The following is a 225,649-nucleotide window of genomic DNA, read 5'->3' on the forward strand; positions in this document are numbered from 1 at the left end:
CGGTCGTATCGCAGCGCCGTGCGCCGGCTTGGCGCGCTGCTGGGCCGCAGCCAGCGGGTCGTGCTGGTGCCATACGACCGCGCTCTGCATGGCGGCGGCGCGTTGTCGCTGGCGGCGCTGCGACCGTCGACCCGCGAGGCATATCTGTCGCTGGCCGCCTTCGCCGCCGAACGGGTCGACCTGTGACCGGCCGGCCGCGTACGCTCACCGGCTGGTCGTCGAGCACCACGCCGAACGTCGAGCGCTACATGCTCGAGTCGGACGTGCTGCGGCGGCGGCAGCTGCACACGGCGTTGCTGTTTGGCTCAAGCCGTACGTGGCGCGACCGGCGGCGGATCTGGCCGGGGGTGCTGGTCGGCGTGATCCTGGTGGCGGTGATCGTGGCCGGCCTCGCGGTCGCCGGCGCCTTCCGCAAGCAACAGATCAACGACCAGCTGCAGAAGCAGAAGAACAATCCCTCCGCCACGGCCCCCGCGTCACCCGGCCGCTGAGCTTTGTCCGCATGGCCACCATGCTTGCATTCAACGCAAGCATGGTGGCCATGCGACCAACGGCCTAGTGAGCGCCGATGACCTGGTCCCTGGAGGCGATGCCGGCCGGAGCGGACGCCAGCGCCGCGTGGATGGCGTCGGCCAGGGCCAGCGCCGCCTCCTCGGTCAGCTCCAGAGCGACCCGGGCCGACGCGCCGGCCGCCGGGTTGAGGAAGTCGACGTTGACGGTGTGTGCGTACGGTGCGTGCACCGGATGGTCCACGTAGACCGTCGCGTCGGTGACGGGAAACCAGCCGGCCGGTCCCTTGCCGCTGCCGTCGACCTCGATTTTCTGTGTGACGTACGTGCACATTGGCGGAAACCTTTCAGGAAGCGAGCAGCCGGCCGTAGAAGTCCCAGATCCTCTCCCAGCCGGCGTTGGCGGCGTCGACGTTGTACGACGGCCGGTTGGTGGAGAAGAAGGCGTGCGTGGCGTTCTCGTAGACGTGGAACTCGTGCGGCTTGTTCAGCCGGGTCAGCTCGGACTCGATCTGTGCGACCTCGTCAGTGCTCGGAAACTTGTCCAGCGCGCCGAACAGGCCGAGCACCGGACAGCGCAGGTCGCCGGCCCGGTCGAGCACCGGCTCCACGCTGAACGGGAAAGGAAAATCCGGGCCTGGCTTGGCGGCCACGAAGGCGCCGTAGCAGTCGACCGCCGCCTGCAGGTCGACCGCGGTCGCGGCCAGGAACGACTGACGGCCGCCGGAGCAGTAGCCGATCACCCCGACCTTGCCGTTGGACGAGGTCAGCCCGCGCAGGTGCCGGGCGGCGCCGGCCACGTCGCCGATCAGCCGGTCGTCCGGCACGCCGCCGTTGTTACGGGACGCGGCCGCCGCATCGTCCGGGCTCGCGCCGGGTGCGTCACGGTAATGCAGGTTGGGACACAGCGCGTTGTAGCCGTTGACCGCGAACGTACGCACGATTTCCTTGGTGCCCGCGTCAAAACCCGGCATGTGGTGGATGACGACCACCGAGCCGTACGGTCCGGGGCCGAGCGGACGTGCCAGATATGCCTCGATGTCGTCGCCGTCGTGGCCGGTGATGGTGATCGTCTCGGCCTGCATCGCGTCGTACATGTGGAAAGTCCCTCCGTTTGGACGTCCCTCTCTTTCTAGTCCTCTCCGCGCGCTATTGCTCGCGGCGGGGTTGGAAGGCAAAGATCTCCTGCATGCGACTTTTCCGGTTGATCGCGGTCGTTTCCGGTCTCGTCCTGGCCGCGGGTACGGTCGCCGCGGCGAGCGCTCAGCCGGTGATCCGCGCCGACGACGGAGCGCACGTCATCGCCGAGCAGTGGATCGACGGCCGCACGGTCGACCTGACCATCGAGTCGCCGGCGCTGGGCACCGAGGTCAACACGCGGCTGCTGGTGCCGGCGGGCTGGTCCGGCCGGACCGACTGGCCGGTTTTCTATCTGCTGCACGGATGTTGCGACTCGTACGTGAGCTGGACGCGCAGCACCGACGTTGCCGCGCTCACGGCGAAGTCACCGGTGATCGTGGTGATGCCGGAGGCCGGCGAGGTCGGTTTCTACTCCGACTGGTGGAACCACGGCCAGCGCGGCGCGCCGGCCTGGGAGAGGTTTCACCTGACCGAGCTTCGGCAGATCCTGGAGCGCGGCTATCACGCCGGCACCCGCCGCGCGGTCGCCGGACTGTCGATGGGTGGCTTCGGCACGTTGTCGTACGCGGCAAGGCATCCCGGCATGTTCCGGTTCGCCGCCTCCTACAGCGGAGTCGTCGACACGCGTTATCACGACGACACGTTCGACGGCGCGCAGTCGGCTCTGGAGCTGGTCGGCAGCTATGCCTCCGACCCGTACGCGCTGTGGGGTGACCCGAAGAAGCAGGCGGCGATCTGGGCCGCGCACAATCCGACGGATGTGGCGCCACTGCTGCGATTCACGCCGGTCTTCGTGTCCTGCGGCAACGGCCAGCCGGGTCCGTACGAGCCGCCGGGCAAGCCGGCCGACCCGACCGAAACCGTCCTGTACAAGGAAAACGTGTCGTTCGTCGACCGAGCCAGAAAGGCCGGCGTGCACCTGACGACCGACCTCTACGGCCCTGGTACGCATAGTTGGCCATACTGGCAGCGCGAGCTGCACCGCTCGTACCCACTGATCGCGAGATCTCTCGGTTTCTAGGCGTTATTCGACCGGCGGCGTCCAGAAGGTCTGCACCTGCTCCGGCGCCGTACCGCGGCGCGCCAGCAGGGCCCGGCCGACCGGCAGCTGCCGGGAGACCGCGCCGTTGACCAGCCGGCCTTCCAGCCGGTCGCCGGAAAACAGCAGGCCCGGCGTCGACAGGTCGTTGAGCTGCTGCACGACGCCTTCGAAGATCGACCGCGAGGCGCCACCGGTGCGCCGCGCCAGCACCAGGTGCATGCCGAGGTCGTGGCCCTGTGCCAGATACGGGATCAGCGGCGACAGCGGCGAGCCGCTGGAGCCGGAGACCAGGTCGTAGTCGTCGACCACGATGACCACTTCCATGCCGTCCCACCACGACCGCTCGCGCAGCTGCTGCGGCGTCACGTCCGGTCCCGGCAGCCGCTCCTTGAGCGACTTGGCGATCTCCTGCGCGACCGCGGCGGTGTGGTCGGCGGCGGTGCTGTACGCGAGCAGGTAGTCCTTCGGGACCAGGTCGAGGTTGGCGCGGCGGTAGTCGACCATCACGATCCCGACGGTGGCCGTGCCGTCGGCGACGCTGCCGCTGCACGAGCCGGCGATCACCTGGCGCACCAGTGACCGCAGCAGCGTCGACTTGCCGGTCTGGCTGTCGCCGTAGACCAGCAGGTGCGGGTCGCCGCCGAACATGTTCAGGTAGGCCGGCGACAGGTCGCGCTCGGACAGGCCCAGCGCGATCCGCCGCTCCTTGCGTGCGGCGACCCCGTCCAACAGGGACGACAGGTCGGCCAGGTCGGGCAGCACCTGGACGACCGGCACCTGTCCGGCCGGCCACTTCCGCTCGACCTGCCTGATCAGGTGTTTCACGCCGTCGCCGAGGTCCTGGGTCTCGGCGATGCCGTCGACCCGCGGCAGCGCGATCTGGGCGAAGTGCTTTGGCCGTACGAGCACGCGGCCCGGCACGTCCGACGGCATCTCCTGGGCGGCCAGCCGGTCGACCTGCGAGTCGAAGTGGTCGGTGAGCCGCAGCTCGATCCGGCCGGTCATCGAGGAGGCCATCCGCGACCGCACCTGGTTGGGCGAGGACACCGTGACGACCGTGTGGACGCCGAGCGCCGGACCGCGCTGCGCGATCTCGACCAGCACGTCCTCGATGTCGTTGTCCGCCTCGCGCAGCGGCCCCCAGCCATCGATGACCAGGAACACGTCACCGAAGACGCTCGCCGGCACAGTGCCGGCGGCACGTGCGCGACGCAGCGCGTCGGGTGAGTCCAGACCGTGCTGCCGCAGCACCGCCTCACGTGCGTCGAGCATCGACTGCACGTCGCCGATGGTCCGTCGTACGCGGTCGCCGTCGACCCTGGTCGCCACCGCGGCGACGTGCGGCAGCGCCTCCAGCGGCACCAGCTGGCCACCGCCGTAGTCGACACAGAAGAAGGCCACCTGTCCCGGCGCGTATCGCAGCGCCAGCGAGCTGATAAGCGTACGAATGAGTGTCGACTTGCCCGACAGCGGCGCACCGACCACCACCAGGTTGCCGTCGGTGCCGGTGGCGTCCCAGGACAACGGGTCCTGCCGCTGCTCGCCGGGGATGTCGCGCAGGCCGAGCAGCGCGATGATGTGCCGCGGGTCGGCGGCCTCACCGGCCGCCTCGCGTGCGTGGATGCCGTCCAGCGTCAGCACCGGCGGCAGCGGCGGCAGCCACACCGGCCGGACCGCCTGCGCCTCGGCCATGGACAGCTTCTCGACGATGACTCGCAGGACGGTCGTGCCTTCCTCATCCGACTCGTCCTTCACCGAGCTCAGCTGCTCGGCGGCCGCCGCGAGCGCGCCCGCGCCGTTGCTCGCGTTGTACGGGAGCACCGGCGCGACCGTCACGTCGTCCTCGGCCGGCGGCCGGTAGGTCGAGGACACCAGCGCGGCCTTGAACCGCTCGAAGACCGTGGTGTCCACCTTCAGGAAGCCCGAGCCCGGCTCCGGCGGCAGGTGGTAGGCGTCCGGTACGCCGATGACCTCACGGCTCTCCGCCTCCGAAAACGTCCGCAGGCCGATCCGGTAGGACAGGTGCGACTCCAGGCCCTTGATCTTGCCGGCCTCCAGCCGCTGGGTGGCCAGCAGCAGATGGACGCCGATCGACCGGCCGATCCGGCCGACCGCCACGAACAGCTCGGCGAAGTCGGGTTTTGCCGTCAGCAGCTCGGAAAACTCGTCGATGATGACCAGCAGGTGCGGCAGCGCCGGCAGCCCGCCGCGGGTCTGGCGCACCTGCTCGTACGCGTCGACGTTGGGCAGCTTGCCGGTGTCGGACAGGATCTGCTGCCGGCGGGTCATCTCGCCGTACAAGGCCTCCTTGAACCGGTCCACCAGGGTGAGGTCGTCGGCCAGGTTGGTGATGCTGCCGGCCACGTGCGGCAGCGGGTCCATGTCAGCGAAGGTCGCGCCACCCTTGAAGTCGACCAGCAGCAGCGCCAGCCGGTCCGGCGAGTGGTTGATGACCAGCGAGGCCACCATGGTCCGCAGCATCTCCGACTTGCCGGAGCCGGTCGCGCCGACCACCAGGCCGTGCGGGCCCATGCCACCCTGCGCCGACTCCTTCACGTCCAGCAGCACCGGCCGGCCGTCCGGGCCGACGCCGACCGGTACGCGCAGGAACTCGCGCTGCGGCCGTGGTTTCCACGTCGTGGACACGTCGATGTTGGCCGGGTCGGCGACGCCGAGCACCTCAGGCAGGCTGATGGTCGAGGTGAGCACGTCGCCGGACTCGGCGGCCGACAGGCGTACCGGCGCCAGCTGCCGCGCGATGCCGGCGACCTCCGCGACGCTGACGCTGTCGACGGTGAACGGGTCCTCGATGCCGGGCGCGCTGGCCGTGCCGTCCGGGTTGACCGTCACGCGCGCGTCGACCACCGACGGCTCGGCGGCCCTGGAGTCGACCAGCACGACCAGGTGGATGCCGAGCTCGGCCAGCGACTCGCCCTCGTCGGAGTCCAGGCCGGAGATCGACGGCTGGAACTCGCTGTCCACCACGATCACCAGCCGCCGGCCGGCGAACTCCAGGCCGCGCCGGCGCTGCCGGTTGACCTTGCGTTCCTCCAGCTCCTCGGCGAGCAGCTCGGCCAGCTCGACGGTGGAGCCGGCGACCAGCCGGCTCGGCAGCGGACCGTCGGCGCGGTTCTCGTCCAGGCTGTGCGGCAGCCACTTGACCCAGTCCCACAGGTTGGCCAGCTGTTGGCTGCGCACCACCGCGACCCGCACGTCGTCGGGGGAGTGGAAGGTGACCAGCTGCGCCAGCATCGCGCGCGCCAGCCGGCGGCCCACCGTACGGTCACCAACCACCGACAGCGTGCCGATCGCGCGCAGCGGCGCGGTGATCGGCTGGTTGCTGAGCGAGCCATAGCGGTCGACCAGCTGCTGCGCCACGCCGAGGCCGACCTCGTCATAGCTCACCAGCGGGTTGTTGGTGTCGGCCTGCATCGACAGCGGCCTGGCCAGCGGCCGCCGGCCGGTGCCGATCCGCAGCTCCAGCGCGTCGCCGTGGTTCGCGCGGCGTTCCCACCGGCGCGCGTCCATCCGGCAGATGTCCAGCAGCGCACCGGGCTCGGGATGCCGGATGGCCGCGGCCTCGTTCTGGTCGGCGACCACCTTGCGCAGCAGGCGGCGCAGGTTTTCCAGGTAGTCGAAATAGCGCTCGCGGTTTTCCCGCACCTGCCGACGTGCACCGTTGCGCGTACCGACAAACAGGATCGCGCCGGCGCCGACGGATCCGACCAGGACCAGGAGACCGATGATCGCCTGCAGTGGCCGGCCCTGTGCGGTCAGCGCGGTGATCAGGGAGCCCGCGCCGCCGAGCACGGGCGTGAGGAGCAGGGGCAGGCTCGCGCTGGCCTGGGCGCCGCTGGTGTTCTGCGGCGGAGCGGCGACGACGATCGGCTCCGACCCGGGATCGGGGACCGCGATCCGGGCTGGCCGCTGCACCAGGGTGGTGGTCATAAAGGCGACGATATGCTCTCCCGGCGAGGGTGGTACGCGGAGAGGTCATACCCAGGTCACCGCGTGGCCGCCGACAGGTAAACGATTGACGGGATCACCCGGCAGCGCCGCCGGCAGGTGGCGCGCGGGCCTTCCCGTCCGAGGGGGCACAGGTGCCGACGGGGTACAGCCGGGTCACGGTGGTCAGCGACTCGCGCCGCGTCGACGTGGCGCTGCCGGCCGCACTGCCGATCACCGATCTGCTGCCTCAGCTGCTGCGGCTCTGCAGTCCGGCGCAGCCCGGCGCGCATCAGCCGGTCTCGTGGTCACTCGTACGGTTCAACGGCACGCTGCTGCAGCCGGAGGCCTCGCTGGCCGAGTCCGGTGTGGTCGACGGCGAGGTGCTGGAGCTGCGCGGCGGCCAGGGTGGTGGCCGGCCGGCGTACGTGGAGGACGTACGCGACGCCGTCGAGGACGTGGTGGACGGCTCCGGCCGGCTCTGGCGCAGCGCCATCAGCCTCCGGTTCGCGCTCATCGCGGCCTCGCTCGGCCTGGCCGCACTGCTGGTCGACCCGGCCGTACGCGCCGCCGACGACCCGGCCGCGCTCGGCCTGGCCGCCGTCGTCGCCATCGCGTTGTGCGGCGCCGGCTGGTGGGCCGGCACCCGCGGCGAGGCCGGCGCCGGCCGGCTGGCCATCCTGGTCGGCTGCCTCTGGGCCGGTCTGGCCGGCTGGCTCGGCGTACTCGCCGCCCACGGCTCGATGGGGCTGGCCGGCGGTGTCGCGCTGCTGTCCGCGCTCGTACTCGCCGCGTTGGTCCGGATCGGCACGCCGCTGGCCTCCGGTCACGTCACCGGTTTCGCCGTCGCCGGCGCGGTTGGCCTCGCGGCCGGGGTGGTCGCGGTGTTCGGCTGGCCGCTCGACCAGGTCGTACGGATCGCGCCCGTGCTGCTGGTGATCTTCGTCGGTGCGCTGCCCCGGCTGTCGCTGTCGGTCGGCGGTCTGGCCTCGGCGGACTACCTGGTGCGCTCCGGCGGGCAGCTGCCGGCCGACGCGCTCACCGAGCGGATCGCTCGCAGTGGCGCGTCGCTGATCGGCGCGATGATGAGCATCGGCCTGTTGGCCGCGATCGCCTGTGTCCGGCTCGCGATGGTGCCGAGCCTGTGGGACCGCGGCCTGGGCATCCTGCTGGGCGTCGCGCTGCTGCTGCGCTCACGGGCGTTCTCACAGGTCTGGCACGTGTTGCCACTACGGGTCGCCGGTGTGGTGGCGCTGGTCGCGCAGGGCTATGGCCTGGTCTCGTACGCGCCGCAGCTGCGGGTGTGGGTGCCGCTGGCCGGCGCGCTGGTCGCGGTGGTGTTCGTCCTCATCAGCGCGGTGCGGCCGAGCGACATCGCACGGGCCCGGATCAAACGCGTACTGGACTGGGTCGAGCGGTTGGTGGTCGCCGCGCTGATCCCGATCTGCGCCGGTGCCGTTGGCGCGTACGCGCTCGCCCAGGCAATGTTGGTCAAATGAGGGCAGCGCGGTGACCGAACCGGGCTCGCAGGACGGCCCCGACGAGCGTCCAGACGCCGCCGCCGACGCGCGGCCGAAGGGACGCGCGTCCGTGCCTCCTCCTCCGGAGTCGGGCGACCGTGCGCAGGGTCGCGCGCGTCCGCCGCAGAGCCAGCCGCCGTCCGGCTCTGCGAGCGGCCGGCACGCTGCCGTCTACGGCCGCCCGGCCGAATCCGAGCCGGCGGCGCCGAAGTGGCCGTCGTACCTGCCGGAGCCGCCACCGGGTGCCGGCCCGTCCCGGCCGCAGGCCCCGCAGGCCGGTCGCCCGGCCTCCGGCCCGCCGCAGCAACCGCCAGGCCGTCCGGCTTCTGGACCACCTCAGCCGCCGCCTGCCGACCGTCCGCGTCCGGCGCGCCGGCCGCGTCCGCCGCAGCCTCAGCAGGGGCCACCGCCGCTGGTCGGTCCTCCCGTCTTCGTCGGTCCGCCGGGGTCGCCGCCACCGCGTCCACCCGCCGGCGGTCCACCGGCACCGCCGCCACCGCCACCGCCACGGTCGGCGCCACCCTCGCCGAGTCCGTCGTCGGCTCCGCCGGCGGCGCGTACGACCCCACCACCGCCGGCGACGCCGTCGTCGGCACCGCCCTCCAGATCTGAGGCGGAGTCCGCGGCCGAGAAGGTGTGGAAGGGCATTCCGCCGCCTCCGCTGCCACCGGGGGCACCGGCGGCTCCTGGCAGCCGGCCACCGATCGCCAAACCCACCGCCGCACCGGCCGCCAAGCCAGCTGCTCGGCCGCGTCCGCCGGCACCGCCGAGTCAGGCCGAGCCGACCCGTACGGTGCCGCCGCCTCCAGCGAAGCCGGCGCCGACCGCACCTCCACCGGCCGCGTCGCCGACGCAGGCCGTGCCCCCACCACCTGCCGCCGCGGCCACGCAGGCCGTGCCGGCGCGACCGCAGAGCACCCCGCCGGCGACGCCGCCCGCGCATACGCGCCCTGCCACACCACCGCCGCCCGTGCAGCCGCCGCCGCAGCTGGCGCCGCCGCAGCCGCCGCTCGGCCAGCCGAATCCGTACGCCCCGGCACCGGTCCTCGCCGGTCCGATCGGCGGTGGCGCCCCGGCGCCGGCTCCGCCGCGACCGGCTCCGCCACCGGAGCCGGCTCGAGTCGGCGGCACGACCGCGAGTGGCTGGCGAGGCGTCCTGCTGTCGGTCGCTCTCGGCGTGGTCAACCCCGGCTCGGCCGCGGTCGCCGACCGCGAACGCCGGGTCCTCGCCACGGTCCGCGGCCGGCAACCCGGTCCGCAGGTGGTGGCGCTGATCGGCTCGCGCAACCACGTCGGCACGTCCACGACGGCCGCCGGTCTCGCGCTCACTCTCGGTGCGCTGCGCAGAGAAAACGTGCTGCTCATGGCCGTTGTGGCCGGTGGCGCGTCGATCGGTGAGCGGCTGACCGGCCGGCGCGCGCCGTCCACCGCGGACGTACGCCAGGTCGGTGGTGGCATGACCGATCCGCTGGCCGGTCCGTCCGGCGTACACGTCATCGACGCGGCTCCGTACACCACGCCGCTGGACCGTACGGCCACCGCCGAGATGCTGGACAACTCCCGGGACAAGTATCCGTTCACCATCGTCGACGCGGCCGCCAACCTCGAGGACGCCGGCGCGACCGCCATCGCCAGGGCCGACCGGATCGTGCTGGTCACGCTCGGCACACAGGAGGGTTTCGGCACCGCGCAGGCCGCGCTCGGCCGGCTCCGTCCGCGCGTGGCCGGCGCCGACCGGCCCGGCCTCGTCCTCACCGTCCTGATGCCACCCGACGCGAGCCGCGGCTCGATCGAATCGTCCGCCGAGCAGCTGGCGCACGCGGTCGGCGGCACGGTCGTGCTGATCCCGTACGACGAGTCGCTGGCCTCCGGCCGGCGGCTCAGTCCGGCGTTGATGTCGGCCGAAAGCCGCCGCGGCTACCTCGACCTCGCCGCGGCCGTCACCGCGCGTACCTGACACAAAGCTCCGACATAAAAGGCGCCGGCCAAAGCTGGCCGGCGCCTTTTCGCTGCGGCAGTGCTATTTCAGGCTGCCGTTGCGGATCCGGGTCTTGTATTCCTCCGGGCTGTTGTAGTAGTTGTGCGCGATCTGGTTGTTGTCCTTGTCCGCGGTCTGCTTGTCGAAGCCGCTGGTGTCGACGCCGGTCCCCTTGACCGCGTTGTGCAGGTCGTCGAGCGCACCGTCCAGAGCGCCGGGGTTGGGCAGCAGCTCGCTCGAGGACTTCAGGTGTCCGTTGACGAACAGGTCGGGCGAGTTCTGCGGCGTGATCTTGCCTTCGCTGGCCAGCTGCTGGACCTCGCCGTAGTAGGTGTTGAACTGCAGCCGGTCCAGGCCATAGCCGCTCGGCGAGTTGATGTTGGCCGGGATCGCCTTCGGGTCCGACGGCGTCGTCGCCTCGGTGTACGCGGAGGTGAACAGGCTCTTGCCACCGGCGATCACCAGCTTGCCGATGCCCTCGCCGCCGGGGACCGGCGCCAGGATCACGTCCTTGATCAGGGCCGCGACCGCCTTCTCCGACGCGGCGTGGATGGCGGCCGCCTTCTGCTGCGCCTCCTGCTGGCCGAGGCCGGTCTCGATCAGGCCATTGTTGACGCCCACCTCCAGGTAGGAGTCGATCCGGGCCACCGCGTTGCCGAGCTCGTGCGCCTTGCTGTCGCCGCTGGTGATCTCCTGCTGGCCGAGCTTCTGCTCGTACAGCTGCACCGAGGTGGACAGCGCCTCGGCTGCCTTCGGGTCGGTGGCGATCAGGCTGAAGATGCGGATCCGGTCGCCCTCGCTGATCTGCACCTGGCCACCGCGCAGGTCGGTCGGCTGGCCGTCCGGTGCGGTCGCGAACCGGTCGAGATAGGACACCGCGAGGTTGCCGAGCGCCGAGGTCACCCCGGGGTTGCGTGCGCCGAGCGTGTGGTTGTCGCCGCCCGAGCCGGGGATGTTGGCCAGCAGGTTGTAACCGCCGTTGTTGTTGCCGTTGGCCGAGCCGAGCAGCGCGAACACCCGGTTGGCCGCCTTGTCGGCGAGCGCGTGCTGCGCCGGGTCGTCGGAGTTGCGTGCCGGTCCGATCCAGTCGACCAGGTGCGCCGCCGTCTTGCCGTCGTCGGCGTAGTCGTACGACAACAGCGCCACGACCGGGTTGGTGTACTTCTCGTGCCCCTTGCCGAGCCCGCTGCTGGTGTCGTGGCCGCCGCTGGGGATGTGGCTCGGGTCGTAGCCGACGCCGTTGAGCACGTCGGTGATGCCGGCGTGGTTACGGGTCGCGACATCCAGCAGGCCGGTGATCAGGTGGTCGGCCGCGCCGTGGTCGAACAGGATGTTGCCGCGCAGGTGCTGGCGGTCCAGCTCGCTGTCGGTGAAGCCCTGTCCGTACAACCGGTCGTGGAAGGCCTGCGACACGTCGGCGATCTCGCCGAGCCGGTAGGTCAGCTGCGCGGAGAACTTCTCGCCGCCGGCGACGTCCTTCGGCGTGTCGCCGAGCAGCTGGAGCAGGCCGTTCCAGTCCTCCGGCCGGTTGATGTTGCGGAAGTCGACACCCTGCCGCGGCCCCGGCTCCGGGTAGACGTTGTCGGTCAGCAGGCTCTGCACCTCTGGCGGCAGCTTGTCGAAACCACCGCTGTAGGTCGGGTCGTTGGTCTTGGTGTTCTCGTTGGACAGCAGCAACAGGCCGGTGCCGAGGTCCTTCTTGTAGCGCTGCTTGTCGGCCTCGCTGAAACCGAACTTGTTCAGCGCGTCCGGCAGCTTGAACAGGTTCTTGCCGATGCCCTGGTAGAGGTTGGCCAGGTAGGCGAGCGCGCCGGCGCTGATCGGCACGCCGGCCGCGACCGCCGCTGCGACGCCGCTGTTGATGTGGTTGAGCAGGTCGAGGGCCTTGCGCAGCTCGTTGGGGTCGACGTTCTCCCCGTTGGCCGCGCGGTTGAGCAGGTCCCTGGCGGCGTACGCGTCGTTGCCGGTCACCGGAGGGATGACCGTCGGGTCGTTCTGCTTGCCGAAGGCCACGTACGCGGCCCAGGACAGCGTGCCGGCCCGGGACAGCTGCACGATGTCGGCCTCGGTCGCGTCCCGCTGCACCTGCGCGGCGCGCGCGTTGGCGTCGGTGCGCAACGCCTCCAGGAGCGCGTGCGCACGGCTGGTGATGTCGCCGGCCTTGGCGTTCTGCGCGTTGGCCAGGCTGGTGTTGTACGAGTTGATGATCTCTTTCGCCTGCGCGTCGGTCGCGCCACCGGGCACGTAGGGGTCGTGGACGCCGAAGTGGCTGCCCAGCGCGTTCTCCCATTCGGTGACCAGCTTGTTGCGTTCGTCCTTGAAGTGCTGGACGTTCTGCGACCAGAGCTTGGTGACGCCGGAGCCGTACGTGACGGCCTGCAGCGCACCTTCCCACACCGACTGGTTTTTCAGTGCCAGGTCGCGGATCGGGCCGGCGACCAGGTCGGAGAACTGGAACGCGGCGGTATTCACCGCGGCATAGATGTCCGAGCCGTGCCCGGTGATGACGGCCGCGGTCGCGTCGAGCTTCGCGGCCGCGTCGGCGATGGTGCCGGGGTCGGCCGGGGTGTCCGGGATGTCAGGAGTGGCAGCCATTGCCGAAAGTCCTTATCGGTGAGACGCGGTCGTCAGTTGGCGTGGACCGGGCCGCGGTTGATCGGCGGGATCGACGCCTGCGCCTGGCCAAAGCCCGAGCCGGCGTCGTGGTCGGTCTGCACCAGCGCGGCGGCGCCGGTCTGGATGTTGATGCCGGAGTTCTGCGCCAGCGTGAGCACGGCGTTGATCCGGTCGATGAAGTGGGACTGGTAACCGCCGTACGCGGCCGGCAGACTGGCCTCCTTCGCGGCGTCGGCACAGGCCTGCGCGGCGCCGGTGAACTGTCCGCGTACGCCGCTCGCGGCGTCCGCCGCGGACTGCGTGTTCTGTCCGGCGGTGTTGGCCTCGTTCGGGTTTCCGGCGATCTCCATCGGGTCTTCCCTCCCCGTCACGCTCTCGGCGCACCGGTGTGACGCCGTCTGAACACGACATTAGCCGGGCCGAGGCGGCTTCCAGCTCCCCGATTCGTGCCAGCCTCGGCGCCGGCTGCGGCGGCGTACCGGCCGGCTGCGGCAGAGTTCGATGCGCCGGCGGCACACCCCGGGGCAGACGACCAAGACCACCGGTCCAGGGGCATAGATGGGACGGAGCGGCTGCTATGGAAGCGGCCGCTCCGTCCGTGCGCGTACGTGGATGGGACCATGGGTGCCGTGACCGTCCCGTTTGGCCAGCCGCCGCAGTATCCGGGGAACAAGCAGCCGAGCCAGCCGTCGGCGCAGCCGGCACCTGCGCAGCAGCAGCCGGCCGGTCAGTCGCATCCGCAGGCCACCGTGCCGCCGGCATTCGTGTCGTCGCCGAACGCCGAGCGTCACCTGCTGGAGGCCGACGCGTTGCGCCGCCGGCAGCTCGGATCGGCCTTCCTGCACGGCTCCGGCCGCACCTGGCGGGACCGCCGTACGGTCTGGCCGTTCGCCGCGCTCGGCATCGCCGTGGTGGCCGTGGTGATCGCCGCCTTCGCGGTCACCGGCGCGTTCAAGGCGCAGCAGTGCGAGACGAACAAGCAGGCGCTCAAGCAGGCCAGTCCGTCGGCGACCGCGATCCCGACGCCGTGTCCCGGCAGTTCCGGGGCCAGGCCGAGCGGGTCGGCGAGTCCGAAGCCGTCCACCTCGCAGGCGACCGGCAGCCCGACACCGACGCCGGGCCCGCCCACCGCCAGCTCCACCGGCTCGCAGCCGGGCCAGCCGGGAAGCCGCTGAGCGCGTCGAACGTGTCGAACGACACAGAATTGCATACTTTTCGTGACACGCCGTATCGGTGACCGTTCGTCGCAGGGAAACGGCCGCTTATCGCATCACCCGATGTGTCCGCTTCCGTGCCGTTGCGTCAGGTCCTTACTGTCCGACAGGTGATGCCGCTACTTGGCGTCGCAGTGACGTTACGTTGCGCCTCTCGGGGGTAGAGGCGGGATAGGCGCACTGAGGGTTGGGGGGCGGTCGCATCCGGGAGGGGTCGCGGACGCGGCTGTCAGTGTGATCCACCGACGCCGGCGGGGAGGCAGAGGCCCCCGCCGGCGTCGGTTGTCTTCGACGGTTTCGGCCAGGAGGGACGGGGCCTTCCCGGCGTCCCTCCTGGCCACCTCACCATCTTCGACGGCTGTGGCGGGACCGGTCCCTAATAGCCGGGTGGCCGGTAGCCCGCGTACGGGTAGTAGGTCGACACCGGTTGGCTGCGGCGGCGTAGCACCACGATCAACACGGCGGCCGCGGCGATGACGATCAGGCCCATCAACGCGCCACTGACCGCGACGACGACGATGAGCAGGCTGTTGTCGCTCTGCGCCCCGCCGGCCTGTGGCTGCCCGGCTTGTGGCTGACCTGGTTGTGGCTGCGCCGGCTGCATCGGGATCGGCTGGACGCTCGGGTTGGCCGGGCCGGTCGGCGTGGTCTCGTTCGGCGTGCCGTCGCTCTCGGACTGCAGCGGGTTGGCGGTCACCTTCTGGACGTTGCCGGTGAGCGCCGCGTACGCCTGCACCTCGCCGAAGCCGTACGCGTCGTCGCGACCGGTCGGTCCCTTGTCCTGGACGGTGCTGATCAGTCGCTCGATGACGTTGGCGGCGTCCAGGTCGGGGTGCTGAGCGCGGATCAGCGCGATGACGCCGGAGGTGATCGCGGTGGCCTGGCTGGTGCCGTCGCTGAGCCGATAGCCGAGGCCTTCGCCGGAGCGGGTCGGCACGATGATGTTCATCGCGGCCGACGACACGACCGTCTCCGGGCCTTTCGCCGAGCCGTCCCACGCGTCGCCGTTCTGGCCGATGCCGGAGACCGCCACCACGCCGGGCACGGCGGCGATGCCGGACACGTCGCGGTCGCCGTTGGCGACGTTGCCGGCGGCCGCGACGACCACCACGTCCTTGGACTGCGCGTACCGGATCGCCGACAGCAGCTCGGAGCTGATCCGGCCCTGTCCGCCGAGCGACAGGTTGGCGACCTTGGCGCCGTGGTCGGCCGCATAGCGCAGCGCCTCCGCGATGGCCGAGTCGGGCCCGCCGCCTTTGGCGCCGAGCACCTGGACCGGCAGGATCGTCGCCTCCGGCGCGACACCGAGCACGCGCTCGTCGTCTCCACCGGAGCCGGCGATCAGCGCCGCCATCGCGGTGCCGTGTCCTTCCACGTCGTGCGTACCGTCAGATCCCTGGCCCGGTCCGAATCCGGATCCCGCGACGACCCGGCCGGACAGCTCCGGGATCCTCGCGTCGACACCGGTGTCGATCACCGCGACGGTCACGCCGCGGCCGCGGGTCAGCTGCTGCGCCTGGGTGATCTGCAACGGATCCAGATACCACTGCGCCTGCCGCACCTGATAGGCGGCGGCCGGGTCGCCGGTGAGCGCGATGACCACGACCGCGAACAGCGCCGCCACCGCCGCCAACGTGGTCCGGCGAAGTGAGCTGCCGTCGATTTTCCGCATGCCAGCAGTCCACCCCGCCACGCACCGCGCCGGTACGCGCTGGCCGGAAGGTGGCACGACCTCGGGATGCCTCCTGCCGGCCTGTGGACAAGAAATCGCAGTGTGGACAACGCGAAACTCGCATTTTCCGCATGCAAGAATTGGCCCCCACCCAAGGGGTGGGGGGTGGGTACGTGGGTCTTCTGACGTCAGCGATTTTCCGACGTCAGCGCGAAAACGCGTACGTCAGGCCGCGCACCCGCCGCGCACGCATGGACCCCTCGCGTGCGTTGAACTTGAGTTTTAACCTCTGGGTTGGTGACTGGTTCGGCGCCACTGGACGCCCGACGGCTGGCCTACCCTGCTCCCAGAGCTGCGCATCCGGGTCATGGCATCCCGGTAGGTGGCGAAAAGGTCCACTAAATGGGACCCACCGCCCTAGCCGCCGCTGGATGTTCACAAAGACTCCCCGACGCGCGCCTGGATGATCCGCCGCGACAGCTCACACGATCACAACCCGACCCAGAACCTGCGGTGCGGCTGTGGCACTCCGGCACCGACCCCACAACGCCACGCCCGCCACCTGATCACCAACCGTGCTACCGCAGGCAGAAACAACCACATCACCATCCAGACCAACCCAAGCAACTCACCCGCGCCAGGGCCTGACGCAGACCCACTCAACAACCGCAAAAACAGGTTAAAACTCAAGGTGAACGCAGGCATGGCCACCATGCGTGCATCCGCCACGGCCGACAGCGGTCACCTACATCGGATACTGCGGCCACTGGTACGCCTCGCGACGCGCGCGTACGCGCTCGCTGCGGCGAAACAGCGCGATCGCGATCGACGAGATGACCGTGATCCCGAGTCCGATCGCCACGCCGATCGCGGCGGCCATCAGCAGCATGCTGCCGGAGTCGTCCGGCGCGGCACCGGCCTGCGGCTGCCGGACGGGTTCGTCGGAGGGGCCGGGCTGCATCGGCGCCGGCTGGATCGGCACCGGTTGCAGGTGGCCGGGGGAGGCCTCCGGGTCGGTACGGGTGGTCGGCGTGTCGCTCAGCAGCGGGTTGGCCGAGACCACCGGCACGTCGGCGGTCAGTGCCTTGTACGGCTGGATCTCCCCGAAACCAAACGAGTCGTCGCGGCCGGCCGGGCCGAGGTCGCGGGCCGTGGCGATCAGCCGCTCGATGATGTTGGCAGCGTTCATCGACGGATATCGCGCGCGTAGCAAGGCGATCGCTCCAGAGGTCAGCGCGGTGGCCTGGCTCGTACCGCTGCCGAGCGCGTAGTGCGGGTCGTTGCGCGACGGCGTGGCGACCAGGATGTTGGTGGCCGGCGCCGACACGACGGTCTGCGGTCCCTTGGCCGAGCCGCTCCAGGCGGTGCCGTCCCTGGTCAGTCCGGAGACCGCGATCACGCCGGGAAGGCTTGCGAGATTGGCCACGCGTACGTCCCCGCTGGCCACGTTTCCCGCCGCGGCGACGACGACAACGTCGCGGGACAGCGCATAGTCCACGGCCTCCCGCATGTCGGCACCGGCCGCACCGGGCGCGCCGAGCGAGAGATTGACCACTTTGGCGCCGTGATCGACGGCATAGCGCAGCGCCTCGGCGATCGCGCTCGACGGCGCGCCCTGGTCGGCCAGTACGGAGATCGGCAGGATCGTCGCGTCCGGCGCCACGCCGAGCACCTCGTTGGACGAGCCGCCGCCGGCGATCAGCGACGCCATCGCGGTGCCGTGGCCGGTGCTGCCGAGGTCACGGCGTCCGTCGGTGCCGGCGCCGGGACCGAAACCGGAGCCGGGGAGGACCTTGCCGGCCAGCTCCGGGATGGTGTCGTCGACACCGCTGTCGATCACCGCCACCAGTACGCCGCGGCCGCGGGATTGTTGCTGCGCCTGCGGAATCTCCAGCGGACCGAGATACCACTGGTGAGCGCGGATGGGGAAGGCGGCGGCCGGCGCGCCGGTCCCGACCGAGCCGAGCACCAACAGGACGAGCAGCACCGCGACACCGGTCCGCAGCCTCGTACGGTCGAAGATCGCCGACTCCTCATCCGGAGGTCCCGGACCCGTGACACACCCTGAACGGGCCGGAAGATCAGGCCAAGCCTAACCCGGCGGCCGCTGCCCGTACGGGCGGACGAAACCGACCGGCCAATGCTCGCGCGAGGTCCCCCCGGTACCCTGCCGATGTCAATGCGGAATCGAGACGGAGTTGAGTGCTGACGTGGGGTACGGAGCGGGTCACCGAGTGTTGGTCACCGGCGGCGGCGGGTTCGTCGGCAGCCACCTGGTCGACGGGTTCCTGGCCCGCGGCTGCGAAGTCGTGGCGGTCGACAACAACGTGACCGGCACGGCCGACAACATCGCGCATCTGGCCGACGAGCCGCGGTTCAGCTTCGTCTCCGCGGACGTGTCGGTCGGCGACCTGGCCGAGGCGCTGCCGGTGGACGGCAAGTTCGACGTGGTCGCGCACTTCGCCTCGCCGGCCTCGCCGGCCGACTTCGGCCGCATCCCGGTGGAGATCCTGCGGGTCAACTCGCAGGGCACGCAGAACTGTCTCGACCTGGCCCGCGAGCACGGCGCGAGGTTCCTGCTCGCGTCCACCTCCGAGGTGTACGGCGACCCGCAGGTCCACCCGCAGCCGGAGAGCTACTACGGCAACGTCAGCTCCACCGGTCCGCGCGCGGTCTACGACGAGGCCAAGCGCTACGCCGAGGCGATCACGATGGCCTATCACCGCAACTTCGGCGTCGACGTGCGGATCGTCCGCATCTTCAACACGTACGGTCCGCGGATGCGCATCGACGACGGCCGCGCCATCCCCAACTTCATCGCGCAGGCGCTGGCCGACGAGCCGATCACGCTCTACGGCGAGGGCCGCACGACCCGGTCCATCTGCTACGTGTCCGACCTGGTCAACGGCATCCTGCTGCTGCTCGACTCGGACCAGACCGGGCCGATGAACTGCGGCACCGAGCACGAGATGACCATGCACGAGCTGGCTGAGCTGATCCGCGACATCATCGGCTCCAAGTCCGAGTTCAGCTACCTGCCGCTGCCGGAGAACGACCCGCTGGTCCGCCGGCCCGACCTGACCCGGATCAGCACCGAGCTGGGTTACCAGCCGCAGGTCGCGCCCAAAGAGGGACTGCGCCGTACGATCGAGGATCTGGCCGCCAAGATCGGCATACCTCTGAAGGCTTAGGTAGCCTCAGCCGCTCGTCGCGATTTGTCCGGGTGACGCCGTGCGGGCCCGGATCCTGAGCGCCACCGGGGTACCCTCGCAGCTGTGGCTAACCCGACGAGAACGCGACCGCCAGGTCCGCCAGGCAATGGAGCCGGCGGCACGGTTTACCGTGGCCGCACGGTCACGCCGCGACGCAACTGGAAGCTGATCTCGCTGATCGCCGGCGCGGCGGTGCTCGTGCTGCTGCTCGGTGTCGGCGGTTACGCGGCCGCTCGCGTGGCCGGCCTGAACGGCAACCTCAAGCGCACCGACCCGTTCGCCGGACTGTCCAGCGACCGGCCGCACAAGACGGTCGACGGCGCGATCAACATGCTGCTGGTCGGCGACGACAACGCCGACGGCAGCCGCGGTTACCAGGGCGTGTCCGGCCAGCGCACGGACGCGATCGTGCTGCTGCACGTGCCGGCCAGCCACGACAAGGCCTACCTGATCTCCATCCCGCGCGACACGTACGTCTTCGTGCCGAAGGCCAAGAACGGCGAAGGCGGTTACAAGACCAAGATCAACGCCGCCTACTCCTACGGCGGCGCGCCGCTGCTGATCCAGACCGTCGAAGGCTTCACCGACGTGAAGATCGACCACCTGATGGTCGTGGGTTTCCAGGGCTTCAAGACGATGACCGACGCGCTCGGCGGCGTCGACGTGACGGTCGCGAAGACGACCACCGACCCGCGCAGCAAGCGCACCTTCACCAAGGGTGTCAACCACCTCGACGGCACCGCCGCGCTCGACTACGTACGGCAGCGCTATGGCCTGCCCGGCTCGGACTTCGACCGGCAGAAGCGGCTGCAGGTGTTTCTCAAGGCGCTGCTGGCCAAGGCCACCTCCAGCGGCACGCTGACCGACCCCGGCAAGCTCAACGCGTTCCTCGACGCGGCCACCAAGTCGGTCACCGTCGACAACGACTTCTCACTGGTCGACATGGCGTTCCAGTTCAAGGGGCTGCGCGGCAAGGACGTCACCTTCGTGACCATGCCCAACGTCGGCAGCGTGACGATGAACGGCGTCAGCTATGTCAAGTCCGACAAGGAAAAGGCGGCGTCGTTGTTCAAGGCCGTGAACAACGACACCATGGCGCAGTGGGTGCAGAGCAACAAGACCAACAACGCCGACAGCGGCAACTAGTCCCTCCCACCAGAAGCCCTTCTCCGGTCCGTACGAGACCGGAGAAGGGCTTCTGGCCGTTCCCGACAGGTAATTCATCGAGTGATGAGTTATGCTGAGTCCCGACCTTGGGGGAGGACCGATGTCGCCGATGTCCCGTTCTGTCGCCCGTTTCAACAAGCGCGGCCTCAACCGCGTCACCGGACCGCTCGGGCCGTGGCTGCCGGGGTTCGCGGTGGTGGTGCACCGTGGTCGCAAGTCGGGTGCCACCTATCGCACGCCGGTCAACTACTTCCGGACCTCCCACGGATACGTCTTCGCGTTGACCTACGGCTCTGAAGCCGACTGGGTCCGTAACGTCCTCGCCGCCGGCGGCTGCCAGCTGCACGTACGCAGCAGATTCATCCCGCTCACCGCGCCGCGGCTCTACGAGGATCCCGCCCGCAGCGACATGCCGTTGGTCGTACGCCTCATCCTCGGCCGCGCGAAGGTCACCGAGTTTCTCGAGCTGCAACCGCGCTGAACAGGTCAGCCGCGCCGGCTTCCGGCATAATCGCCGATCACCGGGACGGTGGCGGAAACAGGCCACGACCCCAACCAAACCGGCCGGTCGTGCGTTCTTGAGGTAACGACCGCCTCAGGAGGACTGGTGAGCGAGCAGAGCGGCGCGGACGAACAGCCGGCCACGAGGCGGCGGCCCCGGCGGTGGTTGCGCTGGACGCTGATCGCCGGCCTGGTCGTCGTGGTGCTGGCCGGCGGCGGGCTGGGGGTCGCGTACGCGCTGGTCGGCCGCTATGACAGCCAGATCGCACGGCAGGACCTGCTGCCGCAGACCGCCAAGTCGGCGTCGCCGACGATCGCGCCGACCGGCAAGGTCGAGGGGCCGATGAACATCCTGGTCGTCGGCGTGGACAACTCCGGCAACAGCCGGTCCTACCAAGGCGTCTACGGCACCCGGTCGGACACGGTCATGCTGGTGCACCTGAACAAGACGCTGACCACCGCCGACGCGATCTCGCTGCCGCGTGACTCGTACGTGCACATCCCCGGCCACGGCAGCACCAAGATCAACGCCGCTTTCTCCTACGGTGGCGCGCCGCTGCTCATCCAGACCGTGCAGGAGATGCTGGAGATCACCGTCGATCACGTGGTCGTCGTCAGCTTCGACGCGTTGCACAAGATCACCGACGCGGTCGGCGGCGTCGACGTGGTGGTCGACAAGACCGTCCAGGACGGCCGCACGCACTATGTCTTCAAGAAAGGCGTGAACCACCTCGACGGCAAGCTGGCCGAGATTTACGTACGCCAGCGCTACAACCTGCCTGGCTCGGACTACGACCGGATCAAACGGCAGCAGCAGTTCCTGCGCGCGCTGGCCGCCAAGGCCACCAGCACCGGCGTGCTGGCCAACCCCTTCCGGCTGGACGACCTGCTCACCGCGGTGACCTCGTCGCTGACCGTCGACAAGTCCTTTCCGGTGCGCGACCTGGCCTTCGCGCTGCGCGGCATGTCGCTGGCCAACGTGACCTTCTCGACGCTGCCGATGTCCGGGTCGGAGCAGATGGGCGGCGTCGACTACGAGATCCCGTCACAGAGCGGCATCCGTGACCTGTCGCACGCGCTGCGCGCCGACGCCATGCCGACATATCTGAAGAAGCATCCACCGAACAACGTCCAGCACGGCGCTTGACGCTTTCTTTACCAACTGCGTTGTTATGGTGAGGCTTGGCCAGCGTCGACCAAAGGGAACTCCGCCTTGCCTGCCACCAAGAAGCGCCGTGCGCCGATGTGGGCCCGGCTCTGCGTCGTCCTCGGTGCCATACTGACCATCCTGCCGGCCTCCGCGCTGGTCGGTGCGTACGCGATCGCCGACCGCTATGACCGCAACATCTCCCGCTCCAGCGACCTGCTGCCGTCCGGCCAGCCGAGCCACCGGCCGGTCACCGGTCCGCTGAACATCCTGGTGATCGGCGTCGACAACTCCGGCAATGACCGGTCCTACCAGGGCGTCTACGGCAGTCGCGCGGACACGATCATGCTGTTCCACCTGCCCAGATCGATGGACCGCGGCTATGCCGTCTCGTTTCCGCGCGACTCGTATGTGACCATCCCACCGCAGAAAGGCAAGTGGGACGGCGGCAAGAACAAGATCAACGCCGCGGTGGCCTACGGCGGTCCGCAGCTGCTGGTCAAGACCATCCAGAAGCTCAGCGGGCTCACCATCGATCACGTCGTGATCGTCGACTTCAAGGCGCTGCACACGGTCACCGACGCTGTCGGCGGCGTCGATGTCTACGTCGAGAAGGCCGTCGTCGACGGCCGTACGCACTACAAGTTTCCAGCCGGCTGGAACCACCTCGACGGCAAGCTGGCCGAGGTCTACGTACGGCAGCGCTATGGCCTCACCGAAGGCGACTTCGACCGGGTGAAGCGGCAGCAGCAGTTTCTGCACGCGTTGCTCAAGAAGGCGACCGACACCGGCGTACTGACCAACCCGGCGAAGCTCGACGCGCTGCTGACCGCCGGCACCGCGTCGATCCAGGTCGACTCCGGCCTGCCGGTCAAGGATCTCGCGTTCCAGCTGCGCGACGTCCGGCCGAGCGGGGTCAAGTTCGTGACGCTGCCGTTCGCCGGTTACGTGCACAGCGAGTTCGGCATCGCCAACCGGGTCGACACCGACAAGGCGCAGCAGCTCTTCAGTGCCATCAAGACCGAGACGATCGACGCGTACCTGAAGAAATATCCGCCGAACGACGTCACGAAGGGGCGCTGACCCTCTCGCTCCGGTCGCCGAAACTGTCGGCCTCACCTGGAACTCTGGCTCGGGGGCGGCAAAATCCGGCGCCCCGCTTGGGGGACCCCCGGTTTCAACGTTTCCAGGTGCCACCGACAGTTTCGGGCCGCGTACGCCGTCCGTTAGCAACGCCAACGGCTAGCGCAGGTCGACCGCGTCCGCCGCCAGCGACGGGATCAGCTCGCGAGGCTCCAGCGGGCGGCCGGCCAGCTGTCGTACGTCTGCCATGGCACCATTTTGTCGAGGGGTTGTTGCCGCTGCTCATCGGCTATGAGTCATGCTGACGGGGGCGGAGAACCCGGTGAGATTCACGATGGAGGTGTGCCGGTGCAGCCGAACGCGGCCAACTCGGTTCCCAGTATCACCGTCGGCGAGGTGCCAGCCGACGCCTATCTGCTCGACGTCCGCGAGCACAACGAGTGGGATGCGGGTCACGCGCCCAACGCGGTCCACATCCCGATGGCCGACGTGCCGGCGCGGCTCGACGAGCTGCCCGACGACAAGCCGATCGTGGTCGCCTGCCGCGGCGGCGGCCGGTCGTCCCGGGTGGTCGCCTGGCTGCAGGCGCAGGGCATCAACGACGCGGTCAACCTGGACGGCGGCATGAACGCCTGGTCGGCCGCCGGCCGGCCGATGGAGGCCGACTCCGGCGAGCCGTACGTCCTCTAGAGACGCCGGTGGCCCGGCGCGCTGCCGGGCCACCGTCGACGCAATCGGATTCCGAATGTAACGGCCGGCTCAGGCCGGCCGGCGAAAGCCACGCACCGCGAAGGCGATGCCGACCACGGCCAACGCCGCACTGGCGGCCAGGGCCGAGATCACGCCGCCGTGCACCGGCAGCGCCAGCGACAGGTTGCGTGAGGCGTCCACCGCGTACGTGAGCGGGTTGATCGTCGCCACCACCTTCAGCCACGTCGGCAGGCTGGCCAGCGGTACGAAGGCGCTGGAGGCGAACATCAGCGGAAACATCGCCAGGAAGCCGACCGTCTGCATCGACTCCTCGTTGCGCAGCCAGGCAGCGATCGCCAGGAAGACCCAGGTAAGCGCCCAGCTGACGGCCAGCGCCAGCAGCAGCGAGGCGGTCACCCCGGCGAAGCCACCGGTCGGGCTGAAGCCGAACAGAACGGCCGCGAAGACCAGCAGGATGCCCAGCTGGACGGCCGTACGCACCAGGTCGCTCAGGCTGCGGGCCACCAGCACCGTGCTGAGCTGGATCGGCAGCGACCGGAAGCGCGCGAGCACGCCGTTCTTCGAGTCGCTGATCAGGCCGACGCCGGACTGCAGCGAGGCGCCGATGCCGGTGGTCACCAGGATCGCCGGCATCAGGTAGTTGATGTAGCTGCCGCCGGCGGTCGCGCCGGACCCCACGATCGCCTTGCCGAAGACCTGGCTGAACAGCAGCAGCATGATCAGCGGCTGCAGCAGGCTGAAGACGATCAGCCGCGGGTTGGTCACGAACTTGCGCAGAGACCGCGCCGTGAGTACGGCGATCTGCGTGCCGACGCCGGCGCCGCGCCAGTCACGCTGGCGTTCTGGCGTTTCTTCGAGGGTTTTGGTCAATGTCGTCGTCATGTCCGAGTCCTTCAGGCCGCGGTGGAGTGAGCAAGAGCGAGGTAGACGTCGTCCAGCGTCGGCTCGCCGAGCGCCAGCTCGCTGACCTCGATGGCGGCCTCGTCGAGCGCGCGTACGACGGTGGCGAGCTGCGCCGAGGCGGTCACCGGGCTGGAGATCGTCCTGCGGGCCTGGTCGTACGCCGGGTCCAGGCCGGCCCGCCGGAGCACCTGGACGGCACGCTCGGACTGGCTGTCGTCGGCCAGTGTCGCGGTCACCGAGCGCTGTCCGACCTGCGACTTGAGCTGCGCGGCGGTGCCGCTGGCCACCACGCGGCCGCCGGCCAGCACGGTGATCGCGTCGGCCAGCCGGTCGGCCTCGTCCAGATACTGGGTCGTGAGCAGCACGGTCGTGCCGTCGCCGACCAGCGACTCGACGATCTTCCACATCCCCAGCCGGCTGGCCGGGTCGAGGCCGGTGGTCGGCTCGTCCAGGAAGATCACGTCCGGATGGCCGACCAGGCTGGCGGACAGGTCGAGCCGGCGGCGCATGCCACCCGAGTACGTCCGCGCCGGCCGCTTGGCCGCCTCGGTCAGCTCGAACAGCTCCAGCAGCTCGTCGGCGCGCTGCCTGGCCTCGGCGTTGGTGGCGCCGAGCAGCCTGGCGATCAGCACCAGGTTGTCGCGGCCGCTGAGCTCCTCGTCCACTGCGGCGAACTGGCCGGTCAGGCCGATCCGTGAGCGGATCTGGTGGCCCTGGCCGACCACGTCGAAGCCGGCGACCCTGGCCGTGCCGCCGGTCGGCGGCAGCAGCGTGGTGAGCACGTTGACCAGGGTCGTCTTGCCGGCCCCGTTATGGCCGAGCAGACCCATGACGGTGCCTTGCTCGACGGTCAGGTCCACGCTGTCCAGCGCGGTGACCTTGCCGAACGTCACGGTGACCCCGGCCGCCTCGATGATGGGGTTAGTCACGGTTTTCCTCCAGGTCCGACCGGATCGCGCCGTGCAGCAGGATCCGGGTGATCTCGTCGAAATAGGCCGCGTTCTCCGCGTCGGTCGTCGTGGTGGCGCCATAGCGGGTGCGGATGCCGAAGATGAGGCTCAGGAACAGCTGCGCCGCGTGGCTGGCCGGGATCGTCAGCCGGTCCTGGTCGTAGGCGATCAGGTCGCCGACCGCCTCCGTCACGTTGACGAAGAACTTGTGCGGACCGTCCTGATCGTCTTTCGAGTCGTACTGCTTGCGCATGTCATAGCCGGACGCGGCGAGTGCCTGCATCAGCACGCCGATGCGGGACATCTGCTCGTAGAGGATCGTCGCCGCCGTACGCAGCCGGTCGTCCAGCGGCACATCGGCGCCCGTCTGCCGGATCCGGTCGACCGCCTCGTCCATCCGGAACGCCTCGACCACACAGACGCGGATCAGCTCGTCCTTGTCGGCGAAGGCGCGGAAGACGGTGCCCTCGGCGATCCCGGCGACCTGCGCCACCTGCTTGGTCGTGACGTTGGCGCCGTGTTCCATGACCAGCGGAAGCGCCGCCTTGACGATCGCCGCTCGGCGGTCCTCGACGCTCATCGCCGGCGCCCGGCGCCGGCCCTGCTCCTTCTCCATGACGACGAGCTTATGAGTGAGTCCTCACTCAGTCAAGGAATGAGTGAGCACTCACTCATGACTGTGGTGAGGGTCGCATGGCCACCATGCGTGCACCCAACGCACGCATGGTGGCCATGCGTGCTCACGCCTGGAGGCGGCCGAGGAGGGCGGAGCCGAGCGCGGCCCCGGAGGACCAGGCCGTCTCCACGCGCGGCGAGCCCCACGAGTCGCCGCAGAGGCCGACCATCGCGTCGCCGAGGTGAAAGGTCGGGTCATCACCGCGACCGCGTACGGGCCGTGCGCGCGGCCAGACGTGCGTGTGGACCCAGTAAGGTGTGGCCGGGACGAGCTCGCGGAGTGCCTCGAGCATCGGTCCGGCGGGGTCGTCGGCAGGACCGAGGGAGCGCGCGTAGGCGGTGGTCGAGTGCGCGACCAGCACCGGCGCGCCATCGCCCCGGCGCGCGCCATCGTCGGCGACGAAGCTCAGCACCGGATGGTCGTTGACGAACGCGCCGTCCACGAACGGCCACGACCGGTCCGGATAGCCGGTCGCGACCGCGACGACCGGATCCCAGTCCCATTCGACAGCGGCGCGTTCCTCGGCAAGCGATTCGTCGAGGATGTGCAGCGCGGACGCGTCCGGCATCGCCAACACGACCGCGGCGTACGGCTGGCCGTCCGCGGTCGGACCGGGACCGACGCGGCGCACCGGAGCGTCGTAGCGTATCGGCAGGTCAGCGGCCAGGTCGCGGACCAGCGAGGTCAGGCCGGCCGGAGCGGCGTAGCGGAGCGGGCCGGCGCTGACGGTCGTTTCACCACCCGGCGCATACGCGTGAAAACTCTCTGTCCATCCCCTGGCGAGACCGCGCTTGACCCAATGCGCCACTATGTCGGAAAAGTCAGGGTATCGGACGGTGAAGTATGAGGCTCCCAGGTCGACCGGACGGCCGTGCAGTCGCGGCGCGAACATCCGACCACCGGACGTTTCGGTGCCTTCCCGGACCTCAACGGACAGATTGCCGGAAATCAATCGTCGCGCGCACGAAACGCCAGCGATGCCGGCGCCGATAACTAAGACAGTGGTGGTCTCGTCGCTGCGTGCGACGTTGCCGTTAACCCTGGACATGTTGTGCACCATCTACGAAGATTTGTTACAGATTATCGGGACGGAGGCTGACATCGGTGACGCTGGCTATCCGTGATGTGCCGCACGACCCGCGCAGCGCGGCCGCGGTACGCCGGGAGCTGAGCCGCGAGCTGGGGGCCAGGCGCGTCTCCGCGGAGCTGACCGACGACGTGGAGATCCTGGTCTCCGAGCTGGTCGGCAACGCGGTCCGGCACGCCAATCCGCTGCCGGGCGGCGTGTTGCGGATCGCCTGGGAGCTGGTGGGCAGCGCCGACAGCCACGAGGTCACCGTACGGGTCACCGACGGCGGCGCGATCAACTCCGCCGAGTTTCCGCACGAGGTGGACACGCCACTGGACGCCGAGACCGGCCGTGGCCTGCGCATCGTCGCCACGCTGGCGGCCGACTGGGGTGTCGAGAGCGAACATCCCGGCCAGTCGGTCTGGGCCGTGCTCCGGCAGAAGCGGGTGCCACTGGAGGCGGCCTCCTGACAGCGTCGTAGTCGGTCGACCACACTGAGTGTCCCACCCCGTGTCGGTTGGCAGGAGTTCGTCCGTTTACGCTCGGCGGGTCCGCAACGGTGACCAAGGGAGCTGCCGTCGTGAGCAAAACCGCCGCGCGTGAACGTCGGGCCGTACGGGTCCGGGACAAGCGAGCCAGTCGTGCCGCCGACACCTTCGTGAGCCGTCCGTTCGAGGGATTGGGCTCGGAGAGCGAATGGGTGGCGATGCGCGAGGTCGTGCCGTCGGCCACCGCGACCGTCCGGCTCACCGCCGCCGCCGGCGAGCGGCTCGCCGGCACCGAGGTCACGCTCGCCACCGTGCTGCCGTTGACCTGGCCGGGCCTGTGTACGCCGGACGGCCGCTGGATGATCGGCGTCCACGCCCCGGCGCGGTCCGGTGACCTCAGCCGCGACCTCGCGCAGGCGCTGGAGCTGGCGCTGACCGCGCCGCCCAACCACCGCGTCGTCGTCTCCGGGCTGCCAGGCCCCGGTCGCCGGCTGCAGGACCTGGTCGAGCCGGAGCCCCTGGACCTGCGGATCCACCCCAGCTTCGACTACTGGCTGAACATCGTCGAGCCGGTCGACGCCGAGGTCACCGCGGCGATGAAGCGCGCCAACTCGGTCATGGAGGCGACCGTCCGGCTGGCCGCCGCGCCGTCCGCGTACTGGTGCCGGTCCGGCGGCAAGCCGCAGCTGCGCTGGGTGCTGCCGTGGTCGGAGGACGCCGCGCTCGGCGCGCTGTCCCGCGTGTACGCGACCGACCAGCTCAGCCTGGGCGAGGGCTCGCGGTTCGTCGGCACCTACCGCGCACACGGCCTGCTCATCCCGGTGTGGGACCTGCCGGAGGAGCAGACCGCGCAGCGCTGGGAGGCCGCCGTGGCGGCGACGTACGAGGCACTGACCGCGGCCGAGGCGTCCACCGAGCCGATGACCGCCGCCGAGCGCCGCGTACGCGACGGACTGCGACTGCGCCAGATGACCCTGCGCTGACGACTATGCGAGGCCCGGATAGGCCGTGAACCCGCGGCCTCGGATGGTCGTGTCGCGGCGCTGACACGACTACCGTACGAACAGTGACCGAGAGCGCGGCGGAACCACCGGCCGGCGGCGACGAACCAGTCGCCGTGGCGGCCGAGGCGGAGCTCGGGCCGGAGGCCGCCGAGGAGGACGGCCTCGACCTCGCCGACGGCGATGCCGAGGCGGTCGAGGCGTTGCGCGCCGCACTCGACTGCCTGCACGGCGACCAGTTCGACGACATCATCGAGGCGTTGCGCGCGGCGGCCCGTGCCGAGGACCTGGCGCTGTCCACCCCGGACGGCGTGGCGGCCGCGTTCGCGCAGGTCATCGCGGAGCTGCAGGCTCGCGGCGTACGCGTCGACGGCCGGCCGATCAGCGGGCCGCTGGACGTGCTCGGCTGGATGGCCCGCGGCATCGAGGCGGTCGAGGCCGGCGAGCCATACTTCGACCTCGACCCGGGCCGACCGGACGCCGCACGGATGTTCTGGGCCGGCGATGTCATCGACCCGCAGACCGGTGAGTATGTCGCCGCCGATCCGAGTGCACCGGCCGGCGAGGACAACCGGCTGTCCAACAAGCACTTCGCCACCGTCGTGTCGAGCAAGCTGTGGCAGGAAGGCGTGGCCGCGACGCCGGTGGAGGAGACGCCGGACGGCCGGCTGATCAACAAGCTCGGCCTCGGCCGGCGCGCGGTCGGCGACTATCTGTCCGGCCTCATCGACTCCATGGAGGCCACCGGCACGGCCGCCGCCGACATGTCGCTGATGTGGCGCATCGGTGGGGGCGGCGGAGGCAGCGGCCGCAGCTCGAAGGCGGCGGTGAAGTCCTTCGGCAACGTCGTCGACCAGTTCCTGCACACGCAGTACGGCCTTCAGGCGTCGACCGCGATCTACGGTGCTCGCGCCGCTGGCGCGGCCGTGCCGGCGGTCGGTGTCGTGACCCAGGGTGCGTACGCCGCCTCGACGTACGCACAGCACGTGGCTCCCGCGCTCCGCGGAGCAGAGCCCGTCGTTGTCTACATGGCACAGGGCCGTGCGGCCGACGGCACGCGGTTGGCGCCGGCCGCGGCACGTCCGCGTCCGGTGACCGCCGCGGAGTTGGCCGCCGCGGCTCCGGTCGCGGCCGCCGGTGGTGCGGCGGCCGGCGTCGCTGGAGCCGCCGGCGCGGCGGCTGCCGAGACCGCTGCCGCTGGTACGGCGACCGTTGCTACGGCGACCGGCGGTGCGGCGGCGGCCACTGGAACGACCGCCGGAGTGGCAGGTGCCGAAGCCGGCGTCGCCGCCGGTGCGGCCGCGGGAGCAGCCGCGGCGGAGGAAGAGGAAAAGCAGTCCATTCTCGGCAAGTTGTGGGATCGCGCCAAGCCTGGCGACAAGCAGACCCCGAGCGATGTCACGAGCGGCAGGGAGGCCGCCAAGCTGGCCAGGGCCGAAGGCGGCGGCGAGCCGCCGGAGCCACTGGTCAGCTCGCAGTTCCGCGGCAACCAGGCCGCCAAGGTCGACGGACCGGCCGAACCACCGCGTACGCCTGCCGAGCCGTCAACTGGGCCGTCAGCTGGGCCGCCTGTCGAGCCGCCTCCGGCGGTCCACGTCGTCCAGGCCGACCAGTCGCCGATCGACCTCCGGTCAACGCCGCCGAGCACACCTGCGCCGCCGGCCACTCCACCGGTCACGCCGCCAGCCACACCGGTCGTGCCACCTGCCGTCAGCGCGCCACAGGCGCGCCCGGCACCACCGCGTACGCAGCCCCCTGCCGCCGCCGCGCCAGCCGTGCGCCAGGCACCGCCGGGTGTCCAGCCAGCCGACCAACCCCAGCAACCACTTCCGCCGCTGCCGTCGCGCGCCGAGCCACCACCACAAGGTGACCTGGCCGCGCCGCTGCCGGCCGCCGAGGCGCAACGCGCTCGCGACCTCCTCGACCGCGCCCGCCGCGCGCGCGAGCAGGCCCGGGGCCGTGGTGGCTCCGGCCAACCCCGCGAACGCCGCGCGTCACTGCCGCAGGAGCAGCCGCGTCCTCGCCAGTCACCACACCGGCCGAGCAAATAGCCAAGCTCAGCCGAGGTGGTCGAGCCGGTTGTAGTCGAGGAGTTCCCAACGGTCACCGCGCCGCCGCCAGCGCGTCACCGACGAGTTGCGCACCGGGTCGTCGCGTACGACCGAGCGCAGGTCGTCCTCGCTGAGGCCTTCGAGCACATAGCGAAGCATCAGTACGACCGCGTCGTGCGCGACGATGAGCGTGCGGTGGTCGTCCAGCTCGGCCAGTACGCCGCGGACCCGGATGCCGACATCGGCCAGCGACTCGCCGCCAGGCGGCCGGTAGAAGAGGTCGCCGACCCGGTCGCGGCGAGCCGACTCCTGCGGAAACCGGCGCCGGATGGCACCGGCGGTGAGCAGCTCGAAGGCCCCCATGTCACGGTCGCGCAGCCGCTCGTCCAGTGACAGCGGCGGCGCCGGCGTGAACGCTTCGCTGATCAGCTCGGCGGTGGCTCGTGCGCGTACGAACACCGATGACCGGATGACCTGTGGCCGTTCGCCGGACGGCAGGCCGGCCAGCCAGCGGCCGAGCGCCAGCGACTGGCGGCGGCCGGTCTCGGTCAGCACCACGTCCGCGTCGCGCGGTGGCAGGCCGGTCGGCTCCACGCCGGTCCGGTCGGCGATCGCGAAGGCCGCGTTGGCCGCGCTTTCCCCGTGGCGTACGGCGATGACCTGACGTTCCATCGCCGCGCGTCCCTCCCCGGTCTACCGCTGCAGGGGCTCGCGGCTGACCGGACAGGACATGCAGCGTGGCCCGCCGCGTCCGCTGCCGAGCTCGGAGCCGGCGATCCGGACGACTTCGATGCCGGCCTCCTCCAGCCGCGCGTTGGTCTCGATGTTGCGCTCGTACGCGACCGCCAGCCGCGGCTCGATGCACAGCGTGTTGTTGCCGTCGTCCCACTGCTCGCGCTCGGCGGTGACCGGGTCGAGGCCGGTGTCGATGACCCGCAGCATGTCGATCCGCATCGCCTTCGCCGCCGCGGTCAGGAACGGCTCCGGCCCGGTCAGCCGGGGCTGCTCGCCGGCCGTCATCGTGTAGGCGACCAGGCTGTCGGCGATGTTCGGATACATCACCACCGCGTCCACGTCGACCATCGTGCAGATCGTGTCCAGGTGCATCGTGGCGCGTTCCTGCGCGATCGGCAGCGCCAGCACGGTGTGCGCCAGGCCGCGCTCGAAGACCCGCTGTGCCAGCCGCTCGGCACCGGCCGGGGTCGTACGCTCGCCGACGCCGACCGCGATCACGCCGGGGGCGAGCAGCAGCACGTCACCGCCTTCGACGTGCTCGAAGCCCGGCTCGTACACCAGCTCGGTGCCGGCGAACCGCGGATGGTGCGTGTAGATCGCCTCGGTGAGCGTGGTCTCGCGCGACCGGGCCGGCATCGCGAAACTGGTCACCGCCACTTGGTCGCCGATCCACACACTGGAGTCGCGGGTGAACAGCAGGTTCGGCAGCGGGTCGATGACGAAGTCGTGCTCGTCCATCAGCGTGTACGTGAGCGTGTCGCGGCCGGTGCGCAGCTCGTGGTGCGCGAGACCCGCCATCAGGACCTCGGCGAGCGCGGTCGGCTCGAGCGTGTCCAGCAGCTGTCCGACCGCCTTGCGCAGGCCGACACCGAGCCGCGGGTCGGCGAGCACGGCCTCGGTCACCATCGCGCGCGCGTCTGGCACCGCGAGCGTCTCGCGTACGAGATCCGCCAGATAGAGCACTTCGACGCCGTGGCCGCGCAGCGCCTCGGCGAAGGCGTCGTGCTCTTCCTGTGCGCGGCCGACCCATGGGATGCCGTCGAAGAGCAGGTCGTCGTTGTTGCGTGGGGTGAGCCGTTTCAGCTCGGGTCCCGGCCGGTGCAGCATGACGGTGCGCAGCCGTCCTACCTCGCTGTCGGCGTACGGTTTCGCAGGCGGTGCGGTCACAGCAGCACCATATGCGCCGGCACCGGCAGGGATAACCCGAGGAGCCTTACGTGGCGCGCATAATTCGCTATGCGTGCCGTACGGTCGTGACTGATGGTCAGCATTGGTGATGAATTGTACGCCATGTCACGTTTCGTGCTATTTGTCGGAAAAGCTGTCTGACCAGCTCCGACATGTAACGAAAAGCCATCTCTGGAACGAAAAACAGGGTGGCGTCCGGTGGTGAGAATGTGACTTACCGTCGCCTGTCAACAGAAATACTGAGATTTACGGGGCCTTGGTTGTTGTCGTGTGCGCCAGACCGGTAATCTCGCGCGCCAAGGCAGTGCTAGCCGGAAACGGTGCCAAAGGAGTCACGTGCTGGATCTGCGCGGCGCGACACGGTGCGGTGTCGGCACCGCGGTGTGCCGTGTGCGCGCCAGCCGGGCCCTGCGCGTGATGCTGACGGTGGCCGCGGTGGCCGTCGGTTTCTGGTTGGCCGCCACTGTCTGGCAGCAGAGCGCATATGCCGACACCGTGCCGGCCGATCCCAACCAGAGTGTGGTCGGTTCCGTCGTCGGTGGCGTCACGGACCTGACCGGCGCCGCCAACACCGAAGGCAAGGCTGACGGCGCGACCGACCAGCCGGTTTCCGCGCCGGTGCGGTCTGGCCACGACAACGATCGCGACGGCCGGTCGTCCGGCGGTCTGCTTACTCATACGGTCGGCAGCCTGCTGAAGACCACCGACGACACTGTCGGATCGGTCGCAGGTGTCGTGCACGACCTGCCGGTCGTCGGCGGCAAGCCGGACAAGCCGGAGCCGATCCTGGACGACTTCCCCGGCCGGCTGCCGTGCTGCCTCGACCTACCGCTGCCGCTGCCGCTCCCGCAGCTGCCGGCGCCACCGAGCGCTCGCCCGGTCCCGGCGCCCGTGCCGGCGTCCGGGTCGACCGGCAGCGCTCTTCCCGACTTGCTGCCAAGCGTGCCGGCCGCCAAGCCGGCACCGGTGCGGCTGCACGCGACGGCCCCACTGGCCGGCGCGGCGCAACTGATCAGCGCGTCCGGTTCGCCGGCCGCGCCGGGTTCGTTCCCGGCGCAGCCGTTGTTCTCGGTGGCGTCCGGATCCGGTCACACCGGCACGGACGCGAGCGCCTGGCTCTACTCGCTCGGCTCGTCAGGGCTCGGGTCCACGATGTCCGGTCCGGTTGGTACTGATGATCTATTCATCCTGCATACCACCGCCAAGCCGGCTGTCTCTCCGGACTGAGTCGCTTCCCGGTGAGCTCGGACCCGCCAGCCAGGCGGCGTACGGCTCACAGCGCTTGACCACACGCCAAGTGACTAGAAGGGCCCTGAAACAGTGAACAAGTGGGTACGCCGATCGCTGGAGACAGCGATCCTGACCGCCGGGTTCGTGGCAGTGGGGGCTGGTGCGGCACACGCTGCCGAGACCGCCAACACGCCGGACGCCAGCGGCGCTTTGACTGACGCGGCACGGGCCGCGCCGGTCGCACTTCCCGACACGTCCAACGTCACCTCGATCGTGCAGTCCACGACCTCGCACGTGACGCAGACCGCCAGCAACACGGTGCACGTACTGGCCCCGCAGGCCAAGGCGGCACCGCAGCAGGCGCTTCAGATAGCCAACAGCCAGTCCGCGGTCGCGGCGGCCAAGGCCGCTGCCGCACAGAAGGCGGCGATCGCCAAGAAGGCGGCGGCCGCCGCCTACCAGGCCCGGCACAGCACGCAGACGCTGGCCGGCAAGCAGTCCCAGGCCGGCCTCGAGCTGCACGTCGCGCCCAACGGTGGCTCGGCACACGGCCACGTCGGCGACGCGCATGGCGGCGGCGATGTCGCGCTGCCGGACCTGCCGGACCTCGGTGGCCTGCCGGACCTCGGCACGCCGTCGGTCCCCACCCTGCCGACCACCCCGGCGCTGCCGAAGCTCGGCAAGCCCGACCTCGGGTCGCTGCCGGGTTCGGACCAGCTGCCGAGCCTGCCCGACCTCGGCTCGTTGCCGAGCCTGCCGGACGTTGGCTCGTTGCCGAGCGCGCCGGACCTGGGTTCGCTGCCGGTGCACCTGCCGGACGCGCACTCGTTGCCGGCCACTGGTCTGCCGAGCCTGCCGGACGTTGGCTCGTTGCCGAGCCTGCCCGACCTCGGCTCGTTGCCCAGCGCGCCGGATCTCGGCTCGCTGCCGCTGAGCGTGCCGGACGTACACACGCTGCCGGCGACCGGACTGCCCAGCGGCCTGCCGAGCGTCGGCTCGCTGCCGGGCCTGCCGTCGGTGCCGAGCACTCCGAGCTTGCCGGACCTGCCGGTGCTCGGTGACCTGCCAGGCGGCGGCCTGCCGGACGTCGGCAGCCTGCCGTCGCTGCCGGACCTGCCGGAGCTGCCGGGCCTCGGCTCGCTGCCGACCGGTGGCGTCGTACCGAGCGTGCCGTCGACCCTGCCGGCGCCGCAATACAAGACGCTGCCGGCCAACGGCCTGCCCGGCCTGCCCGACCTCGGCCTGCCGTCGCTGCCTGACCTGCCGGAGCTCGGCTCGTTGCCGGACCTGCCGACGGCCGGTCTGCCGTCGCTGCCGGACCCGGGTCAGCTGCAGACGTTGCCGAGCCTGCCGGACACGCCGGATCTCGGCGGCCTGCCGAGCCTGCCTGGCGTGCCGGACCTCGGCCTGCCGGGCCTGGGTGAGCTGCCTGGTCTGGGCAGCCTGCCGAGCCTGCCGGGCACCGGCGTCGTACCCAACAACCCCAGCCTGCCGGATCTCGACGGCGGCCTGAGCTCGGTGCCGGTCGTCGGCTCGCTGCTCGGTGGGGTGGACGCACCGACCACGCCGGCACTGCCGGGCCTGCCGGGTCTGAGCGACCTGCCGAGCCTGCCCAGCCTCGGCGACCTGCCGGGTTCGGATCAGCTGCCCGGCCTGGGTGACCTGCCGTCGCTGCCGGACCTGCCGGACGCCGGCAGTCTGCCCAGCGCTCCGAGCCTGCCGAGCGTCGGCGGTCTCGGCGGCCTGCTCGGCTCGCTGCCGGTCGTCGGAAGCGTTGTCGGCGCGGTCGAGGACCTGCCGGTCCTCGGCTCGGTGGTCGGAGGCGTGGAGTCGACGGTCGACACGGTCACCGACACCACGACCCACCTGGTCGCCCCGGCCAAGCCACATCCGGTCACGCACGCGCAGTCTGACCTGCTCGGCACGGTCGGCAACACCGTGAGTGGCCTCGGTGGCACGCTCACCGAGACCGCGAGCTCGGTGGTCGGCGGCCTGTCCGGCGGCGAGAGCGCCATCAGCCTGCCGGGTCTCGGCGGTGTCGGCGGTGTTGTCGATGGCGGCACCGAGGTGCTCGGCAACATGATGCACGGCCACGGCGGCACGCAGGGTGGCGGCGCGCTCGCCGGCCTGCCGGGCCTGCCGGGCAGCAGCCAGGCCGGCAGCCAGGCCGGCAGCCAGCCGGGCAGCCAGCCGGGTCAGACCGGCGGTGCTTCGCAGGCCGGTGGCGGCGCCAGCGGCGTCTTCACCCCGTCGGCTCCGGCCAGCACTCCGCAGAGTGGCACCGGCACGCAGGTCGGCGACGTGCCGACCGGCGCTCCGGAGACCGGTGGCGGCTCCACCGCCACCTCCGGCAGTGCGAGCGACGGCTGGAACGAAGGCGCGCTGCTCGCGGGTGGCCTGCTGATCGGTGCGGCCGCGGCCGCCTCGGTTGCTCGGCGGCGTAGCCGGCGGGCATGAGCGGTTTAGAAAGCAGAAGGCGTTTCGTCACGGTGGTGGCGACCCTCGTGGTCGTCGCCGTCGTGGCGGGCGTCGGTTATGGCCTGGTGTCCCTGTTCTTCGGGGCGCCAGGCTCCCGACCGCCGGCGACGGCACAGGCACCGTCCGGCGCTCCGACGCCGTCGGCCAGCACGCCGGCGCTGAGCCATTCCATCCCGACCCACCTGTCGATCCCGGCGATCGGCGTGGACGGCGCACTGCAGCAGGTTGGCGTCGATCCGGCGCGAAACACGCTGCAGCAACCCGCCAAGCCGGCACAGGCGGCCTGGTTCAAGAACTCGCGTACGCCTGGGCAGACCGGCGCCGCGATCCTGGTCGGCTACATCTCCACCGGCACCAAGACCCACGGCGTCTTCGCCAAGCTCGGCGCGCTCAAGCCGGGCGGCGAGATCCGGATCGCGCGGGCCGACGGCACGACGGTCGTCTTCGCGGTGGACAGCATCACCGAATACGCGGCCAACGAGCTGCCGACCGACAAGGTCTTCGCCAACACCGCCGAGCCGACTCTGCGGATCATCACCTGCGGCGGCTCCCTGCACGGCGGCGGCAAAACCTCGACCAACGTCGTCGTTTACGCACACATGACAGCCACGGCCTAGGCTGGCACCGTGCCTGGTGTCCCTCCACAGCGATTCACCTATCTCGGTCCGGAAGGTACGTTCGCCGAGCAGGCGCTGCTGACGATCGCGGCGGCCCGCGACGGCGTACGCGAGCCGGCCGCCAACGTGCCCGAGGCGCTCGACGCCGTACGGGCCGGCGAGGCCGGCGCGGCGTTGGTGCCACTGGAAAACTCCGTCGAAGGCGCGGTCGGCGTCACGCTCGACGAGCTGGCCTTCGGCGAGCCGTTGCAGATCACCAGAGAGGTGTTGCTGCCGGTGCGGTTCGGCCTGTTCGGCCGTCCCGGCACCGAGCTGTCCGCCGTACGCACCGTCGCCAGCCATCCGCACGGCCTGGCGCAGGTGCGCTCCTGGATGCGCAAGAACCTGCCGGACGCCGAGCAGCGCTCCACCTCCTCGACCTCGGAGGCGGCGACCGCGGTGGCGCGCGGCGACTTCGACGCGGCGGCCTGCGCGGCGGTGGCCGGCGAGCGCAATCATCTGCGGCTGTTGGTCGACGACATCGGTGAGGAGTCCGACGCGGTCACCCGGTTCGTGCTGGTGACGCGGCCAGGCCGGCCGCCGGAGCGCACCGGCGACGACTTCACCTCTTTCGTCGCGTTCATCGCGCACGACCGCGCCGGCGCGCTCCTGGAGGTGCTGACCGAGCTGGCCGTACGCGGCATCAACCTGACCAGGATCGAGTCGCGGCCGACCAAGGAGCGGCTCGGCCGCTATTGCTTCTTCCTCGACTGCACCGGCCACATCAACGACGACCGGGTCGGCGAGGCGCTGATGGGTCTGCGGCGGATCTGTGCGGACGTACGCTTCCTCGGCTCCTATCCGGCCGCCGAGCCGTCGCCGCCCTACACCAGCCGGCCGGGCACGTCCGACGCCGACTTCACCGACGCGGCCGCGTGGCTGCGCGCCCTGCGGGACGGATCCGAGCGCGGGTGAAGCGGCTGCTGGTGTTCCGGCACGGGCAGAGCGAGGCCAACCTGGTCGGCAGCCTGGACTGCGAGGTGCCCGGTCCGCCGCTCACCGAGCGGGGCCGGCAGGAGGCGAAGGCGCTGGTCGACACGCTCGCCGGCGAGGACGTGGCGGCCATCTGGGCCTCCACGATGATCCGGTCGCAGCAGACCGCGCAGCCACTGGCCGACGCCCGCGGCCTGTCCGTACGCGTCCGCGCCGACCTGCGCGAGTGCCACGTCGGTGACCTGCACGCCCGGCACGACGAGGAGGCGCACGAGCTCTTCGACGAGATGGCGGTCGCCTGGTGGCTCGACGCCAACCTGGACGTACGCCGGCCGGGCGGTGAGTCCGGGCGTGAGGTCGTCGACCGGATCGGCGCGGTGCTGACCGAGGCCGTCGGCTCGCTCGCCGAAGGTGAGACCGCGGTCGTGGTCTCGCATGCGGCGGCGATCCGGCTGACGATCCCGCAGCTGTGTCCCGGCATCTCGCCGCTGCACGCACTGCGCCACCACCTGCCCAACACCGGCCTGGTGGAGGTGGAGGTCAACGGCGGCGACTGGCTGTGCCGCAGCTGGAACGGCGCGCCGCCGGGTTAGAGCCCGCCGGAAGCGGAGAGCAGCGCGCCGGTCTTCGGGTCGAGCGTGACCAGCTGGCCGCCGGCTCGTACGAAGACATAGTCGGCCGTGCTCGTGACGCTGTCGATGGCCGGGATGATCCCTGGCTCAGGTTTGTCGGTCTTGGCCAGGCTCAGGCCGGTGCGCGGGTTGAGCCCCTCGTACGTGCAGGGGCTCGCCGAGGTGCCGCTCTCGTCCAGGCAGGACGCGACGACGACCGCGTACGCGCTGACCGCGACCCGTTGCTTGTCACTGCTGCTCTTCACTCTGCTGCTTTGGTTCCACAGCCGCTTGCCGGTGGCCACGTCGATGGCCCAGATCTCCGGCTTCTCGCTGTCGAAGGACGGTGCCGCCTCGACGATCGCCACGCCGGCGACGATGCCGCGCGGCATGAACCTGTAGTTCTTGGCGGTGAAGACCGTACGCACGACACCGTTGGCGGGGTTGATCGTCCGCAGCTGGCCGGCGCCGTCCTTGTCGTCGGCCCACTGCAGGCCGCCGATGTCGGTGCGGTCGTCGTCGCGCCAGATCGACGGGATCGGGTCGTCGTCTTGTGGCTGGTAGCTGTGCTGGAAAAGCTTGGAAAGACTCGGCAGTGAATAACCGACCGCGCAGCTGTATCCGGACGACATCAGCGCCACGACCTGCTTGCGGTCGGCGCTGAAAAGCCAGTCGTCGGCGTCGGCGTGTACGTCGGTGATGCTCACCTGGCAGGCCGGCGCCGCGGAGTGCAGCGTGCCGCCGGTCGCCGGGTCGATGACCTTCAGCGCGTGACCGTAGGGTGCCTTCACCTCGTCGTCGACGACGACCTTGTCACCGACGACCCACAGGTCCCGCGGCTGCGACTCCAACGTGGTGTTGCCGGCGGGCCGGCCGCTGGCCAGGTCGAAGGCCTGGACGCGGCCGTCCTTGCTCAGCGCCACCACATGTCGGCCGGCGACGACGGCACAGGACGAGTCGCACGGACCGGCCAGGTCGTTGGACAGGGTCTGGATCCATTTGCGCTGACCGGTCGCCAGGTCGAAGCCAAACGCGGCGCTCTTGGTGATCGCGACGCCGGTCGTACCAGCCGCCACCAGCTGCTCGAAGGAGTCGTCCTCGCCGATCTCCGGCCCGGTCCACACCACCTTTCCGGACGCCGGTGTCAGCCGGCGTACGACCGCCTTCGGCTTGTCGGAGCCCGGCTTCCACCCCATCACCAGCACGTCCTTGGTGCCCGCCACCGGCACCGGTGCCGTCTCGACCTGGAATCGATCGTCGGCGCCGCCATACGCACTGGTCAGGCCGCTGAACCAGGTGAAAGCGTACGAGCCGGCGCCGATGTCGGCGGCCAGGACGACCGCGGCGGTGGCCAGGCCGACCGTCACGCCGATCCAACCCCGTTTGCGCCGCTTCGGCGGAGGTGGCGGCGGGTCCGCCGGACGAGGTGGTGTCGGGTACGGAAGCGTCGCCTTCGCCGGCGCTTCGCCGCTCGCCAACGCGGCGCGGCACCGGTCCGAGGTCCACCGCTGCGCCGGATCCTTGATCAACATGCCGTGCAACACCGGCGCGATCCAGCCGGCCAGCCGCATCGGGTCCGGCGCCTCGGTGACCGCGGCGGCCAGCGTGGTGAGCTGGCTGTCCCGCACGTACGGCGGCCGTCCTTCGACCGCTGTGTAGAGCGTCGCGCCGAGCGAGTAGATGTCGCTCGGCGGACCGGCGGTCTCGCCGCGTACCCGCTCCGGCGCGACGTACGCGGGCGAGCCGACCAGATAGCCGGTCTTGGTGGTCGACACCTGGCCGAGCTCGAAGGCGATGCCGAAGTCGGTCAGCGTCGGGTTGCCGTTGGCGTCCACGATCACGTTGGCCGGCTTCACGTCCCGGTGCAGCACGCCGGCTTCGTGCGCGGCGTCGAGCGCGCCGAGCAACGCGACACCGATCTTGGCGACCTGGTCGGGCGGCAGCGGCCCGTCCCGTTCGACGAGGTCGTCGAGCGAACGGCCCGGCAGCAGCTCCATGACGATCCACGGCTGGTCGTCGACGATCAGCACGTCGTGCACCTGGCAGATCGCCGGATGCCGCAGCCGGGCGCCGAGCCGGGCCTCGCGGAGCAGCCGTTGGAAGCTGCTGCGCCGCTCCCGCTCGGGGATGCCGTCCGGCAGCCGCACCTGCTTGAGGGCCACCTCGCGGTGCAGCATCTCGTCGCGAGCCCGCCAGACCGTACCCATCCCACCGGCGCCGATCCGTGCGAGCATCCGGTATCGCTCGGCAACCAGCCGCTCGCCGCTCACATGCGGCAGGCTATGGTCCCGGCGCCGCGGCCGCTGCCTTTCCGGCAAACCTTCACCCGTTTGGCCATGGTGAGGGTCAGCGGCCGCCGGTGCCGGTGCTGGACTGGCCGGAGTAGCCCTCGGACGGCTGGATGATGACGTAACCCTGGCCGTTGAAAACGATCTGGAACATCTCGCCGGAGCCACCCTTGAGGATCGACTTGAGACCCTGCGAGCGGTGGATCGAGGTCTGCAGGTTGGCCGACCAGCCGATGATCGCGTCGGTGTCGACGAATACCGGATAGTTGGGCTGTACGGGGATGACGATCGGCTGGCCGTCGCAGGTGATGGCGACCTTCCCCTGGCCGGTGAACACGCTGTTGAACAGGCCGCCGCCGAACATGCCGGCACCCTGCACCATCTTGATGTCGTACTGCAGGCTCGGGTCGAAGACCAGCACGTTGCGGCCGTTGATGGACAGCGCGTCGCCCTGCTCCAGGTCGAGGATGAAGCAGTCGTGCGCGAGGTCGGCGAACCACACCTCACCCTGGCCGCGGCAGACCATCAGCGACAGGCCCTCGCCGGTGAACTGGCGCTTGAGGAAGTTGCCGACACCCTGTGACTTGGTCTCGATCTGGATGTTGCCGCGGTAGGCGATCATGGCACCCTGCTTGGCCAGGACCTCGCCGTTCACCGCGTACTTGACACACTTCTTGTGCTGGAGACTCATTCCCGGCGCCTGCGCCGCCTGCGCCATGTTCTCCGAGCCAAAGATGTCACCGCGCATCGTGCTGTCCTCCGTAAAGAAACTGTTGCCGCTCACCGTAGACGGTCGCGCTGAGCGACCGGTCGCTGAGCAGGTCGTGTCGGTCGAATACTGCGCGAACGGATCTTGACACCGGGCCCGTCAGCCCCAGCCGAGCGCGTGCAGCCGCTCGTCGTCGATGCCGAAATGGTGCGCTATTTCGTGTACGACGGTGATCGTGACCTCCTCGACCACGTCGTCCTCGGTGTCGCAGATGGCCAGCGTCGGATTGCGGAAGATCAGGATCCGGTCCGGCAGCACGGCGCCGTAGTCCCAGCCGCGCCGGGTCAGGTCGATGCCCTCGTAGAGGCCCAGCAGCGGCGGGTCCTCGGGCGAGTCGTCCTCGACGAGTACGACCACGTTGTCCAGCATCCGCATGAGCTCTTCGGGCACCTGGTCGAGCGCGTCGGCGACCAGCTCCTCGAACCGCTCGCGGCTCATCTCGATCGCCATCAGCGACCAACGTTCTTCAGTGCCTCGCGGCGGGACAGCCCGGACAGCCGGTCACCCATGCCGTCCACATAGGACACCACCCAGTCCGGGTCGTGCCAGGCCAGGTCGCGCAGAGCCCAGCCGATCGCCTTGCGGATGAAGAACTCGCGACTGTCCACATTGGGCTCGATGACCTCGGCCAGCAGGTCGTAGTCGGTCCCCGCCTTCGCACCCACCTGACAGATGATGGCCGTACGCCGCAACCACATGTCGTCGTGCGTCGACCAGTTGCGGACGACTGGCGTGACGATTTCGGCGTACGCGCGGCGAATCGGACCGATCCGGCGGATCGCCACCTCGTCGACGTGGTCCCACCAGGCGCCGCTGGTGACCATTTCCTCATACATCGGCAACGCGTCCGGGTCCTGCCAGCTCGCGTACGGCTTCCAGCCGGTGAGCTCGCGCGCGGCATACATTTCCTCGCGAAAACCGGCTTTCCGCCACAATGTCAGCGCCGTGTCCGTCCACATGCGACGGTCGGCCAGCGGATATCTCGCGAAGACTTCCTCGCAGATCTGCCGAAGTGGCGCCGACTGTACGCCGCGATAGGGCATCGCCGACTTCATGTAGGCCCGCATGCCCGGCGCCTTCTCCGGATTCGCCGCGGCGGCGAGGCCCTCGCGGATGGCCGTCACCAGCCCCCGGTTGGTGGCCATCACCAGTTCGTCGGGATCGGGCGGCCCTCTTCGTAGCCGGCCGACGACTGCACGCCGATCACCGCTCGCTCGGCGAACTCGGCCAAACTGCTGGCGCCGGCGTACGTGCACGACGACCTGACACCGGCGACGATCGCGTCGATGATGTCCTCGACACCGGGATGCGTCTCGTCCAGGTACATCTTGGAGGAGCTGATTCCCTCGCTGAACAACTCTTTCCTGGCCCGCTCGAAGGCGTTTTCGGTGCGGGTCCTGGCCTGCACGGCCCGCGCCGACGCCATTCCGTACGACACCTTGTAAAGCCGGCCGTCGGCGGCGGTCTGCAGGTCGCCGGCCGACTCGTACGTGCCGGCCAGCCAGGAGCCGACCATGACGTTGGACGCGCCGGCGGCCAGCGCCAGCGCCACGTCACGCGGATGCCGTACGCCGCCGTCGGCCCACACGTGGCTGCCGAGTTCTCGTGCCTGCGCGGCACATTCGGCGACCGCGGAGAACTGCGGCCGGCCGACGCCGGTCATCATCCGGGTCGTACACATGGCGCCGGGTCCGACGCCGACCTTCACGATGTCGGCGCCGGCCTCGACCAGGTCGCGTACGCCTTCCGCCGACACCACGTTGCCGGCCACGACCGGCACCGTCGGACGCACGGATTTCACCGCGCGCAAAGCGGAAACCATCTTTTCCTGGTGGCCGTGCGCGGTGTCCACGACGATCAGGTCGGCGCCGGCGGACAGCAACGCGGCGGTTTTCGCCGCGACGTCACCGTTGATGCCGATCGCCGCGGCGATCCGCAAGCGACCGCGGGCATCCAGCGCCGGCTGGTAAATCGTGGAGCGCAACGCGCCGCGCTGGGTGAGCACGCCGACCAGGTGGCCCTGCTCGTCCACCACCGGCGCGACCTTGCGGCGACCCTCGTGGAGCACCTGGTAGGCCTTGTCCAGCGGCGCGCCGGCCGCGATGGTCAGCACCTCCGCACTCATCACCTCGCGCAGCTGGGTGAACTGGTCGACGGCCGCCAGGTCGCTGCTGGTGACGATGCCGACCGGCTTGTCGCCGTCCACGACGATGATCGCCCCATGCGCACGCTTGGTGATCAGGCCGGCGGCCGACGCGACGGTGTCGGTGGGCGCCAGCGTCAGCGCCGTGTCGTACACCTGGTGCCGCTGCTTCACCCAGGCGATGACCTCGCTGACGATGTCGAGCGGGATGTCCTGCGGCAACACGGCCAGGCCGCCGCGGCGCGCCACCGTCTCGGCCATCCGGCGCCCGGCGATGGCCGTCATGTTGGCCACCACCAGCGGGATCGTCGTGCCGGAGCCGTCCGAGGTGGTCAGGTCGACGTCCAGCCGCGAGGTCACCGCGGACCGCGACGGGACCATGAAGACGTCGTTGTAGGTCAGCTCGTACGGCGGCGCCGCACCATTCAGAAACCGCACGTCGCGAGCCTACTGGGGATTTCCCGCCGGTGGCTTGTGCGCACGTTGGATAAGGTGCCTGGGTGCTGATCAGCAAGGGCCAGAATGTCCCGGTCAACACGGCGGCGGTGCGGGTCGTGGTCGGCTGGAAGGACACCGAGTTCGCTCCCAGCGTGCAGGTCTGCGCGCTGTTGCTGTGTCCCAACCGGGTGCGTACGGACGACGACTTCGTCACGCCGGACAACAAGGTGCACCGCTCCGGGACCGTACGGTTCACCGGCGACACCACCATCGACGGTGTCAGGTCCGGCAACCTGCTGGTCGCGCTGGCCGGGATGGACCCGCCGGTGCAGCGCATCGCGGTGGTCGGCTCGGCGGTCGGCGGCTATTTCGGCCAGCTGTCCGACCTGCACATCCAGATCATGAGCGCGACCGGCGGCGAGGAGATCGCCCGCTTCGACACCAGGGAGACCGGCCGCGAGCGGGTCTTCGTGATGGGCGAGCTCTATCGGCGCGACGGTGGCTGGAAGTTTCGCGCGGTCGGCCAGGGATATCGCAGCGGCCTGGCCGGACTGGCCAACGATTTCGGTCTCACACCGCCCATCGACGACACGGCGCCACCCGAGCCGTCGCTGCCGTCGAAACCGGCCAAGCCGGCCGAACGCAAGAAACGGCCGGCTCCGCAGCCACCACCACAACAACACGGCTATCCGCAGCCTGACGGCCGGCCGCCGTATCCGCCAGGCCAGCCACCTCACCAACCACCCCTCCAGCCGTGGCCGCCGCAGCGACCGTACGCGCAACCCGGTCGTCCGGCTGGCCCGTACCAGGGACCGCCACCGGGCATGCCGCCGGGCATGCCGCCTGGACCGGCGCGTCGTCAACCGCCTCCACCGCCGGGCTATCGCCACCCTCCGCGACCGCCGGGTGGCCGATAGTTCGAGTCTCATTTCGGGCGGCTGCCGTCAAACCCGCACAGGGTGCCTCTCGCTCCGACCGGCCGGACCGCGTAGGGTAAGCGCCAGCACGCGCCTGGTAACCCCCTGCCAGTGGATTCGTGACGTTCGAGACTCAAGGAGGCTCCATGTCGCACATCCGCGAAGGCGGCCGGTGATGCCCACCCTTCATCCGCCGGCACTGGTCGCGCAGTATCGAGCGACCGGCGCCTGGACCGACGACACCGTCGACAGCCTGTTCCGCGCCAGGGTCGCAGAGACGCCCGACCGGATCGCGGTGGTCGACCCGCCGAACAAGCCGGCCCTGACCGGCGGCGAGCCGCAGCGCTGGACCTGGCGCGAGCTGGACGCCGCGGTCGACCGGCTGGCCGCGGCGCTGGTCACCCGCGGCGTCGGCCACCAGGACGTGGTGGCCGTACAGCTGCCCAACTCCGTCGACCTGGTGCAGGCGGTGCTCGCGGTGAGTCGGATCGGCGCGGTGCTCACGCCGTTTCCGGTGCAGTTCCGTGAGCGCGAGCTGGCGCACATGTGCCAGGTGACCGAGGCGACCGTCTTCATCACCTGCCAGCAGGTCAACAACCGTCCGCTCGCCGAGGTCGCGTCGCAGATCAGCGCGCAGGTGCCGTCGCTGCGGCGCGTCCTGGTGCTGCGCGGTGACGGGCCGGCCGGTCCGTCCGCGCCGTCCCGCCAGCAGCTCCAGCAGTATCTGGCCGGCCTGCGTACGGACCCCAACGACTGCTTCTCGATCTGCTGGACCTCGGGCACCGAGGCGCCGCCGAAAGGCGTGCCGCGCAGCCACTACGACTGGATGGCGATCGCGCGCGTGTGCCGCGAGTCGGCTCGGCTCACCGCCGACGACATCGTGCTCAGTCCGTTTCCGATGGTGAACATGGCCGGTTTCGGCGGCCTGATGCTGCCGTGGCTGATGTCCGGCTGCACGCTGGTCCAGCACCATCCGTTTGAGCTTGAGATCTTTCTCGACCAGCTGCAGAGCGAGCGCGCGACGTACACGATCATCGCGCCGGCGCTGATGGCCAGGCTGATGGACTCCGAGGAGACGCTGCGCAACACCGACCTGTCGTCGCTGCGGCTGATCGGCTCCGGCTCGGCGCCGCTGACGGCGGAAACCGTCGCCGCCTGGGAGAAGGAGACCGGCGCCGGCGTGGTCAACTTCTTCGGCTCCAACGAGGGGACCTGCCTGGTGTCCACGCCGGAGCAGATCCCCGACCCGTACGAGCGGTCGGTGCGCTTTCCCCGGTCCGGGGTCGCCGGCACCAGCCTGGACGGCTCGATGGAGCTGCGGCTGCGGGACCGGGACACCGGCGAGATCCTGTCCGCGCCAGGCGCCGAAGGCGAGCTCGAGCTGCGTGGTCCGACGCTGTTCGCCCACTATCTGGCCGGCACCTCCGAGTCCTACATCGACGCGGACGGCTGGTTCCGCACCGGTGACCTGTTCCGGATCGAAGGCGAGCACGGCCAGTATCTGGCCTACGTCGACCGGGTCAAGGACATCATCATCCGCGGCGGCATCAACATCGCGCCGGCTGAACTGGAGGCCATGCTGGCCGCGCACCCGAGCGTCGCCGACGTGGCCGTCATCGGCGTACACGACGACGAGATGGGTGAGCGTACGTGCGCCGTCGTCGTGCCGACCCCCGGCACCACGCCGACGCTGAAGGACCTGGTGGACTTCCTGCGGCGCAAGAAGATCTCGTCGTACAAGCTGCCCGAGCGGCTGCGGATCGTGGACAGCCTGCCGCGGCTGCCCAGCGGCAAGCTGCTCAAGCGGCAACTGCAGGTCCAGCCGGAGTCGGCGCGCGCCTAGGAGTCGTTGATTGAAGATCGCGGTTTCGCTCGGCCTGTGGCAGGACCGGCCGCCGACCGAGGTGCTGCGCACGGCCGCGATCGCCGAGGCCGAGGGCTTCGCCGAGCTGTGGATCGGCGAGATGGCAACGTATGACGTGTTCGCGCTGGCCACCGCGGTCGCCGGTGTCACCGAGCGGATCCCGCTGGTGCTCGGGCCGTTGGCGGTGACCGTACGCGACCCGATGATGATCGCGATGGGGGTCGCCAGCGTCGCGTCGCTGACCGGTCGCTCCGTCGGGGTCGCGCTCGGCACGTCGAGCACCGTCGTCGTCGAGCAGTGGCACGGCCGCTCGCGCGCGCAGTCGACGCGTGCGCTGGCCGAGTCGGCGACGGCCGTACGCTCGCTGCTCGCGGGTGAGAAGGCGCAGGTCGACGGCGAGGTGGTGCGCACAATCGGATTCCGATTGCGCACGCCGGCGCACGCCGGTCCGCTGACCATCGCCGCCTTCGGACCGGCGTCCGTACGCGTCGCGGCCGCGCACGCCGACCGGATGGTGCTCAACCTGATCAGCCCGGACCGGGCCGCCGAGCTGATCGCGGCGGTCAACACCGCCGCCGCGGCGATCGGCCGGCCGGCGCCGCGGATCGCCCTGTGGGTCCCGGCGGCCGTCGATCCGACCGAGGCGGCCTGGACGCAACTGCGGACCACGCTGGTCGGCTATCTCGCGGCGCCCGGTTACGGCGAGATGTTCACCCGCGACGGCTTCGGCGAGCTGGTGCGGCTGGCGCGCTCCGGCGCGCATCCCCGTGACGTGCTGGCCGCGATCGGCGCCGACCTGCCGGCCGCCATCGGCTTGGCCGGCGATCGCGAGACCGTCGCCGCCAGAATGGCCGCGTACCAGGCCGCCGGTGTCGACGAGCTGGTGGTCGTGCCGGCGTCCACTGTGGACGACGAGGCCGGCGCCGGCACGCTCAAGGCGGTCAGTGACCTTCGTTCCGCTCTTCCAACGAGGTGAGCCGATGCGGAAAATCCTTGTCGCGGCGCTGTCTTTCGTGCTGCTGGTCGGTGTTTTCGGTGGCGCGCGGGCATTGGCCGACAGCCTGAGCTGTCAGCGTAAGAACGTGGCCGTGTCACTTTCCGCCGGTGGGGCGGAAAACCAGCGGATCGCCGCCTGGATCTGCGCGGTCGGACCGGTCGCCGGCAAGCCGGTGCAGCTGCTGGTGCCGGGTTACACGTACGACCACCACTACTGGGATCCGGCCTTCCAGCCGGACCGCTATTCGTGGGTACGCGCGGCGACCGGGGCCGGCTATGCCACCGTGGCGATCGACCGGCTCGGCACTGGTGAGTCCAGCAAGCCGGCGGTGACCGCGGTGACCGTACCGACCCACGTGTGGACCGTGCACCAGCTCATCGGTGACCTGCGGTCGGGACTTTTGACCGGCAGCAAGCCGAAAAAGGTCGTGCTGGTCGGCCACTCGATGGGCGCCGCGATCGCGCAGACCGAGTCGGGGAGATACAACGACGCCGACGCGGTCGTGCTCACCGACTGGCTGCACACGCCGCTGTGGCTGGGGACGCCGGGCGTGGTCGTCACGTCGGTGCCGGCGGTTCTGGAGCCACGGCTGGTTGGCGCGCCGCCGGGTTACCTGACCTCGATCAAAGGCGGCCACCGGTCGGTCTTCTTTTCCAGTGCTGACGCCGATCCGGCGATGATCGCCTACGACGAGGCGGTCAAGACGTACGGGACGCCGACCGAGGAGGTGACGATCGTGGCGACCATCCTGCCGACCGTCACGCTGCCGATCCGCATCCCGGTTTTCCTTGCCACCGGCGAAAACGACTCGATCTTCTGCGGACCGGCGACGCCGTGTCCGGACGCCGCGACGGTGAAGGCGCGCGAGCGGCTGTTTTTCGGCGTGCCGATCACGACGTACGTGCTGCCCGGCGCCGGCCACTCCGCCAACCTGCACCGCAACGCGCCGGCGCTGTTCGCAGCGGTCAACCGCTGGCTGGCTTCGTGACGAAGCGGTCCAGGCCGCCGATCAGCAGGTCGAGCGCGAACTCGAAGCGCTCCATCGCGTCGTCGGCGCGCATCGCCGGCCGCAGTGCGCGCAGGTGGACGAGCTGGTCCGGTGGCAGCATCGCCAGGTATTCGTCCATCTGCGCGATCCGCCGCTCGGCCTCTGCCATGCCGCCTTCCAGGTCCTGCCAGAGGCTCGCCTCGTACGCGATCGCCGTGGTGTAGAGCGCGATCGCGTCGGCGGCGTAGTCGGCGAGCTTGTCCGGCAGGCCGCCGGCGCGCATCAGGCCGAGGATGCGGTCCATGCCGAGCAGCATCCGCGGGCTGGTCGGGATCAGCGTGTGCATCGCGATCCTGGCCGCGCCGGGGTTGGCGATCAACACCATCGTCAGGTTTCTGGCGATCTCCTTGAGCTGCTCCTGCCAGCGCGCCGGGTCGATCTCCGGCACCTCGATGCCGCTCATGATCTGCTCGTACATCAGTTCGTGCAGCTCGTCCTTGTTGCGCACGTGCGCGTACAGCGACGCCGGACCGGTGCCGAGCTCCTGAGCCACTCGCCGCATGCTCACGGCGTCCAGCCCCTCCTTCGCCATCACCGCGAGTGCCGTCGACACGATCAGCTCGGTGGACAGCTGCCGGCGCGCCGGCTTGCCGCGGCGCCATGGCGGCTCGGGGAGATCACTCACCCGAACAGTGTACTTGACACGAACACTGTTCGTCTGTAGAACAGAGTTCGTTATGACGAACACCGTTCGAAACGAGGGTGACGATGAGTGATACGCACGTACCGGTGCTGATAGTCGGAGCCGGCCTGGCCGGCGGCTCGACCGCGATGTTCCTCGGCCTGCACGGGGTCCGGTCGCTGGTCGTGGAGCGGCACCCGAGCACCTCCAACCACCCGAAGGCGCGCGGCCAGTCGTGGCACACGATGGAGGCGCTGGCCTACGCCGGGGTGGCCGACCGGATGAGTGCGGCCGGCTATGACATCAGCCTCGGCATGCCGATCGTGATCGCGCAGACCGTGACCGGGCCGCCGATCCACGAGATCCTCGGCGAGGCGTGGCCGGACCTGTCGCACATCACGCCGGCCGTCATGGCGATGGCCAGCCAGGAGCGTGCCGAGCCGATCCTGATGGAGCGAGCGATCGAGCTGGGTGCCGAATACCGGTTTGGCACGCGGCTGGAGTCGTTCCGCCAGGACGACGACGGTGTCACGGCGCAGCTGCGCGACCTTGCCACCGGCGAGGTGTCCACGGTCACCGCCGACTATCTGGTCGCCGCCGACGGCTGGCGCGGCGAGATCCGCGAGTGGCTCGGCATCGGGACGCACGGCCGCGGTGACATCGGCAACGCGGTCGCGGTGATTTTCGACGCCGACCTGGAAAGTGTCGTCAAGGGTCGCGAGTTTGCCTTGTTCTACCTGCAGAACCAGGAGCTGAGCGACACCTTCGGCACCGGCGCCTTCGTCAGCACCGACACACCTGGGCGCTGGGCCGTCATGTTCGCGTACGACCCGGCGGTGAAGGATTTCGCGGACTACACCGACCTGGACGTGATCGACAAGGTGCGGATCGCCATCGGCATTCCGGACCTGGACGTACGGCTGGTCGATCGTTCGGCCACCGGGATGGCGCACCGGATCGCCGACCGGTTCCGCGCCGGCCGCGTCTTCCTGACCGGCGACGCCGCGCACACGATGCCGCCGCACGGTGGTCAGGGCGGCAACACCGCGGTGATGGACGGCTTCTATCTGGCCTGGAAGCTCGCGTACGTGCTGCGCGGGTTCGCCGGTCCGCGGCTGCTGGACAGCCATGACGCCGAGCGGCGGCCGTACGGTGAGCTGATCGCCGGCCAGCAGTACAGCAACATGATCTTCCGCTCGGCGCCGCAGCTGGCCGACGGCACGGAGGACGAGATGGTCGACCCGTTCGCGGCGTTGCTCGGCTATCGCTATCCGGACGGCGCGGTCGTGCCGGAGCCGGACGAGGACGGCGCGCGGCTGGAGGACCCGGCGAAGCCGACCGGCCGGCCCGGCTCGCACGCGCCGCACGTGTGGCTCGGCGAGGGCCGCTCGACGATCCACTTGTTCGGCCACGAGTTCGTCCTGCTGACCTCGTCTGACGAGTGGGCCTCCGTGGCCGACGAGGTGGCGCGGCGGCTCGGCGTACCATTGCGTGCCGTTGTGCTCGATTCTGTTGAATGGCGGGAAAAATACGGCGTCGGGCCGGACGGTGCGAGCCTCGTGCGTCCGGACCGCTTCATCGCCTGGCGCTCCGTCGGCGCCGGCACCGCGGAAGACCTGGAAAACGCGCTGAAAACGGTGCTCGACCGATGAAGCTCGTCGTCATCGCGATTGTGGCTTCGATCCTCGGTTTTCTCGAAGCCCGATTTACCAATCTGCCGGTGTTGGCGGCAATTGGCATCGGTGTCGCCGGTGGTGTGGTGTGGACAGCTTTGGCTTTTGGTGTCAGCCGGTGGATCCGGCGTCACCGGACGCTCGACGCCGCCAACGGTTCGGCACTCGCGGTCGCGCTGGTCGCGACGATGCTGTTGACGCCGGGCCTGCTGCTGGAAACCATGATGTTTCCGACCGCCGACGCCTACCTGACCATGATCCAGTCCGGCGCCGGCAGCGGGACCGTCGCGTTCTATGCCACCTTCAATCCGCTCACCGAGTGGATCCTGGTGCCCCTCGCGCTCTACTTCAACTGGCCACACACGGGTCGCCGCCGAGTCGCCATCGCGGCGGCGACCGTCTACTACCTGGAGCGCGCCAGCACGTACCTGTATTTCGCCGTGCAGATCCTGCACTGGCAGCACACACCGAAGACCCCGGATCTGCTCGCCGCGGTGGACCTGTGGCTCAGCGTCGACTGGACCCGGATGGCCGTCGACGGCCTGATGATCCTCGCCTTCGTCGCACTGACATTCCTCCGGCCACGCCACCCAACACCGACGAGCGAGTCGTACGCATAGCTCACCATCACCACGTACGGCCCGAAACTGTCGTACTTACCTGCTGAAATGGCCCCCACCCAGTAACGGGCGGGGGGTGGGTTCGCGTGGAACTTACATAAGTAGAAAAGTTGATCTTGGTTCCGCCTCGGCAAGCTCATTGGTCACAGCTGTCACATGGACCATGCACGCAAGGCCTCCCTACGTGCGTCAGACGCACGCAAGGGGGCCTTGCGTGCGTCGACACAGCACGCAAAAGCCGCATTTAGCGCTCCAAGTGTGTGCGACCAAGATCAACTTCGATGTATGTAACGAAGCCTCTCAACCCACCCCCCACCCGACCACTGGGTGGGGGCAATCTTTCGTGAGGGGTACGACAGTTTCGTTGAGGTCGTGGTGGTGGTTGGGTTGCCCAAGGGATAAGCGTTCGGAGGCGTCACGGCAGGTCGGTACGCTGGAGGCCGTGATCGATCTGCGCCTCATCCGCGATGACCCGGACACCGTACGAGCGAGCCAGCGGGCCCGTGGCGAGTCTGCCGAGCTGGTGGACACGCTGCGTGAGGCCGACTCGTCCCGGCGGTCCGCGGTGCTGCGGTTCGAGCAGCTGCGGGCCGAGCAGAAGGCGCTGGGCAAGCAGGTCGCCAAAGCGGCCGGCGACGAGAAGGCCAGCCTGCTGACGCGTACGAAGGCGCTCGCCGCCGAGGTCAAGACGGCGGAGAGCGCCGTCGCGGAGGCGGAGTCCACTCTGCAGCAGGCGCAGCTGGCCATCCCCAACATCGTCGAGCCAGGCGTGCCGGAAGGCGGCGAGGACGACTACACGGTGCTCCGCGAGGTCGGCGACAAGCCGGAGCTGGAAAAGACGCGCGACCACCTGGAGCTGGCCGAGGGCCTGCGCGCGGTCGACATGGAGCGCGGCGCCAAGGTGTCCGGCGCTCGGTTCTACTTCCTCACCGGCATCGGCGCCCAGCTGCAGCTGGCGTTGCTGACCATGGCCGCCGACCAGGCCGTCGACAACGGTTTCACGCTGATGGTGACCCCGTCGCTGGTACGGCCGGAGATCATGGGTGGCACCGGGTTCCTCGGCTCGCACGCGCCGGAGGTCTACCGGCTGGAGGCCGACGACCTCTACCTGGTCGGCACGTCCGAGGTCGCGCTCGCCGGCTATCACAGCGACGAGATCCTCGACCTGTCCGACGGGCCGCGGCGCTATGCCGGCTGGTCGTCGTGCTATCGCCGCGAGGCCGGCTCGTACGGCAAGGACACCCGCGGCATCATCCGCGTGCACCAGTTCGACAAGCTGGAGATGTTTTCCTACACCACGCCGGACGACGCGGCCGCCGAGCACGAGCGGCTGCTGGCCTGGGAGCAGGAGATGCTCGGCAAGGTCGAGCTGCCCTACCGGATCATCGACACCGCGGCCGGCGACCTCGGCTCGTCGGCGGCCCGCAAGTACGACTGCGAGGCATGGTTGCCGTCCCAGCAGCGCTGGCTGGAGCTCACCTCGACGTCCAACTGCACCACCTTCCAGGCTCGTCGGCTCAACGTCCGCTATCGCGACGAGCACGGCAAACCGCAGACCGCGGCGACGCTGAATGGCACGCTCGCGACCACGCGGTGGATCGTCGCGATCCTGGAAAACCACCAACAGCTGGACGGCTCGGTGCGCGTACCGAAGGCGCTCCAGTCCTATCTCGGTGGCCGCGAGGTCCTCAAGCCGGTCGGCGTATGACCCATCCCGACCCCGGCTGGCAGCCGAAGCTGGTCGTGCTCGACCTGGACGGCACGGTCGTGCCGTACTACCAGGAGCGCGCCCTGCCGAGCCAGCGGGTACGCGACGCGGTCGCGGCCACGCTGGCGGCCGGCGTACCGGTGACGATCGCGACCGGTCGCGCGGTGTGGAGCGCGCTGCCGACCGCCGCCGACCTCGGACTGCACGGCATCCAGCTGGTGTGCAGCAACGGCGCGGTGGTGTACGACGCGGACGCCGCCGAGGTGCGGCACGAGGTCACCTTCGACCCGGGGCCGGCCGCGCGCGCGTTGCTGGCCGCCGACGCCAACCTCGCCTTCGCGGTCGAGCGAGGCCTGTCCGGCTTCCTGCACACGCCGGACTTCCACGTCGACTTTCCGTCCAAGTTCTTCGGTACGGCCGAGCTGGACGATCTGCTCGCCGAGCCGACCACCCGGCTGGTCGGCCGTCCGGCCGACCGCGAGGAGCGCGGCGCGGAGTGGCACGGTCAGGCCGCGCGGTGGGCGGAGGAGCTGGCCGCCTCTGTGCTCGACCCGGCGAAGAACAGCTGGGAGACCGGCTACACCGGCTGGATCGACGTGTCCGGTCCGCACGTCAACAAGGCCAGTGGCGCCGCGATGCTGGCCGACGATCTCGGCGTCGACGTATCGGACGTGTTGGCGATCGGCGACGGCTCCAACGACATGCCGATGCTGCGGTGGGCCGGCCGTGCGGTAGCCATGGGACAGGCGCCGGACAAGGTCAAGGAGCTGGCCGACGCGGTCACCGCGACCGTCGACGACGACGGCGTGGCGGTCGAGCTGGAGCGGTGGTTTTCCTAGCGAAATCGGTCGGCCTCGAGATCGTTGCACCGTAGGATGGTTCACATAGTGAACCAATCTTTCGGAGGACGACATGACGACCAGGCCGTTCCGGTTTGCCGCTGTCACCCGGCCGCAGGGTGACGGGGCCAGTTGGCAGGCGACCGCGCGCCAGATCGAGGATCTGGGATATTCCACCCTGCTGATGCCCGAAGGCGTGCACTGGCTGTCGACGGTGCCGAGCCTCGCGGTCGCGGCGACCGCGGCTCCGACCTTGCGGGTCGGCTCGTTCGTACTCGCGGCGCCGCTGCGTACGCCGAGGTCGGCGGCCTGGGACGCGCACACGATGAGCGTGCTCACCGACGGCCGCTTCGACTTCGGCATCGGCATCGGCCGGCCGTCGATGAAGGACGAGTCGGCGGTCCTCGGCATGCCGTACGGTTCGGCCGCCGAGCGGCTGGAGCAGGTCGCGCAGGCCATCCGCGACCTCCGTGAGCTGGACGGCGACCGCCGTACGCCGGTGATGATGGCGATCAGCGGCGCGCCGAAGTCGCGCGCGCTCGCGGCCGCCGAGGCCGACGCGATCCACTTGGCGGTCAGTCCGCTGATGCCGGAGAAGGAGCTGGCCGAAGTGGTCGCCGGCATCCGGGACGCGGCCGGCGACCGTGCCGACCAGATCGACGTCGCCACCAACGTCTATTCGGTGAATTCCGAGCTGATGCCGGAGATGTCGGCGTTCCTGGGAGTCGACGCGGCGATGCTGGCCGAGCACAACTCCGTCTCGTACCTGGCCGGCGAGCCGGCGGAGATGGCTGATGAGCTGGAGCGGCGGCGAGAGGCGACCGGCATCTCGTACTTCACCGTGCACGTCGGCGCGTACGTCAACTTCGCTCCGGTGATCGAGCTGCTGCGCCGCCGCTGAGGCGCGCTGGCCGATGAAACGATTCCAACCTAGAATCGTTTCATCGGTCAATCAATGGAGGACATGATGACGGCTTTCCGCTTCGGTGTGGTGGCGGTGCCGCAGGGTGCCAAGCAGTGGCTGGACACGGCGCGGCGGGTGGAGGAGCTCGGCTACAGCACGCTGCTGAGTCCGGACAACCTGCGGCTGGTCACGCCGACCGCGTCGCTGGCGGCCGCGGCCGCCGTCACCACGAAGTTGCGCGTCGGCTCGTTCGTGCTGGCCAGCCCGTTGCGTACGCCACGGGCGGCGGCCTGGGAGGCGCACAGCGTGGCGACCGTGAGCGGCGGCCGTTTCGAGCTCGGGCTCGGCACCGGCCTGCCGGCGATGAAGGAGGCCGCCGCTGAGCTCGGCCTGCCGTACGAGAACGCCGCCGGCCGGATCCGGCAGGTCACCGAGACCATCGACCACGTGCGCAAACTCGACGGCGACATCCGCGTACTGGTCGCCGCCGGTGGTCCGAAGATGCGCGCGGCCGCTGGAGCGAAGGCCGACATCGTCGCGCTGGCCGGCGGCCCGTTCGTGACCCGCGACGAGATGGCCGCCGCGGCCGCCGAGGTCCGCGACGCGGCCGGCTCGCGCGAGGTCGAGCTGTCGCTCAACCTGTTCGTCGTCGGCGACGAGGCGCCGCCGTTCGTCAGCCAGCTCACCGGCGCGGCGCCGGAGGAGCTGATCAAGCGCGACTCACTGCTGGTGCTGCGCGGCTCGGAACAGGAGATGGTCGACGAGCTGCAACGCCGCCGCGACGCACTCGGGACCTCGTACGTGACCGTCAACGGCGCCTTCACCGAGACCTTCGCACCCATCGTGGAACGCCTCGCCGGCCGCTGACCGTATGGCATACATCACCAAAGCCGCTATTCTCCGGCCCGAATTACCCGCTACGCCGCGAAACTGTCGTACGTACTCGTAAGAATGGCCCCCACCCAGTGACGGGTGGGGGGCGGGTTTGAGGAAGACCTGGCACCAATTTCAAAAGGGTGCTGGCGCTGCCTCTCAACCCGCCCCCCACCCGTTCTGGGTGGGGGCAATTTTTGCTGGTAGGTACGACAGTTTTGGCGACCTCTCGGCGTGTCGCGATTGGGGGCGTGAAATGTCCGACTGTCCTCAATGGACGGTCAGTAGGCTGCGAAGGTGGCCGGCCGGCGCCGGGCGGCCATTTCGGACAAGGTAAAATTAGCTTTACAAAGGAATTCGCCGAGAGGGGTGTGCCGATGACCGCTGACCAGGGCCACCGGCCGCCGCCGTGATGGGGGAGACGCTCACTCTCGCGCTGCTGATCGGCAGCGTCATCCTGCTGCTCGCCGTGGTGGCCGTCCGCGCGGCGGTCCGCACCGGGTTGCCGAGCCTGCTGATCTATCTCGGCATCGGGTTGGTGATCGGTGAGGCCGGCCTCGGGATCAAGTTCTCCGACGCGGAGCTGACCCAGAGCCTCGGACTGATCGCGTTGGCCATCATCCTCGCCGAAGGTGGCCTGACGGCGCGGTGGGACGTCGTACGGCCGGCCCTCGGCGTCTCGGCGGTGCTCGCGACCATCGGAGTCGCGGTGAGTGTCGCGGTGACCGCCGGCATCGCGCTGCTGGTGCTCGACACCGACTGGCGGACCGCGGTGCTGCTCGGCGCGGCGGTCAGCGGTACGGACGCGGCGGCGGTCTTCTCAGTGCTGCGCCGGCTGCCACTGCGCGGCCGGATCGCCGCCATCCTGGAGGCCGAGTCGGGGTTCAACGACGCGCCGGTCGTCCTGCTGGTCACGCTCGTGGTGTCCAACGCCTGGGCTCAGAGCGGCGTCCTCGGCGCGCTCGGCACGATCGCGTACGAGCTGGCCGTCGGCGTCACCGTCGGCCTGGTCGCCGGCTGGCTCGGCCAACAGGTGCTCAGCCGCGTCTCGCTGCCGGTCGCCGGCCTCTACCCACTCGCGATGGTCGGCTTCGCGATGCTCTCCTACACCGGCGCCACGCTGCTGCACGCCAGCGGCTTCCTGGCCGTCTACCTGACCGGCCTGTGGCTCGGCAACTCGCACCTGCCGCACCGGCACGCGAGCATCGGCTTCGTCGAGGCGCTCGCCTGGCTGGCCCAGATCGGTATGTTCGTGCTGCTCGGCCTGCTCGCCAGCCCCACCAGGCTGCCGGCCGCGGTCATCCCGGCGCTGATCATCGGCACCGGCCTCCTGCTGCTGGCCCGCCCCTTGTCCGTGCTCGTCGCCGCGTCCCCCTTCCGAATACCGCTACGCGACCAGGCATTCCTGTCCTGGGCCGGGTTGCGCGGCGCCGTACCGATCGTGATGGCGACCATCCCGCTGGCCGCACACAGCGTCAACGGCGAGCTCGTCTTCGACGTGGTTTTCGTGCTGGTGTTCGTGTTCACGCTGATCCAGGGGCCGACCCTGCCGTGGGTCGCGCGGCGGCTGCGGGTCGTCGACCAGTCCGAGGCACGCGACGTCGACGTCGAGGTCGCGCCGCTGGACATGATGAGCGCCGACCTGCTCAGCGTGACCGTGCCGGAGCACTCGCGGCTGCACGGCATGTACGTGCTCGACCTGCGGCTGCCGGAAGGCGCCGTGGTGTCCCTGGTGACCCGCGGCGACGAGTCGGTGGTGCCGTCGAAGCACACCAGGCTCGCCGTCGGCGACACGCTGCTGGTGGTCACCGCGGACGGCGTACGCGACGAGACCGAACGCCGGCTCCGCGCGGTCGGCCGCGCCGGCCACCTGGCACGCTGGTTTGGCGAGACCGGCCGCTGACTAACGCAGAAAGTGTTCGGCGATCTGCTCGACGATCTCCGGCGGATCGTCGTAGTTGTCGTCATCCGAGCGCGGATACGGAAACACCACGTCGGTGAAGCCGTACGCTTCAAGCTCCACGACGAAATCGTCAAACTCGTCGATGTCGGCGGTGACCCGTCCCGGAATCCCACTGGTCACCAGGATCTTGTCGATGCCCGCCGGATCGCGGCCGAGTTTCTCGCACTCCGCTTCGACAATCTGCCACTGGTCGGCGAGATCGGTCCGCCAGTCGCCGGTCTTGCCGCGGCCCGTGGTGATCCACGCGTCGCCGTGTTTCGCCGTCAACCGCAACGCTTTCGGCCCGACCGCGGCGATCGCGAACGGGATTCGCGGTTGTTGCACGCAACCAGGCACGATCCGGACGTTTTCCGCGCTGTAGTACGTGCCGCGCAGCGAGGTCTCCGGCTGGGTCAACAGAGTGTCCAATGTGGACACGAACTCGGTGAACCGAGCGGTACGCTCCGGCGGCGGCCACGGCCGCTGACCGAGCGCGGTCGCGTCCCAGCCGGTGCCGCCGCCACCGATGCCGAGGATCAGCCGGCCGGCGGAGATGCGGTCTGCGGTCATCAGCTCGTGCCCGAACGGCACCGGATGCCGAAAGTTGGGCGACGCGACCAGCGTGCCGACCCGGATCCGCGAGGTCGCCGCGGCGGTCGCGGTGAGCAGCGGGATCGCCGAATGCCACGGCCGGCCGGCGTAATGCCGCCACGACAGGTGGTCAAACGTCCACAGGTGATGAAAGCCGAGCTCGTCCAGCCGTCGAGCTCGCTCGACCCAGACGGGCCATTCGTCGGTTGGCAGGCACAACACTCCGATCCGCACGACGCCTCACGCTACGCGCGGGTGAGGATAAGAGCATGAGCCTGCCCGGGATGATCGCCTGTGATCTTGACGGCACGCTGCTGCGCAGCGACCTGTCGGTCTCCGACCGTACGGTGGCCGCGCTCGCCGCGGTACGCACCGCCGGCGTGCCGTTCGTCGTGGTCACCGGCCGGCCGGTGCGCTGGCTCGGCGTCGTGCTCGACCGGATCGGCCGCTATGCCGAGGTGATCTGCAGCAACGGTGCGAAAATCCTGGACGTGGACGGCTCGGTGCTGATCGCCTGGCCGATCACGCCACCGGCGCTGGAGATCGCCACGCGGCGGCTGCGCGACGCGCTCGGCGACGTACATTTCGCCGTCGAACGCGACGCCGGGATGGTGAAGGAGAGCGGCTATCGGGTACGGCAGGACCTGGCGCAGCCGCGTGACGTGGCCTGGGACGAGCTGGTCAGCCAACCGGCGCTGAAGCTGCTGGTACGCGTGCCTGGTGCGGACGGCGACGAACTGCTGGCCCGGTGCACCGGCCTGCTGCGGGGGTTGGCGACGCCGACGCACTCGAGCCTCGCGTCGGGCCTGGTCGAGGTCTCGGCGGACGGTGTCAACAAGGCCGCGGCGCTGGACTGGCTGGCCGACCGGCACGGCGTACGCGCCGACCAGGTGTTGGCCTTCGGCGACATGCCTAACGACATCTCGATGCTGCGGTGGGCCGGCCGGTCGGTCGTGGTCGCGGACGCGCATCCGGAGGCGAAGGCGGCCGCCGACGAGGTCACCGAAAGCAACGACAACGACGGAGTGGCCGTCGTGTTGGAACGCCTTCTCGACTGAGAGCCGCAGGGCCACCCTGGGTGCGTCGGCACGCGGGCGGCCCTGCGCCAGCGTCAGAGATACTGGCCCGTGCCAGGCGACGGCGGTCCGCCGTTGTCGTCGCCGCGGCCGGCGCCGGGCCCGCCGAGCATGCCAGGCGGCAGGCCGCCGGGAAGCGCCGGCCGGCCGCGCATCTGCTCGAGCTGCATGCGCGCGGCCATCTGCTGCGCGACCAGCGCCGCCTGGATGCCGTGGAACAGGCCCTCCAGCCAGCCGACCAGCTGCGCCTGTGCGATCCGCAGCTCGGCGTCGCTCGGCGTACCTTCGGTGAACGGCAGCGACAGCCGCTCCAGCTCGTCCTTGAGCTCGGGCGACAGGCCGTCCTCCAGCTCGGAGATCGACCGCGCGTGGATCTCCTTCAGCCGCGTACGGCTCGCGTCGTCCAGCGGCGCCGCGCGGACCTCCTCCAGCAGCTGCTTGATCATGGTGCCGATCCGCATGACCTTGGCCGGCTGCTCGATCATCTGCGACGCGTCCTCGGCGTCGCCGTCTCCGTCACCGGTGCTCGCCATCGCCACCGGCTGGCCGTTGGGGCCGATGACCACCACCTGGTGCGGGCCTTCCTGTTCCTCTTGGGGTTCGTTTTGGTCTGAGCTCATGATGTCCATCCTCACGCACCACGACAGCAGCCGCGAATACGGGGCAGCGTACCGTTCGGAGACGTGTCAAACCGACGTACGCTGCTGGTCGCCGCGATCATCATGGTGCTGACCTGCGCCGCCTGCGGTCACGCCAGCGTCCAGGCCTCCGCCACGAGCGCCTCACCGAGGCCGGCCGCGCCGAGCCCGAGTCCGAGCGCGTCGGCGTCCGTACCGTCGACGCCGCCCTGCGACGCGCCGGACGGTTTCTCCTGCGACGACCACGCTCGGTTCGCCGCCGCGGAGAAGTACATCGACGGCCGGCCAGGCGTCATCGGCTTCGTCGTCCGCGACCGCCAGACCGGTGCCGTCTTCCGCAGCAGGAATGGCACCTACAAGGTGTGGACGGCGTCCACGGTGAAGCTGGCCATCGCCACGTACCTGCTGGAGGAGCAGGCCGCCGGCGAGATCACCCTCTCGTCGAGCGACAAGTCGCTGATGTCGTCGATGCTGCGCGTGTCCGACGACCACGCCGCCGACGTGCTGTGGAAGCGCGCCGGCGGCCCCAGGCAGGTGCCCACCTGGCGGTCGCGCTATGGCATGAGCGGCGTCACGTTCGTGGACGGCTTCGACCGCTATTGGGGTTACATGAAGTGCTCGCCGTCCGACCTCGACCACCTGATGTCGTACGTGCTGGGCCGGACCTCCCCGGACATCCGAAGCTATCTGGTCGGCAAGCTGCGGTCGGTCGGTGCGAACCAGCAGTGGGGCGTGTGGGCCGGCGCCGACCAGTCGGCCGATCCGGGGAACAAGAACGGCTGGTCGCAGGAACACGACGACGGCACGCTGCACTGGGTGATCAACACGGTCGGGTTCGCCGGCCGCGACGAGCGGTGGCAGGTGGCGATCATGTATCGGCTGCGGCCGTCCGGGACGTACGACCAGGGCGTCGCCGCGGTCACGCAGGTCGCCAAGCTGCTGCTCAGCGGCAAGCGCTAGCCGCGCGTACGCGCCTCGTCGACGTGGCTCGTTTGCGTGCCGCTCGGGTTGCGCTGGGGGTTCGCCTGGCCGATCCAGGCGCTCGTCAGGAGTCTCTGTGAACATCCAGCGGCGGCTAGGGTGCACGCCCTGACATCGAGCCCGGGCCTGGCGAGCAGTCACAAACGGCATTACTTGCCTCGGCAGTCACACCCACCACAGGGGCTGGCGGTCACGCAGGCGTGAAAGCCGTGTTTCTTGCGTTTAGCGCCAGTAACTCGACATTCACGCCACTAGTAAACCTCACAAGACAGACATTTAGCGTTACATGCTGCCGTGGATCCCATTGAGTGGACCCTTTCGCCATCTACCGGGACGCCACGACACCTTCCGAGCCGGTCGGCGCCGCCGATTTTTGCGCGTGCCATGCAAAAAACCCACGTACCCACCCCCCACCCGATGAAGGGTGGGGGCCTCAATTTTGGGGCGAAAAATGGGCCTGGAGGCGTTGTCCACAGGGTGACTTTTTGTCCACAGATTGATGAGAAAGCACTTGACGCCGGGCCCGCGCGGCGGGCCTGGCGTCAAGTGTGTGGGGGACTACTGGCCGAAGCCGATGGTGAAGACGTGCAGGTTGCCGCCGCTCGCCTGGGGCAGCGTGACGCTGGCGACCGTCTTGCCGGTCGTCAGGTTGTACGCGGTGGCGAACAGGTAGGTGGTGATGTTCTGCCGGCCGCCGTCGGTGTTGTTCCGGTACGGTGTCGACGCGACGGTCAGGTTGCTCGGCAGCGGCGGGAAGCTGCTGGCGCCGAGCGTCCAGTCGCTGAAGCCGACGTCGATCTGCTGCGTCGTGCCGTCGGTGAACTTCACCGTCATCGTGCCGACCGCGCCAGACTGGCCGGCGTTGGTCGACGAGCCGATCAGGCCGATCTTGGTGGCACCGGCCGGCGCGTTGACCGCGATCGACTGCCCGGCCGACTCGATGTTGTCCGGCTGGCCGATCGGCTGGTCCGGCATGGTGAAGGTGACGCCGCCGGCGGTCACCGTCGCGCCCGGGCCGGCGCCGGCCGCCGCCAACGCGTTGGCCGAGTACGCGAAGCCGCTGGAGTCATAGCTGGTGCCGACCTTCTGGCCGTCGGTCGTACGGCCGACATTCGTGTAGTACGGCCAAAGTGCGCCGGGTTTGGCGACCGCGACCGGCACGCTGGCCGGCAGCACGGGCAGGTTGTCGCTGGCGGTCATGGAAAAACTGACCGGATAGCGACCTTCGACCGTGCCGGCGGTGACCGTGACGGCCTGCTTCGCGGTCGCGTGCGGGCCGGCGGTCAGCGTGCCGCTGATCGGCGACACCGTGACGCCGTCCGGCGCGTTTGCCTTCCAGGTGACGGTTTGCGCCTTGTCGGTGATGTTGGTGGCCTGGAGCGTCGCGGTGCCTTGCGCGCCCGGCTGGACGATCAGGTTGCTCGCCGGGGAGGCCGCGGTGAACAGCCCGCGCTGGCCGGTGGCGTCCGAGGGCGGCGCGTCGGCCGGGTTGGTCCCCCAGGTTTTGTTGGGCATGGTGGAAAGATCGAAGTCGAGCGTGCCGCCGCCAGCGATGGACGCGAAGTCCAGCCACGGTTTCGACGTCGGCTTGCCGTTGATTTTCACGCCGTTCACGTACGGCGCGTCCACCGCCGCGTTCGGCGCGTTGATGGTGACCTTCTTGCCGTTTCCGAGCGTGATGACGGCCTTCTGGAAGACCGGGCTGCCGAGTACGAGCACCGGCGTCCCCGGCGTCTCCGGATAGAAACCGAGCTCCGACCAGACATACCAGGAGCTCATCGCGCCGAGGTCGTCGTTGCCGAAAGACCCGACCGGGGCGTCGAAATACAGCTGTTGCTGTGCGTCCCGTACGACCTTCTGGGTCCGCCACGGCGCGCCGGCATACGCGTATTCCCACGGAATCTCGACGCTCGGCTCGTTGCTGAGGTCCGCCGTGGTGGCACTCGGGTTCGGCAGGTCCGACAGCAGACTGTCCAGATACGTGACCCAGCTTTCGTTGCCGCCGTGCGCCTCGATGAGCCCCTTGAGGTTGTGCTGGATCATCGGTGTGTACTGCGCGGAGGTGCCTTCCACGAAACCACTGCCAGTGCCGGGCGAGAAGCCGGGCAGCAGCTGGCCGTCAGCCGACCGTGCCTGCAGATAGCCGGAGCCGACGTTGAAGACGTTCTGCCAGTTCTGCGAGCGTGTCGCCAGTTTCGTGTACGTCGCGTTGTCGCCGAGCGACTTGGCGAAGGACGCGATCGCATAGTCGGCGGCCGCGTATTCCTGCTGCGTCGACACCGGGCCGTAGAAGTTGCAGCAGCCATACTGTCCGTCGTACGGGATGAAACCCTTCTCGTCCAATGTGGACTGCGCCGGCCGGATCTGGCTGGCCTTCGTCGCCTGCGTGACCATCGCGTTCAGGGCGCTCTTGGTGTCGAAGTCGCGAGCACCGAAGGCGTACGCGCCGGCGATGATGCCGTCGGCCGGGTCGCCGACCATCACGTACGACTCACCGTTGGCCATGGCCCATTTCGGCAGCTGCTTGGACTCGTTGTAGGTGTTCAACGCCGACCGGACCCAGTCGCTGGTCTCCTTCGGCGCCACCACCGCGGCGAGCTGCGTCTGCGAACGATACGTGTCCCAGCCGGAATAGTTGGCATATTGCGCGTGTCCCGGCGCCGCCGTGTGGACCTTGTTGTCAAACCCCATGTATTCGCCGTTGACGTCGCTGAACACGTTGGGATGCAACAAAGCGTGGTAGAGGGCGGTGTAGAACTGCTCCTGCTGTGGCAGCGTGCCGCCGCTGATCTGGATGCGGCTCAGGTATTTGTTCCACGCGTCGTGGTTGGCCTTACGGACCGCGTCGAAGTTGAACCGGGGGATTTCCGCGGCCAGGTTGGCGCTGGCGTTTTTGGCGCTGGTGAACGAAATGCCGACGCGCGCGCTGATCGTCGGGGTCTGCGTGGCGTCCCAGGTCAGATAAAGACCGGCCGGTCCGGATGCGGCTTTCGGCGCGGCGGCGGCATTGTGCACCAGCGGCGCCGTACGCGACGGGATGGACGTACGCGGTGCCGGAGCACCGGCGTGGAAAGGCTTGGCGGCCGCACCGGTGGCGACCGGCGCCGAGGCTTTGGACGCCGCTGTCGTGCCGCTCGTCCAGGTGCCGGACTTCTTGAACGGATGGTCGAAAACGATGTCGAAATGCAGCGTGTAGTCGTTTTCCAGCTGCGGGCTCTGGCCGCAGAACCGGCCGGTGGTGACCGATCCGACCACCTCGTGGTCGCTGACCGCCTCGATCGTCGCGCCGTCCACCGGCGTCGCGCTGTCGCGCACCTTCAGCAGCAGGTTCGCCGCCGACGTACGCGGAAACGCGAACTTTCCGATGCCGGCGCGGGTCGTCGTGGTGAGCTCGGTGCGCACGCCGGAGCCGAGACTCACCGCGTAATAGCCGGCCTGCGCGACCTCGTTGAGATGCGAGAAACTGGCCGTCGCGGCACCGGGGTTGGCGCCGATGTCACCGATCGTCGGCAGGATCGGCAGATCGCCGAAGGCGTTACAGCCGGGACCGGAAATGTGCGTCAGGCTGAAACCGCGCAGCTGGCTGTCGTTGTACTCGTAACCGCCACCCTGCGTGCGATGCGGCGAGGTGTCCGGGCTCCACTGGATCATGCCGACCGGCATGTCCGCACCGGGAAACGTGTTGACCGCGCCCGAGGTGCCGATCAGCGTGTTGACCAGCGAAGCCGGGTCGGTGACCGGCTTGGGGGCGGCCGCTTCGGCCGCTGTCGGAGTGAGTGCCGCGGCGACCAGCACCGCGGCCGCGGACAGACTTGCGAGCTTTCGTCTTCTTGACATCTGCCGTCCCTGGGGTCAGATATGACAACGTTGTCAGAAGTGGCCGTACCTGCCGAAAAATCCCGCCGTAACCGACGAGAGCCTAGGGAAGCTCGGCAATACCAATCAAGGCCGGCAAACGCAACTGGCCTACACCGGCCGGTGAAACAGTTAAAGCCGACATCACCAGCGATTTTCTCAAGGCGAACCGGTGTGCGCGTACGGCGGCGACGGTGGCCGCAACACGGCGAACTGGTCTGTCACGGCGAGCCGGTCGGCGGCGAACCGGAACAACGCGGCCGGCCGCCCGCCGGCGCGCCCTGGCGGCGCGGTGCCGCCGGTCGGCTCCAGCACACCGCGCCGTGACAGTACGCGCTGGAGGTTGGTCGCCGAGACCTGATAGCCGAGCGCGGCCGAATAGTGGTCGCGCAGTTCGGAGATCGTGAACTCCGGCGGCGCGATCGCGAAGCCGATGTTGGTGTAGGACAGCTTGTTGCGCAGCCGACCGCGGGCTCGCTCGATGATCGCGCGGTGGTCGAACGCGGTCTCCGGCAGCCGGTCGACCGGATGCCAGCATGTGTCGTCCGGCACAGCGGGGTCGACGTGGCTGGGCACCAGACCGAGGAACGCGGTGGCCACCGTACGCGTGTCCGGACGCCGGTCCGGCGCGCTGAAAACCGACAATTGCTCCACGTGGCTGAGCTGTCGTACGTCCACCTTTTCGGCCAGCTGCCTGCGGATACTCCGCTCCACGTCCTCCTCGGCGCCGAGCCGGCCGCCGGGCAGCGACCACCGGCCGGCATCGGGCTGGCGGGCCCGCTGCCAGAGCAGCACCTGCAGGACCTGGGTACGCACCTGGAGCACCGCAGCCAGTACCTCGTGCTCCACAGCGGTGATACTATCCCTGACAGTTTTCGATCGATAGGCGAAAACCCGCTGAAGAGTGAACGAGCGTCGGCTCTCGGCGGAACTCTCTAGGAGGCGCACGTGTCGGCACAGTTATCGACTATCAGTCGAATTCCGGATCCACCGACCGACTGGCAGGACGAGGTCCGCGAGCTGGCCAGGCAGGCCAACGCGGTGATCCTGGCGCACAACTACCAGCTGCCGCAGATCCAGGACGTGGCTCATCACACCGGCGACTCGCTCGGCCTGAGCCGCATCGCGGCCGCCAGCGACGCCGACGTGATCGTGTTCTGCGGCGTCCACTTCATGGCCGAGACGGCCAAGATCCTCTCGCCGGACAAGCAGGTGCTGATCCCGGACGCGCGAGCCGGCTGCTCGCTGGCCGACTCGATCGACGCCGACCAGCTGCGCGAGTGGAAGGCCGAGCATCCGGACGCGGTGGTCGTCTCGTACGTCAACACCACCGCCGAGGTCAAAGCGCTCACCGACATCTGTTGCACGTCGTCGAACGCGGTCGAGGTGGTCGAGTCGATCCCGGTCGACCGGGAGGTGCTTTTCCTGCCGGACCAGTTTCTCGGCGCGCACGTACGCCGCGTCACCGGCAGAAAGAACCTGCACGTGTGGATGGGCGAATGCCACGTCCACGCCGGCATCAACGGCGACGAGCTGGCCGCTCGCGCGGCGGCGAATCCGGACGCGGAGCTTTTCGTCCATCCGGAGTGTGGGTGCGCCACGTCGGCGCTTTATCTGGCCGGCGAGGGCGCGGTGCCGGCCGACCGGGTGAAAATCCTTTCCACCGGCGGAATGTTGGACGCAGCTCGGCAGACGCGCAGCAACGCGGTGTTGGTGGCGACCGAGATCGGCATGCTGCACCAGCTGCGGCGTGCGGCGCCGTCGGTCGACTTCCGGCCGGTCAACGACCGGGCCAGCTGCCGCTTCATGAAGATGATCACACCCGAGAAACTGTTGCGCTGCCTGCGAGAACGGCGCGACGAGGTGCACGTGGAGCCGGCCGTCGCGGCGGCGGCCAGCGCGGCCGTACGCCGGATGATCGAGATCGGCCAGCCGGGCGGTGGCGAATGACCGGCTGGGACGCGGCGGCCGACCTGGTCGTCGTCGGCAGTGGCGTCGCCGGCCTGACCGCGGCGATCGCCGCGCAGTCGCTCGGCGTACGGGTTTTGGTTGTCACCAAAGCCGGAATCGGCGACGGCAGCACCAGCTGGGCTCAGGGCGGCGTCGCCGTCGTGCTGCCTGACGACCTCGGCGAGCGTACGCCGGAGGACTCGGTCGCGTTGCACGTGGCCGACACCATGGCGGCCGCCGCCGGCCTGGCGTCTCGCGCCGCCACGTCGGCGATCCTGACCGACGGCCCGGCGGCCGTACGCCGGCTTCTCAGCGCTGGCGCGCGTTTCGACCTCGCGGCCGACGGCACCTGGGCTCGTACGCGCGAAGGCGGACATAACGCCTTCCGGGTCGTGCACGCCGGCGGCGACGCGACCGGCGCCGAGGTCGAGCGCGCTTTGGTCGCCGCCGCTGGAAAAGCGTCGGTGCCGGTGCTGGAGCGCCACAACGTGACCGCGGTCGTACGCGACAGCTTTGGCCGGGTCGCCGGATTGTCGGTGACCGATGGCGCCGGGGTGTCCGGATTCGTGTCCGCTCGCGCGGTGTTGCTGGCGACCGGCGGTCTCGGGCAGCTTTTCCAGGTCACCTCCAATCCGGTGCAGGCGACCGGTGACGGCGTGGCGCTCGGCCTGCGCGCCGGTGCCAGGGTCGCCGACCTGGAATTCGTCCAGTTTCATCCGACCGCGCTGTTCACCGGAGCGGTCGGGCAGGCGCCGTTGATCACCGAGGCCATGCGCGGCGAAGGTGCGCGGCTGGTCGACGAAACCGGAGCTTTCGTGATGGACGGCGTCCATCCGCTCGGTGACCTCGCGCCGCGTGACGTGGTGTCGGGCCAGATCGTACGGCGGATGGCGGAACTGAAGTCCGACCACGTGCTGCTGGACGCGACGCATCTCGACCGACCGCATTTCGCGCAACGCTTTCCGACCGTTTACGCGTCCTGCCAGGCGGCCGGCATCGATCCGGTGGAGCAGCCGATCCCGGTCGCCCCGGCCGCGCATTTCAGCTGCGGCGGCATCGTGACCACAGTGGACGGTCGCACGGACGTGACCGGTCTTTACGCCGCCGGAGAGGTGGCGCGTACGGGCCTGCACGGCGCGAACCGGTTGGCTTCCAACAGTTTGCTGGAAGGCCTGGTGGTCGGCGAACGGGTCGCACGTGCCGTCCACGCGGATCTGCCGTCGCTGCCGCGGCGCCAACCCGTGTTCGTCGACCGGAGCTTTTCGAGCGTTGACAAGGAAAAACTGCGTACGACAATGAGCAGGCATGTCGGCATCGGCCGCGACGAAGCGGGGCTTTCCAGTGCGCTCACCACATTGTCGGAGTCCACTGTGGACATGGCATTGGCGGCATCGGCTGTCGTGACGGCGGCCTTGACGCGCGCCGAAAGCCGCGGTTGCCATCTGCGGACCGATTTCCCGCGTACGAGCGAGTCGTGGCGGCACAGCGTGGAGTTCAGGTTGGACGAGACGGGGCTGGTCGTGCCGGCGCCGGCTCGAGTTCTGGAGGGAGTGGGATGACGGCCACTGTTTCGGGCCTCGATCTGGCCGAGGTCGACCGGGTCGTACGCACCGCGTTGGCGGAGGATCTGGCCTACGGCGGCGATGCGACGACCATGGCGACCGTGCCTGCCGGCGTAAAAGGAGTCGCCGAGCTGACACCGCGAGAGCCGGGCGTGCTGGCCGGCCTTCCGGTCGCTCTGGCGGTGTTGTCGGAAGTCGCCGGCGGCGGTTTTTCCGTGCTGTCGGCCGAAACCGACGGCAGCCAGCTGGAGCCGGACCGGCCGGTTCTGGTGGTGGAAGCGGAGATCCGTACGCTGCTGACCGCTGAGCGGACGATGCTCAACCTGGTCTGCCAGCTCTCCGGCGTCGCCACCCTGACGGCCGCCTGGGTCGACGCGGTCGCCGGCACGCGCTGCCAAGTGCGTGACACCCGCAAGACCGTGCCGGGTTTGCGGCTGCTGCAGAAATACGCGGTGCGCTGTGGTGGCGGCGTCAACCATCGGCTCGGCCTCGGCGACGCGGTACTCGTCAAGGACAACCACGTGGTCGCCGCCGGATCGGTGACCGCGGCGCTGGAAGCCGTACGGTCGTCAAGCCCGGCTTTACAATGTGAGATCGAGGTCGATGCGCTGGACCAGCTGGACGAGGCGTTGAATGCCGACGCGGAGTTGGTCCTGTTGGACAATTTCTCCATTGCCGACTGCGCGGCTGCCGTTCGCCGCCGCGACGACGTCAATCCCCGTACGCGGCTGGAGGCCTCCGGCGGCCTGCGGCTGGACACGGTGCGTTCGTATGCCGAAACCGGCATCGACTTCGTCTCCGTCGGCGCCCTGACGCATTCGGCTCCGGCCGTCGACCTGGGTCTCGACCTGCGCTGATCCAATGACGGGCTGGCCGGGACCGGCGTGGCTTGGCAGGTGGTGGAGTCTGCTGCTCTACGCCGGTCCCGGGGCTGAGCGTCCCCGGGCTCCGGCGGCCCGGGGAAACTGGCACGTTTGACCCCGTCGCGATGCAAACGTTCCGCCGTTATGGTGTCCCATGCTCGGCTACAAACCGGCTACATCGCGACTACGCTGCTGTCGCGACGATCCGGTGAGAATGTCGAATCCGAAATAAGCGGACAAACGGGGCCAGGTGTTTGTGGGTGGGACTGTTTTCGTGGTGCCATGACCGGCGACCAGGGTGACTTAGCCGAGCCGGTCGACGTGTTGGTGCTCGGACCGGTCGGCCTGCGGCGGCGCGAGGAGTTCCTGTCGCCGCCGTCCGGCGTGGCGCGCGCTGTCGTGGCCGCGTTGGCGATCGCCGGCTCCGACGGCCTCACCAGCTCCGCGTTGTTCGAGACGGTGTGGGGATCGCGCGCCGCCAATGCCGAGCGCTCGACGGTCACGGTGAGCGTGCACCGGGTCCGGCAGTGGCTGCGCGAGGCGGTCGGCGATGCCGTACGCGTCGACCGGCTCGGCTCGGGTTATGTGTTGCGGATGACCGGAGAGTCGGATGTCCACCGGTTCGTCCGGCTCGCCGCCGGCGGGGTCGAGCAGCAGGCCGAGGCCCTGGCGCTGTGGCGCGGCCGCGCGTTGGCCGACGTACCGGCGGACAGCCAGGACGCGGTGGCCGTCGGCGACCTGGTCAGAAGCCGGCTGGAATGCGCGACGGCGTACGCCGGGGCGCACCTGCTGCGCGGCCAGCCGGAGCACGCCATTCACGCGCTGAATCCGCTGGTGGAGGAACATCCGTTGGACGAGCGGCTGCAGGCGTCCTGGATGCAGGCACTGGCCGCCGGCGGCCGGCAGGCCGAGGCGCTGGAGGTCTACGAGCGCGTACGCCGGCGGCTGCGTGCCGAGCTCGGCGTCGACCCGGACGCGGTGCTCACCGACTGCCTGCTGAAAATCCTGCGCGGTGACATCATCGCTGCCCGTGAGCCGTGCTCGACCAGCGTCGTGCCGGCGCAGCTGCCGGCGAATGTCGCGACTTTCACCGGCCGCGGCGAACAACTCCGGTCGCTGGACGAGCTGCCGGCGGCCGCGAGCGTGCTGGTGGTGTGCGGTCCAGGTGGCGTCGGGAAGACGAGCCTCGCGGTGCGCTGGGCCTACCGGTCGCTGGCCAGCTATCCCGACGGCCAGCTTTTCGTTGATCTGCGCGGATATTCGCGTGAGGCGCCGGTGCCGGTCATCGAGGTGCTGCACCGGTTCGTACGCGCGTTGGGTTGCCCGCCGGACGAGATCCCGGCCGATCGCGACGAGGCGGCGGCGCTTTACCGCTCCATGCTCGCCGGTCGTCGCGTGCTTGTCGTGCTGGACAACGCATTGTCGGCCGACCAGGTGCGTCCGCTGTTGCCCGGGGCCGGTGGCTGCACGGTCGTCGTGACGAGCCGCGACCGGTTGGATGGTCTGACCGTACGCGATGGCGCGGCGCGGTTGGACCTGGACGTGCTGACGATCGAGGAAGCGCGGACATTGTTGGCCGAGGCGACCGCTGGCCAGGAGGCCGATCTTGACGCGTTGGCGCGTGCGTGCGGCTGCCTGCCATTGGCCTTACGCGTCGCCGCCGCGCAGATCCGACGTAATCCGAGCATGACGATCGCCGAGTATCTGCGTGAGATGGAGGAAATCGGGCCGCTCAACGCGTTGAGCGTGGAAGGCGACGAGCAGGCCACGGTGGCCGCCGCTTTCGACCTGTCGTACGCGCGCGTGCCGGCTGACGCGCAACGCTGCTATCGACTTTTGGCGCTGGTGCCGGGACCCGACGTACCGACCGCCGCCGTCGCGGCGCTCGTCGACCAGCCGACCGCCGACGCACATCGCATGTTGCGCACGCTGACCGGCGTACACCTGGTCAACGAGCACAGTCCCGACCGCTATTCGATGCACGACCTGTTGAAGGCGCACGCGCGAAACAACTGCGACGAGGTCGAGCCGGCCGCCGGCAGGCAGGCCGCGGCTCGCCGGCTTTTCGACTGGTATCTGGCGACCGCACGGAAAGCGACCGACAAGGTCTATTCGATGACGAGGCTGGGGACGGCCGACTCGGACGAGCTGGAAAGCGTGCCGGACTTCGGCTCGGCCGAGGCCGCCGCCTCGTGGTTTCGCGACCAGACAACGAACATCATCTCGATCGTACGTGCCGCCGAGTCTCTCGGCATCGCCGGAAGCTGGTTTCTCGTCGACGCGTTGCGCGGCTATTTCGTCTATCACCGCACGGTCGCCGAATGGGGCATGGCCACCCGCGCCGGCCTGGCCGCCGCCGAGCGCGAGGCGAGCCTCGCCGGCCAGGCGGCGATGCATCTGAGCATCGGCGGCCTGGCTTTGTATGCGTCACACGACATCTCCACCGCGGCGACGGAGTTTCATCGAGCGGCGGCGGCCGCACGGGCCGGTGGCTGGGCCCGCGGCGGCACGTCCTCGATGCTGAGCCAGGCGTTGATCGACGAGATCACCGGGGATCTCGTCGCCGGCACGGAGAAACTCACCGCGGTGATCCGCGCCCTGCGGCCGGCCGAGACCTGGGCCGCCGAGGCGGTGGCGCGCAACAACCTCGCCTACACCTATGTCAACCAGGGCCGGTTGCGCCAGGCGATCAGCCAGATGTCCTGGCTCATCCGCCGGTTTCGAGCCGCCGGCACCGGTCCTTTCGAGCTGTTATACGAAAACCGCGGCGACGCCTATCGGCGGCACGGGAATTTCGCCGCCGCGCGAAAAGATCTCCTCGCCGCGGTCGAGGCCAGCCGCACGGTCGCCAGCCGTTATCACGAGTCGCGCGCACTGAGCACGCTCGCCTTCCTCTATTCCGACGCGCGCCGGCTGGAGCTCGCCGTGCACATTGCCGAGGAGGCCTTGAAAGTCGCCGGCGAGATCACCGATCGTGGCCTTGAGGACTATGCCTGCCTGGCGTTGGGAGACGCGTACAACACGCTCGGCCGCGGCAAGGAAAGCGTGGCAGCGTACCAGAAAATCCTGACCGAACGCGATGACGTCGTCGATCTGGCCACGCGCGTATCAGCGATGCTCGGAGTGGCGTCCATTCTGAGAGAGCCGGCGGTCGCGCGAGAAGTGCTGGAGTTGCTCGGCGGTCGCAGCTATCGGCCGCTCGAAGGACAGGCGTACGGACTGCTGGCCGATCTTCACCTGGAAATCGGTCAGGTGGTGGAGGCGGTCTCGGCGGCGGAAAAGGCGGTGGAGGTGTATGCGATGACGGACAACCGGCCGGGAAAGCTGGCCGTCCTGGGGACGTTGGCGCAGGCATACCGGCTGGCCGGCCGGCACATCGACGCGGCAGGCCGCGATGACCAGGCCGGCAGGCTGCGCGCCGACCTGCGACCGCTTTCCCTGCCGGTCGAGTGACGGTGGAGCCGGCGGACGTACTCGTTCTCGGCGCGGTCGGCATCCGGTGCGGCGCCGATTTCTGGTCGCCGCCCTCCGCCGTGGCGCGCGCGGTCCTCGGCGCGCTGGCGTTGGCCGGTCCCGACGGCCTGACCAGGCAGGCACTTTTCCAGGCGGTGTGGGGATCCCGCTCGGCGACGGCGAGACGGTCCGTCGTGACGGTGAGCATTCATCGGGTCCGCCAGTGGCTGCGCAAGGTCGTCGACGACGCGGTCGGCATCGACCACGCCGGGTCCAGCTATGTGCTGCGGCTGACCGGCGACACCGACGTGGCCAGATTTTGGCTCCTGCTCGCCACTTCCACCGACCGGATCGAGCGGCTGGCCGAAGCGCTGGAACTGTGGCGAGGTCAGCCGTTGGCGGACGTGCCGGCGGACAGCCGCGATTCGCTGGCGGTGGCCGGGCTCGTACGCGCGCGGCTCGCCATCGCGACGGAATGTTGCGACGGCCTGATCGAGGCCGGCGATCCGCAACGAGCCGTCCGCGTTCTTTCCACGCTGGCCGAGGAACATCCGTTGGAGGAGTCGATCCAGGCGTGCTGGGTCGCGGCGCTGGCCGCGGCCGGTCGCCAGGCCGAAGCCCTGGCGGCGTACGAGAAAACTCGCCGCAGGCTGCGCGCCGAGCTTGGCGTCGACCCTGGAGAGGAGCTCAGCGCCAGCCTCGTACGTGTGCTGCGTGGCGATTCTCCGGCGCCACCGAGGAAAACCGTGCCGACGCAGCTGCCGGGCGACACCGACGTGTTCGTCGGACGCGCCGACCAGTTGGCCACTTTGGACTCGCTTTGGCAGGAGCGCGCGGATGGCGCGTCGCCGGTCGTCGTGGTGTGCGGGCAGGGTGGGGTTGGCAAGACGAGCCTGGCCCTGCGATGGTCGCATCGCCTGGCGGCGCAGTTTCCGGACGGCCAGCTTTTCGCTGATCTGCGCGGATATTCGCGTGGTGAGCCGGCCACCGCCGCCGAGGTGCTGCATCATTTCGTACGAGCGCTCGGTTGTCCGCCGGACGAGGTGCCGTTGGATCGCGACGAGGCGGCGGCTCTCTATCGATCGATGCTGTCCGGTCGTCGCGTTCTCGTCGTGCTCGACAACGTTCTGACCGCTGAGCAGGTCAGGCCGCTGCTGCCAGGTGCGGCCGGTTGCGCGGTCGTCGTCACCAGCCGCAACCGGCTCGACGGACTGAGTGCGCTGGACGGTGCCGATCAGCTCGACCTGGACGTGTTGACACCGGCCGAGTCGTACGAGGTTTTGTCGCGCGCGATCGGCGCCGGTCCGCGCGCCGATGTCGAGGCGTTGGCCACGGCCTGCGGACATCTGCCGCTCGCCCTGCGTGTCGCCGGAGCCGAGCTGGTCCGATCCGGTGTGCCCGTTTCGGCGTACCTGATGGAAATGGCCAAGCTCGGTGCACTGGACGCGCTCAGCGTCGGTGTGACCTTCGACCTGTCGTACGCGCGGCTGCCGGCCGATGTGCGGCGTTGCTATCGGCTGCTTTCCCTGGTGCCAGGCCGCGATGTCGCCGTGTCGGCGGTCGCGGACCTGCTGGATCTCGGCCGCCGGCAGGCGTCCCGGCTGCTGCGTACGCTGGCCGTCGGTCACCTGGTCGCCGAGCACCGATCCGGCCGTTTCGTCATGCACAACCTGATCAAAGCGCACGCCCGCGCGCGGCTCGACCAGGCGGACGACGACCAGGACGCTGCCGTCCGGCGACTTTTTCGTTGGTATGTCAGGCACGCGTCTGGAGCCAGCGACCGGCTCTACGGCATGGTGCGACTTCCGCAGCCGTCGGCGTTCGGTGCCGCGGTGAGCTTCGACAGCCACGAAAAGGCCGCGAGCTGGCTGAGCGACGAGCTGGCCAACATCACCGCCTTTGTCCGTGACCGCCGCGACCTCCCGTACAGTTGGCTGCTCGCCGACGCCATGCGCGGCTATTTCACCTATCGGCGCCTCGGACCGGAGTGGGAGACCGCGGCGCGCAACGGACTGGTGGCGGCCGAGCGTGCCGGCGACCTGCGTGGCCAGGCCGCCATGCACCTGAGCCTTGGCGGACTCGCCTTCTACGGCACGCACAACACCGCGGAGGCGTCCCGAGAGTTCGGCCTCGCGGCCGCCTTCGCCGACCAGGTCGGCTGGGCCGTACAGGCCGGTGCCGCGATGGCCAGCCAGTCGCTGATCGACGAGGTGCACGGCGATCTGTTGCCAGGAGCGGAAAAACTGGCGCGGGCAATCCGATATCTGCGCAGTCACGGCGCCTGGCGCGCAGAGGTGGTCGCGCGTTCCAACCTTTCCTTCGCCTACGCCAACATGGGACGGCTCCGGCAGGCGGTGGGTCAGCTCAGCCGGTTGATCCGGCTGTGCGCCGGCACCGAGGTCAATCCGTCGGCGCTCCTGCTGGAAAACCGCGGCGATGCGTATCGCCTGATGGGTCGGTTTGATCTCGCGTGCCGGGATCTCACCGATGCTTTGGCGGAAAGCAAGCGGATCGCAAGCCGTTTTCACGAGGTCCAGGTGCGTTGCTGCCTCTCGCAGCTCTATGCCGACCAGGACGATCACGCGCGCGCATGGGAAGCGGCCGACGCGGCCGAGCGTGTGCTGCGCGATTTCACCGACCGCGGCAGGCAAAACCTCGTCCGCCTCGCGTTGGGACGCGCGTACCACCTGGCCGGAGACCGTACGCGGGCGCTGCGCAACTTCCAGACAGTGCTGGACGAACACTCCGGCACAGTCGATTTTCTCGCGCGTATCAATGCATCTCTCGGTCTCGCGACGGTCCTTTCCGAGCCGGCCACGGCGCAGAAGGTCATCGACCTCGCCGAGCCGAGAGGCTATCGAATCCTCACCGGCAAGGCTTATCTGCTGCTCGCCAGCATTTTCGTCAACGACAACAGGTTGGACGAAGCGCTGCCAGCGGCGGCTCACGGGCTCGAGCTGTGCGTCGCCACGTATCACCTGCCAGGCGAAGCGGTCGCGACCGACCTGTTGGCGCGGATCTGCCGGCTGACCGGACGCATGGAAGAGGCGGAGGCGTACGCGACGAGGTTGACCTTGGTCCGGAAAGAACTGGAAGCCGCAGCCTGCCGGAAAAACGGCTCAGCCCCGGGCAGGGCCCGGGGCTGAGCGCGGATCTTCGCTGCCACGCCGGGCGGCTCCGCCGCACCGCCAGACGACGTTTGGATCTCGACTCTCATCCCCCCGGAATATGGAGACAGGCCCTAGCCTCGGGCTTTCATCTGTTGGCCGGTGACACGGCCTAGAAATGCACGGAAGTGCCTGTCCAGTGCGGGAAACTTGGGATTGCGACGTCTCAAGGGTCACTGCACTGGAAGGCACTCCGTAGGTGAAGGTTAACAGGGTTGGCGGGTTGGTTCTGGATCCGGCTCGCGAGTCGTTGGTGTCCTCTGCTGGCGGACTGTTGTTACGGCAGACGATCCGGTTGTCAGGTGTGCGGCGAGCGTTGTCGGTAGCCCTTGATCCGTGGCGTGGTCGCCGGGTCCGCCACGGTCCGGGGAAGATCGTTTGCGACCTGGCGACCGCGGTTGCGCTCGGCGGTGACTGTTTAGCGGATGTGAGCGTGGTCCGGGCGCAACCTGGACTGTTCGGGCCGGTGGCCAGCGATCCGACGATATCGCGGCTGGTCAGCACGTTGGCTGGCGATGTTGATGCTGTCCTGCCGGCGATCCGGTCCGCGCGGGCTCAGGCGCGGTGCGCGGTCTGGAAGCGGCGCCGGCCGTTGGCCGGCCGTGCGGGTAGTCGCGACGGCGGCCAAGTCATCATCGATCTGGACTCGACATTGGTGACCGCGCACTCGGACAAAGAACGTGCCTGCGCTACCCACAAACGCGGGTTCGGATTCGCGCCGATGTGCGCGTTCGTCGACCATGGCCAGTACGGGACCGGAGAAAGCCTGGTGCTGCAACTGCGTCCTGGCAACGCTTCACCGTGGAACAAGCAGGACCATGTCCAGGCTCTGGATCTGGCGCTGGCCCAGCTGCCCGAAGGCGAGCGCGCGCAGGTGTTGGTCCGTGCCGATTCCGGCGCGTGTTCCAAGGCGTTCCTGCATCACATCACCGATCTGGGGTTGGAGTATTCGATCGGATTCCCGGCCCATGAAACGGTCAAAGCCGCGATGGAGGCTATCCCGCCGCAGGCCTGGAGACCGGCTGTTGACGGTGACGGCCAGCCGCGCGAGGGCGCGCAGGTCGCCGAGCTCACGCGATGGATGCCCGACCCGACCCCGGCAACCCGACCCGGTCCTCAACAATGGCCAGCCGGGATGCGGGTGATCGCCCGCCGGGAACGACCACACCCCGGCGCGCAACTACGCCTCACCGACCAGGACGGGTGGCGCATCACCTGCTTCGCCACCAACACCCACGGCCCCGGCTGGACACTGGACACACTGGAAGTACGCCACCGGCAACGAGCCCGTTGCGAGGACCGTATCCGCGCGCAGAAAGACACCGGCATGCGCAACCTGCCCTTCCACGGATACGCCCACAACCAGATCTGGCTGGAAATCGCCGCACTAGCGGCGGACTTGCTGGCCTGGACCCAAACCCTGGCCTGGGACACACACCAACCCGCCAGACGCTGGGAACCCAAACGCCTACGGCTACGCATCCTGGCCGTCGCCGGCCGCATCATCCACAGCGGCCGACGACGACGCCTACGACTACCCCGCAACTGGCCCTTCAACCACCTCATCGACAACGCCTGGAAATCCCTACAACCCAGCTAAAAACGACGAACCAACCCCACAACCAGGACCGGAGAACCGGCGACACAGCGCCGGAAACCAGCCCTGCCACAAACAAACACACAGACCCCACAACCAGCCAAACAGTCACTCAACTCCCACGCGAAAGATCGAGGCTAGGCCGGAGCGCCCGGTGCGGTTTGCGGGGTGGTGCCGGCGGCTGGCTTCTGGACGACCGACAGTGGCGTGGCGATGTCCTCCAGCGACTTGCGTTCGGCGTCGACGCCGAGGAACGCGGCGACCAGGCCACCGACGATCATCAGGGCCGCACCGAAAACGTATCCCCAGAACAACGGCGTACGGCTGGTGGCCTCACCGATGAGCAGGCCGAACAGCCATGGCGCGATGACACCGCCGCAGAACTGCGAGATGGCGAAGAAGTACGAGATCGCCTGCCCTCGCAGCTCCAGCGGGAAAATCTCCGAGACGGTCAGATAACCACTCGAGGCACCGGCGGAGGCGATGAAGAAGATGACGCACCACAGGATCGTCTGGGTGACCGCGTTCAGTGCGCCGATCCAGAACAGATAGCCACTGAGCAGCAGCAACGTACCGCTGACGATGTATGTGCTGGAGATCAGTTTCCGCCGCCCGATGATGTCGAAGAACGGTCCCAGCGCCAGTGGTCCGATCAGGTTGCCGATGGCGAACGGGAAGAAGAAATAGGGAAGTGCGGCGTCCGGTACGCCGAAGAACTTCGCCAGCACGATGCCCTGGGTGAAGAAGATCGCGTTGTAGAGAAACGACTGTGTCGTCATCAGGCTGAAGCCGAGGATCGACCGCGTCGGATACTTGCGGATCATCACGCGGGTGATCTCGCCGTACGTGATCGGCGGATACTCGCGGACTTCGACGGCCTTGTCGTCGCCGACCTCCGGTATGTCCTTGCCGGAGGCGCGGATGTCCGCCTCGATCTTGGCGACGATCTCCTCCGCCTCCTCGACCCGTCCGTGCGAGATCAGCCAGCGCGGGCTCTCCGGGATGTGCTTTCGCAGCTGCCAGATCGAGATGCCGATGATCGGCCCGACGAACAGCGCGATCCGCCAACCCCAGTTGGCCGGGATCAGGTTGTGATCGAGCAGCGCGAGGCTGATCGCCGAGGCCATCGCCGCGCCGGCCCAGTACGTGCCGTTGATCGCGATGTCGACTCGGCCGCGGAACCGCGCCGGGATCAGCTCGTCGATCGCCGAGTTGATGGCCGCGTACTCACCGCCGATGCCCATGCCGGCGATGAACTTCAGGATGATCAGCGACCAGAAGTCGAACGCGAATCCGGACAGGCCGTTGAACACCAGGTAGAGGCCGAGGGTGACCAGGAACAGCCGCCGGCGGCCGAGGGTGTCGGCGAGACGGCCGAAGACCAGCGCACCGATCACCTCGCCGAGAAGGTAGATCGAAGCGGTCAGCGTGACGGACTGAGTGCTCAGGTGCAGAGTGTCCGGCCGTTGCAGGGTCGTACTGATGGCGCTGGCGAACTGGATCTCCAGGCCGTCCAGGATCCAGGTGATGCCAAGAGTGACGACGACCAGCCAGTGGAACTTCGACCACGGCATGTTGTCGAGCTTCGCGGGGACCAGACTTCGTTTCGTCTGGATCTTGCCGCCTTTTGCGAATTCCGCCATACCCGGCCTCCTCCTGCACCTGCGCGCGTGGTGATCCCGGTCACACTCGTGTCGTCACAGACGATGATTACCACCGTCCGGAGGCTGAGACTAGACGGCTGGTACTGATTGGCAACTTGAGCGCCATTTGTCGGTAACCGTTTGCGGGCATGTGGGCAGGAAGTCGGCGCGGTGGCCGCTAGCGGACAAGCAGCACCTTTCCGACGTGATCGCTCGCCTCGACGACCCGGTGTGCCTCGGCGGCGTCCTGCATCGCCAGTGCGCGGTCGACGACCGGTCGTACGCGGCCGGCGTCGATGAGCGGCCAGACGTGCTCCCGTACGTCCTGGACGATGATCGACTTCTCGACCACCGGACGCGCGCGCAGGGTCGTGCCGGTGATGCTGGCGCGTTTGACCAGCAGGGCACCGAGATTCAGCTCGGCTTTGGCGCCGCCGAGCAGGCCGATGGTGACGATGCGGCCGCTGGTCGCCAGCACGTCGACGTTGCGGCTCAGGTATTTGGCGCCGATCGTGTCGAGTACGACGTCCGCGCCGTGGCCGTCGGTGTTTTCCTTGACGACTTGGACGAAGTCTTCCTCGTTGTAGTCGATCGCGCGCTCCGCGCCGTACAGGCGGCACTTCTCCAGCTTGCTGCCGCGCGCGGTGCAGAAGACGCGCGCGCCGTACGCATTGGCTAACTGCAAGGCAAAAGTGCCGATGCCGGACGCGCCGCCGTGCACCAGCAGGACCTCGGACGGACTGAGGTGCGCGGTCATGAAGACGTTGGCCCACACCGTGCAGGCGACCTCTGGCAGCGCGGCGGCTTCCTCGATCGCGACGCCTTCGGGGATCGGCAGCAGCTGGCCGGCCGGCACCGCGACCTTCTCCGCGTAGCCGCCGCCGGCGAGCAGGGCACACACCTCGTCGCCGATTTTCCAGTCGGTGACGCCATCGCCGACCGCCGAGATCCGGCCGGAGCACTCCAGGCCCGGATACGCGGGTGCGCCGGGCGGTGGCGGATAGAAGCCGAGACGTTGTTGGATGTCGGCGCGGTTGACGGCGGACGCCGCGACGTCGACGACGACCTCGCCGGCAACCGGTTGCGGGTCGTCGACTTCGGACCACCGCAACACTTCTGGACCACCGGCACCGCGAATCTCGATCGCATGCATGGCCTGAGCGTACGGGATCCGTCGCTGTCGAACCCTTCGACGGCGGGGGCCGACCTACCTGAATGGTCAGGTGCGGACGCCGATCGTGCGACCGTTTGCCGGTCGAAGATCGACTATCCAATGTGGACTCACGGTGACCGAACGCGGAGCGCAGCGTGACTTGGCAATGGCCTCGGATTGCCAAAGAATGTACTCTGCGCATTACTTGACGAGGCAAAACGCGCGACAATGGGGTCCGGTTTTCGGCTCCGTACTTGACCTTCGATGCCACGGTAGACCGCGACGTTGTGAAGATCGGGTCGAATTCTCATAACTGGATGAGTCCGCATCGCTCCGCCATGGGAGTGTGACGATCCGGTAGCAACGGCCGAAAGTTGTTCTATTAGGCCGATATCCGGCCGACAACGCCGCTGATTGTCCGGCGATTACCGCTGTCGTGTAATAACAGCCTACGGTTATTCACGTCGGTCAGGCGTTGGTCATTTCTCCTACATCTTCGTTGGACATCCACCCGCGCCTGCCGTCCTGACAACGTGCGTTCAGCCGAAAGGTTGTGGCGATTCGCTGTGGTGGATTTCGGGAGGTGTCCGATGCGCGCGAACGGCTGGTCCTGAAAGGCAGCGTCAGAGGTTGATCGCAACAAGGGAGGTGTCGCGTGCGTGCGAACGGTTGGTCCTGAGGCAGCAGCAGTGGTAGTACTCGGTCGTCGGTGCCGAGGCCGTGACGTCAGACGCTGGCCGAGTCAGGGCAGATGGTCACATCCAGCGTTTGAACGGTTACGCTGTACGGGTGTCCGGTGGAGGTCGGGTGACGACAGGTGAGTCGAGTGCGCGCCGTTGGCGACCGACCGCGCTGACCGCCTTCGTCGGGGGCGTCCTTCTCCTTGGAGTCGCTGCGAATGCGGTGGTCTTCGGCGAGTTCGTCACACGTGGCGTCGACTTCGCTACGTTCGGGCGCGTCGCGGTGGCCACCGGTTTGCTTTTTCTGGCGTTCCGCTGGCGCGTACAGGTTCGCCTGCGTAGCCAGTCGCGGTCGTATTTTTGGGGTGAGGCGGCGATTCTGATCGCCATCGTCCTTGCTCCTACACCGCTGGTGGTGACGGCGACGACAGTCGGTGTCACGTTAGCGTTGCTGACCCTTGGCTCCGACCCGATCAAGGTTGCGTTCTCCTCTGGACAGAACGCACTGACGAGCTTCGCCGCGTGGTCGGTCTTCCGGCTGTCGGTCGGTGACGCGCCGGTGCTTTCCGTGCGGGGGCTGGTGGCACTCTTTGTTGCGGGTGTCGCTTTCGTAGTAGTGAGCGAGATTCTTTTCGCGGTCGTCATCAGGCTTGCTCAACCTGGTGTCTCGGTCCGGCTGCTTGGCAAGTCCTGGTGCATCGACCAGTTGGTGTCCCTCAGCAACGTGTCGGTGGGAACGGCGGTCGCAGCTCTCACCGCCGTGCAGCCAGTCTCAGCCGTTCTTCTCCCCGCGGTCATCGGTGTGATCCGCTGGATGTACGCCTCGTCCGTACGGTTGAGGCAGCATGAGGAAGCGTTCAAGCGGCTTGAGGAAGTGACGCACGAGCTGAACCAGCTGGATGAGCACAGTGTTCTCGAGGCGCTCGTGGCTGGCGCGGCTCAGCTCTTCCGCGCGGAGGCCGTCGAGGTCGTCATGGCCAACGGCACCGTCGTCTCCGGCACGGGCCGTGGCGCCGACGAGGCGCCGGAGCCGGACACTCTCCCGGCGATCCAGTTCCGACCGCTGCAGGCCGCCGGCCAGCACCTCGGCGAGCTGCGGCTGAGGTTCGCCTCGCAGGTCAGGCTGACCGACGCCGAGGAGCGTACGTTCTCCACGCTCGCCGCGGTCGCGGGTGTGTCGATCGGCAACGCCAGGCAGCACGAGCAGACCCGGCGCGACGCGATCCTCGACCCGCTGACCGAGCTGCCCAACCGCCGCGCGTTGATGGTCGCGATCAACCTCGCGCTCGCCGAGCGGCCGGAGTCGGTGTCGCTCCTGCTCGTCGACCTCGACCGGTTCAAGGACGTCAACGACACGCTCGGTCACGCGGCCGGCGACCGGCTGCTGCAGGAGGTCGGCGAGCGGCTGACCGGCGCGGTCGGCACCGAGGGTCAGGTCTATCGGCTCGGCGGTGACGAGTTCGCCATCCTGGTGCCGAGCGCGACGCCGCGCCAGCTGGTCACGATCGCCGACCGGATGGTCCAGCGCCTCGCCGTGCCGGTACGCCTTGACATCGGCATGGCGTCTCCGGTCGCCGTCACTGTGGTCGGCAGCATCGGCGTCGCCAAGGCGGTGCCGACGGAGGCGGATGGCTACGCGGAGCTGCCGACCGAGCTGGTCGACGCGACCGAGCTGCTGCGGCGCGCCGATGTGGCGATGTATCGCGCCAAAGGCGCCGGTGGCGGCATCGACCACTACGACCCCAACAGCGACCCGACCAGCCTCCAACGCCTGTTGCTGGAGCCGGAGCTGCGTGCGGCGCTGGAAGACCCCGAGCAGATCGTCGTCGAGTTCCAGCCGCAGCTGGACGCGACCACCGGCGAGCCGGTCGGCGCCGAAGCGCTCGTACGTTGGCACCACCCTGTCTACGGCGTGCTCAACGCCGACGTTGTCGTACCCGCGGTCGCGCGCGCCGGGCTCGACACGCCCCTCACGATGACCGTCCTGGAGCGTGCGCTCCGCGCGCGCAACGAGTGGTTCGACAAGCACGGTGTCGACGTACGCGTCGCGGTCAACCTCGCGCCGCGCAGCGTGCTCGACCGTCAGCTGCCGGACCAGATCGCCAGGCTGCTGCGCCGCCACCGCACGCCGGCCGACAAGCTCGTCCTGGAGCTGCCGGAGACGGTCGCCACCACCGACCTCGACGCGGTCGCGACCGTACTGACCGCACTGCACACGCTCGGCGTGCAGATCTCGCTCGACGACTTCGGCACCGGTGGCGCGCCGCTGACGATGCTCGCGCGGCTGCCGGTCGACGAGGTCAAGATCGACCGGTCGTTCGTGACCGAGATGAACCGCAGCGCCACCTCGGAGGCGATCGTACGTGCGACCGTCGACCTCGCTCACTCGCTGCGGCTGCGTACGGTCGGCGTCGGAGTCGGCAACGCCACGCTCGACCGGTCGCTGCGCGAGCTCGGCTGTGATGCCGTGCAGGGCCACTTCTACTCGGGGCCGGTCGACGCCGGCCGCGCCGGCGCACTGCTCGCCGAGGCCGACAAGGCCGCGCAGCGCCGCCAGGCCGCCGACGTCGTACGCCTCGCGTCCGTACGCCGCCGCCAGCGTCCGCTTTAGTCTTCTGGCTAATCTCGGCGTATGACCGACGAGCCGTGGCCGAGGCGGGTCCTGGGCACCGAGGTCCTGCTGGTGCTTGGCGTATCGCTCGGCGCGTCGGCGATCACCTCGGTCCTGTCGATCATCTCGCGGCTGACCGCGTCGAAGGCACTGGCCGACCAGCATTCGACGCTCAACCCGTCGATCACGCCGGACCGGCCGTGGCTCGACCTCGCCTACCAGCTGGTGTCGATCGGCCTCGGCGTGGTGCCGGCGCTGCTGGCCATCCACCTCCTCGACCGTACGGATCCACCGGCGCTGGCCACGATCGGTCTCAACCGCGGCAAACTCGGCGGCGATCTTGGCTGGGGTGCCGTGCTCGCGGCGTGCATCGGCGTGCCGGGCCTGGCTTTGTACGCGGTCGCGCGCGCGATTGGCGTCAACACGACCGTCGTACCGGAGGCACTCGGCGCGCACTGGTGGTCGGTGCCGGTCCTCATTCTGTCGGCCGCGCAAAACGCGTTTCTCGAGGAAGTCGTCGTGGTCGGCTATCTGCTCACCAGGATGGAGCGGATGCGGATCTCGCTGCCGTGGATCCTCGCCGCGAGCGCGGTGCTGCGCGGGTCATACCATCTTTACCAGGGTTTCGGCGGATTCGCGGGAAACCTGGTGATGGGGCTGGTCTTCGCCGCGGTCTTCCTGCGTTTTCGCCGGGTCGCTCCGCTGGTCGTCGCGCACACGATCCTGGACATCGTGGCATTCGTGGGATACGCGCTGCTCAAGCCTTTTCTGCCGTGGCTATCCTGACATCCGAGCAAAGCACGTCCTCGGAGGTAGTTGAGTGCAGACCCGGCAGTGGCGCAGTTTCGTTGCGCTGGGGGATAGTTTCACCGAAGGAATCGACGATCCGGCCGACCGCGGCTATCGCGGCTGGGCCGACCGGGTGGCCGAGGCGCTGGCCGCGCAGGCCGACGGTTTCCGTTACGCCAACATCGCGATCCGCGGCAAACGGCTGGAGGAAATGGTCGTCGAGCAGATTCCGGTGGCGGCGCGGATGCGGCCCGAGCTGGTGGCCTTTGTCGGTGGTGGCAACGATGTCCTGCGCACCAAGGTGATGTGGCAGGAGCTGCACGCCAAGCTCGCACACGGCGTGCGTACGCTCGTCGAGACCGGCGCGACGGTCTTGTTGTGCACCGGCACCACGTACGCGCAGGCGCTGCCGTTCGGCAAGATCGTCGCGCGCCGGGCGGCCGCGATGAACGAGATCATCAAGGCGGTCGCGGCCGAGTACGCGCAGGTGCTGATCGACCCGTGGGACGGCCACGAGCAGGGCAACGCGCGCTATTTCAGCATCGACCGGCTGCACCTGTCGCCGGCCGGCCACCGCAGGGTCGCCGCGCACGCGTTGGCGGCGCTCGGCTTGCCGCACGATCCCGAGTTGCTGGTGCCGCTGCCGGCCGCCGACCGGGTCGGCTGGCTGCGCGCACGTCGCGCCGATGTCGGCTGGGCCAGGCACCATCTGGCGCCGTGGGTCGGCCGCCGGCTGGCCGGCCGGTCGTCCGGTGACCTGATCACCGCCAAGCGGCCCGAGCTGGTGCCGCTGGTCATCGAGCCGGAGACCCAACCAGCCAACTAGGGCCTCTAGGCTCGGTCTTATGCGATACAGGACGCTGGGACAGTCGGGTCTGATGGTGTCGGTGGTCGGGCTCGGCCTCAACAATGTGGGTACGCGGCTCGACCTCGGCCAGACGCGCGCGTTGTTCGACGCCGCCACGGATCTGGGCGTGACGCTGTTGGACACGGCCGACACCTACGGCGGCCAGGGCGCGTCCGAGCGCATCGTCGGCGAAGCCCTGCAGGGCCGGCGCGATGACTTCGTGCTGGCCACCAAATTCGGCCACGACATGGGTGACATCTATGGCGCGGACTTCGGTGCACGCGGTTCTCGGCGCTACATAAGGAAAGCCGTCGAGGGATCGCTGCGGCGGCTGCGTACCGACTACATCGACCTCTACCAGTATCACCGGCCCGACAACATCACGCCGATCGCGGAAACCCTTGCCGCGCTGCACGAGTTGGTGCAGGAAGGCAAGGTCCGCTATATCGGCTCGTCGAATTTCACCGGCTGGCAGGTCGCCGACGCGGCGTGGACCGCGGAAACCGCCGGATTCGCTCCGTTCATTTCCGAGCAGGGCGAGTATTCGTTGGCGCGCCGCGAAATCGAGCGCGAGGTGGTGCCGGCGGCTGATCGTTTCGGGGTCGGCATCCTGCCGTACTTTCCGCTTGCCAGCGGCATTCTCACCGGCAAGGTGGCGCGTGACCGGCAGGCGCCGGCCGGCTCTCGGCTCGGCGCCGACCGTTTCAAGGTGTGGCTGACCGACGATGCCTTCGACCTCGTCGACCGGCTGACCGCGTACGCGAAGGAGCGCGGACTGTCCATTTTGGACGTTGCGGTCGGTGGCCTGGCCGCTCAGCCGGCGGTCGCGTCGGTGATCGCCGGCGCCACGAGTCCCGAGCAGCTGAGCCAAAACGTGGCAGCCGCCGACTGGCAGCCGACCGAAGAGGACCTGGCCGCTCTCGACGACATCGCCCCGCCGGCCACCAACATCCCCTTCGGCCGTTGATCGGGACGCCCCTTTCCGTGCATCCAGCGCACGGAAAGGGCGTCCCGAAGAAACTCAGAAGTCGAAGGGCTCGCCGCCGTCGATGACCTTGACGGTGGTCGTCTCCGGCTTGAGGTTGTCCAGGAAGCCGTACGCGAACTCCGGTCGCGCATAGATGGCCTCGTGGATCGGGATGGACAGCCGCGGCGCGACCTTGCGCTGGAAGTCGACCAGCTCGGACACCTTGGCCCACGGCGCTGCCGCCGGCAGCGCCAGCACCTCGATCTCCTTGTCCGGCACGGTCAGCGCGTCACCGGGGTGAAAGAGCCGCTCGCCGATCAGATAACCGACGTTGGGCACCTGCGGGATGTCCGGATGGATGACCGCGTGGTCGCGGCCGATCACCTCGACCGGCACGCTGTTGATGTCGAACTTGTCCCCGTCGGTGACGACCACGACGTTGAACCCGTGACCGCTCACCTGCGGCGCGCTGCCGGCGTCCAGATAGAGCGTCGCGTCCGGGTTGGCTTCCAGCAGGGCCGGCAGCCGCTGCAGGTCGACGTGGTCGAAGTGCTGGTGGGTGATGAGTACGCCGGCGAGACCGCGCAGCTCCTCCCAGCCCGGCGAGAAGGCCCCCGGGTCCACCAGGATCTGCGTGTCGGCCTCTTCCACCAGCAGGCAGGCGTGGCCGAACTTGCGTACGCGCACCGCGTACCTCCTTACCTTGACCGATTCCGCCGCGTGGCATCGCACGCTCGGATCACGCCAACGACCCTAGTCCCCGGATAACCGCGTCTCATGCCGAGCGCCGCATGTCACACGGCTTCGGGAGCAATGTCACAGCCGCGTACGTTCTCTCCGGTTGACCAGCCATCCGATGGCAGACGTGTCACACTTCTGCTTTCCACTCCGGGAGGACACGCCGTGGTTTCGTCGCCGGCCGGGATCGGCCACGATAAGTCGATGGGTGTGCCGGCCAACCACAGTCCGGAGATCGACGCCGAGGTGGCGGCCCGGCTGCGGCTGGCGATCGGCCGGCTGGCGCGGCGGATCCGGCTGGACACCGAGTACGGCCTGCCGCCGCTGCAGCATGCCGCGCTGGCCACCATCGAGGCACACGGTCCGCTGCGGCTCGGCGAGTTGGCGCAGCGTGAGGGCGTGACCGCGCCGACGATGAGCCGGGTGCTCGCGTCGCTGGAGGAGCGCGGCCTGGTGGACCGCCGGCCCGACCCCGACGACGCGCGTTCGGTGCTGCTGTCGCTGACCGGTTCCGGTGCCGGTGTGCTCGGCGCCGTACGGTCCGCGCACACCGCCACGCTGGCCGCGCGGCTGCGCCGGCTGTCCGGTGACCAGGTGGAGAGCCTGCGCTCGGCGTTGCCGATCCTGGAGCTGTTGATCGAGGATGATCCGGACCGGACCCGCAAGCCGTAGGACGTTTTGCGGGTCCCTGGTGAGGAGGCCTGGATGCGTCGCTCGTTGTGGTGGTTGCTCATGCCGGTCGTGATGTTCACGGTCGCCGTCCCGTTCGCCAACCGGATCGAACCGGTCGTCGCCGGCCTGCCGTTCCTGGCGTTCTGGACGCTGCTGTCGGTGGTGGTGACGCCGGTGGCGATCTGGCTGGCCGCTCGCGGTGACCACAGATATCGGTCCGACGCCGAGGAACCGGCGCTCACCTTCGGCCGCTCGAAGGACGATGACCGGTGAACGCGGCGATGGTGGTTTTCGCGGTCGCGATGGTGCTGACGATCGCCTTGGGGCTCTACAGCGCGCGTGGCCGTGAGCGCGGTCTTGCCGAGTGGTCGGTGTCCAGCCGCGGCCTCGGCACGGTCTTCGTCTGGTTGTTGCTGGCCGGCGAGTCCTACACGAGCTATTCGTTTCTCGGCGCCGCCGGTTGGTCGTACAAATACGGCGCGCCGATCTTCTATCTGGTCGCCTATCTCGGCGTCGGCTACGCGGTCGCCTACCTGGTCGGTCCGCTGTTGTGGACGTACGGCCGAAAACACGGCCTGATCTCCATCTCCGACATCGCCGAGCACCGGTTTTCCAGTCGTACGGTCGGCATCGTCGTCGCGGTCGCGGCGACGGTGTTCCTGTTGCCCTACATCCAGTTGCAGATCCAGGGCCTGGGCACGGTCGTCACCGCGTTGTCCGGCGGCGATGTCGACATCCACATCGCGTACGTGGTGGCTTTCGTTGTCGCAGAAGGGTTCGTGCTGATCTCCGGCCTGCGCGGGTCGGCCTGGGTCAGCGTGCTCAAGGACGGCCTGGTGATCGCGGTCGTCGTCTTCATGGGCGTCTACCTGCCGGTGCACTTCCTCGGCGGCGACCTGTTTCACCGGCTGATCGCGGAAAAGCCGGACTGGTTGACGCTGCCGGGTCACGACTCACCTGGACTCGGCGTCGGCTGGTTCATCAGTACGGTGATCCTCAACGGCGTCACGTTCGCGATCTTTCCCAACGCGGTCGCCGGCTATCTCGGCGCGAAGAGTCCGAACAACCTACGCCGCTCGGCGATGCTGCTGCCGTGGTATTCGCTGCTCCTGTTCGTACCGATGGCGATCGGCTTCACCGCGCTTTTCGCCGTTCCTGGCCTGAAAAACGGCGATCTGGCGCTGTTCACGCTGGCCGGCAGGGCGATGCCGGAGTGGCTGTTCGGCGTGGTCGGCGTGGCCGGTGCGCTGTCCGCGATCGTGCCGATGAGCGTCTACATGCTCACGATCGGCACGATGTGGGGAAAGACCGTGCTGAGCCGCACGGACACCAGTGACGACCGCAAAAAGCGGCTGTCGCAGCTGGTCACGCTGGTCGCGGGCCTGATCGCGTTGCTCGGCAGCGTCCTGCGGCCGGAGGCGCTTGTGCAGCTGTCGGTGTTGTCGTACGAGGGCATGGCACAGCTGGCACCGGTGGTGATCCTCGGCCTGTGGTGGCGTGACATGACCGCGCGTGGCGCGATGTGGGGCCTGTCGTGCGGCACCGTGATCGTCGCGGTTTTGGTGTTTTCCAAGAACGATCCGCTTTTCGGCATCAACGCCGGCGTCGTCGCGCTCGTCGTGAACCTGGTGGTCAACGTCGCGGTGTCGCTGTCCGCGCGACGGGGGACTCTGACGGAGGCGAAGGCATGATTCTGGTGACCGCGTCGAAAGTCGTCGTCGAGCCGGGTGCGTATGCGGACGCTTTCGCCGTCGCCGATGGCCGAGTCGTCGCCAACGGTCCGCTCGACCTGCTGCGAGAGCGATATCCCGACGCGGACGTGCTGGATTTTCCGCACGATGTCGTCGTCCCCGGCTTCCATGACGCGCACATCCACCTCGGCATGGCGTCCGAGGACCTGCTGCACCTCGACCTGTCACCGGATGCCGCGCCAAGCCTCGGCGCGTTGGTGGCGGCCATCGGCGCCGACGCGGCCAAAGCGCCGGCAGGTGCGTGGATCCGCGGAAGTCGTTACGACGACGCGAAAATGCCGGAGGGTCGGGTGCTGGACCGGTGGGATCTCGATGAGGTCGCGCCGGACCATCCGGTGCTGGTCCTGCATGTCGCCGGCCACTGGGGTGTGATGAACTCGGTCGCGCTCGGTTTGGCCGGCATCACCGACGAAAGTGAGCCACCGCCCGGTGGCGACTATGGCCGGGACGGTTCTGGTCACGTCAACGGTGTGCTGTACGAGCGCGCGCTTTTCGACGTGGCGTACTCGTCGGCGAGCCGCGCTGGCCAGACCGTGGTGCCGGCGAGTACGCGCGCCGACAAGCTGGTCGGACTGGGCCGGGCGCTGGAGAAGTGGCACGCGGCCGGCCTGACCTCGATCTGTGACGCACTGGTCGGACCGGACGAGATCGGTCTCTTCAGCGATGCCAAAGACGCCGGACTGTTGACGATGCGCACCGGCTTTCTGGTCGGAGCCGAGCATTACGAGATGGTCCGCAAACTCGACTTCCGCAGCGATCTCGGCGACGAGTGGCTGCGTTTCGTCGGGGTGAAAGCCTTTGTCGATGGCGCGATCGGCGGTCGCACGTGCCTGCTGGACGATCCTGGCGAGCACATCCACGGCATCCAGGCGACAGCCACGAAAGATCTCCACGAGCTGGTACGCACGGTCCACGGCGACGGTCGTGTGATCGGCGTGCATGCCAATGGTGACAAGGCGATCCGGATCGTGCTCGACGCGTACGAGGCGGCGCAGGCGGCCGATCCGCGGCCGGGCCTGCGGCACCGGATCGAACACTGCAGTGTCGTCGACGACGACATTTTGCGGCGTATGAAGGACATCGACGCCATGGCGTTGCCGTTCGCGAGCTATGTGCACTATCACGGCGGAAAATTGATCGACTGGTATGGCGAAGAGCGGGTTTCGCGGATGTTCGCGCACCGCTCGTTTCTCGACGCCGGCGTGACGGTCGCGGCCTCGTCGGACTATCCGTGCGGACCGTACGAGCCGCTGGTCGGCATGCACTCGATGGTCACCCGGCGCGGCTTCGACGGTGTCGAGATCGGTCCGTCGCAACGGATTTCGGCCGCCGAGGCACTCGCCATGTACACCGTCAACGCGGCCGTCACGGTCGGCGGGAAGGACCCGACCGGCCGCCTGACACCCGGCGGCCTGGCCGATTTCGTGGTCCTGTCAGCGGATCCGCTCACCTCGCCGGACGTGTCGTCCATCGACGTACGCGCCACCTATGTCGGCGGCAACTGCGTTTTCGCGGTCTAGAGCCGCGGTGCGTACATGAGCGGATCGAGGCCGGTCGCCTTGACCTGCTCGTCGATGGCGGCCAGCTCGCTGTCGGTGAAGGTCAGCTGGTTGACCGCGGCGACGCTGTCCTCGAGCTGTTCGACCGTACGCGCGCCGATCAGCGCCGAGGTGACGCGCCGGTCGCGCAGAATCCAGGCGAGTGCCATCTGCGCGAGCGACTGTCCACGGCCTTCGGCGATCTCGTTGAGCGCACGCAGGCCGGCAAGCACCGGCTCGGTCAACACGTCGGCGGACAACGCGTCCTTTTCCTTGTCGGCGGCGCGAGAGGCAGTCGGCACGCCGTTGAGATATTTCGACGTGAGCATGCCCTGCGCCAGCGGCGAAAACGCGATGCAGCCGACGCCGAGCTCGTCGAGCGTGCCGAGCAGGTCGGTTTCCACCCAGCGGTTGAGGATCGAATACGACGGCTGGTGGATCAGCAGCGGCACGCCGGCCTCGCGCAGCAGCTGCACGGCCTCGCGGGTGCGCTGGCCGGTGTACGAGGAAATGCCGACATAGAGGGCTTTTCCCTGCTGCACGGCGGAAACCAGCGCACCCATGGTTTCCTCCAGTGGAACGTCCGCGGTCATCCGGTGCGAGTAGAAGATGTCCACGTAGTCCAGGCCGAGCCGCTTCAGCGACTGGTCGAGGCTGGCCAACAGGTATTTCCGGGAGCCGCCGTCGCCGTAGGGTCCCGGCCACATGTCATAGCCGGCTTTCGACGAAATCACCAGCTCGTCGCGATATGGCCGGAAGTCCGTGGCGAGCATCCGGCCGGCGTTTTCCTCGGCCGAGCCGTACGGTGGCCCGTAGTTGTTGGCCAGGTCGAAATGCGTGACGCCGAGGTCGAACGCGCGCCGCGCCACCGCGCGCTGCCGCTCATACGGGTCGACGCCGCCGAAGTTGTACCAGAACCCCAGCGAAATCGCCGGCAGCGCCAGTCCACTGGCACCGGAAAACCGGTAGGGCATGCGGCCGTCGTAGCGGCCTTCGTCCGAGATGTAGGTCACCGCTCCATCATGACCTATGGTGTGGTCTCCAGGCTCACGAACATCGGCGTGAATCCCTGCCGTTGGTAGAACCGCTGAGCGCCTTCGTTGGTCGCGTACGCGGTGACCGTCATCCGGTCCGCGCCGACGTCCCCGGCCCATTTCCGGAACTCGGCAACCAATCGAGCGCCGACGCCGCCGCCGCGATGCTCCGGCCGCACGTACATGCTGCGCAGCGTCGCGATCTTTCCCGGCCGGCTCTGGCTGCCCTCGTCGAGCACACCGGTCAGATGACCCACGATGTTGTCGTCGTGCACAGCGACGACCACCAGATTGTCGTCGCTCGCAATCGAGTTCGCGAACGCCTTCGCGCCATGGTTCGCCGGCCACGTCGTGTCGGTCAGCGGATCGCGGGTGCCGCCGTCCTCCGCGAACAGCCGCGTACTGGAGGCCACCAGGCCGTCGATGTCCGCGTCGGTCGCGAGCCTCACCAGAACGGTGTCTTCCTCAACCATTGGCCTGCTCCATTGCTTCGCGTTCGGCCGCGCTGCGCAGCACGCAGAACTCGTTTCCCTCCGGATCGGCGAAAACCACCCAACCGGCGCCGTTTTCCTCGCGGCGATCGGCGACGATGGTGGCGCCGAGCGCGAGAAGACGGTCCACCTCCAACTCGCGCCGGTCGTCCGGACGCAGGCACACGTGCACGCGGTTCTTCACCGTCTTGGGTTCGGGTACGCGTTCGAAATACAGCTGGAAACCGGCCGGCATCGCGATGGCCGCGGCCGGATCGCCCGGGTGATCGTCGTCGCCGAGCGGCTGGCCGGTGACGTCGCTCCAGAAGCTGGCCAGCGCGTACGGGTCGGCGCAGTCGAAGGTCACATTGAAAACTGTCGAGGTCATTCGGCGATGGTACGGCGCGGCACTACCTGTCAGCACGCGTTATGGCGTTTAGCGCGCCTGCGGACGCGACTGCGCGCCGGAGCGCAGGTCGCCTTCGATGTCGGCGGTCGTGGCGAGCAATGCCGGCAGCAGCCGCGAGCGCATGTCCTCGATCGGCACGCGGCTGGCGTGCGCGGAGACGTTGACCGCCGCGATGACCCGGCCGGCGCGGTCGTGGATTGGCGCGGCGATGGATCGCAGGCCTTCTTCCAACTCCTGGTCGACCAATGCCCAACCCTGGGCGCGTACGCGCGCCAACTCGGCGGTCAGGCCGGCGGCGGTGGTGATCGTGCGTGCCGTGAGCTGTCGCAGCGCGCATCGCCGCACGTACGCCTCTGCCTCCGGTTCTGGCAGCCCGGCGAGCAAAACTCGGCCCATCGAGGTCGCGTACGCCGGGAAGCGTGTGCCGACGGCGATCGCCACGGTCATGATGCGCGAAGTCGGAATTCGCGCGATATAGACGACATCGTCGCCGTCCAGGACCGACACCGACGACGACTCGCGCACCTCGGCGGCGAGCCGTTCCAGGTGCGGCGAGGCGACTTCTGGCAGCGACAGCGCGGAAAGATAGGAATAGCCGAGCTCAAGCACGCGCGGTGTCAGGGAAAACAGCCGGCCGTCGAAGCGCACGTAGCCCAGATCGACCAGCGTCAGCAGAAAACGCCGGGCCGCGGCGCGGGTCAGCTCGGTCGACCGCGCGACGTCGGAAAGCGTCAGCTGCGGATGATCGGCGTCGAAGGCGCGGATGACCGCCAGGCCGCGTTCGAGCGACTGGACGAAATGCGCGCCGCGCTCGTCTTCGGTCTCACTCATCCATCTCTTCCAACGTGCGTTTGGCGATGGCGAACGCGGAGTTCGCCGCTGGCAGACCAGCGTAGATGGCGGTGTGCTGCAGCACCTCGGCGATCTCCGCCTTCGTCAGTCCATTGTGGACGGCTCCGCGTACGTGCAGCGGGATTTCCTCGGTGCTGCGCAGGGCGGTGAGGATGGCGAGCGTGATGCAGCTGCGCGTACGCCGGTCCAGACCCGGCCGGTTCCACACCTCACCCCAGGCATAGCGGGTCAGGAAGTCCTGGAAATCGGCGGTGAAGTCGGTGGTCGCCGCGACCGTACGGTCGACCTGCGCGTCGCCGAGCACCGCGCGCCGCGTCGTCATGCCGCGCGCGTGCAGGTTCGGTGGAGCGGTCAGGTGCTCGACGAGCAGCCGCGTGACGCGTTCCGGCTGCTCCAGAACGGCCAAATGCGAGGCTTTGTCGATCACGACAAGGTTCGCGCCGGCGATCCGGCTGGCGATCTCCTCGGCGTGCGCCGGGGGCGTGGCCGGGTCGTCCGCGCCACCGATCACCAGCGTGGGTGCGGTGATTCGGGTGATCGCCTCGCGCAGGTCCATGGCCGCGATTGCCTCGCAGCAGCCGGCATATCCCTCACTGTCCACATTGGTCAGCTCGGCGCCGGTTCGCCGTACGACCTCGCGATCCATGGCCGGCGTGAACCAGCGACCGATCGCCGCCTCGACCAGCTGGCCGGTGCCGCCGGCGCGCACGGTCGCCGCCCGGTCACGCCACCCCCGCGCGGGTGGCAGATACGCGGATGAGCAGATCACCGCGAGCCGGTCGACGCGTTCGGGTGCGTGGCTGGCGACCCACATCGACAGCATGCCGCCGATCGAGACACCGGCGAGGTGCGCGCGCTCGACGCCGAGATCGTCCATTGTCGCCAACAGTTGCCGGCCGAGATCGTCCACTGTGTACGGTCCGGCCGGCGCGGGCGATCCGTCGTGGCCCGGCAGGTCCCAGCGTACGACCCGGAACTGTCTGGCCAGCTCCGGAATCTGCCGTTGCCACAGGTTGACCGTGGTGCCGATCGAGTTGGACAGGACCAGCACCGGCGCGTCGGCCGGACCGTCCACAATGGTCACTTGTCCCTCCTGTGTGCGGCCAGCGCACGGTCGATGAACTCGTGTGCCGAGCCGAGATAGTCCTCAGCAGTCAGCAATTTGTCGATTTGTTCCTTCGTCATCGGTGCGCCTTCGAGCTCGTCGGCAAGCGACCGTCCACTGTGGATGCTCCGCCTGCTGGCCTCGGTGACCAGCTGATGTGCTTGCTGGCGGCCAAGTTTCTCGGTCAACGCGGTGGTCAACCGCTCGGCGAGCAGCAGGCCGTCGGTGATGTCCACATTGGACCGCATACGGTCGGTGTGTATGCGTAGGCCACTGACGCTGACCCGCAGCCAGTGTGCCGCCGAGCCGGTCACCGTCAACAATTCGGTCAGTGTCCGCCATTCGGCGTGCCAGCTGCCGGCGGCACGCTCGTGTTCCTGCACCATGGCGGCGAAAAGCGTGCTCGCCAGTCCCGGCGCTCGCGTCGCTCCGCCGATCGCGACGATCGCGGCGACCGGGTTTTGCTTGTGTGGCAAGGTCGACGATCCACCGCCGGCCGACTCGGACACCTCGCCGACCTCGGTCTGCGCGAGCAGCGTGATGTCCCTGGCCACCTTGCCGACGGCGCCGGCCGCGGTCGCCAGCGCGCTCCCGACAACCGCGATCCTCGTTCGCTCGGTGTGCCACGGCAGCACCGGCGCCGCGAGGTCCAGCCGCCGGGCCATCGCCGCCGCGACGCGTACGCCGTCGCCGCCGAGCGACGCGAGTGTGCCGGCAGCACCACCCAGCTGGACGGCCAGCCGTTCGCGTACGGCTTCCAGGCCATCGATCGCGGTGTCGATGCCGTGCGTCCAGCCGGCCGCACGCAGGCCGAACGTCGTCGGCAACGCCTGCTGCAGGAGCGTACGGCCTGCCATCAGCGTGTCGCGGTGTTGGTCGGCGAGACCGGCGCACGCGTCCGCCGCGGCGGACAGGTCGTCCAGCAACGGATCCATGGCTCGCCTGGTCACCAGCATCGCGGCCGTGTCGAGGATGTCCTGGCTGGTCGCGCCGCGGTGCACGTGCCGGTCCGCCGGCGCGCGTACGGCCGAGGTGAGCGCTTTCACCAGCGCTGGCACCGGGTTTCCGCTGTCGGCGGCGCCCGCGCCGATCGCGCCGATGTCGAATTCGTCGGCGTCGCAGGCGGAAACGATCGCGTCGGCGTCAGCGGCGGATATCAGTCCAGTGTCTGACAAAGCCTGCGCCAACGCCGCCTCGGCGTCGAGCATCGCCCGCAGCCAGGCACGATCGCTGACCGCCGGCGCGACACCGCCGGCGGCCAGCACGCCGTCGAAAAGCCCGTCGTCAGACGATGAAGAAGACGGTCTCATCGTCGCCCTGCAACCGGATGTCCAGCTGGAATCCGTCGTCCGTTGGCTGCGCGATCAGCGTGCCGCGACGCTCGGCGTCCACATTGGACAGCACGGGATCGGTGTCGTTCAGCTTCTCACCGCTGAAATAGATGCGGGTCACGACACGGTTGAGCATGCCGCGCGCCATGACGGTGAGGTCGATGTGCGGCGCCTGCTCCTGACCGTCCACGGTCGGCACGGATCCTGGCCGTACGGTGAAAAGGTTCCACTCGCCGGCCGCGTTGGTCAGGCTGCGCGCGATGCCGCGGAAACCGTCGGTGCGCTCGGCCGCGCCGCGCGGATCGTCGGGATGGTTGAAGCGGCCGTCCGGATCGGCCTGCCACGACTCGATCATGCCGTCCGGCACCGGATCGTCGGCGCCGTCGTAGAGATGGCCGCGGATCCAGAACCCGCCGGCGGTGTCCTTTGGCACGACGTACGGATCCTCGAACCATTCCATGCCGATCGACAGGAACGGCCCGACCGTCTGCGATGGTGTCGTCTGCAGCTCAGTCATCGTCGTCATCATCCTCGAAAGGCGTCGCGGCCGCGCCTCGAAGCACGATGTCCCAACGAAATGCCAGCGCCCACTCGGGCTCGGTCGCGTCCAGGTCGAACGCGCAGATCATCCGCTGCCGGCCCTTTTCGTCCGGCACCGAGTTGAAGATCGGGTCCTGGCCGAACAGCGGGTCGTCCGGAAAATACATCTGCGTGACCAGCCGCTGCGTGAATGCGCGGCCGAACAGCGAGAAGTGGATGTGGGCCGGCCGCCAGGCGTTGTGGTGGTTCTTCCACGGATACGCACCGGGTTTGATGGTGACGAACCGATAGTTTCCCCGCGAGTCGGTGATCGTACGCCCGACTCCGGTGAAGTTCGGGTCCAGCGGCGCCGGCCAGTTGTCGACGACATGCCGATAGCGGCCGCCCGCGTTGGCCTGCCACACCTCGATCAACGTGTCCGGCACCGGCCGGCCGCCGCTGTCGAGCACACGGCCCTGCACGATCATCCGCTGGCCGACCGGTTCTTCGGCATGTTGCCTGGTCAGATCGTTGTCCAGAGCGCCGATGGTCTCGTGACCGAACACCGGGCCGGTCACCTCGGTCAACCCCTGCGGCAGCAACAGCAGCGGTTTTTTCGGATGGCGCAGGACGGAGCTGCGATAGCCGGGACTGTCCAGCGGCGGATGCACCTTCTCGTCCTGGCGATACGACGGCAGGATCAGCATGTTACCTCCGGCTCAGGCGGCGATCAGGGCGCGAAGGATCCGCAGTTCCTCGGCGCTCGGTGGCGGAGTTTCCTTGAGGTCGTTGGCAAAGGCGATGTGCCAGCCGGTCGCTTTCCGCACCTTTTCGGCGGTCACGCCGGCGTGCAGTTGGGTGACGGTCAGCTCGCGCGTCACCGGATCCGGCTCCATGACGGCCAGGTCGGTGATGACCCTGGACGGGCCGGCGCCACGCAGTCCCAGCTTTTTCCGTGAATCTCCACCGTCGCCATGACCGACCGAGGTGACGAAGTCGACCTTCTCCACGAACGTACGCTTGTTCTGCCGCACGATGATGATGACCTCGCCGCAGGACGCGGCGATTTCCGGCGCTCCGCCGGCGCCGGGAAGGCGCACTTTCGGGTCGCGGTAGTTGTCGCCGATCACCGTAGTGTTGATGTTCGCGTGTTTGTCGAGCTGAGCGGCGCTGAGAAAACCGATGTCGATGCGGCCGGGTTGCAGCCAGTAGTTGAAAATCTCCGGCACGCTCACCACGGCGTCGGCGGTCTCGGCCAGGATGCCGTCGCCGATCGACAGCGGCAGCCGGCCGGGTTTGGCGCCGATCGCACCGGATTCGTAGATGAGGACGAGATCCGGCGCGGACGTGCGGCGAGCAAGATTGGCCGCCTGGCTTGGCAGACCGATGCCGACGAAGCACGACGTCGCACCGACCAGCGCGCGGGACGCGGCAACCGTCATCATCTCGTCGGTCGTCCACTCGCTCATGCGCTCACTCCGTAGACGTTTTCGTCCAGCCACTTGGTGAACGTGTCGCGGTCGCGGCTGATCGGGTCCCACTCCGCGTACGTTGTGTTGTCGCGGTCGTAATAACCCAGTGCGTACGACGGAAAAGCACCGCGCGGCACCTCGGCGACCGCGGTCACGACCCAGGTCGGCAGCACCACCTGATCCGGCATCGGAGCCAGCTCGTCGACGATCTCCTCGACCGTGACGATCGATTTTTTGGCCGCCAGCACGGCTTCTTTCTGCACTCCGGTCAGGCCCCAGAGCTGCACGTTGCCGCGCCGGTCGGCGCGCTGCGCGTGGATCACCGTGACATCCGGGTTGATCGCGCGTACGGCCGCGAGCTGCTCACCGGTGAAAGGACAGGTGATCGGCTCGATCGTGTCGGTCTGGTCGACCAGACCGGTGCCGGAATATCCCCGTAAAACGGCGAAAGGCAGGCCGGCGGCACCGGCCACGTAACGATTTGCCATGCCCGCGTGCGAATGTTCCTCGATCTCCAGCGGCACCGGCCAGCCATGCTGGACGGCGTCCCGAAACCGGTGCAGCGAGCCGACACCAGGATTGCCACCCCAGGAAAAGACCAGTTTCCTCGCGCAGCCGGCGCCGATCAGCTGGTCATAGATCACGTCCGGCGTCATCCGTACGAGCGTCAGGTCGCGCTTGCGCTGGCGGATCACCTCGTGGCCGGCGGCCATCGGGATGAGGTGCGTGAACCCCTCCATCGCCACCACGTCGCCGTCGCGGATCACCGACGCGACTGCCTCGGACAGGCTGGTTATCTCGGCCACGACGCTCCTCGTGTGCGCGATGCGTACACTCGTTCTTTATTCGAACGATAGATCCGCGCGCCGAGACCCGTCAATGTGACAGATGCTGCTCCAGGACCTGCCCTTCCCACTCACCGCGCAGGAACGGCGTCGTGCGGGTGAAGCCGCAGCCTTCGTAATAGCGCACGAGTGCGCCGTCGCCGCCGGACCAGCAGTCGACGCGTACGAGTGAGATCTCGCGCTGGCGGGCCTGGTCGAAGGCGAAGTCGAGCAGCTGCCGGCCGATGCCGCGGCCGGCGTAGTCGCGCGAGGCGACCAGGAAGTGCACGTAGAGCTCGCGCTCGGCGGCGGCCGGTGCGTACGGCGGGGGCTCCTCGCTGATGTGCAGCATGCCGACACAGACGCCGTCGATCTCCGCGATCCACATGCCGCCGTCGTCGGCCATCCGCTCGATCCGGTCGATGTTGGCCGGCTGCTCGGACCACGGCTCGGTCCCCCACTGCGCGCCGGAGCCGCGCAGCACCAGCCAGTCGACGGCGTCGTCGATCACGGCGAGGACGACGGTCAGATCGTCTCGTCCGCCGGGTCGGATCTTCACGGAGACAACTCTTCCATCCTGGCGACGAAATCGCTCAGTAACCGAGCGAACTCGGTCCGTTCCCGGTCAGTCCAGCCGGCCATCGCTCGGTCGGACATGGCCACGCGGAACGCGTGCATCGCCTCCACCGCCGCCGTTCCCTCGGTCGTCAACGCCAGCAGCGACCGCCGTCCGTCCCGCTGGTCCGACTCTCGCCGCACCAGACCGTCCGCGACGGCGCCGGCCACCAGCCTGCTGGCGCGCGGCTGGTCCACCGCAAGCCGCTCGGCGATCGTACTCACCGAGCACGGACCGGCTTCGGCGTCTATCACATCCAGCAGCATGCCGGTCGCCGTCGCCGCCTTGCTGGAGCCGGCCGCCTTCGCCAGCGCCCTGCGGCTTTGCCTCCGGCGGATCAGCACCAGCGCGTACGCGACGGCCTCGGCCGGGGTGTCGCGCGTCATGGATGTCATCCTACATACTCATGCATGTTAGATTACATATAGTTGGAGGATGACATGCAACGTCCGATTGGTTTCTGGCTCCAGCGGCTCGACGGTCTGATCGAGTCGCGGTTCGCGGCGGAGCTGGACGGCCTCGGCCTGACGCGGCGGCACTGGCAGGTGCTGAACACCGTGGCGACTGGACCTGTCACGCGCGCGGAGGTCGACGCCGCCGTCGCGCCGTTCCTGGCCGCGGCGCCGGCCGACGCGCAGCGATGCATCGACGACCTCATCGCGCGCGGCTGGGTCGCCGATGGCCAGCAACTCGCGCTCACTGCCGACGGAGTGGCCGGCCACGCGGCGGTCGCGACCGTGGTGCAGCGGGAGCGTACGGCGATCATGGACGGCATCTCGCCCGACGACTACCTGCGCACGGTCATGACCCTGGAGCGGATGGCCGCCAACCTCGGCCAGCCGCTTCGGTAGGCTGGCCTTCTCTGGAGGGCTCGCATAGTGGCCTAGTGCGGCGGTCTTGAAAACCGCTAAGTCGGGTGACCGGCTTCGTGGGTTCGAATCCCACGCCCTCCGCTCCGCCGTCATCGGTCGTCCAGCTGCTGGACGCAGTGCTGAGTACTGGCCGCGTGGCGTACGAGCTGGACGGCGCGCTCCACGCCGGGTGTCGGCGACCAGATGCGCGGTGGCCACGTCCAGGCGGACGAGAGACTTGCTCCAGTCCGACGACGTACATGCGGTCGAGTGGTGAGGTCCAGACGTACGTGCCTGGTGTCACCTTCGTGACGTCCCGGCCGTGGTGGGTTTTGCATTCGTGGTGGTACGTGCAGAGCGGCTTGAGATTGTCGGCTGATGTCGGGCCGTCTGGAAATGGCACGGTGTGGTCCAGCTCGCAGCTCGTTCGCTGGCCTGTTGCAGCTGGGGGAAATACACGTTGGCGGGTTGGCTCTGGCGTAATCGGCGAGAACCATGTTTGGCTAGTATTTGAGCCGGCCGTAGTCCAGGACGGTGTCAGTGGGGCCGTCGGTCCAAAGGCGGAACCATTCGCTGCCGGGCCGCATGCCCAGCTTTCGCGCGTGCTGGGCGGTGATCGGCCCGTGGCCAACAACGCGGCCCGGCTCGTTGTCCAGGCCAATCATCGTCGTGGCGTTGACTTTGACGTCCAGCCGGGTTTTCACGTTGCCGGGGTCGCCAAGGATCCGGTCGGCCAGCACGTCGGCGCGGATCTCGTCCATGCTGCGGGGATCGTCGGCCGTTTTCTGACTGTGCGCGATTTTGTCGATGAGCTGGTAGATCGCCTCGGTCTTCTCCGCCGGCAGCAACGCGCTCAGCCACGCCATTCCGTCCTCGGCGTCTTCCTTTTCGACCCTGCGCTGCTTTTTCTTTTCCTGACGGCGCTGCTCGGAGCCTTCCGGGTCGAGGGTGGCGACGGTGCGCTTGACCGCGTCGCGGAACCACCGGTAGTTCCGGTTCTCTGCCTCTGAGATGACGGTGTCTTCCACTTGGCCGGCGATGTCCGGGTCGATGATTTCGGTCTGCTCGATCATCGTCCGCGCTTTGGCGATGTCGATGATGCCGGCGCAGAGCGCGGCCAGCGTACGGGGGAGTGTGGTGGTCAGATGCTCACCCCACTCCAACCGACTCGCGGCGGCCCTGGTGGTCCACTTCAACGCCGAGGCGACTTCGGCGGCCGTGTAGCGGCGGGCCAGCGGGTCGTACTGGCTGACGAATCGGCCCATCGCGGCAAGCTGCATTCCCCGCATCGCCGCGATCAACCGGTTCGTCACCTCCATCACGGCCAAGCATCGTGAGAGGTGACCCGACCCGCCTCCGACACTAGTGTCCGGCCAGCTTGGCGACGACCGGGGCGAACAGCTCGGCGAAGTCGGCACCCAAGACGAAGTACGAGAAGCCGATTTCCTCGCGCCGCCGCTGGAGCTCCTCGATGGCCGCCGCGGGGTCACTCGGCAGCACTTCGAGCGCGTCGACCGCGTGCAAGGCGGCCGTGTCGGTGTCCGGAGGCGCCATGAACGGCGCGACCTTGTCGCCGATCACCGCCACGTGCTGCGACAGCTCGAGGTCCGCGGTGGCCCGGAAGTCGCGTACGAGCTGCGTGTAGTCGGCCCGGTTTTCGCCGGGCATCAGCGCGAAGGTGACCGTGTCGGCCAGCTCGGCCGCCGCGGCCTGCGCCTTCGGGCCGCGTACGGCCATCACCACCGGCGTGTGCAGGTCGGGGCCGTCGAGCTCGCGCAGCCGCGCCACGCTCTCACGCACCTGCGCAAGCCGCTCGCGCGGCGGCACGACCGGCAGGCCCAGGCCGCGCAGCTCGTCCTCCATGCCGGGTCGGCCGGTGCCGATCCCCATCTCGAAGCGGCCTTCGGTGAGCACCGACAGCGAATGCGCCTCCCACGCGGTGCTCCACGGCGGCCGCAGCGGCGACGCGTAGACCCAGGTGCCGACCCGGATGTCGGCGATGCTGGCCGCGACGGCCAGCGTGGGGGCCGGCGCCGGCTGCCATTGCTGCACGTCCGGCATCAGTACGGTGGAATAGCCGAGGTCGGCGATACGGCGGACGCGGTCTCGCCACGTCGGCAGGTCGGTCAGGACTGGTGTCACGACGCCGAATCGGAATGGTCTGGTCATCGTCGGGTTTCCTTTTCTCAGCAGCTGGATGTGTCCACAGTCCCGCACGCCGGCCCCGCGGTCATCACCACGATTGGTGATTCAGTGCCTGCTGTAGTGCGCGATGATGACGCCTTTCGGCGTCGTGACACTGCCGGTCAGGTCAAACCTGGTCAGTGGCGCCGGCCCGTCGAACAGGCGCGCGCCGGTGCCCAAAGTCAGCGGATGGATCAGCAGGGTGTAGTGGTCGATCAGGCCGGCGGCGTGCAGGCTGCGTACGAGCGCCGCACTGCCGTTGATCGACAGATCGTTCCCCGGCTCGGCCTTGAGCTTGGCGACCGTCTCGACCGCGTCGCCGCGCAGCAGGACGGAGTTTTCCCAGGCACTGGCGTCCGCCAGGCTCCGAGACACGACGTATTTGGTGGCCGCGTTCATCTTCGCGGTGAACGGGTTGCCGTCCGTCCGGCGTCCCCACGCGCTGATGAAGTCCTCCCAGGTGCGCCGGCCAAACAGCATGTCGCCCGGTTTGGCCATGCCTTTGCCCAGCTCACGGCCCATCACCTCGTCGTTGTACGCGGGACCCCAGCCGCCGTAGGCGAAGCCGTCGCGGGTGTCCTCGTCGGTCCGGCCGAGGCCCTGTACGACGCCGTCGAGGGTCACGAACATTCTGGCGGTGATGGAACGCATGAGGTCTCCTTTTAAGCGCGTACGCGTTAGTCGAGGACGACGAGGTGGTCGTCGATGGTCGTCGTGTGGATGAGAGCCAGGTCGAGCACCGGCGGCCCGCCATGTCCGTCGACAGTGCTGAACACGTCGACCATCAACTCACGCACGTTCTCTCCTCCGTTGGTGCCTTCGCGAGGTAGACCGGCGCGGTCGGCGAAACTCATCGGACATACTTGGCGGCATGCGGATCGCGGTCACCGGAGGCGCCGGTTTTCTCGGCCGCGCTGTCCTGACGGACCTGCGGGCATACGGTCACGACGCCGATGCGTTCAGCCGGCGTACGCACACGGATGTGCGAAATGCCGGCGAAGTCGGGAAACTGGGCGCGTACGACGCGATCGTCCATCTCGCCGCGCCGACGAGTGGCCACCAGTCCTTTGCGGACCCGCTGACATTCTTCGACGTCATCGTCGGCGGCACCAGGAACGTGCTTGCCGCGGCCACAAACCAGAAGATCGTTTATGCGTCGACCAACGCGATTTATGGCTCGGCGCACGACGGCCAACTCACCGAGGACCTGCCGCCGCATCCGGAAAGCCCTTATGCCGCGGCCAAACTCGCCGGTGAGCAGTTGGTCGGCACATACGGAAACGCCGCGGTGTTGCGGATCTTCAACGTCGCCGGCGGGCGCGACACTGACCTGAGTCGTATCCTGCCGCGCGTGTTGGCCGCCACCACCGGCCAGCCGCTCATGGTGAACGGCGACGGCACCGCCGTACGGGATTTCGTGCACGTCACCGATGTGGCCGCGGCCGTGCGGCTGGCGCTGACGCACACGGGGACATACAACATCGGCAGCGGCCACGGCACCAGCATCCTGGATCTGGTGCGTACGGCCGAAAAAGTCACCGGCCGGCGGATCGAGGTATGCCATCGGCCGGCCAAACCCGAGCCGCACTCGCTAATCGCCGACATCGGCAAGGCCGCTCGCGAGCTGGGTTGGCGGCCGGAGCATTCCGACCTGGAGACGATCGTCCGCGACGCGACGCGCTGACGTGCGACCATGACCGCATGGCGAAGACGCATGCGGAATACATCGAGGCATTGGCCGAGCCACGCCGCGCGGACGTGCGCGCGTTGGACGAGACCGTACGCCGTGCGGCGCCGCAACTGGCACCGACGATGGAATTCGGCATGCCAGGTTACGGCAAATACCACTACCGGTACGACTCCGGCCGAGAGGGCGACTGGGCCCTGGTTTTGTTCGCCAGCCAGAAAAACCACCTGTCGCTCTACGTCACCGCGATGACCGCGGACGGCACGCGCTATCTCGCCGAGGCGTACGCCGACCGGCTCGGCAAGGTGTCGGTCGGCCGGAGCTGCATCCGGTTCAAGCGGCTGTCCGATGTGGACGGGGCGGTGCTGGCCGAGCTGCTCGCCGAGGCCGCCGCGCACCCGCCGTATCCGCTGGCCGCTCAGTGAAACTGGCGGAGCAGAGCCGAGGTCAGCCGCCCAGCGACGCGTACGGTCAGTGGTGCGCGGCTGATCATCAGGCGATACCAGAGGACGCCGTAGATCTGGTCGACCACCAGCTCCAGGTCGGTGCCGGCGGCGATCTCGCCGCGCGCCGCGGCGCGTGACAGGATGCCGTGCAGCTCGTCGCGCCGGCGGCCGGTGAATTCCCGCAGCAGCGCACCGGCGTGCGCGTCACGCTGCGCCTCGGCCAGCACGGCTCGCAGCCGCGAGGCGGCCGGTTCGGCGCCGGCCGCGCGAAAAGTCGACGAGACGAAGGTTTTCAGGTCACTGGCAAGCGATCCGGTGTCCGGTGTCGGTGCGCTCGCGCGCGCGAGGTCGGTCATCGCCTCCAGCAGCACCGCGCCTTTTGACGGCCACCAACGATAAATCGTCTGTTTTCCGACACCGGCGGCGGCGGCGATCATGTCGATGGTCACGGCGGCGCCGTCCGGCTGGCCGAGCAGGTCGGCCGCGGCGTCCAGGATCGCCTGGCGAGCCGCCTCGTTGCGGCGCCGGCCGGTGTGCTGGCGAGGTTCGGTCACCATGCCGCCATCATACTTGACGAAACTATCGGTCTCGGCAACGATTGACGAGACCGACAGTTTCGACAAGGAGGATGTCATGGCTGTGGACCTCAAACGCCGCGCGGACCTGTTTCATCGCTATCTGGCCAATCCGCTGGCGCTTCGGACGGCACGGTTCGTCCGCGGCCAGGCGGTGCTGGAGACGATCGGCCGGGTCAGCGGCCAGCCACGCCGGACACCGGTCGGTGGGAAGGTGGTCGGCGGCAGCTTCTGGATGGTCAGCGGTGACGGCCATCGGGCTCAGTACGTGCGCAACATCGCCGCGAATCCGCGCGTGCGCGTGCAGATCCGCGGCCGCTGGCATGCCGGCGTGGCGCGGCTGCTGCCGGACGACGATCCGCGGGCGCGGCTGCGGACGCTGCCGGCGTTCAACAGCCGGATGGTCCGGATGCTCGGCGTCGAGCCGTTGACCGTACGGATCGACCTCAAGAACGAGTAAAGAGCGCGAGTCGGATTTGCCGAGCGGGTTGATCCACGGCACTCTTCCACCGTCAGGACTCTTACCAGTTCACCAGGGGGTCGCACATGGGAATCAACCTGAACAAGCTGCTCGACAAGGAGTACGAGACCAAGTCCCTCGCCGAGATCCTGGACGCGCCGCCGTCCGCGCTGGAAGGCCTCACGCCCAAGCACGACGAGATCCTGGCCGGCTTCCGGATCAAGACGATCCGCGACCTCGGCAACTGGAAGTACGCCAAGAGCGCGGCCGCGCTGGTGGCGCTGGAAAGCGCCGAGGAGTAGCAAACCACCCGAGGGTGGCGGCTCAGAGCGCGCCACCCTCGGACTCGGCGAGCAACAACATCTGGCGCAGCAGCGCGGCGAGCTGGTCCTGCTGGTCGGCGTTCAGCGCGTGCACCAGCTTCTGCTCGACGCGGCCCTGCTCGTCGATCGCCTGCGACCACGCCTTCATGCCGGCCTGCGTCAACCGTACGGTCACCCGCCGCCGGTCCTGCGAGTCGTGGCTGCGCCGCACATAACCCGACCGCTCCATGCCGTCCAGCCGCTTGGTCATCGCCGCCGGTGACAGGCCGATCGCCGCCGCCAGCTCGCCGGGGGTCGCCTCGTACGGCCGGCCGCGTCGCCGCAACAGCTTCAGCGTCTGGAACTCCCACTGCTGCAGGCCCTGTGCCTCCAGCGACCGCTGCCTTGGCCTGGACATGTGCTTGGCCAGCAGGTGGATGCGGCCGGCAATCTCCTCCGCGCGCGCGTCGAGGTCCGGGATCTCCTCCTGCCAGTACTCCAGATTGCGGTCGACGCTGTCCTTCTCCGGCACGCTTTCCGTCCCATCGACGACGTTCACAAAAATTTCACTGGAGAAATATTCTCCAGTGAAGTACGTTACCAGGTATGGTCAACCTGGACACGATGTCGCCGGCCGCGGTGCCGGTCGACGATCTTCTTCGAGCGGTGACCGCGCTGGTCAAGGCCGCCAACTGGACCGCGGCCGAGCAGTTGTTGGCGGCCGCGAGCGTAGCTGTCGACGACCGCTACGCACAGGCCCGACTCGCCATCACCAAGGCCGGCATCGCGGTCGGCCGCGACCAGTTGCTCGGTCAACAAACCGCCGTCGCGGCCATCGACCTGGCCGCCGACGCGGTCGCCGCGGCCGCGGATGACACGATGCGCTGGGACATCGGCATGTTGCGACTCCGGCAGCTCTATTTCGCCGCGATCGAGTCCGACGGCGAACGCGACGCAGCGGCGGTGGCCGACCTGGAGCGTACGGCCGTGTGGCTGGTCGAGACCGCGCCGGACGAGCCACGCACCGGCTGGGCCTGCTTGTTCTGCGGCCTGATCGCCGACAACGTCCGCGACGACCGGCCGGCCGCGCCGGTCTGGTATCGGCGTGCGTTGCGGATCGCCGAGAAATACGACGACGACGATCTCACCTGGGAAGTGCTGCGGCATCTCGGCGACCACGACGACGATGACGCCGGCGACCCGGTGGAAGCGCGGCGAAAATGGGAAAAGTCGGCATGGCACGCGGCGAAGGCCGGTGTCGTGATGGGAGTGCTGGCGCAGTGGACGCTGCTGGCCACGCTCGACCGTAAGCAAGGCGACCACGCGGCGGCCGACGTACGTGCCAAGGACATCGCCCGATGGGCCAACGCGATCGGCAACGAGCGTTTCCAGCAACAGGCGGAAAGGATCTGATGACCGACCGGGATCGGCTCGACTGGGCCAACGAACTGTACGAACGCGCGTTTTTCAACGGCGACAGCGAGGCGTTGGAGACCGGCGAGCGTGACCTGGACCAGGTCGAGGCCGACCTGGCAATGGCCCGCGGCCGCTTGATGCACGCGCGGTTTTTCCAGGACCGGAAGGAAAATCCGCGCGAGCTGGAGCTGTTCGAGCGCGCCGCGCGGCTTTATCGGCAGCTCGGCGACCCGGCTCGTGAGGCCGACGCGGTGTTCTGGGCCGGCACGGTCCACCAAGTCATTCGCAAGGACACGGCGGCGTCGTTGCCGTTCTTCGAAAAGTCCCGCGAGTTGGCGGTGAAGGCCGGCGAGGACCTGGTTTTGTCCTTTGCCGTACGGCATCTGGGTTTCGCCGCGCTGGAGGCCGGTGAGCTGGACGAGGCCGAGTCACTGCTTCGGCAGTCGCTGGAGCTGCGGCGAAAGGTCGGCTTCGAGCGAGGCATCGCGCCGGCGTTGCTCGCGCTGGCTGAGCATGCGCGGCATGCTAATCGCGACGAGGAAGCCGAAAAACTCTTCGACGAGGCGACCGAGTCGGCAACGGCTTGCGGTGCCACGAAAATACTGGAGATCGTGAAGGCCGTACGGAATCAGGAAGACGTGTAGACACGCGCGGCGGCCGGCCGCAGGGTGATCTCGACCGGCAGGTCACCGACCGGCTCGCCGTCCGCGTAGGCCTCGACGCCGGCACAGCTGATCCGCACGCGCTGGCCGCGCATCGTCGACACGGCCGGATGTCGCAGATGATTTCCTTGGTAGACCGAGGAAAACATCCGCAACAGGTCGATACGCGACACCGCCGAGACCATTGTGAGGTCGAGCTGACCGTCGTACGGGTCGGCCGCCGGACAGATCCGCATGCCGCCGCCATAGCTGGTGGTGTTGCCGACCGCGACGAACATGCCGGAAAACTCGCGCGACTCTCCGTCGACCTCGACGACGAAGTCGACCGGCCGGAATGAGGCCAGCTCGGCGAAAGTCGCCATGGTGTAGCGCGACCGGCCGCGTGGCCAACGCATCCGGTTCGTACGCGCGTTGACCCGCGAGTCGAAGCCGCAGGCCAGCACACTGCCAAACCAGGTGTCGCCGACGCACGCGAGATCGACCGGCCGGGGCGATCCGCCGCCGATCAGTCGCGCGGCGGCGACCGGGTCGTGCAGCGGAATGCCAAGCGCGCGGGCGAAATCGTTGCCGGTGCCGGCCGGCACGACGCCGAGCGGCAGCTCGCCGCCGGCGACCACCTGCAGCGCCGCGTGCACCATGCCGTCGCCGCCGCACACGACCAGCGCGTCAGGGCCGTCGCTGACCGCTGATCGCAGGACCTCCGCCACCGACGCCCCTTCGGTGTGGCGCACCTCGACGCGTGCGTTTTCGCGCAACACAGCCAAAGCCGCGCCGGCCACTCGAGCGCCGGTGCCGGCGGCGGCGGCCGGATTCACCACGACGCTGACGAAGGTCACGGGATCAGCTTGCCAGGGTTGAGAATGCCGGCCGGATCGAGCCGGTCCTTCACCGCTCGCAGGATCGCCACGCCGAGCTCACCCACCTCGTCCACCATCCACGGCCGGTGGTCGACGCCGACGGCGTGATGGTGGGTGATCGTGCCGCCGGCCGCCACGATCGCGTCACCGGCGGCCTGTTTCGCCTTGTTCCACTGCGAAACAGGATCGTCGGACTGTCCACACACGACGGTGAAATAGAGCGAGGCGCCGGTCGGATAGAGGTGGGAGACGTGGCACATCACGACCGCACGCCCGAGCGCCGACATCAGTGCCGACCGCACGCCGTCATAGAGCCGCGGCAGGTCCGCGTACGACGCCGCCGTTTCCAGCGTCTCTGCCAACGCGCCGACATCAAGCAGCGCGTCACGCAGATACGGCGCGCGAAACCGATGCGCTCGCCAGTCGCTCGCGGAGGCCTTCGATCCACCGGAAGAAGCCAAAATCTCCGTCGCGCGAGTGGAGGCGGCGCCTTCGTAGCCGGCGACGAGTACGCACCCGCCGGTCTGCTCCTCGCCGGCCAGTGCGCGGTTGATCCCGGTCTCCGCCTCGTCCGACAGCCGTACGACCGCCGGCGTCGCGTCGGCCTGGGCCAACGCGCGCGCGGCCGCCAGACCCGAGGAGAAGTCCGGAAAGGTCCACGTTTCGTCCACTGTGGACTCCGGCACCGGTCGGACGCGTACGGTCACCTCGGTGATTACGCCGAAGACGCCTTCGGACCCCAGCATCAGCTGGAGAAGATCTGGACCCGCCGCGGAAGCCGGCGCGCGGCCGAGCGACAACACACCGGACGGTGTCACCGCGCGGAGGCCGACCACGAGATCGGCGAAAGAGCCGTAGAAATTCGAGGCCTGGCCGGAGGATCGCGTTGCCGCGAAGCCGCCGATGGTGGCGTATTCGAAGCTCTGCGGCAGATGTCCGAGAGTGAAGCCGTGCTCGCCGAGCAGCCGCTCGGCCTCCGGGCCACGCAGGCCGGCCTGCAGGACCGCGGTCTGCGAGACCGGATCGACGGACACCAAGGCGGAAAGCCGTCGCAGGTCCAGCGCCACATACGGATGCCTGACCGCACCGACACCGCCGACAACGCTTGTGCCACCACCAAAAGGCACGACGCAGACGCCAGACTCTGCGCAAAGCGCCAGAACGGCGGCGATCTCGTCTTCGGAGCCGGGCAGCAGCACGGCGTCCGGCGCGTCCACCTCGCCGGCGCGCATGCGAAGAAGGTCGATCGTGCTTTTCCCGGCGCTGTGCAGCAATCGCGAATGCGTGTCGGTCAGGACGTACGCTTGGCCAAGCACGGCAACGAAATCGGCCGGGAGCAGCGGATCGGGCAGCGTGACCGACGCCTCGTCCGGAGCGTCCGGCCCGGTCACCGGCAGGCCGAGCGCCGACACCAGCAGCTGCCGCGCCGACTCCGGCAGTTCGGTACGAGCCGCCGGATCTCCCCAGCCATACCAGAGCATGGTCATCGCGAAGGCGACGGGTTCGTGAGCATCGAACGGCAAGCGGCGAAGCGCAGCGGCCACTTGCGGCTGAGGAGCGGAGCGGTTCCGGAGTCGAGCCATGTCATGGTCTACAGTTTTACACATGCCGCAAAAACGTAAAAGTTCGGCCGACATCCTGGCCGCGGCCCGGGACTGTGTGCTCGCCTACGGCGCGCAGCGGACGACGCTGACCGAGGTGGCGCGCCGGGCCGGCGTGAGCCGGCCGACGGTCTACAACCACTGGCCGGACGTACGCGCGCTGCTCGCCGACCTGATCACCAGCGAGATGGCCGCGATCGCCGCCGAGGCGGCGGTGGACGTCGGCGACAACGCGCGCGACCGGCTGGTCCGCCAGGCCGTACGCGCCGCCGCCGCGGCGATCGCCAACCCGCTGATGACCAAGATCCTGGACTCCGATCCCGAGCTGCTGCTGCCCTATGTCTTCTATCGCCTCGGCGCCAGCCAGCTGGCTCTGCTGCGCGCGTTGGAAGTGGACATCGTCGCAGGTCAGATCGATGGTTCTATCCGCGACGGCAAGCCGGCCGCGCTGGCTCGCATGCTGTTGCTGGCCGCGCAGTCGACGGTCCTGTCGCACCGTGTGGTCGCCGACCAGTTGGCCGCGCCGCAGCTCGTCGAGGAGTTCGGTCGCCTGATGGACGGATATCTGACGCCATGAACACCGCGCTCAACGCCAACCGCCGCGCCGCGGAGTGGGCCGCGCTGGCCGGCGAGCCGAAGGTGGACGTGCTCGTGGTCGGCGGCGGTGTCACCGGCACCGGCGTCGCGCTCGACGCCGCCAGCCGCGGCCTGTCGGTGGTGCTGGCCGAGCGGCACGACCTGGCCTTCGGCACCAGCCGGTGGAGCTCGAAGCTGGTGCACGGCGGCCTGCGTTATCTGGCCAGCGGCCAGGTCGGTGTCGCGTACGAGAGCGCGGTCGAGCGCGGCCTGCTGATGCGCTTCACCGCTCCCCATCTGGTCCGCGCGTTGCCGCAGGTCACGCCGGTGTTCACCGACACGCCCAGCAGCGCGCACGCGATCGTACGCGCCGGCACGCTGGCCGGCGACCTGCTGCGTACGGCCGCCGGCACACCGGTGCGCGAGCTGCCGCGTTCGCGGCACATCCCGGTCGGCGAGGTCATCCGGCTGGTGCCCGGCCTGCGCCGGCACGGCCTGCGCGGCGGGGTGCTGTCGTGGGACGGGCAGCTGACAGATGACGCGCGTCTGGTCGTCGCCATCGCGCGTACGGCCGCCGGCCACGGTGCGAAGGTGCTGACCAGGTGCGCTGCCGAGCAAATGTCCGGCAACGGCGCCGTCCTGCGCGATACGCGTACTGGCGACTCCATCGCCCTCAACGCGCGCGTTGTGATCAACGCGACCGGTGTGTGGGCCGCGGAAAACGCGCCGGACGTGTCGCTGCGGCCGAGCCGCGGCACGCATCTCGTGCTGCCGGACAGTGTGTTCGGCGGCCTGCGGACCGGCCTGACCATCCCGGTGCCGGCCGAGCGCAACCGCTTCGTGATCGTGTTGCCGCAGGTCGACGACCGGGTGTTCGTCGGACTGACGGACGAGCCGGCGGACGGTCCGATCCCGGACGTGCCGGAGCCGACCGAGGCCGAGCGTGCGTTCCTGCTGAAGATCGTCAACAGCGACCTGGACGTGCCGGTGCGCGCCGACCAGGTGCTCGGCGCGTACGCCGGGCTGCGGCCGCTGCTGGACAGTGGCGCCGGCCGCACCGCCGACCTGTCCCGCCGGCACGCGGTGCTCCGCGGCGAGACCGGCGTCATCACAGTCGTCGGCGGCAAGCTGACCACCTACCGACGGATGGCCGAGGACGCCGTCGACGCGGCCGTACGGTCCGCTGGTCTCACCGCGGGGCCGTGCCGCACCCGCCGGCTGCCGCTGGTCGGTGCGGCGCCGAGAGTGCGCCTGGAGGCCGTACGCGCGCCGCGCCGGCTGGTCGACCGCTACGGCATTGAGGCGCCGGAGGTGGCCGCGATGGACGGCGCCGACCCGGTCGCGGCCGGACAGTCGACGACAATGGCGGAATTCGTTTTCGCACTCCGTCGTGAAGGCGCGCTGACGTCCGCCGACCTACTCGACCGGCGTACGCGCATCGGCCTGGTCGCGGCCGACCGCGCCGCCGCCGAGGAGTCGGCCGATCGTGCGGTCGCGGCGGTTTTGGCAGAGTAGAGAACATGATTGTGGCCTTCAGCATCAGTCCGGCCGCCGGCGACGACACCGGTGGCGTCAGCGAAGCGGTCGCCGAGGCGGTCGAGGTGGTCCGTAACTCGGGGCTGCCAAACGAAACCAACGCGATGTTCACCAACATCGAAGGCGAGTGGGACGAGATCATGCCGGTCATCAAGGCGGCCGTCGACGTGGTCGCGGCGCGGTCGCCGCGAGTCGGTCTAGTCCTTAAAGCCGATATCCGACCTGGCTACACCAACCAGCTCCGTGAGAAGGTGCGACGCGTCGAGCGACACCTGTCCGATCGGGTAGGTGAGTGACCGCGCGGAAAGTCCGCCGGGCAGGACTGTCCACTGTAGAGCGTTGTTGCCAACGAGCTGCAGGAAAGGCAGGCCTGGCAGGAAAGTCGAGGTCATCGGCGGGTCAAAGGTAGGACGACGACCTGGCCGGCCGGAAAAAGAAGAGGGCCCTCACCGACCACGGGGGAAGCCGGTGAGGACCTTGGAACAAATATGCCATGCCGGCCGCGACTTCGGCAGGGGGTGTGGCCACCTTTTTCGGATTTCAGCAAAGTTTAAGGTAACCGGCGCAACCTGCCGAAGTTCTACAACGTCTGCAAGCGCTGTCAGAGACCTTCCGCGATCGCGGCGGCGATTCGGAGCCAGGCGAGTCGGCTGCGTTGGCTCAGCTCGCCATATCGAATCGGTTCTCCGGAATCCAGCAGCGGTTCGTACGGTGCGGTCAGCACGGCTCTGGTGCGTGCCGCGAAATGTGCGCGTATCGCCGGCAAATCCACCCCCTTGGTGCTCGCCGGCATGGAGATCACGCTGACCGACCGGCGGACCAGGTCGTGCCGGCCGTTCTGGTCGAGGTGGTCGAGCATCCGGGAGGCGGTCTCGGCCGAGTCGCCGCGCGCCGACATCGGCACCACCAGCTGGTCGGTCGCCTCGATCGAGGCCTGCCAGTTGGCGGCGCGCACGTTGTTGCCGGTGTCCACCACGATCAGCTTGTAGAACCGGCTGACCACATCGCGGATCTGCGCGAACGCCTGCGCGGTCAGCATTTCTCCCGCGGTGGCCGACTCGTCGGAGGCGAGCACGTCGAACATCGCCTCGCCCTGCGCACGGACAAACTTGGAAAGGTCGCCGACCCGGCCGCTCGGTCCGGTGAAGGACGGCAGCTCGGCGAGCAGGTCGCGGACCGTACGCGCGTGGAAGTCCTGCTGCGCGCGCATGCCAAGCGTGCCCTGGGTTTCGTTGTTGTCCCAGGAGAGCACGTAACCACCGCGCTGCTGACCGAAAGTCATCGCGATCATCAGCACCGCGACGGTCTTTCCCGCACCGCCCTTGGGATTGACGATCGTCACCTGGCGCAGGCCGCCGAAATTCCGCCGCACCATCGCGATCGCCGTACGCGTTTCGACCTCACGCCGGCCCGGCGGTGGTTTCACCAGACCGAAGGACGCGCGCCGCACCAGACCCTGGATGCCCTGGTTGGCTTTCGGTGCCTCCGGCCGGTGCGCGCGGCGGGCGGCGAAGTCGGCGGCGGTCGGTGTTCCGGCCGGGCCGGCACCTGGCTGCTGCTGATACGGATATTGCGGCTGCTGCTGCTGTTGATATTGGTTGTATTGCTGTTGCTGGGCCGCGTTGGGGTCATATTGCTGCTGCGGTGCCGCGTTCGGGTCGTATTGCGGATAGGCCGGCTGGCCGTACGCGTTGGTCGGCGGCTGGCCCCAGCCCGCCTGCTCGGCCGGCTGGCCTTGCTGCGGATAGGGCTGCTGCGCGGGCTGGCCCTGTGCCGGCTGCCCCTGCTCCGGGTGACCCTGCGCCGGCTGACCCCAACCGGCCTGCTGCTGGTGCGCGGCCGGGTCGTACGGCTGCTGTCCGTGCCCGGGCTGGAAGTGGCCGGGATAGAACTGGCCGTCCTGGAAGTGGCCGCTGGCGAACTCGCTCGGCGGATAGGCCGGTGGCTGGTCCGGATGCGGATCCATCTGCTGCTGCGCCTGCTGGTCGGCCGGGTTGGACCAGGCCGGTGGCCAGCTCGGTTGCCAGTCGGGTTGCGGGGCGTCCTGCTGCGGCCAGCCGCCGGCGGCCTGCGCTGGCTGTTCTGCTGGCTGCTCCGCCGGCTGTTCCGCTGGCTGTTCAGGCTGCTGGGCGGCGTCCTCGGCTGGCGCGCCACCGGACACCGACGCCGCCTCCGGCGTCTCGGCCGGCTGGTCGGGGATGTGCGCGACGCCGCGGGCCGGCTCCTCGTGCTCCTCGGCCTTGTCTGCCTGCTCGCCGTCCCCGGTCACCGGCAGGTTCTGCGCGTGGTTGCCGACCGGTGAGACCGGCTCCTCGGCGGCCGCACCCGCCGGGTCGGTCTGCGGTGACTGCGGCCAGCCGCTCTCCGGCCAGCTCGGCCAGCCGTTCGGCTGGATGTTGGTCGGCTGCTCGGCGCTGCCGTAGTCGTGGACCTGGTACGACGACGGCTCGTACGGCGAGCCGGCCGGCGGCGAGGTCTGCTGAGCCTCCTGCCGCGGCTGGTCCGGCCACAGCCGGGTCCGCCCCGCGTCGTCGCCGGCCGGGTCCGCCGGCCAGCCGTTCGGGCCGGCCTCCGGCTGCGGAGCGACGTGCTGGCCGGACCACGCGGTGCCGCGCGGGGCCCACGGCGACTCCGAACCGCCGGCGTCAGGCAGCTGACCGTCGCGCTCAGGCGCGGCCGGGTCGCGGTCGGTGTTGTCCTGCACGAGCGCAAGCCCCCAGTCGTTTCTTTCCTTGCTCATTACCGTCTGCTGACGGCCATGTCCTTCGATTCTGCGCCATCCGCGCACGCCGCCGCAGCCGAAGGGGTCTCAGCCTGTGTATACAGCCCACGCCGACGGCTCCACCCACCATGTCCGCTTCCTGCTGACGACCCCTTCCGCGCCATCGTCCAGCGCGGGAATCCGCACGTCAGAGGGGGTGATGGCGACCGCGCGACCGCGAAACCTGCGCACCTCGACCTCGGTCCGCGGCTTGCGGGGCCAGCGACCGCGCCTGACCGGCACGGCCACCGCCACGTCGAGCGCGCCGTCGGCCGGATCGGCGTCGCTGGTCAACGCCAGCCCGGGCAGTGCCTCCAGCCGGCCGGCGTTGGTCACGCCGACCGCCAGCAGCATCTCGTCCGGCTGGCACAGGACCGTGTCGTCGACGGTCACCGAGGCGGTCCACGGCGCCGGCAGGCCATCGGTGCCGCGGCCGCCGAGCAGCGCCGCGTGCACGGTGACCGAGCCGCCGTCGTGGCGCAGGAGGTCGAGCCGGCGGGTCCGGTCGGCGCGTACGGCCGCGGCGACCGCCTCCGGCTCACGCGGCAGGCCGAGCACGGCGACCAGGTCGTCGGTCGCCGAGCCGTCCAGCGGCAGCAGGCCGAGCGGCGGCAGGTCGGGGATCGTCCGGTTGTCCGCGATGCCGGTGCGGTCGCCGGCTTTGGGCACGACGCGGCGTACGAGCTGGCGCAGCACCGCGCGTATCTCGTCGTCGGAGCCGGCGACCACCAACCGCCGGCCGTCGGCGTCGGCGAGCGCCGCGTTGGCGTCGGCCGGCGAGTCGACTTCACGGATCGTCACCTCGGCGTGCTTGCGCAGCGCGTCGGCGCAGCGCAGCACCGGCACGCGGGTGCCCGTGCCGGGGCCCGGTGCGATGATCATGACGGCGGTTTCGCTGGTCACGGGGTTGACCCTAGTGATGTGGCGGTGGTCGCTGGCGGTTAGCCTCAAGCACGGCCTTCTGCCTGCCGTCTGGAGTCTGTCATGCCTGCAGTTGTCCTGATTGGTGCCCAGTGGGGTGACGAGGGAAAGGGCAAGGCGACCGACCTGCTTGGCGGCCGCGTCCAGTACGTCGTCCGCTATCAGGGCGGCAACAACGCAGGTCACACGGTGGTGACGCCGGACGGTGAGAAGTACGCGCTGCGGTTGATCCCGTCCGGTGTGCTCGCCCCAGACGCCACCTGCGTGATCGGCAACGGCGTCGTCATCGACCCGGGCGTGTTGCTGGAGGAGATCGACGGGCTGGCCGCGCGCGGAGTCGACGTGTCACGCATCGTGATCTCCGCCGACGCGCACCTGATCATGCCCTACCACGTCGCCATCGACAAAGTCGCCGAGCGCTATCTCGGCAAGGCCAAGATCGGCACGACCGGCCGCGGCATCGGCCCCGCCTACCAGGACAAGGTCGCCCGGCTCGGGGTGCGTACGCAGGACCTGTTCGACGAGAGCATCCTGCGGCAGAAGGTCGCCTCCGCGCTGGACCTGAAGAACCAGATCCTGACCAAGATCTACAACCGCAAGGCGCTCGACCCGGTCGCCGTGGTGGACGAGCTGCTCGCGCGCGGCGAGCGGATCAAGCCGATGATCGCCGACACGCGCGTGTTGCTCCGCGACGCGCTCGACCGCGGCGAGAACGTGCTGCTGGAGGGGTCGCAGGGCACGCTGCTCGACGTCGACCACGGCACCTATCCGTTCGTGACCTCCTCGAACCCGACCGGTGGCGGCGCCGCGGTCGGCAGTGGCATCGGACCGACCCGGATCACCAGGGTCATCGGCATCCTGAAGGCATACACGACCCGCGTCGGGTCGGGACCGTTTCCGACCGAGCTCTTCGACGAGTACGGCGAGATGCTGCGCAAGGTCGGCGGCGAGGTCGGCGTCAACACCGGCCGCGACCGGCGCACCGGCTGGTTCGACGCGGTGATCGCGCGCTACGCGACGATGGTCAACGGCCTGACCGACATTTTCCTCACCAAGCTGGACATCCTGTCCGGCCTGGAGAAGGTGCCGGTGTGTGTCGCGTACGACGTGGACGGCGAGCGCACCGACACGGTGCCGACCACGCAGTCCGGTTTCCACCACGCCAAGCCGGTCTACGAATATCTGGACGGCTGGTGGGAGGACATTTCCACCGCGCGGAAGATGTCGGACCTGCCGGCCAACGCGCGCGCGTACGTTGAGCGGCTGGAAGAGCTGTCCGGCGCGCCGATCAGCGTGGTCGGCGTGGGTCCGGGTCGCGAGGAAAATGTGGTCATTCGCGACCTGATTGATTAATTCCGCTGGCCTCCTGCTGGCCATTGTGCGCAATTGGCTTCCAATCTGGTTTCGCCGACCTACCCTGTGAGTCAGCCGAGAGAGCAGTGCCGCTTTCCGAGGCATCCTTGTTGGTAGCGGCAACTGAGACTCTGGGAGCTGTGCGTGGCGCGTCGACTTTGGCTGCCTGTTTCCGTTGTGTTGGTGCTCGTGGTTGTCGGTGCGTTTGTGCTGTTTCGGCCGACACCGCAGCCAGAAATGAAGACGAAGATCTATTACGCTCCGCAGGACGTGCTGGGGCCGGTGCTGATCGTGCCGGGCTACGGCGGCGACGTCTCGGTGCTGTCGCGGCTGGCGAAGCGGATCACCGACAGCGGCCGGACCGTACGGGTGCTCGACCTGCCGGACAAGGCGCAGGGCGACCTGCGGACGCAGGCGAAGCTGATCGCCGCGGCCGCCGACAGACTGCGCGCGGCGGCGCCGAGCCTCGACGTCATCGGCTACTCGGCCGGCGGTGTGGCCGTACGCCTGTGGCAGAAGGACTTCGGCGGCGCGCCACACACCCGCCGGGTCGTGACGATCGCGTCGCCGCACCACGGCACGGAGCTGGCCGGGCTGGCGTTCGCGGTGGCCTCCGACACCTGCCCGACCGCGTGCCAGCAGCTGGCCCAGCACTCGTCGCTGCTGACCGCGCTGAACAGCGGCGACGAGACGCCGCCCGGTCCGCTGTGGGCGTCGATGTGGACCGCGTACGACGACACCGTGGTGCCGCCGTCGTCCGGTGAGCTGAAGTCGTCGGTCAACACGCAGCTGCAGAAGGTGTGCGCGGACGACCGTACGCGGCACACGCAGCTGCCCAACGATCCGCTGGTGATCGGCCTGGTGCTCGCGTCGATCGGACTCGACAAGCCGATCGAGGCCGGGCCCCAGGACTGCGAGCGCCTGCGCGAGTCGGCCGCCGTCGAGAGCTGACCCGGCTCGCTCGTAGGCTCGGCCCGATGGAGGAGTTGCTGGCGAAGGCGCGCGGTGGCGACGAACACGCCTTCGGGCTGCTGGTCGGGCCACACCGAGGCGAGCTGCAGGCGCACTGTTATCGCATGCTCGGCTCGGCGCACGATGCCGAGGACGCCGTCCAGGAGACGCTGGTACGCGCGTGGCGCGGCATCGGCACATACCAGGACCGCGGCACCTTCCGTGCCTGGCTCTATCGCATCGCCACCAACCGCTGCCTGACCCATCTCCAGCGACACCAGCGCCGCGAGCTGCCGACCGACCTGACCGAGCCGCGTGCGGAGATCGCCTGGCTGGAGCCCTATCCCGACGACTGGACCGCCGATCTCGATCCGGAGGCGAAAGCGGTCGCGCTGGAGAGCGTCGAGCTCGCGTTCGTCGCCTCGCTGCAGCATCTCAACCCTCAGCAGCGCGCGGTCTTGCTGCTCCGCGAAGTCCTCGGCTTCGCCGCCAAAGAGGTGGCCGCGCTCCTCGACACCAGCGAAGCCGCCGTCAACAGTGCGCTTCAGCGCGCGCGCAAAGCGGTCGGCGCGCGCGAAACGCAGCGGTCGGTTGGCATTGATACGAAACGCGAGGTCGCGCGGCGCTACGTCCAGGCTTGGGAAGCCGGAGATGTGGACGCGATCGTCGCGATGCTGACGGAGGACGCCAGGTATTCGATGCCGCCGCTGCCGCAGTGGTTCGCCGGACTGACCGACATCCGGCGTTTCCTCCTCGACGGACCGCTGGCCGAGCGCTGGCGGTTTCTGCCGGCGACCGCCAACGGCCAGCTGGCCTTCGGCACGTACATGTGGGACGGGTCCGCCTACGTGCCGGCCGGTCTCGACCTGGTCGTCATCCGCGGCGACCGGATCGCCGAGGTCGTCTCGTTCCTCCAGGCCGACTTCGCCGCCTTCGGGCTGCCGGAGAAACTTGCCGGCGACGCGATGAGTTAGCGCGGCCGCCGGGGTTTCACCGGTATGACGAACGAAGAGCAGATCCGCACCCTGATCCAGAGCTGGGCCACGGCCGTCCACGACGGTGACCTGCCGGCGGTCCTCGCCGACCACAGTGACGACATCGTCGTGTACGACGTGCCACCGCCATATGACGGTGTCCGCGGCATCGAGGCGTACGAGCAGGCCTGGCCGCCGTTTTTCCAATGGCAGCAACAAGGAGCCACCTTCGACATCGTGGAGCTGGAGGTCACGGCGGGCGACGACGTGGCGTTCGCCTTCGCGTTGTTGCGCTGTGGCGGCAAAGACGACGATCCGGCCAACCGCCTCCGGCTGACGATCGGTCTGCGCAAGGAAAACGGCCGGTGGGTCGTCACGCACGAGCACCACTCGTTTCCGCACGTCGACGATGGTGAGACGGCCGTACGCGCGGTCCAGCGGCACTGGTCGGAGCGGACCGCGGCCAAGGATCTCGCCGGTCTGATGGAAAACATCGACGACGACATCGTCTCGTACGAGCACGCCGGCAATTACGACGGCATCGACGACCTACGCGAGGTCTGCCGCGCCGGCCTGGAAACCGGCGACGATGTCACGTTCGAGACTCCGGACCTGACCGTCATCACGCGGGAGGACATCGCGGTCTCGTGGGGACTGGACCACGTACGCGCCGACGGAGTCGACAGCTGGTCCCGCGGCACCAGGGTTTTCCGGAAAAAGAACGGCAGGTGGCTGATGGTCCACCAGCACCTGTCCGTCCCGCTGGACCGATAAGAAATTTCCAAGAGTCGTCGCGCCGGCACCGCTACGGTCGGGCACCATGAGCAACCCAGACGTGATCGTGGTCGGCGCCGGGGTGATCGGCCTGACCACCGCGATACGCCTCCAGGAGGCCGGCGCCACCGTACGGATCCGCACCGCCGAGCTGACCGCCGACACCACCTCGGCGGCCGCGACCGGCATGTGCGGACCGGTTTTCCAGAGCCCGACGGCGACCTGGGAAATGGCCACCGTCGCCGAGTTGCGGCGTATCGCCGGCCCGGAAACCGGCGTACGGCTGGAAACCGGCCTTGGTGCCGTGACGGCGAAGGTCGGTGGTCCGCCACCGCTGGCCGACGAGTCGATGCTCATCCGCGCGGCCAAACCGGAAGAGCTGCCAGCCGGCTACCACGACGGCATGTGGATGCGTGTGCCGCTGGTCGACCTGCCCGTCTATCTCGACTATCTCGTCACCCGTTTCACCGGCGACGGCGGCAAAATCGAGCAGCGGATGGTCGAGACGCTGGAACTTGACGCGGAGCTGGTGGTCAACTGTTCCGGTGTCGGCGCACGAAAACTCGCCGGCGATCCGAGCGTACGGCCGGTCAAGGGCCAGCACGTCGTGGTGGAAAATCCCGGCCTGGACGGGTTTTTCCTCGGCATCACCGGCCGGCCGGAAAACGCCGGCTGGCACACCTACGGAAAACATGTGCTGCTCGGTGGCGTACGCGTCGAAGGCGACTGGGATCCGGCGCCGTCACCGGAGATCGCGGCCGGCATTCTGCGCCGCTGCGTCGAGATCGAGCCGCGGTTTGCCGACGCGAAGGTGATGGGCCATCGCGCGGGTCTACGGCCGTGCCGGCCGTCCGTGCGGCTGGAGGCGGAAGTGCGCGGCAGCACCAAAATCGTGCACAACTACGGCCACGACGGCAGCGGCGTCCTGCAGTCGTGGGGATGCGCCGACGAAGCGGCCGCGTTGCTGCTCGGCTAAACGGCCGCGACGCGTTTTTCGCGCAGCCAGGCCGATCGCGCCGCGATCGCCGAGTCGACGAAGTCGGTGAAGACGCCGTCGACGCCGGCGCGCAGATACGCCTCGCACTCGGCCACGCCGTCACCACGCGCCGACGGGTCGTCGCCGCGCCGGTTGGCCGCCGCCAGGAAGGCGTTTTCGTCGCGGAAAGTGTATGGATGCACGAAAAGACCGGCGGCGTGCGCGTCCTCGACCAGCGGCGTCGGTGAGCCGTCGGCGTTGAGCACCATGCCGCGGTCTGGCCCGATGCCGACCGCATAGGCGGCGATCTCCCGCAGCCCCGCTGGCGTCACCATCTGCGCGTACGGCGTGCTCGGCCGGTCGGCTGGCGCGCCCCAGGCGTCCATCAGCTGCACGCGGCGTACGTCGGCCAGCTCGGCGACCCGGTGCAGGCTGTCGACCTCGAAGGACTGCACGAAGGTCGGGGACTCGCGGTGCGCGCGACCGGCCGCTCGCAGGTCGGCGATCAGCGGCCGCTCCGGCGCGAGGCCGATCGACCGGTAGTAGGTCGGATGCTTCGGCTCGACGTAGACGCCGATCGGCCGGCCGGCGTCGTCGGCCAGCCGCGCCAGCCAGGCCAGCGTCTCGGCGAAGGTCGGCACCGGCTGGCCGTCGTAGCGCGCACTGTGCCGCCGCACGCCGGCGTGCCGCTCGACCGCCCGCAGCGTCCTGATCTCGGCGACCGTGAAGTCCTCGGTGAACCAGCCGGTCAGCTCGCGTCCGTCGACCGTCGCGGTGCGTCGCCGGTTCGCGAACTCCGGCCGCGACTGGACATCGGTTGTCCTGGACAGCTCGCCGTCATGGCGTACGACCAGCGTGCCATCCGCGGTCGGCACGACGTCCATCTCGACGAAGTCGGCACCGAGCTCGACCGCCAAAGCGAACGAGACGAGCGTGTTCTCCGGTCGATAGCCACAGCTGCCGCGATGGCCGATGACCAGCGGGACGACCGGCGACACCGCACTGTGGCTGTGGCCTGTGCTCACGAGACGATCAGACCTGTCCTGGTGGAAGGGACGGGAAACTGCGGGCGACATCCGTCGATCAGGACCGGGGCCGTCCGGGTAATTAACGCAGCGAAAATCGGTTATCGCCAGCGAACACGATTCCCCAGTTGTGTGAACCCGGACACGTTACGGCTGGTCGGCGCGGCTTGGATATCGTCGGCGGGTGCGCGTACTTGTGATCGGATCCGGAGCCCGCGAACACGCTCTGTGCGCGGCCCTGCTGCGCGACCCCGGCGTGACCGCGGTCGGCTGTGCCCCCGGCAACGCCGGCATCGCGGCCACCTGCCAGGTCATGCCGCTCACCGACCCGGTGGCGGTGGCCAAGGACTTCGGCGCCGACCTGGTGGTGGTCGGTCCGGAGGTGCCGCTGGTCGCCGGCGTGGCCGACGACGTACGCGCCGCCGGCATCGCCTGCTTCGGGCCGACCGCCGCGGCCGCCCGGATCGAGGGCTCCAAAGCCTTCGCCAAGGACATCATGGCGGCCGCCGGAGTGCCGACCGCCGCCGCGCGAGTGTGTACGACTCCAGAGGAGACGGCCGCCGCGCTCGAAGAGTTCGGCGCGCCGTACGTGGTGAAGGACGACGGCCTGGCCGCCGGCAAAGGCGTGGTCGTCACCTCCGACCGCGAGGCGGCTCTCGCGCACGCGGCTTCCTGCGAACGCGTGATCGTCGAGGAGTTCCTGGACGGTCCGGAGATGTCGCTTTTCGTGGTGACAGACGGCGAAGCCGCGCTGCCGCTGCTGCCGGCGCACGACTTCAAGCGGATCGGCGACGGCGACACCGGACCCAACACCGGCGGCATGGGTGCGTACGCGCCGCTGCCGTGGCTGCCGGCCGACACCGTGCCGAGCGTGATGGAGACGGTCGTACGTCCGACGCTCGCGGCGATGGCCGCCCGCGAAACGCCGTTTGCCGGCCTGTTGTACGTCGGCCTGGCGTTGACCTCGGCCGGTCCGCGCGTCGTGGAGTTCAACTGCCGGTTCGGGGATCCGGAGACACAGTCCGTGCTCGCGTTGCTGGAGACGCCGCTCGGCGCTCTGCTGCACGCCGCCGCGACCGGTGCGCTGGGGTCATACGAGTCGCTGCGGTGGCGCGATGGTGCCGCGGTGACGGTCGTGATGGCGTCCGCCGGCTATCCGGCGTCGTCCCGCAGCGGTGACGTCATCACGGGCGCCGACGCCGACGGCGTGCTGCACGCTGGCACGGCACGCGACGACGACGGCGCGTTGGTCACCGCTGGCGGGCGCGTACTGTCCGTCGTCGGCCTCGGCTCCGACGTGGCCGCCGCGCGCGTCGCCGCGTACCAGACGGTCGAGGCGATCTCGTTCCCCGGCGCACAGTTCCGCACCGACATCGCCGCCGCCCGCTGAAAGCAGCAACGTCCTGGCCGGGTACACCTAGAGGCGCGGCGGGAGGGTCGGCTCAGGCAGGCTGTCGATCGACGGCAGCGCGGTCGAGCGGCGCAGCTGCGGAGTCGGCGTGACGCCGGCCCAGCGCTGGATCGTCGCGGTCGCGGCGGCCGCCTCGCCGGCGGTCAACATGTTGATCTTCGAGCCGTGGTTGCCGCCGGCCACGTAGTAGACGTACGAGTCGCGCGTGCCGGGACCAAGCCGGAACGGCTCGGCGCTCCACGGGTCGTTCTGTCCGTAGACGTACAGCAGCCGCTGCCCCTGATAGCGGACCCACGCGTCGATGTCGGGCATCGCGAAATAGTCGAAGTGCATCTTGATCGACCGCGGCACGAACGAACGCGGCACGTCGGTGCCGGGGTAGTGCAGCAGGCCCTTCAGATAGCGCTCGTCTGCTTCCGGCGAGCCGAGCTGCGTGCCGGCCTGGTAGTAGTACGGGACGAAGCCCTCCAGCGCCTGGTCGCTGTACGACGTCAGGCTGTCCACGACCTCGTACCAGTCGTAGATCGTCTGCGCCGGAGCGCCGGCCGGCGGGATGTCCGCGCAGTTGGCCTGCTTCTGGTATTGCCAGAAGGCGAAGTACGAGTCGATCACCGACAGCTCGAGCGAGTGGTCCAGCGAGCCGACGATGTCGAAGGTCAGGTGGTCGCGGTTGACCGCGTCCTGCGCGATCTTCAGGAACTCCGGCCGCCGCTGCAGCGTCTCGCGCTGGATCCGCTGCAGGTTGCTCCGGCACGCCGGATCGGTGCCGACGTTGTCGAGGAACTGGTTGTAGACGTCGATCGGATCGATGACGTCGTTCGGCGCGACGTACGGGATGGTGCCGTACACGTCGTTGGGATAGAAGCGGCGGTGGTAGGTGGCGGTCATGCCGCCTTTGCTGCCGCCGGTCGACAGCCAGCGTGCGTGGTAGAGCTTCTTGAGCGACTGCACGATCACGTGCTGGTCGGTGGCCGCCTGCCAGATGTTCAGCTTGGTCCAGTCGGCCGGCTGCGGCCGCGACGGCGTGAAGAAGCGGTATTCCACGTCGATCTGGTTGCCGTTGACGATCTGCGTCGGCTCACTGCGGAACGGGATGCCGCGGTAGTTGTAGCCGGTCGTGTACATCACCATCGGCGCGCTGACGTCGCGGTGCATCAACCCGACCCGCTGCTCGAAGGTGCCTTTGCGCGGGTTGTTGTGGTCAACGAGCTGGCGGAAGACCAGCTGGAAGAAGCGGTACGGCGCCTGGGTCGGCTGCTCCTTGACCGACACGACCCCTGGCAGTTGTTTGAGTTGGTCGGCGATGTCGGTCGCCGCGTACGTCGGCGGGCTGGCGACGGCGAGCCCGGCAAGGGTCACAATCCCCACAAAGAGGCGCAACAGTCCAGATGACAACGCAGATCGCATCGGCGTCCCCGGTTTTCGGTCAGTAGGCGGCACCGGATTCTCACAAACCCGGCCCGGTGAGACAAGCGACCTGGCCGTACCCGGCACGAGTCGGGAAATTTTCCGTCGCTAGGCTTGACCAGGGAGTTCGCCTTTTCATAGGAGTGGCCGTGGCCCGCGTCGTCGTCGACGTCATGCTGAAACCGGAAATCCTCGACCCGCAGGGACAGGCCGTGGTGGCCGCGCTGTCCCGGCTGGGCTTCGACTCGATCACCGCGGTACGCCAGGGCAAGCGCTTCGAGCTGGAGGTCGACGGTGAGCTGACCGACGCTCGCCTCGACGAGGTGCGGCAGGCCGCCGGCACGCTGCTGGCCAACCCGGTCATCGAGGACTTCGACGTGCGGGTGGAGACGCCGGCATGAGCACCCGCATCGGCGTCGTCACCTTCCCCGGCTCGCTGGACGACCGGGACGCGGCACGGGCCGTACGGCTGGCCGGCGGCGAGCCGGTGTCGCTGTGGCACGCCGACACCAGCCTCGGGGACGTCGACGCGGTCGTGCTGCCGGGCGGCTTCTCGTACGGCGACTATCTGCGCGCCGGTGCGATCGCCCGGTTCGCGCCGATCATGGAGTCGATCATCGCCGGCGCCCGCGACGGCCTGCCGGTGATGGGGATCTGCAACGGATTCCAGGTGCTCTGCGAGTCGCACCTGCTGCCCGGCGCGCTGACCCGCAACGCGCACCTGCACTTCCGCAACCGCGCGCAGCCGATGACGGTGGAGAACACCGAGACCGCCTGGACCGGCGACTTCCAGCCGGGCCAGCGGGTCGTCATCCCGATCAAGAACATCGACGGCCGGTTCGTCGCCGACGAGCGTACGCTCGACGAGCTGGAGGCCCGTGGACAGGTCGTTTTCCGTTACACCGGCGAAAATCCGAACGGTTCGATGCGCGACATCGCTGGCGTGTGCAACGCCGCCGGCAACGTCGTCGGCATGATGCCGCATCCGGAGCACGCGGTCGAGGAGCTGACCGGCGCCTCGGTCGACGGGCTCGGACTTTTCACCTCAGTGCTGCGAAAGTTGGTCGCCGCGTGAACGTCGACACGGTCGGCACCGCCGAGTCCACCCCCGAGCTCGCCCAGCCGTACGCGGAGCTCGGCCTCAAGTCCGACGAGTACGGCCAGATCCGGGAGATCCTCGGCCGCCGGCCGACCCAGACCGAGCTGGCGATGTATTCGGTCATGTGGAGCGAACACTGCTCCTACAAGTCGTCCAAGGTGCACCTGCGCCAGTTTGGCGAGAAAGCCCCGAAAACCGACCGGATGCTGGTCGGCATGGGGGAGAACGCCGGCGTCGTACGGGTCAGCGACGACCTGGCGGTGACCTTCAAGATCGAGAGCCACAACCATCCCAGCTACGTCGAGCCCTACCAGGGTGCCGCGACCGGCGTCGGCGGGATCGTCCGCGACATCCTGACGATGGGGGCTCGGCCGATCGCGGTGATGGACTCGCTGCGCTTCGGTGCTCCCGACCATCCGGACACCGCGCGCGTGCTGCCCGGCGTCGTGGCCGGCGTCGGTGGCTATGGCAACTGCCTCGGCCTGCCCAACATCGGCGGCGAGGTCGTCTTCGATCCGTGCTACCAGGGAAATCCGCTGGTCAACGCGCTGTGCGTCGGGGTCATGCCGGTCGACCGGATCCAGCTGTCGGCGGCCACCGGCGTCGGCAACATCGTCGTGCTGCTGGGCGCCAAGACCGGCCGCGACGGCATCGGCGGCGTGAGCGTGCTGGCGAGTGCGACCTTCGACGACGACGGTCCAGCGCGCCGGCCGAGCGTACAGGTCGGCGACCCGTTCGCCGAGAAGCTGCTGATCGAGTCGTGCCTGGAGCTCTACGACCGCAAGCTGGTCACCGGCATCCAGGACCTCGGCGGCGCCGGCCTGACCTGCGCGACCACCGAGACGGCCGCGATGGGCAAGTCGGGCATGCGGGTCTACCTGGAGCGCGTACCACTGCGCGAGCCGAGCATGGAGCCGCACGAGATCCTGGCCAGCGAGTCGCAGGAGCGGATGCTGGCCATCGTCACGCCGGACAACCTCGGCGAGGTGTTGGCGCTGGCCGAGAAGTGGGGTGTGCTGGCGACCGCGATCGGCGAGGTGACCGACGGCGACCGGCTGGTGATCAGCTGGCACGGCCAGACCGTGGTCGACGTGCCGCCGGGCAGCCTGGCCGACGACGGTCCGGTCTACCAGCGGCCGCTGGAGCGTCCGGCCGACTTCGCCATCCGGCAGGCCGACCCGGCGAGCGTACTGCCGCGGCCGGAGACCGGAGCCGAGCTGCGCTCGACCCTGCTCAAGCTGCTGGCCAGCGCCAACGTGGCCGACAAGCGGTGGATCGTCGAGCAATACGACAGCTATGTGCAGGGCAACTCCGTGCTGTGCCAGCCGGAGGACGCCGGCATGATCCGGCTCGACGAGCAGTCCAACCTCGGCATCGCCATCGCGACCGACGGCAACGGCCGCTATTGCGCGCTCGACCCGTATGTCGGCGCACAGCTCGCGTACGCGGAGGCATACCGGAACGTCGCCGCCACCGGCGCGCGGCCGATCGCCATCACCGACTGCCTCAACTTCGGCAGCCCGGAGGACCCGGCCGTCATGTGGCAGTTCTCCCAGGCGGTGACCGGCATCGCCGACGCCTGCCAGCGGCTCGGCACGCCGGTGACCGGAGGCAACGTCAGCTTCTACAACCAGACCGGGTCGACCGCGATCCATCCGACCCCGGTGGTCGGCGTGCTCGGCCTGATCGACGACGTGACGCGGCGTACGCCCATGGGGTTCCGCGACGACGGCGACCGGCTGGTGCTGCTCGGCGAGACGCGCGAGGAGCTGGACGGCTCCGAGTGGGCCTGGGTCGCGCACGGCCACCTCGGTGGCAAGCCGCCGGCCGTCGACCTGGCCGCCGAGCAGGCGCTCGGTGAGGTGCTGATCGGCGCCGCCGGCCTGGTGTCGTCGGCGCACGACCTGTCCGACGGCGGCCTGGCGGTCGCGCTGGTCGAGTCGATGCTGCGGCACGGTCGCGGTGCGTCGGTGACGCTGCCGGCCGGCCAGCCGGCGTTCGTATCGCTGTTCTCCGAGTCGGCTCACCGCGCGCTGGTGTCCGTGTCAGCTGACAGGCTGGCGGAGCTGCGTTCGCTGGCCGACGCGCACGGCGTGGCGCTGACCGAGATCGGCCAGGTGACCGCCGGCACGGCCGAGCTGGTGGTCGAGGACCAGTTCCGCGTCACGCTCGACGAGCTCGCCACCGCACACCGCTCGACGCTCGCCCGGCTCTTCGGCTAGGTGGTCGCATGGCCACCATGCGTGCGCTGAATGCACGCATGGTGGCCATCCGACCATTTCGGATGTGACCAGCGACAACACCGGCCGCTGTGACAATCGGGTCCCGCTTGTGCGAAAGTAGTGGGGCTGATTGGCTGCAACAGCGACAGCAGATGCGGAACACGCAATGCACGACGGGATGCGGAGACCGCGAATCTGTGGCGAGTCCGGCGACCGGATTCACGATTTCGTGGCTGACCAGGCTAAACTGTCCGTTCATTCCGCTCGCGCCTCGGAGCAGTCGTTCTCGAGGCGCATTCCGTATGGAAAGTGCATGCCTTCCGCTGTTTCTGAGTTAGACATCGCTGTGCCCGACACGGTCCCCGACGATCTCGCCACCGGGCCGTCCTTTGCCGACTTCGGCCTGCATCCACAGGTCGTCGAGGCGCTCGCCGGCATCGGTTACCAGACGCCGACGCCGATCCAGGCCGCCACCATCGCGCCGATGCTGGCCGGCCGTGACGTACTCGGTCTGGCCCAGACCGGCACCGGCAAGACGGCCGCCTTCGCGCTGCCGATCCTGACCCGGCTGGCCGGCGAGCGCGCCGGCCGCTGCGCGCCGCTCGCGCTGGTCCTCACCCCGACCCGCGAGCTGGCTATCCAGGTCGCCGAGGCCTTCGGCAAGTACGCGGCCCAGCTGCCGGGATTCAGCGTGCTGCCGATCTACGGCGGCGCGCCGTATCCGCCGCAGCTCGCCGGCCTGCGCAAGGGCGTACACGTCGTGGTCGGCACTCCCGGCCGCGTGATGGACCATATGGAGCGCGGTTCGCTCGACCTGTCCGGCCTGGAGTGCCTGGTCCTGGACGAGGCCGACGAGATGCTCCGGATGGGCTTCGCCGAGGACGTCGAGAAGGTCATGGCGGCGACCCCGCCGACCCGCCAGGTGGCGCTGTTCTCGGCCACCATGCCGCCGGCCATCCGCAAGATCGCCGCCGAGCACCTCAACGACCCCGCCGACATCGCGATCAAGAGCCGCACGTCCACGGTGACCACCACGCGCCAGCGGTTCTGGATGGTCAACCGGATGCACAAGCTGGACGCGTTGACGCGCATCCTGGAGGTCGAGCCGTACGACGGCATGATCGTCTTCGTCCGCACCAAGCAGGCGACTGAGGACCTGGCCGCCAAGCTGCGCACCCGTGGCTTCGCCGCGTCGGCGATCAACGGCGACATGTCGCAGCCGGTACGTGAGCAGACCATCGCGTCGCTGCGGGACGGCCGCCTCGACATCCTGGTCGCCACCGACGTGGCCGCGCGCGGTCTGGACGTCGACCGGATCAGCCACGTGCTCAACTACGACATCCCGCACGACACCGAGTCCTACGTGCACCGCATCGGTCGCACCGGCCGCGCCGGCCGCTCCGGAGAGGCGATCCTGTTCGTCGCGCAGCGCGAGCGGCACATGCTGCGCTCGATCGAGCGGACGACCCGGCAGCCGCTGGAGCAGATGGCGCTGCCGACCGTCGCCGAGGTCAACGCGAGCCGGCAGGCCAAGTTCGCCAAGCGGATCACCGAGGTGCTGCGGGCCGAGGACCTGTCCGCGTACGAGGCGCTGATCGAGTCCTACCAGGCCGAGCAGGAGGTGTCCCCGGTCCGGATCGCCGCGGCGCTGGCACGGATGGTGCACGGCGACGCGCCGCTGCTGCTGGCCGAGGACGAGGAGCCGGCGCAGGCGCCGCGACCGGACCGGCCTGCGGCAGGCGACACCGAGACCTACCGGATCGCCATCGGCCACACGCATCGGGTCAAGCCAGGCAACATCGTCGGCGCGATCACCGGTGAGACCGGGTTGAGCGGCAACCAGATCGGCCGGATCGAGATCCACGCCGACCACAGCCTGGTCGACCTGCCGGCCGGCCTGTCGCCGGAGACGCTGCGCCGCCTCGGTACGGCCAGGATCGGCAGCCGCCAGCTGCGGATCAGCCGCGGCTCACACGGCCCGCGCCGCGACGCCCGCCCGACACCGACCACGCGCTCCAGCAAGGACAGCCGCCAGAAGAAGCCACGCCACAAGAAAGCGCATTAGGCGCAGTCCCTGCGGAGGCTTCGCTCAGCGCTTCGGCGCGTAGACCAGCTCGGCGACCCCACACTCGAAGGCCTTCGCCGACAGCAGCTCGAACCGCTGCGCCGCCTCCGCGCCGGGGAAGACCGGCAACCCCTTGCCGATCGCGACCGGGTTGACGAAGAGGTGCAGCTCGTCCAGCAGGTCGTTGGCGATCAGCGCGTGTACGAGCGTCGCGCCGCCGTAGGTGATGATGTCGCCGCCGTCCCGCGCCTTCAGCTCCTTGACCGTCGCGACCACGTCGGTCGCGATCGTGGTGTTCGGCCGCGGCGGCTCGGTGAGAGTGGTCGAGACGATCACCTTCGGCGTGTCGATCATCCAGTCGATGGCCTTGTCGGACTCGCCGGCCGGCCGGGCCTCCCAGGCCGGGATGAAGCCGTCGGCGAGGTTGCGGCCGAGCACCATCAGGTCGGCCGCCTCGGTCATCGCGCCGACGTGAGCCTTGAGGTCCGGCGACCAGTCGAAGGTCAGCCAGTCCATCTCGCCGTCCGGTCCGCCCATGAAGCCGTCGATGGTGACCTGGGCCTGCAGCTTGAAAGTACGCATGTCCTTCGTCCCTTCCGTTCGGTGCCACCAGCATCGCCGACCGCCTTTACGGATTTATTACCGAGGGTCCCCTCGATATCCTGACCGGATGCCACCGCGCCGCCGCCTCGACCCTGAATCAGCGGCCGAGGTGGCCGCCGCGTTCGACCGTGGCGAAACGCCGGACCGGGATCTCCAGCGCCGCGCCACCCGCCACCTGCTCGCCGTGCTCGCGGAGAAGGCGCCGGGACACGCGGTGGAGGTACGCGTGCCGCCGTACGGTGCCGTGCAGTGCGGCGAGGGTCCCCGGCACACCAGGGGGACCCCGCCGAACGTCGTCGAGACCGATCCGCTGACCTGGCTCCAGCTCGCCCTCGGCCGCCGTACGTTCGCCGACGCAAAGGACGCCGGAAAGGTGTCGGCCAGCGGAAACCGGGCCGACCTCAGCCAGTGGCTGCCGGTGTGACCATCACCGGCAGCTTCTGAAGTCCGCGCAGCAGTCCGCTCGGCCGCCAGGTGAGCGTGTCCGGGTCGGCGGCGAAGGCGATGTCGCCGAAGTGGTCGAGCAGCCGGTCGAAGGCGATCCGGCCTTCCAGCCGCGCGAGCGGCGCGCCGAGGCAGAAATGCAGGCCGTGGCCGAAGGCGACGTGCGGGCCGCGCTCACGTCCGACGTCGAAGGTCTCCGCGTCCTCGAACTGTTCGCTGTCGCGGTTGGCCGCCAGCGTCGAGATGAACACCATGTCGCCCATGTGGATCTGCTGGCCGCCGAGCTCGAAGTCGTCCACCGCGAAGCGCGGCAGCGCCATCCGCAACGGCCCTTCATAGCGCAGGATCTCCTCGACCGCCGACGGCACCAGCGACCGATCGGCGCGCAGCCGCGCCAGTTGGTCCGGATGCAGCAGCAGCTGGTAGAGGCCGTTGCCGATCAGGTTGACGGTCGTCTCGTGACCGGCCACGAGCAGCAGGAACACCATCGCGATCAGCTCGTCCTCGGAGAGCGTGTCGTCTTCGTCGCGCACCTGGACCAGGTCCGAAAGCAGGTCGTCGGCCGGCGACTCGCGCTTGGCCGCCAGCAGCCGCCGGATGTACGCGATCATGGCGCGCGCGGCTTCCTGCATCTTCTCCGGCCCGGCGAAGGCACCGGCCAGCACGATGTTGGACCACGCGCGGAAGTCGTCGCGGTCGTCGCCCGGCACGCCGAGCAGCTCGCAGATCACCTGCATCGGCAGCGGAAACGCGTACGCGTCGATGAGGTCGACCGGCTCGCCGGTCGCCACCCGGTCCAGCAGGCCGTCGGCGATCTCGGTGATCCGCGGCTCCAGTGAGTTGATCCGCCGCATGGTGAATACCTTGGTGACCAGCCGGCGCAGCCGCGTGTGGTCCGGCGGGTCGGCGTTGAGCATGTGCGAGTTCATCGCGGTGCGTACGCGCTCCTCCAGCCAGGTGTCCTGGTTGTGCCGCATCTGGTCGCGGGACAGGTCCGAGTGCGTGAAGGCCTCACGGGCCTCCGCGTACGAGGTGACCAGCCAGGCGGTGGTGTCGGTCATCATCAGCTGGAGCCGGCTGACCGGTGCCGTGGAGCGCAGCCGCGCGTAGATCGGATGCGGGTCCTGCAGCAGCTGCTCCTGCGTCACTGGCTCGGTCATCGGCGGTCCTCTCTATGGCTGCGTTACGTTCCGTAACTTATTGTCTCGCGGTGCCGGCATAAAGCGGTAGGCCCCGGCGTTGTCACCTGGACAGACCAACGCTCAGAAGGGACTTGGCGTTCATGGCGGAGCAAGTCGTCGACAGCCCCACCGGCTGGGTGGCAGACCACATCAAGCAGTATGTCGAGAGTGACGGCAAGGAAGGTCACGACTGGCGCGGCGTCCCGACGCTGCTCCTGACCGTGGTCGGCCGCAAGACCGGCACCAAGCGCCGCACCGCGTTGATCTACGGCAAGGACGGCGACGACTATCTGCTCGTCGCGTCCAAGGGCGGTGCGCCGAAAAACCCGCTCTGGTACGAGAACCTCGTCGCGAATCCGGATGTCGAGCTGCAGGTCGGCTCGGACGTCTTCGAAGCCACCGCGCGTACGGCCACCGCCGAGGAGAAGGAGCGTCTCTGGCCGGGGCTGGTGGAGATCTGGCCGGATTACGCCAACTACCAGAAGAAGACCGACCGCGACATCCCCGTCGTCATCCTCACCCGCAAGTAGCTCAGGGTTTGCGGGCGGTCGCGCACACCCAGGCCTGAGCGAACATCGCGGCCGGGTCGGCGGACCAGGCGAGCAACGCCGCCGCCGGCTCGGCCGGCAGCTGCTCGGCCAGGTATTCGGCGATCCGGCCGGCGTCCACATAGCGCTCGTAGCGGGCATCCAGCCGTACGTCCACAAAGCCGGCGGCCGCGAGCAGCACACCGAGCTTGCGGCCGGCCCGCGGATCGCCACCATTGGCGGCCTGCAGGTTCTGGTATGCCAGGATCGCCGCGTCCACCGACTCCGACGGCGGCGCCAGCAGGAAACCGTCCCACGCCGGACAGCAGACGCCGATCACTCCACCGCGCGCGAGCACGCGTGATGCCTCCGCGATCACGCGCTGCGGCTCGGACAGGTGCTCGAGCAACGCATGCGAGAACACGCGGTCGAAGGAGCCGTCCTCAAACGGCAGCTCGTACGCGTTTGCCCGCACGAACCGGACGTTTCCGACGGTCCGCGCCTCGGCGCCGGCGTCGACCCCGACCACCGAGCCGGGGCTCACCGCCGACCCGATGCCGACGGTGATCGTGCCCGGTCCGCAGCCGAGGTCGAGGACGCGCAGGCCCGGTGTGAGGTGTGGCAGGAAGAACTGGCCGTGGGTCTCCAGCCGCCGGTCCGCCATGAACGAGACGGACCGCGTCCCCCACCCCGGTGTGTAGCGCTCGGTCATCCGTCCATCATCGCGTGCGCCGGGATGGCACGATGAACCCGTGCCGTCCCGATCCGTGGAGGAGATCGCGCCGGAGTTCCGTCCGCGCGCGCCAGTGTCGTGGGCCGACCCGATCGTGTTGGCCAAGTCCGGCTTCGCGGCCGGGATGACCGCGCTGATGCGCGGATATTCCGACCGCAGAGTCACCCAGGCCGCGCTTTTTCCGCCGGCCGATCACTGGGAGGAGCCGCCGGTCAAGGCCGGCGACGAGCCCTACTGGATGGATTTCGCCGCCGACATCGGCGACGGTTTCGACGCCACCTACGCCGTCGCGTACGCGCTGGCCGAGCCGTCGCTGCGGCTCGCCGACACCGACTGTCCGCGCGGCCAGCTGCTGGTGCTCGGCGGCGACGAGGTCTATCCGACGCCGTCGCAGACTCAGTATCTGGACCGTACGCTCCGGCCGTACGCGCTGGCCGAGCACTGCGACCAGGTCGACGCCAACCTGGAAGTGCTGGCGATTCCGGGAAACCACGACTGGTATGACGGCCTGGACGCGTTCAGCGAGCTGTTCAGTCCGGGTCACTGGCTCGGCGCGCGCACCATGAACCAGCGCCACTCGTATTTCGCTCGCCGGCTGCCGCACGGCTGGTGGGTCCTCGGCGCCGACACCGCGCTGGACGGCCGGCTCGACATCGCGCAACGCGATTTCTTCGCGACCGTGGTGGCGCCGGAGATCGGTCCGCGGGACAGCGTGATCCTGGTGCTGCCGTCGCCGTTCTGGGTGACCGCGGCGCAGGACGGCGACCAGGAAAGCCTCTCGGTGCTGCGATTTTTCCGCGACCAGGTGTGCAGTGGCGGACGGCTGCGGCTGTGCGTCTCCGGGGATCTGCACCATTACAGCCGATACGTGGACGACGCGCGGAAACCGGACGAGCAGGTGCAGTACGTGACCGCCGGCGGCGGTGGCGCGTATCTGCTGGCGACCCACGACTTGTGGCGCTTCTGGGCGAAACTCGACCTGTCCGGCTCGTTGCGCCGGATGCGCAAACGCCGTCCACAGTGGACGGCCACGGTGACCGAGGCGGAGCGGACGGCACCACCCGGCGCCGAGACTGCTCACCTCGTGCACACCTATCCAGATCGTGGGACGTCGCGGAAGCTGAGCGTCCAGGTGCTCTGGCGGATGTTCACCAACTGGCCGCTCGGCCTGTTTTTCTGCGGCATCTACCTGATCGCCACGCTCGTCGAAGGTCACGCGCTGCGCGCCGCGGCGGCGTTCCAGGTCGGTTTCGGTGAGGTGCTGGCCAGGATCGCGCCGCTGTGTCCACCGACCTCGGCCGGATGCCCGCCGGCCAGACCCGGCGCGGGTCCGGCGTACGGCGCGCTGGAGTTCGCCGCCGCGCTGAGCACGTCGCCCGGTGTCTGGATCATCGTGGCGATCCTGTTGATCGCCTGTTATTCGGTGCCGACGCACCAAAGACTGACGATCCGGTTGGTGTTGACGATCGGCCACGCCATTGTCCAGGCGGCCGCGTTTTTCGCCGTACAAGGCCTTTATCAGTGGTTCGTCAACCTGGTGGCCCCGCACTCGTCAGGTCCGCTGTTCGTCACCGGATATCTGGCCTGGATGGTGATCGCCGGATATCTGGCCGGCCTGGCGGTTTGCGCGGTCTATCTGCTGACCGCGACCGCTTTCGGTGCCAACCACAACGAGCTGTTCTGTGCGATGCGGTTGCCGACGTACAAGAACTTCCTGCGGCTGCGCATCAAACCGGACGGAACGCTCACGGTTTTCCCGGTGCGCATCGACAAACCGCACGCCTTCCGGCTGCTGGCCGGCCGGTTGCCGAAGAACGCCTTCGACAACTACTCGGTCGACACACAGCTGATCGAGGAGCCGTACGAGGTGCTGCCCAATCCGCTCAGCCGGAAATGAACTTGCCTGGATGCGCGACCATGGAGACATGACCGCGTCCAGGAAGGAGAAGGCAAAGCCGTGCAGTCCGTCATGACAGTCACTCCGGCACAACTGCCGGAGGTCCTGTTGAACGTGGCTGTCGTGCGGCCGGTTTTCCTCTGGGGCGCGCCTGGCATCGGCAAGTCGTCGATGGTGCGCCAGTTCGCCGCCTCGCTCAACCTCGACTGCGTTTCGTTGCTCGGCACCCAGCTGGCGCCGGAAGACCTGATCGGCGTGCCGCAGATCGTCGACGGGAAAAGCCGTTTCTGTCCGCCGGAGCAGATCGCTCGCGAGGAGCCATACTGTCTTTTCCTGGACGAGCTCAACGCCGCCGCACCGGATGTGCAGAAGGCGTTTTATTCGCTGATCCTTGACCGCCGGATCGGATCGTACGAACTGCCGGCGGGTTCGGTGGTGGTCGGCGCCGGCAACCGGGCGACCGACCAGGCGCTGGCCCGGCCGATGGCTTCGGCCTTGCTCAATCGGCTTGTCCACGTACATCTGCGCGCCGACGCCGCCGACTGGCTGGTTTGGGCCGCCAACAACGGGATCCATCCGTGGGTCGTCGACTATCTGACGCAACGACCGGATCATCTGTGGAGCGCTCCGCCCAAAACCGAGGAGCCGTTTTCCACCCCGCGGTCGTGGCACATGCTCTCGGACACCCTGCACTCGTACGGTCCGGACGTGTCCGACGAGGTGATCGGCATGCTCGGATATGGCACGCTGACGGCGGCGCACGCGTCGGCTTTTCGGGCCTATCTCAAGACAGTGCGGCACGCGTACGACTTCGACGCGATCCTGAAAGGCGACGCGCGCTGGCCGGCCGCGCCGGCCGACCGCGACCTGCTCTATTTCCTGGCCGAGACGTTTCGCGCGCGGCTGGCCCGCGAGCTGCCGGCCGACAAGCGGCACGCCTCTCCGGCGGCCCGAAAGTTTGCCTTCCGCGCCAAGGGTTTGCTGGTCGAGCTGGCGGAGATCTCGTTGGAGATCGCGCAACTGGCGATCGCCAACAACGACGACGGCTCGCCGTCGCTGCCGTCGTGGTTTCTGCTGGAGGCGGCGCGTGACCTGCCGCGGCTGGTCGCGGCGCGGTCCGGGTCGTGAGCCGGCAGGCCGCGGCCAACAAACGCAAGGAGCGCCGGCTGGCTGCGCTGCAGGGTGGCTGGCGGATCGTCTACGGACATCCGGCCCTCGGCCGGCTGGCCGAGAGCGTGCCGGCGAGCGACGCCGGTTCGATGGGTGGCACGTACGCGGTCGTGGACACCTCCGGGTGTGTCCACCAGAACACCGAAATCGACGTGGAGCCGGCCGAATGGGCGTGGATTTTCACGCATCTGCTGCTTCATCTCGGCCTCGGTCACCTCGAGCGCGAGACGTTGCTGGAGGCCGACGCGATTTTGCCGGACGGCACAGTCGATCCCGCGTACGTGGCCGCGGGTTGCGTGGCGGCCAACCGGTTCGCCGCCTCCGTACGCGTCGGCAAACCGCTGGTCTGGCTGCCGGCTTTTCCGGACGGCACCGAGGAAAGCCTGCGTACGAGCTGGCGCCAGGACGGCATACCGCCGGAGTTTCGCAGCTGTGGCACCGGTGGCGACGGTCCGTGCCTGGTGATCGCCGACGACTTTCATCAGCCGCGGCCGGTCCAACCGTGGCTCAAACGGCCGGTGTATCCGGATCTTTTCACCGCTGGCCTGGCAGACGCGATCACCGCGGCGGTGCAGAGTGCGGCCGAGGCACGGGGTCAGGTCGTCCGCGGAAAGGCCATGCGTGCGTGGGACCATGCGCTGGCCTGGTTCGTGTCGTCGTATCCACTGCTCGGCGCGGTCGCGACCGGTCTGACGATCGTCAGCGACGTGGACCTCGCGCAGGCGTGGGACATCTCGATCGCCGCCGTGAACGCCGAATTCGGCGAGATCTATGTGAATCCTTACGCGAGCCTGTCGACGGACGAGTGGCGTTTCGTGCTGGCGCACGAAATGTTGCACGCCGCGCTCCGGCACGGCGACCGCGCCGATGGCCGCGACCATTACTTGTGGAATGTCGCCTGCGACTATGTCATCAACGGCTGGCTGGTCGACATGGCCGTCGGCAGCATGCCGCCGGACTGTCTTTACGACCAGAGCTTGGCCGGCCTGTCAGCGGAATCCATCTACGACACGCTGGTCACCGACCTGCGGCGCGCGCGAAGGCTGACGACCTTCGGTGGCCGCGCCGCCGGTGACATCCTCGGCGACTGGCTGTCCGCGCCGGCCGCGGCCGACCGCCGATCGTCTCGCCGTGCGCCGGCGTTGCCGTGGGACGGTCGCGTCAAGGGCACCAGCCTGGACGACTTCTATCGGCGTGCTTTGGCGGCAGGACTGGAATATCACCACGAGTCCGGTCGCGGCAGGTTGCCGGCCGGCCTGGAGGAGGAGATCCGCGCGCTCGACCATCCGCCGCTGGACTGGGACGCGCGGCTGGCCCGCTGGTTCGACGAGCACGTCCGGCCACCGGAGCCGGTCCGCTCGTACGCGCGTGCCTCGCGCCGCCAGGCGTCCACGCCGGACATCCCGCGGCCTGGCCGCGTGCGGCCCGAGCAGCTGGAGAAGCGGCCGACTTTCGGTGTCGTGCTGGACACTTCCGGCTCGATGGACTCCACACTGCTCGGCAAGGCACTCGGCGCGATCGCCTCGTACGCGACCAGCCGCGACGTGCCGGCGGCGCGCGTCGTCTTCTGCGACGCCGTCGCATACGACGCCGGCTATCTGCCGGTGGAGTCGATCGCCGGCAGGGTGCGCGTGCGCGGTCGCGGCGGGACGATCCTGCAGCCTGGCGTACAACTTCTGGAGCGTGCGCCGGACTTCCCCGCCGACGGGCCGATCCTCATCATCACCGACGGTGCCTGCGACGTCGTACGCGTGCGCCGCGAACACGCCTTCCTCATCCCGGCCGGCGCCTCGTTGCCCTTCCGCACCAAGGCCCCGGTCTTCCGCGTCCGCTGAATTCTGGCCCCCCGAATCCGAGCCTGCCAGCCGCCGCCGACAGTTTCCCCGACCCTCGCGCAGGCTCCTTGCCCGATTGTCACCTGTTATGACAAACCCGCAGCTCAGGTCCCGACCCGACGACGCAATCGGAATCCGATTGCGTCGTCGGTTTCGTCGTAGGTGGCGAGGAGGCTGGTTCGGAGGGACCATTTTTGGCCGTCCAGGTTGCAGGGGGCCGTACGGACCGGTTGGCTGGCCGGATGGCGGAAATCGTGACGACCGGGACCGGCAAGGTGGAGCGGATCGCCGACCGGGCTCAGCTGACCGTGGCGTTCGAGGCGTCGGCGACGACCAGGGCCGAGGCGGTCGGCGGCCTCAACACCAGGCTGGCCGATGTCGAGCAGCTGGTGCAGGCCGTCGGCGTACGCGTGGCGAGCCGGCAGCTGTCGGTCAACGAGCGCTGGGAGCGCCGGCGCCGGGTCGGCAGCGTGGCGCGCCAGCAGTACGTGCTGGTGTTCCGCGACCTGGCGCAGCTGCCCGACCTGGTCGGCAAGCTCGCCGCGATCGAGCCGGCAACCCTCGACGGACCGCACTGGCTGCTGGCCGAGACGACCGACGCGCGCCGCGAGGCGCAGGCCGCGGCGGTGACCGACGCGCGGATCATCGCCGAAGGTTACGCGGCGGCGGTCGGCGCGCAGCTGGGTCCGCTGCTCAAACTCACCGACGAGCAGACCCATCACGCGATGATGGCGGCGTACGGCGGCGCGCCGGCGGTCGACGTGAGCAACCTCAGCCTCGAACCGGAGCTGGTCGCGGTGACCGCCACCTGTGTGACCACGTGGCAGCTGCTCTGATGCCTCCGCGGCTGCGCCAGGTCGTGCTCGACACCACCGATCCGCGAGCACTGGCCGAGTTTTACCGGCAGTTGCTCGGTTTCCACCTCCGGCCCGGCGACGGCGACGACTGGGCCGTCCTGCTCGATGACGACGGCCAGCCGCGGCTGGCGTTCCAGCAGGTGCCGGAGCTCGCGCCGACCACCTGGCCGGAGCCGGGCATCGCTCAGCAGATGCACCTGGATCTGACCGTGCCGTCGAAGGCGGAGCTGGACGCGCAGCACGAGCGCGCGCTCGCGCTCGGCGCGCGTCTGCGCGACGACCAGTCCGACGACGAGGAGGAGCCGCTGCGCGTGTACGCCGACCCGTCCGGCCATCTGTTCTGCATCTTCGTGGTTGCACCGCTATCTACTCCCGGGTAAGTTGCGGCGATGGACTCGGAATCGTTGTCCGGCCTGTCGCCGGCCGAGCTGGTCGACCTGCTGGAGACGCTCGATCCGGACGACGACCGCATCCGGCAGCTCGACCTCAACGCACTGGCCACCGGCATCGATCCGCGCAAGCTCGGCCGGGCCGACTTCGTACGCGCGCTCAGCCAGATCGACCGGCTGGCCGCCGCCGGCGCCGATCTCGAACTGTCCACATTGGATCCGGAGATCTTCGCCGGCCTGATCACCTTCGCGTCCAAAGCGCAGATCGAGTCGGTGATGGCGCACGACCGGCTGCGCGTACGCATCCTCGACGAGATCTTCCGCCGCCTGGAAGCACATTTCCGGCCAGACCGGGCCGGCTCGGCCAGCGGCGTCGTCCATTTCCGGCTCACCGGCAGCCGCGCCGAGGACGACGGATACGATCGCTATGAGGCGATCATCGGCGACGGCAGGGCGAGTGCGCGCCGCGGTCGTACGACCGATCCGCGCGTCACGATCACCATCGCACCGGCCGACTTTCTCAAGCTCATCACCAGAAACGCCTCGCCGCCGATGCTTTTCATGACCGGCAAGCTGAAACTGCGTGGCGACATCGCCTTCGCGGCCGGCATGATGTCGTTTTTCGACCTGCCGTCGGCTAGCCGCTGAAAAACCCGCGGTCGGCCTCCGGGATCCAGACCTCGTCCGACCACCGGTAGTTTTCTCGCACGTACGCGACGAAAGTCGCCAGGTCGGGGTGGCGGTTCTGGGTGTGCCAGATCACCGTCCACGGATATGCCGGAGCCGGATCGACCAGCGGGATCTGCACCACGTCCGGATTCCACGGCACGCGCGATCGCTGGCCGACGAGGCAATAGCGGTCGGGACTTCTCGCGATCGTCTCGACGTAATGGTCGAAGCCGAAGTTTGGCCCGGTGGTGTCGACCTTGATGTCGAATTTCGGCTCGAACGCGCGATAGTAGTCGGCCCACTCGGTTTCCGGGTCGACGGCGCCGGGGATCCAGACGGTCGTGCCGGCCAGCTCCGCCATCCGTACGCGCCGCCGCCCGGCCAGCCGGTGCCGGCGGCTGACCAGCAGGTGCATGGGGTCGAGGAGAGCGGGCGTGGCCAACAGGTCCTTGTCGAGCGGACCGACCGGCCGCGCGAACGCCGCGTCGACGGTGCCGTCGACGAGACCAGGCAGCGCGTGTCGCATGCCACGGTGGGAAAACGCGAGGTCGACCGGCAGGTCGTCGGTGGACTCGTGAAAGCGGCGGACGATGTCGGCCGGTGCTGACCGCGAGCTCAGCACATCGACCCGCAACGGCCGCCTCCGCGCGTGAATGACCTCGATTGCGCGATCGGCCAGGTCGAGCAGCGTCCGCGCGTGACCGAGAAACGCGCGGCCGTCGTCGGTGAGCGAGGTGCCGTGCCGCGACCGGAACAGCAGCGCGGCGCCCAGATCGGTCTCCAGCTTGCCGATCCGCTTCGAGACCGCCTGCTGGCTGACTCCGAGCCGGTCGGCCGCGTCGCCGAAAAAGCCGTCGTCGGCGATCGCCACGAAGGCGCGTACGGCACCGAGGTCGAGCTCCATCCACAACTCCTGGTTGTCCACCGCAGCGTGTCTCTTGTTGGACATGCGTTCCAGCGAAGGGATCGAATGTCCGGACTGGAAAGGATCGTACAACCGGATGGAGTGACCGGTGGACTCGTACGCGCACCTGCACGTGCACACCGAGTATTCGATGCTGGACGGCGCGGCGCGGATCGCGCCGCTGCTGGCCGAGGCCGAGCGGCTCGGCATGCCGGCGATCGCCATGACCGACCACGGCAACCTGTCTGGCGCCGACGAGTTTTTCCAGCAGGCACGCAAAACCGCGGTCAAACCGATCATCGGCATCGAGGCGTACGTGGCGCCGGCCAGCCGCTTCCACAAGAAGCCGGTGGCGTGGGGAAGTGGTGACGGTGACGACGTGGCCGGTGGCGGCGCATACACGCACCTGACCATGCTGGCCGAAAACGCGACCGGCCTGCGCAATCTGTTCCGGCTGTCGTCGCTGGCCAGCATCGACGGCTATTACCGGAAGCCGCGGATGGACCGCGAGCTGATCGGCCAGCACGCGGCCGGCATCATCGCCACCACCGGCTGCCCTTCTGGCGAGGTGCAGACGCGGTTGAGGCTCGGCCAGCCGGAGGAGGCGCTCCGTGCGGCGGCCGACTGTCGCGACATTTTCGGCCAGGACAACTACTTCCTGGAGCTGATGGATCACGGCCTGGCCATCGAGCGGTCGGTACGCAGCGGCTTGCTGGACGTCGGCCGGAAGCTCGGCCTGCGTCCGCTGGCGACCAACGACTCGCATTATGTGACCAGAGACCAGTCGGCCGCGCACGCCGCTCTGCTGTGCGTACAGTCCGGCAAGACGCTCGACGATCCGAAACGCTTCGCCTTCGACGGCGACGGCTATTTTCTCAAGTCGGCGGCCGAAATGCGCGACATCTGGGACACCGAGGTGCCTGGCGCGACCGACGCGAGCCTACTGATCGCCGAGCGCGTGCAGCCATACGACGAGGTGTACGCACACCGTGACCGGATGCCGAAAGTCATTGTGCCGGACGGTCATGACGAGACGAGCTGGCTGCGTCACCAGGTCGCCGAAGGCCTGAAATGGCGATTGCCGGACGGTGTGCCGCCCGCGTACGCGCAGCGAGCGGAGTTCGAGATCGGCATCATCGCGCAGACCGGGTTCGCCGCGTATTTCCTGATCGTCGCCGATCTGATGAGCCACGCGCGCGCTCAGGGCATCCGAGTCGGTCCCGGCCGTGGCTCGGCGGCCGGCTCGCTGGTCGCGTACGCGCTCGGCATCACCAACCTCGACCCGCTCGAGCTCGGCCTGCTGTTCGAGCGCTTCCTCAATCCGGAGCGCGTGTCGATGCCCGACATCGACATGGACTTCGACGACCGTCGGCGCGCCGAGATGATCAGCTATGCCACCGAAAAGTACGGATCAGACCGGGTCGCGCAGGTCATCACCTTCGGCCGGATCAAGACCAAGGCGGCCATCAAGGACGCCGCTCGTGTCCACTATGGACAGTCGGGTTTCGCGATCGCCGACCGGATGTCGAAGGCGTTGCCGCCGCCGGTCGCGGCCAAGGACATTCCGTTGTCCGGCATTGTCGACAAGTCTCACGAGCGTTACGGTGAGGCCGCCGAGGTGCGAGCGCTCATCGACAACGACCGCGATGTCGCCAAAATCTTCGACACCGCTCGGGGTTTGGAAGGACTGGTGCGCAATGCCGGCGTGCATGCGTGCGCGGTCATCATGTCCGCGGAGCCGCTGATCGACACCATTCCGTTGTGGCGGCGCGACGACGGTGCGATCATCACCGGCTGGGACTATCCGTCCTGCGAGGCCATCGGCCTGCTGAAGATGGATTTCCTCGGCCTGCGCAACCTCACGGTGATCGGCGACGCCATCGACAACGTCAGGGAAAACCGTGGCGAGGAGATCGATCTCGACCGGTTGACGCTGGACGACCGCCGGACGTACGAACTGCTGGCACGCGGCGAAAGTCTCGGCGTCTTCCAGCTGGACGGCACGGCCATGCGCGAGCTGCTACGGCGGATGGGGCCGACCGGGTTCGACGACATCATCGCGGTGAACGCGTTGTATCGGCCGGGGCCGATGGCGATGAACACGCACAACAACTACGCCGACCGGAAAAACGGCCGGCAGCCGGTGGTGCCGATCCACCCGGAGCTGGCCGAGCCGCTGGCCGACATCCTCGCCGAGACGCACGGCCTGCTCGTCTACCAGGAGCAGATCATGCTGGTCGCGCAACGGGTCGCCGGCTATTCGATGGGTCGCGCGGACGTCCTGCGCCGCGCGATGGGCAAGAAAAAGAAGGAGGTGCTGGAAAAGGAGTTCGAGGGCTTCCACGCCGGCATGCGCGACAACGGCTTCTCCGACGCGGCCGTACGCGCACTCTGGGACACGATCCTGCCGTTCGCCGGCTATGCATTCAACAAGTCGCATGCCGCCGGCTATGCGCTGGTCGGCTATTGGACGGCGTATCTGAAAGCCAACTATCCAGCCGAATACATGGCCGCACTGCTGACCAGCGTCGGCGACAACAAGGACAAGTCGGCGGTCTATCTGTCGGAGTGTCGCCGGCTCGGCATCCGCGTGCTGCCACCGGACGTCAACGAGTCCGGCCTACGGTTCGCCGCCGTCAGCAACGACATCCGCTTCGGCCTCGGCGCGGTCCGTAACGTTGGCGCCAATGTCGTCGACTCGATCATCGACACGCGTACGCGCAAAGGAAAATACGCCTCCTTCTCCGACTTCCTCGACAAGGCCGACGTGGTGACCTGCAACAAGCGGACCGTCGAGTCGCTGATCAAGGCCGGTGCGTTCGACTCGCTCGGTCATCGCCGGCTCGCTTTGGTGCGGATCCACGAAGACGCGGTCGACGCGGTCGTGCCGGTGAAACGACAGGCGACGCTCGGCCAGTTTGACCTTTTCGGCGACTCCCTGCGGTTGCCGGTCGGCGACGAGGAATATCCGCGAAAGCAGTTGCTCGCGTACGAACGAGAGATGCTCGGCCTCTATGTGTCGGCACATCCTTTGGATGGCACCGAAGCGATGTTGCGCGCGTACGCCCCGAGGCCGATCGCCGCGATCCTCGACAGTCCACCGAGATCAGGTGACCTCGCGGTCGCCGGCCTGATCACCGCGGTGGACCGGAGGGTCAACAAGAAAGGAGAGCCGTGGGCCATCTGTACGGTCGAGGATCTCGACGCCGCCATCGAAGTGCTGTTCTTTCCGAAGTCCTATGCTGTCAACTCGGCGGAGCTGGTCGAGGACAACGCGGTCGCCGTACGCGGTCGGGTCAACTGGCGAGAGGAACGCATGTCGGTTTTCGGCGACAGTGTGACCACCCTGGACGCCGGCCAACGGCCGATCGAACTCGTTGCCGCGGCGGAGAAAGTCGACGAGAACATGATCGAGGAGCTGCGCCAGGTGCTGGTCGCACATCGCGGCGACACGCCCGTACGCCTGCGGCTGGTCGCCGGCCGCGACCGGAAACTCTTTGCCCTGCCGCAATATCCGGTGTCGGTCACGTCGATGCTGATGAGCGAGCTGAAAACCCTGCCGGGGATCAGCGTGTCGTAGGCAGCCCTGCGGCCTTCCACGCGATGAACCCACCGGCCACGTCGGTTGCCTTGTGCAGCCCCAAATCCTGCAGGGCAGCGGCGGCCAGACTCGACGTGTAGCCTTCTTCGCAAAGAATAATGACAAACACGTCGTGGTCGACCGCCTGCGGCAGGCGAGCGTCGCTGGCCGGGTCAAAGCGCCACTCCAGCACGTTACGCTCGACGATCAGCGCACCTGGCACCTCGCCGGAAGGGGCGCGCTGCGCGGCCGGCCGGATGTCGACCAGCACCGCGCCATCGGCGACCGCGGCGAAGGTCTGCTCCGGCGTGAGCCGCGCGAGTCCGGACCGCGCGTCTTCCAGCACGTCGGCGATGGTGCGCGTCATGAGACCAGCGCCGGATGCTTGGCCCAGCCCTTTTCCGGCGTGTCGGTGAGCTCGGTGCGCGTGCGTACGAGCTGGTTGCTCTCGACCGCGTAGTAGTTCATCCGGGACAGCGGCGGCGAATAGACGTGCAGGCTGGCCGCCGGACCGTCGCCGGTGTGGCCGACGTCGTGCACGTACTTCGGTCCGAAGCTGACCGTCGCGCCGGCCGGCCGGTCGAGGTGGCGGGGCAGGCCGCCGGACACCACGACCTCGCGCAGCGTGCCGCTGAGCACGGTGAACGCGCCGGACGAGCCGCCGTGGTCGTGCAGCTCGGTGGACTGGCCGGGGGTCCACGACAGCAGCCAGGCGTCGTAGAACGGGTTGCTCTCCAGCTGCGCGTACCACCGCTGGTCGGTCGAATAGCGCAGCAGTGGCAGCCAGCGGTCGGTGTCGGCGGCGAGCGCGCTGACCTTGCGCGTGATGGCCGTACGGGTCAGTGCGGACGGCGAGAGCAGATAGAGCTCAAGTGGGACGGTGGACAACGAGGGCTCCGGTGACTGACGAAGGATGCCGCCGCCGGGCCTGCGCCACGGACGGACAGCGGGACCTCGTCAGCGACAGCACTCGTCGAAGAGGTGGCCGCGGCGCGACACCCAGAACACGCGCGGCAGCCTGCGCACTGCCTGCGGGGTGGTCGGCCAGTCGGTCACGCCGACCATGGTGACACCTCCGGCCGCATCTCGTCCACCCACCTCCACACTCTGGGACGGTCACCTTCCGTACGCACCACCCCCGAGAAAAACAGGCGTGACGGAGAGTGCGTGCAGGGGCTGCGGCGAGAGGGCTGCATGCGGCCAGGCAGCGTACGATGGAAGGCGAACGCTTCCCCGCCACAGACTGAGTCAGGAGCACGTTCGTGGCCACAGGCAGTGGCGCCTCCAAAAGGGGCGATGGCCGGCTGACCAACGACCTCGACCCCCAGGACAGGGGCCCCCAGGACGCTTGCGGCGTCTTCGGGGTGTGGGCTCCCGGCGAGGAGGTGTCCAAGCTCACCTACTTCGCCCTGTACGCGCTCCAGCACCGCGGCCAGGAGGCCGCCGGCATGGCGGTCAGCGACGGCTCCAGCGTCGTCGTCTACAAGGAGCTCGGCCTGGTCAGCCAGGTCTTCGACGAGACCACCCTGACCAGCCTGCGCGGCCACCTCGCCATCGGCCACAACCGTTACTCGACGACCGGCGGTCCGACCTGGGAAAACTCGCAGCCGACGCTGCGTTCCACCTCGACCGGCACGACGGTCGCGCTGGCCCACAACGGCAACCTGGTCAACACCGCCGAGCTGGCGACCGAGGCGGAGAAGCAGACCGGTGTGCAGATGAGCGGTCCAGACGCGACCAGCGACACCGCGATCCTGGCGACCCTGCTGTCCGCGCATCCCGACCTGTCCGTCGAGGCCGCCGCGCTCAAGGTGCTGCCGACCGTACGCGGCGCGTTCAGCCTGGTCTTCATGGACGAGCACACGCTCTACGCGGCGCGTGACCCGCAGGGCGTACGCCCGCTGGTGCTCGGCCGGCTGGAGCGCGGCTGGGTCGTCGCGAGCGAGACCGCCGCGCTGGACATCGTCGGCGCGAGCGTCGTTCGCGAGGTCGAGCCCGGCGAGCTGATCGCGGTCGACGAGCACGGGCTGCGCTCGGAGCGGTTCGCCAACCCGAAGCCGAAAGGCTGCCTGTTCGAATACGTCTATCTCGCCCGGCCGGACACCGCGATCGCCGGTCGCGGTGTGCACGCGGCCCGCGTCGAAATCGGCCGTACGCTTGCCAAAGAGCACCCGGTCGAGGCCGACCTGGTCATCCCGGTGCCGGAGTCCGGCACGCCGGCCGCGGTCGGTTACGCCGAGCAGTCCGGCATTCCGTACGGCCTCGGCCTGGTGAAAAACTCCTACGTCGGCCGCACGTTCATCCAGCCGTCGCAGTCGATCCGCCAGCTCGGCATCCGGCTCAAGCTCAACCCGCTGCGCGATGTCATCCGCGGCAAGCGCCTGGTGGTCGTCGACGACTCGATAGTCCGCGGCAACACGCAGCGTGCGCTCGTACGCATGCTGCGCGAGGCCGGCGCGGTCGAGATCCACATCCGGATCTCCTCGCCGCCGGTGAAATGGCCGTGTTTCTACGGCATCGACTTCGCCAGCCGCGCCGAGCTGATCGCCAACGGTCTGGACAACGACGGCATCCGCGCGTCGATCGGCGCCGACTCGCTCGGCTATGTGTCGCTGGCCGGTCTGGTCGCGGCCAGCGAGCAGCCGGTCAACCGCCTCTGCATGGCGTGTTTCGACGGCCAATATCCGATCCCGCTGCCGGAGGACGACAACATGATCGGCAAGCACCTGCTGGAAGGCATCGGCAGCCGCGTACAGCCGCATGGCCGTGCGCTGCCGTCGCTGTCGGTCTCTCCCGGTGGCGCCGACGCGCTCCGCCGTCCGTGACCGCTTCGGAAGACGGCGCCACGTACGCGGCGTCCGGTGTCGACATCGACGCCGGCGAGCGTGCCGTCGAGCTGATGAAGTCGGCCGTCAAGACCACCCACCGGCCGGAAGTGGTCGGTGATCTCGGCGGTTTCGCCGGCCTTTTCGCCTTTGACACGAGCAAATATCGCAAGCCGTTGCTGGCCTCCTCGACCGACGGCGTCGGCACCAAGCTGGCGATCGCGCAGAAGACCGGGATCCACGACACGGTCGGCATCGACCTCGTCGCGATGGTGACCGACGATTTGGTCGCGTGTGGCGCCGAGCCGCTGTTTCTGCAGGACTACATCGCCTGCGGCAAGGTCGTGCCGGAGCGGATCGCCGCGATCGTCGCCGGCATCGCCGAGGGCTGCCGGCAGGCCGGATGTTCGTTGGTCGGCGGGGAAACCGCCGAGCACGGTGGCGTGATGCCGCCGGACGAATACGACCTCGCCGCGACCGCCGTCGGTGTCGTTGAGGCCGACGGCGTGCTGACGCCCGATTCGGTGAAGGCCGGCGATGTCGTCATCGCAATGGGTTCCTCAGGCCTGCATTCCAACGGTTTTTCGATGGTGCGCCACGTGTTGCTGGCGATGGGTCAGCTGCCGCTGGACAAACCGGTCGACGATTACGACGACGACCGCGCGCTCGGTGAGATTTTGCTGACGCCGACCCGCATTTACACGCGCGACTGCCTCGAGCTGATCGCCGAGACGGACGTACGCGTGCTGGCTCACGTGACCGGCGGCGGTTTCGCCGGCAATCTCGTACGCGTGCTTCCGTCCAATGTGGACGCCGTCATCGACCGGTCGAGCTGGCAGGTGCCGCCGATCTTCCAGCTGATCGCGGCACGCGGCCGGGTCGAGCGGGAGGAGATGGAGCGTACGTTCAACATGGGGGTCGGCATGGTCGCGGTGGTCAGCGCCGCCGAGGCCGATCGCGCGCTGGCGTTGCTCACCGCGCGCCACGTGCCGTCGTGGATCTGCGGCCAGATCGTCGCCGGCACCGGCGAGGCTCGGCTGGTCAGCGCGTACGCCTAGGCCCCTAGCGAAACACTTTCCGGCCTGCCGGACAGGTGTGGTGTATGAGGACACTGAAACCAGACAGGGTGGCGCGCTTTCGAGCGCTCTTCGCTGACGCGTACGGGGACGTGCTGCGGTTCGCGCAGCGGCGCGTACACCCCTCACATGCCGAGGATGTCGCGGCGGACGCCTTTCTTGTGGCGTGGCGGCGGCTCGACGACGCGCCGACCAGGTTTGACGACCTGCGCGCCTGGCTGTTCGGGATCGCGCGTCACTGCTTGCTCAACGCGCGCCGCGGACATGGCCGCCAGGACGCGCTCGCGGTGCGGGTCGCCGAGTCTTCGACGCCGCCGCCCACGGCCGATGCCGACTTTCTCGCGCTGCGCGTCGATCTGGCCGCCGCCTGGCGGCAGCTGAGCGACGCCGAGCAGGAGGTCCTGTCGCTGACCGTGTTCGAGGACCTGACCTCGTCGCAGGCGGCCAGGGTCCTCGGTGTCAGCTCCGCCTCGTATCGCCTGCGCCTGATGCGCGCTCGCCGCGCGCTGCGCCACCACCTTGCGCTTGCCAACGCTCCGTTTCCGCAGATGGAGACCCAGTCATGAACGATTCCGCGCTCCGGTCCATCGACGCAGCGGCGTCGACCCTCACCACCGACGAACACCAGCGTGCGGCCAGCACGCTCGAACGCATCATCGCCACCGACCCGGGGATCCCCGCGCCGACACCGCCTCGCCGCGGCCGTGGCCGGCGCCGGCTGGCCATCGCCGCGCTCGCCGTCCTGCCAGTCGCCGTCGGCGGCTGGGTTCTGCTGCCCAAAGGCGACGACGGCGCCGCGTACGCCTCCTGGACCGCCGCTCCGAAGGCCGTCGGCGGACACCTCGACGCCATCAACGGCGCCTGCCGCGAGCAGGCGACCGGCGGCTCCATCGACATGGGCAGGGCCAAGATCGCGTTGGCCGAGCGCCGCGGTGAGTACGTCGCCGTGCTCTATCACACCGACAACCCGGACGTCTCCGCTCCTTGCCTGGTACGCAACCCGGCCGGCACCGACACCGTCGACGTGGTCGGCTTCGCGATCGGCGGGAGCAACGGCCCGGCGCCGAAGGCTCCGGCCGAGGGCTTCATGCCGGGCCAGATCGCGCAGTTCGCCGATGGTCCGGTCAGCTCGGTGACCGACGGCGTGGTCGGCTCGGAGGTCGTCGGTGTCACCATCCACGCCGGCAAGCTGACCGTTCAGGCGTCGGTGGAAAACGGCCGGTATGCCGCTTGGTGGCCGGGTCGTGCGTTCCCGGAGGGGCCAAACCAGCCGAGCGGACGCGGGGGACCGCAGGAGATCCTCACGTACGACCTGACGCTGGCCGACGGCACCGTGGTGCACAACGCGAAGGCCTCGCGGCCGTAGTAGTCAGACAGCAGAGCGGCGAGACCCCGGAGGTCTCGCCGCTCAGTCGTGCCGCTAGTCCTCGCCGCGCCGCTCGTTGTCGCGCCGCTCGTTGTCGCGCCGCTCGTTGTCGCGCGCGATGAGAATGTCGATCGAGGCCGCGATCTGCGCCATGCCGGCGGCCGTGCCATCGAGCCTGCCGCGAATTTCGGCGAAGCCGCGATCCACTTCGGCAAAGCGGCGATCCATTTCGGCGAAGCCTCGATACATTTCGGCGAAGCCGTTGTCGACCTTCGTCTCAAGGCTCGTCAGCCGCGTCTCAACGCTTGTCAACCGCTTGTCGACCCCGTTGAACCGCTCGTTCACCTCCGTGCGGAAGGCGTTGATGACGCGGTTGTTCTGGTCGCGATACGCGTGGAACTCCGTTCGCAACGCGTCGATGTCGCGATCCCGCTCTGTCATGTTGTCCACCTTACTGGTGTTGACGGCCACCATCACCGGCCAAATACTGTCAGCAGCCGCATGCGAAACGCAAGTTGCGAAAATCAATCGCGCGCGCGGGCGCGGTGCGCGCGTACTTTGTTGCGGTTGCCGCAATGTTCCATGCTGCACCAGCGCCGGTTGCCGGGCCGTGAGGTGTCCAGATAGAGCAGATAGCAGTTGTCGCCGGAGCACTGCTTGATCCGTCCGCTGGCCAGCGCCGCCATCGCGTCGGCCGCCGCGGCCGCCAGCACCTGACGGCCGGTGACCGGCGTCGACCAGTGCGGTTTCAGCGTCACAGGGTCGAGCCGCGGCACCGGCGGCTCGCCGGCGGCGGCATTGATGGTCGCGACATCGGCCGGGTCGGCTGGCTTGTTTTCGAGCGTACGCAGGACAACCGCGAGCAGTGCGTTGCGAAACTCCTTGATCCGCGCGAATTCGTCGTCGCCGATCGCCAGCTCAGATGACGCGACGCCGAGCATCGAGTCGCCGAGCCAGCGCACCAGGTCGTCGGGCTGGTGCAGCGACTCCCAGCGCGCATACATCCCCGGTCCGCCGGTCAGCAGCAGCTCCAGGCTGAACGTGCCGGCGTCGAAGGAGTACGCGTGACCGTCCGGGCTGCTGCGCATGATCCTTGCTCTGCTCGTCACGTAACCACTATAGTCAGTTACATGAAACCAGCTAAACAGGTTACGGATGAGATCGTCGCGATTGAGACCGAGATGTGGCGGGCCAACCGGGACGGCGATGGCGCCTTCTATCAGCGGCTCATCCGCGACGACGGCATCGTCGTCAGTCGCTATGGCGTGGCGACCAAGGCGCAGATCGTGCCGGTTGTCAGCAAAAACGACAACCCGTACGTGAAGACCGACCTCGACGAGTGGCGCGTGCTGCAGCCGACGCCGGACACGGCGGTCGTCACGTACCGGTCAGCGGTCACCACCGGCGCCGGCGTCGAGTTCAAGGTGCTGGCGACGAGTGTGTACGCACGCGAAGCCGACGGCTGGCGCAGCGTCTTTCACCAGCAGACGCCGCTCGACTAGCGGACACTGGGCCCTAGGCCGCGAGGTGCTTCTGCATCCCCTCGGCCAGCTCCGCGAAGACGGCCTCGTTGAGCTCGAACGCGCGCTTGGTCTCGGCGACGACCTGCGCGCGTTCGGCGCGTCCCAGCCGGCGCCGTCCAGCAGCGACCGGTAGTGCCGGCGAAACTCGGCGGGGCTGCCGATCCGGTCGAAGACATAGAACATGGCGCCAGGCCCCTCGTGCCGTGGAACGTACGCAGCTTCGACCGGATCACCTGACCGCCGGAGATGTCACCGAGATAGCGCGTGTAATGGTGCGCGACGAAGCCGCCAGGCCAGCTGCCGGCGACATTGTGCAACCGCTCGCAATAGCGGCCGGTCGCGGCGTTTGGCGCGACGCGGCTCTGCCAGCCGGAGCCGAGGAGAAAGTCGAGGTCCTTGGTCAGCGCTGGTACGCGCCGGAGCCCGTCGATCACGAACGGGCCGGCGACCGGGTCCGTACGCATCGCGTCGGAGACCTCTTCCAGGGCCGTGTAGATGGAGAAGTGCTGGACGGCCAGCTCGGCGAACCCGGCCAACGCCAGCTCGCCGGACATCAGCTTGCCGATGAACGCGGCGCCTTCGGCGCGCTCATGGACCAGCCGCGTGGCGCCGCGCAGGACGTTGGAGAAGCGTTCCGTCTCAGCCACCTCGGCCCAGCCTCTCTCGCGAGCGACGGTCCAAGTAAGGCTACCCTTACCGCTACGTCCTGGCCAGGCCAGCGCCGGTCTTGAGGGCCGAGGTGAAGGTGGACCACGCGGTGGAGGTGAGGTGAAGCGTGCCGGCCGTACGTGCTTTGGAGTCGCGTACGCCGACCTCGTCGCTGGTCAACCGCACCTCGATGCAGTTGTCACTTCCGCCGCTGCTCCGACTGCTTTTGAACCAGCCAGTGTCGCGAGCGGCGATAGCCATGACTAGGTCGTCTCCTCCAGCTTGACGCGGATGATGTCCCTGGTGCGCTCGGGAGTGTACGCGAGTTCGCGGATTTTGTTGAAAGCGCGAGTCATTCGCTCGGTATCGATTGCGTCGTCAAAGTACGTCGATGGGCCATAAGGGACAGAAAGGAAGCCGACTGGTCGCAGCGAGTCCCCGAATCGGTAGATCACCAGACCGCCTTGCTGGACGGGATTGTCGCGTCCGCTGTTAGGCACGATCTGGACGGTCAGGTGCCGGTTTTGGTCGATGAGGTCGAGGACGTGCTGGAGTTGACGCCGCATTACGGTCGGGCTGCCGACCTCGGCGACGAGCGTGTCATCGCTGAAGAAGACGTCGATCTGCTTCGGCCTGTCCGGATCGAAGACCGTCCGCTGGCGCTCGGTTCGAAATGCCACTCGTTTGGAGCGCTCGACCTCGGACGAGTCCCACCAGATGCCGTCCGATGCGTCCATCAATGCCTCGATGTACTCCGGTGACTGCAGACAAGCGGGGAAGACGCCGCGTTCGTAGTCCCAAATATCGCTCGCTAGCGCCTCAAGCAGGGCCAGTCGCTGGAAGGAGCCGGGTGCGAGGTCGGTGTACGGGCTGCGGCTGGAGCGCTTGCGCGCGTCGATGCCGAGCCGCAGGATCTCGCGGCGGCGGTCCGGCTCGGCGCCGAGGAAGTCGACCAGCGCCTCCAACTCCTCGGTCGACAGGCTGGAGTTGCCGTCGAAGACCTTCACGATGCGCGGCCGGTCCTTGCCGACCGCGCGTGCGCAGTCGTCGAGCGACTTGTTCGCGTCGGCGCGCAATTGGCGCAGCGCCGCACCGAGAAACACGCGCGGCAGTGTCGGGATGGCCTTGGCCACGGTGAGCCTCTCGGTCGTCACGTCCGGTACTTGCGTACGAACACAGTGTCCCTTAAGGTGCAGACACAGTGTCCTGTGGACACAGGAATCTACACCGAGCGTGACTCGGCGCATGCAGGGAGGGCTACACCATGCCGTTGATGGACGCCACAGACGTAGAGGTGAGCGCCTGGGCCATGATCAAGGATCGCACCAGCATCGAGTGCCACGTCTATCCACGGTCGGACGAGATCGAGATCCGGCTCGGTGGCCTGGACGGGTTCGACCTGATCGCGACCAGCGGTGGTCTGCGCAGGCTGGTGGACGAAGCCGTCGCCGCACTCAGGGAGTACGACGACGCCTTCGTTGACTGACGCGCTCAGAAAGCGGATAGACAGACAACAGGTGCATCACCGGGATGATGCGCCTGTTGCCTTGCGTACTCCGCTACCGACGGGACCGGCTCGGCCGGTCACTCAACGGTCTGAGGAAGCCCAACGATCGTCGGCGTCATCGTCCGCCGAGTCGTCGTGGGTCCTGCCACGCCCGCCCCCGTCGCTGCCGGACAGTTCGCGCTGCAAGGCCTCGAGATCGGTGTTCGGCGAGCTGTATTTCAACTCCCGAGCGACCTTCGTCTGCTTGGCCTTCGCTCGGCCGCGCCCCATGGCTCGACCCCCTCAAACAGAAGTATGGGGCCGACCAGCGGCCCCGTTCAGATGGCATCACTCGTGCCTATACCGTACCCCGAGCGCGCGCGCGTTGACATCCCGACTGGCCGCTTAGGGTCCAATAGGGCGCCGCTCACGTACGATTCCGCCCACCGGAACGGACGACGAGCAGCCAAAACGTCGGAACCGGTTCAGGGCAGCAGGATGCCGCGCAGCCGGCCGACATCGGCCATCCGGCGTTCGGCCAGCCGGTCTGCGGCGGCGGCCGGTGTGATGCCTTCGGTGTCGGCCGTACGCAGGATCGCGGCGGTCGTGTCGAAGATCTTCTCGGCACGTGCCTTCGCCCGCTCGAACGAGAAGCCCTCGATCTCGTCGGCGACCTGGATGACGCCGCCGGCGTTGACGCAGTAGTCCGGCGCGTAGAGCACGCCGCCGTCGGCCAGCAGCTTGTCGATGCCGTCATGTGCCAGCTGGTTGTTGGCCGCGCCGCAGACGATCTCGGCGCGCAGCCGCGGCACGGTCTCGTCGTTGAGCGCGTTGCCGAGCGCGCACGGGGCGTACACGTCGAGATCGAGGTCGAGCAGGTCCGGCGCGGCGGCGACCTGATAGCGGGTCTGGATGTCGGCGACGGCCGCTGGGTTGACGTCGCTGACGACGACCGTCGCGCCGTCCTCGACCAGGTGCTCGACCAGGTGCCTGCCGACCTTGCCGACGCCGACGACACCGACCTTGCGGCCGGCCAGGGTCGGTGAGCCCCAGCGGTGCGCGGCGGCCGCCCGCATGCCCTGGAACACGCCGTACGCGGTCAACACGCTGGAGTCGCCGGCGCCGCCGTGCTCCGGCGAGCGGCCGGTGACGAACCTGGACTCGCGGGCGACAATGTCCATGTCCTGGACGTACGTGCCGACGTCGCAGGCGGTGTAGTAGCGGCCGTTGAGCGAGGCCACGAATCGGCCGTACGCGCGGAGGAGGGCCTCGGTCTTCACCTTGTTGGGGTCGCCCCAGATGACCGCTTTGCCGCCGCCGAGGTCGAGACCGGCCAGTGCGTTCTTGTAGGCCATGCCTTTCGACAGGTGCAGCACGTCATCGATGGCGTCCTGCTCGGACGCGTAAGGATAGAAGCGGGTGCCGCCGAGTGCGGGACCCAGCGCGGTCGAGTAGATCGCGATGATGGCCCGCAGGCCGGTGCCGCGGTCGTGACAGAAGACGACCTGCTCGTGATCGTTGGAGGCGGTGGCCCCGTCCAGCTCGGTGAAGAAGACGCTCATCGTCCGATCTCCCTGCGTACGACTCGGCCCTCGTGAGGCCGCCGGTCGGTAACGTGTGCCCGGCGGGTCTGCCGGACGAGATCACCATAGAACGCCAAGCCCGCCCCCGCCGTCCCCTCGTCCACCACCTGAGACCCGTTTACCCGCTACGCCGTGAAACTGTCGTACCCCCCTGCCAATCTGGGCCCCCACCCAGATCGGGCGGGGGGTGGGTTCGCGTGGTTACTTACCCAAGTTCGAAATTGATCTTGGAATTCGCCTCATGCGGCTCACTGACCCCATTGACCCCTCTAGTTACACGGCCACATGCACGCATGGGGGCCTTACTTGCGCTGGACGCACGCAAGGGGGCCTTGCTTGCATCAGCGAAGCCGACAAAAGCCGCATGTAGCGCTCCAATGCGGCAGACCAAGATCAACTTCGCTATGTTTGCAACCTCTCAACCCACCCCCCGCCCGAAATGGGTGGGGGAAACATAACGGCACGGGTACGACAGTTTCGCGCTGTAGCAGGTAGTTCGGGGGGATGCGGAGTTAGTACGGCTTCGCTGGTCGTGGCAAGATTCGGGGCGTGCCGCCGCCGTACACCGCTCAGTTGCGGGTCTATGAGCCGCTGGCGGCTTTCCCGCCGGCCGAGCAACGGCGTTGGCGTGGTTATCTCGACTCCGGCTCCGTGCCGGGGGTCGAGGAGGCGCTGTCGGTCGAGCGGTCGCTCAGCCTGCCGTCCGTGGTGGGGCTGCGGCTGCCGACCGGCGACCAGTTGGAGCATGCCTTCGTGGCGCAGCTCGACGGTGTGCCGGTGATCTGTCCCTGGTCGCTGCGGCTGCGGATGGCCGACGCCGCGATCGCCGCGGTCGACGGCCTCGCGCCGGTGGTCGCCGAGGCGCTCGTTCCGCCCACGCTGATGGCCGACGCGCGCGAGGCGATCGAGACCGAGCGGGCCGGGCCGGACCATCGCGAGCACGTGCTGTCGGCGACCTGGGCCGTGCCGGTGCGCTGGTTCTGCCTCTTCACGCCGGCCGAGCGGCTGGTCGTCCTGGAGCCGGGCAAGCGCGCCCTGCGTTACCGCGCCGACATGTCCGACGCGCGCCGCCGTGGCGCGCGTACGTTGTCGGTCCTGCGGCGTACGCTCGGCGAGGTCGGTGTGGTCGAGGCGGTCGAAGGCCTCGCGCGCTGGCTGGAAGAGTTCCATCCACGGTCGCTGGTCGAGCTCGACTACGGCGGCCTGGTGCACCTGCTCGACGACGACACGCTGATCCACGACTTCTCCGCCGAGGACGTGGCCGAGGTGTTGACCGCGCTCGGCAACTCCGACAGCGAGGCGGCGGCCAAGGCGTACGAGCGGGTCAGCACCCGGTGGCGGGACATCCACCTGGCAGAGCGTGCCAACTAGGACACTTCGGGTTGCGTACGAGCGCGTTCCGCGTTTAAATGTAACTTAAATCTGGCGAAGGAAAATCACTCCTCGCGCGCACGGTTTCGTTGCTGGCCTGCCAAAAAATTACCGACGGCAGCATCTGTCTAACTATTCGTGGCTGTTTCGCCATCCGCTCATACTTTTGGTCAGTAAATCGGGCCCGCTTGGGCCATGCCCGTACAGAACGGAGAAGTCGGACACTTGCATCAGTGCGACGAGAGGGTCGTCGCAGCTGGCACCCCATGGTGGCCAGTCAAGCCCGCCACGGGGCGAACGAGCGAGGGGGAAACCCGAGATGGCAACACGAATTCCCGAGTCCGAGTCACTGCTCACGCCGGCTGAGGTCGCGACCATGTTCCGGGTCGACCCCAAGACCGTCACCCGCTGGGCCAAGGCCGGCAAGCTCTCCGCGATCCGCACGCTCGGCGGCCACCGCCGCTACCGCGAGTCCGAGGTCCGCGCGCTGCTGGCCGGCATCCCGCACCAGCGCTCCGGCGACTGATCGAAAACTTCTCCTTCGCATCCGCTGCGGCCGGGGCTTAACCGGACCACGGCGACGCAGCGGGTGCGAAACCTTCTCTCACCGCCGACAGCGGTACGGAGCAAACCCCGCCTCCGTACCGCTGTCGGCTTTTTCGGCTTTACCGTGGTGAGATGACCGCCCGAGTCGAGTCGCTGCACGTCTATCCGATCAAGAGTTGCGCCGGCACGCGCGTCGACGAGTTCGTCCTCACTCCGCACGGCCCCGAGCACGACCGCGACTTCCTCGTCGTCAATCCGGACGGCCGGTTTCTGACCCAGCGCGAGCATCCGCGGATGGCGTTGGTCACACCGAGCCTGGACGCGGTGGCCGACGGCAAGCTCCGGCTCCGCGCGCCTGGCATGGACGACTTCGCGATGGCCGTCGGCGACGGGCCACTGCGCGACGTGGCGGTCTGGAAATGGTCCGGCACCGGAGTCGACCAGGGTGACGAGGTCGCCGGCTGGCTGTCCGACTTCCTCGGCGCGGCCGTACGGCTCGTGCGCTTCCCACCAGGCGTACGGCGAGACACGTCGGTCGGCGGCGGCGAGGTGCGCTATGCCGACGGCTATCCGATCCTGGTGACCTCGACGGCGTCTCTGGACGCCCTGAACGCGTCGCTCGACGAGCCGCTGCCGATGAACCGCTTCCGACCCAACCTCGTGGTCTCCGGCTGGCCGGCGCCGTGGACCGAGGACCTCACGACCGGCCTGGCGATCGGCTCCGGTGTGACGATCGAGATCGTCAAGCCGTGCGCTCGTTGTGTGATCACGACGATCGACCAGCGGACGGCGGAGAAAGGCCGCGAGCCGCTGCGTACGCTCGGCCGCACGCGCCGCATCAAAGACGGCCTGGTCTTCGGCCAGAACGCCGTTGTGCGTAGGCCTGGCGTCGTCCGCACGGGCGACCTGATTGTCTAGGCGTACGCGATGAGCCGCTCGGCGAGCGCCACCGGCTGGCTGTATGCGTTGAGGTGGCCGCCGGGGACCTCGTCGACCGTCAGGCCGAGCCGTTCGCCGACGACCCGCCGCTGAAACTCCAGCGGGAACAGCCGGTCGTCGCGGCCACAGGCGACGTGTGTCGGCACGTCCGGCCAGGCCGTCAGCGGCCACGGCTGCGAGAAGCCGATGTCGGCCTCCTCGCGGGCGCCGTACGCGAAGACCTGCTCGGTGACGTCGTCCGGTACGTCGTGGAAGAAGCCAGTCATCAGGTCAAACGGCGCCTCCGGGTCGAGACCGACCTCGGCCGCCTTCTGCTTGTACGCCTCGCCCTGGCCGGTGTTGGTCCACCAGTCGCCGGCCGTCTCGCCTGGTCGCGGCGTCATCGGGTTGACCAGCACCAGCTTGCGTACGTCCAGGCGGTCGCAGGCGAGCGGTCCGGAGAAGCCGCCCATCGACTGGCAGACGAGCACGAGGTCGGACCGGCCGGCGGCGGCCTTCGCGATCAGCTCCGCGTACTCGATGATGCCGGCGGTCGGGTCGGGACCGGGCAGGTCGACCGGGATCGCCTCGTGGCCGCGCCTGGTGAGCTCCGGCGCGACCCACTTCCAGTAGAACGCGTCGCCGCCCGCGCCCGGGACCAGCACGAAGGTCGTCATGTCGATATCCCTTCCTGTTGCTCCTAGATTAGGAGTGACTGGTGCGGTAGCACAAGTAGTCAGTACGATCGAGCGATGACCGACGATCCCTGTGGCATCGCGCGTGCGCTCAAGGTCATCGGTGAGCGTTGGACGCTGCTGGTCGTACGCGAGCTGGTCTTCGGACCCAAGCGCTTCACAGACCTGAGCCGCGGGCTGCCGGCGATGAGCCAGAACGTGCTGTCGCAGCGTCTCCGCGAGCTGGAGTCGCGAGGCGTGGTGCGGCGGCGAAGGCTCGGGCCGCCAGCGAGCAGCCGGGTCTACGAGCTGACCGATTTCGGCGCGGATCTCAAGCCGGTGGTGATCGCCATCGGTCGATGGGGGAGCCGGATCCCGTTTGAGGTGGTGCCGGCCCAGGCCGACATGAGCGTCGACGCGCTGATGCTGGCGCTGGTCACCACGTTCCGCGCGGATCTCGCCGGCGACCTGGCCGTACGGTGTGAGCTGCGGTTCGACGACGACCGGTTTCGCGCCGAGATCGCCGGCGGCGCGCTGTCCCTGGATCGTGGCGCGCTCGCCGATCCGGACGTCGTCATCGACACCGACTCGCCGACCTTGCGATCGCTGGTTTTCGGTGGCCTGCCGTTGAAAGACGCTGACCGCACGCTCCTGCTGACCGGTGACGCCGAGCTGGCGCGGCGCTTCCTCCGCTGCTTTCCACGACCGGTGCCTGCGACGATCTAGGCATGTCGATCAGCGAAGTCGTTATCGCCGTGCACGGCGGCGCCGGGTCTCTGCCGCGCGGCTCGCTGGACCGGTCGGACGAGGCGGCCTATCGCGCCGGTCTGGAGGAGGCGCTGCGAGCCGGTGCCGCGCTGCTCGGCCGCGGTCAGTCCGCACTCGATGCCGTGGAGGCGGCCGTACGAGTGCTCGAGGACGATCCGTGCTTCAACGCGGGCAGGGGAGCGGTCTTCAACACCGACGGCGAGCAGGAGCTGGATGCCTGCATCATGGACGGCCGCGACCTGCGGTCCGGCGCGGTCGCCGGCGTACGCAACACCAAGAACCCGATCTCGTTGGCACGCGTGGTGATGGAGCGCTCCAAGCATGTCCTGATCGCCGGTCATGGCGCGGACATTTTCGCGCTGCGAAACGGGTTCCCGTACACGACAAGGGACTACTTCTTCACCCAGCGGCGCTGGGACGCCTTGATCGACGCCAAAAATCCGCCGGAGGCCGCGCAGCCGGTCCAGGTCGGCGAGACCGTCGGTGCCGTGGCGATCGACGCGCGCCACGAGTTGGCCGCGGCCACCTCGACCGGTGGCCAGACCGACATGCTGGCCGGCCGGGTCGGCGACACGCCGATCGTCGGCGCCGGCACGTACGCGGACAGCCGTACGGTCGCCGTGTCCTGCACGGGGATCGGCGAGGTGTTCATCCGCGGGGTCGCCGCGTACGACATCTCCGCGCTGATCGACTATGCGCACGTCGGCGTCGAGGAGGCCGCCGCGCGCGTCGTCACGGAGAAGATCCCGGCGCTGGGCGCCGCCGGCGGCGCGATCGCGCTCGACCGGCACGGCACGCTCGCGGCGCCGCACAGCTCGCCGGGGATCATCAACGGCTTTCTGCTGCGCGACGGCTCGGTGGTGACGCGGCTCTACGACGACGAGACGCCGCCGCGCTGACGGCGTGCGCGGAAGTTGGCGACGTTGACCCGGTTGCCGCAGACCTCCGGCACGCAATAGCGGCGTTTGCCGCCGCGGCTGGTGTCGGCGAAGACGCCGACGCAGGTCGGTGAGGCGCAGATCCGCAGCCGGTTGGCGCCGAGCGCCTGCACGACGCCGAGCAGGCCGGTGCCGGCGATCAGCGCCAGCTCGTCGGCGAGGCCGGCGCCTGGCGCGGTGCGCGCGTACCAGCGCCACTGACCGTCCGCCGACCGGCTCAGCGCTGGTCCGCCGCCGGCCGTGGCCAGCTCGTTTGCCACCTCCACAGCGGTCTCCGGCGAGTCGAATGCCGGCCGGATGCGCGTACGGAGATCGCGTACGGCCGCCACCTCGTCGTCGGTCGGCAGGCGTCCGGCGAGCGCGTCGGAGCGTACGTCGTGCGCGCCGAGGAAGCTCGCCAGCGCGGCCGGACCGGCCAGATGGTCGCCGTCCGGCATCACCTCGGCCGACGTGTTGACGAGGTCGGCGGCCAACGCCGCCGGCCATGCGTAATCGGATAAAGCGACTTGCACGCCTTACAACCACCTTGTTAGCGTAATGGAATTAGAGCGAGTTTACCTCTTACTCGGGGTTGGTCATGTCTGCCACCACCGCAGAACGGAAGTCTGTCCTCCGGCCAGTGGTCGTGCTGCTCGGCCTGTTGGCGCTGTCGCTGAACCTGCGCGCCGCGCTGAGCGGCTATCCACCGTTGTTGGAAGCCGTACGCGCCGAGCTCGGTCTGTCCGCCGGTGCCGCTGGCCTGGTGCAGGCGGCGGCGGTGCTGTCGATGGCCGCCGGTTCGTTCGCCGGCGCGGCGCTCGGCAACCGGTTCGGCCGGGAACGGGTCGCCGGTGCGGCGGTTGGTCTGGTCGCCGCAGGCAGCCTGGCGCGCGGCGTGCCGGTGGTGGCGACGCTGATCGGCGGCAGCCTGCTCGTCGGCTTCGGGATCGGGGTCGCCGGCGTGATGCTGGCCGGCATCGTCAAGGAACATCTGGCCGCCAGGGCCGGTGCGGTGACCGGCGGATATGTGGTCGCCATGGGTCTGGGCGCGACAGTCTCCAGCGCCGCCGCCGTACCTCTGGCCGCCCTGCTCGGCGGCTGGTCGCTGTCGCTTGCCGTCTGGGCCTGTCCGGCGATCGTTGCCGCCGGCGCGTGGGCCGGCCTGACGCGGCGAGCCGTGGCCGCGCCTTCGCCGGCGGCGCCGCTGCCGTGGCGATCCGGCTTCGCGAGGCTCGCCGCCAGCCACCAGGCCGCGGCGTCGCTGATGGTGTACGGCTGGATGACCTGGCTGTCGCCGTACTACCAGAGCCACGGCTGGAGCCCCGGCTCGGCCGGCCTGCTGCTCGCCGTGTGGGCCGCCGCGCAACTGCCGTCGGCGTTGCTGATCCCCGCGCTGGCCGAGCGGCGCCGGCGGTGGCGCTTCTGGTCGGCGGTGGCGCTGAGCAGCGGCGTCACCGGCACGCTCGGCGCGCTCCTGCTGCCTGGCCTCGCGCCGTGGCTGTGGGCCACCCTGATCGGCGTCGGCTCCGGCGCCGGTTTTCCGCTCGGCCTGGCCGCCGTCGCGTGGCGCTCGCCTGACGGCGCGGCCAGCGCGGCGACCAGCGGGTTCGCGCTCGGCGTCGGCTACACGGTGGCCGGGCTCGGACCGCTGCTGATGGGGCTGCTGGTCGACCTCACCGGCGGCTTCCCGGCCGCCATCGCCGTCCTGTTGGCGGCCGCCGCGGTGCAGGCGTACGCGATCGTCCGCATCGGCGAGCGGCTCTGAGGCGGCATCAGGCCTCGTGGCCGGGCCAAGATCAACTTTGCTACTTGGGTAACTTCCGCACGAACCCACCCCCCACCCCGATCTGGGTGGGGGCCAGTTTTGCTGGTAAGTACGACAGTTTCGCGCCGGTGTGCCGGATCGTTGGCAGCGCTCTCAGTTGACCCGGTTGGCCGGATGGAAGGTGCCGGTGTCCTCCTGTTCCTCGGCCCTGATCACGTGTACGACCGCGTTGATCAGCGCCAGGTGCGTGAAGGCCTGCGGGAAGTTGCCGAGGTGGCGGCCGGTGTGCGGGTCGATCTCCTCGGCGTAGAGGCTGAGCGGGCTGGCGAAGGACAGCAGCCGCTCGCACAGCCGCCGCGCACGCGTCAGCTCGCCGATCTCCACCAGCGCGGAGACCAGCCAGAACGAGCAGATGGTGAAGGTGCCTTCCTCGCCGGACAGGCCGTCGTCGGTGGTGTCGGTGACATAGCGCAGCACGAGGCCGTCGCGGGTCAGCTCGTCGGCGATGGCCAGCACGGTGTCGCGGATCCGCTTGTCGTCCGGCGGCAGAAAGCGCAGCAGCGGCATCAGCAGTACGGACGCGTCGAGGCCTTTGACGCCGTACGCCTGGGTGAAGACACCCCGCTCGTCGACCCCGTTCTCGCAGATGTCGGCATGGATCTCGTCGGCGATCCGCTGCCAGTCGGCGGCGTACTCGGGCTCGTCGTGCAGCCGCGCCAGCCGCGCGCCGCGGTCGAGCGCGACCCAGCACATCAGCTTGGACGAGGTGAAGTGCTTCGGCTCGCCGCGCACCTCCCAGATGCCGCGGTCGGGCTCGCGCCAGTGCGCGATGGCCTTCTCGACCTGCTGTTTCAGCAGCGGCCACAGCGCTTCCGGCAGCTGGTCGCGCGACCGCGTGTGCAGATAGACCGAGTCGAGGAAAGCGCCCCAGACGTCGTGCTGGTTCTGCTTGTACGCGGCGTTGCCGACCCGCACCGGACGCGCGTCCTCGTAGCCGGTCAGGTTGCCCAGCTCGAACTCCTCCAGGCCGCGCTCGCCGCCGATCCCGTACATCACCTGCAGGTCGTGCTCCTCGCCGTTGAGGCCCTTGCAGGCGTCGGCGACGAAGTGGAAGAAGTCGTTGGCCTCGCGGTCCAGGCCGAGCGTGTAGAGCCCCCAGAGCGCGAAGGTCGAGTCGCGGACCCACGCATACCGGTAGTCCCAGTTGCGCTCTCCCTGCGGCGTCTCAGGCAGGCTGGTGGTGGCCGCCGCCAACAGTGCCCCGGTGGGCGCGTACGTGAGCCCTTTCAGGGTCAGTGCGCTGCGCTGTAGGTATTTGCGCCACGGGTGGTCCGGAAACTCGCCGATGGTGATCCACTGCCGCCAGCACTCGGACGTACGCCACATCTTGTCGGCCGCCTCGTCGAAGGTGCGCGGAGGCGGCAGCGGCGACCACGACAGCGCCACGAACACGTTGTCGCCTTCGACCAGTCGCGTACGTGCCTGCGCGGTGCGGCCCTCGATGCCGAGCCGGAGGTTGGTGGTCAGCCGCAGCTCCGGCGAGTCGTCGTCGCCGTGAGCCACCGCCTCGCCGTACGCGGGGCCGTCCCATTCCCAGCTCGCATTCGTCCGGCCATAGCCGAAGGACGGCTCGCACGAGAGCGCGAGTTCGACCGTGCCGGAGACGCATTTGACCGTACGCAGAAGGATGTGCTCGGCGTCGTAGTCGGTCGGCGTGCGCTTGTGCGTACGCGACCGCTCGTCGCGGTTGTGCCACGGACCCATCACCAGCGCGTCGCGGACGATGATCCAGCCGGTGCGGGTCTGCCAGGTCGTCTCCAGCATCAGGCTGCCCGGCAGGTAGCGGCGCGAGGCCGGCACCTGCACGCCGTAGGGCGCCAGCCGGAAGGAACCGGCGCCGCGGTCCAGCATGGCGCCGAAGACGCTGGCCGAATCCGGCCGCGGCAGACACATCCACTCGACCGCGCCGTTCGGCGCGATCAGGCAGTTGGCCTCGCAGTCGGACAGAAACGCGTAGTCCGCGATCGGTGGAAACGCGCTGCGGCCGAAACGCGATGGATCAATGGCGCCGGGCAACGCGCCGACAACCGGATCGATAGGCGTGCTCATGGGGGAGATGATCGCCCGCGTACGCTCGGGACGCCACCGTCAACATCCGGGTCCGGCAAAGGAGCGGGATCGCCTGGTGCGGTGGTGGGAGGTCGCGGTCAGCGTGGCGAGCCACATCGGTTGGGACGTGCCGGTCCAGCGGCGGGTTGATGTGCAATGAGCCGCCATCGCGCTGCCGCATGGCCAACGTCGCCACCGACCGTAGCGGCTGAGTCGCTGACCGTCACTGATCCGACCGTGCGTGTCGCCGTACGGCCGTGGCGCTATGCGCTGATGATCCGTGCCGGTGACCCGGACGACCTCGGTCGCGCGATCGCCATCGCCTCGATGAGCTGGGGTGGCGTCGGTTGGCCGCTGATGCCGGTCGGACCAAGTGGCGCGGTCGACCCGGGCGCGTTGTCGGTGGCTCGCGCGGTGGGGGTCGATGCCGTGCTCGACCTGCGTGGCGCCGGCTGGAGCATGCCTGACCTGCCATGGCCGGTACGCAAGCCGGATCCCGGCGCGCCGGACGGTGGCCTGACCGCCGACGGCCGCAGCGCGCCGCCGGGGTTGAACGACGCGCAGGTGGTGCTGCCGGCCAGCGGCCGGTTCATCGACGCCGCCGGCGCCGGGACGGTGGACGGACCGGCGGCCGTGCAGGTGTGGCGCGCATACGGCGCCGTCGTACGCGAGGCCACCGACTCGGCGGCGCTGGCCAGAGCGCAGATCGCCGGCCAGACCGCGGTCGCCGTCGGCGCCGACCAGGCGGCCGCGAGCGGCCGTGGCCGGGTCGGCACGATCGGCCTGGTGTGGGCCGCTCCGGACGACGCCGACCTGTCCGACGTGATCGGCTTCTGGAACGTACGCGCGCTGCGTGGCCGCGGCGGCTGCGCCGGGGTCGTGCTGATCGCCGACATCCCCACGCTGACCAGCCGCGAGATCATCGATTCGATCCGGTCACGGGTCGCGGCGACCACGCCGCACGACCCCGGCTGTCTCGTACTGGCGCCGCGGATGAGCCAGGACGACGTGCACACGCTCGGCCGGATGCTCGGCGCGCGGCCGATCGACGAGTCGGCCGGCTGGTCGCTGTGGAAGCGGAGCACGCCGTCGAGCGTGCCGGTGCCGGCGGCGACCACCTCGTCGGCCGGCAAGCTGGTCGCGCACGTGCTGCCGATCCAGCCGGTGCATCCGGCCGCGGTCGGTCACGGTGACATCGCGCTGGTCGTACGCTCGTCGCAGCTGTCGGCGCCGCGCCGGCCGGCGGTCGCCGAGCTGTTCCATCCGCAGGCGCGTTGGACCGACGACGGCCTCGCGCTGCCGGCCGTACTCGCCGCGTCACACGTCGTCACCGTCGATCTCCCGGAGCCGACCAGGATCCTTGACGCGGCACTGGCCGCGCGCGGCCTGGCCTGCGAGCGCAGTGACACCGGCCGGCTGGCCGAGCGGCTGATCGACGCGTGCGGTGACAGGACGCTGTTGCGGCAGCCTGGTTTCCACACGTTGCTGGCCGCGCTGGCGGCCGCGGGTGAGGCGCGGCATCTGCCGATCCGGTTGTCCAGCCTGGCCGCCGCCGTCGGCCTCACCGAGCGCCAGCTGCCGGCCGTGTCCCGCGCGCTGGCGGCGCTGGCCGCCGAGGGGCTGGTCGAGTGGTCGGCGCAGGTCGAGTGCGGCGGCTGCGGCGTGGCGAGCCAGCGTCCGCTGGAGGCGTTGGGGCCGGTGGCGAGCTGCGACCAGTGCGGCCGGCGCGCCGCCTACCGGCTCACCGACAGCGGCGACCTGGTCATCCACCACCACTGCCACGAGCTGCTGCGCCGGCTGTGCGTACAACCGATGCCGACGCTGATCGCCGCCGCGGTCACGCTCGCCGCCGAAGGTGCGTACGTGACGCTGATGCCGCAGGTCGGCTCGGCCGGCCACTGGCAGCGTGTGGACGGCATCGGCTGGCACGGCAACTCGCTCTATGCCCTGGTGCTGCTGACCGACCAGTCCGTCGCGCTGGTCGACTGGGCCGCGGCCGCCGGCATCGACGCGCTGGTGCTGATCGGCGAGCCGACCGCCGACCTGATGGACGCCTTCCAGCAGCGAGCGACCGCGACCGGCGTCGACCTGACCGTCCTGACCGCCGACGACCTGGTCTGGGAACCGGTCACCACGCGTCCGGCCGGCCGCCGCTCCGCCGAACGCCGCCGGTCCGCTCCGCAGCCCCCACCCTCGTCGCTGTCGCCGCCGACCATGTCCGCACCGACCCTGCCCGCCCCGCCAGCCGTACCGACGCAGGCCTCGCCGTACTCACCCCCGTCGCTCCAACCATCCGGCCCAGTCGACCTCCGCGAAGCCATGCTCGACTTCCGCCGCATGATGTAGCCCCGTTTACCCGCTACACCCCGAAACTGTCGTACCCCCATGGCAATTTTGGCCCCCACCCAAATCGGGTGGGGGGTGGGTTCGCGTTGGAAACTTACCTACATAGGAAGTTGATCTTGGATGCCGCCTCATGCGACTCTCTCGTCCCTCTGACATCCCTAGCCACATCAGTCACACGCGGGCATGCACGCAAGGGGTCCATGCGTGCGTTGGACGCACGCAAGGGGTCCTTGCGTGCATCAGCCAACCCGACGAAAGCCGCATTTAGCGCTCCATGACGCCAGATCAAGATCAACTTCTATGCTTGCAACCTCTCGACCCACCCCCCGCCCGGAATGGGTGGGGGAAACATAACGGCAGGGGTACGACAGTTTCGCGCCGGAGTGGGTTGACGGATGTGAAGGCGCTCCGTACGGTGCAGTCAAATATATTCGAGATATCCGGAGGGTCGGGTGGCGGTGACAAAGGCCGACGAGGCGTATGCGCGGCTGCGTCGGGAGATCGTCACCGGGGCGATCGATGCCGAGACCTCGCTGGACGAGAGTGAGCTGATGCGCCGCTTCGAGCTCGGCCGTACGCCGGTGCGCGAGGCGCTGAAGCGGTTGGCGCTGGAGCAGTTCGTGGTCTGGCCGGCGCGCCGCACACCGTACGTCCGCACCATCGGGGCCGGCGACCTGGCCAGGCTCTACGAGGCGCGGCTGATCCTGGAGGAGCACACCACCTCCGCCGCCGCCGAGCGGGCCAGCGACCGTGAGCTGGACGAGCTCGACGACATCTTGCGCAACTACGTCGACCGCATCGCACACAACCAGGTGTACGAGGCCGTCGAGCTCGACCACGAGCTGCACTACGCGGTCGCGCGTGCGTCCCACAACCGCTATCTCGCCGAGGCCGTACGGTCGCTCAACTGCGGCTCGCTGCGGCTCTGGTTCGTGGCGCACGACCGGCTCGGCATGAGCGGCACGGACGCCGACCACCGCTCGATCGTCGACGCGATCCGTCGGCACGACAAGGACGGCGCGGCCGCCGCGGCGCGCGAGCACGTCCACGAGTCATATCGCCGCCAGTTGCGGCTGCACGGCTCTGACCGCCTGCGCTAGTCCGGCAAGATCATCACCGGGGGACCAGCACGGCCAAACTAAATATATTCAGGATATGAGGAGGTCTCCCGAATGTTCCGGATCGACCCGCATCCACCGGCTCTCTCGCCGCAGACCGTCAAGGCGCTCAGCAAGGTCTGCACGTCGACGCTCGGCCACCTGACCGACTTCGGCTTTCCCCGCGGACTCACACCGGTCACCCGGCCGTGCAAGTTCGCTGGACCGGCGGTGACCGTGCGCATCCCGCACATGGACTCGACCGCCGTCCACGTCGCGCTCGACCACCTGCAGCCTGGCGACGTGCTCGTCATCGACCAGTCCGGCGACCACACGCGCTCCTGTTTCGGCGGCATGGTGTCCTACACGGCGCACGCGCGCGGAGCGGCCGGCGCTGTCGTCGACGGAGCGATCAACGACTACGACGAGATCGTCGGGCTCGGCCTTCCGGTCTTCTCGCGCGGCATCGCGTCCCACACGACACGACTGCTCGGCATCGAAGGCGCGATCAACGTGCCGGTGACCGTCGGCGGCGTGACCGTACGGCCAGGCGACGTGGTTTTCGGTGACTCGGACGGGATCGCCATCATCGACCCCGCCGACGCCGACCGGATTGCCGCGCTGCTGGCCGAAAAAGAGGCCGCCGAGCCGGCATTGAAGAGCAAGATCGATGCCGGTGCCAGCCTCGCCGAGCACTCCGGTGCGTTGGCGTTGTTCGAGAAGAACCTCGCGTCATGACCGGCCGGGTGCGCTGGGTCCTGATGGGCTCTCTGCTGCTGCCGCTCACCTTCGTGATGAGCCTGGACCGCACCAACATGACCGTGTCGGCGCCGGTCATCCAGGAGAAGTTCGGCTTCTCACTGGCCGAGATGTCGGTCATCCTCACGTCGTTTTTCTGGACGTACGCGCTCTTCCAGGTGCCCGGAGGCCTGCTGGCGCAGAAGATCGGACCGCGTAAGACGCTGACCGGCGCGTCGGTCTGGTGGTCGCTGTTCACCCTTCTCACCCCGTTCGGCGGCAATTTCCTCGGTTTCACCGCGATCCGCGCGCTGCTCGGCGTCGGCCAGGCCGCCGACTGGCCGACCTCCGTGCTCGCGTTGCGCCGCTGGTTTCCGACTTCAGAGAGATCGCGCGGAAACTCGCTGCTGCTCGCCGGCCTGTATCTCGGTCCGATCGTCGGCACCCCGCTCACCGTGTGGCTGATTTCCCAGTTCGGCTGGGAATGGTCGTTCTATCTGTACGCGGTCGTCGGTTTCGTCATCGCCGGCGCGTGGTGGCTGCTGATGCGCGACCGGCCGCGTGACCATCCGCTGGTCGGCGAGCGGGAGGCCGCGCACATCGAGAACGGCCAGCCGGCCGAGACCGAGGTGAGGACCAACTGGCGGACGTTCGTCAGCTCCGGCCAGTTCTGGGCCGTCGGCCTGCAGTACGGATTTCTCATCCTCATCCAGGGTTTCTTCGTCACCTGGCTGCCGACCTACCTGGTGCAGGACCGCGGATTCTCGTTGAAGGAAATGGGATTCGGCGCGTCGCTGCCGTGGGTCGCGATGCTGGTGATGGTGTTCGTGACGGCTGCCGTCACCGACCGCATCCTGCGGCACACCGGCTCGGTGCTCAAGGCGCGCGTACCGCTGGCGATCGGCGGATTCCTGGTCAGCGCGGTGTTTCTCATTCTCGCCGCGCTCACGCCAAACCCGTGGACGATGATCGCGTTGCTGATGGTCAGCCTCGGCGGGGTCGGCGTCGTGCAGGTGCAGGTCTGGTCGGCCTGTCAGGACCTGTCCGGAAAGTACGCCGCGACGGTGAGCGGATGGGCCAACTTCTGGGGAAATCTCACCTCCGCGCTCGGACCACTGTTCACCGCCGCGATGGTCGCGCTCGGCGCCAACTGGACGCTCGCGCTGATCGTGCTCGGCAGCTCAGGTGTGCTCGGCGCGGTGTGCTGGATCTTCGTACGGCCGGACCGCCCGCTTTCGGTCGGCGGTCAGGCATCATCTACTGAAGCCGCTTCTCTGGTCTGAAGGGACGATCGATGCGACTCGCACTTGCGCAGTTTTCCGCCGAGGCCGACAAAGAGGCCAATCTCAAGGTCATCGGCGAGTACGTGGCGGCCGCCGCGGACGGTGGTGCGCGACTGGTGATCTTCCCCGAGGTGGCGATGTTTTTCATGGCACAGCCCGACGACCAGTTCGTGGCCGCCGCCGAGCCGGTCGACGGTCCGTTCGCGCAGGCCGTCGCCGACCTGGCGCGTCGGCACAGGATTTCGGTGCTGTACGGCGGATCCGAGACCGTGCCAGGCGAGGACCGCGTCTACAACACGCTGGTCGCGCTCGGCGCCGACGGCTCGTTGCTCGGCACCTATCGCAAGCTGCACCTCTATGACGCCTTCGGCTATCTGGAGTCCGAGCGGGTACGGCCAGGCGAGCACGGCGACCCGCTGACCTTCCCGGTCGACGACCTGGTCGTCGGTGCGCTGACCTGCTATGACGTACGCTTCCCGGAGGCATTCCGGCAGGTCGTCGACGCCGGCGCGCAGGTCGTCGCGCTGCCGGCCGCCTGGGCCGCCGGTCCGCGGAAGGAAGCGCACTGGGACACGCTCGTACGCGCGCGGGCCATCGAAAACACCGTCTATGTCGCGGCCTGCGGCCAGACGCCGCCCCGGTGCTGTGGCAACAGCGCGCTGATCGACCCGATGGGCATCGCGGTGTCCGCACTCGGTGAGGCCGCCGGCATCACCTTCGGCGACGTGCACGTCGACCGGGTCGAGGCCGTACGCGCCAAGAACCCCTCGCTGGCCAACCGCCGCTTCACCGTCAGCCCGCGCTGAACAGGCAACGAGCCCCTGCGTGGGTCGCAGGGGCTCGTTGGACTGGATCAGAGCAACACGCTGTCATCCGCTGGCGGAGACGGCGCGTCGGCCGACGGCGGTGCCGTGCCCGGACCCTGCTCGCCAGGACTCGGCGACGCGTCGGTCGGCCCACCAGGAGCGTCGGCCCAGCCGTCGCTGCTGCCACCACCGTTGGTGGGTGGTGAGTTCTCCGGTGGCGGCGCCATCGGATACGGGCTCAACTGCGCCGACGGTGGCGTCAACGTGGCCGACGGCGGCGTGACCGATGTCGAGTCGCCGGACGGGCTGTCCGGCTGGGAAATCGGCTTGTTGTCCGCGGCCGGCGGCGTAGCTGGCTCCGGAGCCGCTGGTGGAGCCGGCTCCGGCGCCGGGGTCAGCCGGTTGTTCAGATCGTCGATATAGCTCGGATCCGGCTCGTCATACGGATTGGCGGGTTTCAGCGACGGCTGTCCCCACGCTCGATCCTTGCTTTCCTGCCGATACGTGGAGTTGTCCGGATCGAACGGCTTCGTGAATCCGTTGGTGTCCTTGTCGGCACGCAGGAACCCACGAAACTCGGCGCCGAGGATGCCGATGGCGATCTTGAAGTGCTCCGGCAGCAGCGATTTGAGTGCCTTCTTCGGAAGCTCCCCAGGTCCCGCCTTGTCACGCTCGAGACCCTTGAGCGACGAGACATAGCCGTAGAACTCGGAGAAACCCTGCACCTCCGCGTCACCCAGATCGAGCGCGGCCTCACCGATCCGGCTCAGCAGCCCCTTTCCCTTGCCGCCTGACGGAGCGGCAGGAGCTGGCGGGACCACGGACGGCTCCTGTTTCCTGGAGCCTGTTCCCGGTTTCGAAGGCGCCGGATCGGAGTGCTGCGGACCGGCCGGCGTGTCATACCACTCGTGCCCGGAGCAGCGCTGCGCATTGGCACACAACGAATTCGCCGGCAGCGGCGGCAGATCGTACGACCGCGCGGGAGCCGCCGTGACGGACGGAACATCCGTCGGGCTCGGAATTGCCGGCCGCTCGTCGACGACGGATGGATTCCACCGTCCGTCGCGATAGTCGGCGCGGATTCCTTTCCTTGGCTGGTTCGCCGACTTGTGGTGCTTCTTGTTGGCCAGACTCGTGTGTCCGGGAGACTTGCCGTGCGCCGCTGGAAGACCGAGCCGCTCGGTGATCCGACCGATGTCCGGCAGGCCGTACGGCCCGCCGCTCGACCCGAGTGCGGAGAAATCGTCGCTGTCGTGATGGGCGCCGATCTCGGCCGCTTGAGCCTGCTGCGGATGCGCGGCCTCGGTCGCCATCCAGCCGACGAATCCGAGCGCGCCAGCCAGCACCACCATGCCGACGCGCCGGGTATTTCGCTGTTCCCACACCGCACCGATCCGTGACAGCAGGGTTCCCGCCGTCGACACCGACCGCTGACTGTGTCGCGCTGCCGGCGTCACGGTCCGGCCGGCAGCCGCCTGCGCCACGACGACCTCCACCAGGTCCTCGGCGACCGTGGCGGCGACGGTCACGACCTCGCCGCCATAGCGGCCGGCCGGACGACCGACGCCGTCCGGCCTGACCGCGACGTACGCACGAGCGCTGAGTCCGTGCAGCTCCTCGTCGTCCAACGCGATCAGGGTCATCCCGCCCAGCCCGCCGTTTTCGGCCGCCTGGCGAAGAAATTCCGCGCCGCGCACGGCTGGCACGACGACCGGCGTCGGGTCTGCGATGGCTCGCAGGCCGGAGCGCAGGCAGTCCGCGACCGCTCGCGCGATTCGTACGTCTTCGATGATCACGACGTACGCCATCTCGACACCTCCCCTCCGTTTTACCGATGGTTCGCTGCTCGTTGGTGAGAGCGAGTCCGATCGAAAGGTAGGGCCGTGTCGGGAGCCGCCCGTCACAGTGGCAACAACCGGCCAAATCCGGACACTACGTCGGCAGGCGAGCCGCCAGGCCGTCCAGCAGGCAGTCCAGCATGAAGTCGAAGTCGACCCGGCTGTCCCACTCCGCACCGGCCGCCATCCAGGCCGCGTAGTGCGGAAACGACCCGCGAGCCAGTGACCGCTCGCGCATCGGACCGGCGAGCTGGCGCAGCTGGTCCTCGTCGGTGACGCCGATCCGGCGCCGCATCTTCAGCTCCTCGCCGATCTGCAGCGCGGTCCCCAGGCACAGGCCGTCGACCAACGAGAAATAGCTCATCGCGGTCCCCGGCGGCAGCTCGAGTCCGGCGAACGCGCTCAGGCCGAAGTCGATCCGCCGCAGTGCGTTCGGACCAAAGGGCGGCCTGGTGTGTGACAGCGCGGCGAACCACGGATGCTCAAGCATCACCGCGAAACTGGCCTTCGCGAGCGTACGCAGCGTCGCCCGCCAGTCGCCGGGTCGTTTCGCCGGCAACTGGATCCGGCCATAGATGTCGTCCAGCACCAGGTCGACCAGACCGTCCTTGTTGCCGACGTAGCGATAGAGCGACATCGGCGTCGACGATCCCAGCTCGGACGCGATCCGGCGCATCGTCAGCGCCTCGGTGCCTTCCGCGTCGGCGATCGCCACCGCCGTACGCACGATGTGCGCGCGGCTCAGCGTCGGTCCGCCGCCGGCCGGCTCGGGCCGGTCCCAGATCGGCTCGTCGGTCACGGGCGCCTCCTTGTGTACATCGTACGCGTGCGTGTACGTTGTACATCGCGTGTACGTCGTACACGAAAGGAGACGGATGGAACGCGTCATGATCGTCGGCGGCGGCCTGGTCGGCCTCACCGCCGCGTTGATCCTTCGGCACCACGGAGTCGAGACACTGCTGGTGGAGAAGCGCTCGGACACCTCGCCGCAACCGAAGGCGCGCCGGATCAACTTCCGGTCGATGGAGGTCTTCCGGCGGATCGGCCTGGAGGCAGAGGTCGCGAAGGCGGCCGAAGGGCTGGCCTTTTTCCAGGGCATGCGCTCAGGTCCGACGATCGTCGACTCCGAGCAGCTGCCGGCGATCCCGCCTGGTGACCTGTCCGCGATGTTCGCCGCCACGCCGTGCTCGTCGGTGCTGTGCTCGCAGGATCTTTTGGAGCCCGTGTTGCGAAAACTCGCCGAGGAACGCGGTGCGGACATCCGCTTCGACACCGAGGTGGTGGGATTTCGGCAGGACGCCGACGGCGTCGACGTGGAGTTGCGCGATGGTTCTTCCGTACGCGCGGCATACCTGATCGCCGCCGATGGCGCGCGTTCGCCGAGCAGGGAGGCGCTCGGCATCCGGCGATCGGGTCGTGGCGGTCTCGGCAACGCGGTCAATGTGTATTTCCGCGCCGACCTGCGCGAGGTCGTCACAGGCCGCGAGTTCAACATCTGCGAGGTCACCAACGACTGGCTGTCCGGTGCTTTCGCCTCCGTCGACGGCGCCGACCGGTGGATTTTCTACACCGGCGACGAAAAGCACTCGCCCCAGGAGTGGCAGCGGCTGATCGCCAAGAGCATCGGCGCACCCGACCTGGACGTCGAGATCCTCAGCGAAATGGCGTGGGAACCGGCGATGCGGGTGGCCGACCGGTTTTCCGACGGCCGCGTCTTCCTCGCCGGCGACGCCGCTCACGTCATGACACCGTACGCGGCTCTCGGTGCCAACACAGGCATCCAGGACGCCGACAACCTCTGCTGGAAGCTCGCGTACGTGCTGACCGGAAAGGCCGGCCCCGGCCTGCTGGACAGTTATCATGCCGAGCGGCGTCCGGCCGGCTATCTGGCCGCGGAGCAGTCGAGCCTGCGCACCGGTGGACTGAAGGACAGCACTGCCTGGGACAACACGAAACCGGATTTCGTCCATCCGCTCGCGCTTTACGTCGGATTCCAGTATGAGAGCGACGCGGTGGTGGCTGACGGCCGGCCGCCGGCGCCGATGGACCGGCTGGAGCTGACTGGCCGCGCCGGCACGCGGATGCCGCATCTCTGGCTCGACAACGAAAGCCGACTGTCCACTTTGGACGCCGTCGGTGACGGATTCGCGTTGGTTGGCGGCATGGACACCGACCTGCCGGTGCCGGTCGTACGCGTCGAGAGCGCGCAATGGCAGGCGGCGACAGGACTGCCGGCGGACGGCGCGTTGCTCGTACGTCCTGACCGTGTCGTCGCGTGGCGCTCGGACACCGACGGCGTGTCCGTGGAGCAGGCGCTCGCGCGGGTTTTGGCCCTCTAGATGGGATAGCCGATCCGCTCGGCGGCCGCGCGCACAGTGTCCACGCTCTCGTCCGGGTTGATCGCCTGGATGATCTCGTCGGTCAGCGGCGTCGACGCGTACACCTGGCCGACCGCCTCCGCCGACACCTCGAGCGCGTGCACGGTGCTGGCCGTACGCGCGTATTTCGCCGGATCGCGGTCGACCAGATATTCGAACATCCAACCCGAACCGTCCGGGTCGAGGCCGTCCGGGATCTCCGGATTGCCGTGCCGCCAGCGGTCGTCGTCGCGGCGCCGCCACAGGCAGACGGTCGCCGCGAACCGGCGGTCGATCCGGAAGACGTTTCCCATCACGTAATGCCGAAACTCGTCGGGCAGGCCGTCGATGAGACCCGGCCGGATCGTCGGTGCGCCGAAAACGTACGGGCTCATCTTGGACTCGTGGTCGAAGCCGCGGATGAACGCGCCGTCCGGACCGAAGACGATCGACCACCCGTCGCCGCAGCCGCTGTCCAGCTCGGCGAGCTGGTGGTCCGGACCCCAGGCCGGCCGGAACGAGTAGTGATACTCGGCTCGGTTGATGATGATGTCGAGCATGGTGAGCGCACGGCAGTGGTCGCGCAATGCGGCGATCTCCGGCAACTGCTTGGCGACGTCCACAACGGTCATTCGTCTATCTAAGCCGGCAGCTAAAATGTCCTGGTGACGGACCTGCGGGAGCGGTTGCTGACGGCCGCCGCGGAGCTGACCTGCGACCGCGGCTGGGACGGCGTCACCATGGGCCAGGTCGCAGCGCGCGCGGGCGTGAGCCGGCAGAGCGTCTACAACGAGCTCGGCGGCAAGCCGGCGCTGGCCGAGGCGCTGATCATCCAGCGGACCGACGTCTTCCTGGCCGGTGTCGCCGAGCAGCTCGCCGCGCACCACGGCGACGTGCTGGCCGCCTTCACCGCCGCCGCCGACTACACGCTGCGCACGGCCGCCGACGACCCGCTGCTCAAGGCGATCCTGGCGTCCGTACACGGCGAAGCCAACGACCTGCTGCCGATGCTGACGACCCGGCCGCAGCCGGTGCTGGCGCGCGCGGTCGACGCGGTGCTCGGCCAGCTGCGCCGCGAGTTCGAGGTGCCGCTGCCGGACGGTCAGCTCGAGAAGGCGGTCGACGCGCTCGTACGGCTGACGCTGAGCCACCTGGTGCAGCCGACGCTGCCGATCGAGCACGCGACCGCACAACTGCATTGGATCGCCAGCCGCCTCCTGGCATCCGAGCGGCGATAGCCAAGCCCAAACGCCGCCTGCCGGCACCGGCCGACGTCCGGCACCGGCAGGCGATGTTTGGATCTCGACTCTCATCCACGTGGGACTTCGAAACAGACCCCTAGGAGAGCGCCAGGCGTAGGTCGATGTACGCCTGCTCGGCCGCGTGCAGCTCGCGGCAGGCCTCGGCCGCCTCGGTGTCGGTGGCGATCTCCAGCCACAGGTGCGCCGCGTGGACGCGTACGGCCGCGTCAACGAGCTGTTCCTCCAGTGACGACACCTCCGTGATCACAGCGACCGCCGGTGGTGCTCAAGCGGCGCGGCGGTGCCGCACGGACAGCCGAGCAACAGGCAGAGCTGACGCGCCAGGCCGTCGGGGTCGGTGACCGCTCCGTGGAAGCCCGCGCGCAGCCGATGGTGGCCGGCACCGACCCCGCAGAGCAGGTCCAACCCATAGCGGTCCAGGCCCGCGATCGACACCTCGTGCAGGTCGCGCGCGGCGGTCGTCGGCAGCTCGCGGATGGCGTACGCGATCAGCCGGTCGCGATGATAGGTCTCCAGGTGCTCGACGATCTCGTCCTCGCCTTCGTAGAGCGGATCGGCCGCCGCGCCCGCGAAGTCGGCGGCGCTGACCAGCTCGGTGCCGGCCGCCGTGGTGATCCTGATCTCAGCCACGTCGAAGCGATAGATCGTCCAGCCGCGTCCCACGTCGAGCAGCGCACCAACCGGACGCGCGCAGGCAGCCGAGTCGGCGAGCGCGCGTTGCTGTTGAATGCCAAGCGGTTCGGTCCATCCGACGACACACAGCCGCGCGCGCGGAAGACACAGCTGGCCAGGCGGTACGTCCAGCACGTCGAGCACGCCCGGTACGTCGGCCATGGCCGGAACCCGGAGCTGATTCTCCAGTTCGGAATGCAAGGCCGTACCATCTTCTACCAGGAGGAGCATCTGGCCAGCCGGATCGGTCAGGTGTTGGACCCGGAACGTCGTGGTGTGGCGCCGCCTCGCGGCCTCACCGCTCGCGCCGTCGTCGACGCGGGGGAGAAAGAGCACCCCGTTGACGACGCCAGCAGCCAGTGTCCTCGCGCGCTCTGCCGCGCTGGGACCAGTCACGGCCTCCATGTCCACCTCCTAAACGCTTAGGTTAGGCAAACCTAATTGATGAGGAGGAAGTTGTGAACCGGTCCCGCCCCAAGGCGCGACTGAGCCGAGCCCTCGGGATCCCGCTGACGCCCAAGTGCGTCCGCTACTTCGAGGCCCGGCCCTACCCACCGGGCGTGCACGGCCGCGCTCGCCGCAACCCGTCGGACTACGGCATCCGGTTGCGCGAGAAGCAGCGTCTGCGCCACCAGTACAACATCGGTGAGGCGCAGCTCGAGCGCGCGTTCGCCGAGGCCCGCCGGCGTCCCGGCAAGACGGGTGAAAACCTGGTGGCCAGCCTCGAGCGTCGGCTCGACGCGGTGGTCATGCGGTCCGGTCTGGCCCGCACGATCTACCAGGCCCGGCAGATGGTCGTACACCGGCACATCACGGTGAACGGCAAGCGTGTCGACCGCCCGTCGTACCAGGTCCAGCTCGGTGACGTCGTCGGCGTCATCGACCGGAGCAAGTCCAAGGCGCCGTTCGTGGCCGCCTCGGAAGGAACCTGGGCCGCGGCCAACACGCCTGGCTATCTGTCCACCGATCTGAAGAACCTGAAGGTCCAGCTGGTCGCCGAGCCGACCCGTGCGCAGGTCCCGGTGATCTGCGACGAGCAGCTGGTGGTTGAGTTTTACGCTCGCTGACCTCGGTCGGCAGGCGAAGGGTGGGTCACCCTCTCAGGCCCATGGATCCTCGCCGTTAGCGTTTGCCAACAAGCGTTGATGACTCCGGAGGTGCGCGGCTGCCCTCCGGAGTCATTGCTGTGTCGGGTCGATCAAGTCGGGAAAATCACATTTTGGCGTCTCGAGATGGGGACAGCCGGTCGATGATCTTCTCGGTGACCGCGGTCAGCGTCCGCAGCTCCTCGGCGGTCAGCAGGTCGATGAAGTGCTCGCGAACGGACCGTACGTGACCGCGCGCCGCCGCCTCGACGGTCGTCCAGCCGTCGTCGGTCAACACCGCGACCGCTCCGCGTCCGTCTGAAGCGCTCTCCTCTCGTACGACCAGGCCACGTTGCTGCATCCGCGAGATGTGGTGCGACAGGCGGCTGGTCGACCAGCGCATCCGGCTGGCCAGCTCGGTGATCCGCATCCGCCGCTGCTCGGTCTCGGACAGCGTCGACAGCACGTCGTAGTCGGCGTCGGACAGTCCGTCCTTGGCCAGGTCGCGAGAGATCTGCAGGTCGAGCAGCGCGCGCATGCGCCGATATCCACGCCAGGCTCGTTGCTCCTGGCCGGTCAGCCACCGTACGTCGGTCATCCGGCGAGCCTATCCATTTTGTTGACGTGTCACCAAGTCATGCTAAGTTGGTGACATGTCAACAAACACTCCGTACCGGCTGCTGGTGGTGATCGCCAGTACGCGACCCGGCCGTGTCGGTCCGCGGATCGCCAGCTGGTTCGCCTCGTACGCGGCGACCGCCTTCGACGTGACCGTCGCCGACCTGGCCGAGATCGACCTGCCGATGCTCGACGAGCCGGAGCACGCGGCGACCGGCATCTACGCGCACGAACATACGAGACGGTGGAGCGTGATCGTCGCCGACGCGGACGCGATCGTCTTCGTCATGCCGGAATACAACGGCGGCTTCACGGCGCCGCTGAAGAACGCGCTGGACTTTCTCTATGACGAGTGGCGGGACAAGCCGGTCGGCTTCGTCGGCTATGGCATGAGCTCCGGCGGCATGCGCGCCGTACACATGATCAAGCCGGTGCTGCTGGCGCTCGGCATGGTGCCGGTGAGCAGTGCCGTCACCGTCCGGCTGCGCGAGGTCGTCGATGGCGACGGCCATCTGGTGCCGCATGCCGCGATGGCCGAGGCCGCTGCCGAGCTGGTGGCCGATCTGGCCAGGCTGGCGCCGGCCCTCGCCGGTCTGCGGACGCAACCGGCGGCCGGGTGATGGCGTGGTTCACCCGGCCGCCGGAGCTGTGCCCGGTGTCCAGATCGCGGGCATTCGTACGATAGCGCGGTTTTATCCGGCGTATCACCGCAGGCTCGGACAAATAGGTGAGATGGATAACCGCGTGCATGTGCACCGGTCGACGGGATACAATCGTGACGTGCACCACCGTCGGTCATCGCCATCGGTGGTGGCCGCGGGTCCGCATCCGGACCCAGTCGTTTCCGCATCCGCGAGGCGCTCATCCGCTTCCGGCATGCCGTCCCGACCAGACCGCGACTGCGTGCGTCCGTGGTCGGGGCCCGTCTCACCGTTGTGCAGGAGAACACCGTCATGACCACGTACGTGCAGGATGATCTGGCGCTGTTGGCCGAAGCCACGCAGTTCACGCTGCACGCTCTTCCGGCCGACCACCCGGCGGCGGACATCCAGACGGTAGTCATCTCCGCGCGCGGTCACGGCCTCTGGGCCGTCTACTGCCGCGGCTCGGTGATCACCCGGGACGGCCGCTGGCTGTTCGACCGCGACACCGCGCTGCGCATCGGCCGCGAGATGCTGCCGGAGATCCGCGACCAGTACGAGCGCTCGCACGCCTGACCCGTTCGGCCGCATGGCCACCATGCGTGCGCTCGACTTGAGTTCCAACCTCTGGGTTGGTGGCTTGGTTCCGCGCCACTGGACACCCGACGGCTGGCAAAGTGAGGATCCGGCTGGCCTGCCATGCTCCGAGAGCTGCCCATCCGGGTCATCGTCGGGCAACGCAGCGACCGGGTGATGTCCTTCCAGTCATCGGCTGCGCGGACCGGGCGCGGAAGGGTGTCGTGGCGTCCCGGTAGGTGAAAGGGTCCACTAGATGGGATCCACGGGCGCGTGTAACGCTAAATGTCTGTCTTGTGAGGTTTATCGACGAGATGAATGTCGAGTTACTGGCGTTAGATGCACGAAACAAGGCTTTCGCGCCTGCGTGACCGCCAGCCTCTGTGGTGGGTGTGACTGCTGAGGCGAGTAATGCTGGTGTGACTGCTCGTCGGGCCGGGCTCGAGGCCATGCGCGTATGTGGACCCTTGCGGTCAGTCGATGGCCTTGACCGTCACATCTCCGCTCAGTCAGCATTTACGCACGTTGTAAACCCTGGCAGGAGCGGAGTTCCCATGAGGATTTTGCGAAGCGTCGCGGTCCGCGCGGCCGCTGTCGTCGCGGTGGCCGCCTGCGGGCTCGCGGTCGCGATGCCGGCGTCGGCGGCCACCGGCACGCTGACGATCAAGCAGCACGGCGTGGTGCTCTTCCAGAAGACCAACCCGGCCGCCGACTGCTACGAACTCGGCAAGGACTTCCCGCAGGGCGACATCGACACCTACAACAACACCGACGCGACCGTCTATCTGTACGGCAACCCCAACTGCGCCGGGGACCCCGACACCAACGTCAACCCCGGTCAGTCACTGCTCGGCTACCCCGGTTTCTACAGCCTGCGCGTGCTTTCCTGAATCCACCTGCGCAGATGGGTCCGGGCCGCTGCACCATGGGGTGGAATTTCCGGCCAGCCACACCCAGCCAAACCCCGCCTTTGGTGGCCTTGACCAGCACATTCACCGTACGGCCGCGATCGTGCCAGAGGTCGTTGTCTGCTGACACGATGTCTGCGTGGACGCCGAGACAGCCGCGCAGCACTCCAGGGACACACACGGTCCCTGGGGTCGCGACCGTGAGCTGGCCACGGTCGACCGGCTCTTCGACAGCGACTCGCCGCGTGCCGTGCTGCTGGAAGGCGAGGCCGGCATCGGCAAGTCCGCGGTCTGGTCGGCCGGTGTGGCGGAGGCTCACCGCACCGGCCACACGGTGCTCGCGGCGACCGGCAGCGAAGCCGAGACGGCTCTGTCGTACGCCGGCCTGACCGACCTCTTCGAGAACGTCGCCGACCAGATCCTGCCGCGGTTGCCGGAGCCGCAACGCGAGCCGCTGGAGATCGCGTTGCTGCGCCGCGCCCCAGGTGCGACGCCGATCGGCCAGCGCGAGGTGTCGGTGGCGGTGCTTGGCGCGCTGCGCCTGCTTTGTGGCAGCGGGCGCGTACTCATCGCGGTCGATGACCTGCAGTGGGTCGACCGCGTGACGATCGAGGCCCTGGCCTTCGCGATCCGCCGTTCCGGCACCGAGTGCGTACGCCTGCTGGCCGCCGCGCGTCTGCCTGGCGGTGCCACCGCGTGGAAGGACACCGGTGCCGACCGGACCGGCCTGCTGTTCTCGGCCGTGGCGGCCGAGGCTCGCGAGACGATCCGGCTGGAGCCGCTGGCGACGCCGGTGATCGACCGGCTGCTCACCGCGCGGCTCGGCGATCCGTTGCCGCGCAACGTGTTGCTGGCGTTGGTGGAGCGTACGGCCGGCAATCCGTTCTGGTCGCTGGAGGTGGCCGCCGCGCTGGCGCGCGGCGGACCGGTCGACGGTGAGCTGCCGGTGCCGGAGTCGCTGTCGGCGGTGGTCGCCAGCCGGCTGGCTTCGCTGAGCATCGCCGCGCGCGAAGCGCTGTTGGCGGTCTCGGCTTTGTCGCAGCCGACCACCGACCTCGCCGTCAGAGCGTTGGAGGAGCTGGCCGGCTGCGACGCCGGCAAGGCCATCGACGAGGCGATCGAGGCCGGTGTCGTGACCGAGTCAGGCGGCCGGCTGCGGCCGGCGCATCCGCTGCTCGGCTCCGCGGCGCTCGACTCGCTGCTGCCAGGAGCGCGGGTCGCGCTGCATCGGCGGCTCGCCACCGTGGTTGTCGACCCCGAGCAGCACGCGCGCCACCTCGTACTCGCCGCGAACAACAGCGGTCCGGAGCTCGTCGCGGCACTGGACGCCGGCGTACGGTCGGCGAAGCTGCGAGGCGCGACGTCGGCGGCGGCCGAGCTGGCGGAGCTGGCTGTCACGCATACGCCGCCGCGGGATCCAAAGCGTGCGGAGCGGCAGGTCGAGGCCGCCGAGCTGCTCTTCGCCATCGGCAACACGCGGCGCGCCAACGACCACCTGGTCGCCGTCTATCGAAGCGATCCGCCGCCGGCGATCCGTCGCCGCGCGCTGCCGATGCTGGTCGAGACGACGTACTGGGTCCACGGCGTGCCGGCGGCCGCGCGGATCGTCCGCACGGAGATCGACAACTCCGACGACGATCCCTACATGCTGGCGACCGCGTTGGCGATGGCCTCCGACGTCGGTGACGGCCGCGGCGGCGACCGTACGGAGCTGGCCGAGCGCGCGCTCGCGCTGTTCGACGAGCTCGGTGAGGAACCCGATCCGCGCGTGCTGTCGACGGCCCTGCTGTATCTGGCGCTGGCCAGGCTGGACGCCGGCGACGGCATCCAGTGGGACCTGCTGGACCGGGCCGTACGCGCCGAACGCCGGCTGCCGAGCGTGCCGCTCACCATGCGGGCCGCCTATGCCAGGCGTATCTGGCTGAAGTCGGTGGACCAGCCGGTCGCCTGCGCCGCGGCGCTGCGGGAGGTGCTGGTGGAGGCTCGCGACCTCGGCGAGGAGTGGGCCCTGTCGCCGACGTACGGCCATCTGGCGCTGGCCGAGTGCTGGGCCGGTCGCTATGCCGAAGGTCTGGCCGCGGCCGATCGCGGCTTCGCGCACGGTGAGCCAGGCATCGCGAAAGCGGCTGTGCTCTATGGTGCGCGCGGCCTGTTGCTCGTACTGACCGGCGACATCGCCGCCGGTCGAGCACTGATCGCCGAGCAGCTGAGCAACGAAGGCGACGGCATCGCCAGCGTCAAGGCGATCGTCTATCGCCAGGTGCTCGGCGCGGCGGCGCTGCTGGACGGCGACGCCGAGGAGGCCGTCGACCTGCTCGGCACGGCTCTGCGGCTGGCCCGCGGCGAGGGGATCCACGAACCGGGACGGCGGCAGCGGCTGGAAGGCGACCTCGGCCAGGCGCTGGTCATGACCGGCCGGCTCGCCGAGGCCACCGAGCTGGCCACCGAACAGCTCAGCCTCGGCGGACGTACCGACCGGCCGACGATCCTCGGTGTCGGCCTGCGGATCGCCGGCCTGGTGAGCGCCGCCGACGGCGACCTGGCGACCGCGCTCGACCAGCTCGAACGGGCCGTACGCGCACACGAGCGGTCCGAGCTGCCGCTCGAGCTCGGCCGCAGCCTGCTCGCGCTCGGCCAGGTGCAACGCCGCCGGCGGGCGAAACCACAGGCACGGCAGTCGCTGCGGGCCGCGCTGGAGGTGTTCCAGCGGCTCGGCGCGGCCCCGTTCGCCGAGATGGCCAGCGCTGAGCTGGACCGCATCGAACCGGTGCGCGGCCGAAGCGGACTCACGCGCGCCGAGCAACGGATCGTGGAACTCGTGGCATCAGGACACTCCAACCGGGAGATCGCGGCCGAGCTGTTCGTGAGCGTGCGTACAGTCGAGACGCACCTGGGGTCGGTCTATCGAAAGCTCGCGATCCGCTCCCGTACCGAACTGGTCCGCCGCTTCTCCACCGGCGGCTGAGTCTGCGCGGCTACGCCGCGCTGGAGGCGAGGAGGGCGCCGCAGCTGAGCACGATGGCCACTGACATCGCGGTGGCGAGGATGGCGAACCAGAGGCCGGCGGACAGGCCGGTCAGCCGCGCCAGCTGGTCGATGTCGGACTGGACGCGCAGCTCGCGCAGGTGTGGCGACTGGATGAACTGGTGCCGCCGCTGCTTGTGCAGCTCGACCAGCGTACGCGGACCGGCGAACAGGAAGAAGCAGCTCAGGCCGGCGCAGATGGCGCCGTGCAGGACGGCCGGTGTCAGCACGGACAGGCCGAACAGCACGATCGCGCTGACCACCAGCGACAGCGCGCCGTACGCGTTGCGGACGAGCACCAGCATCGTCAGCAGGATGGCGGCGCCGAGCCAGAGCACGCGCGTGCCCTGGCCGAAGCTGACGAGTACGGCGACGATCGTGCCGACCAGCGGCGCGGCCAGATAGCCGGCCGCGGCGGTGGCGACCATGCCGGGGCCGTACGGCTGGCCGGCGGACAGCGTCAGGCCGGAGGTGTCCGAGTGCAGCCGGATGCCGCTCAGCTGCCGGCCGGTGAGCAGCGCGACCAGCGCATGGCCGCCTTCGTGGACGATGGTGACGACGTTGCGCGCCACCCGCCAGATCCGGTCCCACAGCACGCAGGCCACCGCGACGGCGGCGATGGCCAGGAACAGCCACATCGGCTGCCGCCAGGCGTCGATCGCGGCTGGTACGGCGTCGTTCATCGGACCGAGGCTAACGGCTCGGCACATGGCCCGGAGTCAGCCTCAGGACGGATCGCAGCCGTTGAACGCGCGATAGAGAAACCGCGAGACCGTGTCGATCACCTCGTCGTCACTGACCGGCTCCGCGGTGAGCTGGCCGTCGCTCGCGTACCACCGCTGCATGAACGCGTCGAGCAGCGACTGCATGAGCACCAGGGTCAGATCGGGGTCGCCGGGCAGCGCGCGGCCGGCCTTGGTCACGAAGCCGAGGTGGCTGATCAGGTGCTGCTGGTCGGCCGCGATCAGCTCCCGCAGCCGCGCGCTGAACTCGTCGCTGACCAGCGCGGCCTGCCGCATCGCGACGAGTACGACCCGGTTGTGCCGATAGAAGGACCAGAACGCCGCGACGTGCCAGCGTACGGCGGCGAAGTCGGTGAAGTCGGAGCTGTGCGTCGAGCCGATCGCGAGCACGGCCTCGTCACCGGCCGCCAGCATGTCGGTGCACATCGCCTGGAGCAACTCCTCCTTGCCGGCGAAGTGGTTGTAGAACGACCCTGCGGCGCGGCCGGCCTCGGCGGTGATGTCGGTGATCTTGGTGTTCAGATAGCCGCGCTCGGCGAAGACGCGCCGCGCCGCCGTCTTCAGTGCCGCCTCGGTCTCGGCCGCCTTCGCCTTCCGGCCACCGGCCGCGAGCTTCTCGGACATGACCCTCCTTGACACGGACGCTAGCGTACGTCACTCTGAATATAGATTCACTGAATCGAAATTCAGCTAAGGAGACGAGAGATGACGACCAACGTGCTGATCGCCGGAGCCGGACCGACCGGCCTGACGTTGGGGATCGAGCTGGCCCGCCGTGGGGTGGACGTGCGGATCGTGGACCGTGCCGAGCGGTACTTCGTCGGCTCGCGCGGCGACGGCCTGCAGCCACGCACGCAGGAGGTCTTCGAAGACCTCGGTGTGCTGGCCGAGATCCAGGCCTCCGGCATGGACGCGCCGCTGATGCGGATGTACGCCGGTGAGCAGGTGGTCTGGGAGGGGCGGATGGCCGACCCGGTCGAGCCGCGACCGGACGTTCCTTACCCGAACGGCTGGTTCGTGCCGCAGGCGCGGACCGAGGAGATCCTCCGCGACCGGCTGGCCGAGCTGGGCGTACGCGTCGAGCTGCGCACCGCGGTGACCGGCTTTGAGCAGGACGCCGACGGCGTGACCGTGCGGCTGGAGCGCGACGGCGAGACCGAGGTCGTACGGGCGGCATATCTGGTCGGCGCGGACGGAGGCAGGAGCACCGTCCGCAAGCAGCTGGGGATCCCGTTCGTCGGCGAGACCAACGAGGAGATCCGGATGACGCTCGCGGACGTACGCGCGACCGGCCTGGACCACCGCTATGGCCACGGTTGGATGCTGGAAGGCGAAAAGTTCTTCGGCTTCACACCGCTCGCGACCGGTCCGGACACGTACGTCATCGCCACCACCGGCGACGTGGAGCTGACCCTGGACAGCCTGCAGAAGCAGGTCGACGCGATCTCCGGCCGCACCGACATCATCCTGTCGGACCTGACCTGGGCCACCGTCTGGCGGCCGAACATCCGGATGGTCGAGCGGTTTCGCGACGGCCGGGTCTTCCTGGCCGGCGACGCCGCGCACGTCCATCCGCCGACCGGCGGCCAGGGCCTGAACACCGGCGTGCAGGACGCGTACAACCTCGGCTGGAAGCTCGCGGCGGTGCTCGGCGGAGCGCCGGAGGAGCTGCTGGAGACCTACCAGGCCGAGCGGCTGCCGGTGGCCGCGCGGGTGCTCGGTGTGTCGACCGAGCTGCTGCAGAAATACATCGACGGCGACGAGGACGCGAACAAGCGCGGCGACAACACCAAGGGCCTGGACATCAGCTATCGGACCGTGCCGGGCGACGGACTGGCCGCCGGCGACCGCGCGCCGGACGGTCTGGTCGGTGAGAGGCGGCTTTTCGAGCTCTTCGCCGGTCCACATTGGACACTCCTGCGGTTCGGTGCCGGTGCGCCGGAGGCGGACGGTGTGGAGTCGTACGAGGTGGACGCGGTCGATGGCTATGACGTGCCGGCCGGCTCGGCGGTTTTGGTGCGGCCGGACGGATACGTCGGCCTGGTCACCTCGTCCGGCGCCGAGCTCGCCGGCTATCTGCGGCGCGTATCGCCGGCGCCGAAAATGTCGTACCCCGGACGTACCGTCGACGCATGACGCTGAGCGCTGACCGCATCGACCTCCGGATGACCATCAGCAGGCGCTATCGGGTGGTGAACGGCGACCATCCGATGTCGCCGGCCGACGACGCCTACGTGGACCGGCAGTATGCGCCGCTGGAGGACGTGGCCGCGGCGCACGGCGTCGATCCGGACGAGGTGCGCGAGCACGTCATCGCCGGCCGGCTGCCGCTGCCGAGCTATCTGCGCTCCGACGGCACCGAGATGTATCACAGCGATCTGTTCGGCATCGTCGAGCGCGCCGGTGGAGTGGAGTTCCTGCGGGAGTGGTTCGTCCGGCAGTTCCGCGACCCGGTGGTCGGGCGCGAGGAGTGGCGGAGCTATCTGAGCGGTCAGTACGTGTGCCTGCGGTCGGTCACACCGCGGACGATCCAGCGCAAGGAGGAGCTGGTCACCGCGATCCAGCTGGCCGTCGCCGAGCCGCGGCCGCGGTCGTCGGCCTGGCTCGACCAGCTGCACGACTGGGTCGACGAGCTGGACGCGCTGTCGCCGGCGTACACCGGCTATGACGTGCTCCGGTTCGGCGGTCCGACCGGCCGGCAGACCAACATCGACGCGGTCCGCCATCGATTTCCGCGCCGATAAATAGAATGTCGTGCCGGCACGCGACGGTTTAGCGTGCCGGCATGACATGGACGAATTCCGACGCCGTCGACAGGTGGTCGGCGATGCCGAGGTCGTTGCTCGCCGAGATGGACGCCGACGGCGATTTCTGCCGGCGCCACCTGCTCAATCCGGTCGTGTTGCGGATGCTCGGCGATGTCGCCGGCCGGCGCGTGCTGGATGCCGGCTGTGGCAACGGATATCTGAGCCGGACGCTGGCGCGGCTCGGCGCGACGGTGGTCGGCGTCGATCCGGCCGAGGCGATGATCGGCTATTCCCGCGAGCGCGAGTCACGGCTGCGCCAGGGGATAACGTACGTCCAGGCCGACCTGTCCGACCCGCCGGATCTCGGCGAGCCGTTCGACGCCGTCGTGTCCAACGTCGTTCTGTGTGCCGTTCCTGACTGGAAGGCGGCGCTGCGTACGTGCGTGTCATCGCTGCGGCCTGACGGCGTGTTCGTCTTTTCCTTGGTGCATCCGTGTTTCGAAGGCCTGCTGCCGGCGTGGCGGTCGTACGGTCACTACCGCGTCGATCGTTACCTTGAGGAATACGTGATCCCGTCGGCGTACGCGCCGGACTTCCACCGGCCGCTGTCGGCGTATCTGACCGAGGTGGCGCGGGCCGGCGCGCACCTCACCGAGGTCGCCGAGCCCGGCCTCGACCCGGCCGCCGCCACCTCCGACGACCTCCAAGCGTACGTCCGCCTGCCCAACTTCGTCGTCATCTCGGCCACCCGCGCCGCGGAGGTCCGATTGTGACCTTGTCGCCGGATTCCGCGGCGGAACCGGTCGACAAAGTGTCAATCGGACGGCCAACGGCGTGTCAGGTGATGCGGAAGACGGCGCATTTGCCGGCGGCCTGTTCGAACTCGTCCGGCGACGGTCCGGTGACCAGGCCGGCGTTCCTGAAAAACGCGACTCCGTTTGGCACCTTCGCCGGAAACGCGCGCAGGACCCGCACCTGCTCGTCGTGGTCGGGCACCTCGGTGAGCGTCACCCGGGTCGTACGCCGGCCGCGCGACAACGTCCCCCAGCCGGCGGCTCGCGCGTTTTTGGCCCAGTCACCGGAAATCAGGCCGGCGATGACGTAACGGTGGCCGGCCACCGTCAGCGGCGAGACCGGTGTCGCGCGCATCTTGCCACTGCGCCGCCCCGGCACCGCGAGCACCTCGATGGTCCCCAGTGACAGGCCGAGCCGGTTGAGAAACTTGACCACACGGTTGGCGGCCGGCAGATAACCCGGCAGACCGTTGTCCATGATCACTCCAGTTATTTCGACGCTCGAAACATCTCTCGGCAGTGTAAGATGTTTCGAGTGTCGAAACAAGTGCGCGCCGAGCTGATCACCGAGATCCAGCACGCGGTCGCCCATTTCCAGCACCTCAACGACCTGTTCGACGCGGCGGCGGCCGAGCTGTTCGGGGTCAACCGCACGGATCTGCTGCTGATCGGCCTGCTCGGCGTGCACGGACCGCAGACCGCCGGCGAGCTGGCGGCCGGCGCGTCGCTCAGTCCGGCGGCCACCACCACGGCGATCGACCGGATCGTCCGGGCCGGTCACGCCGTACGCCGGCGCGGCGAGCACGACAAGCGCCAGACCGTCGTCGTTCTCACGCCAGGAGCGGAAAAACTGACGAGGCGGATCTATTCCACCATCGCCGACGAGGGCCGCGAGCAGCTGGAGGAATACTCCGACCGCGACCTACGCGTCATCCACGGCTTCCTGCTGCGCGGCCACGAGGTGTTGGAACGCAACGAAAAACGGCTACGAGCCAAGCGCGGCGGCGACCTCGGTGCGTGAGGTGACCTCCAGCTTGTGCAGGATGTTGGACACGTGCACGGCGGCGGTTTTCGGTGAGATGTAAAGCTTTCGGGCCAGCTCGCTGTTGGTCAGGCCGGCCGCGATCAGCAGCGCGACCTCGCGCTCTCGCGGTGTCAGCGCCTCGGCGCCGGTGACCGGCCGCTCGCCGGCTGGTGCCAGGCCCAGCTGCGTACGCACCTGCTCCAGCTGCTCGACCCGCCAGCCGCGCCAGCTCGCCAGCAGCTCGGCCGCCGCGCGCACGTGCGGCGCCGCCTCCGCCGTGCGGCCGAGCGTGTGCAGGCAACGCGCGGCGCCGACGTGCGCCGTGCCGCGTACGGCCACCGGCAGGACGGGCGAGTCGGTCACCGCCTCATAGCCTTCCAACGCCGCGCCGGTCGTCCCGGCCACCTCGGCGACCTGCGCCTCGACCAGCGTCCGCCAGCTGTCCCACACTTCCGGCGTGATCGCCTCGTCGACGAGCAGCCGCACCCGCTCCATCGGTAGGCCGCCATGCAGCGCCGCCGACACCAGGTCGTGTGCCTGGCCGTCGGAGCGCCACGGCTGCTCCTTGAGATCGGCGAGTACGTCGTCGAGCAGCCGCTCGGCCTCGGCGACCTCGCCTCGCCGGCAGGCCAGGTTGAACAGCAGGCCGGACTTCGCGGCCCCCATCATCGGCGCGCCGAGTGCGCGCAACTCGGCGACGTACTCGGCGACCCGCTGCAGCTCGCTCGCCTCCAGGCTGAGACCGGCCAGGAAGACCAGATAGAAGTCAGCGCGACGGCCGCGCCGCAGATAGACCCGGCTGCGCGCGCGGCCTTCCAGCAGCGCGTCGATGGCCTCGTCCAGGTCGCCGTTGCGAAACGCCAACCGCGCCAGCCCCATGTAGTAGGACGCGACCGCCAGCCGGTCATAGCCGGCGCGCTCGGCATCGACACGCATACGTTCGAGCAGCTCAGCCTGCTCGTTGACGGACGACAGCGGCAGCTGCGACAGGATGTTGAGGCCGCGCGCGGCGAGCACCCAGTCGCGGTGCCGCTCGGCCTCGTCGATGGCCATGCTGAGCACCTCGCGGCCCTCCAGCGCGGTGGCCGGCCGCTCGCACAGCGCCGAGCCCTTCTCCACCATCGCGGCGACGCGTACGTGCGGCAGGTCGAGCTGGTCGGCCAGCGCGATCGCCTGGTCGGCCCACTCGATGGTCGTCTCGTTGAGATCGCGCAGATACGCCGACTGGGCCAACGCGGCCAGCGCCTGTGCGCGGTCGGGACCAGGAAGCTCGTCGACCAGCGACTCGATCTCGCTGGTGTGGACCTCCATCGTGTCGTAATTCGGCGCCGATTCCCACGACAGCCGCATCAGCAGCGTCAACGCCTCGGCGCGCTCGGAGGGGTTGGCCGCGTGCTGCCGCCAGCGGTCGGCGTATCCGATCGCGTCGTCGTACAGGCCGGCCAGCCACGCCGCGCGCGCGGCGCCGGCCAGCAGCTCGGTGTCGTTGCCGACCTCGTCCAAAGCCATTTCGGCGAGCTGCAGCGCCTGGTACGCCGAACCAATCGCGAGATAGAGGGCGGTGCCTTTACGTGCGGCGGCGATCATGTCGTCGTATCGGCCGGCTGCCTGAGCGTGGTGCGCGATCAGCGCCGGGTCGGCGGATCCCTTGGCCGAGTCGGCCAGCAGCGCGTCCAGGGCGGCCTCGTGCAGGCGGCGGCGCTGGCGGCCGAGCATCTGCGAGGTCAGCGCCTCGCGTACCAGCGCGTGCCGGAAGGTGAACTCGTCCTCGCTGGACTCGATCAGCAGGCCGCGGCGGACCAGCTCGCGGAGCACGTCGATGAGCTTGCGCTCGCTCGCGCCGGTCACCGCGGCGAGCAGATCGAACGGCACGCGGTGGCCGAGCACGGCGGCCGCCTCGATGATCTCCATGTCGTCCGGGTCGAGGTCGGCGACCTGCTGTCGGAGCACCTCGGCGACGCTCCACGGCAGCGGCTGCTCGTGCGCGAGGTCCAGGTCGTTGATCGCCTGCGCGCGCAGCAGCTCCTCGATGAAGAAAGGGTTTCCGCCGGTGCGGTGATAGAGGCTCGCGACCGTGCGGTATTGCACCGGCATGCCGGTGGCGGCGGCCAGCATCGCGGCGGTGTCGGCCTCGGTCAGCCGGCCGAGCCGCAGGTGGGTCACCTCGTGCCGGCGCTCCAGCCGGGCCAGCAGCGCGGCGACCGGATGCCGGCTGGTCACCTCGTCCGGGCGGTAGGTGCCGACCAGCACCTGCGGACCGGCGCGGTCGGCCAGCCGCTCGAACAGCGCGGCGCTCTCCGAGTCGGCCCAGTGCAGGTCGTCGAAGACGATCGCGACCGGCCGGTCGCCGACGACGTGGTCGACCAGGTCGAGCCCGGTGTGCAGCCGCTCGACCGGACTGCGCGCGGGGTCGGTCAGTGCCTGCAGGTCGGCGTCGCCGTCCGGCAGGTTGAGCGCGTCGAGCAGCAGCTCGTACGGCCGCGCCAGCGAGTCCGGCTCGGCGCGGCCGACCAGCACCACGTACGAGTCGTCGACCTTGGCCAGGAACTCCTCGATCAACCGGGTCTTGCCGATCCCCGGCTCACCGGCGACCAGCGCGACCTCCGGACGCGCCGAGGCCGCGAGCCGCGTCAGCTGACGCAGCTCGCGGTCGCGGCCGACCATCATCGGACTGGCACTACGTTTGGCCCGCACGCTGCCAGCGTATCCGCGCCCCGGCGGCCGCGGAGGAGGTTGTGACGGCGGCTCTGCCGCAGCCAGCCGGCGCCGCGTACGTGGAAGCCGCCGGCGTCCGCGCGCAGGTCCCGCTGCCGCTGCGCCACCATCTCGGTCAACATTTCCGGGTGAAGGTTCATCGTCTGCTCCTGTCTTCGTCGCTGACACCATCTTCGGCTCTCAGCGACGCCCGGACATCGGCAGCGGATGTCTATCTTCGCAGCTCAGCGCATACCTAGGTGACGCACGTACGGCTCTAGGTATGCCTACGTGAAACGTCACCGGAGGCCGCGGTGCTCCAGTCCCTGGGCCTCGGGTGACGTTGACCGGCGGATACCCGGTGCGTACGCCCTCTAAACCTCGGTCGCCAGCAGCCGGTCGAGCCGCGCCGGCGAGAAGATCTCCTCGGCCAGCAACAGCGACAGGCCGACCAGTCCGGCGCGCGGATCCAGCTCGCTGCGCACGATCAGCAGGTTGCGGGTCGCCAGCGGCAGCGAGCGGCGATAGACGACCTCGCGGATGCCGGCGAACAGCTGCTCGTCGGTGTGCGCCAGCTGGCCGCCGATGCTGATCACCCGCGGGTTGAAGAGGTTGACCGCGTCGGCGATCGCGCCGCCGAGGATGCGGCCGGCGCGGCGCAACAGGCGAGCCGCGGTCAGGTCGCCGCCGCGGATGAGCGCGACGACGTCGTTGACGGTCCGTACGTCCTTGCCGGCCGCGGTCAGGTCGCGCACCAGGGCCCAGCCGCCGGCGTACGCCTCGACACAGCCGGTGTTGCCGCAGCGGCACAGCGGCTCGTCCTCGACCTCCGGCACGGTGAGCTGGATGTGGCCGATGTCGCCGGCCGCGCCGTCGGCGCCACGGTGGACGCGACCGCCGGCGATCAGGCCGCTGCCGACGCCCGTACCGACCTTGACCATCAGCAGGTGCGACACGTCCGGATGCCGCGACCGCTGCTCGCCGAGCGCCATCGCGTTGGCGTCCTTGTCGACCAGCACCGGCGCGTCGTAGTGTTCGGCGAACCAGCCGGGGATGTCGAACCGGTCCCAGCCGTTCATGATCGGCGGACTGACGACCCGGCCGCTGGCGAAGTCGACCGGCCCCGGCACGTCGATGCCGACACCGAGCACGTCTGCGCGCGGCCGACCGTCGAGCAGCTGGCCGAACAGTCCGTTGATCGTCGCCAGCACCGGCTCGGGTCCGGTCGCCACGTCGACGGTGACCTCGCGCTCCGCACACACCGTGCCGGTGAGGTCGCAAAGCGCGGCGCGCAGGCCGGTGGCGCCGACATCGGCGACCAGCAGCACGCCCCGGCCGCTGTTGAACGCGAACTGTCCGGCCGGCCGGCCGCGGGTCGGCGCGTCCTCGCCGTAGGGCACGACCATCCGTGCGTTGAGGAGCGCGTCGAGCCGCTGGTTGACGGTGGATCGCGACAAACCCGTCAAACGCATAACATCCGCACGGGTCAGGCTCTTGGTCGTACGAAACAGTGCGAGCACATCGCTGACCCCCGGAGGCCCCGACAGACTCGTCATGCGCTCACCTTATCTGTGTCGTCACTATGCACAAGTTTGTTCCAAAGAGATTTCGACTAGACATACTTATGGTTGCGCCTAGACATAAGTGACGCTACTTTCATCTCATTGTCGTCGAAAGGATCGGCAGATGAGGGTCGTACGACCGGGGATCGTCCTGCTGGCCGGCGTACTCGCGCTGAGTGCCTGCTCGTCAGGCGGTGCCAGCACGAGCGGTCCGGCGAAGATCGCGGCGGTCATCAAGGGCCTGGACAACCCGTTCTTCCAGACCATGGAGAGCGGCATCAAGAGCCAGGCCGGCGCCAAGGCGTCGGTGACCGTGCAGGCCGCCGACTCGATCACCGACACCACCGGCCAGGCCGACAAGCTCGGCAGCCTGGCCAACCAGGACTTCTCCTGCTACATCGTCAACCCGATCAGCGGGACCAACCTGGTGCAGGGGATCGCGCAGCTGGCCGCCAAGGACAGGACGATCGTCAACATCGACTCGCCGGTCGACGCGGCCGCCGCGCAGGCCGCCGGCGCGAAGATCGCCACCTACGTCGGCACCGACAACACCGCGGCCGGCCGGCTGGCCGGCCAGCAGATGGCCACGCTGCTGCCGCAGGGCGGCGAGGTCGCGGCGGTCGGCGGCGTCCCCGGCGACGTGACCAGCGCGGCGCGGATCACCGGCTTTGGCCAGGGGATCGGCGCGAAGCTGACGATCGTGCAGACGGTGGCGGCCAACTGGGACCGCCAGGAAGCGCTGACGCAGGCGACGAACGTGTTGCGGGCCCGCCCGCAGTTGAGGGGTTTCTTCGTCGCCAACGACGACATGGCGCTCGGCGTCTCGCGCGCTGTCGCGACCGCCGGAAAAGCCGGACAGGTCAAGGTGATCAGCGTCGATGGCATCAAGGATGCCTTGCAGGCCGTACAAAGCGGGACGCTGGACGCGACCGTCGCGCAATATCCGTACGTCATCGGCGCGATGGGGGTCGAGGCGTGCCGTGCGGCCGCCGCCGGCAAGACCTTGCCGTCCAAAGTGGACGCTCCGGTCGAGCTGGTGACCAAGGCGACCGCGGCCAAGGCGCTGGCGGCCACGCCGAAGCCCTTCGGCACGTACAAAGACCCGTTCGCCGCGCAGGCCGGCTGATGTCGGCAACCGCGGCGGCGCGCCGGCCGGCCTGGACCGAGCTCGGCTTCTGGGCCGACTGGGCCGCGGTCGTCGGCCTGGTCGTGCTGGTCGTCGTCTTCCAGCTGCTCAACTCGACTTTCCTGTCGCTCGGCAACGTCGAGGCGATGCTGGTCGCGTCCGCGATCCTCATCATCCTGTCGGTCGGACAGTCGTTCGTGATCGCCACCGGCGGCATCGACCTGTCGGTCGCCTCGACCATGACCTTTGGCGCGATCATGTTCGGCCTGGCCTTCAGCCACGGCTGGGGCCTGCCGCTGTCGTGTGTGGTCGCGGTCGTCGCCGGCCTGTTTTTCGGCGCGGCCAACGGGATCCTGGTCTCGCGCGGCCGGATCACCGACTTCATCGTGACGCTCGGCTCGCTGTCGGCGGCCTCCGGCGCGGCGCTGATCCTGTCCGGTGGCAAGCCGGTCACCATCGTCAACGCGACGCTGCTTCGGTTGTCCAGCAACGGGATCTGGGTCTTCGGTTGGTCGTTCATCATCGCCGCGGTGGTCGCCGTCATCGCACATGTGGCTCTGTTCCACACAAAGTTCGGCACGCACGTGCTCGCCACCGGTGGCTCGGCCGAGGCGGCCTCGGCGATGGGGGTGCGGACGAGGCGGATCAAGCTCGCCGTCTATCTGATCTCCGGACTGCTCGCCGGCCTGGCCGCGATCCTGCTGGTGGCGCGGGTCGGCGCGGCCGAGCCGGCGGCCAACACCAGCTTCCTGCTCAACTCGGTGGCCGCGGTGGTGCTCGGCGGCGTCAGCCTCACCGGTGGTCGCGGCAGCATCGTCGGACCGGTCGTCGGCGCACTATTGTTGACGGCACTGAACAACGGCCTGACCTTGCTCGGTGTTTCCCAGTTCTGGCAGCCATTGTCGGTCGGGGTGGTCGTGGTGGCCGCCGCGTTCCTGGCGAGGTTCCAGCGATGACCACGCTGCTGGAGACGCACGGCCTTTCGCTGGCTTTTGGCAACGTACAAGCGCTTCGGGACGTGTCGGTGAGCGTACGGCAGGGTGAGATCACCGCGCTGGTCGGCGACAACGGCGCCGGCAAGTCGACGCTCGTACGGTGCATTTGCGGCGTACACCGAGCCGACAGCGGCTCGATCACCTTCGACGGCCGGCAGGTGGAGTTTCACTCGCCGGAGCAGGCACGCGACGCCGGCATCGAGACGGTGCACCAGAATCTCGCGCTGGTCGAGGACCTGACCGTCTGGCAAAACCTGTTTCTGGGGCGTGAGCTGACCGCTGGTGGTTTTCTCAACCGCCGTACGATGCGCCGGCGTGCCACCGAAATGGTGTCGGCGCTGTCGATCAACGTGCCGGCGGTCAACGCGCGCGTACGGCGGCTGTCCGGCGGCCAGCGGCAGGCCGTGGCGATCTGCCGTGCCGCGAGCTTTTCCTCGAAGCTGGTCATCATGGACGAGCCGACCGCCGCTCTGGGCGTACAGGAGACGGCGAAAGTCGAGGAACTGATCGCACAGTTGCGCGACGACGGCCACGCCGTCCTGCTGATCAGCCACAATTTCGACCAGGTGATGCGACTTTCGCAGCAGGTGTGGGTGATGCGCGCCGGCCGCTGTGTGGGCGGCCGGCGCACCGAGAAGACCACCGGCGAGGAGATCGTCGCCATGATCACCGGCGCAGCCTGAGAAAGGATCTTCGTGAGCAGTCCGATTGGTGTGCACGCACTGGTCTTCGTCGGCGACACCTCGCCGTCGTCGGTGTCGGAGGCGATCACGCGCGCGGCCGCCGCCGGCTATGACCTGCTGGAGTTTTCGCTGCACGACTCGCTCAACCTGGACACCGCGGCGGCCCGTACGCAGTTGCGGGAAGCCGGGCTCGCGGTGGCCTGCTCTCGCGGCTTGGCCTTCGACGCCGATGTTTCCAGCGATGATCCCGAAGTCGTCGCGCGCGGAGTCGCGCTGCTGGAGGACTCGCTGCGGATCACGCGTGAGCTCGGCGGACAAATCCTCACCGGTGCGCTCTACAGTGCCTTGGGGAAATACGGCAAGCCGCTGACCGGCGCGGGCCGGCGTAACGTCGTGTCCACCCTGCGAGACCTGGCAAAACAGGCTTCCGGCTGGGACATGACGCTCGGCCTGGAGATCTGCAACCGCTATGAGACCAACGTCGTCAACACGGCCGCCGACGCGTTGCGGCTGGCCGACGACATCGGTGAGTCCAATGTGGTCATCCACCTCGACACGTATCACATGAACATCGAGGAGGACGACTTCGTACGGCCGGTGCGGCTGGTCGGCGACCGGCTCGGCTACGTCCACGTCGGCGAGAACCACCGCGGCTATCTGGGCGCCGGCCACCTCGACTTCACCGGATTTTTCCACTCGCTGAAGGACGTCGGCTATAACGGACCGGTGACCTTCGAAAGCTTCTCCTCGGCCGTGGTCTCCACCGGCCTGTCCAGCGACCTGGCCGTCTGGCGAAACCTGTGGGACGACGGCGACGATCTGGCCCGGCATGCGCGGCGGTTCATCGCCGGCCAGCTGCGCTGATGGATCTCCACGTTTTGGCCGAGCGGCTGCGAAAACTTGTCGACGCGCGGCCGGGCCGGGTCATCGTCGGGATCACCGGCGCGCCCGGCGCCGGCAAGTCGACACTCGCCGAGTCGCTGGTCGCCGCACTGGTGGGACCGTCGTGGATCGGCACGTGGGTCGCGTACGTGCCGATGGACGGATATCACCTGGCCGACGTCGAGCTGGCGCGGATCGGTCTGCTGGACCGGAAAGGCGCTCCGGAGACCTTCGACTCGCTCGGCTACGCGGCCCTGTTGCGCCGGTTGCGCGCCGACGAGGACGAGGTCGTCTACGCGCCGGGTTTCGAGCGGGAGCTGGAACAACCGATCGCCGGCAGCCTGCCGGTGTTGCGGCCGGCTCGGCTGATCATCACCGAAGGCAACTACCTGCTGCACTGGCCGGCCGTGCGCGCCGCGCTCGACGAGGTCTGGTTTTGCGAGGTCGCCGAGCAAACCCGGATGGCCCGGCTGGTCGCCCGGCACGAACGCTTCGGCAAGTCGCACGAGGACGCGGTGGCGTGGGCGTACGGCTCCGACCAACGCAACGCCGAGATCGTCGCCGCCACCCGCGACCGCGCCGACCTCATCGTGCGAAGTTGACGACCTCAGGCGCAGGACAACAGGTCAATCCTTGAGGCCGAGTCGGCCGCCGGTGAGCCAGATCAGCAGGAGAGCGGCGCCGGTCAGGCCGATCGCCGGACCCCAGTTGCCGCGGGCCTGTACGCCAGGGAAGAGCTGCGGCCAGACCACGAACAGGAAGTTGTTGAAACTGGCGTGCATCAGGATCACCATCGGCACACTTTGGCCCGAGCGGTTGAAAAGCCAGGTGAGGACGAAGCTGAACGCGACGGTCGCGATGGTGAACTGGACGATCGCCCGCCAGCCGCCGCCCTCACCCCAGCTGGTCAGGAACAGCGGATAGTGCCACAGGCCCCACAGCAGGCCGAGGATCGTGGTGCCGAGCACCGCGCCAAAGCGCTTTTGCAGCCGGGGCAAGGCAAAGTCGCGCCAACCCGGTTCCTCGGCCAGGCCGCTGGTGAGGATCTGCAGCAGCAGGAAACCGAGATAGGCCGGCAGCACGCTCAACGCTGGCATCGAGAGCGTCTGCAACACTCCTGGCACCGCGAGGCTGCCGACCGCGATGACCAGCGGCGCGACGAACAGTGCGGCGGCATACCAGCGCAGCCTGACGCGTACGCGGAACAGCCGGCCGCGCCACTCCCGCAGGCCCTCGGCTCCTTCGGCCGCCGCGGTGACCACGAACGCGGCGGTCAGCGGTCCGAAGTAGGCGCCGGGCATGATGCCGAGCAGCTGGCTCGAGCCGAGAAGTTCGGGAAACTTGAAGGAAAGTGTGCCGAGTCCGTCGTACGACAGGATGAACGGCAGCCAGAGCAGCCAGCTGATGCCGTCGGCCAGCGCGAAGAACGTCAGCAGCGGATGGCGGCGGACGAAGCCGCGCACCCGTCCCGACGGTGGTGCCTGCGTCAGTGTCGTCATGCCTGGAAACGCTAGGAATTCCGGCCAACCGGCACGATGGCGTACGCACGCGTCTTGGTGGTGGTGCTGACTACACCACCTTGACCGGAGTGCGGAAGGTGTTTCGATAGGCGCTCGGTGAGACGCCGAGCGCGGTCTGCAGATGTTGGCGGAGTGACGCGGCGGTGCCGAAGCCGGCGTCGGCGGCGATCCGGTCGACCGACAGGTCGGTCTCCTCCAGCAGCTGCCGCGCGCGCTCGATCCGTTGCTGGGTCAGCCATTGCACCGGCGAAACGCCGACTTCCTCGCGAAACCGCCTGGTGAAGGTGCGTACGCTCATCGACTCCTGCGCGGCCAGCTCGCGAAGCGTCACCGGCCGGTGCAGGTGTTTCAGCGCCCAGCCGCGCGCCTTGCCGGTCGAGGAGATCTGCGGCTCCGGCACCGGCCGGCGGATGTACTGCGCCTGGCCACCGTCGCGATGCGGCGGCACGACCGTGCCGCGCGCGACCTCGTTTGCCACCGCGGCACCGAAATCCGCGCGGATCATGTGCAGGCACAGGTCGATGCCGGACGCGACGCCGGCGGAGGTGAGGATGTCGCCGTCATCGGTGTAGAGCACGTCGGGGTCGAGCCGCACCGCCGGATACAGCCGCTGGAACTCGCGTGCCGACCGCCAGTGCGTGGTCGCCGGCCGTCCGTCCAGCAGTCCAGCCGCCGCCAGCACGAAGGCGCCCGTGCAGATCGACGCGATCCGCGCGGCCGCCGGCACGCGGGCGAAGGCGGCGGCGAGCGGCGGACTCAGGCTGCCGCCACGCGGCTCGTAGTCGGCGTTGGCCGCTGGTACGACGATCGTGTCGGCCTCGGCCAAGGCCTGCGGACCGTGCGTCACGGTGATGGTGAAGTCGGCGTCGGTGTAGACCTCGCCAGGCGCCGGCGTGCACGTGATGACCTCGTACAACGGCCGCCCGTCCGCCGACCTGGCCTGGCCGAACAGCCGGTGCACGATCCCCAGCTCCATCGGCAGCAACCCGTGCCTGACCAGCACGGCCACCTTGTGCCGCTCCGGAAACGCGAAAACCGCCATGGCTCGATCCTTGCACATCCTGCCGCTCCGGCCACAATGGTCGTGTGGACAAAGAGGCGAGTTTGGTCAGAACGATCACGGACATCGACCTGGACCTGATGGCGCGGGCCAGCGAGATCCTTGGGACGGAGACGGTCAGTGACACGATCGACGCCGCTTTCGGCGAGGTCATCCGACGAGCCGCCGGACGTACGCTGGTCGCACTCGCCGAGGATGGTGCGTTCGACGCTCTTTTGGAGCCTGGCGCCGAGCATCGGATGTGGCGATAACCGCACGATTGTCGGTCTGTGGACCGTCCGCTGTTGTTTCTCGATGTCGACGGACCGCTCATTCCGTTTGGTGGCACGGATTCGGCAGGCGGTGGATGAGGCGTACTGGCCGGATTGTCGTGGATGTTGGCCTGACGGACGTGGAAGTGGCCGGACGTACGGCGGACGCTGGCAGACATGCGAGTCCTGTGGGTTTACGCGCATCCAGAGCCACGGTCGCTCAACGCGGCGCTCCGCCACGAAGGTTTGCGTACGCTGACCGGCCTCGGACATGAGATCCGGCAGTCCGATCTGTATGCCATGAGGTTCGATCCGGTCGTCGACCGCGACGACTTCGGAGCCGGTGACGGCCGGTTGATCGTCGGCGACGAGTCGCGCCGCGCGTACGAGGGTGGCCGGCTGAGCGACGACATCGTTGCCGAGCAAGAGAAACTGCTCTGGTCGGACACGGTCGTGCTGCAGTTTCCACTGTGGTGGTTTGGCATGCCGGCGATCCTGAAAGGTTGGTTCGACCGGGTTTTCGTCAAGGGGTTCGGTTACGGCGTCACACATCCGGACGGTCGGACGAAACGCTATGGTGACGGCGTGCTGAGCGGCCGGCGCGCGCTGGTCGTGGTGACCGCCGGATCGCCGGCCACCGCGTTGGGGCCGCGCGGCATCAACGGCGACCTCGAAGAGCTGCTGTTTCCGTTGCTGCACGGCACACTTTGGTACGCCGGCATGGCGCCGCTCGCGCCGCTGCTCGTCCCCGGTGCCGACCGGCCGACCAATTATCACCAGACGGCAGCGAAACTACGCGACCGGCTGATCCGGCTGCCGGACGAGGAGCCGTTGCCATATCGCCATCAGGACAGCGACGACTACGACGAAAACCTGGTCCTCTGCGACGATCTGGCGACCGGGGAGAGCGGCCTCAGCGTCCATTGCGGAGATCGGCGATCCGCGGTGCGCGACTTTTCACCGAATCGAGGCTGAAACTGCGTACGTCGCCGAGGTCGTCACGCGCGTACGCCTCGACCTTGGCGACAGCGGCACGCAGGTCGTCGTCGACCGGCACGAATGCCTGGTATGCGATCGTGCCGGTCTCCGGGTCGAATTCCCACAGCCCGACGATCCGGCCGCGGTCGACGATCAGGTGGCACGGCGGATCGGCGAGAGAGCCGATCGTCTTGCCGGGTTTTTCGCCTGGTGCCTGACGATCGGCATCGGCCGGGTCGAGCAGCCGGCGCAGGTCCCGGTGCAGCAGGTGGATGCCGTCGATGCCGGCGACCAGTGCATACTGTGGTTGCGCCGGTGGCGCGAAATCCGCGTATTCGGCGGCCAGGTCAGCCGGCATCAGCAGATCGTCCTGCAGTGTCACCAAGTCCAGCTCGGCGATCACCTTTTTCGCGGTGGCCGCGCTGAAAGCGGAAAACCAGCGGAAATGCTTCAGCGAGGCGGGCGCGGCCCAGCGGAAATACCGTACGGCCAGCTCGACCTGAGCGTCACCGTCCACAGTGGACGGTTGGGACCATCGCGTGTAGCGATAGCGTTGCTGGTCCAGCCGGCCGTTCACCGGTACGCGCCGGATCTCGCCGCGTGCCTGCAGCAGGCCGAGCGCCAGCGGCAGCGTGCTCGACATGCCGCGCTTGCGGCCGGCGTCGCCGAATGACCGCGCGAGGTCGCCGACCGCGTCCTTGATGCCGGCCGGATCCAGCGGCCCGTCGGCCAACGCGTCGACCACCGCGGCGCCAAGCTTGTCGATCTCGGCGGCGGTCACGCCGAGGTGCTTCTGCGCCGCCGCGAGATCGCCGGCCGGTGCTCCGGCGCCGACCGCGAGGCCGAGCGCGAAGTCCGAGGCCGGCAGCACGTACGCGCAACCGCGCGCCGACGGCAGCTCGTGGATCGACAGGTCGGCGACCGCCGCGTCGACCTCGGCGCGGCGCAGGCCGGCGCGCGCGAACAGGCCGAGATACGGCGCGGAGCCGCCGACCGAGCGCATCCAACCGGTCCTGACCAGCACGTCCGCGGCGCTCGCGGCCGGCTCGCCGGCCAGCCCCTGTCGGTGACACCACCAGGCTCGAAGTTTGTCCACGCCGCGATTATAACCACATTGGATATATCCAGCCTAGATATGAGGCTCAGCCGAAATGCGTCCGCGGCCGCGGCAGCGGACCGCCGTCGATGCTGATGTCGATTTTTTCGTTGTAGAAGGCGATGAGTCCGGCGATCGGCAGCAGCTGGCGGGTCGGAAAGTCGTATGACCAGGCGAGGTCGTCATGGACGGTCTGGGCGGTCCGGACCGACCAATAACCGGTCGTACGGCCTTTGTATGGACATTCCGTCACCGTCCGGCTCGGCACCAGGTGGTCGAAACGCACGTCGGTCCGCGGCAGGTAATAGCGCGTCGGCAGGCCGGTCTCGAAGACCATCACCGAGCCGGACGACTCGGCCAGCAGCACGCCGTCAAGCTCGACGCGCACGGTGCGAAGCGACCGGACGGCGTCGACGCGCGCGTACGGACTGCGTGGATGGACGAAGATCTCCTCGTCCTCCTCGAACCAGCTGTCCAACGCGCGCCAGTCGAAGCGCACCAGGTTTTTCAGTGCGCCGTCACCAAAAACACGCGCGCTGCCAGGTCGTACGGTGTCGCCGACCTTGATTCCGTGCAATCTCGCGGTGCCTCGGCTGGTGGTTTCGGTGGTGCCTTCGTCGACCAACACACCGTCCGCTATGTCGGTGAGCGGCACGTAATATTGCGGATAGGGTGGCCATTCCCACACGTACACGGCGCTGGTCGTGTCGAAAACGGTGTGGTTGGCCAGAAAGCCGCGTATGCGCCGCGGCGACGGCTCGACATGGTCGGTTTTCACAATCGCGCGCGGATAGTCCATGTGTTAAGGATGGACCACGACCGACGTTGGGGGGAATCCGTGCTGTCGCTGGTTGACTGGCGCCGGCGGGTCAGCGAGCTGTACGCCGCCGTACGAGCGGCCGCAGACCCCGCCGACGGCCATCGGTTGTGGCGGTCCGGCCGCGACGAGCTTTTCCAGCGGCATCCGGAAAGTCCGTTGCCGGCCGACGACCCGATGCGGACGTCCGGTGTGCCTTACTGGCCGTACGATCCGGCGTTGCGCTTCGAGCTGCCGCTGCAGCCGGCGCGGGAACTGACGCTGGACGTGCCGACCGACGGCGAGTTCACCACCTCGATGCGGCGGATCGGTCAGCTGGAGCTGCCGATCGGTGGCACTGTGGACGTGTGGTCGTTGCGGCAATACGCCGGCGGTCTCTTCGTGCCACTGCGCGACGGCACCGCTGGTGAGACGAGCTATGGCGGCGGTCGTTATCTGTTGGACACCGCCAAAGGCGCCGATCTCGGTGGATCGCTGACGATCGACCTGAATTTCCTCTATCACCCGTCCTGTCGCTACAACCCGGCCTGGCAGTGTCCGCTGGCACCGCCGGGCAACCGGATCGGCGTACGCGTCGAGGCCGGCGAGAGACTTTAGAGCTTGTTGACGACGACCTGGCGGCCGTCCTTCCAGACCTGGCTGATCGCGGTCGGCAGGCCGGCCAGGTCGTACGCGTCGCCGCGGACGATGGTCAGGTCGGCGCGATAACCTTCGGCGATCCGGCCGAGCTGGTCGCCAAGGCCAAGCAGATCGGCGGCCGACGACGTGGTCGCGGCGAGCACGTCGGCCGGTTTCATGCCGCAGGCCGCCATCAACGGCAGCTCTTCCAGGTTTGTCCCGTGTGGACCGACGCCGCTGTCCGTCCCCATCGCGATCCTCACACCGGCGTCGACCGCTTTGCGCATCGACTCGTGGTGGATGTCCAACACGGCTTTTGCCTTCCGTACGGCCGATTCCGCCACCGCCGAGCCGGCCTCGGCGGCGCGGATCACGCTCACCGGCGCGACCAGCGTCGGCACCAGCCAGGTGCCGTTGGCCAGCATCAGCTCGATCGCCTCGTCGTCCAGATAAATGCCGTGCTCGATCGAGCGGACGCCGGCGCGTACGGCGTTTTTGATGCCTTCCGAGCCTTGCGCGTGCGCCATCACATGGCGGCCCTGCATCGCCGCTTCGGTCACCAGGACGCGCAGCTCCTCGGTGGTGAACTGCGTGTGCCGCGGGTCGTCGGTCGGCGACAGCACACCGCCGGTGGAGGCCACCTTGAGCACGTCGGCGCCAGCTCGCAGGATTTCGCGCGCCAGCTTGCGCAACTCGTCGGGACCGTCGGCGATCGCGGCCGGCCGGCCCGGATGTGGCTCGAACAGCGGCACGCACTTGCCGCTGGGCATCCAGCCGTCGCCGTGGCCGCCGGTCTGGCTGATCAGGCTGATCGCGATCAGCATGCGCGGCCCGGCGATGAGGCCGTTGTCGACCGCGAGCTTGACACCGAGGTCGGCGCCGGACGCGTCGCGTACGGTGGTGATGCCGGTCGCCAGCGTCCGCTCGAGGTTTTGTTTGGCCAGATAGAACTGGTAGGAAAACGGATCCTGCAGGCGGCTGGTCAGGCTCACGTCGGAGACCACGACGTGCACGTGGCAGTCGATCAGGCCAGGCAGCAGCGTGGTGCCGGAGCAGTCGACGGACTCGTCGGCGTCGAGTCCGGTGCCGACGCCGACGATCCGGTCGCCTTCGACCACCACGTCACCCTCCACCGGATCGGCGCCGGAGCCGTCGAAAATCGTCCCGCCGGTGAACAAAATCCGGGTCATGCGATCGTTACCCCTTCGCAGGTCGGCGTGCTCTGGTATCCGGAATAGCACGGATCGCCAGGAAACCGCGCGGTTCGCGGAGCAGTCGCGCGTAATCCTCCGGATCCACCGTCTCGGCTTCCGGGACCGGCCGCGGCTCGACCAGCCGCTCGATCAGGAATCCGGCCCGCCACAGCTCGTCGCAGGTCTGCTGCAGCGGCGCCAGCCAGTTGCGGACCCGCCAGCCGGTCGACCAGGTCTCCTCGATCACGCGTGCGTCGAAATAGCTGCCGCCGTGCCGCAGCCAGTCGCCGGTCGGATGCATGCGCGAGAACACCAGTGCGCCGTCTTTTCTCAGCACCCGGCGAAACTCCGAAAGGGCCGCCACGCGTTCATCGAGATATTCCAGCGCCAGCGGGAAAAGCACCAGATCGTACGCGTCGTCCGGCAGGTCGAGCGGCTTGTTGAGGTCGTGCACGTGGAAGTCGCCGGCCGGCACCCGCTCGCGCGCCAGCTCGACCATCCGCGGGCTGATGTCCAGGCCGGTGACCGTGGCGCCGCGGCTGACCAGCTCCTGCGCGTAGAGGCCGGGACCGCAGGCGGCGTCGAGGATCCGGGTGCCGGCGACATCGCCGAGCAGGTCGAGGCAGGCCGGCCGGTCCAGATAGGCGTTGGCGAAGCCGTCGCGGGCGTGGTCGAGGAACTCGTCGGCGAACGTGTCGTACTGCGGCTGGGATCCCACTTTCTCGGTCATCCGGCGATTGTCTCCGGCAGCGGACCGGCGATCGAATCATTTCCCGGTAGTCTCGACCACATGGATGCAACGCACGTTGTAACGCAGTCGCGCGGTGGCCTCGCGGACAAGCGGCGCGCGATCCTGGCCGGCGCGCTCACCGTCTTCGCCAGGGACGGCTATTCGCGCGCCAGCGTCGACGGCATCGCGGCCGAGGCGAAGGTGTCCACGCGGACGATCTACAACCATTTCCACTGCAAGGCGCACCTGTTCGAGGTCGTCATCCAGGAGAGCGCCGTGCGGGTCGCGCGCGCCCAGATCGCGCTGATCGACAGCTATCTGCGCAAGGTCACCGACCTGGAGGAGGACCTGATCGAGTTCGGCCGCGCGCTGCAGGCCGACAAGCGCGGTCACGACGAGCACTTCGCGCTGGTCAGACAGGTGAACGCGGAGCTGGGACACATCCCGGAGAAGGCGTACGAGGCGTGGCAGGAGTCCGGTCCGCGTGCCGTCCGCCGCGCGCTGGCCGGCCACCTGCGGACGCTGGTCGACCGCGGGTTGCTGCGCGCGGACGACACCGACCTGGCCGCGTTTCACCTGATGCTGCTGATCACCGGACCGCTGCCGTCGCCGCAGGCGCCGGTCGTGCAGCCGTCGGCGGAGGAGGTGGCCGCGGTGGTGACCGCCGGCGTACGCGCCTTCCTCGGCGGCTACGCCACCTAGCCGTATCCGACGACGCAATCGGATTCCGATTGCGTCGTCTGTGGCTGCCTGACCTGCGGGTTCTCTGCTGGTGGTGACAATCGGACACCGGATTGGGCGCCCGAATGCGACTTCGTGCACCGTGTGCAGCGTTGGAAAACGTCAAGAAAGTGGCAGTCGGACATTTGACCTTGACCAAGGGGGAGGCTGCAGGCTGGCGGCGACTGCGAAGGAGGCGGCGTGGAGCTGGTGACGATCGGCGAGTTCGCGCGGATGGCACGGCTGTCGGCGAAGGCGCTGCGGTTGTACGACGAGCTCGGCCTGCTGCCGCCGGCGCGGGTCGACGGCCTGAACGGATATCGCTACTACGACGTTGACCAGCTCGAACGCGCGCGGCTCATCGCGTGGCTGCGGCGGCTGGACATGCCGCTGGCGCGCATCCGCGCGGTCTGCGACCTGCCACCGGCGGAGGCGGCCATGGCGGTCGCCGCGTACTGGGACGAGGTCGCCGCCGAGACGGCCGTACGCGAGCGGCTCGCCACCTTCCTGGTCGACCATCTCGCCGGCCGCGGCGGACCGGTCGGTGACACCGGCCTGGCCATCCGGTACGCGGCGAAGTCCGCGGCTGGGATCGGCCGGGAGACCAACGAGGACACGGCGTACGCGGGCGCCGGCCTGCTCGCGGTGGCCGACGGGGTACGCGGCCAGGCCGGCGAGCTGGCCAGCGCCGCGGCCGTCGACGCGTTGAAACCGCTGGGAAAACTCCGCCTGCGCGCCGACGACCTGCTCAACGCGCTCGCCGACGCGGTCGACCAGGCAGACGCGGCCGTACGCGACGTGCGAGGCGTGACGACGTTGACCGCCGCTTTGTGGACCGACTCGCAGCTCGCGCTCGTGCACATCGGCGACACGCGCGCGTACGTGCTGCGAGCAGGGGAGATCTTCCAGATCACACACGACCACACGCACGTACAACGGCTGGTCGACGCCGGTCGGCTGACCGCCGAGGAGGCGGCCTCGCATCCGCAGCGGGCTCTGCTCGTGCGAGCGCTGACCGGCGACGGCTCGCGCGCGGACATCTCACTGCATCCCGCCGCGGCCGGTGATCGCTATCTGCTGTGCTCCGACGGCCTCTCCGGCGTCGTGGAGATTTCGGCTCTGCGAAAGGCATTGTCGGCCGGTCAGCCGCCGGCCGACACGGTCGACGCGCTGATCGGCCTCGCCTACGCCGCGGGCGCGCCTGACAACGTCGCGTGCGTCGTCGCCGACGTCATCGAGCCGTGACGGTCACCGCCGACCTGCGACCGCTTCGAATTCCGGCTTTTCGCAGGCTGTGGCTGGCCTCCGCGGTGTCGGCCATCGGCGGTTCGTTCAGCGCCCTCGCGATCCCGGCACAGCTGTTTGCGTCGACCCGTTCCTCAGCGACCGTCGGGATCGCCGCCGGCGTCTCGTTTTCCGTGCTGGCGGTGGCCGCTCTGTGGGGTGGCGCGCTGGCGGACCGGTTCGACCGACGGCACGTGCTGTTGGTCGCTCAGGCCGGTCTCGCCGCCACGTACGCTCTTCTGTGGGTCACCGCGAATCTTGGCTCCGTCCACCTGCTTTATGTCTTGGTGGCCGCACAAGGTGCCTGTCTTGGCGCGGTGCTGGCGGCCTCCGGAGCGACGGTGCCGCGGGTCGTGCCGGCGGATTTGTTGCCAGCGGCCAACAGTCTGAGCTCGCTGGTGCGCTACACCGGCTCGATCGTCGGCCCGTTGCTCGCTGGTGTGCTCATTCCGGTCGTCGGCCTGACGACGCTCTATCTCTTCGACGCGTTGGCGTTGCTCGCGGTGTCGTGGGCCGTGTTCCGGCTGCCGGCACTGCCTCCCGCGGCTGTCGGCAGCGCCCGGCTGATGGACGGTTTTCGTTATCTATGCGGCCAAAAAGTGCTGGTCGCGGTGATGCTGGTCGATCTGGCGGCGATGGTTTTCGGCATGCCGGTGGCGCTCTTTCCCGAGCTCGCCACACGCGCGTACGGTGGAGCGCCCGGCGGCGGTTTCCAGCTCGGTCTGCTCTATGCGGCCTATCCGGCCGGAGTTTTCGTCGTCGGACTGCTGTCCGGCACGTTCACCCGCGCCAAACGGCACGGCGCCCTGATGGCCTCGGCCGCGATCGCCTGGGGGTTCGCGGTCGTGCTGCTCGGCCTGGCGCCGTGGCTGTGGCTCGCCGTGGTCGCGCTTTTCCTCGGTGGCGCGGTCAACTTCGTGCTCAGCACGTTTCGGAACGCGATCACCCAGGCGGCCACCGACGACGCGCTGCGCGGCCGGATCCAGGGCGCGCTGACCGTGGTGCTGTTCGGCGGACCCCAGATCGCCAACCTCCTGCACGGTCTGGCCGGCGCGGCCGTCGGCGCGCGGCTGGCGATCAGCGTCGGCGGCCTGCTGACCGTCGCGGCGGTGGCGGTGGTCGTACGCGCGGCACCGCAGCTGTGGCGCTATCGCGGCTAGGCCTGTCTCCATATTCCGGGGGATGAGAGTCGGCGTTTGGGCTCGGTTATCGCCCCGCGGAATATGGAGACAGACCCTATGCGGCCGGACAAATAGGCGAGCGGGCGATAGCCGAGCCCACTTCCCTATCTGCGCGACCTCTAATTGGTGCGGTTCGTCGGCAGGTGCGGACCGAGGTAGCCGATCACCACCAAGCCCGTCCTGCCGGTGTCGTCGTGGAAGTGCAGCCGCGGCGCCGGCGCATACACCCCGCCGATCCGGATGTGCGAGTGCATCTTCAGCCGGCCGGCCGGATGCACCCGCGCCGGCACCCGGAAGATCCGCGCGTCGGCGAACCGCGCCGTCTCGGTGACCTGCGCCGACTCGTTGAGCGCGATCGCCGCGGCGGACAGCGCCACCCGCGGGCCGCCGGCGCGGACGAAGGTGGCCAGGTCGGCGAGCGCGTGACCGGCCGGCTGACCGGACCGGCGCACCTCGTCCTTCGCCGAGGCGTACGCGACGAGTGTCTCCAGCGCCTGCACGGTGCGCCGCCGCCAGCCGGCGGCCGGCGGAAACCGGTCGAGCTGCGCGGTGATCTCGCGGTCGAGGGTGAACGCCAACAGCGGATGCGCCGCCGCGTCGATGACCTCGGCGAAGGTCGCCGGCACCGGACCGGCGGCCGCCATCTCGACCGGGTCGACCGGATCGGGCCGCAGCTGCAGCACCTCGGCGGCCAGCCGGCCACGCACGCGGATCGCCTCGTCGCGCTCGTCCTCGGCGGTCTCCAGCAGCCGCGCGTAGAGATCGCGGTCGGCGACCGCCGCCGCCAGCTCGGTGCGGACCAGCGCCAGCTCGGTCTCGGTCGCCTGCTCGACCGGCGCCACCCGCTCGGCTTGCCGGCGGCCGCGCTCGATCCGCAGCAGCGTGGTCAGCTCGCGGTTGCGCGCGATCAGGTCCTGCAGCCGCAGCTCGGCCTGCCGAGCGGCCACCTCGCGCTGGCGAGCCAGCTCGACCGCCTCGTCGGCGTGCTTGCGCGCGGTCCTCGCCGCGCTCGCGGCCAGCTCGGTCAGGGCCAGCACCTCGGGATCGGGCCGGCTCGTCCTGGCCAGCCGGACGTACGCGTCCTCCAACGCGCGAAGGCCGTCCTGTGCCTGCTTGCGGCAGTTTTCCAGCTGACCCATGTCCCCTCCCAGGCAGCGGTGTCAGTGCACCGTCGACGCTATGCACCGGGTACGACACATTTCGCGTGGGTGGGCCGGGGACTTCAATGGTCGTATGACTGTCCGCTGGCTGACCGCGTTTCTCGACTCGCCGCCTGGTGCGGCCGCCGTCGACTTCTGGCAGGAGGTGACCGCGTACGGACTGTCCGGCCGGCGGGGCGAGCGCCAGGAGTTCGCCACCCTGCTGCCGCCACAGGGTGATGCGTACCTGCGCGTCCAGGACCTCCTCGACGGCCGTACGGATTGCCACCTCGACCTGCACTACGACGATCCGTGCGGGGAGGCCGACCGGGTCGTGTCGCTCGGAGCGACCGTCACCGCCGACCTGTGTCCGCTGGTCGTCATGTGCTCGCCAGGTGGCCTGCCGTTCTGCCTGACCCCGCATGCCAGCGAGCGTGAGCGTCCGCTGCCGGCGCGATGGCCGGGCGGCCATCAGAGCGTCGTCGACCAGCTGTGCGTGGACGTGCCGCCGGAGCTTTTCGAGGCGGAGACACGGTTTTGGTCGGCGGTCACCGGCTGGCAGCTGCGTGACGGGGTGCGGCCGGAGTTTCGCTATCTGGAGCGGCCGCCGGACCTGCCGTTGCGACTGCTCTTCCAGCGGCTGGAAAGCGACGATCCGATCGGTGCGCACCTGGACCTCGCCTGCTCCGACCGCGCGGCGGAGGTGAGCCGGCACCGAGCGCTCGGTGCGATGGTCGTACGGATGACCGACGGCTGGGTCACCTTCCGCGATCCGGGCGGACGCGTCTACTGCGTCACGAACCGCTCAGTATCGCGCTGAACCGCTCGTCGGCGAGCTGGAGCTGGTCGACGATGTGCCGCTTGGCCGCGTCGGTCAGCGGCGTGTCGTCACGCTGGACCAGCTCGTGCAGCACCGGTGTCAGCGGCTGGTATTTCGTCGCGGCGCGGCGGATTTTCGGTCCGGAGGTGTGGATGATGCCGACACCGTTGTCGGTGAAGTCGGAGGCCTTCACGACGCGGGCCCACGGATACGCCGCCAGGCTGGCCGCCACGTGTTCGCGATACTGCTCGTCGCTGTCCCGCTCCGGGTCGTAGACCGGGTTGGTCACCGCGCCGACGATCTCGGCCACTCGCCGGCCGAAATCCCTTTCGAGTACGCCGAAAGCGGCCTGCCGCGGATCGGCCGGCGCACCGCCGGCCAGCTCGGCCGGATGGTCCTCGACGGTGTCGTGCAGCAGGCCGGCGATGACGACGTCCGCGTCGCGTACGCCGTAATGCCGCAGGATCCGGATGGCGACCCGCAACACGTGGTTGACATACGGCTCGCGTACGCGTTTGTCGTCCTGGTGCAGGCGCTCGGCCAGCGTCAACGCGCGTACGACCCGGTCCTGGTCGTCGAGCACCTCGGCTTCCAGCAGGAAACGCCGCCGCAGCCCCTCGGTGCCATAGACCTCGGTGACCGCGTGCAACGGCAGCGTCATCAGGTAAGCCGGCGAGACGTTGTCCATCACCCAGATATATCGCGCCGGTCAATCCGTCCTGGCCGGATCCGGCACCGTGGCGACCAGCTCCTCCGGCGCCGACAGCCGCCACGCCTCGAACACCAGCTCGGCCAGCTCGTCGGCCTCGACACCGGCCAGATAGACGACGACCCAGCCGAAACCGCCGGCGCTGAACTGCTCCTCGAAGACCTCCGGCCGCTCGGAGACCAGCGCCTTCTGCTCGGACAGCGTCTGTTTCAGGCCGACCGTCTGCGTACGCGGCCAGTAATAGCCGAAGCGCTTGCCGCGTACGCTGTATGAGCTGTAGCGCGAGCCGTCAGCGGTCTCCACGCCGGCGAGATCGTTGAGGATGCGGAAGAACGTGTCGCTGTCCACCGGCACGGCGTCCTCCCGTCAGTCGCGTGCAGCTCATCGTAGACACCGCGGGGGTCAGCTGTCGGCGCGATAGCAGGAGACGTACGCGGTGGCCTGCCATTCCTGCGAGGTCTGGGTGCTGCTGACCGACGCCGACCCGCAGTCGCCGGTCTGGAAGCCGCCGAGCTGCGCGTTGAAGTAGGCGTTGTTGACCGCGTACGACTCCGCGGTGGACTGCTGCGAGTCGCTGCCATAGCCGCTGAAAGTGCCGGACGCGGCTGCGGCGGGTCCGCTGCCGAGGAGCACGATCGCTGCGGCGGCCGCGATCGTCGCGGCGATGCTGGTCTTGCGCATGGAAACTCCTGGTGCAATCGAGGGGATGTGTCCGCGAACAGCACCGTACGTACCTTTCGTGGGACCGGTCCCGAGCCGGTCGTACGAGTGCGCGGCAGGTGGCCGATCTGCGAAGATCTTCTCGACCGCCGCGAGCCACCCCCAGGATCAAGCCTTCGCCGATATCTGGTAAAGAGAAGTTTCCTCGTTCTTGGTGGATCGGATCGCAACCGGTCGTCGGTGTGAAACGTCATGACTGCGGGAAGATGACTTGAACCAGCGCGCGAGAATACCCGTGTGATGGGGCACGACGCCGGCGGCAGCGTGGCCGCCGGTGTACGGGGGATATGGGGACCGGGAGGAAGAAGCGAAGTGCACGAGAGCGGCGTGGCTCGACGGTGGCACGGATGGACGGCGGGGATCGGCTGCGTAGCGGCGGTGGCCCTGCTCGCCACCGGGTGCAGCGGCAAGACTTTTCCGGCGAAGGCGGCAAAACCAGCGGTGCCGGCCGCGACCGTGGCGATCAGCCCGGCGACCGGCAGCCAGAACGTGCCGACCGCCGGCGGCATCACGGTGACCGCGAGCGGTGGCAAGGTGACCAACGTGTCGGTCAAGTCCGGCGGCTCCACCGTCGTCGGCGACCTCAGCGCGGACGGGTTGACCTGGAAGAGCAAGTGGGCCCTCAACGGCGCGCAGACCTACACGGTGACCGCGACCGCGGTCAACTCGGCCGGCCAGACCTCGACGCAGACCAGCACCTTCAGCACCTACAAGCCGACCAAGTTCTTCGACACCGAGATCGGCCAGGGCAGCGGGAAGACCTACGGCGTCGGGATGCCGATCCAGCTCACCTTCGACCGCTCCATCACCAACAAGGCGGCGATCGAGAAGGCACTGGAGGTGACGACCTCCAAGCCGGTGGTCGGCGCCTGGTACTGGCTGGACAGCCAGCACCTCAACTTCCGGCCGCAGGACTACTGGCCGGCCAACACCAAGGTGACCGTGCGCGGCCACTTCAACGGCGTCGCCGGCACGTCCAGCGCGTACGGCAAGGACATCAGCCAGACCTTCAACATCGGCCGCTCGCTGATCGCGGTGGTCGGCACCAGGACGCACCGCATGCAGGTCTACAAGGACGGCAAGCTGGTCTACAACTGGAAGATCGCCACCGGCCGGCCCGGCCATGACACGCCCAACGGCACGTATCTGACCATCAACAAGGGCAACCCGGTGCGGATGCGGCCGGCGGACGTGCAGAAAGGCGAGTCGGGTTACTACGACCTGATGGTGCCGTGGGCCGTACGGTTCACCTGGTCCGGCATCTTCCTGCACGACGCGTACTGGTCGGTCGGCGACCAGGGCCACCGCAACGTCAGCCACGGCTGCGTCAACATGTCGCCGTCCAACTCCAAGACCTACTACCAGATGGAGCTTCCCGGCGACGTGGTCACGGTGACCGGCAGCCCGCTCGCCGGCAGCCGCGGCGACGGCTGGACCGACTGGTTCCTCGGCTGGTCCGACGTGCTGGGCAAGAGCGCGACGCACCAGGCCGTACAGGCCGGTCCGCAGGGCAGCACGCTCGTCGACCCGTCGACGCTGCCGGCCGACCCCGGCAAGGCGCCGCTGACCACCTCCGCGGTGCACAACGCCAAGGCTTCCTGAGCTTTCGCAGGAAAGGCCCGGTCCGCGTTGGACCGGGCCTTTTGCTGTCCGTCGGACATCTTCCGGAAATAATAACGAAAACCGTCAATTGAGGACCCAACGGCAATACTGTATGGTCTGCGCTGTGGCGGACCTGTTCCTGCGCAGGCGACTGGTGGTCGACCTCTGTCGGCTGCGGTCCTGCCTGTGTCGCGCCGCCATCTAGTGCTGGCCTGAGCGCCTCTCTTTACCGGTAAACGCGGGGTCTCCGCGTATCTCCGGCTGTCCGCGTCTCTGGAAGGGATATCCATGTCCACGGTAGGAAAAGTCGTCGCGCGCGCGGCGCTGTACGCGTCGGCGGCGGCCGGCGCGTACTTTCTGATGCATGCCGCCGCGGCGTCCGCGGACGAGCAGAAACCGCCGCCGTCGGTCGGCTCGGTGCTCACCACGGCCGGCAAGCTTCTGCCGGAGCGGGTGGTGAAACCACTGGAAAACGGCAACGGTGACATCGGCGTCGGCGACGCGCGTCCGTCCGACCCGGCGACGAAAACCCCGGCGCCAGGCGAAAAGAACCCGCCGTTCAACCGCGCACACGCGTCCGCGGTGCCGCGGGTCGGCGTCGGCTACAACGTCGCGACCGGCACCATTCGCTGGTCGTACGACCTGAAACCGCCGGTCGACACCGGTGTCGTCACCTCGCACCTGCCGCTGCCGAAACCGACCGTGCACCGTGTCCTGCCTGGCGATTTCGGCGTCGTACAGAACCACGCGTCGCATCTGGAGCAGGACAACCGCACCGCGGACGGCCCGCGTCATCCGACCGATCCGAACAAGAGCGACTGGAACCTGACCACCACCGACGTTCTGCTGCCGGGCGGCAGCCGCGTGCTGCGCTTCGACATGGTCTGCCCCAACCACGCCGGCTGGTCCGAGGACCACGGTGACCACCATTTCGACGGCACCTACACCGGTGCGACCAAATACGACCTGCAAAACGGTCACCTGGTTTTCTCCTACCAGTGGGGTGACAAGGTGTTCAACAACGCCTTCATCGAGGCCCACTACATCGCGTACGGTTTGTCCAACGACAGCTAGAAAATCCGGTGGAAGGGGCCGCGCCGGCCCCTTCCCCTACTTCCGCGGGTCCTCGAAGGCCGGCAGGTCGGCGTCCTCGTCCGACGGCGGCTCGGGATCGCGCCATTCCTCCGGATGGCTCAGCCGGTTGCCGCGCAGAGTGCCGTCCAGCTCGTGTTTGAGCTCGTCGTCCGTACGCGGCCCGTGTTTGCTGCTTTCGCGTTCCATCGCCATTCCTCTCAGCTTTTCCGCCAGCCGTCGTCGGTCAGCCGGCCGCTGGCCTGCGACCCCATCAGGAGCATTCCGCCGTCGACCAGATAGGACGCGCCGGTGACGTAGCCGGCAGCCGGCGTCGCCAGAAACGCCACGACGGCGGCGACTTCCTGTGCGTGGCCGGTGCGCCCGAGCGGAATGCCGGGGCGGTGCTGCTCATGTGGATCGACGTCCTCCTGGCCGGTCATCGGCGTGGAGATCTCGCCCGGCGCCACCGAGTTGACGGTGATGCCGTGCTCGGCCAGCTCCAGTGCCAGCACCTTCGTCAGCATGCCGGCGCCGGCTTTCGCGGCACAGTATGGCGCGGCGCCGACCTTCGGCGCGTGTTCGTGGACGCTGGTGATCGTGATGATCCGGCCGCCGCGGCCGTCCGCGATCATCCGCTTCGCGGCGCGTTGTGAGCACGCGAAAACACCGTCGAGATCGACCGAGAGCACGTGCCGCCAGCGGTCGAAATCCAGGTCCATGAACGGTTCGGCGGTGCCGGTGCCGGCGCAGTTGACCAGCACGTCGACGCCGCCGAGCTCGTCGGCCAGCTCGTCGATCGCGGCCGTCGACGTGGGCAGGTCGCCGAGATCCAGCCGGCGTACGGCCACCTTGCCGCCGCGCTCGGTGACCTCGTCCGCGGTGGCGGCCGCACCGTCCGCGTCGCGGTGATACGTGACGCCGACATCGACACCGCCGCCGGCCAGTGCGACCGCGACCGCACGACCGATGCCGGAGTCAGAGCCGGTGACGATGGCCGTACGCGGCCGTCCGTCCTGTTCGTGGGGAAGCGGGGCATCTGTCGTCATCGATACGGCTTACCCGAGGCAGCACTGCCTTACACGCGGGACGTGTGACCGAGGTGCAGCCGGGTATCCACGTCCTATCGGCATAGTGAGAAGGGAGAAATCATGACCGCGACCGAGACCGGCCAGGTGACCGGTACGAAGGACAAGACGTACAACGTTTTGTGGTTCACCGAAGCGTGTCTGGACAATGTGCTCCGGCTGGAGACCTACATCCAGGACGCCGAACGCGACGGCGACAGCGAGCTGGCCGACTTTTTCCGCCGCGCGCAGGCGGACAGCCGCAAAGGCGCCGAGCAAGCCAAGCAGCTGCTGAAATCGCGGCTGAGCTAGCAAAACGACAACAGTGGCGCTCTCGGTGAGAGCGCCACCCGTCATGCGTGCTGAGGTTGCCTGGTCAGGTGCCAGGCCGCGACCGCCAACGCACCAATGCCAGTGACAGCGGCGAAAGTCGCCACTCCGGCGAAAAGCGAGATCGTGGCGGCGACGACGCCGATGCCGATCACCGGCAGCGCGACGCCGAGATAAATGCAGACGTAGAACGCCGCGCTGACCTCGGCGCGCTGCTCGGTCGGCGCGATCTGGGTGAGATCGTCTTGTGCGGCCAGGAAAGCCAGCCCGTGTCCGGCTCCGGCGAATACGGCGCCGACGATCAACAACGCAACGACGTGCAGTGGCGCGGCGAGCACCAACGCCAGCAGGCCCGCCGCCAGAAGTGCCAGTCCGCCGGCCTGCGCCGGAGCCGGCGGCGCGCCACGGCGTACGACCAGCTGCGCGACGCACGACGAGCCGAGCATGATGGACGTGACCAGGCCAAGCAGCGCCAGGTTGGACGAATGCAACACGAGTTTGCCCGCGTACGACGGCATAACGGCAAGGAACAACCCGGCCGCCACGGCCCACACGGCGGCGGCGGTCAGACCGACGCGCGCGAAATCGGCGCGGATGCCGCGCGGCACGCGCGGCCAGCGGACCCGCCACCGCGCCGAACTGTCCGCGGCCCGCGTCTCCGGCACGATACGCAGCAACAAAATCGCGACCGCGCACAGGACCATGCCTGGCACGTACGCCAAAACCAACGGCGCCGGGGCGAATTGCGCCAGGATGCCGGCAAGAAGTGGCGCCGTGGCCGAGCCGCCAGCTTGCGCCAGCGTCGCCATCAGCGCGGCCCGCCTCGGGTCGCCTTCCGGCACCAGCTCGGCCAGCGCGGCCGTCGCCGCGCCACTCATCATTCCCTGAGCCAAACCCTGGGTCGCGCGAGCGGCGAACAGCCAGGCGACACCCGACGCCAACGCGAAAAACACCAGCGCGAGGATGGCCAGCGCGAGACCGGCGGCGATCACCCGGCGGCGGCCAAACCGGTCGGACAGCTGTCCGAACAACAGCAGCGACGGGATCAGCACCAGCGCGTACACCGCGAAGACCAGCGCCAGGACCGCGGTCGAAAAGCCGAATTTGGTGCTGTAGACGGCATAGAGCGGTGTCGCCAGGTTGGCGCTCAACAACATCGACGCGAAGGCGCTGGTCACCACCAACACCGGCGTCCGCGTAGTCACAGCCACCTCCTCGGCATACCCCGCTTGTTGCGACCGGAAACGCGGTTTGCCGGCGGCGTCCCGCGGGTAAGCGAAGTGGAATGCCGATGCGAAGCAGGAGTTGACATGTTCCGATACGAGCTCGCGCAGCAGCTGCGAGTGGACTCGGTGCGGGCGAGCGCCGCGGCCGGCTCGGGTCATCCGACCTCGTCGATGTCGGCGGCCGACCTGATGGCCGTGCTGCTGGACGGATATCTACGGCTGGATTTCACCGATCCCGACAACGCCGGCAATAACGCCGGCTATAACGCCGGCAATAACGCCGGCAATGACGCGCTGATTTTCTCCAAGGGCCATGCCTCACCGTTGTATTACGCGATGTTGAAGGCGGCCGGCGCGATCACCGACGAGCAGCTGTTGACATTCCGGCGGTTCGGCAGCCGGCTGGAGGGCCATCCGACGCCGCGGATCCCGCCGACACCGGTCGCCACCGGATCGCTCGGCCAGGGCCTGCCGGTCGGTGTCGGCTTGGCTTTGACAGGCAAGAAACTCGACCGGCTCGACTATCGCGTGTGGGTCCTGTGCGGCGACTCGGAGCTGGCGGAAGGCTCGATCTGGGAGGCGTTCGCGCAGGCCGGCTGGGCCGGCTTGGACAACCTGACCGTTGTCGTCGACGTCAACCGACTCGGTCAGACGCGGGAAACCATGCTCGGATGGGACTTGGACGCGTACGCGGAACGCGCACGTTCCTTTGGTTGGCATGCCGTACGGCTCGATGGGCATGATCTGGACGCCATCGACGCGGCCTACGGCTCGGCCGTCAACACGACCGGCAAGCCGACGGTTGTGTTCGCGCGTACGAAGAAAGGCGCCGGAGTGGCGGCCGTCGAGAACCAGCTCGGCAAGCACGGGAAGCCGCTGGAGGACGCGGAGGCGGCCATCGCCGAGCTCGGAGGCGAGCGCCACCTGACCGTCGAGGTGACACCGGCCGCCGCGCGACAGCGGCACGAGTTTCCGTCTGGAGAGGGGAAAATGCCGGCGTGGGAGGTCGGCGACCAGGTGGCGACGCGGCAGGCGTACGGCGCCGCGCTCAGCTATCTCGGTGACACGAACGGTCGGGTGGTCGCGTTGGATGGCGAGGTCTCCAACTCGACGCAGTCGCAGATGTTCGCCGAGGCGCACCCAGAGCGGTATTTCGAGATGTTCATCGCCGAACAACAGATGATCGCCGCCGCGGTCGGCATGCAGACACGCGGCTGGGTGCCGTACGCGTCGACCTTCGGCGCGTTCCTGACGCGTGCGTACGACTTCATCCGGATGGCCGCGGTGTCGCGTGCCGATCTGCGGCTGTGCGGCTCGCACGCAGGTGTGTCGATCGGCGAGGACGGTCCGTCGCAGATGGCGTTGGAGGACATCGCCGCTTTGCGTGCGGTGCACGGAAGCACCGTGCTGCATCCGTCCGATGCCAACCAGGCCGCGCGGCTGGTGACCGAGATGGCCGGCCGGCCCGGCATCAGCTATCTGCGTACGCTGCGCGGCAAGACTTTGGTGCGCACGCCGGCAAACCAGGACGTACGCATCGGAGGAAGCCGCCTGCTCAGGTCCAGCGATCGCGACGACCTCACGATCGTCGCGTGCGGAATTACCGTCGATGAGGCCGAAAAAGCGGCGGACCGGCTGGCATCCGGCGGGATCGCGGTGCGCGTACTCGACTGCTATTCGATCAAACCGATCGACCAGGCGGCATTGACCGAAGCCGCGGCACGCACGCGCGCGATCGTCACCGTCGAGGACCATTGGCCAGAGGGCGGCCTCGGCGATGCGGTTTTGGAGGCACTCGCGGAAAATCTGGACCGGCCGGCGGTCCACAAGTTGGCCGTACGCGACATGCCGATCTCCGGCAGCCCGGCGGAGCTCATGCACGAAGCACGTATCGACGCCGACGCGATAGTCGCGACCGCACAATCGGTTGTCGGCGAGCTGATGTCGCGACGCTGATCATGCCGGAACTGCCCGACGTGGAAGGCTTTCGCCGCGTGCTCGCCACCCATGCGGTCGGGCGTCGGATAAAGCACGTCGACGTGCTGGACGACGGCGTGCTGCGCAACGTCAACGCTCGTACGCTTGAAGCAAAACTGCGCGGCCGCAGCTTCGAACAACCGCGACGGCACGGAAAGTGGCTCATCACTCCGGTCCGGCACGCGGGCGTGATGATGCTGCATTTCGGCATGACGGGGATGCTCTGCTGGGTCGAGCCGAGGCAGGACAGGCACCGAGACGACCGGGTCGTTTTCGCTTTCGACGACGGCGAGCTGCGATATCGCGACCTGCGTAAGCTGCGCGGACTGTGGCTGACCGACGACGAAAACGAGGTCCTCGCGGACGTCGGACCGGACGCGGCCGAGATCTCCGCCGACGAGTTACGCGACCTGCTGGCAAAGCGCCACCGGCAGGTCAAGGCGGCACTGATCGACCAGTCCGTCGTCGCCGGGATCGGCAACCTGCTCGCCGACGAAATCCTCTGGCGGGCACGCGTGCATCCGCGGCTGCCCTGTCACCGGCTGGCGCGCGGCGACTTCGGTCGGCTGGATCGGGCCAGGAGGTCCGTGCTGCGGCAGTCCATCGCGAAAGGCCGGGTGCCGCCACACAAATCGTGGCTGACCGGCCGCCGCGACGATCCGTCCGGATCGTGTCCGCGCTGTGGTACGACGCTCGCGCACGACCGGATCGGCGGACGGTCGACGACGTGGTGTCCGCACTGCCAGCCGTCGTAATCACGATTTGCCGAGAATGGCGTCGGCGACGGCATCAGGTGCTTCGCGTGGTGGAAAATGGCCGACCCCTGGCAGCACCAGACGCTCGTAATCACTGGCGAAAAGGTGCTCCATGGATTCCGTGGTGGTCGGCAGGTTGTCGCCGTCCTCGTCTCCGTGTACGACCAAAGTCGGCACCTGGACGGCCGCTGGTTCGAGCAGCTTGGCCTCGATGTCCTCGTACGCCGGATCGCCACGGGCCTCACCCCAGCGATGCGTGTACGCGTGGATGGTGATTTCTGGCCAGTCGTCGTTGTCCCACGCCTGCGCCGCCTGGTCGAAATCGGCGGCGTCGACCTCCCACGACGGCGACCAGGTGCGCCACAAATACCGGCTCAGCTCCACGCGGTCCTCGCGGACGGCGCGCCGGCCACGCTCGGTCGCCACCAGCCACTCGTACCAGTAGGCATGCGTGAGCGGCCAGCTCAGCGCCACGTCCGGCCGGTTGGTGACGTGGCCGGCGGACAGCGCCACGATTCGCTTGACGCGCTCCGGAAACAGCGCTCCGACGACGTACGCGGCGCGCGCACCCCAGTCGTGTCCGACCAGCACGACGTCCCGCAGCTCCAGCGCGGCCAGGAAGTCGGCGAGGTCCTGGCCGAGAGCGCCGATCTGGCCGGATCGCATCTTGCCGGCGGCGCGAAAGCGCGTCTCGCCGAAGCCGCGCAGATACGGCCGGATGACGCGATGGCCGGCCGCGTGCAGGGGCGGCAGCACGCCGTCCCAACAGTGCGGATCATCCGGCCAGCCGTGCACCGCGACCAGCGGCCGGCCATCGCGAGGGCCGCTGGTCTCGTACGCGATCTCCAGGTCCTTGGTGAGTGTTTTCTCCGTCATGCTCGTCGCCTACCCGGACCGCCCGGCCGATATGCGGCCGATGTTTGGGCCGTTTCCGCGCGGGGTATCGCTCTGTGACGTCGGTTGTCAGGAGATGATCCGGTGAGGGGCCGCGGCGTCGCGTACAAGCTGCTCGCATCACACCTGGTGAGCGGGTCGCCGGTGCCGGGCGAGGAGATCGCGCTCTCGGTCGATCAGACCCTCACGCAGGACGCCACCGGGACAGTGGTGATGCAGGAGCTGGAAGCTCTGGGCCTCGACCGCGGTCGCGCCGAGCTCAGTGTCCAGTACGTGGACCACAATCTGTTGCAGGCCGACGAGAAAAACGCCGAGGATCATCTGTTCCTGCGCTCGGCCTGCCGGCGCTATGGGCTCTGGTTTTCCAAGCCCGGCAACGGAGTCTCGCATCCCGTACACATGCAGCGGTTTGGCGTGCCGGGAAAGACGCTGGCCGGGTCCGACTCGCACACGTGTGCGGCCGGATCGCTGGGGATGCTGGCCATCGGCGTCGGTGGCCTGGAGGTCGCGATGGCGATCGCCGGCGAGCCGCTTTATCTGCGGATGCCGCGGATCTGGGGGATAAGGCTGACCGGCGAGCTGCCGCCGTGGTCGTCGGCCAAAGACGTGATCCTGGAGATGTTACGGCGGCACGGCGTCACCTCCGGCCTGAACCGGATCGTCGAATATCACGGTCCCGGCCTCGCGACGCTGACCGCGATGGACCGGCACGTGATCGCCAACATGGGTGCCGAGCTTGGTGCCACGACAACGGTGTTTCCGGCCGATGACGCCGTACGCGACTTTCTTCGGATGGAAGGCCGCGAAAACGACTACGTTCCGGTGCTCGCGGACCCGGACGCCGAATACGACCTGACCGACGAGATCGATCTGTCCACTGTGGAGCCGTTGATCGCCAAGCCGTCGTCGCCCGGCAACGTCGTGCCGGTGCGGGAGGTGGCCGGCGAGCCGGTCAGCCAGGTCGTCGTGGGCTCGTCGGCCAATCCCGGCTTGCGGGATTTCGCGATGGCCGCGGCGATGGTACGCGGACGCCAGGCCGACGACGCGGTCAGTTTCGACATCAACCCGACCTCACGCGAGATTCTGTCCGACCTGACGAGAATGGGTGCCACCTTCGACCTCATCGCGGCCGGCGCGCGTATCCATCAGTCCGGCTGCCTGGGCTGCATCGGCGTCGGTCAGGCGCCCGCCGTCGGCCGCAACTCGTTGCGTACGTTTCCGCGTAACTTTCCCGGGCGGTCAGGCACGAAAGAGGACTCGGTCTGGCTGTGTTCGCCCGAGACGGCGACCGCGGCCGCGTTGACCGGCGTCATCACCGATCCGCGCGAGCTCGGGATTTCCTTTCCACGGCTGGATCTTCCGGAGCGTGCGACGGTCAACACCGCGATGCTCGTACGGCCACTCGAGCCGGAGCGAGCAGCGAGCGAAGAACTCGTCAAGGGACCCAACATCTCGTCGCTGCCTGATTTCCCGCCGCTGCCGGACCGGATCGAGGCGCCGGTGCTGCTCAAGGTCGGCGACGACATCTCCACCGACGAGATCTCACCGGCCGGCGCACGAGCCCTGCCGTTCCGGTCCAACATTCCGCGGCTGGCCGACTTCACCTTCACGCAGATCGACGACACCTATCCGGAACGCGCTCGCGAGCTGGCCGACTCGACCGGCCACATCGTGGTCGGCGGCGACAATTACGGACAGGGATCCTCGCGCGAGCACGCCGCCATCACGCCTCGCCATCTCGGCCTGCACGCCGTCATCGCAAAATCATTTGCACGGATCCATTGGCAAAACCTGGCAAACTTCGGCATCCTGGCGCTCGAGTTCACCGACCCGGACGACTACGACCGGATCGAGCAGCAGGACATGTTGGTGCTGGAAAATCTGGCTGGCTCGCTCGCCGGCGAGCCCCAGCTCGATGTGGTCAACACCAGCAAAAACCAGACCTACCGGCTGCGCCACCGGCTTTCCCCGCGACAGCTGGAGGCGGTGCTCGCGGGTGGTCGCATTCCCCTGCTGGCCCGGCGGGCATGCGACTCGGGCGGTTGATAGCCGTCGAAAAGAGGCATGCCGTGGCTGTGTTCGTACGTGGAGTGGACTGACATGGGTCAGATACAGGCACGTCCGATAGTGACTCGGCCATGGCCGGTGCGGGAGACGGTCAGGGGGAGTGCACTCCTGCGCCTGATCCGCACCACGGACGCCCAAACAGATGGGCCTGCTCTATCTGGGCACGTCCTTCGCGTTCTTCGCGGTCGCCGGCCTGATGGCGCTGTTGATGCGGGCCGAGCTGGCGCGGCCGGGTCTGCAGTTTCTCACCAACGAGCAATACAACCAACTGTTCACCATCCACGGCACGGTGATGCTGCTGTTGTTCGCGACGCCGATGTTTCTCGCCTTCGGCAACTTCATCGTGCCGTTGCAGATCGGTGCGCCGGACGTGGCTTTTCCACGGCTGAACGCGTTCTCGTACTGGCTGTTCCTGTTCGGCGGCAGCATCGTGGTGCTCGGTTTCGCGACGCCGGGCGGCGCGGCGGATTTCGGCTGGTTCGCGTACGCTCCGCTCAACTCCGCGGCGATACGCCGACTACCTGCCGACCGACGGCAACTCGCTGGAATGGGCCACGAGTTGCCCGCCGCCGCGGCACAATTTCACCAGCATTCCTCGCATCCGCTCGGAGCGGCCGGCCTTCGACCTGAAGTTTCCCCACCAGACGACGGACAATCGCCGTACGCCGGCCGCTAAATGATCCGGTCGGCACCGATCGCGACGCCGACGATCGTGCACGGCTCGGTGCCGTGGTTGCGCCAGGCGTGCCGCGTGCCGTTCTGGACGACGGTGTCGCCCGCGCGCAACACCGTCTGCTCGCCGTTGTCCACCTCCAGCGTGATCTCGCCGGAGACAACGAGGACATAGTCGATGCTGTCCGTTACGTGCATTCCGCGATCGCCCGGATCCATCGTGGCGATCGCGCCTGGCATCTGTCGCTCCAGCTCGGTCATCGCCGCGGCGACGTCGAGATCCGGCGGCGGCACCAGCTCCCCCGGCGGAATTGTGTTGATCATGAAGCGAGATCCGCCCGGCGGCGGATAGTACGCGTCGGCCGTGCGTGGCGCGCCGTCGTCCGGGAACTCCGGTCGCTCGTCGCGTCCCCACAGCCGGTAGGCCGCGCAACCAGGCATCAGCTCGGAGGTGATCGGCTCGACACCCCGGTCGTCGACAATGCGCGCCTTGCCGTCGCGATCGTGCCCGGTGACCACTCGACGGATCTTCATCTTGGATACTCCAACGTATTGATACTGCAAGGTATTGATACGCCACCGTATCCCGTGATCCGCGTACGCGTCAATACGGTGGCGTATTCTGCTGTCCGTGGTGAACGAGTCGACCCGGCTGTCCGCACAGGACTGGGTGCGCGCCGCGCTGAAGGCGATCGCCGAGGGTGGCCTGTCCGCTGTGGCGGTCGAGCCGCTGGCGCGCACGCTCGGCGTGACCAAGGGAAGTTTCTACGCGCACTATCGCAGCCGGGACGAGCTGATCGAGGCGGCGCTCGCGGAGTGGGTGCGCAGCCACGGCAACGAGGGACTGGCCGACTACGCCGCGATCGCCGATCCGGAGCAACGGCTGCGCCAGCTGCTCACGACCGTCGTCCATGCCGTCCAGCCGCTGGCGCCGTCGGTGCACCTCAGCCTGCTCGGCGACCGTATGGATCCGCGGGTCAGAGACGCGGTCAGCGAGGTCAACCAGGCGCGGCTGCAGCTGCTGACCCGCACCTATCGCGAGCTCGGCCTGCCGCCCAAACGCGCGGCGTCGCGTGCTCGGGTCGCGTACGCGGCCATCCTCGGCCTGCTGCATCTGGCGCAAACCGACCCGGCCGCACCGCAGCCGACCGTGCTCGCCGACGAGGCCACCACCGTCTTCCTGTCCGGTCCATGATCGTCGACGACCACAACGGCAGGGACGACGTGAGGCTGCGGCCTGCGCTCGATGCCGTCGCCGCCGGTCAGTGGCAGGTCGCGCGCGAGTCGATGGTGCCCACTCGGACGGATTTCGACCGGCGCTCGTACGTGTCAGGTGTCCTCGCCGAAGCGGTGGTCGGCGTGCGGCAGAG

Annotated in this window: 217 protein-coding genes, 1 tRNA gene and 1 pseudogene (2 of these 219 only partly in view); 126 read left to right on the forward strand and 93 right to left on the reverse strand. The window is 68.8% G+C overall.

Annotation, left to right across the window (positions count from 1 at the left end; genetic code table 11):
- Together GNX95_RS38950 and GNX95_RS38955 are read left to right on the forward strand one after the other, a co-directional pair.
- Positions 1-186, forward strand: partial view of a MinD/ParA family ATP-binding protein gene (locus GNX95_RS38950; RefSeq protein ID WP_163512830.1) — the 3' portion only. Its footprint begins 1,050 nt before the window's first position; the window shows 186 of its 1,236 coding nt (coding positions 1,051-1,236); its start codon lies beyond the left edge, outside the window; it ends in the stop codon at positions 184-186.
- Positions 183-491: a hypothetical protein gene (locus GNX95_RS38955; protein WP_222854271.1), complete on the forward strand. Its 309-nt coding sequence runs from the start codon at positions 183-185 to the stop codon at positions 489-491. The genes GNX95_RS38950 and GNX95_RS38955 overlap by 4 nt, the downstream gene beginning before the upstream one ends.
- Positions 492-555: 64 nt before the next feature.
- On the opposite strand, the gene GNX95_RS38960 is transcribed toward GNX95_RS38955, so the two are convergent.
- The gene (locus GNX95_RS38960; protein WP_163512832.1) at positions 556-843 is read right to left on the reverse strand and encodes a DUF6295 family protein; all 288 of its coding nucleotides are present in this window, start codon (positions 841-843) and stop codon (positions 556-558) included.
- 13 nt (positions 844-856) lie between these two features.
- Entirely contained in the window at positions 857-1,606 is a 750-nt protein-coding gene (locus tag GNX95_RS38965) for a dienelactone hydrolase family protein (protein WP_163512834.1), read from the reverse strand.
- A 92-nt stretch (positions 1,607-1,698) separates the two neighbouring features.
- On the opposite strand from GNX95_RS38965, the gene GNX95_RS38970 reads away from it, so the two are divergent.
- Positions 1,699-2,670, forward strand: coding sequence for an alpha/beta hydrolase (locus GNX95_RS38970; RefSeq protein WP_163512835.1), 972 nt, complete (start codon positions 1,699-1,701; stop codon positions 2,668-2,670).
- Between the two features lie 3 nt (positions 2,671-2,673).
- On the opposite strand, the gene eccCa is transcribed toward GNX95_RS38970, so the two are convergent.
- Positions 2,674-6,639: a type VII secretion protein EccCa gene (gene eccCa / locus GNX95_RS38975; RefSeq protein ID WP_163512836.1), complete on the reverse strand. Its 3,966-nt coding sequence runs from the start codon at positions 6,637-6,639 to the stop codon at positions 2,674-2,676.
- Between the two features lie 152 nt (positions 6,640-6,791).
- On the opposite strand from eccCa, the gene eccD reads away from it, so the two are divergent.
- Entirely contained in the window at positions 6,792-8,135 is a 1,344-nt protein-coding gene (gene eccD, locus GNX95_RS38980) for a type VII secretion integral membrane protein EccD (RefSeq protein WP_163512838.1), read from the forward strand.
- A 10-nt stretch (positions 8,136-8,145) separates the two neighbouring features.
- Positions 8,146-10,113, forward strand: coding sequence for a MinD/ParA family ATP-binding protein (locus GNX95_RS38985; RefSeq protein WP_163512840.1), 1,968 nt, complete (start codon positions 8,146-8,148; stop codon positions 10,111-10,113).
- A 63-nt stretch (positions 10,114-10,176) separates the two neighbouring features.
- Here the strand turns inward: GNX95_RS38985 and GNX95_RS38990 are convergent, their stop codons facing one another.
- The gene (locus GNX95_RS38990; protein ID WP_163512842.1) at positions 10,177-12,729 is read right to left on the reverse strand and encodes a TPR repeat domain-containing protein; all 2,553 of its coding nucleotides are present in this window, start codon (positions 12,727-12,729) and stop codon (positions 10,177-10,179) included.
- Between the two features lie 32 nt (positions 12,730-12,761).
- A complete protein-coding gene (locus GNX95_RS38995; protein ID WP_163512844.1) occupies positions 12,762-13,100 on the reverse strand; it encodes a hypothetical protein in 339 nt (112 codons plus the stop codon).
- A 279-nt stretch (positions 13,101-13,379) separates the two neighbouring features.
- Between GNX95_RS38995 and GNX95_RS39000 the strand changes: the two genes are divergently transcribed.
- Positions 13,380-13,925, forward strand: coding sequence for a hypothetical protein (locus GNX95_RS39000; protein WP_163512846.1), 546 nt, complete (start codon positions 13,380-13,382; stop codon positions 13,923-13,925).
- Positions 13,926-14,340: 415 nt separating this feature from the next.
- Here GNX95_RS39000 and GNX95_RS39005 read toward each other — a convergent pair whose 3' ends face one another.
- The gene (locus GNX95_RS39005; RefSeq protein WP_163512848.1) at positions 14,341-15,636 is read right to left on the reverse strand and encodes a S8 family serine peptidase; all 1,296 of its coding nucleotides are present in this window, start codon (positions 15,634-15,636) and stop codon (positions 14,341-14,343) included.
- Between the two features lie 745 nt (positions 15,637-16,381).
- On the reverse strand, positions 16,382-17,623 hold the full coding sequence (locus GNX95_RS39010; RefSeq protein ID WP_163512850.1) for a S8 family serine peptidase: 1,242 nt from the start codon (positions 17,621-17,623) through the stop codon (positions 16,382-16,384).
- Positions 17,624-17,846: 223 nt separating this feature from the next.
- Here GNX95_RS39010 and GNX95_RS39015 point away from each other — a divergent pair, with 223 nt between their 5' ends.
- The 6 genes from GNX95_RS39015 (at position 17,847) to GNX95_RS39040 (ending at position 23,436) form a co-directional block, all read left to right on the forward strand.
- Positions 17,847-18,827 (forward strand): NAD-dependent epimerase/dehydratase family protein, encoded by a 981-nt coding sequence (locus GNX95_RS39015; protein ID WP_222854272.1) that lies wholly within the window; start codon positions 17,847-17,849, stop codon positions 18,825-18,827.
- Between the two features lie 84 nt (positions 18,828-18,911).
- A complete protein-coding gene (locus tag GNX95_RS39020; RefSeq protein ID WP_163512854.1) occupies positions 18,912-19,994 on the forward strand; it encodes an LCP family protein in 1,083 nt (360 codons plus the stop codon).
- A gap of 121 nt (positions 19,995-20,115) precedes the next feature.
- Complete coding sequence (locus GNX95_RS39025; protein ID WP_163512856.1) at positions 20,116-20,496, forward strand: nitroreductase family deazaflavin-dependent oxidoreductase; 381 nt, start codon at positions 20,116-20,118, stop codon at positions 20,494-20,496.
- Positions 20,497-20,622: 126 nt separating this feature from the next.
- Complete coding sequence (locus tag GNX95_RS39030; RefSeq protein ID WP_163512858.1) at positions 20,623-21,663, forward strand: LCP family protein; 1,041 nt, start codon at positions 20,623-20,625, stop codon at positions 21,661-21,663.
- 66 nt (positions 21,664-21,729) lie between these two features.
- Entirely contained in the window at positions 21,730-22,746 is a 1,017-nt protein-coding gene (locus tag GNX95_RS39035) for an LCP family protein (RefSeq protein WP_163512860.1), read from the forward strand.
- A 342-nt stretch (positions 22,747-23,088) separates the two neighbouring features.
- Positions 23,089-23,436 (forward strand): rhodanese-like domain-containing protein, encoded by a 348-nt coding sequence (locus tag GNX95_RS39040; RefSeq protein WP_246281921.1) that lies wholly within the window; start codon positions 23,089-23,091, stop codon positions 23,434-23,436.
- 69 nt (positions 23,437-23,505) lie between these two features.
- Here the strand turns inward: GNX95_RS39040 and GNX95_RS39045 are convergent, their stop codons facing one another.
- From GNX95_RS39045 to GNX95_RS39060, 4 genes are all read right to left on the reverse strand, one after another.
- Positions 23,506-24,339, reverse strand: coding sequence for an ABC transporter permease (locus tag GNX95_RS39045; protein ID WP_163512864.1), 834 nt, complete (start codon positions 24,337-24,339; stop codon positions 23,506-23,508).
- A gap of 11 nt (positions 24,340-24,350) precedes the next feature.
- Positions 24,351-25,289 (reverse strand): ATP-binding cassette domain-containing protein, encoded by a 939-nt coding sequence (locus tag GNX95_RS39050; protein WP_246281922.1) that lies wholly within the window; start codon positions 25,287-25,289, stop codon positions 24,351-24,353.
- Positions 25,282-25,926: a TetR/AcrR family transcriptional regulator gene (locus tag GNX95_RS39055; protein WP_163512868.1), complete on the reverse strand. Its 645-nt coding sequence runs from the start codon at positions 25,924-25,926 to the stop codon at positions 25,282-25,284. Before GNX95_RS39055 ends, GNX95_RS39050 begins: the two co-directional genes overlap by 8 nt.
- Positions 25,927-26,050: 124 nt before the next feature.
- Positions 26,051-27,034: an NAD(P)/FAD-dependent oxidoreductase gene (locus GNX95_RS39060; RefSeq protein ID WP_163512870.1), complete on the reverse strand. Its 984-nt coding sequence runs from the start codon at positions 27,032-27,034 to the stop codon at positions 26,051-26,053.
- A 56-nt stretch (positions 27,035-27,090) separates the two neighbouring features.
- On the opposite strand from GNX95_RS39060, the gene GNX95_RS39065 reads away from it, so the two are divergent.
- The 3 genes from GNX95_RS39065 to GNX95_RS39075 all read left to right on the forward strand — a co-directional run bounded on the left by GNX95_RS39065 (position 27,091) and on the right by GNX95_RS39075 (position 30,595).
- On the forward strand, positions 27,091-27,525 hold the full coding sequence (locus GNX95_RS39065; protein ID WP_222854274.1) for an ATP-binding protein: 435 nt from the start codon (positions 27,091-27,093) through the stop codon (positions 27,523-27,525).
- A gap of 110 nt (positions 27,526-27,635) precedes the next feature.
- Positions 27,636-28,526, forward strand: coding sequence for a DUF5926 family protein (locus GNX95_RS39070; protein ID WP_163512872.1), 891 nt, complete (start codon positions 27,636-27,638; stop codon positions 28,524-28,526).
- A gap of 83 nt (positions 28,527-28,609) precedes the next feature.
- Positions 28,610-30,595, forward strand: a complete 1,986-nt coding sequence (locus GNX95_RS39075) for a hypothetical protein (protein ID WP_163512875.1) — start codon at positions 28,610-28,612, stop codon at positions 30,593-30,595.
- Positions 30,596-30,601: 6 nt separating this feature from the next.
- Here GNX95_RS39075 and GNX95_RS39080 read toward each other — a convergent pair whose 3' ends face one another.
- On the reverse strand, positions 30,602-31,267 hold the full coding sequence (locus GNX95_RS39080; protein ID WP_163512877.1) for a histidine phosphatase family protein: 666 nt from the start codon (positions 31,265-31,267) through the stop codon (positions 30,602-30,604).
- Between the two features lie 21 nt (positions 31,268-31,288).
- Positions 31,289-32,497 (reverse strand): arginine deiminase, encoded by a 1,209-nt coding sequence (locus GNX95_RS39085; RefSeq protein ID WP_281357007.1) that lies wholly within the window; start codon positions 32,495-32,497, stop codon positions 31,289-31,291.
- A gap of 357 nt (positions 32,498-32,854) precedes the next feature.
- Between GNX95_RS39085 and GNX95_RS39090 the strand changes: the two genes are divergently transcribed.
- The 5 genes from GNX95_RS39090 to GNX95_RS39110 all read left to right on the forward strand — a co-directional run bounded on the left by GNX95_RS39090 (position 32,855) and on the right by GNX95_RS39110 (position 38,408).
- The gene (locus tag GNX95_RS39090; protein WP_163512879.1) at positions 32,855-33,745 is read left to right on the forward strand and encodes a hypothetical protein; all 891 of its coding nucleotides are present in this window, start codon (positions 32,855-32,857) and stop codon (positions 33,743-33,745) included.
- 93 nt (positions 33,746-33,838) lie between these two features.
- A complete protein-coding gene (locus tag GNX95_RS39095; protein ID WP_163512881.1) occupies positions 33,839-36,205 on the forward strand; it encodes a hypothetical protein in 2,367 nt (788 codons plus the stop codon).
- Positions 36,202-36,843, forward strand: a complete 642-nt coding sequence (locus GNX95_RS39100; RefSeq protein WP_163512882.1) for a sortase domain-containing protein — start codon at positions 36,202-36,204, stop codon at positions 36,841-36,843. The genes GNX95_RS39095 and GNX95_RS39100 overlap by 4 nt, the downstream gene beginning before the upstream one ends.
- A gap of 9 nt (positions 36,844-36,852) precedes the next feature.
- Positions 36,853-37,797 carry a prephenate dehydratase gene (pheA, locus tag GNX95_RS39105; RefSeq protein WP_163512884.1) on the forward strand — a complete coding sequence of 315 codons (945 nt, stop codon included), beginning with the start codon at positions 36,853-36,855 and terminating at the stop codon, positions 37,795-37,797.
- Positions 37,794-38,408, forward strand: a complete 615-nt coding sequence (locus tag GNX95_RS39110; protein ID WP_163512886.1) for a histidine phosphatase family protein — start codon at positions 37,794-37,796, stop codon at positions 38,406-38,408. Before pheA ends, GNX95_RS39110 begins: the two co-directional genes overlap by 4 nt.
- On the opposite strand, the gene GNX95_RS39115 is transcribed toward GNX95_RS39110, so the two are convergent.
- The 5 genes from GNX95_RS39115 to GNX95_RS39135 form a co-directional block, all read right to left on the reverse strand.
- A complete protein-coding gene (locus GNX95_RS39115; protein ID WP_163512889.1) occupies positions 38,405-40,696 on the reverse strand; it encodes a protein kinase domain-containing protein in 2,292 nt (763 codons plus the stop codon). The genes GNX95_RS39110 and GNX95_RS39115 overlap by 4 nt on opposite strands.
- A 76-nt stretch (positions 40,697-40,772) precedes the next feature.
- A complete protein-coding gene (locus GNX95_RS39120) occupies positions 40,773-41,462 on the reverse strand; it encodes an AIM24 family protein (RefSeq protein WP_163512891.1) in 690 nt (229 codons plus the stop codon).
- Positions 41,463-41,582: 120 nt separating this feature from the next.
- Positions 41,583-41,933 (reverse strand): metallopeptidase family protein, encoded by a 351-nt coding sequence (locus tag GNX95_RS39125; protein ID WP_163512892.1) that lies wholly within the window; start codon positions 41,931-41,933, stop codon positions 41,583-41,585.
- A complete protein-coding gene (locus GNX95_RS39130) occupies positions 41,933-42,628 on the reverse strand; it encodes a DNA alkylation repair protein (RefSeq protein WP_163512894.1) in 696 nt (231 codons plus the stop codon). The genes GNX95_RS39125 and GNX95_RS39130 overlap by 1 nt, the downstream gene beginning before the upstream one ends.
- Entirely contained in the window at positions 42,628-44,064 is a 1,437-nt protein-coding gene (locus GNX95_RS39135) for a GuaB1 family IMP dehydrogenase-related protein (RefSeq protein WP_163512896.1), read from the reverse strand. Before GNX95_RS39135 ends, GNX95_RS39130 begins: the two co-directional genes overlap by 1 nt.
- A gap of 62 nt (positions 44,065-44,126) precedes the next feature.
- Between GNX95_RS39135 and GNX95_RS43965 the strand changes: the two genes are divergently transcribed.
- The 4 genes from GNX95_RS43965 (at position 44,127) to GNX95_RS39155 (ending at position 48,830) form a co-directional block, all read left to right on the forward strand.
- Positions 44,127-44,981: a TerD family protein gene (locus GNX95_RS43965; protein WP_163512898.1), complete on the forward strand. Its 855-nt coding sequence runs from the start codon at positions 44,127-44,129 to the stop codon at positions 44,979-44,981.
- Positions 44,982-45,156: 175 nt separating this feature from the next.
- Positions 45,157-46,824 carry a class I adenylate-forming enzyme family protein gene (locus tag GNX95_RS39145; RefSeq protein ID WP_163512900.1) on the forward strand — a complete coding sequence of 556 codons (1,668 nt, stop codon included), beginning with the start codon at positions 45,157-45,159 and terminating at the stop codon, positions 46,822-46,824.
- Between the two features lie 10 nt (positions 46,825-46,834).
- Entirely contained in the window at positions 46,835-47,821 is a 987-nt protein-coding gene (locus GNX95_RS39150) for an LLM class F420-dependent oxidoreductase (protein WP_163512902.1), read from the forward strand.
- 4 nt (positions 47,822-47,825) lie between these two features.
- Positions 47,826-48,830 carry an alpha/beta hydrolase gene (locus GNX95_RS39155; protein WP_163512904.1) on the forward strand — a complete coding sequence of 335 codons (1,005 nt, stop codon included), beginning with the start codon at positions 47,826-47,828 and terminating at the stop codon, positions 48,828-48,830.
- Here GNX95_RS39155 and GNX95_RS39160 read toward each other — a convergent pair.
- Positions 48,808-49,515, reverse strand: a complete 708-nt coding sequence (locus GNX95_RS39160) for a TetR/AcrR family transcriptional regulator (RefSeq protein ID WP_222854275.1) — start codon at positions 49,513-49,515, stop codon at positions 48,808-48,810. The two genes, GNX95_RS39155 and GNX95_RS39160, sit on opposite strands and share 23 nt — an antisense overlap.
- Positions 49,516-49,598: 83 nt before the next feature.
- Here GNX95_RS39160 and GNX95_RS39165 point away from each other — a divergent pair, with 83 nt between their 5' ends.
- The 7 genes from GNX95_RS39165 to GNX95_RS39195 all read left to right on the forward strand — a co-directional run bounded on the left by GNX95_RS39165 (position 49,599) and on the right by GNX95_RS39195 (position 58,032).
- The gene (locus tag GNX95_RS39165) at positions 49,599-51,164 is read left to right on the forward strand and encodes an FAD-dependent monooxygenase (protein WP_163512906.1); all 1,566 of its coding nucleotides are present in this window, start codon (positions 49,599-49,601) and stop codon (positions 51,162-51,164) included.
- A complete protein-coding gene (locus GNX95_RS39170) occupies positions 51,161-51,805 on the forward strand; it encodes a hypothetical protein (protein WP_163512908.1) in 645 nt (214 codons plus the stop codon). The genes GNX95_RS39165 and GNX95_RS39170 overlap by 4 nt, the downstream gene beginning before the upstream one ends.
- 442 nt (positions 51,806-52,247) lie before the next feature.
- Complete coding sequence (gene serS / locus GNX95_RS39175; RefSeq protein WP_163512910.1) at positions 52,248-53,513, forward strand: serine--tRNA ligase; 1,266 nt, start codon at positions 52,248-52,250, stop codon at positions 53,511-53,513.
- Positions 53,510-54,352 carry an HAD family hydrolase gene (locus GNX95_RS39180; RefSeq protein ID WP_163512912.1) on the forward strand — a complete coding sequence of 281 codons (843 nt, stop codon included), beginning with the start codon at positions 53,510-53,512 and terminating at the stop codon, positions 54,350-54,352. Before serS ends, GNX95_RS39180 begins: the two co-directional genes overlap by 4 nt.
- Before the next feature lie 73 nt (positions 54,353-54,425).
- Positions 54,426-55,253 (forward strand): LLM class flavin-dependent oxidoreductase, encoded by an 828-nt coding sequence (locus tag GNX95_RS39185; protein ID WP_163512914.1) that lies wholly within the window; start codon positions 54,426-54,428, stop codon positions 55,251-55,253.
- Positions 55,254-55,319: 66 nt separating this feature from the next.
- Complete coding sequence (locus GNX95_RS39190) at positions 55,320-56,123, forward strand: LLM class flavin-dependent oxidoreductase (RefSeq protein WP_163512915.1); 804 nt, start codon at positions 55,320-55,322, stop codon at positions 56,121-56,123.
- 418 nt (positions 56,124-56,541) lie between these two features.
- A complete protein-coding gene (locus tag GNX95_RS39195; RefSeq protein ID WP_163512917.1) occupies positions 56,542-58,032 on the forward strand; it encodes a potassium/proton antiporter in 1,491 nt (496 codons plus the stop codon).
- Here GNX95_RS39195 and GNX95_RS39200 read toward each other — a convergent pair whose 3' ends face one another.
- Entirely contained in the window at positions 58,033-58,896 is an 864-nt protein-coding gene (locus tag GNX95_RS39200; protein WP_163512919.1) for an LLM class flavin-dependent oxidoreductase, read from the reverse strand. It abuts the gene before it with no gap.
- Positions 58,897-58,931: 35 nt separating this feature from the next.
- Here GNX95_RS39200 and GNX95_RS39205 point away from each other — a divergent pair, with 35 nt between their 5' ends.
- Positions 58,932-59,720 carry an HAD family hydrolase gene (locus GNX95_RS39205; RefSeq protein WP_163512921.1) on the forward strand — a complete coding sequence of 263 codons (789 nt, stop codon included), beginning with the start codon at positions 58,932-58,934 and terminating at the stop codon, positions 59,718-59,720.
- Between the two features lie 53 nt (positions 59,721-59,773).
- On the opposite strand, the gene GNX95_RS39210 is transcribed toward GNX95_RS39205, so the two are convergent.
- Positions 59,774-60,358, reverse strand: a complete 585-nt coding sequence (locus GNX95_RS39210) for a bacterial proteasome activator family protein (protein WP_425483946.1) — start codon at positions 60,356-60,358, stop codon at positions 59,774-59,776.
- Positions 60,359-60,421: 63 nt separating this feature from the next.
- Here GNX95_RS39210 and GNX95_RS39215 point away from each other — a divergent pair, with 63 nt between their 5' ends.
- A complete protein-coding gene (locus GNX95_RS39215) occupies positions 60,422-61,336 on the forward strand; it encodes a serine hydrolase (RefSeq protein WP_163512926.1) in 915 nt (304 codons plus the stop codon).
- 579 nt (positions 61,337-61,915) lie between these two features.
- Here the strand turns inward: GNX95_RS39215 and GNX95_RS39220 are convergent.
- Together GNX95_RS39220 and GNX95_RS39225 are read right to left on the reverse strand one after the other, a co-directional pair.
- Positions 61,916-65,194, reverse strand: coding sequence for a lectin (locus GNX95_RS39220; RefSeq protein WP_163512927.1), 3,279 nt, complete (start codon positions 65,192-65,194; stop codon positions 61,916-61,918).
- Between the two features lie 177 nt (positions 65,195-65,371).
- Positions 65,372-66,070, reverse strand: a complete 699-nt coding sequence (locus tag GNX95_RS39225) for an NUDIX hydrolase (RefSeq protein ID WP_163513822.1) — start codon at positions 66,068-66,070, stop codon at positions 65,372-65,374.
- A gap of 90 nt (positions 66,071-66,160) precedes the next feature.
- Between GNX95_RS39225 and nadA the strand changes: the two genes are divergently transcribed.
- The 6 genes from nadA to GNX95_RS39255 all read left to right on the forward strand — a co-directional run bounded on the left by nadA (position 66,161) and on the right by GNX95_RS39255 (position 77,807).
- Positions 66,161-67,162 (forward strand): quinolinate synthase NadA, encoded by a 1,002-nt coding sequence (gene nadA, locus GNX95_RS39230; protein ID WP_163512929.1) that lies wholly within the window; start codon positions 66,161-66,163, stop codon positions 67,160-67,162.
- Positions 67,159-68,721, forward strand: coding sequence for an L-aspartate oxidase (locus tag GNX95_RS39235; RefSeq protein WP_163512931.1), 1,563 nt, complete (start codon positions 67,159-67,161; stop codon positions 68,719-68,721). Before nadA ends, GNX95_RS39235 begins: the two co-directional genes overlap by 4 nt.
- Positions 68,718-69,581: a carboxylating nicotinate-nucleotide diphosphorylase gene (gene nadC / locus GNX95_RS39240; protein WP_163512933.1), complete on the forward strand. Its 864-nt coding sequence runs from the start codon at positions 68,718-68,720 to the stop codon at positions 69,579-69,581. Before GNX95_RS39235 ends, nadC begins: the two co-directional genes overlap by 4 nt.
- Before the next feature lie 288 nt (positions 69,582-69,869).
- Positions 69,870-73,040 (forward strand): AfsR/SARP family transcriptional regulator, encoded by a 3,171-nt coding sequence (locus GNX95_RS43970; protein WP_163512935.1) that lies wholly within the window; start codon positions 69,870-69,872, stop codon positions 73,038-73,040.
- Complete coding sequence (locus GNX95_RS39250; RefSeq protein WP_163512937.1) at positions 73,037-76,186, forward strand: AfsR/SARP family transcriptional regulator; 3,150 nt, start codon at positions 73,037-73,039, stop codon at positions 76,184-76,186. Before GNX95_RS43970 ends, GNX95_RS39250 begins: the two co-directional genes overlap by 4 nt.
- 220 nt (positions 76,187-76,406) lie before the next feature.
- Complete coding sequence (locus tag GNX95_RS39255) at positions 76,407-77,807, forward strand: IS1380 family transposase (RefSeq protein WP_281356868.1); 1,401 nt, start codon at positions 76,407-76,409, stop codon at positions 77,805-77,807.
- A 134-nt stretch (positions 77,808-77,941) separates the two neighbouring features.
- Here GNX95_RS39255 and GNX95_RS39260 read toward each other — a convergent pair whose 3' ends face one another.
- Positions 77,942-79,447, reverse strand: coding sequence for an MFS transporter (locus GNX95_RS39260; protein WP_163512938.1), 1,506 nt, complete (start codon positions 79,445-79,447; stop codon positions 77,942-77,944).
- Between the two features lie 178 nt (positions 79,448-79,625).
- On the reverse strand, positions 79,626-80,600 hold the full coding sequence (locus GNX95_RS39265) for an NAD(P)H-quinone oxidoreductase (RefSeq protein WP_163512940.1): 975 nt from the start codon (positions 80,598-80,600) through the stop codon (positions 79,626-79,628).
- A gap of 807 nt (positions 80,601-81,407) precedes the next feature.
- Here GNX95_RS39265 and GNX95_RS39270 point away from each other — a divergent pair.
- From GNX95_RS39270 to GNX95_RS39285, 4 genes are read left to right on the forward strand one after another with little or no spacing between them, the layout of a single operon-like run.
- Complete coding sequence (locus GNX95_RS39270; RefSeq protein ID WP_163512942.1) at positions 81,408-83,891, forward strand: putative bifunctional diguanylate cyclase/phosphodiesterase; 2,484 nt, start codon at positions 81,408-81,410, stop codon at positions 83,889-83,891.
- 21 nt (positions 83,892-83,912) lie between these two features.
- The gene (locus tag GNX95_RS39275) at positions 83,913-84,677 is read left to right on the forward strand and encodes a CPBP family intramembrane glutamic endopeptidase (RefSeq protein WP_163512944.1); all 765 of its coding nucleotides are present in this window, start codon (positions 83,913-83,915) and stop codon (positions 84,675-84,677) included.
- Between the two features lie 34 nt (positions 84,678-84,711).
- The gene (locus tag GNX95_RS39280; RefSeq protein ID WP_163512946.1) at positions 84,712-85,506 is read left to right on the forward strand and encodes an SGNH/GDSL hydrolase family protein; all 795 of its coding nucleotides are present in this window, start codon (positions 84,712-84,714) and stop codon (positions 85,504-85,506) included.
- A 19-nt stretch (positions 85,507-85,525) separates the two neighbouring features.
- A complete protein-coding gene (locus GNX95_RS39285) occupies positions 85,526-86,494 on the forward strand; it encodes an aldo/keto reductase (RefSeq protein ID WP_163512948.1) in 969 nt (322 codons plus the stop codon).
- 54 nt (positions 86,495-86,548) lie between these two features.
- Here the strand turns inward: GNX95_RS39285 and GNX95_RS39290 are convergent, their stop codons facing one another.
- Positions 86,549-87,181, reverse strand: coding sequence for an MBL fold metallo-hydrolase (locus GNX95_RS39290; RefSeq protein ID WP_163512951.1), 633 nt, complete (start codon positions 87,179-87,181; stop codon positions 86,549-86,551).
- A gap of 216 nt (positions 87,182-87,397) precedes the next feature.
- Here GNX95_RS39290 and GNX95_RS39295 point away from each other — a divergent pair, with 216 nt between their 5' ends.
- Genes GNX95_RS39295 through GNX95_RS39310 form a run of 4 tightly spaced genes read left to right on the forward strand, consistent with a single transcriptional unit; the run spans position 87,398 to position 91,175 of the window.
- On the forward strand, positions 87,398-87,904 hold the full coding sequence (locus GNX95_RS39295) for a MarR family winged helix-turn-helix transcriptional regulator (RefSeq protein WP_222854277.1): 507 nt from the start codon (positions 87,398-87,400) through the stop codon (positions 87,902-87,904).
- Between the two features lie 33 nt (positions 87,905-87,937).
- Positions 87,938-88,177 (forward strand): DUF3311 domain-containing protein, encoded by a 240-nt coding sequence (locus GNX95_RS39300; RefSeq protein WP_163512953.1) that lies wholly within the window; start codon positions 87,938-87,940, stop codon positions 88,175-88,177.
- A complete protein-coding gene (locus tag GNX95_RS39305) occupies positions 88,174-89,595 on the forward strand; it encodes a sodium:solute symporter family protein (protein ID WP_222854278.1) in 1,422 nt (473 codons plus the stop codon). The genes GNX95_RS39300 and GNX95_RS39305 overlap by 4 nt, the downstream gene beginning before the upstream one ends.
- The gene (locus GNX95_RS39310; protein WP_163512955.1) at positions 89,592-91,175 is read left to right on the forward strand and encodes an amidohydrolase; all 1,584 of its coding nucleotides are present in this window, start codon (positions 89,592-89,594) and stop codon (positions 91,173-91,175) included. Before GNX95_RS39305 ends, GNX95_RS39310 begins: the two co-directional genes overlap by 4 nt.
- Here GNX95_RS39310 and mgrA read toward each other — a convergent pair.
- From mgrA to GNX95_RS39370, 12 genes are all read right to left on the reverse strand, one after another.
- On the reverse strand, positions 91,172-92,206 hold the full coding sequence (mgrA, locus tag GNX95_RS39315; protein ID WP_163512957.1) for an L-glyceraldehyde 3-phosphate reductase: 1,035 nt from the start codon (positions 92,204-92,206) through the stop codon (positions 91,172-91,174). The genes GNX95_RS39310 and mgrA overlap by 4 nt on opposite strands.
- A gap of 14 nt (positions 92,207-92,220) precedes the next feature.
- The gene (locus GNX95_RS39320; RefSeq protein WP_163512959.1) at positions 92,221-92,700 is read right to left on the reverse strand and encodes a GNAT family N-acetyltransferase; all 480 of its coding nucleotides are present in this window, start codon (positions 92,698-92,700) and stop codon (positions 92,221-92,223) included.
- Entirely contained in the window at positions 92,693-93,085 is a 393-nt protein-coding gene (locus tag GNX95_RS39325; RefSeq protein ID WP_163512961.1) for a VOC family protein, read from the reverse strand. Before GNX95_RS39325 ends, GNX95_RS39320 begins: the two co-directional genes overlap by 8 nt.
- Positions 93,086-93,133: 48 nt before the next feature.
- Positions 93,134-93,937 carry an IclR family transcriptional regulator domain-containing protein gene (locus tag GNX95_RS39330; protein WP_163512963.1) on the reverse strand — a complete coding sequence of 268 codons (804 nt, stop codon included), beginning with the start codon at positions 93,935-93,937 and terminating at the stop codon, positions 93,134-93,136.
- Positions 93,930-95,042 carry a bifunctional 3-oxoadipate enol-lactonase/4-carboxymuconolactone decarboxylase PcaDC gene (pcaDC, locus tag GNX95_RS39335; RefSeq protein ID WP_163512964.1) on the reverse strand — a complete coding sequence of 371 codons (1,113 nt, stop codon included), beginning with the start codon at positions 95,040-95,042 and terminating at the stop codon, positions 93,930-93,932. Before pcaDC ends, GNX95_RS39330 begins: the two co-directional genes overlap by 8 nt.
- A complete protein-coding gene (pcaB, locus tag GNX95_RS39340) occupies positions 95,039-96,373 on the reverse strand; it encodes a 3-carboxy-cis,cis-muconate cycloisomerase (protein ID WP_163512981.1) in 1,335 nt (444 codons plus the stop codon). Before pcaB ends, pcaDC begins: the two co-directional genes overlap by 4 nt.
- The gene (gene pcaG / locus GNX95_RS39345) at positions 96,348-96,911 is read right to left on the reverse strand and encodes a protocatechuate 3,4-dioxygenase subunit alpha (protein ID WP_163512983.1); all 564 of its coding nucleotides are present in this window, start codon (positions 96,909-96,911) and stop codon (positions 96,348-96,350) included. Before pcaG ends, pcaB begins: the two co-directional genes overlap by 26 nt.
- Entirely contained in the window at positions 96,904-97,620 is a 717-nt protein-coding gene (pcaH, locus tag GNX95_RS39350; protein ID WP_163512985.1) for a protocatechuate 3,4-dioxygenase subunit beta, read from the reverse strand. The genes pcaG and pcaH overlap by 8 nt, the downstream gene beginning before the upstream one ends.
- Positions 97,621-97,632: 12 nt before the next feature.
- Positions 97,633-98,382 carry a CoA-transferase subunit beta gene (locus tag GNX95_RS39355; protein ID WP_163512987.1) on the reverse strand — a complete coding sequence of 250 codons (750 nt, stop codon included), beginning with the start codon at positions 98,380-98,382 and terminating at the stop codon, positions 97,633-97,635.
- Positions 98,379-99,191 (reverse strand): CoA transferase subunit A, encoded by an 813-nt coding sequence (locus GNX95_RS39360; protein ID WP_163512989.1) that lies wholly within the window; start codon positions 99,189-99,191, stop codon positions 98,379-98,381. The genes GNX95_RS39355 and GNX95_RS39360 overlap by 4 nt, the downstream gene beginning before the upstream one ends.
- A gap of 70 nt (positions 99,192-99,261) precedes the next feature.
- Positions 99,262-99,768 carry a GNAT family N-acetyltransferase gene (locus tag GNX95_RS39365; RefSeq protein ID WP_163512991.1) on the reverse strand — a complete coding sequence of 169 codons (507 nt, stop codon included), beginning with the start codon at positions 99,766-99,768 and terminating at the stop codon, positions 99,262-99,264.
- Positions 99,765-100,211, reverse strand: a complete 447-nt coding sequence (locus GNX95_RS39370) for a MarR family winged helix-turn-helix transcriptional regulator (protein WP_163512993.1) — start codon at positions 100,209-100,211, stop codon at positions 99,765-99,767. Before GNX95_RS39370 ends, GNX95_RS39365 begins: the two co-directional genes overlap by 4 nt.
- A 54-nt stretch (positions 100,212-100,265) precedes the next feature.
- On the opposite strand from GNX95_RS39370, the gene GNX95_RS39375 reads away from it, so the two are divergent.
- Positions 100,266-100,676, forward strand: a complete 411-nt coding sequence (locus GNX95_RS39375; protein ID WP_163512995.1) for a winged helix DNA-binding protein — start codon at positions 100,266-100,268, stop codon at positions 100,674-100,676.
- Positions 100,677-100,689: 13 nt separating this feature from the next.
- A tRNA-Ser gene (locus tag GNX95_RS39380) sits at positions 100,690-100,778 on the forward strand.
- Positions 100,779-101,179: 401 nt separating this feature from the next.
- On the opposite strand, the gene GNX95_RS39385 is transcribed toward GNX95_RS39380, so the two are convergent.
- From GNX95_RS39385 to GNX95_RS39395, 3 genes are all read right to left on the reverse strand, one after another.
- Positions 101,180-101,995 carry a DUF222 domain-containing protein gene (locus tag GNX95_RS39385; RefSeq protein WP_246281957.1) on the reverse strand — a complete coding sequence of 272 codons (816 nt, stop codon included), beginning with the start codon at positions 101,993-101,995 and terminating at the stop codon, positions 101,180-101,182.
- Between the two features lie 43 nt (positions 101,996-102,038).
- Positions 102,039-102,845, reverse strand: a complete 807-nt coding sequence (locus GNX95_RS39390) for an LLM class flavin-dependent oxidoreductase (RefSeq protein WP_163512999.1) — start codon at positions 102,843-102,845, stop codon at positions 102,039-102,041.
- 81 nt (positions 102,846-102,926) lie between these two features.
- Positions 102,927-103,511, reverse strand: a complete 585-nt coding sequence (locus tag GNX95_RS39395; RefSeq protein ID WP_163513001.1) for a dihydrofolate reductase family protein — start codon at positions 103,509-103,511, stop codon at positions 102,927-102,929.
- 220 nt (positions 103,512-103,731) lie between these two features.
- Between GNX95_RS39395 and GNX95_RS39400 the strand changes: the two genes are divergently transcribed.
- Both GNX95_RS39400 and GNX95_RS39405 read left to right on the forward strand, forming a co-directional pair.
- Positions 103,732-104,544: an NAD-dependent epimerase/dehydratase family protein gene (locus GNX95_RS39400; protein ID WP_163513003.1), complete on the forward strand. Its 813-nt coding sequence runs from the start codon at positions 103,732-103,734 to the stop codon at positions 104,542-104,544.
- 17 nt (positions 104,545-104,561) lie between these two features.
- Positions 104,562-104,972 (forward strand): DUF1801 domain-containing protein, encoded by a 411-nt coding sequence (locus tag GNX95_RS39405; protein WP_163513005.1) that lies wholly within the window; start codon positions 104,562-104,564, stop codon positions 104,970-104,972.
- Here GNX95_RS39405 and GNX95_RS39410 read toward each other — a convergent pair.
- The gene (locus GNX95_RS39410; RefSeq protein WP_222854279.1) at positions 104,966-105,550 is read right to left on the reverse strand and encodes a TetR/AcrR family transcriptional regulator; all 585 of its coding nucleotides are present in this window, start codon (positions 105,548-105,550) and stop codon (positions 104,966-104,968) included. The genes GNX95_RS39405 and GNX95_RS39410 overlap by 7 nt on opposite strands.
- Before the next feature lie 76 nt (positions 105,551-105,626).
- Here GNX95_RS39410 and GNX95_RS39415 point away from each other — a divergent pair, with 76 nt between their 5' ends.
- Both GNX95_RS39415 and GNX95_RS39420 read left to right on the forward strand, forming a co-directional pair.
- Positions 105,627-106,028 carry a nitroreductase/quinone reductase family protein gene (locus tag GNX95_RS39415; protein ID WP_163513007.1) on the forward strand — a complete coding sequence of 134 codons (402 nt, stop codon included), beginning with the start codon at positions 105,627-105,629 and terminating at the stop codon, positions 106,026-106,028.
- An 86-nt stretch (positions 106,029-106,114) separates the two neighbouring features.
- Positions 106,115-106,330, forward strand: a complete 216-nt coding sequence (locus GNX95_RS39420; RefSeq protein ID WP_163513009.1) for a hypothetical protein — start codon at positions 106,115-106,117, stop codon at positions 106,328-106,330.
- 22 nt (positions 106,331-106,352) lie between these two features.
- Here GNX95_RS39420 and GNX95_RS39425 read toward each other — a convergent pair whose 3' ends face one another.
- Positions 106,353-106,889, reverse strand: a complete 537-nt coding sequence (locus tag GNX95_RS39425) for a MarR family winged helix-turn-helix transcriptional regulator (protein WP_222854280.1) — start codon at positions 106,887-106,889, stop codon at positions 106,353-106,355.
- A 47-nt stretch (positions 106,890-106,936) separates the two neighbouring features.
- Here GNX95_RS39425 and GNX95_RS39430 point away from each other — a divergent pair, with 47 nt between their 5' ends.
- Together GNX95_RS39430 and GNX95_RS39435 are read left to right on the forward strand one after the other, a co-directional pair.
- Positions 106,937-107,743, forward strand: coding sequence for a hypothetical protein (locus GNX95_RS39430; protein WP_163513011.1), 807 nt, complete (start codon positions 106,937-106,939; stop codon positions 107,741-107,743).
- On the forward strand, positions 107,743-108,390 hold the full coding sequence (locus GNX95_RS39435) for a tetratricopeptide repeat protein (RefSeq protein WP_163513013.1): 648 nt from the start codon (positions 107,743-107,745) through the stop codon (positions 108,388-108,390). The genes GNX95_RS39430 and GNX95_RS39435 overlap by 1 nt, the downstream gene beginning before the upstream one ends.
- On the opposite strand, the gene GNX95_RS39440 is transcribed toward GNX95_RS39435, so the two are convergent.
- Positions 108,375-109,244 (reverse strand): diacylglycerol/lipid kinase family protein, encoded by an 870-nt coding sequence (locus tag GNX95_RS39440; RefSeq protein WP_163513020.1) that lies wholly within the window; start codon positions 109,242-109,244, stop codon positions 108,375-108,377. The two genes, GNX95_RS39435 and GNX95_RS39440, sit on opposite strands and share 16 nt — an antisense overlap.
- Complete coding sequence (locus GNX95_RS39445; RefSeq protein ID WP_163513827.1) at positions 109,241-110,746, reverse strand: FAD-binding oxidoreductase; 1,506 nt, start codon at positions 110,744-110,746, stop codon at positions 109,241-109,243. Before GNX95_RS39445 ends, GNX95_RS39440 begins: the two co-directional genes overlap by 4 nt.
- A gap of 124 nt (positions 110,747-110,870) precedes the next feature.
- Here GNX95_RS39445 and GNX95_RS39450 point away from each other — a divergent pair, with 124 nt between their 5' ends.
- The 3 genes from GNX95_RS39450 to GNX95_RS39460 are packed head-to-tail and all read left to right on the forward strand — an operon-like array spanning position 110,871 to position 113,274.
- Positions 110,871-111,443, forward strand: coding sequence for a TetR/AcrR family transcriptional regulator (locus GNX95_RS39450; RefSeq protein ID WP_163513022.1), 573 nt, complete (start codon positions 110,871-110,873; stop codon positions 111,441-111,443).
- Positions 111,440-112,957, forward strand: a complete 1,518-nt coding sequence (locus GNX95_RS39455) for a glycerol-3-phosphate dehydrogenase/oxidase (RefSeq protein WP_163513024.1) — start codon at positions 111,440-111,442, stop codon at positions 112,955-112,957. Before GNX95_RS39450 ends, GNX95_RS39455 begins: the two co-directional genes overlap by 4 nt.
- A 5-nt stretch (positions 112,958-112,962) precedes the next feature.
- Positions 112,963-113,274 carry a thiamine-binding protein gene (locus GNX95_RS39460; protein WP_163513026.1) on the forward strand — a complete coding sequence of 104 codons (312 nt, stop codon included), beginning with the start codon at positions 112,963-112,965 and terminating at the stop codon, positions 113,272-113,274.
- A 305-nt stretch (positions 113,275-113,579) separates the two neighbouring features.
- Here the strand turns inward: GNX95_RS39460 and GNX95_RS42830 are convergent, their stop codons facing one another.
- Complete coding sequence (locus GNX95_RS42830) at positions 113,580-115,718, reverse strand: hypothetical protein (RefSeq protein ID WP_222854282.1); 2,139 nt, start codon at positions 115,716-115,718, stop codon at positions 113,580-113,582.
- A gap of 69 nt (positions 115,719-115,787) precedes the next feature.
- Positions 115,788-116,642, reverse strand: coding sequence for a diacylglycerol kinase family protein (locus tag GNX95_RS39470; RefSeq protein WP_222854283.1), 855 nt, complete (start codon positions 116,640-116,642; stop codon positions 115,788-115,790).
- An 81-nt stretch (positions 116,643-116,723) separates the two neighbouring features.
- On the opposite strand from GNX95_RS39470, the gene GNX95_RS39475 reads away from it, so the two are divergent.
- The 5 genes from GNX95_RS39475 to GNX95_RS39495 all read left to right on the forward strand — a co-directional run bounded on the left by GNX95_RS39475 (position 116,724) and on the right by GNX95_RS39495 (position 121,688).
- Entirely contained in the window at positions 116,724-118,013 is a 1,290-nt protein-coding gene (locus tag GNX95_RS39475) for an adenylosuccinate synthase (protein ID WP_163513027.1), read from the forward strand.
- A gap of 237 nt (positions 118,014-118,250) precedes the next feature.
- Complete coding sequence (locus tag GNX95_RS39480) at positions 118,251-118,964, forward strand: lipase family alpha/beta hydrolase (RefSeq protein ID WP_163513029.1); 714 nt, start codon at positions 118,251-118,253, stop codon at positions 118,962-118,964.
- A gap of 26 nt (positions 118,965-118,990) precedes the next feature.
- A complete protein-coding gene (locus tag GNX95_RS39485; RefSeq protein WP_163513031.1) occupies positions 118,991-119,938 on the forward strand; it encodes a sigma-70 family RNA polymerase sigma factor in 948 nt (315 codons plus the stop codon).
- Positions 119,939-119,962: 24 nt separating this feature from the next.
- A complete protein-coding gene (locus GNX95_RS44100) occupies positions 119,963-120,712 on the forward strand; it encodes a nuclear transport factor 2 family protein (RefSeq protein WP_163513033.1) in 750 nt (249 codons plus the stop codon).
- 46 nt (positions 120,713-120,758) lie between these two features.
- Complete coding sequence (locus tag GNX95_RS39495; RefSeq protein ID WP_163513035.1) at positions 120,759-121,688, forward strand: FAD-dependent oxidoreductase; 930 nt, start codon at positions 120,759-120,761, stop codon at positions 121,686-121,688.
- Here the strand turns inward: GNX95_RS39495 and GNX95_RS39500 are convergent.
- Entirely contained in the window at positions 121,685-122,713 is a 1,029-nt protein-coding gene (locus GNX95_RS39500) for a glycerophosphodiester phosphodiesterase family protein (RefSeq protein WP_222854284.1), read from the reverse strand. The genes GNX95_RS39495 and GNX95_RS39500 overlap by 4 nt on opposite strands.
- Before the next feature lie 184 nt (positions 122,714-122,897).
- Between GNX95_RS39500 and purD the strand changes: the two genes are divergently transcribed.
- Positions 122,898-124,103: a phosphoribosylamine--glycine ligase gene (gene purD / locus GNX95_RS39505; protein ID WP_163513039.1), complete on the forward strand. Its 1,206-nt coding sequence runs from the start codon at positions 122,898-122,900 to the stop codon at positions 124,101-124,103.
- A 27-nt stretch (positions 124,104-124,130) separates the two neighbouring features.
- Here purD and GNX95_RS39510 read toward each other — a convergent pair whose 3' ends face one another.
- Complete coding sequence (locus GNX95_RS39510) at positions 124,131-125,492, reverse strand: S28 family serine protease (protein ID WP_222854285.1); 1,362 nt, start codon at positions 125,490-125,492, stop codon at positions 124,131-124,133.
- 188 nt (positions 125,493-125,680) lie between these two features.
- Between GNX95_RS39510 and purS the strand changes: the two genes are divergently transcribed.
- The 4 genes from purS (at position 125,681) to GNX95_RS39530 (ending at position 130,917) form a co-directional block, all read left to right on the forward strand.
- A complete protein-coding gene (gene purS, locus GNX95_RS39515) occupies positions 125,681-125,932 on the forward strand; it encodes a phosphoribosylformylglycinamidine synthase subunit PurS (protein WP_163513043.1) in 252 nt (83 codons plus the stop codon).
- Positions 125,929-126,606: a phosphoribosylformylglycinamidine synthase subunit PurQ gene (purQ, locus tag GNX95_RS39520; protein WP_163513045.1), complete on the forward strand. Its 678-nt coding sequence runs from the start codon at positions 125,929-125,931 to the stop codon at positions 126,604-126,606. Before purS ends, purQ begins: the two co-directional genes overlap by 4 nt.
- Complete coding sequence (gene purL / locus GNX95_RS39525) at positions 126,603-128,852, forward strand: phosphoribosylformylglycinamidine synthase subunit PurL (protein WP_163513047.1); 2,250 nt, start codon at positions 126,603-126,605, stop codon at positions 128,850-128,852. The genes purQ and purL overlap by 4 nt, the downstream gene beginning before the upstream one ends.
- A gap of 313 nt (positions 128,853-129,165) precedes the next feature.
- On the forward strand, positions 129,166-130,917 hold the full coding sequence (locus GNX95_RS39530) for a DEAD/DEAH box helicase (RefSeq protein WP_163513049.1): 1,752 nt from the start codon (positions 129,166-129,168) through the stop codon (positions 130,915-130,917).
- A 24-nt stretch (positions 130,918-130,941) separates the two neighbouring features.
- Here GNX95_RS39530 and GNX95_RS39535 read toward each other — a convergent pair whose 3' ends face one another.
- Complete coding sequence (locus tag GNX95_RS39535; RefSeq protein ID WP_163513051.1) at positions 130,942-131,499, reverse strand: dihydrofolate reductase family protein; 558 nt, start codon at positions 131,497-131,499, stop codon at positions 130,942-130,944.
- Between the two features lie 88 nt (positions 131,500-131,587).
- On the opposite strand from GNX95_RS39535, the gene GNX95_RS39540 reads away from it, so the two are divergent.
- Positions 131,588-131,944: a sterol carrier family protein gene (locus GNX95_RS39540; protein ID WP_163513052.1), complete on the forward strand. Its 357-nt coding sequence runs from the start codon at positions 131,588-131,590 to the stop codon at positions 131,942-131,944.
- On the opposite strand, the gene GNX95_RS39545 is transcribed toward GNX95_RS39540, so the two are convergent.
- Complete coding sequence (locus GNX95_RS39545; RefSeq protein ID WP_163513054.1) at positions 131,922-133,124, reverse strand: cytochrome P450 family protein; 1,203 nt, start codon at positions 133,122-133,124, stop codon at positions 131,922-131,924. The two genes, GNX95_RS39540 and GNX95_RS39545, sit on opposite strands and share 23 nt — an antisense overlap.
- A 122-nt stretch (positions 133,125-133,246) precedes the next feature.
- Between GNX95_RS39545 and GNX95_RS39550 the strand changes: the two genes are divergently transcribed.
- Positions 133,247-133,675, forward strand: coding sequence for a nitroreductase family deazaflavin-dependent oxidoreductase (locus tag GNX95_RS39550; RefSeq protein ID WP_163513056.1), 429 nt, complete (start codon positions 133,247-133,249; stop codon positions 133,673-133,675).
- A 1-nt stretch (position 133,676) separates the two neighbouring features.
- On the opposite strand, the gene GNX95_RS39555 is transcribed toward GNX95_RS39550, so the two are convergent.
- On the reverse strand, positions 133,677-134,384 hold the full coding sequence (locus GNX95_RS39555; RefSeq protein ID WP_163513058.1) for a methyltransferase domain-containing protein: 708 nt from the start codon (positions 134,382-134,384) through the stop codon (positions 133,677-133,679).
- A gap of 40 nt (positions 134,385-134,424) precedes the next feature.
- Here GNX95_RS39555 and GNX95_RS39560 point away from each other — a divergent pair, with 40 nt between their 5' ends.
- The 6 genes from GNX95_RS39560 (at position 134,425) to GNX95_RS39585 (ending at position 141,201) form a co-directional block, all read left to right on the forward strand.
- Positions 134,425-136,302 (forward strand): metallophosphoesterase family protein, encoded by a 1,878-nt coding sequence (locus GNX95_RS39560; RefSeq protein ID WP_163513060.1) that lies wholly within the window; start codon positions 134,425-134,427, stop codon positions 136,300-136,302.
- Between the two features lie 72 nt (positions 136,303-136,374).
- Positions 136,375-137,430, forward strand: coding sequence for an AAA family ATPase (locus GNX95_RS39565; RefSeq protein ID WP_222854286.1), 1,056 nt, complete (start codon positions 136,375-136,377; stop codon positions 137,428-137,430).
- Complete coding sequence (locus tag GNX95_RS39570; RefSeq protein WP_222854287.1) at positions 137,427-139,307, forward strand: vWA domain-containing protein; 1,881 nt, start codon at positions 137,427-137,429, stop codon at positions 139,305-139,307. The genes GNX95_RS39565 and GNX95_RS39570 overlap by 4 nt, the downstream gene beginning before the upstream one ends.
- 242 nt (positions 139,308-139,549) lie before the next feature.
- Positions 139,550-140,143 (forward strand): SIMPL domain-containing protein, encoded by a 594-nt coding sequence (locus GNX95_RS39575; protein ID WP_163513064.1) that lies wholly within the window; start codon positions 139,550-139,552, stop codon positions 140,141-140,143.
- Positions 140,143-140,544 (forward strand): VOC family protein, encoded by a 402-nt coding sequence (locus GNX95_RS39580; protein WP_163513066.1) that lies wholly within the window; start codon positions 140,143-140,145, stop codon positions 140,542-140,544. The genes GNX95_RS39575 and GNX95_RS39580 overlap by 1 nt, the downstream gene beginning before the upstream one ends.
- A gap of 9 nt (positions 140,545-140,553) precedes the next feature.
- A complete protein-coding gene (locus GNX95_RS39585) occupies positions 140,554-141,201 on the forward strand; it encodes an SCP2 sterol-binding domain-containing protein (RefSeq protein ID WP_163513068.1) in 648 nt (215 codons plus the stop codon).
- On the opposite strand, the gene GNX95_RS39590 is transcribed toward GNX95_RS39585, so the two are convergent.
- Positions 141,191-142,171, reverse strand: coding sequence for a LysR family transcriptional regulator (locus GNX95_RS39590; RefSeq protein ID WP_222854288.1), 981 nt, complete (start codon positions 142,169-142,171; stop codon positions 141,191-141,193). The two genes, GNX95_RS39585 and GNX95_RS39590, sit on opposite strands and share 11 nt — an antisense overlap.
- A gap of 106 nt (positions 142,172-142,277) precedes the next feature.
- Here GNX95_RS39590 and dnaE point away from each other — a divergent pair, with 106 nt between their 5' ends.
- On the forward strand, positions 142,278-145,706 hold the full coding sequence (dnaE, locus tag GNX95_RS39595) for a DNA polymerase III subunit alpha (RefSeq protein ID WP_246281959.1): 3,429 nt from the start codon (positions 142,278-142,280) through the stop codon (positions 145,704-145,706).
- Here dnaE and GNX95_RS39600 read toward each other — a convergent pair.
- The 3 genes from GNX95_RS39600 to GNX95_RS39610 all read right to left on the reverse strand — a co-directional run bounded on the left by GNX95_RS39600 (position 145,693) and on the right by GNX95_RS39610 (position 146,804).
- On the reverse strand, positions 145,693-146,073 hold the full coding sequence (locus tag GNX95_RS39600; protein WP_163513071.1) for a rhodanese-like domain-containing protein: 381 nt from the start codon (positions 146,071-146,073) through the stop codon (positions 145,693-145,695). The genes dnaE and GNX95_RS39600 overlap by 14 nt on opposite strands.
- Positions 146,070-146,594 (reverse strand): cysteine dioxygenase, encoded by a 525-nt coding sequence (locus GNX95_RS39605; protein ID WP_163513073.1) that lies wholly within the window; start codon positions 146,592-146,594, stop codon positions 146,070-146,072. Before GNX95_RS39605 ends, GNX95_RS39600 begins: the two co-directional genes overlap by 4 nt.
- Positions 146,595-146,663: 69 nt before the next feature.
- Positions 146,664-146,804: a hypothetical protein gene (locus tag GNX95_RS39610; protein WP_163513075.1), complete on the reverse strand. Its 141-nt coding sequence runs from the start codon at positions 146,802-146,804 to the stop codon at positions 146,664-146,666.
- Positions 146,805-147,010: 206 nt separating this feature from the next.
- Here GNX95_RS39610 and purF point away from each other — a divergent pair, with 206 nt between their 5' ends.
- From purF to GNX95_RS39630, 4 genes are read left to right on the forward strand one after another with little or no spacing between them, the layout of a single operon-like run.
- A complete protein-coding gene (purF, locus tag GNX95_RS39615) occupies positions 147,011-148,531 on the forward strand; it encodes an amidophosphoribosyltransferase (protein WP_222854370.1) in 1,521 nt (506 codons plus the stop codon).
- Complete coding sequence (gene purM, locus GNX95_RS39620; RefSeq protein ID WP_163513079.1) at positions 148,528-149,589, forward strand: phosphoribosylformylglycinamidine cyclo-ligase; 1,062 nt, start codon at positions 148,528-148,530, stop codon at positions 149,587-149,589. Before purF ends, purM begins: the two co-directional genes overlap by 4 nt.
- 44 nt (positions 149,590-149,633) lie before the next feature.
- Positions 149,634-150,173 carry an RNA polymerase sigma factor gene (locus GNX95_RS39625; RefSeq protein ID WP_163513082.1) on the forward strand — a complete coding sequence of 180 codons (540 nt, stop codon included), beginning with the start codon at positions 149,634-149,636 and terminating at the stop codon, positions 150,171-150,173.
- Positions 150,170-150,973, forward strand: a complete 804-nt coding sequence (locus GNX95_RS39630; protein WP_163513083.1) for a hypothetical protein — start codon at positions 150,170-150,172, stop codon at positions 150,971-150,973. The genes GNX95_RS39625 and GNX95_RS39630 overlap by 4 nt, the downstream gene beginning before the upstream one ends.
- 54 nt (positions 150,974-151,027) lie before the next feature.
- On the opposite strand, the gene GNX95_RS39635 is transcribed toward GNX95_RS39630, so the two are convergent.
- A complete protein-coding gene (locus GNX95_RS39635) occupies positions 151,028-151,450 on the reverse strand; it encodes a hypothetical protein (protein WP_163513084.1) in 423 nt (140 codons plus the stop codon).
- Between the two features lie 47 nt (positions 151,451-151,497).
- Complete coding sequence (locus GNX95_RS39640; protein WP_163513085.1) at positions 151,498-152,082, reverse strand: CGNR zinc finger domain-containing protein; 585 nt, start codon at positions 152,080-152,082, stop codon at positions 151,498-151,500.
- Positions 152,083-152,103: 21 nt separating this feature from the next.
- On the opposite strand from GNX95_RS39640, the gene GNX95_RS39645 reads away from it, so the two are divergent.
- Positions 152,104-152,475, forward strand: coding sequence for a nuclear transport factor 2 family protein (locus GNX95_RS39645; RefSeq protein WP_163513086.1), 372 nt, complete (start codon positions 152,104-152,106; stop codon positions 152,473-152,475).
- On the opposite strand, the gene GNX95_RS39650 is transcribed toward GNX95_RS39645, so the two are convergent.
- Genes GNX95_RS39650 through GNX95_RS39660 form a run of 3 tightly spaced genes read right to left on the reverse strand, consistent with a single transcriptional unit; the run spans position 152,472 to position 154,298 of the window.
- Positions 152,472-153,143, reverse strand: coding sequence for a biliverdin-producing heme oxygenase (locus GNX95_RS39650; RefSeq protein WP_222854289.1), 672 nt, complete (start codon positions 153,141-153,143; stop codon positions 152,472-152,474). The two genes, GNX95_RS39645 and GNX95_RS39650, sit on opposite strands and share 4 nt — an antisense overlap.
- Before the next feature lie 52 nt (positions 153,144-153,195).
- Complete coding sequence (locus GNX95_RS39655) at positions 153,196-153,405, reverse strand: DUF397 domain-containing protein (protein WP_163513087.1); 210 nt, start codon at positions 153,403-153,405, stop codon at positions 153,196-153,198.
- A gap of 2 nt (positions 153,406-153,407) precedes the next feature.
- The gene (locus tag GNX95_RS39660; RefSeq protein WP_163513088.1) at positions 153,408-154,298 is read right to left on the reverse strand and encodes a helix-turn-helix domain-containing protein; all 891 of its coding nucleotides are present in this window, start codon (positions 154,296-154,298) and stop codon (positions 153,408-153,410) included.
- Positions 154,299-154,417: 119 nt separating this feature from the next.
- On the opposite strand from GNX95_RS39660, the gene GNX95_RS39665 reads away from it, so the two are divergent.
- The gene (locus GNX95_RS39665; protein WP_163513089.1) at positions 154,418-154,630 is read left to right on the forward strand and encodes a hypothetical protein; all 213 of its coding nucleotides are present in this window, start codon (positions 154,418-154,420) and stop codon (positions 154,628-154,630) included.
- A 102-nt stretch (positions 154,631-154,732) separates the two neighbouring features.
- Here the strand turns inward: GNX95_RS39665 and GNX95_RS39670 are convergent, their stop codons facing one another.
- Together GNX95_RS39670 and GNX95_RS39675 are read right to left on the reverse strand one after the other, a co-directional pair.
- Positions 154,733-154,921, reverse strand: a complete 189-nt coding sequence (locus GNX95_RS39670; protein WP_163513090.1) for a DUF3073 domain-containing protein — start codon at positions 154,919-154,921, stop codon at positions 154,733-154,735.
- A gap of 194 nt (positions 154,922-155,115) precedes the next feature.
- Positions 155,116-156,192 carry a Glu/Leu/Phe/Val dehydrogenase dimerization domain-containing protein gene (locus GNX95_RS39675; protein ID WP_163513091.1) on the reverse strand — a complete coding sequence of 359 codons (1,077 nt, stop codon included), beginning with the start codon at positions 156,190-156,192 and terminating at the stop codon, positions 155,116-155,118.
- 570 nt (positions 156,193-156,762) lie between these two features.
- Between GNX95_RS39675 and GNX95_RS39680 the strand changes: the two genes are divergently transcribed.
- The 3 genes from GNX95_RS39680 (at position 156,763) to GNX95_RS39690 (ending at position 159,048) form a co-directional block, all read left to right on the forward strand.
- On the forward strand, positions 156,763-157,584 hold the full coding sequence (locus GNX95_RS39680) for a DUF8083 family protein (RefSeq protein WP_163513093.1): 822 nt from the start codon (positions 156,763-156,765) through the stop codon (positions 157,582-157,584).
- A 319-nt stretch (positions 157,585-157,903) separates the two neighbouring features.
- Positions 157,904-158,110 carry a BldC family transcriptional regulator gene (locus GNX95_RS39685; RefSeq protein ID WP_163513095.1) on the forward strand — a complete coding sequence of 69 codons (207 nt, stop codon included), beginning with the start codon at positions 157,904-157,906 and terminating at the stop codon, positions 158,108-158,110.
- Positions 158,111-158,262: 152 nt separating this feature from the next.
- Positions 158,263-159,048 (forward strand): MOSC domain-containing protein, encoded by a 786-nt coding sequence (locus GNX95_RS39690; protein ID WP_163513097.1) that lies wholly within the window; start codon positions 158,263-158,265, stop codon positions 159,046-159,048.
- Here GNX95_RS39690 and GNX95_RS39695 read toward each other — a convergent pair.
- The gene (locus tag GNX95_RS39695) at positions 159,045-159,725 is read right to left on the reverse strand and encodes an alpha/beta fold hydrolase (protein ID WP_163513099.1); all 681 of its coding nucleotides are present in this window, start codon (positions 159,723-159,725) and stop codon (positions 159,045-159,047) included. The genes GNX95_RS39690 and GNX95_RS39695 overlap by 4 nt on opposite strands.
- 75 nt (positions 159,726-159,800) lie before the next feature.
- On the opposite strand from GNX95_RS39695, the gene GNX95_RS39700 reads away from it, so the two are divergent.
- Complete coding sequence (locus tag GNX95_RS39700) at positions 159,801-160,448, forward strand: winged helix-turn-helix transcriptional regulator (RefSeq protein WP_222854290.1); 648 nt, start codon at positions 159,801-159,803, stop codon at positions 160,446-160,448.
- A 2-nt stretch (positions 160,449-160,450) separates the two neighbouring features.
- Complete coding sequence (locus tag GNX95_RS39705; protein WP_222854291.1) at positions 160,451-161,389, forward strand: isoaspartyl peptidase/L-asparaginase family protein; 939 nt, start codon at positions 160,451-160,453, stop codon at positions 161,387-161,389.
- Here the strand turns inward: GNX95_RS39705 and GNX95_RS39710 are convergent.
- Positions 161,362-161,940, reverse strand: a complete 579-nt coding sequence (locus GNX95_RS39710) for a CGNR zinc finger domain-containing protein (RefSeq protein WP_163513101.1) — start codon at positions 161,938-161,940, stop codon at positions 161,362-161,364. The genes GNX95_RS39705 and GNX95_RS39710 overlap by 28 nt on opposite strands.
- Positions 161,941-162,005: 65 nt before the next feature.
- Between GNX95_RS39710 and GNX95_RS39715 the strand changes: the two genes are divergently transcribed.
- Positions 162,006-163,172: an MFS transporter gene (locus GNX95_RS39715; protein ID WP_163513103.1), complete on the forward strand. Its 1,167-nt coding sequence runs from the start codon at positions 162,006-162,008 to the stop codon at positions 163,170-163,172.
- Between the two features lie 153 nt (positions 163,173-163,325).
- Here the strand turns inward: GNX95_RS39715 and GNX95_RS39720 are convergent, their stop codons facing one another.
- Positions 163,326-165,281 carry a glycoside hydrolase family 15 protein gene (locus GNX95_RS39720; protein ID WP_163513105.1) on the reverse strand — a complete coding sequence of 652 codons (1,956 nt, stop codon included), beginning with the start codon at positions 165,279-165,281 and terminating at the stop codon, positions 163,326-163,328.
- A 237-nt stretch (positions 165,282-165,518) separates the two neighbouring features.
- Here GNX95_RS39720 and GNX95_RS39725 point away from each other — a divergent pair, with 237 nt between their 5' ends.
- From GNX95_RS39725 to GNX95_RS39745, 5 genes are all read left to right on the forward strand, one after another.
- Positions 165,519-167,627: a hypothetical protein gene (locus GNX95_RS39725; RefSeq protein ID WP_163513107.1), complete on the forward strand. Its 2,109-nt coding sequence runs from the start codon at positions 165,519-165,521 to the stop codon at positions 167,625-167,627.
- 452 nt (positions 167,628-168,079) lie between these two features.
- Positions 168,080-168,727 (forward strand): GntR family transcriptional regulator, encoded by a 648-nt coding sequence (locus GNX95_RS39730; protein ID WP_163513109.1) that lies wholly within the window; start codon positions 168,080-168,082, stop codon positions 168,725-168,727.
- Between the two features lie 72 nt (positions 168,728-168,799).
- Positions 168,800-169,462 carry an RraA family protein gene (locus GNX95_RS39735; protein ID WP_163513111.1) on the forward strand — a complete coding sequence of 221 codons (663 nt, stop codon included), beginning with the start codon at positions 168,800-168,802 and terminating at the stop codon, positions 169,460-169,462.
- The gene (locus GNX95_RS39740) at positions 169,459-170,745 is read left to right on the forward strand and encodes an MFS transporter (protein WP_163513113.1); all 1,287 of its coding nucleotides are present in this window, start codon (positions 169,459-169,461) and stop codon (positions 170,743-170,745) included. The genes GNX95_RS39735 and GNX95_RS39740 overlap by 4 nt, the downstream gene beginning before the upstream one ends.
- Before the next feature lie 11 nt (positions 170,746-170,756).
- On the forward strand, positions 170,757-171,551 hold the full coding sequence (locus GNX95_RS39745) for a carbon-nitrogen hydrolase family protein (RefSeq protein ID WP_163513115.1): 795 nt from the start codon (positions 170,757-170,759) through the stop codon (positions 171,549-171,551).
- Between the two features lie 47 nt (positions 171,552-171,598).
- Here GNX95_RS39745 and GNX95_RS39750 read toward each other — a convergent pair whose 3' ends face one another.
- Both GNX95_RS39750 and GNX95_RS39755 read right to left on the reverse strand, forming a co-directional pair.
- A complete protein-coding gene (locus GNX95_RS39750; protein ID WP_163513117.1) occupies positions 171,599-173,359 on the reverse strand; it encodes a hypothetical protein in 1,761 nt (586 codons plus the stop codon).
- Between the two features lie 124 nt (positions 173,360-173,483).
- Positions 173,484-174,188 carry a TetR/AcrR family transcriptional regulator gene (locus tag GNX95_RS39755; RefSeq protein WP_163513119.1) on the reverse strand — a complete coding sequence of 235 codons (705 nt, stop codon included), beginning with the start codon at positions 174,186-174,188 and terminating at the stop codon, positions 173,484-173,486.
- Positions 174,189-174,264: 76 nt separating this feature from the next.
- Here GNX95_RS39755 and GNX95_RS39760 point away from each other — a divergent pair, with 76 nt between their 5' ends.
- Positions 174,265-175,728: an FAD-dependent monooxygenase gene (locus GNX95_RS39760; RefSeq protein WP_163513121.1), complete on the forward strand. Its 1,464-nt coding sequence runs from the start codon at positions 174,265-174,267 to the stop codon at positions 175,726-175,728.
- On the opposite strand, the gene GNX95_RS39765 is transcribed toward GNX95_RS39760, so the two are convergent.
- Positions 175,725-176,378, reverse strand: coding sequence for a hypothetical protein (locus GNX95_RS39765; protein ID WP_163513122.1), 654 nt, complete (start codon positions 176,376-176,378; stop codon positions 175,725-175,727). The two genes, GNX95_RS39760 and GNX95_RS39765, sit on opposite strands and share 4 nt — an antisense overlap.
- A gap of 33 nt (positions 176,379-176,411) precedes the next feature.
- On the opposite strand from GNX95_RS39765, the gene GNX95_RS39770 reads away from it, so the two are divergent.
- Entirely contained in the window at positions 176,412-176,984 is a 573-nt protein-coding gene (locus tag GNX95_RS39770; RefSeq protein ID WP_222854292.1) for a TetR/AcrR family transcriptional regulator, read from the forward strand.
- A 100-nt stretch (positions 176,985-177,084) separates the two neighbouring features.
- Here GNX95_RS39770 and GNX95_RS39775 read toward each other — a convergent pair whose 3' ends face one another.
- Positions 177,085-177,255, reverse strand: a complete 171-nt coding sequence (locus GNX95_RS39775) for a hypothetical protein (protein ID WP_163513124.1) — start codon at positions 177,253-177,255, stop codon at positions 177,085-177,087.
- On the reverse strand, positions 177,252-178,085 hold the full coding sequence (locus tag GNX95_RS39780; protein ID WP_163513126.1) for a DUF2470 domain-containing protein: 834 nt from the start codon (positions 178,083-178,085) through the stop codon (positions 177,252-177,254). Before GNX95_RS39780 ends, GNX95_RS39775 begins: the two co-directional genes overlap by 4 nt.
- Before the next feature lie 53 nt (positions 178,086-178,138).
- Here GNX95_RS39780 and rpsD point away from each other — a divergent pair, with 53 nt between their 5' ends.
- Positions 178,139-178,747 (forward strand): 30S ribosomal protein S4, encoded by a 609-nt coding sequence (gene rpsD / locus GNX95_RS39785; RefSeq protein ID WP_163513130.1) that lies wholly within the window; start codon positions 178,139-178,141, stop codon positions 178,745-178,747.
- Positions 178,748-178,892: 145 nt separating this feature from the next.
- On the opposite strand, the gene GNX95_RS39790 is transcribed toward rpsD, so the two are convergent.
- Positions 178,893-179,363 (reverse strand): MarR family winged helix-turn-helix transcriptional regulator, encoded by a 471-nt coding sequence (locus GNX95_RS39790; protein WP_163513140.1) that lies wholly within the window; start codon positions 179,361-179,363, stop codon positions 178,893-178,895.
- Positions 179,364-179,418: 55 nt separating this feature from the next.
- Here GNX95_RS39790 and GNX95_RS39795 point away from each other — a divergent pair, with 55 nt between their 5' ends.
- The 4 genes from GNX95_RS39795 to GNX95_RS39810 all read left to right on the forward strand — a co-directional run bounded on the left by GNX95_RS39795 (position 179,419) and on the right by GNX95_RS39810 (position 184,473).
- On the forward strand, positions 179,419-180,003 hold the full coding sequence (locus GNX95_RS39795; RefSeq protein ID WP_163513142.1) for an NADPH-dependent FMN reductase: 585 nt from the start codon (positions 179,419-179,421) through the stop codon (positions 180,001-180,003).
- A 333-nt stretch (positions 180,004-180,336) separates the two neighbouring features.
- A complete protein-coding gene (locus GNX95_RS39800) occupies positions 180,337-180,600 on the forward strand; it encodes a hypothetical protein (RefSeq protein ID WP_163513144.1) in 264 nt (87 codons plus the stop codon).
- Positions 180,601-181,154: 554 nt separating this feature from the next.
- Positions 181,155-181,490: a hypothetical protein gene (locus GNX95_RS39805; RefSeq protein ID WP_163513146.1), complete on the forward strand. Its 336-nt coding sequence runs from the start codon at positions 181,155-181,157 to the stop codon at positions 181,488-181,490.
- A gap of 157 nt (positions 181,491-181,647) precedes the next feature.
- On the forward strand, positions 181,648-184,473 hold the full coding sequence (locus GNX95_RS39810) for an ATP-binding protein (protein WP_163513148.1): 2,826 nt from the start codon (positions 181,648-181,650) through the stop codon (positions 184,471-184,473).
- A gap of 10 nt (positions 184,474-184,483) precedes the next feature.
- Here GNX95_RS39810 and GNX95_RS39815 read toward each other — a convergent pair whose 3' ends face one another.
- Together GNX95_RS39815 and GNX95_RS39820 are read right to left on the reverse strand one after the other, a co-directional pair.
- Complete coding sequence (locus tag GNX95_RS39815; protein WP_163513149.1) at positions 184,484-185,215, reverse strand: M50 family metallopeptidase; 732 nt, start codon at positions 185,213-185,215, stop codon at positions 184,484-184,486.
- A gap of 42 nt (positions 185,216-185,257) precedes the next feature.
- A complete protein-coding gene (locus tag GNX95_RS39820; RefSeq protein WP_163513152.1) occupies positions 185,258-185,899 on the reverse strand; it encodes a TetR/AcrR family transcriptional regulator in 642 nt (213 codons plus the stop codon).
- An 81-nt stretch (positions 185,900-185,980) separates the two neighbouring features.
- Here GNX95_RS39820 and GNX95_RS39825 point away from each other — a divergent pair, with 81 nt between their 5' ends.
- The 3 genes from GNX95_RS39825 to GNX95_RS39835 are packed head-to-tail and all read left to right on the forward strand — an operon-like array spanning position 185,981 to position 188,795.
- Positions 185,981-187,411 (forward strand): FAD-dependent monooxygenase, encoded by a 1,431-nt coding sequence (locus GNX95_RS39825; RefSeq protein WP_163513154.1) that lies wholly within the window; start codon positions 185,981-185,983, stop codon positions 187,409-187,411.
- The gene (locus GNX95_RS39830; RefSeq protein ID WP_163513156.1) at positions 187,408-188,019 is read left to right on the forward strand and encodes a DUF6058 family natural product biosynthesis protein; all 612 of its coding nucleotides are present in this window, start codon (positions 187,408-187,410) and stop codon (positions 188,017-188,019) included. Before GNX95_RS39825 ends, GNX95_RS39830 begins: the two co-directional genes overlap by 4 nt.
- 41 nt (positions 188,020-188,060) lie before the next feature.
- Positions 188,061-188,795: a class I SAM-dependent methyltransferase gene (locus GNX95_RS39835; protein ID WP_163513157.1), complete on the forward strand. Its 735-nt coding sequence runs from the start codon at positions 188,061-188,063 to the stop codon at positions 188,793-188,795.
- Positions 188,796-188,859: 64 nt separating this feature from the next.
- On the opposite strand, the gene GNX95_RS39840 is transcribed toward GNX95_RS39835, so the two are convergent.
- Complete coding sequence (locus GNX95_RS39840) at positions 188,860-189,294, reverse strand: PNPOx family protein (protein WP_163513159.1); 435 nt, start codon at positions 189,292-189,294, stop codon at positions 188,860-188,862.
- Positions 189,295-189,351: 57 nt separating this feature from the next.
- On the opposite strand from GNX95_RS39840, the gene GNX95_RS39845 reads away from it, so the two are divergent.
- Positions 189,352-189,837 carry a MarR family winged helix-turn-helix transcriptional regulator gene (locus GNX95_RS39845; protein ID WP_163513161.1) on the forward strand — a complete coding sequence of 162 codons (486 nt, stop codon included), beginning with the start codon at positions 189,352-189,354 and terminating at the stop codon, positions 189,835-189,837.
- On the opposite strand, the gene GNX95_RS39850 is transcribed toward GNX95_RS39845, so the two are convergent.
- From GNX95_RS39850 to GNX95_RS39860, 3 genes are all read right to left on the reverse strand, one after another.
- A complete protein-coding gene (locus tag GNX95_RS39850) occupies positions 189,802-192,534 on the reverse strand; it encodes a helix-turn-helix transcriptional regulator (protein WP_222854293.1) in 2,733 nt (910 codons plus the stop codon). The genes GNX95_RS39845 and GNX95_RS39850 overlap by 36 nt on opposite strands.
- A complete protein-coding gene (locus GNX95_RS39855; protein ID WP_163513163.1) occupies positions 192,504-192,695 on the reverse strand; it encodes a hypothetical protein in 192 nt (63 codons plus the stop codon). Before GNX95_RS39855 ends, GNX95_RS39850 begins: the two co-directional genes overlap by 31 nt.
- A gap of 213 nt (positions 192,696-192,908) precedes the next feature.
- Positions 192,909-194,090 carry an ROK family transcriptional regulator gene (locus tag GNX95_RS39860; protein WP_163513164.1) on the reverse strand — a complete coding sequence of 394 codons (1,182 nt, stop codon included), beginning with the start codon at positions 194,088-194,090 and terminating at the stop codon, positions 192,909-192,911.
- A 130-nt stretch (positions 194,091-194,220) separates the two neighbouring features.
- On the opposite strand from GNX95_RS39860, the gene GNX95_RS39865 reads away from it, so the two are divergent.
- From GNX95_RS39865 to GNX95_RS39885, 5 genes are read left to right on the forward strand one after another with little or no spacing between them, the layout of a single operon-like run.
- Complete coding sequence (locus GNX95_RS39865; RefSeq protein WP_163513166.1) at positions 194,221-195,222, forward strand: substrate-binding domain-containing protein; 1,002 nt, start codon at positions 194,221-194,223, stop codon at positions 195,220-195,222.
- The gene (locus GNX95_RS39870) at positions 195,222-196,178 is read left to right on the forward strand and encodes an ABC transporter permease (RefSeq protein ID WP_163513168.1); all 957 of its coding nucleotides are present in this window, start codon (positions 195,222-195,224) and stop codon (positions 196,176-196,178) included. Before GNX95_RS39865 ends, GNX95_RS39870 begins: the two co-directional genes overlap by 1 nt.
- Positions 196,175-196,900: an ATP-binding cassette domain-containing protein gene (locus GNX95_RS39875; RefSeq protein ID WP_163513170.1), complete on the forward strand. Its 726-nt coding sequence runs from the start codon at positions 196,175-196,177 to the stop codon at positions 196,898-196,900. The genes GNX95_RS39870 and GNX95_RS39875 overlap by 4 nt, the downstream gene beginning before the upstream one ends.
- A gap of 12 nt (positions 196,901-196,912) precedes the next feature.
- Positions 196,913-197,764, forward strand: coding sequence for a sugar phosphate isomerase/epimerase family protein (locus tag GNX95_RS39880; protein ID WP_163513172.1), 852 nt, complete (start codon positions 196,913-196,915; stop codon positions 197,762-197,764).
- On the forward strand, positions 197,764-198,384 hold the full coding sequence (locus GNX95_RS39885; RefSeq protein WP_163513174.1) for a nucleoside/nucleotide kinase family protein: 621 nt from the start codon (positions 197,764-197,766) through the stop codon (positions 198,382-198,384). The genes GNX95_RS39880 and GNX95_RS39885 overlap by 1 nt, the downstream gene beginning before the upstream one ends.
- A gap of 24 nt (positions 198,385-198,408) precedes the next feature.
- Here the strand turns inward: GNX95_RS39885 and GNX95_RS39890 are convergent, their stop codons facing one another.
- Together GNX95_RS39890 and GNX95_RS39895 are read right to left on the reverse strand one after the other, a co-directional pair.
- A complete protein-coding gene (locus tag GNX95_RS39890) occupies positions 198,409-199,281 on the reverse strand; it encodes a CPBP family intramembrane glutamic endopeptidase (protein ID WP_163513176.1) in 873 nt (290 codons plus the stop codon).
- A gap of 70 nt (positions 199,282-199,351) precedes the next feature.
- Entirely contained in the window at positions 199,352-200,344 is a 993-nt protein-coding gene (locus GNX95_RS39895; RefSeq protein ID WP_163513178.1) for a GlxA family transcriptional regulator, read from the reverse strand.
- A gap of 62 nt (positions 200,345-200,406) precedes the next feature.
- Here GNX95_RS39895 and GNX95_RS39900 point away from each other — a divergent pair, with 62 nt between their 5' ends.
- Positions 200,407-200,613 (forward strand): type II toxin-antitoxin system VapB family antitoxin, encoded by a 207-nt coding sequence (locus GNX95_RS39900; RefSeq protein ID WP_163513180.1) that lies wholly within the window; start codon positions 200,407-200,409, stop codon positions 200,611-200,613.
- Positions 200,614-200,790: 177 nt separating this feature from the next.
- Entirely contained in the window at positions 200,791-201,588 is a 798-nt protein-coding gene (locus GNX95_RS39905) for an NAD(P)H-dependent oxidoreductase (protein WP_163513182.1), read from the forward strand.
- Here GNX95_RS39905 and GNX95_RS39910 read toward each other — a convergent pair.
- Positions 201,527-202,687, reverse strand: coding sequence for a DNA glycosylase AlkZ-like family protein (locus tag GNX95_RS39910; protein ID WP_222854294.1), 1,161 nt, complete (start codon positions 202,685-202,687; stop codon positions 201,527-201,529). The two genes, GNX95_RS39905 and GNX95_RS39910, sit on opposite strands and share 62 nt — an antisense overlap.
- Positions 202,688-202,733: 46 nt before the next feature.
- Complete coding sequence (locus tag GNX95_RS39915) at positions 202,734-203,486, reverse strand: DUF427 domain-containing protein (RefSeq protein WP_163513184.1); 753 nt, start codon at positions 203,484-203,486, stop codon at positions 202,734-202,736.
- Positions 203,487-203,495: 9 nt separating this feature from the next.
- On the opposite strand from GNX95_RS39915, the gene GNX95_RS39920 reads away from it, so the two are divergent.
- Positions 203,496-204,101, forward strand: coding sequence for a DUF1684 domain-containing protein (locus tag GNX95_RS39920; RefSeq protein WP_163513186.1), 606 nt, complete (start codon positions 203,496-203,498; stop codon positions 204,099-204,101).
- Here GNX95_RS39920 and GNX95_RS39925 read toward each other — a convergent pair.
- Entirely contained in the window at positions 204,098-205,312 is a 1,215-nt protein-coding gene (locus tag GNX95_RS39925; RefSeq protein ID WP_163513188.1) for a metal-dependent hydrolase family protein, read from the reverse strand. The genes GNX95_RS39920 and GNX95_RS39925 overlap by 4 nt on opposite strands.
- A 7-nt stretch (positions 205,313-205,319) precedes the next feature.
- A complete protein-coding gene (locus tag GNX95_RS39930) occupies positions 205,320-206,045 on the reverse strand; it encodes a class I SAM-dependent methyltransferase (protein ID WP_163513190.1) in 726 nt (241 codons plus the stop codon).
- A gap of 60 nt (positions 206,046-206,105) precedes the next feature.
- Here GNX95_RS39930 and GNX95_RS39935 point away from each other — a divergent pair, with 60 nt between their 5' ends.
- The 3 genes from GNX95_RS39935 (at position 206,106) to GNX95_RS39945 (ending at position 209,209) form a co-directional block, all read left to right on the forward strand.
- Positions 206,106-206,747: a TetR/AcrR family transcriptional regulator gene (locus GNX95_RS39935; protein ID WP_163513192.1), complete on the forward strand. Its 642-nt coding sequence runs from the start codon at positions 206,106-206,108 to the stop codon at positions 206,745-206,747.
- Between the two features lie 219 nt (positions 206,748-206,966).
- Positions 206,967-208,010, forward strand: a complete 1,044-nt coding sequence (locus GNX95_RS39940) for a MerR family transcriptional regulator (RefSeq protein WP_163513194.1) — start codon at positions 206,967-206,969, stop codon at positions 208,008-208,010.
- On the forward strand, positions 208,007-209,209 hold the full coding sequence (locus GNX95_RS39945) for an MFS transporter (protein ID WP_163513195.1): 1,203 nt from the start codon (positions 208,007-208,009) through the stop codon (positions 209,207-209,209). The genes GNX95_RS39940 and GNX95_RS39945 overlap by 4 nt, the downstream gene beginning before the upstream one ends.
- Positions 209,210-209,349: 140 nt before the next feature.
- Here the strand turns inward: GNX95_RS39945 and GNX95_RS39950 are convergent, their stop codons facing one another.
- A complete protein-coding gene (locus GNX95_RS39950) occupies positions 209,350-210,369 on the reverse strand; it encodes a hypothetical protein (protein ID WP_163513198.1) in 1,020 nt (339 codons plus the stop codon).
- A 94-nt stretch (positions 210,370-210,463) separates the two neighbouring features.
- On the opposite strand from GNX95_RS39950, the gene GNX95_RS39955 reads away from it, so the two are divergent.
- Entirely contained in the window at positions 210,464-211,189 is a 726-nt protein-coding gene (locus GNX95_RS39955; RefSeq protein WP_163513200.1) for a VOC family protein, read from the forward strand.
- Here GNX95_RS39955 and GNX95_RS39960 read toward each other — a convergent pair.
- From GNX95_RS39960 to GNX95_RS39970, 3 genes are read right to left on the reverse strand one after another with little or no spacing between them, the layout of a single operon-like run.
- On the reverse strand, positions 211,164-211,877 hold the full coding sequence (locus tag GNX95_RS39960; protein ID WP_163513202.1) for an HD domain-containing protein: 714 nt from the start codon (positions 211,875-211,877) through the stop codon (positions 211,164-211,166). The genes GNX95_RS39955 and GNX95_RS39960 overlap by 26 nt on opposite strands.
- Before the next feature lie 21 nt (positions 211,878-211,898).
- On the reverse strand, positions 211,899-212,252 hold the full coding sequence (locus GNX95_RS39965) for an MmcQ/YjbR family DNA-binding protein (RefSeq protein WP_163513204.1): 354 nt from the start codon (positions 212,250-212,252) through the stop codon (positions 211,899-211,901).
- Positions 212,253-212,300: 48 nt separating this feature from the next.
- Positions 212,301-212,579: a hypothetical protein gene (locus GNX95_RS39970; RefSeq protein WP_163513206.1), complete on the reverse strand. Its 279-nt coding sequence runs from the start codon at positions 212,577-212,579 to the stop codon at positions 212,301-212,303.
- Positions 212,580-212,945: 366 nt separating this feature from the next.
- On the opposite strand from GNX95_RS39970, the gene GNX95_RS39975 reads away from it, so the two are divergent.
- Together GNX95_RS39975 and GNX95_RS39980 are read left to right on the forward strand one after the other, a co-directional pair.
- Entirely contained in the window at positions 212,946-214,220 is a 1,275-nt protein-coding gene (locus GNX95_RS39975; RefSeq protein WP_163513208.1) for a L,D-transpeptidase, read from the forward strand.
- A gap of 288 nt (positions 214,221-214,508) precedes the next feature.
- Positions 214,509-215,294: a hypothetical protein gene (locus tag GNX95_RS39980; protein ID WP_163513210.1), complete on the forward strand. Its 786-nt coding sequence runs from the start codon at positions 214,509-214,511 to the stop codon at positions 215,292-215,294.
- 36 nt (positions 215,295-215,330) lie between these two features.
- Here GNX95_RS39980 and GNX95_RS39985 read toward each other — a convergent pair whose 3' ends face one another.
- Together GNX95_RS39985 and GNX95_RS39990 are read right to left on the reverse strand one after the other, a co-directional pair.
- On the reverse strand, positions 215,331-215,501 hold the full coding sequence (locus tag GNX95_RS39985; protein ID WP_163513212.1) for a hypothetical protein: 171 nt from the start codon (positions 215,499-215,501) through the stop codon (positions 215,331-215,333).
- A gap of 11 nt (positions 215,502-215,512) precedes the next feature.
- Positions 215,513-216,340 carry an SDR family oxidoreductase gene (locus GNX95_RS39990; RefSeq protein ID WP_163513214.1) on the reverse strand — a complete coding sequence of 276 codons (828 nt, stop codon included), beginning with the start codon at positions 216,338-216,340 and terminating at the stop codon, positions 215,513-215,515.
- Positions 216,341-216,442: 102 nt separating this feature from the next.
- On the opposite strand from GNX95_RS39990, the gene GNX95_RS39995 reads away from it, so the two are divergent.
- The gene (locus GNX95_RS39995) at positions 216,443-216,670 is read left to right on the forward strand and encodes a hypothetical protein (RefSeq protein ID WP_163513216.1); all 228 of its coding nucleotides are present in this window, start codon (positions 216,443-216,445) and stop codon (positions 216,668-216,670) included.
- Between the two features lie 41 nt (positions 216,671-216,711).
- On the opposite strand, the gene GNX95_RS40000 is transcribed toward GNX95_RS39995, so the two are convergent.
- The gene (locus tag GNX95_RS40000; RefSeq protein ID WP_163513218.1) at positions 216,712-217,893 is read right to left on the reverse strand and encodes an MFS transporter; all 1,182 of its coding nucleotides are present in this window, start codon (positions 217,891-217,893) and stop codon (positions 216,712-216,714) included.
- Positions 217,894-217,998: 105 nt separating this feature from the next.
- On the opposite strand from GNX95_RS40000, the gene GNX95_RS40005 reads away from it, so the two are divergent.
- Both GNX95_RS40005 and GNX95_RS40010 read left to right on the forward strand, forming a co-directional pair.
- Positions 217,999-219,870 (forward strand): transketolase, encoded by a 1,872-nt coding sequence (locus GNX95_RS40005; RefSeq protein ID WP_163513220.1) that lies wholly within the window; start codon positions 217,999-218,001, stop codon positions 219,868-219,870.
- A 2-nt stretch (positions 219,871-219,872) separates the two neighbouring features.
- Positions 219,873-220,646, forward strand: a complete 774-nt coding sequence (locus tag GNX95_RS40010; RefSeq protein WP_163513222.1) for an Fpg/Nei family DNA glycosylase — start codon at positions 219,873-219,875, stop codon at positions 220,644-220,646.
- Here the strand turns inward: GNX95_RS40010 and GNX95_RS40015 are convergent, their stop codons facing one another.
- Complete coding sequence (locus tag GNX95_RS40015) at positions 220,647-221,522, reverse strand: alpha/beta fold hydrolase (protein ID WP_163513224.1); 876 nt, start codon at positions 221,520-221,522, stop codon at positions 220,647-220,649.
- Between the two features lie 102 nt (positions 221,523-221,624).
- On the opposite strand from GNX95_RS40015, the gene GNX95_RS40020 reads away from it, so the two are divergent.
- Together GNX95_RS40020 and GNX95_RS40025 are read left to right on the forward strand one after the other, a co-directional pair.
- Positions 221,625-223,586 (forward strand): aconitate hydratase, encoded by a 1,962-nt coding sequence (locus tag GNX95_RS40020; RefSeq protein ID WP_163513226.1) that lies wholly within the window; start codon positions 221,625-221,627, stop codon positions 223,584-223,586.
- Positions 223,587-223,640: 54 nt separating this feature from the next.
- Positions 223,641-224,112 (forward strand): annotated as a pseudogene (locus tag GNX95_RS40025) (cbb3-type cytochrome c oxidase subunit I); the annotation flags it as partial.
- 167 nt (positions 224,113-224,279) lie between these two features.
- Here GNX95_RS40025 and GNX95_RS40030 read toward each other — a convergent pair.
- Positions 224,280-224,813, reverse strand: a complete 534-nt coding sequence (locus GNX95_RS40030; protein ID WP_163513230.1) for a cupin domain-containing protein — start codon at positions 224,811-224,813, stop codon at positions 224,280-224,282.
- A 97-nt stretch (positions 224,814-224,910) separates the two neighbouring features.
- Here GNX95_RS40030 and GNX95_RS40035 point away from each other — a divergent pair, with 97 nt between their 5' ends.
- Positions 224,911-225,474 (forward strand): TetR/AcrR family transcriptional regulator, encoded by a 564-nt coding sequence (locus GNX95_RS40035; RefSeq protein ID WP_163513232.1) that lies wholly within the window; start codon positions 224,911-224,913, stop codon positions 225,472-225,474.
- Positions 225,471-225,649, forward strand: the 5' end (the start) of a protein-coding gene (locus GNX95_RS40040) for a DUF4034 domain-containing protein (protein WP_163513234.1). The gene runs 829 nt beyond the window's last position; only the first 179 of its 1,008 coding nucleotides appear in the window; it begins with the start codon at positions 225,471-225,473; its stop codon lies off the right edge, out of view. The genes GNX95_RS40035 and GNX95_RS40040 overlap by 4 nt, the downstream gene beginning before the upstream one ends.

It is taken from the genome of Fodinicola acaciae (assembly GCF_010993745.1).
Lineage (GTDB): Bacteria > Actinomycetota > Actinomycetes > Mycobacteriales > HKI-0501 > Fodinicola > Fodinicola acaciae.

Excerpts from the sequence above, each read along its gene's own strand:
- GNX95_RS38960 (WP_163512832.1), bottom strand. The coding sequence starts at position 843 with ATGTGCACGTACGTCACACAGAAAATCGAGGTCGACGGCAGCGGCAAG.
- GNX95_RS38965 (WP_163512834.1), bottom strand. The coding sequence starts at position 1,606 with ATGTACGACGCGATGCAGGCCGAGACGATCACCATCACCGGCCACGAC.
- GNX95_RS38970 (WP_163512835.1), top strand. The coding sequence starts at position 1,699 with ATGCGACTTTTCCGGTTGATCGCGGTCGTTTCCGGTCTCGTCCTGGCC.
- eccCa (WP_163512836.1), bottom strand. The coding sequence starts at position 6,639 with ATGACCACCACCCTGGTGCAGCGGCCAGCCCGGATCGCGGTCCCCGAT.
- GNX95_RS38990 (WP_163512842.1), bottom strand. The coding sequence starts at position 12,729 with ATGGCTGCCACTCCTGACATCCCGGACACCCCGGCCGACCCCGGCACC.
- GNX95_RS38995 (WP_163512844.1), bottom strand. The coding sequence starts at position 13,100 with ATGGAGATCGCCGGAAACCCGAACGAGGCCAACACCGCCGGACAGAAC.
- GNX95_RS39005 (WP_163512848.1), bottom strand. The coding sequence starts at position 15,636 with ATGCGGAAAATCGACGGCAGCTCACTTCGCCGGACCACGTTGGCGGCG.
- GNX95_RS39025 (WP_163512856.1), top strand. The coding sequence starts at position 20,116 with ATGTCGCCGATGTCCCGTTCTGTCGCCCGTTTCAACAAGCGCGGCCTC.
- GNX95_RS39045 (WP_163512864.1), bottom strand. The coding sequence starts at position 24,339 with ATGACGACGACATTGACCAAAACCCTCGAAGAAACGCCAGAACGCCAG.
- GNX95_RS39055 (WP_163512868.1), bottom strand. The coding sequence starts at position 25,926 with ATGGAGAAGGAGCAGGGCCGGCGCCGGGCGCCGGCGATGAGCGTCGAG.
- GNX95_RS39060 (WP_163512870.1), bottom strand. The coding sequence starts at position 27,034 with ATGTCCAGGGTTAACGGCAACGTCGCACGCAGCGACGAGACCACCACT.
- GNX95_RS39080 (WP_163512877.1), bottom strand. The coding sequence starts at position 31,267 with ATGGAACGTCAGGTCATCGCCGTACGCCACGGGGAAAGCGCGGCCAAC.
- GNX95_RS39100 (WP_163512882.1), top strand. The coding sequence starts at position 36,202 with ATGAGCGGTTTAGAAAGCAGAAGGCGTTTCGTCACGGTGGTGGCGACC.
- GNX95_RS39120 (WP_163512891.1), bottom strand. The coding sequence starts at position 41,462 with ATGCGCGGTGACATCTTTGGCTCGGAGAACATGGCGCAGGCGGCGCAG.
- GNX95_RS39125 (WP_163512892.1), bottom strand. The coding sequence starts at position 41,933 with ATGGCGATCGAGATGAGCCGCGAGCGGTTCGAGGAGCTGGTCGCCGAC.
- GNX95_RS39130 (WP_163512894.1), bottom strand. The coding sequence starts at position 42,628 with ATGGCCACCAACCGGGGGCTGGTGACGGCCATCCGCGAGGGCCTCGCC.
- GNX95_RS39145 (WP_163512900.1), top strand. The coding sequence starts at position 45,157 with ATGCCCACCCTTCATCCGCCGGCACTGGTCGCGCAGTATCGAGCGACC.
- GNX95_RS39155 (WP_163512904.1), top strand. The coding sequence starts at position 47,826 with ATGCGGAAAATCCTTGTCGCGGCGCTGTCTTTCGTGCTGCTGGTCGGT.
- GNX95_RS39165 (WP_163512906.1), top strand. The coding sequence starts at position 49,599 with ATGAGTGATACGCACGTACCGGTGCTGATAGTCGGAGCCGGCCTGGCC.
- GNX95_RS39170 (WP_163512908.1), top strand. The coding sequence starts at position 51,161 with ATGAAGCTCGTCGTCATCGCGATTGTGGCTTCGATCCTCGGTTTTCTC.
- GNX95_RS39180 (WP_163512912.1), top strand. The coding sequence starts at position 53,510 with ATGACCCATCCCGACCCCGGCTGGCAGCCGAAGCTGGTCGTGCTCGAC.
- GNX95_RS39185 (WP_163512914.1), top strand. The coding sequence starts at position 54,426 with ATGACGACCAGGCCGTTCCGGTTTGCCGCTGTCACCCGGCCGCAGGGT.
- GNX95_RS39190 (WP_163512915.1), top strand. The coding sequence starts at position 55,320 with ATGACGGCTTTCCGCTTCGGTGTGGTGGCGGTGCCGCAGGGTGCCAAG.
- GNX95_RS39195 (WP_163512917.1), top strand. The coding sequence starts at position 56,542 with ATGGGGGAGACGCTCACTCTCGCGCTGCTGATCGGCAGCGTCATCCTG.
- GNX95_RS39205 (WP_163512921.1), top strand. The coding sequence starts at position 58,932 with ATGAGCCTGCCCGGGATGATCGCCTGTGATCTTGACGGCACGCTGCTG.
- GNX95_RS39210 (WP_425483946.1), bottom strand. The coding sequence starts at position 60,358 with ATGAGCTCAGACCAAAACGAACCCCAAGAGGAACAGGAAGGCCCGCAC.
- GNX95_RS39220 (WP_163512927.1), bottom strand. The coding sequence starts at position 65,194 with ATGTCAAGAAGACGAAAGCTCGCAAGTCTGTCCGCGGCCGCGGTGCTG.
- GNX95_RS39235 (WP_163512931.1), top strand. The coding sequence starts at position 67,159 with ATGACCGGCTGGGACGCGGCGGCCGACCTGGTCGTCGTCGGCAGTGGC.
- nadC (WP_163512933.1), top strand. The coding sequence starts at position 68,718 with ATGACGGCCACTGTTTCGGGCCTCGATCTGGCCGAGGTCGACCGGGTC.
- GNX95_RS43970 (WP_163512935.1), top strand. The coding sequence starts at position 69,870 with ATGACCGGCGACCAGGGTGACTTAGCCGAGCCGGTCGACGTGTTGGTG.
- GNX95_RS39260 (WP_163512938.1), bottom strand. The coding sequence starts at position 79,447 with ATGGCGGAATTCGCAAAAGGCGGCAAGATCCAGACGAAACGAAGTCTG.
- GNX95_RS39265 (WP_163512940.1), bottom strand. The coding sequence starts at position 80,600 with ATGCATGCGATCGAGATTCGCGGTGCCGGTGGTCCAGAAGTGTTGCGG.
- GNX95_RS39275 (WP_163512944.1), top strand. The coding sequence starts at position 83,913 with ATGACCGACGAGCCGTGGCCGAGGCGGGTCCTGGGCACCGAGGTCCTG.
- GNX95_RS39285 (WP_163512948.1), top strand. The coding sequence starts at position 85,526 with ATGCGATACAGGACGCTGGGACAGTCGGGTCTGATGGTGTCGGTGGTC.
- GNX95_RS39300 (WP_163512953.1), top strand. The coding sequence starts at position 87,938 with ATGCGTCGCTCGTTGTGGTGGTTGCTCATGCCGGTCGTGATGTTCACG.
- GNX95_RS39310 (WP_163512955.1), top strand. The coding sequence starts at position 89,592 with ATGATTCTGGTGACCGCGTCGAAAGTCGTCGTCGAGCCGGGTGCGTAT.
- GNX95_RS39320 (WP_163512959.1), bottom strand. The coding sequence starts at position 92,700 with ATGGTTGAGGAAGACACCGTTCTGGTGAGGCTCGCGACCGACGCGGAC.
- GNX95_RS39325 (WP_163512961.1), bottom strand. The coding sequence starts at position 93,085 with ATGACCTCGACAGTTTTCAATGTGACCTTCGACTGCGCCGACCCGTAC.
- GNX95_RS39330 (WP_163512963.1), bottom strand. The coding sequence starts at position 93,937 with ATGAGTGAGACCGAAGACGAGCGCGGCGCGCATTTCGTCCAGTCGCTC.
- pcaB (WP_163512981.1), bottom strand. The coding sequence starts at position 96,373 with ATGAGACCGTCTTCTTCATCGTCTGACGACGGGCTTTTCGACGGCGTG.
- pcaG (WP_163512983.1), bottom strand. The coding sequence starts at position 96,911 with ATGACTGAGCTGCAGACGACACCATCGCAGACGGTCGGGCCGTTCCTG.
- pcaH (WP_163512985.1), bottom strand. The coding sequence starts at position 97,620 with ATGCTGATCCTGCCGTCGTATCGCCAGGACGAGAAGGTGCATCCGCCG.
- GNX95_RS39355 (WP_163512987.1), bottom strand. The coding sequence starts at position 98,382 with ATGAGCGAGTGGACGACCGACGAGATGATGACGGTTGCCGCGTCCCGC.
- GNX95_RS39370 (WP_163512993.1), bottom strand. The coding sequence starts at position 100,211 with ATGACGCGCGACACCCCGGCCGAGGCCGTCGCGTACGCGCTGGTGCTG.
- GNX95_RS39375 (WP_163512995.1), top strand. The coding sequence starts at position 100,266 with ATGCAACGTCCGATTGGTTTCTGGCTCCAGCGGCTCGACGGTCTGATC.
- GNX95_RS39385 (WP_246281957.1), bottom strand. The coding sequence starts at position 101,995 with ATGGAGGTGACGAACCGGTTGATCGCGGCGATGCGGGGAATGCAGCTT.
- GNX95_RS39390 (WP_163512999.1), bottom strand. The coding sequence starts at position 102,845 with ATGACCAGACCATTCCGATTCGGCGTCGTGACACCAGTCCTGACCGAC.
- GNX95_RS39395 (WP_163513001.1), bottom strand. The coding sequence starts at position 103,511 with ATGCGTTCCATCACCGCCAGAATGTTCGTGACCCTCGACGGCGTCGTA.
- GNX95_RS39400 (WP_163513003.1), top strand. The coding sequence starts at position 103,732 with ATGCGGATCGCGGTCACCGGAGGCGCCGGTTTTCTCGGCCGCGCTGTC.
- GNX95_RS39405 (WP_163513005.1), top strand. The coding sequence starts at position 104,562 with ATGGCGAAGACGCATGCGGAATACATCGAGGCATTGGCCGAGCCACGC.
- GNX95_RS39410 (WP_222854279.1), bottom strand. The coding sequence starts at position 105,550 with ATGGTGACCGAACCTCGCCAGCACACCGGCCGGCGCCGCAACGAGGCG.
- GNX95_RS39415 (WP_163513007.1), top strand. The coding sequence starts at position 105,627 with ATGGCTGTGGACCTCAAACGCCGCGCGGACCTGTTTCATCGCTATCTG.
- GNX95_RS39420 (WP_163513009.1), top strand. The coding sequence starts at position 106,115 with ATGGGAATCAACCTGAACAAGCTGCTCGACAAGGAGTACGAGACCAAG.
- GNX95_RS39430 (WP_163513011.1), top strand. The coding sequence starts at position 106,937 with ATGGTCAACCTGGACACGATGTCGCCGGCCGCGGTGCCGGTCGACGAT.
- GNX95_RS39435 (WP_163513013.1), top strand. The coding sequence starts at position 107,743 with ATGACCGACCGGGATCGGCTCGACTGGGCCAACGAACTGTACGAACGC.
- GNX95_RS39445 (WP_163513827.1), bottom strand. The coding sequence starts at position 110,746 with ATGCTCTGGTATGGCTGGGGAGATCCGGCGGCTCGTACCGAACTGCCG.
- GNX95_RS39450 (WP_163513022.1), top strand. The coding sequence starts at position 110,871 with ATGCCGCAAAAACGTAAAAGTTCGGCCGACATCCTGGCCGCGGCCCGG.
- GNX95_RS39455 (WP_163513024.1), top strand. The coding sequence starts at position 111,440 with ATGAACACCGCGCTCAACGCCAACCGCCGCGCCGCGGAGTGGGCCGCG.
- GNX95_RS39460 (WP_163513026.1), top strand. The coding sequence starts at position 112,963 with ATGATTGTGGCCTTCAGCATCAGTCCGGCCGCCGGCGACGACACCGGT.
- GNX95_RS42830 (WP_222854282.1), bottom strand. The coding sequence starts at position 115,718 with ATGAGCAAGGAAAGAAACGACTGGGGGCTTGCGCTCGTGCAGGACAAC.
- GNX95_RS39475 (WP_163513027.1), top strand. The coding sequence starts at position 116,724 with ATGCCTGCAGTTGTCCTGATTGGTGCCCAGTGGGGTGACGAGGGAAAG.
- GNX95_RS39480 (WP_163513029.1), top strand. The coding sequence starts at position 118,251 with ATGAAGACGAAGATCTATTACGCTCCGCAGGACGTGCTGGGGCCGGTG.
- GNX95_RS39485 (WP_163513031.1), top strand. The coding sequence starts at position 118,991 with ATGGAGGAGTTGCTGGCGAAGGCGCGCGGTGGCGACGAACACGCCTTC.
- GNX95_RS44100 (WP_163513033.1), top strand. The coding sequence starts at position 119,963 with ATGACGAACGAAGAGCAGATCCGCACCCTGATCCAGAGCTGGGCCACG.
- GNX95_RS39495 (WP_163513035.1), top strand. The coding sequence starts at position 120,759 with ATGAGCAACCCAGACGTGATCGTGGTCGGCGCCGGGGTGATCGGCCTG.
- purQ (WP_163513045.1), top strand. The coding sequence starts at position 125,929 with ATGAGCACCCGCATCGGCGTCGTCACCTTCCCCGGCTCGCTGGACGAC.
- GNX95_RS39530 (WP_163513049.1), top strand. The coding sequence starts at position 129,166 with ATGCCTTCCGCTGTTTCTGAGTTAGACATCGCTGTGCCCGACACGGTC.
- GNX95_RS39535 (WP_163513051.1), bottom strand. The coding sequence starts at position 131,499 with ATGCGTACTTTCAAGCTGCAGGCCCAGGTCACCATCGACGGCTTCATG.
- GNX95_RS39540 (WP_163513052.1), top strand. The coding sequence starts at position 131,588 with ATGCCACCGCGCCGCCGCCTCGACCCTGAATCAGCGGCCGAGGTGGCC.
- GNX95_RS39545 (WP_163513054.1), bottom strand. The coding sequence starts at position 133,124 with ATGACCGAGCCAGTGACGCAGGAGCAGCTGCTGCAGGACCCGCATCCG.
- GNX95_RS39550 (WP_163513056.1), top strand. The coding sequence starts at position 133,247 with ATGGCGGAGCAAGTCGTCGACAGCCCCACCGGCTGGGTGGCAGACCAC.
- GNX95_RS39555 (WP_163513058.1), bottom strand. The coding sequence starts at position 134,384 with ATGACCGAGCGCTACACACCGGGGTGGGGGACGCGGTCCGTCTCGTTC.
- GNX95_RS39565 (WP_222854286.1), top strand. The coding sequence starts at position 136,375 with ATGACAGTCACTCCGGCACAACTGCCGGAGGTCCTGTTGAACGTGGCT.
- GNX95_RS39575 (WP_163513064.1), top strand. The coding sequence starts at position 139,550 with ATGGCGGAAATCGTGACGACCGGGACCGGCAAGGTGGAGCGGATCGCC.
- GNX95_RS39580 (WP_163513066.1), top strand. The coding sequence starts at position 140,143 with ATGCCTCCGCGGCTGCGCCAGGTCGTGCTCGACACCACCGATCCGCGA.
- GNX95_RS39585 (WP_163513068.1), top strand. The coding sequence starts at position 140,554 with ATGGACTCGGAATCGTTGTCCGGCCTGTCGCCGGCCGAGCTGGTCGAC.
- GNX95_RS39590 (WP_222854288.1), bottom strand. The coding sequence starts at position 142,171 with ATGTCCAACAAGAGACACGCTGCGGTGGACAACCAGGAGTTGTGGATG.
- dnaE (WP_246281959.1), top strand. The coding sequence starts at position 142,278 with ATGCTGGACGGCGCGGCGCGGATCGCGCCGCTGCTGGCCGAGGCCGAG.
- GNX95_RS39600 (WP_163513071.1), bottom strand. The coding sequence starts at position 146,073 with ATGACGCGCACCATCGCCGACGTGCTGGAAGACGCGCGGTCCGGACTC.
- GNX95_RS39625 (WP_163513082.1), top strand. The coding sequence starts at position 149,634 with ATGAGGACACTGAAACCAGACAGGGTGGCGCGCTTTCGAGCGCTCTTC.
- GNX95_RS39630 (WP_163513083.1), top strand. The coding sequence starts at position 150,170 with ATGAACGATTCCGCGCTCCGGTCCATCGACGCAGCGGCGTCGACCCTC.
- GNX95_RS39645 (WP_163513086.1), top strand. The coding sequence starts at position 152,104 with ATGAAACCAGCTAAACAGGTTACGGATGAGATCGTCGCGATTGAGACC.
- GNX95_RS39655 (WP_163513087.1), bottom strand. The coding sequence starts at position 153,405 with ATGGCTATCGCCGCTCGCGACACTGGCTGGTTCAAAAGCAGTCGGAGC.
- GNX95_RS39665 (WP_163513089.1), top strand. The coding sequence starts at position 154,418 with ATGGACGCCACAGACGTAGAGGTGAGCGCCTGGGCCATGATCAAGGAT.
- GNX95_RS39670 (WP_163513090.1), bottom strand. The coding sequence starts at position 154,921 with ATGGGGCGCGGCCGAGCGAAGGCCAAGCAGACGAAGGTCGCTCGGGAG.
- GNX95_RS39675 (WP_163513091.1), bottom strand. The coding sequence starts at position 156,192 with ATGAGCGTCTTCTTCACCGAGCTGGACGGGGCCACCGCCTCCAACGAT.
- GNX95_RS39685 (WP_163513095.1), top strand. The coding sequence starts at position 157,904 with ATGGCAACACGAATTCCCGAGTCCGAGTCACTGCTCACGCCGGCTGAG.
- GNX95_RS39690 (WP_163513097.1), top strand. The coding sequence starts at position 158,263 with ATGACCGCCCGAGTCGAGTCGCTGCACGTCTATCCGATCAAGAGTTGC.
- GNX95_RS39695 (WP_163513099.1), bottom strand. The coding sequence starts at position 159,725 with ATGACGACCTTCGTGCTGGTCCCGGGCGCGGGCGGCGACGCGTTCTAC.
- GNX95_RS39700 (WP_222854290.1), top strand. The coding sequence starts at position 159,801 with ATGACCGACGATCCCTGTGGCATCGCGCGTGCGCTCAAGGTCATCGGT.
- GNX95_RS39705 (WP_222854291.1), top strand. The coding sequence starts at position 160,451 with ATGTCGATCAGCGAAGTCGTTATCGCCGTGCACGGCGGCGCCGGGTCT.
- GNX95_RS39715 (WP_163513103.1), top strand. The coding sequence starts at position 162,006 with ATGTCTGCCACCACCGCAGAACGGAAGTCTGTCCTCCGGCCAGTGGTC.
- GNX95_RS39720 (WP_163513105.1), bottom strand. The coding sequence starts at position 165,281 with ATGAGCACGCCTATCGATCCGGTTGTCGGCGCGTTGCCCGGCGCCATT.
- GNX95_RS39735 (WP_163513111.1), top strand. The coding sequence starts at position 168,800 with ATGTTCCGGATCGACCCGCATCCACCGGCTCTCTCGCCGCAGACCGTC.
- GNX95_RS39740 (WP_163513113.1), top strand. The coding sequence starts at position 169,459 with ATGACCGGCCGGGTGCGCTGGGTCCTGATGGGCTCTCTGCTGCTGCCG.
- GNX95_RS39745 (WP_163513115.1), top strand. The coding sequence starts at position 170,757 with ATGCGACTCGCACTTGCGCAGTTTTCCGCCGAGGCCGACAAAGAGGCC.
- GNX95_RS39750 (WP_163513117.1), bottom strand. The coding sequence starts at position 173,359 with ATGGCGTACGTCGTGATCATCGAAGACGTACGAATCGCGCGAGCGGTC.
- GNX95_RS39760 (WP_163513121.1), top strand. The coding sequence starts at position 174,265 with ATGGAACGCGTCATGATCGTCGGCGGCGGCCTGGTCGGCCTCACCGCC.
- GNX95_RS39765 (WP_163513122.1), bottom strand. The coding sequence starts at position 176,378 with ATGACCGTTGTGGACGTCGCCAAGCAGTTGCCGGAGATCGCCGCATTG.
- GNX95_RS39780 (WP_163513126.1), bottom strand. The coding sequence starts at position 178,085 with ATGGAGGCCGTGACTGGTCCCAGCGCGGCAGAGCGCGCGAGGACACTG.
- GNX95_RS39790 (WP_163513140.1), bottom strand. The coding sequence starts at position 179,363 with ATGACCGACGTACGGTGGCTGACCGGCCAGGAGCAACGAGCCTGGCGT.
- GNX95_RS39795 (WP_163513142.1), top strand. The coding sequence starts at position 179,419 with ATGTCAACAAACACTCCGTACCGGCTGCTGGTGGTGATCGCCAGTACG.
- GNX95_RS39800 (WP_163513144.1), top strand. The coding sequence starts at position 180,337 with ATGACCACGTACGTGCAGGATGATCTGGCGCTGTTGGCCGAAGCCACG.
- GNX95_RS39805 (WP_163513146.1), top strand. The coding sequence starts at position 181,155 with ATGAGGATTTTGCGAAGCGTCGCGGTCCGCGCGGCCGCTGTCGTCGCG.
- GNX95_RS39815 (WP_163513149.1), bottom strand. The coding sequence starts at position 185,215 with ATGAACGACGCCGTACCAGCCGCGATCGACGCCTGGCGGCAGCCGATG.
- GNX95_RS39820 (WP_163513152.1), bottom strand. The coding sequence starts at position 185,899 with ATGTCCGAGAAGCTCGCGGCCGGTGGCCGGAAGGCGAAGGCGGCCGAG.
- GNX95_RS39825 (WP_163513154.1), top strand. The coding sequence starts at position 185,981 with ATGACGACCAACGTGCTGATCGCCGGAGCCGGACCGACCGGCCTGACG.
- GNX95_RS39830 (WP_163513156.1), top strand. The coding sequence starts at position 187,408 with ATGACGCTGAGCGCTGACCGCATCGACCTCCGGATGACCATCAGCAGG.
- GNX95_RS39835 (WP_163513157.1), top strand. The coding sequence starts at position 188,061 with ATGACATGGACGAATTCCGACGCCGTCGACAGGTGGTCGGCGATGCCG.
- GNX95_RS39840 (WP_163513159.1), bottom strand. The coding sequence starts at position 189,294 with ATGGACAACGGTCTGCCGGGTTATCTGCCGGCCGCCAACCGTGTGGTC.
- GNX95_RS39855 (WP_163513163.1), bottom strand. The coding sequence starts at position 192,695 with ATGAACCTTCACCCGGAAATGTTGACCGAGATGGTGGCGCAGCGGCAG.
- GNX95_RS39860 (WP_163513164.1), bottom strand. The coding sequence starts at position 194,090 with ATGACGAGTCTGTCGGGGCCTCCGGGGGTCAGCGATGTGCTCGCACTG.
- GNX95_RS39865 (WP_163513166.1), top strand. The coding sequence starts at position 194,221 with ATGAGGGTCGTACGACCGGGGATCGTCCTGCTGGCCGGCGTACTCGCG.
- GNX95_RS39870 (WP_163513168.1), top strand. The coding sequence starts at position 195,222 with ATGTCGGCAACCGCGGCGGCGCGCCGGCCGGCCTGGACCGAGCTCGGC.
- GNX95_RS39875 (WP_163513170.1), top strand. The coding sequence starts at position 196,175 with ATGACCACGCTGCTGGAGACGCACGGCCTTTCGCTGGCTTTTGGCAAC.
- GNX95_RS39885 (WP_163513174.1), top strand. The coding sequence starts at position 197,764 with ATGGATCTCCACGTTTTGGCCGAGCGGCTGCGAAAACTTGTCGACGCG.
- GNX95_RS39890 (WP_163513176.1), bottom strand. The coding sequence starts at position 199,281 with ATGACGACACTGACGCAGGCACCACCGTCGGGACGGGTGCGCGGCTTC.
- GNX95_RS39895 (WP_163513178.1), bottom strand. The coding sequence starts at position 200,344 with ATGGCGGTTTTCGCGTTTCCGGAGCGGCACAAGGTGGCCGTGCTGGTC.
- GNX95_RS39905 (WP_163513182.1), top strand. The coding sequence starts at position 200,791 with ATGCGAGTCCTGTGGGTTTACGCGCATCCAGAGCCACGGTCGCTCAAC.
- GNX95_RS39915 (WP_163513184.1), bottom strand. The coding sequence starts at position 203,486 with ATGGACTATCCGCGCGCGATTGTGAAAACCGACCATGTCGAGCCGTCG.
- GNX95_RS39920 (WP_163513186.1), top strand. The coding sequence starts at position 203,496 with ATGGACCACGACCGACGTTGGGGGGAATCCGTGCTGTCGCTGGTTGAC.
- GNX95_RS39925 (WP_163513188.1), bottom strand. The coding sequence starts at position 205,312 with ATGACCCGGATTTTGTTCACCGGCGGGACGATTTTCGACGGCTCCGGC.
- GNX95_RS39930 (WP_163513190.1), bottom strand. The coding sequence starts at position 206,045 with ATGACCGAGAAAGTGGGATCCCAGCCGCAGTACGACACGTTCGCCGAC.
- GNX95_RS39935 (WP_163513192.1), top strand. The coding sequence starts at position 206,106 with ATGGATGCAACGCACGTTGTAACGCAGTCGCGCGGTGGCCTCGCGGAC.
- GNX95_RS39950 (WP_163513198.1), bottom strand. The coding sequence starts at position 210,369 with ATGGGTCAGCTGGAAAACTGCCGCAAGCAGGCACAGGACGGCCTTCGC.
- GNX95_RS39955 (WP_163513200.1), top strand. The coding sequence starts at position 210,464 with ATGACTGTCCGCTGGCTGACCGCGTTTCTCGACTCGCCGCCTGGTGCG.
- GNX95_RS39960 (WP_163513202.1), bottom strand. The coding sequence starts at position 211,877 with ATGGACAACGTCTCGCCGGCTTACCTGATGACGCTGCCGTTGCACGCG.
- GNX95_RS39970 (WP_163513206.1), bottom strand. The coding sequence starts at position 212,579 with ATGCGCAAGACCAGCATCGCCGCGACGATCGCGGCCGCCGCAGCGATC.
- GNX95_RS39980 (WP_163513210.1), top strand. The coding sequence starts at position 214,509 with ATGTCCACGGTAGGAAAAGTCGTCGCGCGCGCGGCGCTGTACGCGTCG.
- GNX95_RS39985 (WP_163513212.1), bottom strand. The coding sequence starts at position 215,501 with ATGGAACGCGAAAGCAGCAAACACGGGCCGCGTACGGACGACGAGCTC.
- GNX95_RS39990 (WP_163513214.1), bottom strand. The coding sequence starts at position 216,340 with ATGACGACAGATGCCCCGCTTCCCCACGAACAGGACGGACGGCCGCGT.
- GNX95_RS39995 (WP_163513216.1), top strand. The coding sequence starts at position 216,443 with ATGACCGCGACCGAGACCGGCCAGGTGACCGGTACGAAGGACAAGACG.
- GNX95_RS40005 (WP_163513220.1), top strand. The coding sequence starts at position 217,999 with ATGTTCCGATACGAGCTCGCGCAGCAGCTGCGAGTGGACTCGGTGCGG.
- GNX95_RS40010 (WP_163513222.1), top strand. The coding sequence starts at position 219,873 with ATGCCGGAACTGCCCGACGTGGAAGGCTTTCGCCGCGTGCTCGCCACC.
- GNX95_RS40015 (WP_163513224.1), bottom strand. The coding sequence starts at position 221,522 with ATGACGGAGAAAACACTCACCAAGGACCTGGAGATCGCGTACGAGACC.
- GNX95_RS40030 (WP_163513230.1), bottom strand. The coding sequence starts at position 224,813 with ATGAAGATCCGTCGAGTGGTCACCGGGCACGATCGCGACGGCAAGGCG.